We start from the raw sequence: 219,341 nt of genomic DNA on the forward strand, positions 1-219,341 counted from the left end.
CGCTCGACCGGATTCGCGTCGCGCGAGCGTTCACGGCTCACCAGCACTACCGACTCGTCCGACGACTCCGCGAGCAGGTCGGCGAGGAGACGACGTTGCTCGTCTGTCCGGAACTCGACCGGTTCTACCGGGAGGCCGAAACGTACGCCGACGAGGGCGAGGACCTCCTGCTCAGAACGCTGGCGACGATTGCCGGAATAGCCGACCGCCACGACGTTCCCGTCCTCGTGACGCGAGCGACGGCGGACTCGTTCTCGAACCCTATCGAAGCGGCCGCCGAGGAGACGATTCGGTGCGAGCGGACGAAATTCGGGCCGCGGTTCGTCGGCGCGGAGTTCGAGACGCTGGTCTACCCGATGGAAGGCGGCACGGTCCAGACGACGCTGGCGTTCTGGAAGCGCGTGCTGAAAGCGCGCGCAACGGCCTCCGACGCCGTGGCTACCCCGACACCGGAGGTGACCGTCGATGGGGCGTACTAACCCGACCTTCCGGGACGTGCTCCGGTCGCTCCGCGATAGCTGGGAGGACTATCGGCGGGCGCTTCGACGACCCGACCAGGACCGGTTCGACCGACTGTTCGAGGACGCCCGCCAGTACGCCGACGCGGGCGGCTACCTCAACCACCAGAACCCGATGGTCGTGGTGCTGTTCTCCATCAGCCTCGCCCAGCAGAAGCGAATCGAGGACCTCGAAGCCGAACTCGAAGGCGAACGGTCCGACGCGCCGGTCGACGAGACGAGCGAGGACCCCTCGTAGGACGGATGCCGTACAAAATCGACTTCTTCGACGACGAGGTCGTCGAGTGGTCGCTCACCGACGACGGAGCAGACGCCGAGCAGGTGCTGGACTACACGCCGACGTTCTACGTCGGCCGTGGAGAGGGCGACCGCGATTCGCTCGCGGACGCCCGGGACGCCCTGAAGCGGTTCCCGACCGTGGCCCGGACGGCGTTTGAGGAGTGGCGGCCGGGATTCCGCCACGATGCAGAGTCCGTCCTTCGCGTGGACGTGACGAGCGTCGAGGAGGTCTCCCGGATGGCGCGCTGGATTCGCGAGTGGGGCGAGCCCGGCGAGTACCGGTGTTTCAACGTCGACTTCTCGCGGGAGTTCCGGTACTGTCTGGAGAACGGACTCGACCCGACGCCGTCGCGCGACCTCCGGACGCTTTCCATCGAGGGGCGAGCCAGCGAGTTCACCGCGGCGGAACTCCCCGCGCTGACGGTCGGCGGCGGGCCCGTCGCCCGGTCGCCGGTGGCCGCGCTCCCGGAACTGGAACGGCGCATCGACCGCGCCGACCCCGACGTGCTGGTCGTCGACTCGGCGAAGATACTGGCGGGCCTCCACGAGGTGGCCGAGGGTCTCGGATACGACCTCCAGTTGGGTCGGCAGCCGGGATTCCAGAAGCTGGCCGGTCGGTCCACCTACACCAGCTACGGACGCGTCGGCCACTCGCCCGCGCGATACAACGTCCCCGGACGGGCGATAATCGACCGCTCGAACACGTTCCTCTACGCGAAGTCGAACCTCGCGGGCTGTCTGTCCCTCGTGGGTCGGTCGTGGAAGCCGATTCAGGAACTCGGGTGGGCGTCCATCGGCAACGTCCTGACCGCGATTCAGATCCGAGAGGCGCTCGACCGGAACGTCCTCGTCCCGTGGAAGGCGTGGCGGCCCGAGCTGTTCAAGTCTATGGGCCAACTCCACGAGGCCGACCGCGGTGGGTTCACCTTCTCGCCCGACGTCGGCCTGCACGAGGGCGTCCACGAACTCGACTTCTCGTCGCTGTATCCCAACATCATCTGCACGCGGAACGTGAGCCCCGAGACGATTCGGTGTGCGTGCCACTCCGAGCGGGACGACGTGCCGGGAATCGGGTACAGCATCTGCGACGACCCCGGATACCTGCCGGACGTCTTGGCACCGCTCATCGACGACCGCGACGAGACCAAGGGCGAGCTACGGGTGACCGACGACGAGGAGCGACGCCGAGAGCTGGAGGGGCGCTCGGACGCCATCAAGTGGATTCTGGTGTCGTGTTTCGGCTATCAGGGATTCTCGAACGCGAAGTTCGGGCGCATCGAGTGCCACGAGGCCATCAACGCGTTCGCCCGCGAGATTCTCCTCGACGCGAAGGAAGCGCTGGAGGCGGGCGGATGGCGCATCGTCCACGGCATCGTCGATAGCGTCTGGGTGACCGCGCGGGAGAACGACGACCAGCGGCCGCTCGACGAACTCGCAAGCGAAATCTCCGAGGACGTGGGCATTCGCCTGGAGTACGAGGCCGCGTACGACTGGGTCGCGTTCGTTCCCCTGCGCGATAGCGAGGCGGGAGCGCTCACCAAGTACTTCGGCGCGCTCTCGGGAGGCGGTGACGACCGGCAGTTCAAGTATCGGGGTATCGAGTGTCGCCAGCGGAGCACGCCGCCGTTCGTCGCGGACGTACAGGAGGACCTCGTGGCGGTCCTCGACGAGACGCGCTCGCCGGAGGCGGTCACAGACCGCCTCCGGCGAGCGCTCGGGGCGTTACGGGAGGGCCGCGTCGACCCGGGCGAACTGGTCGTCGAGCAACGCACCTCGAAACGAGCCGACGAGTACGCCCGTGCGACGCGGACGGTCGCCGCGCTCGAACGCGCGACCGGCGACGGGCGGGACGTTCGGCCCGGGCAGGGGGTCGAGTACGTCGTGGTCGACGACTCGAAGCGGTCGCGCGAGCGAGTCCAGTTGGCCGACGAGGCGGAGACGTACGACGCGGAGTTCTACGTCGGGGAGGTGCTTCGTGCGGCCGAGAGCGTCCTGTCGCCGTTGGGGTGGCGGCGTGAGTACATCGAGGCGTGTCTCGCGGAACGGACGGACGCGAGTCTCGGTTCGTACGGGTAGGGAGATATTTAGTCGTTGAGAGATACGAGGCGAGTACGAGCACCATGGCCGTCTTGGACGACCTCTCCGGGTTCGAATTCGAGGACCTGATGGAGGACGCGTTCCGGAACCTCGGCTACGAGAACGTTCGCCAAGCCGAGAAAACGGCCGACGAGGCTCTCGTCGAAAAGTACGTCGGAGACGCCGACGTGATTTTCCATCAGGCCGCGCAGGCGGGTGTTCGGACGAGCGTCGAACAGCCCCAGAAGGTCAGCGATATCAACATCAGCGGGACGCTCAACGTGCTGGAGGCCGCTCGCGATTTGGAGACGAGCGGGTGGCCGTCGCGACCTCCTCGTCGGTGTACGGCACGCCCGAGTACCTCCCCTACGACGAAGAGTATCCGACGATGCCCATGAGCCCGTACGGTGCGTCGGATCTGGCCGAGGAGACCCGAGACCCGCTCGCGCCGGACCTGCAGTACGCCGAGCGCCGCAACGCCGACGCAGAATACACGCATGTGGACATCTCGAAGGCGAACGAGCTAATTTGGTACGGGCCGACGACGATTCAGGACGGAGTCGAGAAGCTCACAGAGTGGTATCGGAAGAATCCTGGCTGATACGAATCGCTGGTTCAGCAGTTGTAGACTGCAAATACTGACATCGACGGTTCACTTCACAGCTTTTAAGCGAACTCCCCGAGCGAAGTAGTCTGATGGTCTCCGGCCACCGCTATCGTGTTATGAGTGTCGCGGGTACCGTTGCCGTCGCGATACTCGGTGTTATCGTTGGGAATACTCAGTTCGTCCAATCGGTAGTGACCTCTGTTGCACCGGTGGTTCGACGGCTTTCACCAGTCGTATTAGAGGGCGATGACCTGGTAATCGCTCTTGCGACGACAGTGCTCGTGGCGACAGCGAGCTTTATCCCGTTGTTCAAGCCTCGCCCGCGACGTTTTCTGGACACGGTTCTCTTGGTCCAGAAGCGCGTGCTGCTTACGGGATTCGCACTCGCCGCGATAGGCTATTTCAACTACACCTACCGGCTACCGCGCGCCACGCTGGGGGTCGCCATCGCGACGATGCTGGTCGTCCTTCCGGCGTGGTTCGTCGCGATTCGTCGCCAGCCCTCCGGTAGCGAACGAGCCGTCATCGTGGGCGACGATATCGAGGAGATTCTGGAGGTGCGCGAGGGCATCGACGTACCGGTCGTCGGCTACGTCGCCCCACCGAGCCCGTATCAGGTGAGTGGGGAGTCCGAGAACGAAGCCGTTGCGGTCGCCGATGGCGGAAGCGAATCCTTGAACGGGCTAGAGCGACTCGGCGGACTCTCGCGACTCAACGAGGTGTTGATAGAGTACGACGTCGATACGGCAGTTCTAGCCTTCGATCAGGCGGACCGGGCGGAGTTCTTCGGTACTCTCCATACCTGTCATGAACAGGGCGTCAAGACGATGGTGCACGGTAAGCACTCCGATACCGTGTTAACTCCGGCCGATGCGAAGAGTTCTATCGTCGAAATCGACCTCGAACCCTGGGACTGGCAGGACCGAATGCTGAAGCGGCTATTCGATGTGGCATTCGCCGGGACAGCGTTGCTCGTTCTTTCCCCGGTCGTCTTCCTCATCGCACTTGCCATCAAGGTCGAGGGGAACGGTCCCGTGTTCTTCACTCAGGAACGAACATATAGGTTTGGGGACACTTTCAGGATATACAAGTTCCGGACGCTCAAACCCGAACCCGAGGGGCAAGTGAGCCTAGATATCGAACGCGACCGAAAGACGCCGCTCGGTGAGTTCCTCCGGAAGACTCATCTGGACGAGATTCCGCAACTCTGGTCTATTCTCAACGGAGACATGAGTGTCGTCGGCCCTCGACCTGCAATCACGGAACTCGAACCGGAGTACGTCTCAGAGGTGGACATCTGGCGACAACGATGGTTCGTCAAGCCCGGACTGACTGGACTCGCACAGGTCAACGACGCGACCGGCAAGGAACCGGACCGGAAGATAAAGTACGACGTCGAGTACATCCGAAAGCAGTCGCTCCGATTCGACTTGAAAATCGTACTCCGACAATTTTGGCAGGTATTCGAAGACGTGGTCTCGTTCAAATCGGGTTGAGGCGAGGAATAGTGTTCTCGGTCGCCTTACTGGTCGAGTTTCGAACTAACGTGTCCGGTTCGATACGATGTTCTGGACCCGTCTGTCTCGGCTGTTTCGTCACCAAGCGTGACGATTTCTGTACTCCCCTCCGTAGAGACCGCGTCGCGAGTATCGAAGAGGAGCGATGCGCGCTCGGTAATCTCGTGTAGGTCGAAGTCGCGATGGTCGACGAGTAGCACGACGAGGTCCGCCTCCTCCAGCGGGACATCCGCCGTCGACTCGGCAACCGCCAGATCACCGTCGACCTCGTTCACATACGGGTCGACAGCGATGACGTCTCCCATGTCGTCGAGTCGCTTCGAGATCTCGAGCGCTGGCGAACGGCGAGTATCTCCGACGTCGGATTTGTACGCGAGGCCGAGCGTCACGATGGAGGCCCGTCCGGGTTCGATTCCCCGCGTATCGAGGATTCGTTCGATGCGGTTGACGACCACCGAGGGCATCCACTCGTTGATCCGCTGGGCCTCGTCGACCAGCGAGAGCTCGGTCCCGAGCTCGGACGCTCGCCAGGTGAGGAACTGCGGGTCGATGGGGATGCAGTGGCCGCCGACGCCGGGCCCGGGGTAGAACGCCTGGAAGCCGAACGGCTTGGTCGAGGCGGCCGCTATCGCGTCCCAGACGTCCGCGTCGAACTGCTCGGCGAACGCGGTGAGCTCGTTCACGAGCGCGATGTTCACCATCCGGTAGGTGTTCTCCAGCGTCTTCGCCAACTCGGCGGTCGTCGTGGCGTCGACGGGATAGGTCTCGGCCACGAACGACTCGAACATCGTGCAGGCGGCCGAGCGAGCGATCTCGTCGTCCGCGCCGACGATGAGCGGAATCTCCTCGATGGGGTAGTCGCCGCCGGGGTTCAGCCGCTCGGGGACCATCGCCACGCGTGTCCGGTCGGGGTCGAGTCGTTCGTGGAGGAGCGGGGCGACCTCCTCGTTCGTCGCTCCGGGATAAACGGTGCTACTGACGACGACGAGCGTTTCCCTGTCGCCCGCCTGCTCGGCGATGGTCCGGGTCGCCGACCGAATCGCCCCCATCTCGGGTTCGCCGTTCGAAACGCCAGTCGGTACCGCGATAACGTACGCGTCGCAGTCTGCGACGACCGACGGGTCGTCGTCGGGCGTGAACCCCGATTCGAGGGCCTCCGCGAGTCGCTCGTCGGTCACGTCGTCGACGTAGCTCTCGGCGTTCCGGAGCGAGGCCACGCGGTCGGCGTCGATGTCGAAGCCCGCGACGTCGTAGCCCGCGCCCGTGAATTTCAGGCTCAGGGGGAGGCCGACGTAGCCGAGTCCGATGACGCCGACTCGCGCCTCCCGCTCTTCGAGTCGAGTCAGGAGGTCCGTCATCGGGCGGCGACCTCCTCGGCCGTTCGCTCGTCGATTACGTCCGTCAGGATGCGTTCGAGGTCCGCCTCCGGAGCCCAGCCGATGGTCTCGCGGAGCTTGGTCACGTCGGGTTCCCGCTCGTCCGGCTCCTCGAAGCCCTCGCCGTAGGCCTCCTCGAAGGGAATGTGCGTGATTTTAGAGTCGGAGCCAGTGAGTTCGATGACTCGCTCCGCGAGGTCGTTGATCGAGGTCGGGTCGGGCGCACCGATGTTGAAGACCTCGCCGTGAGCCTCTTCGGTGGCGAGGAGCTCGTGCGTGATTTCGACCGCGTCGGCGACGTGGGTGAAGCTTCGGGTCTGGGTGCCGTCGCCGTAGACCGTGAGGTCCTCGCCCGCGAGCGCCTGCTCGACGAACGTCGGGATTACCATGCCGTACTGGCCGGTCTGGCGCGGGCCGACGATGTTGAAGTACCGTCCCACGACGACCGGGAGGTCGTGTTCGTCGTGGTACGCGAGCGCGAGGAATTCGTCTACGGCTTTCGCCGTCGCGTAGCCCCAGCGAGGCGTCGTCGTTGGGCCGTATACTGCGTTATCGCGCTCGCTGAAGGGGACGTCCTCGGACTTGCCGTAGACCTCCGAGGAGGAGGCGAGGAAGACGGGGGTTCCGTCCTCGGCGGCGGCTTCGAGGACGTTCTCTGTTCCCCGGAGGTTGGTTTCGAGGGAGGTAAGGGGGTTTTCGACGATGTGTTTCACGCCGACTGCAGCTGCTAGGTGATAGACGGCATCGGCGTCGGTGACGGCGTTCGCGACGGTTTCGGTGTCGCGGACATCGGCACGGAGAACTTCGACGCGAGTGTCGTCTCGCAGATGTTCGATGTTCGATTCTGTTCCCGTAGAAAAAATATCGAGCAAGACAATTTCTTCGGCAGTTTCCGCAAGTAGCTGGTCGGCGAGGTGAGACCCGATAAACCCGCCTCCGCCAGTGATCAGGTGTGTCATTGTTCGCTCCCAATCACTTGCCCCATATAATTATAGCGAACATTGGCGACGTAGTTGAGAGAAGGCAAAACTCATTATGCCCACTTAGACACTACTTTCTATGGCGGATTCCGAAGATGGCGCTTCGTTGTTGGTCGTTACGCAGTACTTCCCGCCGGAGACGGGGGCTCCCGCATCTCGGTTCGACGAACTCACGAAGCGGTGGTCCGAGTCGGGTAACGACGTTACGGTTCTCACGTCGGCCCCCGACTATCCGGAAGGTGAACTCTACGACGGGTACCAGAACGAGTGGCTCCATCGTGAACGGAGAGATGGTGTTGACGTCGTAATGACTAAGACGTTCCCTGCGTCGAACGTCGGGTTCTTTCGACGTGCGCTCAAGTTCATGTGGTTTATGATTATCTCGGTCCTCGTTGGAGTTCGGCTCGAGAAACCGGACGTGGTCGTTGCAACGTCCCCGCAACCGCTCGTTGGCGTTTCGGGATGGTTAGTTGCCCGGGTGAGACGCGCCAAGTTCGTCTTCGAGGTCAGAGATCTCTGGCCGGAGTCGATCTCCGCAGCAGGTGACGTGGACAACAGATTACTATATGCATCGCTCGAAGCGATATCGTCGTTCCTGTACCGACATGCAGATCGAGTCGTCGTCGTGTCACAAGAGTTCGAGAGATCGATAGTAGCGGCTGGAGCATCTTCGGAAGATATCCTCTACCATCCAAATGGCGTGGACGTGTCGTTCTTCGAAGACGCCAGCGAACCTGAATTTGCTAATCGGTCGCTCTCCGACTACTTCGTCGTATCGTACATCGGGACAATCGGGCGAGCGCACGGATTATCCGTCGTTCTGGATTCGGCGGCGGAACTACCATCCGAGTCGAAGTACGATGATGTTCTCTTTCTGTTCGTCGGATTCGGTGCACAAGCCGAGACACTACAGAGACGAGCCTCCGAACAGGGGCTCGACAACGTCGTCTTTGCTGGCAGAAGGCCGAAGGAAGAAGTTCCCGAATTCCTGTCTGTTTCGGACGTCTCTCTGGTGCATCTCAAGGATCGCGACCTGTTTAGGACGGTTATCCCTTCGAAGATGTTCGAGTCGATGGCTGCGGGCGTGCCGATAGTCCTTGGCGTGAAGGGTGAGGCGAAGCGTATCCTTACCGAGGCAAACGCAGGTGTGACGATGGAACCGGAAGATCCACAGGACTTGACCTCTGCAGTACGGCATCTTTACGACGAGAGTGGGCGCCGGACTGAGTTTGGTTCGAATGGAGCCGACTTCGTCCGAGAGAACTTCGATTGGGACGCCATCGCTACGGAGTACGAACAGGACCTGTTAGTGCTCGCATCTTCTCGTACCGAGGCGTCAGAGCCGAATGTCGGGGAGCCAAATAACACCGCTTAAGTAGTCGTAGTGGCCACCGGGTGCGTAGTAGCAATGGATGACAGCCAACCCGAAGTTACATTCGTTCTAGGCACCCGTCCGGAGATCATCAAGCTCAGCCCGCTTATCCGCGAATGTGAGCGTCGAAACCTTTCATTTAGTATTATCCATACTGGACAGCACTATTCCGACTCGCTTGACGAAGTCTTCTTCAGCCGTCTCGATCTCCCAGACCCGGACCACAATCTCCAGGTTGGGTCCAAGTCACAGGGTCAACAGACGGGTGAGATGATAATCGGAATCGAGCGGATTCTGACGGAGGAACGGCCCGACGTCGTACTGGTTCAGGGGGACACGAACTCGGTGTTAGCAGGGGGAATCGCCACCAGTAAACTGGATATCGCACTCGGCCATGTCGAGGCCGGGCTACGGAGTTTCGACAGGCAGATGCCCGAAGAGATAAACCGGGTCGTCACCGACCACGTCGCGGACTACCTGTTCGCTCCGACGGAAAATTCTCGGGAATACCTTCAGACGGAGAACGTCCCGAATAACCAGATATACGTCACGGGAAACACGATTGTCGATGCGGTTGCGGAACATACGGAACTTGCTGACGAGAAGAGTACGGTGCTTTCAGATTTGGAACTGACCGCTGGTGAGTTCGTTCTCCTGACCGCCCATCGCGCCGAGAACGTTGATGATGAAGCGCGGTTCGCCGATCTTCTGGAAGGTGTCACACGGTTCGCCAAGCAACACAATCTGCCTGTCGTGTATCCGATTCATCCGAGGGCGGAAAATCGACTCGAAGCGTTCGGATTAAGTGTCCCCAACTGGATTCGGTGCGTCGAACCCCAAGGCTTCCTCGATTTCCTAAAACTGGAACAGTCGGCCAGGTTGATACTCACTGACTCGGGGGGCGTTCAGGAGGAAGCCTGTATTCTCGGAACGCCGTGTGTAACCCTCCGGGAAAATACCGAGCGCCCAGAGACGATCGATGTCGAGGCGAACCGACTTGCGGGAACCGATCCGGACAGTATCGTATCTCACGCCTCAGCGATGTACAGACGGAACGATATCTGGAAGAACCCCTTCGGTGACGGAGACGCCGCCGTGCAGATATTAGAGACGCTAGATTCGGAACTCGACCTAGAGACACCACGGGAGGTCAATCAGCTGTGACGGTCTGCGTCCACGGACTCGGATACATCGGTCTCCCGACCGCCGCGGTGTTGGCCAACGCCGGGGAGAGGGTTTTGGGATACGACGCGTCGCAATCGGTTCGAGAGTCGCTCAAGAACGGGACGGTACACGTAGACGAGCCGGGACTGACGGGACTCGTCAAGCGTGAAGTCGAAACGGGGAACCTCGAGGTTGTCACAGAGCCCGAATCTGCGGATGTACACGTCGTCTGCGTGCCGACACCGTTCGACGAGGACCGCAAGGAACCCGACCTCAGTTACGTCGAGCAATGCGGCGAGACCATCGCAGAGATTCTTCGGCCCGGCGACACTGTCGTCCTCGAATCGACTGTTCCGCCCGGAACGACGACCGACGTATTTCGACCGCTCCTCGAATCTTCGGGCCTCGTCGCAGGCGAGGACTTCGGGCTCGCTCACTGCCCGGAGACAGTGCTTCCCGGGAACATACTCACCGAACTGAAACGGAACGACCGGGTAATCGGTGGCGTCGATGCGGCATCGTGTGACGTTGCGATTGCATTGTACGAAACGTTCGTCGATGGTGATTTGCGGACGACCGACGCTACGACCGCGGAGTTCGTGAAGTTGATCCAGAATACCTTCCGTGACACGAACATTGCATTTGCAAACGAGGTAGCGAAGATAGCCGCCGAACACGGGATCGACTCCCGTACCGCCATCGAACTCGCAAACGAACATCCCCGCGTCGGCATTCTCAACCCCGGTCCGGGCGTTGGCGGGCATTGTCTCCCGGTCGACCCGTGGTTCTTAGTGCAATCTTCAACCACGTCGGAACTTATCGAGACGGCTCGACAGGTGAACCATTCGATGATCGACTACGTCATCGACGAACTCGATCAGCGTGTCGATGGACTCGCTGGACGGCAAATCGCCGTTCTCGGTGTCGCCTACAAGGGTGATGTGGACGATGCCCGTCGGAGTCCGGGACTCGATCTCAGTCAAAAGCTACAACAACGAACCGACGGCAGAATCGACGTTCGTCTCCATGACCCACACGTCGTCGATCAGGTTCTCGACCTACAACCGCTCGAACGGGCGCTCGACGGTGCGGATGCAACCGTTATCGTGACCGACCACAGCGACTTCGCGGAACTACGCCCGACGGAGGTCGCCGAGCAGATGGCGGGGACCCTCGTGTTCGATACGAGAGCTATGCTCGACGCCCCGAAGTGGGAGTCAGCTGGGCTCGAAATAGTTCGGATTTGAATATGAAACGAAACGTCGTCTACATTACGGTTGATTCGATCCGGGCCGACCACGTCGGGTACGTGGGATACGACGAACCGACGACGCCGAACATCGACGAGTTGGCTGCAGAAGGAACGACGTACTCACGGACCATCGCCAACGGAATCCCAACATATTATTCGTTCAAATCGTTACTCGGTGGCGTCCACTCGTTGAGTCACAGTCGGGACATCGGACTGCCACAAGACGCGACCTCCATAGCGGAGGTGTTCGAACGAGCAGGATATGAGACCGCTGGGTTCAACGCTGGAAATCCGTGGTTGACGCGGAACTACGGATACCATCGGGGATTCGATACGTTTCGGGACTTCATGACCGATGACGTGGACGAACCCGGAGTGAGCGGAGAGACGTTCGAGCAGTTGAAACAGTATTGCAAAAAAGCGGTCGACGGGAGCGATTGGCTGACCGATAAGCTCGGGTTCGCAGGACGGCTCTTCTGTGCCATCAACGGCCACATCCCCCTCGAAACGGCCGAGACGGTTACGGAGCACGCGACAGACTGGCTTGCTCGGGACGACATCGAGCAACCATTTTTCCTCTGGATACACTACATGGACCCTCACTACCCGTGGGTACCGCCGTCCGAGTATCTGACACCATTCGGTGACGATGACATCTCCACCTACGATATCGGACGGCTTTGGCATCTCGTTGCACACCTCCACGAGAACGACCCGACGGATGTCTCTGAGCGGAATGTCGAGAAAATACGGACCCTATACGACGCGGAGATCCGTCGGACGGATGCGGCTATCGGCCGAGTCGTGGACGAACTGAAGCGACAGGGTGTGTACGACGAGACGGTCATTAGCGTCGCCGGGGACCACGGCACCGAGCTGTACGACCACGGCAAGTTCAGTCACGGTCCGCGAACGTTGTTCGACGAAATTGTCAACGTCCCGTTGGTTCTCAAGGGACCGGGGATTCCGTCGGACGAACACGAGAGGGCCCAACTCGTCGACGTACCGCCTACGCTTGCGAGCAAGGCTGGTCTGTCTCAGGGGCTCATTGCGGAGTTCGAGGGGGACGACCTCTTCGACCGACGCCCCGACGGCGTGACGACGGAGGTGGTGTACGATTACGACCCCGCCTTGGGAAAGAACCGAGACAACGACCTCCTGCAGGCCCGAACGTGTTGGCCCTGGAAACTCGTCAGAAACCTCGAAACAGGCGAAACTCGACTCTATCACCTCGAATCGGACCCCGGCGAGTACGAGGACGTGAGTGAAGACCACCCCGAAACGGTACAAGAACTGGGCAACGAACTCGACGAGTTCCGGCGTAGGGTGGTGCGGCGGAACGAAACGCTGGCCGAAAAGCGGTGGGTCAGAGAGCGACTCGCGACATTGCGGGACGAGGGCGTGGTGTGAGATGACGGGTACCGGACGACCCCGAGAGTTAGTTTTCAAGACGGCGATCAACAAGCGCCCAGTACAGTTGGCGGGGATAATCGAGCGAAAGTTGCGGAATGCGATACTCCCGCAGTTACCGTTCGACTTCGACGCCCGATATGAACAGCGGATACCTGGAACGATACGGCCGACTCCAGACCCGATTCGGGCGAATATCATCACTCTCCACGATGCGCTATCGAACGACGAGCGACGGGAGTACGGACGAAAAGCGGCGGCTTTCGCAGACGGAGACGTCACGTTCCTCAATCGAACGCTGTCGTTCGACGGTCCCAGCGACATCAGCACCGGCGACAATCGGGTAGAGTCGCTTCCGCGGTTGTGGAAGCTGAAACTCGACGCCTTCGAACCGGCGTCGTGGGCCATCTTAGGTTCTCACGATTCCGATGTAACCGAGGAGGTCGGCGATGTCGTCGAAGCTTGGACGGACTCGTGGCTGGCGAGTAATCGAATCGGGAACAGGGAGGGCTATCTTCGCCGCGCGTGGACGCCATACGCAGTGTCGCTCCGAATTATGAACTGGTGTCGGTACTGTGCGTGGCGCGGGCCGCAGGCTGTAGACGAGTCTCTCCTTCGAGCCGTGTACAAGAACGCACTGTTCCTCTCGAATCACGTCGAGTGGGACGTAGACGGCAACCATCTCGTCGAGAACGGGGCCGCACTAGTCATGGCGGGTATTTTCTTCGAGGAGCACGACCAGAACTGGATCGAAGCGGGACTGGAGGTGTTAGAGAGCGTCGCCAGAACACAGTTCTGCGAGGATGGCTGTCACTTCGAGCGAAGCCCGATGTATCATATACTAGTACTGACGCGTCTCCTGACAGTCCTCGACCTGCTGTCTGAAACTTCGCGGGCTTGGCCAGCGAAGCTCGAAGCGACTGCCAGCGTAGCGACCGGATTCCTCTCGGCGATTCGACCACCAGACGGCAGGATACCTCTACTCAACGATTCGGTGTTCGGCGAAGCGTTCGAACTGGACTCCTGTCTCCGATACGCTGACGAGGTCGGGGTGTCTAGTGAGGAGTCTCAGTCGACGCTCAACGGGTCCGGATACTGTTGGCTCGGGGAGGGTGGGGATCGACTCCTGTTCGACTGCGGCGCGTCCGGTCCGTCCCACCTCCTCGCACACGCGCACAACGACGCCCTCTCTGTCTTGGCGTGGGTGGACGGCGACCGGGTTCTGACGGACACTGGATGCTTCGACTACAAACCGGGGAGACGCAGGACAGCGGCCCGAAGCGTCGAAGGACACAACACGGTCCAAGTCGGCGAGAAGGAACCTGCGGACATCGGTCATCGGTTTCTGATGAGCCACCGAGTCGAACCCGAAGCCACGCATGTCGACGGAGACATAGAGGTCGTCGAAGGTCACTACCAAGCCGAAAGTGGGTACTGTCACCGCCGGCGGGTGTATTACGATGACGACTGGTGGCTTGTCGAAGACGAGGTCACGGATACGGACGACCCGATAGTAAGCCGACTCCACGTCCATCCAGCCGTCGAATCGACCGGGACGACCCCTATCGAGTTGTCAAGAGACGGCGTCTCGAGGGGTCAAATCTGGCCCCTCGACGTAGAAGAAATCGACCAGACGACGAGCGAGTACTATCCGCGGTTTGGGGTCGCCGAGACGCGATCCGTGATCGAGTTCACCACTTTCGACGGCGTCTCTCGCTACTTGTTCAGTTCGACACGACGTTCGGAGGTGGAGGTCGAAGCTAACGCCGACGGGACGGGGACGATAGCAATCGACGGCGTAAAGTACGAACTTCCGAGAAAGGAGTCGATATGAACGTACCACCGCTTTTCACCGAAACGATACGGGACATCCGCGGAATCGAGACGACACCGAGAGCCGATAGCGAACACCTCCAGTCGGCAATCCAGTGGCTGTACCGGACGCAGGACGTGACCGACTGCGCTGGCTCGGCTGCGGGATACAATCTGGTTCTCGGTTGGTCCGGTCCCTACCCCGAGACGTCTGGGTACATCGTTCCGACCCTCTACGATTACGCGGAGGCAACGGGGGCGACGGAGGCGCGCGAGCGGGCGCGTCGGATGGCGTCGTGGCTCGTCACGTTACAACTCGATTCAGGCGGGTTTCCTGCTGGCGTCGATCCCGGTCCAGATCCGGAGCCGAGCGTCTTCAACACCGGTCAGATACTTCTCGGACTCGTCCGTGCGTACCGTGAAACAGGCGATGAAACGTACCGTGAGGCGGCACGTCGGGCAAGTGAATGGCTCGTCAGCGTTCAGCACGAGGACGGATACTGGGACCGGTTCGATTACCGCGACGAGATACACGTCTACTGTTCCCGGGTGGCGTGGTCACTACTAGAAGTCTACGAGATAACGGGCGTTTCGGAGTTCCGTGACGCCGCAGTCAACCACCTCTCCTGGGTTGTGAGTCAGCAACGGTCGAATGGTTGGTTCGAGTATTGCGGATTCAGTCCTGGTGAGACGCCCTTCCTCCATACTATTGCGTACACTATCCGAGGACTGTTGGAAGGCGGTGCGCTCCTCGACGATGGAACGTTCATCGATGCCGCTCGGACCGCCGCCGAAAAGCTCCGAACGATTCAGCGACAGCGTGGTCCGCTGACGGGGGCGTACGATTCCAACTGGTCAGGGGCGTCGTATTACTGTCTCACGGGGAACGCTCAGATGTCGGTCGTGTGGTTCCGGTTATCGAACCTCTGTGGAGACGAAGCGTACGGCGACGCCGCCACCGAGGCTCTCCGATTTCTGAAGGCGAAACAACGGTTGACCGGACCAGAGCAAGTACGGGGGGCTATACGGGGATCGCATCCGGTCTGGGGGCCGTACATGCGCCTTCGTTATCCGAACTGGGCTACGAAGTTCTTCGCCGATGCCGTGTTGGCGCAAACCCAAAAGTAAATTCACCCGTGAGAAGAATCTTCGTTCGAGATGGCAGTTGAGGGACCACAAATTGAACTTCCGCAGGAGTTACACGAACAGTGTGCCGCGCATATCAAGGGCACGGAGTTCGAAAGTGTCGACGAGTATGTGGCGTTCGTGTTAGAAGCACTCTTTGAACAGGACAGTGATAACGGAACTGTGGAACGACATACCACTGACGAAGCAACGAAGAAACGTCTAGAGTCGCTCGGATATATCTAATACTGATGACGGGAAAGACAATCCAATTTTATGCACAAGTCGGGGACGAATCCCTTCTCGAACAGACTTCATATTATAAATTCGACATTGAAGTCCTGAGAGAGATAGCCGACGAACACGACTGTGAGCTACGAATTGGAACGTCTCCGAAAGATCTTCTCTCTAGTGCAGATTTATACTTCGCGTGGTGGGGGACCACTGGCATCACTCCAGTCATCCGGTCGAAACTTGCACAGTCACCCAGTATCGTCGTCGCGGGAGGATCTGAAGTCGTCAGTTCCCTCCCCGAAGACCTCCCGATTATGTATTCTTCGAAGCCACTCTGGCAGAAACTTGTTATCCGAACGTGTGTCAACGCGGCGAGCGTTACGATCACACCGTCTCAACACATGGCCGAGGAGGCCAGATCTCTCGGCGTGAATGATCCCAAAGTCGTCCCTAACTGCATCGATACCTCCGTTTACACCCCGAAAGAACCCGACCCGGCGTATCTCCCGTACGAGCCTGACGAATACTATCTCACGATAGCCAAGTACGCGCCGAGTAGCCTCAGTCGAAAAGAGCTGTTTACGCTCCTCGATGGACTCAAACAGGTGGACACGGATTTACCGCTCGTCTTTGCAGGCGGATTAGTTTCGGAGGAAGTCTATGACCGAGTCACCGGGTACGCCGAGCAAATCGGTGTTTCCGACCGAGTTACCTTCCTGACCGATATTTCCAAGCGACAGAAAATCGAGTTGTTACGTGGTGCTCGCCTCTACCTCCAACCCACACTCCACGAAGCATTCGGCGTGGCGCTCACCGAGGCGATGGCGTGTGAGACGCCGGTGGTGAGTACGCGACGAGGTGCCGTTCCAGAAGTTGTCGACGACACCGGCTACTTTGCGGCGGTCGGCGACTCGACAGACCTCGCCTCAACCATCGGGACCGCTTCGGTTGACCCCGAGCGAACCGAGAAGGCAGTTGCTGCTCGCGAACGTGTCGTCGAGAAATTCTCACTTTCCGTACGAAAGGAAGAACTCTCGAAACTCGTCACGACATACCTGTGAAACATACTATTAAAAATATGGTGTAATTTAATTTTGCCATTGAGGCCAAGGGTTCCATGTCTCGTTTGTAAGCGGTACTCTAGCCGTTCAAGAATTTAAATTCAATATATTAGTATCGGAACTAATTATGGGGGCTAAAAATACAGCTAGAAAGTATAGTGAGGGATAGCATAAACGGCAACAGTAATTCTCAGATTGACCAGAATCAGAATGTAACCGTCTGGTCGGATGAATCCAGTACCAGCCGCTTTATTACGCCATGGGCAGATAGATTCAAATCTACCTCTTTGGTTCATCTGAAAATGCTTGATAGACTGTGGCGTTCTTTATAAGGTTGCGCGTTATCGAGTTTTCCCATCCTCGTTTCAACCTGCTAATCGCCTCAATAATATTATAATTAATAGTGACTAGGGAACGCCACATTCCCGACTTCGTTACTGTGGCACGTAACCGTGGACTTTGGAAAGTATGATCAATTAGGGCAACGATTTGAGATGTCTTTGTGGCTGCACTAATTTGGAGGATGCTATGACAAAATAATGATGAATTAAATTTCGGTTGGGATGTTACCCGTCGGAAGTCCAACGTTGTAAGCACGATAACACCGCCTATGAGGGAAAACCGGAAAAAGTGCTTCGTAAAGAGTGCGATAAAGTCCTGCTCCATTACGAAAAAGAACGATGGAAACATGATGCCGACAAATGTTGCGTACCCAGCGTGATTTTGGGTTTCAACGAGATAGCTGTTAAGCATTCGCCAGATAATGCCGACTAGGACCATTCCGAGTGCGACACCCGCGAGATTGGCGCTCCAGTAGAGCTGTCCGGGTAGGGTAGGGGGGACGGCTTCCGCTGCCGCGTATTCCCCCGGCGGGATAATCAACTCGGTGTAGAGACGACCCATACTTGTCTGGGGTTTCTCTGGCCACAGAAGTCGCGGGACCATCGTCTGAGGAATGAGGAAGAAGTCCGTGCCATAGTAATGCGGAACTTGATCAGGGACGCGGTGAACCAAATACGAAAGAGTATTCGATCCAATAAGACGATGGCCAAGCGCCTTCACTAAACTCAGGGACTGAAACTTTGCGGCAACAGCAGACAGAGAAAGCGCGCCTTCATGCCGGTAGACAGTGACGAATGGGAACATCAATACCATTATAATGAGAGTACTTATCCCAGCTGTAGCATACCGAACAGACTGCTTGTAAGATCGGTCCGATAGGAGGTAAACGGTCATAACCATGCCTAGAAGTAAAAATGGAACTGCACGCCGTCGGCCAGTTAGTAACTGGAACCCCAGCTCGGGAAGCAAAACGAGTGCGGTAGCGAAATAGAACCGCCAGTCGCGACCTCGAACCGCAACCGTGAGAAGCATAAATACTGCGAGGGATGATAGTTCGCCAATTATTTTCAAGTAGGTTGTGCCAGGAACACCGAGGAAGCGTTCAGTCGCAGGGGTGGCCAGCCACCCAAGGATGCCGCCAGATGCGAGATACATAATAGTAATGCGGGCAGTCCAGCCGACAGTAAGACAACCTGCGATAATCCACGGGAGACGGCTGTGACGCCAATCTGGTGCAAGGTCAGGGAGACGATTTGCAGTTCTATACCCAATAGGGAGGCTATAGCCGAACCAAAAACAGACAAACCCAATGGTAGCGACGGAGAGGCCCGCACTGAGGGCTCCGACTATCGCGTCGTCGGGGAGAATGTTGATCGGGGGTCCACCGAACTGGAGGACATATAGCGTCCCGAGGACCATGTGGGCGAAGTAAAATGCGGTGAACCAGAGCCCGAGTTCGGCGACGTTGAACGATCCAGTCCGGAGCCGCAAAACGAGCGGCAGGACCGATAGGGAGGTGAGCAGACCGAGGTTGAGCGCAACAAAGTACGGGCTTGTGAACGGGATACCGAACGCGAAGAGTACAAGCGCTGTAAGTTCGCCAATCAGAATGACACCGAGGAGGAGTACGCGGTAGTAGCGGTTGCGTTCTCCCTCAACGTCTCGTAGCGAAGGCGAGATTGAGAACGTTACCATTGTGGAGGCGTTTACCGAGGGAATTGATAAACCTTTACTAAGTCATTTCCATGTCGTTGGGTACCCAACGTTGGCAGTGCATCCAATAAATAGCCACCCTCTTCGACGACTCTTGTAGGCCGTTGAGGTCCGGCAAATCTATTCTATCGAGTCAAAGAGGATATTGTCACCCTCGTCGAAGCCGAGAAGCCAGACGATGGCAAAGAAAACGAGTAGAGAAAGCCCACCGATAGCGAAAACGCGAACGACACCCGGGACGGGTAATTGTCTTCCGAACCACATCACTAACGTCGCACAGCCGACTGCGAAGAACTCGCGGAGATATTTTAGAGAGTACGGCTGGATTCCGAGCAGGTACCAAACTTCCAGAAGCCGAAGCGTATTCACTAAAGCCAGAGATATTGCAGTGGCGATGGCGGCACCGAGAAGTCCGAGGTGCTGAATAAGCACAAAATTGAGCGCGACATTCAATACGGCAACGATGGACGTGTTGACCGCTTCTAACCGTTCGTAATCCGACATTATGAGGAAGTATCCGCTGACACCGGTACTTGCCGTAATCATCTGTCCCGCCCCCAGAACGACGAGCGCTACCTCCGTTTCTCTGGTCACCGTTCCGAACAGATTGAGAACCTCCTCTGAAAAGAGACAGAGAAACAAGAATCCGAGAACAGTTAAGACTGTTACCCACTTCGTCAGTGACGTGTATAGACGAGCGAGTTGTGTCTGTCTATCATTGTGAGTGAAGTCTGAGACCACCGACGGAAGGATCGTGTTTGCGGATTTTAGTACGAGGGTCAACAGGACTGACGTTTGATAGACGGCCTGATACCAGCCTGTTTCTGTCGCCGAAGTGAGAATACCAAGAAAGAAAATATCCGTCCACGATACCAGATATTGCATCGTAGCTGAAAGTAATAGCGGGAGCGAAAACACCAGCAGTTCCTGTGTATTCCACGATACGCTGTTCTGTATCGTGAAGACTTCCTCGACGTGAAGGAAGTAGATGACGAGAGCGATTCCCAAAAATAGAGAGATTAGATATCCAGCGATTACGTACTGAAGACTATCGAGCACGTATGCTCCACCACCAACTAGAAGTATTGCAAATCCAGATTGGCCGAAGTCCCTCGCGTAGACCGCGTATTTCGTCTCTTTGAGTCCCCGAGTTACGGCCAGACCGACCATCAGCGTTGCGAATAGTGGTATCCCGAGATAGAATAATTCCACCTGCGACCGCATCGTCACGTCGACGACCGCGAAGATGATGCCCTGACCAAAGTAGAAGACCAGAGCTAGGATGGTTCCGACCAGAAGGGGTATCCCGAGACAGAGGACTGCTGTTCCGGTAACCTTTGCGTCGTCCCCATTCGAACGATATATCGGGACGAACTTTTGTGCACCACCCTCTAATCCGAAGCGGGCGAGGACACTCCCGGCTTTCATTACGACGAGTCCGAACGCAAAGATCCCCAGAGCATCGGTACCGAGTCCACGTGCGATAACGACATTGAGGGCGTATCGGAGACCTTTCCCAATTAGCGCCCCCAAAAACGCTATAGAGACCAGCTTCGTAATACTACGGCCCATCGATGCATTCCACGGGATAGCACAGAAAGTGGCCTCATAACTCTACCTAATTAGTCGTGGTCCCCTAAATGGGTGACTCAGAGATTCAATCGCTATTACTTTGTTCTGACGGTGGCGCATCTTTGATGTTACCTCCCCAGTTTTTGTTCGGTTCTGGGCCAAGTTCCAGTTCGATTTCCCCACCAGCAGCAAGTTCCTCATGAGGGAACCACGGTCCATCTAACACCTCTCCATTTAGGCTAGCGGACTGGATGTACTGGTTGGCTGGCTCGTTATCGGTGGTCCGGATTGTGAAAGTGTCACCGCTGTAGTAATCGTCGTCAAGACGAATTGTAACTTCATCGAATATACACGAAGTGAGATCATAAATCGGGTTTGATGCTGCCCCACCGCGAACCGAGAAGAGTCCAAGGGCCATGAGCACCCCCAGCGCCCCGATCTGTCCTTGGTCCTCATCGCCGTGGTAGCCAGCGTACGGCGAGACGTTCCCGTAGGCTTCCTCTTTGACTTGCCGAACCCATCTTTGAGTTTTCCACGGTTGACCGATATAATTGAACAAGTGAGCCATGTGCAACCCCGGCTGGTTCCCGAAGTCGATGGGGTGACTCGCACGTTCTTTATTCTCTGGAACGAAATCGTATTCTTTCCCTTCTCGGAATGCCTTATCGAGCCGTTCGGCGTACTTTTCGGGACTGCCGAAAAGTTCGGCTAATCCAGCGACGTCATGCGGTACGAAGTTGGTATAGATAGCAGAGTTCGCTTCGGTGAAATCCTCTGTCTTATTTCCCTCGCCGAAAGGATGGAACGGTGTGAGCCACGACCCGTCTTTGTTTCTTGGACGCATGTACTTCCAATCGTCGTCCCAGAGATGCCGGTAGTTCTGGGCCCGTTCACGGAACTGTGTTGCGTCCTCCCGATGATCAAGCGAATCCGCGAGTTCGGCTAGACACCAATCTTGGTAGGCGTACTCCAGAGTCATCGATGCACCTTCTCGATGGTGGCCTCCAGCCTCGATGTCAGCCGGAACGTAACCCTGGTCTATGTAGTATTCCATTCCCCCACCGCGTGCGTCGTCAGTGTGTTCGTAGCCCGCATGATCGCGGATTCCACCCGGAAACGCATTCTTCCGCAACCCTTCGTAGGCCGCCTCGATGTCGAAATCACGGATACCCTTGTGCCACGCCGCGGCGATGAACGGTACTGCCTGATCGCCAATCATGACGTACGTGTAATTACCCCCCGAAGGACCACGTGGTAGGAGCCCTCCGTCTTTGTACATACGGACCATCGAATTGCAGAAGCTCGACATTACCCGCGGATACGCAATCGACCAGAGAATATTGAGATTCCATTGGCTCCCCCACCAAGCATCGTGTTGATGATGAGGATAGCGAGGTCGACCTTCGCTGTCGAGTTCTACTCTGCGAACCGTCCTCTGACTACCGGTAAAATCACTGTACCGACCGTCGATATCGCTAACGATACGTCGCCCCTGTAGAGCGTGCCAAAGGTCTGTATAGAACTTCGTCTTCTGTTTGTCTGACCCACCTGATACTTCAACACGTCCAAGCCATTGGTTCCACTCTGCGACGGCGTCCGCCTGAATCTCGTCGAAGCCCGAATTGGAGAATTCGCCCTCTAAATTGCGTCGCGCTCCCTCGACGCTCGTATAAGAAATCCCGACCTTTACTATGATTGAATCACCCTCCGACGTGTCGTATCGAACAGCGGCACCGGCGTCACTACCGGCTATCGAGTCGAAGTCCCCATCAAGTTGCTTCCCATCTTTCCATCCCTCAAAATCATTGAACGGTTCACTGAATTGGGCGACAAAGAATACGGGCGTCTCCTTCGGTCGCCGGAGTGTGCTATCGAGTAGCGAGTATCCCGCGATTTCTCTGTCGTTGACGCGCTGAACCTCGGTATAAGATACGTCGCTTTGACCGATGTCAGCACCGGTGTCGAAGAGGACTCGACTTTCGTCGTCTTCAGGGAACGTATAGCGGTGGACGCCAACTCGGGTCGTAGATGTGAGCTCGGCTGTCACATCGTACGCTTCAAGCTCAACTCGGTGATATCCTGGCTTGACGACCTCGTCGTCGTGATTAAAACGCGACTCGTAGGAGTCCATCCCTTGGTGACCCTTGAACTCACCAGTCGTCGGCATGACTGGGATACCGGCCAGTTGCCACGCGTGAACGTGACTAAAACATCGCACGTATTCACGGTCGTAGACGTAGCCAGCGTCCCATGTTCCGTCGGTGACTGTGTCGGGACTGAGGTTTACTAATCCGAACGGTCGACACGCTGAAGAAAAGTAAAACCATCGCGTGTCGGACGTATCGATTCGTTGCTCAACCCATTCGGCTGGTTTCTTCCCATCTATATTTGGTTGGTGGGTGTTGTCATCGGGGGCAAGTTCCGATCGATTTGGGAGGTTATCGTAATCAATCTCTTCCTCGTCAGTTTTGGAGCCGCTACAGCCAGCTAACCCAGCGATGACACTCGTCCCTAATCCTAGTACTGCACGGCGGGTCAAATTTGTCTGCGGAATACAGGATTGGCGGTTCGTCATAGGGGTCCGTGCTGTTTGTATATATAAACCGTTGTCGTATCGAAACACAACAGTTTAGCGCCCAGGCCGAAAACAAGTCGAAACACGAAGACGGAGCCATGAATCTATGAATATCATCGACGACAAGGGCCGACTCTTTGGCACGATTAACATCATCGATGCGCTCGTTGTCCTACTCGTCTTCGCGGTCGTCGCTGGCGGGACGGCGTTCGTCCTTGGAACTGATGACCAGTCAACGAGTACCGACCAACAGACTACGACCGTTACCCCCGACACGAGTACCGACCAACAGACTACGACCGTTACCCTCGACATAACCCACGTCCAACCCTACGTCGCAGACGCCATCCCTGAGGGCCGAATCAGCTCCGACGACGTAGCCATCGTGGAGAACAAGTCGGTTCGACCGGCGGAAGTAATCGTCGAGGATCAGGACGGCCAACTCCACGAGCAGACCCATCCGCGAAAGAAGACCGTCACCCTCGAACTCACACTTAACACGACAGAAACCGACGACGAACTCCTGTTCCGCGACGAGCCGCTTGAGGTCGGCCGCGAGCTGACCCTCGACCTCGGCCGCGTCACCGTCGACGGAACCGTCACGGAATTCCCGAACGAGGGCTGACGAGATCCGGTTTCGACCCTCTCCGAGGGATCGACCGAGTTCGAGCCGTCTCGATCTGGACGTGAGGTAGGGTTCGCCCTGCTGTTGAACGAATTCGACGGTAGAATCGGCTCCGCTGAACATGTCGGTGATGGCCGATGAGTCGAGAAACGTTATTGCTAGAGACTCTTTCGGGAGCGTTCCATGGCCTCGCGTGTCCGATAGGCGTCGTCGGCCTATGGGCCGATATCGATGAAATCCGCTGCGTAGCCCAGTCGGCTCAGGGATTCGTCCCACGTTTCGTCGTTCCGCTTCAATCAGAAGCGCCTGTCTGCTTACCCCTCGGGAACCAGCACCGACAACACCGCCGTAACCGCTCCCACACCCGCCAACAAGAAGAACGCCTCGTCGAAGTACCCCATATCGGCCAGCGCCCCCATCACGGTCGGACTCCCCGCACCCACCAGCATGTAGCCGGTCCGCAACGCCCCCAGACCGGTCCCCTGCACGTCATCGGGAAACGCGTCGGTCAGATACGTCAGCGTGATGGTGCCGTACCCCAGCAGACTGCTCGCGAGCGCGGTCACCGCGATAATCCCGACCAGCCCGTCGACCAGCGGGAGCGCGACCAGCGACGCCGTCAACGCCACCAGCACGACCGGAAGAACCCGACGGAGCCCGCGGGCGTCGTAGGCCGACCCCGCGAGGGGCTTGACCAGAATACCCAGCGCGAAGAAGCCTCCGAACAGCACGGTCGAAGTCGTCGGAGCCAGCTCCTTGACCTCGACGAGGTAGGTCGGGTAAAAGCCCGTGAACGCCTGCCAGACGCAGTAGCTCAGCGTCTGGATGGCGACCACGAGCGCGACCGGGCGACGCCACAGCGCGCCGCCGATTCGGCGTATCGTGTCGAACGCACCCCGGGAGTTCGCCCCGTCGCCCGTCGCGTCGGCCTCCGGTCGGGAATCGCTCGCATCGCTCGGCACCACGACGTGGATGCCGACCGCCGCGACCACGAGTAACGGAATCGCGAGTCCGAACCCGAGTTGCCACGCGAGCGCGACCGCGAGCGCCCCCGCAAGCGGGGGCAGGAGACTATTCCCTAAATCCCCCGCGGCCATCGTCAGCCCGATGGCGGTCCCGCCGCGCTCGGGGTACGTCGTCGTCAGAATCGTGAACCGGGCGACGCCGTACAGTGCGGTCGCGAACCCGAACAGCAGGGTCGCGCCGAACAGCACCGCCACCGAGTCGGCGACCACGACGAACGCCAGCGCGAGCGCCGAGACCACCGTACTCGCGACCAGCGTCCGCCCGCCCCCCAACCAGTCGTCGAGTATCCCGCCGGGAAGCTGGCCCAGCGCGTAGGCCACCCACAGTGCGGTGATGAGCAGGCCCGCGGTCGTCAGGTCGAGGGTGTAGGCCTCGCGCAACTGGGGCAGGACGGCGGGGTATATCATCCGGACGCCCAGCGAGAGGAACCACCCGCCCGCGACCGCGGCGAGGACCGGACCGCGGCCACCGCTCCAGAGTTCCCGGCCTAGGCGACGAAGGCTCCCGAGTCGGTCGGCGACACCAATCGGCATGCTCGTGACTGCTCCCGTACCACGCTCTGGCTCTCCGCACGCTAAAACCCCGTCTTCGAGGCAAGGGGAACGGACTTCCTTAGCTACTCGGGGTGATTTATTATCTCCGTTTGCGTAAGGCCCAGTCTGATAATCTTCCGCTTGTGGCTTCCGTCGACTCCGACGACGGTCAAGAACTACTGGCAAAGCCCCTGAGTTGTCCAGCAGGATTCACTACTGAACGAAGTGACAAGCTTCGCCACACCGAGCAGAAATAATTCAGTTCACGATAGATAGATATCCGATAGGGTCCAACGATTAGGAGACAGGAGGATGGTGATGGATTTGACTGACGTTCCCGACGATGTTCGGAATCCAGACGAGGAACCGCCGGATTTCACCGAGTGGGACGCACCCGAGAAGGTCCTGAAAGGCGGTCCAACGCGAGAACGACTACTCGGTGTCGTCTTACAACTCCGTACCCCAACCAAAGTCGCTGAAATCGCGGACAGAGCAGACTGCGATACCGAGACCGCGCGCGACTACCTTGAATGGTTCACCTCGATGGGGATGACGCGCGAGATTCCGGGGCGGCCGGTGAGATACGAGCGAAACGAGTCGTATCTGCGGTGGCGCAGAATCGAACAGATTCGAGAACAGTACTCTGAGAGTGACATCGTCGAGGAACTCAAACAAACGATGGAGCAGCTCGAAGAGTACCGGGCGCGATTCGACGCTGACAGTCCGGATGACGTGTCGCTCGTGGACGAGACTGGCGAGTCAGCGGTCGAAGAGGTGTGGGAGGCGGTGAACGAGTGGAAGACGCTTGAGCGACGGGCAGAGCTGTTAGATACGGCGCGGCAGAACGGTCATCCGTCGAGCGGCGGTTCCAGGGTCGATGCCTGACGACCGGCCGAGTGACGACGAGGACGTCGCGGAGAATGTCGGTGGCATCGACACCGAGATTCTCGAACAGATCGGACAACATCTCGAACGAAGCCAGCGGTTCTCGGAGGTCGTGTTCCAGCCGGACTACGCGCCGAGTTCCGTCGTGGCAGAATACGACACGGATACTTTCCGGCGGCCATCCACCGGGCGTATCTGTAGATTCGATGGTACGAAACGGACGATTTCAGCGTCCACTACTCCGAGCAGTACAGCGATGGAGGCCAGTAGGAGTGTCGGTGGGGCCGCCATCCGAACAGCCACAACACGCGCTCTCATTTTCACCCGCCACCAAATGCAACGACACCCGGCGACGATGCGCAGTACGCCAGCGACTGGCGAGACGTCCTTTCGAGCGTGCTTGAGGACTTAGACGACCGAATCGAAGCGTTCTGGGAGTGAACTCGAAAGTCGTCTTATCCTCTCTTGGGTTCAGAACAGCTACGCAGTTAGCGAATCCGTGATTCGACGCCTGTGACGGTGGATGCACTTCAGGACGGACTCGAAGAGCGATACGCTCCCAAAGAACGAACTACGAGTCCGCGGGCCGCGGCGCGTTCTCGTACTTGACCATCTTCTCGGGCTTGTCGGAGATCGTCTTGTAGATTCGCTGAAGCGTCTCTTCGGCCGCGAGGAGGTTGTGTTCGTCGAGGAACTCGCGTCCTTCGTCGGTGAGGCCGTAGAACTTCCAGGGGTAGCCTTGGCGGCGCTCGTCGTCGTCGAGCGCGACCTCCTCGACGATTCCGGCGTCGATCAGCTTCTGGACGTGCTTGTAGACGGTGGCGTCGCTGACGCTCGGATTGAGTTCCTCGAGTTCGTACATCGAGGGGAGTTGGTCGGGGTGCTGGAGGATATTGTTGACGAGCGCGAACCGCGTCTCCTGCGTGACGAAGTGGAGCAGTTCGCGGGTTTCGCTTCCGCCAGTGGTCCCGAGGTCAGTGCTCATACGACCCAGTAGGAGACGCGGCGACAAGTAGTTTACCCTTGAGTAAACTACCCCGCGGTAAACAAGGGCACTAATCACTGAGCGGGTCACCCAAAAACGATATTCCCGTTGCGTGGGACACCTCCCTCATGCCCGACGACGCGCCGCCGGTCCCGCACGAACTTCTCACGAGCGCCAGGGAGGAACTCGACGACGAGGAGATATCGCTGGCCGACAACGAGGAGATACTGCACGCGCTGAGCGAACTAACCCCCGTCTACGAGAACGAGCGGTCGTACTTCGTGCTCGGCAACTACGACCGAGAACCGATTCGCCGATTGAATCTCGTCGTCGATAGACTGAACCGACGGACGGACGCCTACGCCTTCCGCATGGTCGACGTCCGCGGCGAGTGGGACAACAGCATCCAGAAGTTCTGCCTCATCGCGGATATCGTCACGTACCTCGTCGGCGTCGCTGAGAAGGAACCGAGCGACTTCCTAGTCGAGCAGGGACTCCTCGTCGGTACGACCGAGTACTTCTCGAAGAGCCACGTCCTCAAGCGAGAGTACGAGGACGAGGAACACCCGTTCGGGTGGATGCAGGACGGCGTCTTCGAACTGTTCGACCGCGAGGGCCAACTGTACCGGTGGCGAACCGAACCAGACCTCGTCGAGGCGACCGACGAACTGCCGTGAACTCGATTCGGAGCAGGAAACTCAGTCCTACTCCACCGTCACGCTCTTCGCGAGATTCCGCGGCTTGTCGATGCTCCGACCCAACTCCGCCGCGACGTAGTAGGCGACCAACTGCAACTGGACGTTCGCCAGCACCGGCGCGACCCGCGGGTGGGTCTCGGGAATCGAGAGCACTTCATCGGCGTAGCGCTCGACCTCCGACGCGCCGTCGGTCACCGCGACCACCGGCGCGTCCCTCGCTTCGACCTCCTTGACGTTGCCCACGGTCTTGGTCGCCTCCTCGCCGTCGCCCGTCACGACCGCGAAGACGGGCGTCCGGTCGGTCACGAGCGCGAGCGGGCCGTGTTTCAGCTCCCCGGCGGGAAAGCCCTCGGCGTGCCGGTAGGTGATCTCCTTCATCTTGAGCGCGCCCTCCAGCGCCACCGGGTGGTGGTAGCCCCGGCCGATGAAGAAGTAGCCGTCGCTGTCGACGAACCGGTCGGCGACCTCCTCGGCGCGCGAGGAGTCGAGTATCTCCTGGACTTGCCCGGGCAGGTCACGGAGCGCCTCGACGACCTCGCGGGCGTCGCCGCGCTCGGCCAGCGACGCCGACAGCAGATTGGCCGCGACCACCTGCGAGGAGAACGTCTTGGTCGCCGCGACCCCGATCTCCGGCCCGGCGCGGATGAACAGCGTCCGGTCGCACTCCCGGGCCGCGGTCGAGCCGACGACGTTGGTCAGCGCCAGCGTCTCGACGCCCCGGCCCTTGGCCCGCCGGAGCGCCGCCAGGGTGTCTGCGGTCTCGCCGCTCTGGGTGATTCCGACCACCAGCGTTCCGTCCGAGATCGGCGGCGGCGAGGTGGCGTACTCGCTCGCGAGGAACGCCTGGGCCCGGACGCCCGCCGCTCGCAACGTCTGTGCGCCGTAGAGCGCGGCGTGATAGCTGGTCCCGCAGGCGACGAACTGGACCGCGTCGGCCTCCAGCCCCTCCAAGGCCTCGACGTTCACGGTTCCGGTCAGCTCGTCCACCCGCCCGCGCAGGCACTTCCGGAGCGCCCGGGGCTGCTCGTGGATCTCCTTGAGCATGTAGTGGTCGTAGCCGCTCTTTGCGGTCTCCTCGGCGTCCCACTCGACCCGCGAGACCGACTTGTCGAGTCGCGCGCCCGACGCGTCGGTCACGCTCCAGGTCCCCGACTCCAGTCGCGCGAACTCGCCGTCTTCGAGGTACACCACGCGGTCGGTGTACTCCAGGAACGCGGGCACGTCGCTCGCCAGATACGCGGCGTCGTCGCCGACGCCGAGGACCAGCGGCGACCCCGACCGAGTCGCCAGCAACGCCTCGGACCCGGCGAACACCGCGGCGAGCGCGTAACTGCCCTCCAGCCTCGCGACCGCCGACCGGAACGCCTCCTCGGGGCTCGCACCGCCCGCGAGCGCGTCCTCGATCAGGTGCGGAACGACCTCGGTGTCGGTGTCGCTGTCGAACTCGTGGCCCGCCTCCCGTAGCTTCGCTTTGAGTTCGTCGTAGTTCTCGATGATGCCGTTGTGGACGACCGCCACGTCGCCCGAACAGTCGGTGTGGGGGTGGGCGTTAGCGTCGCTGGGCGGTCCGTGGGTCGACCAGCGGGTGTGGCCGATACCGACCGGCCCGCCGAGTCCGGGGTCGACCGCGCGCTGGAGCATCTCGATCTCGCCCTCGCGCTTGCACACGTCGAGGTCGCCGTTCGCGAGCGCCACGCCCGCCGAATCGTAGCCGCGGTACTCCAGTCCTTCCAGTCCCGCGAGCAGCACGTCGAGGGTCCGGTCGGCCCGCCCGGCGTGACCGATGATTCCGCACATGTCAGCGCAACACCTCGGCGCGTTCCTTGACGTTTTCGGAGACGGTCACGCCCGTGTGGAGATGCGCGCGCGGGGCGACGAGCGTCCCCGGCGCGAAGCTCACGTCGCCGTCGGCGCGTACGCGGTCGGCCACCAGCGCGCCGAGCTGCTGGTCCTCGAACACGACGTCCTCGACGCGCACGTCGCCCGGCCCGCCGGGGACCGTGGTGTTCGCGCCCAGCGCGACCCCCTGTCCGGTGACGCAGTCGATGAGGGTCGAGTTCGGGCCGACCCTGGCGTCGGTGTCGAGGACCGACCGCTCGACCACTGCGTTCGCGCCGACCGTGGCGTTGCGGCCCAGCGCGGTGAACGGGCCGACCACGGCCCCGGGCCGGACCTCCGAGTCGGGGCCGACCACGACCGGCCCCTGAAGGGTGGCGTCGTCGTGGACGGTCGCCGAGTCGGCGACCCACACCGCGTCGTCGCGCTCGGGTTCGGTGACCCGTCCCTGAAGTAGCAACTCTCGGGACACGTCCAGCAGGTCCCACGGGTAGGTCGCGTCGACCCACAGCCCCTCGGTGGTGACGCCCCGGACCGTGGTCTCGTCGGCCGAGGGGTCGTCGGCCGACGACCCCTCGGCCGACGATTCGTCTCCGGATGCCTCCTCCTCGTCGGCCTCCCGCTGGATGAGTCGGACGAGGGTGTCGGTCAGCGCGAGTTCGCCCTGGACGCGCGGGGTCTCCTCGACCGCGTCGAAGATGGAGCCGTCGAAGGCGTAGACGCCAGCGTTGAGCAGGCGGTAGTCGTCGGTCTCGGGCTTCTCGACCAGTTCGACCACGCGGTCGCCCTCGGTCACGACCGCGCCGTAGTGGGAGACGTCGGCCTGCTCGGTCACCGCGAGCATCGCGCTCGCGCCGTCGCCCTCGAAGGCGTCGAGCACGTCCTCGACCATCCGGCGTTCGATGACTTGGTCGCCGTTGACCACGAGGAAGCCGTCCTCCCCGGCGACGCCCTCGCGGGCCGCCAGCAGGGCGTGACCGCTCCCGAGTTGCTTCTCCTGGACGACGTAGTTGATGGGGACGTTCCGATACGTCGGCCCGAAGTGGTCCTGCACCCGGTCGCGCTTGTAGCCGACGACGACGTGGAGGCGCTCGATTCCCGCGCCGATGAGCGCGTCGAAGACGTGTTCGAGGATGGGCCGGTCGGCGGCCGGGAGCATCGGTTTCGGGCGATTGCGGGTCAGGGGACGGAGCCGAGTGCCCTCGCCCGCGGCCAGCACGACGGCGGCGCGAACTGTCATGGTTCGGTCATCGGTCAGAACCGGTATCAACCTTCGGCTTTTTTACGGGATCGTCGTCGATTCGACCCCGGCGAGCGCGCCGACCGTCGGCGCGCTCGCCGAGGTCGCGACCTCCGCGCCCACGTCGTTGCCGTCGCCGTCGGTCAGGGACGAGACCGCTCCGACGCCGCCTGCTACTCGGACCCGCGGCGATACCGCGTCGCGAGCCAGACGGCCGCGGCGAACGCCGCGGCCGCGACGGCGGGGTCGGGCTGGGTGCTCAGGTACAGCCCCGGCGTCGGCGGGTGGTACTGCGAGACCGGCCAGCCAATCGCGTACGAGCGCCCCGACGGCTTCAGGAGCAGGCCGTCGGCCAGCAGATGGGAGACCGCGCCGACGCTCAACAGCGCCGCCACGCGGCCCCGCTCGGCCCGGGCGACGACCGTCGCTCCGAGCGCTATCGCGACGAACACGCCGCCCGCGGTGTGGAGCGCGAACCAGTCGAACGGGACGCCGAGCGCCGCTTCGACGGCGGTGCTGGGAACGAGTAGCTCGGCCTTCGAGAGGTCGGGGACGAACGCGCCCGCCATGACGACCGTGACGTACGCGGGCGACAGCCACGCGTAGCGCCACGAGAGGAGCAGACCGAGCGCGTACGCGAAGAGTGCGTGAGCGAGCAGGTCAGGCATCCTCGTCCTCCCGCCCGGCGAGAGTCCGGAGTCGTCCGAACCCGGGGGCGTCGCGCTCCCCGCCCCGGGGTTCGAGCGCCCACCCTTCGGCGTCGAACCGCCACTGGCGTGCGAGCCGCGCGAGCACCCAGAGCCCGGCGAGCAGCGACGCCGACAGCGCGTACCGCGTCCCGCCCGACCCGACCGTGAAGGCGTTTTCGGCCCGAACCGTCCGGCCCGGTTCGACGACGCCGAAGACCCACAGCGTCTCGCCCTCCCGGACAGGCGTCGAGAGGTCGGTGACGGTCAGCTGGCGGGAGTCGCCCGCGCCAGTGACGACCACGGTGACCGGGTCGGTGTCGACGACCTGCCCGGTCAGGGTCGCGCGGTCGCCGACGTACGCGTCGTACTGTCCGAGGAGGTCCTCCTGGTCCGGGTGGGCCCCGAGTTCGGGCGCGGGAGCCAGCGCCCCGTACCAGACGCAGAGTCCGAACAGGAGCGACAGGAGGGCGAACACCGCGGCGACTCGGCTTCGAGGGGTGGTGAGCATGCGTCGAACGGCGAGACGGCGCGGGTCGGCCGTCGGTACCGACGAGGACGCGAACGAGGATAAAAGGTAGCGTCCCCCACCGGCCTCGCGTCGGCCGCTGGGGTACGGTCCGAACCGTCCTACGCCGTCGTCTCGACGGGGCTCTCGGCGGTCTCCGCGCGCGCCGCCGCCTCGTCGAGCCACGCCTCGGCGTCGAGGGCGGCCATGCTCCCGGTGCCAGCGGCGGTGACCGCCTGCTGGTAGCGCGAGTCCATCACGTCGCCAGCGGCGAAGACGCCCTCGACCGACGTCTCGGTCGTCTGGCGGCCGTCGTCGTCGGTGCGGGGCAGGACGTATCCCGACTCGTCGAGTTCGACGGAGGTTTCGCGCAGGAAGCCGGTGTTCGGCGCGTGGCCGATGCCGTAGAAGACGCCCTGCACGTCGACTTCCTCGACCTCGACCTCGGCGTCACCGTCGGACAGCTTCTCCTTCGGTAGCCCGTCGGGGTGGCTGACCAGCGTGGCCCCGGTGAGCCCCTCCTCGGGGGAGCCATCGAGCGCCAGCAGTTCGGTGTTCCACCGGAACGCGATGTCCTCGTGCTCGCGGGCGCGTCGGGCCATGATTTCGGAGGCGCGCAGCTCGTCGCGGCGGTGGACGACGGTCACCGACTCGGCGAACTTCGCGAGGAAGAGCGCCTCTTCCATCGCGCTGTCGCCGCCGCCGATTACCAGCACGTCGTCGCCGCGGTGGAACGCGCCGTCGCAGGTCGCGCAGGTCGAGAGGCCGTAGCCCATGAGCTCGTCCTCGCCCTCGGCACCGACCCACCGGGCGCTCGCGCCGGTCGCGACGACGAGCGCCCGGGTCAGGACCGACTCGCCGTTCGACAGCGAGAGCTCGAAGGGCCGGTCGTCGAGGGCGGCGTCCTCGATGGTCGCGCGCTCGAACGCCGCGCCGAATCGCTCTGCCTGCTCGCGGCCGCGCTGGACGAGTTCCATCCCGCCGACGCCCTCGGGGAATCCGAGGTAGTTCTCGACGTCGGTGGTGAGGGTGAGCTGGCCGCCGGGCTCGTCGCCCTCCAGCACCAGCGGGTCGAGGTCGGCCCGGGCGGCGTACACCGCCGCCGAGAGCCCGGCCACGCCCGACCCGGCGATCACGAGGTCGCGGGTCTCCCGGGTCATCTACTCGGCGTACTCCCCGATGAGGGACGCGAGCTGTTCTTTCGGCCGGACGCCGACGACCCGCTCGACGGCCTCGCCGTCGGCGAACAGGAGCAGCGTCGGGACGCCCTGAACGCCGTACGCGCCAGCGAGCTTCTGGTTCGCGTCGACGTCGACCTTCGCGACGGTCGCGTCGGTCTCGGCCGCGAGCGAGTCGACGACGGGCGCGAGCATCTGGCAGGGGCCACACCAGTCGGCGTAGAAGTCCACGAGCACGACCGCCTCGTCGCCGACGAGCTCGTCGAACTCCTCTCGACCCTGTACCTGAACGGGTTCGTCTGCGGTTTCGTTCGTTTCCGGAGTAGCTTCGTTCGTCATCACTCCCACCTACGGACCGAGGGATGTTAAGGGTTTTGTGTATATCGCACAATATAGTTGCGGGCCGAACTGGACATCGCTCTCGTCAACGTCGGAGATGTCGGCCGACATTCGACTCCGGCATCTGTTTCTGTTGCCGAGGGGCGTCCGGCGTCTCATCTCGGTCGGCTATGCCGCCATCGATGTTGTGCAAATCTAGCAATACCGATGGTCCGGGTCGGACCGCCTCCGGCCCGTGGGCCCGCCGGACGCGGGCGGCCTCACACCACCAACAGACCGCCGCCGAGCATCGCGAGCGCGCCGAGGCCGACGCAGACGCCCCAGAACGGGACGCGCTCGACGACTCGCATCAGCGCGTCGATGGTGAGGTAGCCGACGACCGCCGCGCTCGCGAGCGCGAGCGCGGCGGCGTCGAGTCCGACCTCGGGCACGCCCCCGTCGGCGACCGACAGCACGCCCGCGCCGAGCGCGGCCGGAATCGACAGCAGGAACGAGAGCCGGAACGACGAGGGGCCGTCGTGACCCCGGAAGAGCAGGGCCGAGGCCGTCGTTCCCGACCGCGAGACCCCCGGCAGGATGGCCAGCCCCTGCAGGGAGCCGACCAGCAGGGCGTCGAGGAGGTCGGGGTCCTCGCGGCCGCCGAACTCGAAATTGTCGGCGACCCGCAGCAGGACGCCCGTCCCGACGAGCAGGAGGCCCACGAGCGCGACGAACGCGCCCCCGGTGAGCGCCGAGACCGCGGCTTCGAGCGTGGCGTAGGCCGTGAGGCCGACCACGCCCGAGGCGAGCGTGGCGACCCCGAGGAACGAGAGGGTCGCGCGCTCGCCCTCGGACGAGAACGCGTCGCGCGGCCGCCACTCGGGGAGCGCTCCCAGCACCTCGCGGAGTTCGGCCCGGTAGTACGCCGCCGCCGAGACCGCGGTCCCGGCGTGGAGGAACAGCGAGAACCCGACCGCGGCCTCGGGCGTCGACCCCAGCGCGGTCAGGAAGACGGTGATGTTGCCCTCGCTGGAGATTGGCAACCACTCGAAGACGCCCTGAAGGACGCCAGCGACGAGCGCGACGAGCGCCGACCTGTCCATGGTCGAGGGGCGACGTGCCGGGGCCAAAGGTGGTTCGGTTCGGCGTGGGGTCGGCGGGGGGTCGAGAGGGGGACGAGCGCGAGCGCGGGCGAAACGCTGTGAGAGCGTTACACATTTATCCCCGGTGTGGGTGTATTCCCGTAGTCAACATGGCGGAGACGGAGACGGAGACCGAGACCGAGACGGCGGCGGAGACGACCACGGCGGTCCGGTCCGTGCTGGCGGCGTTCGTCCGCGACCTCCACGGACGACTCGACGACCAGCAGGGCGGGTCGGGAGCCCACGAACTGGAGGTGGTGCTGTCGGACGACACCTACTCGCTCGAAAGCGTCGAGCTCGGGGCCAAGCCCGAGACCTACACCGAGGACCACCTCATCCGCCCGTTGCTCGAAGCGGTGGGGCTGGCCTCCGAGCGCCAGCCCTACGGCGAGCGCGGCGGGACGGTCGTCTGGCCCGACTTCGAGGTGACGAACGTCGAGACGACGGTCATCGGCGAGAGCAAGCCGCTGAACGGGGTGGGCGAGGCGGTCGAGGAGATTCAGGACTACCTCGACCGCAAGTCCATCGGCGCGGAGTACGGCATCGCGACCGACGGCATCGAGTGGCACCTCCGGAAGATAGAACTGGGCGGGGACTTCACCGAGTACCCCGACATCGAGCACCTGAACCTCCGGGCGACCCTGCTGGCGGTCGCCCGCGAGGAGGGGCTCATCGAGCAGTCGGACCTCGACGCCGACCCCGAGGAGACGATTCGGTCGTTCGTCTCGGTGTTCGAGCGCGATTCGTTCGCGGAGTTGCTGTCGAAGACCGCGCCGCGGGAGATTCGCGACCGGCGCAAGCGCGACGTCGAGACGTTCTACGAGCTGTACATCGAACTGCTGTTCGGAGAGAGCGACGAACACGACTACGAGACGTGCCTGATGGACGACATCCGGTTCGTCGGCGACCGCGAGCCGAGCGAGCGCGACAAGCGCCTCTTTGCCATCACGCTGATGAACCGCCTGCTGTTCGTGAAGTTCCTCGAAACGCGAGGGGTGCTGTCGGAGGGGTTCCTGCGCGAGCGCGTCGAGTACTACGAGCGCCACGGCGAGGGGCTGGCGGGCAACCTCTACGAGACCCAGATTCGGCCGCTGTTCTCGGACCTGCTGAACACGCCGGAGGGTGCGCGTGAGCCGAAGCACCGCAATCCCGACAGCTGGTTCGCCGACGTGCCGTACCTCAACGGCGGGCTGTTCCGGGCGAACGTGGCCGACGAGTCGCGCTACCGGGTCATCGACCGCATCCTGCCCGACGTGATTCGGGACCTCATCGAGGGGAGCAAGCTGGAGCTCGACGGGCGGGGGTTCGACCCCGCGCTACTGGGCAGCGTGTTCGAGAAGACCATCAACCACATCGAGCAGGAGCGCACCCAGAAGGACATCGGGGCCTACTACACGCCCAACGACGTGACCGAAATCGTGACCGAGCAGTCGGTCGACCCCAAGATTCGGGACGCGATAGTCGAGACGTTCGCCGAGGGGGTCGCAGGCGATGGGGTGGACGGAGAGGGCGATGGCAGCGCCGAGGACGCCCGGGCGTACATGGAACAGCTGGACCTCTCGGAACTCCTCCGGAAGATAGAGGACGGCGACGAGGCGGTGCTGTCGCCGGGCGAGGACCAGACCCGCATCGACTTCGGCGACGAGGAGATTCTGTCGGCGGTCAAGGACACCCTCCGGCAGCTGAAGGTGCTGGACCCCGCGTGCGGGTCGGGTCACTTCCTGACGACCGCGATGGACGAGATTCACCGCGCGCAGGTGTCGGTGTTGCGCGGGCTGGCCGACGGCGAGGACCCCGACCCCGAGACGCGGTTCGCCGAGAAGAAGGCGCTGGCGCTCGACGCCATCTACGGCGTGGACGTGGACCGAATCGCCTCGGAGATCGCGAAGCTGCGGGTGTGGCTCAAGATCGTCGAGGGCAACGGCTGGGAGCCGGAGTTCGGCAAGCTCCCGAACATCGACGTGAACATCACCCACGGGAACTCGCTGGTGGGGCTCCCGCTCGCGGGGTCGTTCGACGACGCCGACGTGTGGGACAACGACATCGGCGAAATCGAGCAGAAGCGCATCGAGTACAAGCGCGACGACGAGGGCGACCCCCGCGAGATAGAGCGATTCCTCGACGAGGAGATACGGCCCGCGCTCGACCGGACGTACCTCGACCTGTTCTCGAAGCCGGTCGAGACCGAAATCGAGAGCGTCGAGGCCTTCGACGCGGTGGTCGAGTCCATCGAGGCCGACACCCTCTATCCCACCGTCTCGATGGTCCGGGCGAAGCGCGAGGACGGAGACGCCTTCGACGACGAGGAGACCGAGCGACTGGAGGAGATGGGCTTTTCGGTGTACACGAAGAGCGCCACGCGCGACGTGGCCGAGTGGGAGCGCACCCTCAAGACCAAGCAGAACGGCAGGGGCGGGTACGACAAGGACCTGCTGGTCGGAACGCTCCGGGGACTGCTGGAAGACGGCTACGTCTTCTCGGAGGTCCAGCGCCAGCCCACCCGGTACGACCTCGACCGGATTCAGGGCAAGCCGTTCCACTGGCTCGCGGAGTTCCCCGAGGTCGCCGAGGAACGCGGCAACACCCACTCGATCAACTTCGATATCGTGCTGGGGAATCCGCCGTACGGGGATTTGTTGTCGGACGAGGAGAAGATGTTCGTCTCGACGTACGAGACGAGCGGGATTCGGGATATCTCGGCGAACTTCGTGGAACGACAGTTGCAGTTGCTTGAGGAAGGTGGATACTTCGGGAACGTGACGACGCTGAGACTGGTGTATCAGAGTACACTCTCGGAGTTACACGATTTGATTCAAACACAATTAGAGACCACTAAAATCGCCTGCTTCGCAAAACGACCAAGCCACATCTTCGACAATGCTCAAGTTCGAGTCGCAACAATAGTCGGCAAAAAGGCCCAGAATGATGGAGGAATTAAGACAAGCGGATTCATTAGATTTGATAGTGAAGACCGAGGTAAGAAAATCTCGGACATCTCTTACGGAAGTGTTGACGGACTAATTTTGGGGGATAAAATAGGGATTAGTGATGAAAAGTATGCTATTCTACCGAAAGTCGGTGGTAGCACTCCTAGAGGAATCCTTGAAAAGCTAAAGTCCCATTCAGACACGGTGTTCCGGGATGTTCAGTCACGGAAGGAGAAAACAGACTATGAAGTCTGGCGAATGAGGCATCCTGACAACTGGATAAATCCCATGCTCTCCGAGATGTACGACGCTCAGGACCTTGAGCCGATGTACTTTGAGAACACACTGAAACGTGATAGTGCCTTCTTAATCATGAGTTCATCCCTCTTTTACTTCTACTGGATGGTCTACGGTAATCAGCGTGATTTGAATTGGGGGCAGGTAGAAGCATTCCCCTATCCCGACGAGGAAGAATTGGAAGCAAACGCTGATGAAATCCAGAGCCTCGCAGAAGAACTCTGGAATGGAATGGTCGAAGAATTCACCACCGAACCCACGCCGCACTACGAAAGCATGAGCCGACTGAAGCCTCTCATCAATTCGGCAGATGAACTCTTTGGTCCGATGTATGGACTAGATAGTGGGGAAATCGAGTTCCTGAAGAATTATCACGGAGAGTACGGTCGCTCCGGCCCCGAAAACCACCAATTAGACGAACTTGAAGCCGACGACTGAGCGCCCGACCGACTGTTCCACGGAAACGCCCGCCCGACCAATCCTCGGGGTGGGACTGAAAGGGGCCGCCCGCTCGCGGGCCGAAGGCCCGTGGTCGTCTCAGCGACCCCTATCTCGGCCGGGCGGTGCGGAGAGGCCGAGATATGTCGCTGAGCGACCGCGAGCGGGCGGGGGCTTTCGAAGACGTATTCTTCGATAGCAACTGAGAACTCTGATTCGACCAGCGAGAAGCTAGCTACTCCCGGTACCTAGGAGAACCGCACAGCACCGCGACCGCAAGCCTCGGGCCTCCCCAACCGCCTGCGGTCCTCGGTCGCTCTGCTCCCTGCGGTCCTCAGCCCTCGCGCGCCTTGGCGCGACCTCAAACAGCAAGGTCGCGCCAGCGCGCGCCGAGGTGGATAGTCAATCGAGTGCGGTAGGAGGGTTCGATCAGGCAGTGTCCGAGGGGTCGTCGGGTTCCAATTCGTCGGCGTCGAGTTCTTCGTCCAGATACTCTCGGCCGAGGTCGCTCAGTCGGTAGTACCCGCCCTCTTCCTTTTCGAGTAGTCCGTATTCGGCCAACTCCAGACAGCGCTGGCCCGCGTAATTTCGGTGGATGTCGATGTTGCGTGCGATAACTGCGGGAGGGACTTCGCCAGCGTCACGAGTGTACTCCAAGATAGCATCGTCGGCCGGTTTCATCCACTCGGCACGCTGGCGCATGGCCGGAAGGGAGAGAAAGAGCAGGATAACGTCTCCGGTGCAACACAGTATTGAGACGAACGACTCTGGAAATCCTTGCGTTTGGTAAGATTAAAGTTGGCGCGAAAACCACTCTGATTCACGGAAGCCTCACCCATGGACCCGGGTCCGACGACGAGAGCCGGTCGGTACCGAGGACGCGGGCCGGGGTGCTTCCGGCAGACGAGAGCACACCCATGACAGGTACCGACCGGACCGATTGGGAACGAATCGCCCGCCAGACGCTGTGGCAGTCGCTGGTTCGCCTCGGCGAGGACGCCAGCAGGACCACCGAGGAGGTCGCCGACGCGCTCTACTGGGGTAACGACCTCGACCCCGAGCAGGTCGAGCGCATGCGACGGGCCGCCTTCGACCTCCGGTACGTCACCGAGGAGTACCTCGCGCGCCTCTGTGCGGGGACCGACCCGTGGGACGACGCCGACGACGCGCGGACTCCCTCGTGGCACCCCACCGAGGGGCCGATGCCGGACGACTCCGAGGGCCCGGACGACTCCGAGGGCCCGGACGACTCCGAGGACTCGGACGACTCCGAGGACTCGGACGACCCCGAGGACTCGGACGACCCCGAGGACTCGGACACGAACTGACCTCCCGAACGAATCGCGGGGTGACCCGCATTTCCGACGTTTCGACACGCATCGATGACATCGCTATCGGACGATATCGAGGTGTACGAGCTGTACAGCCGCGGTGAGATGGACGAGGAGACGGCGCGCGCCCTCCTCGGCGAGAAAATCGACAGGGTGGCGGAGGAACGGGACGCCTTCGAAGCGGCCGCAGACCGCGATACGTCGCGGTTCCTGTCCGAATAGCGACCGAGGCCCTACACCTCGTTCGGCCCGCCCTCGCTCTGGACCTGCCACCCGCCGCGAATCCCGCAGGCCTCTCGGACCTCGAACTCGACCGCCGTCTCCGGCCCGAGCGTCTCCCCGCCCTCGATTCGCTCGACCCGGAGGGGCACGTCGAGGGTGCTCCCACAGCATCCCACGCCGACGAACTCCTCCCAGACGTCGCCCTGCCGGACCCGGTCGGTCTTGGTCTTGCGGAGGAAGGCTTTGAACGGCGACCCCTCGACTTGGAACCGGCCCCAGTCGCTGAGGTCCTCGGGGTAGGAGATCACGACGCGGTCGGCGGGCGCGAGGTCGTCGGTCCCGGTCTGCGCCTCGGTCTCGGTCTCGGTTTCAGTCGTCATACTCGGAGGTAGGGGCGCGAGGAGGTTAGGTGTTGTCGCGTGGCCGGTCCGGCGGTCGTCGCGGGGCTGGTCCGGCGGTCGTCGCGTGGCCGGTCCGACCGTCGTCGCGGGGGCGTTCGACGGACTTCCTTTCCGACTGCGCGAAAACGGATAAGAACACTTATCCACGGCCGACCCACATTCCTCACCCATATGGTAGCCTTCGAAGTGCCGGAGGTGGATTATACCAAGTACACCAACCGGCAGTTGGCGGCGGTGCCGTTGGCGGTCCTCGCCCTCGCGCTGCTGATACTCGCCGGGTGGTACGTCACCACCGGCGCGCCGGTAGCGCTCGGAACCGAGTTCACGGGTGGGACCGAACTCAGGGTCCAGACCGCCACGCCGTCCGACGAGCTCTCCGACCAGTTCGACGCCGAGGTCGTGTCGATCAGCCCGGTCCAGACGGCCGACGACACCTACATCGTGACGTTCGGCCCCGACGCCGAGAACGTCGGCGACCAGGCGCGAAACAACCTCCAGCCAGTCGAGGGCCAGTCCGAAGACGACATGGTGAAGTCGGTGCAGGGCACCTCAGCGAGCTTCGGGCAGAACACCCAGCGGCTCGCGCTCTACGGACTGGGCGTCGCGTTTGCCGGGATGAGCGTGCTGGTCTTCCTGATGTTCCGGACGTTCGTCCCCTCCATCGCGGTCGTCATCTCGGCGTTCAGCGACATCGTCATCCCGCTGGCGCTGATGAACGTCCTCGGCATCGACCTCTCGCTGGGGACGGTCGCGGCGCTGTTGATGCTCATCGGTTACTCGGTCGACTCCGACATCCTGCTGAACAACCACATCCTGCGGCGGTCGGGTGACTTCTACGAGTCGACCTACCGCGCGATGCAGACCGGTGTGACCATGACCGTCACGTCGCTGTCGGCGATGGCCGTGATGGCGCTCGTCGCGTACGTCTTCGGCATCGACCTGCTGGCGTCCATCGGTATCGTACTCGTCATGGGGCTCGCGGCCGACCTGATGAACACGTACATGCTCAACCTCAGCCTGCTTCGCTGGTACAAGTACGAGGGGGTGGCCCAATGAGTATCCGCGACAACTGGCGGGTCCTCCTGCTGGTGGTCTTCCTCGTCGCGAGCACCTTCGCGATATTCGCCCCCGGCGTCGGGGGCGGCGGCGAGGGTGGCGGAGCCGACTCGTTCGTCGCCGAGAACGACGGCCCGACCAACCTCCAGTACGGCCTCGAACTCTCGGGCGGGACCCGGATTCGCGCGCCCGTCGACGGACAGACCGCCTACGAGGTCGAGGTCTCCGAGGGCGAACGACCCGGCGAGGTCGAGCAACGTGTCGCGGGCAACGTCTCGGGCGCCGACGCCGCCGACGTGACCGCGCGCCTCTCGCCCAACGGGACCACCGTCGAGCTCACCGTCGGCAACGTCAGCCAAGAGGAGTTCGGCTCCGGTCTCGAAGCCGCGGGCTACGAGTACGACCGCATCGAGGACGGCGTCACCGACGAGACCCGCGAGACCATCGTGCGCATCCTCCGGGACAAGATTTCGCAGGCCGGACTCTCCGGCGGGCAGGTCCAGGAGGTGACCACCGCAGACGGGAACAACTTCGTGGTCATCGAGATGCCCAACGCCAACCAGACCGAGGTCGAGAGCCTCGTCACCGAGCGCGGGCAGGTCGAGGTCGTCGCGGTCTTCCCCGAGGAGGACAACGGCTCGGAGTACAGCAGAGACCCGGTCCTCCAGCAGGGCGACTTCAACAGCATCGGGCAGGCGACCGACAGCCCCGAGCAGGGCCCGCACGTCCCGCTGGTGCTGAACGACGAGTCGGCCGACAACTTCTCGTCGGCGATGCGCGAGCACGGCTTCACCCGCGAGGGCGTCCAGAGCTGTCGGTACGAGAACGAGTCCACCGAGGACCCCGGCTACTGCCTGTACACCGTGGTCGACGGCGAGACCGTCTACGCGGCCGGGATGGGCGCGGACCTCGCGCGGTCGTTCGAGAACGGCGACTTCGAACAGCAACCCAGCTTCATCATGCAGACCGAGAACATGTCCGAGGCCCGCGAACTCCAGATTCACCTGAACGCGGGGTCGCTCCCGGCGTCGCTGAACATGGACGACGGGACCTCCTACTTCCTCGCGCCCAGCCTCGCCGAGGAGTTCAAGCTCTACTCGCTCATCACCGGCATCATCGCGGCGCTCGCGGTCACCGTCGCGGTGTTCCTCCGGTACGGTGACCCCAAGGTCGCCGCGCCGATGCTGGTGACGGCGCTGTCGGAGGTCGTCATCCTCCTCGGGTTCGCGGCCGCGATCCAGTTGCCGCTGGACCTCAGCCACATCGCGGGATTCATCGCGGTCATCGGGACCGGGGTCGACGACCTCGTCATCATCGCCGACGAGGTGATGGCCGAGGGCGAGGTCCACTCCTCGCGCGTCTTCCGGAGCCGGTTCCGGAAGGCGTTCTGGGTCATCGGCGCGGCCGCGGCGACCACCATCATCGCGATGAGCCCGCTCGCGGTCCTCTCGCTCGGCGACCTCCAGGGCTTCGCCATCGTCACCATCCTCGGCGTGCTGGTCGGCGTGCTGGTGACGCGTCCGGCGTACGGTGACATCCTGCGCGCCCTGCTGACCAGCAAGTAGGTCGCCATCGAAATCTCTCACGTCTGGAGTCTCCCGGAAACTCTCACGTCTGCAGTCTCGCCATCGAAACCTCCCTCCTCCCCTCTCCGCTGGGCCGGGCGGCGGCCCGCGGTCACCGCGGGCCGCCGCCCGGGTTCCACCTTGACACCGCGGCCACGTTCTCATCTCGGGTACCGACGACCAATCTATTTAAGCGGGGCTACGATGTCTCGACCATGAGCGCGGATTCGAGGAGACATCTCATCTGCAGATCGGACCACCTCCCGTCGATACTCTCCGCAATCGGGGTGCTGTTCCTGGCCAGCGCCCTCGGCGAGTGGTTGCTGTTCAACGGGACGGGAGAGTTCGACTCCGTCGACTTCTTCGCCAGTACCTCGGTCTCGGCGTTTCTCACCGCCGCCATCGTCTACGGCGGTTTTCGGCTGGGGCGAAGCGACATCTCGAACGAACGGTACCCCCGCATCGTCGGGTGGATTGCGGGGTGTTCGTCGGCCTTCCTCGCGGTCAATCTCCCCATCATGCTCGCGTGGATTCCGGCCACCGTCCCGGCCCAGCTCTGGTGGGCGCGATTCGTCGTGAGCGTCGGTCTCGTCGGCGGCCTCTTCATCGGGAGCATCGAGGCGCGGGCCATCGAGCGCGAGCGAGTCGCCGAGCGCGCCGCGGTCCGGGCCGAGGAGGCCGAGACTCACCACCGGCACCTCGATTACCTCAACAGCCTCCTGCGCCACGAGGTGTTGAACACCGCCAACGTCATCACCGGCTACGCGTCGCTGCTCCTCGAAAACGACGAGGTCGCGGCCGAGGCCCGCGACCGCGTCGAGACCATCCACAGGCGAGGAGAGGACATGACGAGCGTCATCCGGGACGTGCGAGTGCTGCTCACGACGACCAGCGGGACCGCCGCGCTGGAGCCCACGGACCTCTCCTCGGTCCTCGAAGCCGAACTCGACGACCTCCGTCGGACGGCCGACGCCGTCGAAATCGAGGCGTCGATACCCGACGGCGTGGTCGTGGTGGCCGACGACCTCCTCGCCCGAGCGTTCTCGAACCTCCTCACGAACGCGGTCGAACACCACGACGGGGGCGTCCCGCGAGTGACCGTGACGGTCGAGGAGTCGGCCGAGACGGCAACGGTGTACGTCGCCGACGACGGACCCGGGATTCCTCCCGGCGAGCGGGCGACACTGTTCGAACGCAGCGACAACACCGGCGGTTCCCACGGCCTCGGCCTCTACCTCGTGCGGACGCTGGTCGAGCGCTACGGCGGCACGGTCGAACTGGTCGAGACCGGCGACGACGGCACCGAGTTCGCCCTCACGTTGCCGAAGGCGACCCGAACCACGGACGACCGCCCCCGACGGGTAGGAGCGCAAACACTTTAGGCGGGAGCGAGAGAACGGAGTGACATGTCGACAGACCCCTCCGACGAGCGCGTCGAGCGCATCGTCCGGCGCGCGGTGCGCAAGGAACTCGAACTCCTCGGCGAGCGGCTGTTCTGGACGTTCGTCTCGGCACTCGGGCTGTTCTGGGGCCTCTTGCTCGTCGCGTCGGGAGCCAACTCCCCGGGCGACCTGTCGCTCGGGTTCGCCGTCTTCGGCGCGGCGCTGGCGCTCGCGGCGGTCCGAACCCTCCTGCTGACGTGGGAGCTTCCGCCGTACCGCTCGGCCCCGGACGAATAACCCCGACCGGACGCCCGAGCGCGCTCAGAAGTCCCCGAGTCCCGACTGTTCGGCCGCCGCCAGCACGTCGTCGCAGGTCGACCAGCTCCGGCGCGCGCAGTCGGGGAGCCGACCGTGTTCGGCCACGAACGCCGCCAGAAACTCGCGGGTGGTCGGGTCGCTCGGGTAGCCCGACCCCAGTTCGGCGAACGCCTCGCCGTACTCCTCGGCGTACGCCTCCGCGAGGTCGGCGACGTGGGCGTCCCTCGCGACCTTCGCCACGATGCTGGCGGCGCTCACGACCGCGTGGCTCTCGTCGGCCCCGTGCTCGGCGGTCAAGTCGACCGCCGCCGGAACCCGGTCTTCGACCCGGCGGGCGAACCGGCGTTCGCTGGTGTCGCCCGCGTCGGCGATTCCCGCCGCGTCGTCGTCGGCGACCGCCGCGACCGCCTCGGCGTGGGCCTCGACGGTCAGCGTGTTCATGTCGGTCTCGCCGTCGATGCGCGCGACCGGCACCTCGGCGAGTCCGACCGCGACGCGGTCGGACTCGCGCAGCCTCGCCGCGATCTCCTCGCGGCGCGCGGGCGCGACGTTCTTCGAGTCGTCCACGTCGGCGGGCAGGACCGCGGGGTCCTCGACCGCGACCGCGGCCGCGAACATCGACCCCAGCACCGGCCCCTTGCCCGCCTCGTCCACTCCGAACACGGGCCGACCGACGCACGCGGGGTAGTTGTAGCTTGCTGACCGCGATTTCGTCCCGGTTGGGACCCGCGATTTCGTCCCGGGCCAGCGCGGGCGCGCTGGCCCGGGACGAAGTTGTGAGAGGTGCGAAGTCGCGAGAACCGCGAAGTCGCGAAATCGCGAGAACCGCGAAACCGCGGGACTGCGGGCCGTCCCTGACGGGTCGGCCCGAAGTCCTATCCGCGCCAACGCGGTAGTCCCGGGCGATGGACTTCACACCGAACGCCGACGACCGACTCGTCTCGCTTCAGGTCGAACGAATCGACGAACTGCTCGGCGACACCGACTTCCCGACCACCACCGACGAGGTGGTCGCGGAGTTCGGCGACGTGGTCGTCGAGTACGCGGGCGGGGGCAGCGAGTCGCTCGAAGGCATCCTCCGGACCGCGGGCGACGAGGAGTACGCCACGACCGACGACCTCCAGCTCGCGGTCCTCAACGGCGTCGACCGCGACGCGGTCGGGAGACCCCACTACAGCGACCGCGACCCGCCGGTCTCGGGCGTCGACCGCGGGCCGGACCAGTCGTTCTGAGCACGCTCTCGGCGGCCGCGAATCGCCTCACTCGTCGTCCCACGGGTCGGTCCGCTCGCGCTCGTGGAACTCTCCGCTGGGCGACCATAGCACGTAGTAGCCCGAGACGGCGGTCATCGCGAGGTAGAAGGCTGCGACGGCGGCGACGACCGCTTCCCCCGGTATCCCCGGCATCGCGGCGGTGGTCCGCCACGACTGTCCCGATTCGAACGCGGTGATGCGGACCACCCACGCCGCGAGCAGGACGAGGAGTAAGGGGTAGTAGACGCGGCTGAGTCGGCGCGCGAACGCCCGGAACAGCGACACCTTCACCGCGGGATTCCGGAGGTCGTCGCCGATGCGCTCGCGCCACTCGCGGTGGGGGAGTTCCTCGTCGGGGTCGAGCAGCTGGGCGAACAGGTCGCGTTCGAGCAGGCGGACCCGCTCGCGCCACACGTCGTAGGCCCGGTAGCGGCGGGTCTCGACGAGCAGGAACATCGAGAGCGTCGCCATCCCGATGACGATGAGGTAGTGAGGGTTGTCGCGACTGGAGAACGCCCACGTCAGGATGGCGGCCATGATGGTGACCGCCCAGTAGGTCGTCCGGTCGAGGCGGCTGCGCCACGAGGTCACGCGGTCCATCTGGCCCCGGTAGAGGTGGCCCAACAGGCCCACCATCTCCGACGGGTCGGTCGCCAGCTCCTCGCCGACGTCTCCGCGCGCCTCGCCGTCTTCGTCCGCCGAGCCGGGTCCGTCGGTCTCGTCGGCCGGACCGCTCGCATCCCCCATGCGCACGGAGACGGCGTTCGCCGACCTACGGTTTACGGCGGGTCGGAATCAGGCGACCTCTTTCAGGTACTCGGGGTCGTCGAACTCCTCGTCCTCGCCCTCGACCGCGAGCACGTCGAGCGCGGTGACGACCGCGTCGACGCCCAGCAGGCCCGCGAGGCTCGGGGTCGTCCGGCCCTCGTCGCCCGAGACGAGCTCCTTGACGTAGAGGCCGCCCTCGCCGTGGACCTCGAGTTCGCCGCGGCGGGGGTCGTGGAGTTCGCCCGAGACGGCGTAGGCCTCCCGCGTCCGGGTCAGACTCGCCCGGCGGTGGTCGACGCGCTGGGGGGTGTCCTGTTCGATGGTCGCGCCGTCGAGTTCCCCGACCGCGGCCTGCAGTTCCTCGTCGGTCACGTCGGCCCCGAACTCCACGTCCATCCGGTAGGTCTTGCTCGCGTCGAGTTCCTTCACGCGCTCGACCATCTCGTGGCTCGCGGGCGCGAGGTCGGTCACCTCGACCGCCCCGTCGGCGAACTCGTTTATCTCGGCTTCGAGCGCGTCGATGTCCACGCTCCGAACCCGGGGTTGCTTGACCTCGATGACGAACGGCCTGCCGGTCCCGACCATCAGCGCGTCCACGTCCTCGCGGCCCGCGCCGTGGAACAGCGCCTCCTCGCCGTCCATCGCGTCGAGGACGGGCGGGGTGGTCAGCTCCTCGACGCTCTCGTCGTAGAGGTAGCCCGACCCGCCGCAGTGCTCGCAGTCCTCCTCTCCCCCGCCTTCGGCGAGCTGTTTGCCCGACCCGCCACACTCCCGGCAGGGCCACTCGGTCTGGGGGATGTCGCGTTCGAGCTTCCGATACCGGCCGTAGACGAACGCGGAGTTCACCTGGACCTCGACCGCGTGGGCCGAGAGGTCGGCGCGCTCTGGGTCGACGTTCAGCAGGGCCAGCACGTCGGGGCGCTCGAAGTCGACCTCCGTGCCGGTGAGCTGGCCCACCCGCTTGCCGACCTCGCGGTTGAACTCCGACTTGAACAGCTCGCCAGCGTCCTCGGGGAGGTCGGCCGACTCCCGGAGCAGTTTCTCGTTCTCCTCGACCAGCGGCGGGACCCGGGTCCCGACCTGATAGGTGTCGAACTCCCAGCCCTCCAGCGCCTCGGCGACCGTCTCGGCCCACTCGTCGAACCGCTGGCTCTCGCCCTCGCAGACCCAGCACTCGGCCGTCTCGTCCTCGTAGGGGTCGTCGTCGGCCAGCGCGACCGCGATGCGAAGCGAGCGGCCGCGCTCGTCGTTCGTGAGTCCGAAGCTGCGGTCGGCGAAGCACCGACCCAGACAGGCGTCGCACACCGGGCCGTTCTCGATGACCCGGCGAGCGTCGGCGAGGATGGTCATGTCCGACCCGTGGGGTTCGGGCGGTAAACGGGTTTCTCATTCGTTCGCGCGGTCGGTCGGCGCACGCCGTCACAGGTCCCGGAGGTCGGCTTCGAGGTGGTCGTCGCCGACCCACGTCACGTCCTCTCGGGCGACCAGTTCTGCGAACTCCCACGGGTTCATCCCGGCGATTTCGGCGGCTTTCGAGAAAGAGGCTTCACCCTCGCCGAGTTCCGCGAGCGCCCGCGATTCGCGGTCCATGTTCCCGTCGACGAACCCTCGACCCATGGACCTTTCGGCGGTCCCGCAGGATTTTGTGGTAGTCTCTCGTCTGTGCGCCCATGCCCCATCGCGCCAACTACGCGCTGGTCAACGTGAGTTGCCACCTCGGGCCGACCGACGACGCCATCGAGGTGCCGTGGGCCGAGTACGTCGGCGACGCCACGCCCGAATTCGAGTTCGAGGTGCCGACCGACGACGCGACCGACGCCTATCTCGGCCTCCAGGCGTTCCGGGTCGGGACGTTCGACCACGAACTCCGGATCAACGGCGAGTCGCTCGGCGGGTTCGACGTGCCCCCCGCCGACGGCTGGCAGTACTGGGAGGACGCCGTCACCGAGGTGGAGTTGCGCGAGGGAACCAACACCCTGCAGGTGGTCCGGGACGAGTCCGTCGACGACAGCTTCGCGGTCAACAACGTCACGGTCCACTGGCGCGAGCCGGTCGAATAGCTGTCGAGACGCGGGATGACCAAGCGCGACCGGAAGTCGCGACCGCTCAGAAGTGCTGAATCTGCTTCGAGACGTAGTCCGCCCAGTTGAGGTGGAACTCCAACAGCCACGTTTCGTCGAGTGTCCGGTCGCCCGACTCGGCCCGCTCGGTCGACCACCGTATCTCGCCGTCTGCGACCCAGACGTGCAGGGACTCCCCGCTGGTGAGGTCCGTATCGAGCGCGTCTCTGTACCACTGCTCCTCGGCCGAACCGGGAGCCCTGTCGAGGATGATCTCTGCCCCTGCCGGAACGGCTTGCCCGCCCTCGTGTGCGAGCGTCAGCGACCGCTCGTCGTCGGCGAGTGTGCCCCGTATGGTCGGCGCGCGGTCCCGGGCGGTCTCGGCCCAGTTGGGTTCGGTGACCGTCGTCTCGCCGATATCGGTGACGGCCAGTTCGCTCTCCAGCAGTCGGTCCTCGCCGTCGCTGGTCGCGTCGAACGCACCCTCGAACGACCGGACGATGCCGTCGGACGTGGCGACGAGCGTGGCCGAGATATCCCCGAGTCGGTAGTCTCCGAAGCCGGTGGGGCCACTGAGCGCGTCCTCGTCGGCGACGCTGTTCGACGTGAGCTCGAACTGCTCGCCGTCGTCCTCCTCGACCGGCGGTCCGAACGAGCCAGCGCGGATGAACGCTTCGAGTTCGAGGGCGAACGTCGCCGGTTCGGGCTCGATGTCGTATGGGACCCCCTCCGGGCGGATGTCGATGTAACCGTACCAGACGTCCCCCTCTTGGGTCTGGCGCCACCAGCCGTCGTTGCCGTCGTAGTAGAACTCTATCGGTCGACTCTCGTCCCAGCCGGGATTCTTCGTTATCGTCGCTCGCTCGTCGTCCATCACGACGGTCGTCTCTTCGGCGTCTTCGCGAGAACTGTCCTGAAACTCGAAGTCGAGTGTGTACGTCCGTTCGGACAGCCGACTCGCGTGCGTCTCAGCGAGCGTCGTCGAGACGCCGTCTTCGCCGACTCCGAGCGGATAGTTGGTTCCTCCGGCCTGCCCGTCACTCGACGCCCCGTCTTCGTCTGGGTCGCTCTCCTCGTCCGGGTCGCTCTCCTCGTCCGGGTCGGCTCCGTCCCCCGACTCGCTTTCGCCGATGAATCTGAGACAGCCGCTCGTCAGCAAAGCACCTCCCGCGCCCAGTAGCGTCCGTCGGTGCATGTTTCGCATATTTTCTCCTTCGTTTATAAATTTATACAGATACGTACGGATTGCGGTATTTCAGGTTCGCTCACGTCTCACTCGCGAGTCCGACGCCGAACCACCGCCGTTCCCCGGCAGATTTTTGCTGGGGCCCTCACAATCCACGGACATGGTAACGGTCCGGGCCCCCGCGACGAGCGCGAACCTCGGGAGCGGCTTCGACGTGTTCGGCGTCGCGCTCGCCCGCCCGGCCGACGTGGTTCGGGTCGAGCGCGCAGACGAGACGAGCATCGACGTGACCGGCGCGGGCGCGGAGTTCATCCCGACCGACCCGGCCGAGAACACCGCGGGCGTGGTCGCCCGCGAACTCGACGCCCCGGCGCGAATCCAGATCGACAAGGGCGTCCGCCCCTCCTCGGGGATGGGGTCGTCGGCCGCGAGTGCCGCGGCCGCCGCGGTCGCGCTAAACGAACTCTACGACCGCGGGCTCACCCGAGAGGAACTGGTCCGGGTCGCCGCGCACGGCGAGGCCGCGGTCTCGGGCGAGGCCCACGCCGACAACGTCGCGCCAGCCATCCTCGGGGGGTTCACGATAGTCACCGACGACGACGTGACGCGGATGGACGCCGACCTCGACGTGGTGGCCTGCCTGCCCGAGACCGTGGTCTCGACCCGCGAGGCCCGGGGTGTCCTCCCCGAGGAGGTCGGGATGGACGAGATGGTCGAGACGGTGGGCAACGCCGCGACGCTGGTCGCGGGGATGTGCAGGGACGACCCCGAACTGGTGGGCAGGGGGATGGGAGACCCGGTGGTGACGCCCGCCCGCGCCGCCCTCATCGACGGCTACGACGCGGTCGAGTCGGCCGCCCGCGACGCGGGCGCGACCGGCGTCACGGTGTCTGGCGCGGGACCGACCGTGCTGGCGGTGTGTCGGTCCGGGACGCGCCAGCGCGTGGCTGGCGCGATGGTCGAGGCGTTCGGTGAGGAGGGGGTCGACGCCCGGGCGTATCAGACCGAGGTCGGGACGGGTGCGGAATTCTGTCGGTGACGTTCAACTGCTTTCTTCGTCGGCTTCGTCCTCGTCTAGCGCTAACTGCGTCTCGATGTCTGGACGGTCTCGTTTCCCATCGTCCGTAGTATCGTCTTCGTCACTCATCGCTCCCGTCTTCGTCGCTGAAGTCGCCCTTGAAGACCATCTGTGACTCGATATCGGGGCGTTCGCGGTCTTCTTCGGATGATCCGCTCATGAGTGTGTGTTAGGTTGCGGGCCTCAAGTATCTTCGCCATCACTTAGCAAATCAGAAATCTGATTCTTCCAGTTTAGAAACCAGGTCTCGAACCGTCTTGGTGGGTCAGTTAGCTTCCACCACCGACGCGTCGTTCCGTAAAGCCCGCTCACTTTCCCGAAAAGTAAGAAGAACCCAATTATAACCAGATTACTATACGGGTGGAGAGTTATGGAATTGTGGATATCTACGATTCCGAGCGTTAGGTAGAAAATCGAACCTACGGCGACTAACAAGGTCAGTGTGAACAGGAGGGCATTCGACGCATTCTTTTCGAAGTTGTACCGTATCATCCGACCGTATTCGAGTGCGATCTCCTCCTCGATTAAATCGTAATCGTACTTCTGATTCAGGATGCTGTCCTCTATCGCCTCTTTTGCGATCCCGATTCTCTCGGAAGTAGACGTATATGTCACGGATGAAAGGATTATGGACGTGAATAGCAATACTCCTCCCGTCGTCGTGTACGGCGTGATGAGAACGTCGAGAGAGACATCTTCGGCGCTTACGGCTATCGAGAGGCCGGTAACGAGGATACTTGCGACCACGAGATTGATTCGGAATATCTGAATCGCCTTCTCGTCGATATCTGAGAGCGTAGCCGTCTGCTCGTCGATGGTCTGTCTCGCTTCTTCACGGGCTAGTCGGGCGCGTGCAATCCTCTCTTCGTATTCGTCATCCGGAATATCAACCATTCGTCTTCACGGGAATATTGACTATAGATGGTTTATATAATTACATGAATGCGATAGCGAACGACCGCCCGCCTCAGCAACCGCGCCACGACTCTCCCGGTGGGTCGAGGCGGTGTCTCCGGACCCGAGTCGGCTCTCGGGACGGCCGATGAGGGACTCGAGTCCCCCGTCGAATGCGGTGACGTGGGAAGATGTTCGGGGGAAGGCGCTTTGGCAGGTAGTTGCTCTGGTCGATTGTGAGCGTCCGGGCCGCCGCTACTCGATACTCGCTACTCGCTGGCGGCGACTCGCCGCCGCGCTTCCGACGGCGGCCGACTCGGACGCCTTCCAGTACACGACCATGACATCGACAATCGACCCGGAGACACGACTCGGACGGCTCGTCAGGGAGAACCCCGAATTCGCGCCGGTGTTCGAATCGCTCGGCATCGACTACTGCTGTGGCGGGGACGTCGCGCTCGAACGGGCCTGCGAGGAGAGCGACCTCCAACTCGAATCCGTGCTCGAACGCTTGGAGGACGCCCGCTCGGCCGACCCGGCCGAGACGACCCCCGAATCGCTCTCGGCGCTCGTCGACGACGTGGTCGAGACCCATCACGACTACCTCCGGGACGAACTCCCGTCGCTCGAACGCGTCGTGCGGAAGGTCGCGCGGGTCCACGGCGACGGCCACCCGGAGCTCCGGGAGATCGAATCGGAGTTCCTCGACCTCCGGGAGGAGGTCACCCACCACATCGCCGACGAGGAGGAGAACGTCTTCCCCGAGCTGGTGGCCCTCGACGGGGCGGAGTCGCTCGCGCCCGACGACGAAGAGCGGATTCGGGAGGCCGTCGACCACCTCGAATCGGAACACGACGCCGCGGCGTCCGGACTCGAACGCATCTGGGCGCTGAGCGACGACTACGCGGTCCCGGACGACGCCTGCACGAGCTACCGGAACATGCTCGACCGACTGCAGATGCTCGAAGAGGACATGCACCTGCACGTTCACAAGGAGAACAACGTGCTGTTCCCAGAGGCCGAGGAACTGCTCGCCGCCGAGTAGCGTCTCGGGGGCTCGGACTCAGTTCCCGCGACCCTGAAGCTTCTCCTCGTCGGGCAGGTCGGCGTTGGCCTCGCCCTTCATGCCCGAGCCGATGTCCTTGCTGATGGCGGCGAGTCGGTCGGGGTCGTCCCAGTTGTTCGTCGCCTCGACGATGGCGTCGGCCATCGCCTCGGGGTCCTCCGCGCCGAAGATGCCCGACCCGACGAAGATGCCGTCACAGCCGTGGTGCATCATGAGCGCGGCGTCGGCGGGGGTGGCGATGCCGCCCGCCGCGAAGTTGACGACCGGGAGCCGACCCGCCTCGGCGGTCTCGTGGACGAGGTGGGCGGGGGCCTCGATGTCGCGGGCGTAGGCCTCGCGCTCCTCGTGGGTCATCCCTTCCAGCTTGCGAATCTCGCCCTTGATGGTGCGCTGGTGGTGGACCGCCTGATTCACGTCGCCGGTGCCCGCCTCGCCCTTGGTGCGGATCATCGCCGCGCCCTCCTCGATTCGGCGGAGGGCCTCGCCGAGGTTCCGCGCGCCGCAGACGAACGGCGCGGTGAACTCGCGCTTGTCGATGTGGTACTTGTCGTCGGCGGGCGTGAGGACCTCGGACTCGTCTATCATGTCGACGCCGACGGATTCGAGGATTTGGGCCTCCGTGGTGTGGCCGATGCGGGACTTGCCCATCACCGGGATGGAGACCTCCTCGATTATCTCCTCGACGTCGGCGGGGTCGGCCATCCGGGCGACCCCGCCGCGCTTGCGGATGTCGGCCGGGACGGCTTCGAGCGCCATCACCGCGACCGCGCCCGCGTCCTCCGCGATGCGGGCCTGCTCGGGGTTCACCACGTCCATGATGACCCCGCCCTTCTGCATCCGGGCGAACCCGCGCTTGACGAGTTCGCTACCGCGCTTGAGTTCCTCGATGTCTGTCGGTTCGGCCATGTCAGACGATTTCGAGGCGAACGGTTAATGCGTACCGATTGCCCACGAGATTGCCGAGGTCGCGTGATTGGGTCGCTTCGGGTTCGAGGACGACTGATTCGGGTTCGAGGATGACTGATTCGGGTTCGAGGATGACTGATTCGGGTCCAGTGTCGGTAGCTACCGGGACTACTGGTTCGTCGGCCGTGTCGCTAGCTACTGGCGTCACCTATGAGAAAGAAGCCCTCACTCGGCGAGCGCGCCGCAACGCGGCGCGCTGTCCTCGTTCGCCCTTCATCCGCCGAGGCATCCCCGTTCCTCCCCGCAGGCGGCGCACTCGTGCGCCGCCTGCGCGTCCCGTGGTCCGGTTGGCCTGCGAAACGCCGTTCCCGTCCGGGCCTCCGCGGTCAGGATGCACTCGCGCGCCTCCGAGAGGCGCGCGAGTGGGGAGGGACGGGGGCGCGGTGCGGTTGGGGTGCGGTCGCGGTGCGGTTGGGGTGCTGTGCGGTGCGGTCCTCACAGGTGTCGGGAGTAGCTAGCGTCTCGGCGGACTCGTCCCCGCTGACACCGAATCCTCGGACCTCCCGCGTTCCGACCCAGAACGACCCGTCGCTCGGGTTCGATTCAGACCGCCAAAGCTTTGCGCCGGACGTGCGAGCGACCCCGTATGGCGCTTCCCGAACGCTGGGACCTCCCCGGACGCGGGGACCTCCCCGACCCGGAGGACCTCCCGCGGTACGTCGCACCCCTCCCGCGGTGGCTGGAGGACTTCGGTCTGCGGTACGCGTGGGCCATCGTCGCGATAAACCTCCTCGGCACCGCGTTCGGCTTCTACTACTACCTCCCGCAGTTCGAGTTCGAACCGGTCGTGATGTGGCCGTTCGTCCCCGACAGCCCGGTCGCCACGCTGTTCATCGCGGCGAGCCTCGCGTGCTGGAAGCTCGGCCGCCAGCGGGCGTGGCTCGACGCCCTCGCCTTCTTCGGGTGCATCAAGCTCGGCCTCTGGACGCCGTACGTCCTGCTCGCGTTCGGGTCCGACTTCTCGTATCTCCACTGGGCGATGTACAACTTCCTGTTCTGGAGCCACCTCGGGATGGTCGCCGAGGCGTTCGTCATCCACCGCTACTCGGACTTCCCGGTCCGGGCGGTCGCGGTCGCGGTGGGCTGGTACGGCCTCAACGACCTCGTGGACTACTTCGTCCCGGTCGTGGGCGACCCCCACCACACCACGATTCCCGCGGAGTGGACCGCGGCGGGCTACGACCACGCGCTCGGGGCCCACGACGTGGCGGCGGCCGGGGCGGTCGTGCTCACCCTCGCGGCGACGTTCCTCGCGCTCTCGACCCGGGTGAAGAAGCTGGAAGCGAAGGGCGGCGAGACGTAACGAGAACGACCGAAGCCGACCCGCCGCTCCGGAATCGTTTTGTGGCGCGCGTGACACCCGAAACCCGATGCCGTCCGACACGTCCTCGCCCATCTCGCTCTCCCGGCGCGAACTCCTCGCCGCTACCGCGACCGCGAGCGCGGTCGCGGCGGCCGGATGCGCCGGTACCGAATCGGTCCCCGACGACCAGCGCTGGTCCCAGTTCGGTTTCGACACCGCAAACACCGCCCACAATCCCGACGCCGAGGGACCCGCCGAGGAGCCGACCGTCGCGTGGGTCCGCGTCGGCGGTAGCTACTACCGCAACTCGACCCAGCCGCTGGTCGGCGACGCGGTGTACGCCAACGCGTGGCACGACGGCGTGTTCGCGCTCGACCCCGCGGACGGGTCGGTCCGGTGGCACGACGGGGACGCCGACAACACGCAACTCACCCCCGCGCTCGCCGAGGGAACGCTCGCGTTCCCGACGCGGGACGGCTTCCGGGGCGTCGCGGCCGACGGCGGCCTGCGCGCGTTCGGCCGGGCGGTCGGCTACGGCCGCTGGCGGACCGACCTCGACTACCCCCAGTCCCCGCCCTCGGTCGCCGACGGCCTGCTCGTCGCCGGAATCGGTGCGAACCACTCGGCCGACGGCGGCCGCGTGGCGGCCGTCGACGCGGCCGACGGCACCGTCCGGTGGGAGTTTCCGGTCGAGACGAGCGTCTGGGGCGCGCCCGCGGTCGCCGACGGCGTGGTCTACGCCGCGGCGCGCGACGACGACCAGCGGGACGCCGAGACGCAGGGGACGGTCCACGCCATCGACCTCGCGGACGGAACCGAGGTCTGGTCGCGGCCGCTCGGCGAGTCGCCCCGGTTCAACCCCGTGGGCGCGCCGGTCGTCGGCGACGGCCTCGTCTACGTGCCGACCGGGACCGGCCCGCTGGTCGCGCTCGGCGCCGAGTCGGGCGAGGAGGTCTGGCGGGCCGACCCGCCCGAGGGCGTGCAGGCCTCGCCCGCGCTCGCGGGCGGGGTGCTCTACGCTGGCTGTCTCGACGGCACCCTCCGCGCGCTCGACGCCGCGACGGGCGAGGTCGAGTGGACCGGGGAGGCACAGACGTACTACGGCGGGCCGACGGTCGGCGAGCGCGGCGTCTACGCGGTCGGGAGCGGGGGCGAGGTCGTCTCGTGGACCCGCGACGGCCGCGAGCGCTGGCGGGTCGCCATCGACCCGCCCGTGTCCGGCTCGCCGGTTCCCGCCGAGGGGCGGCTGTTCGTCGGGACCGGCGACGGCCTGCTGTACGCGCTGGAGTGAGGTCTCGGGTCGCGGGGCTTCACCTCAGTTCGATGGTAAACCTTGATACAGTTGGGAGTTTATGTCCGGACGAATGACCGCCGGAGACAGAGTCGCCGATTTCGTGGTGTCCCACAGTCGGCTCGTAATCGTGATACTACTGCTGGTGACCGCGGGCGTCGCTGCGGGCGTCGACCCCTCGCCCGACTCGCGGTCCATCGGCGACGTACAGGCCGACTCGCCCGAACAGCGCGCGCTCGACGACATCGAGGCGAACTTCTCGACCGACGACCGGACCGTCGCACAGGTCGTGGTCCGAGGCGACGACGTACTGACCCGCGAGTCGATGGTCGAAACGTTGCGCCTCCAGCGGACCCTCCGCGACGACGAGGAGATCGGACCGACGCTGGCCGACGACCGCCCGACGGTGGGGCTCGCGAACCTCGTGGCGACCGCCGCGATTCACGCTGGGGGCGGCGAGTCGGCGACGGGGACGCCGTCGCTCGACGACCAGATTTCCCGGCTCGAATCGATGGACGACGACGAGTTCGACCGCGTTCTCTCGGCGGTGCTGGACCCAGAGAGCGAGTCGGTCCCGGCCGACCCCTACCGGTTCCTCCCCAGCGACTACGAACCCGGCACGACCGACGCGGAGGCCCGGACGCTGTTCGTCTTCCAGACGACCGACGAGGGCGGGACCGGCGACGAGGGCGCGACAGGCGACGAGGACGCGACGGACGACGATTCGACGGGAGTCACGACCGACGAGGCCTTCGACGCGCAGGTCGCCATCGCCGACATCGTCGACGAGCGCTTCGGCGACTCGGCGTTCGTCTTCGGGGCGGGCATCGTCGAGTCCGAGTCCGGTAACGCGCTCGTCGACAGCTTCGTCGTCCTGCTACCGCTGGCGTTCCTGCTCGTGCTGGTGGTGCTCGCGGTCGCCTACCGGGACGTCCTCGACGTGGCGCTGGGGCTGGTCGGCGTCGGCCTCGTCCTCGCGTGGCTCGGCGGCGTCATGGGGTGGCTCGGGATTCCGAGCAGTCAGCTACTCATCGCCGTCCCGTTCCTGCTCATCGGCCTGTCCATCGACTACGCGCTCCATGTCGTGATGCGCTACCGGGAGGCCGGGCGCGAGGCCCCCGAGGCCGACCCCGCGGCCGCGATGCGGGCGGGTCTCGCGGGCGTGCTGGTCGCGCTCGCGGCCGCGACCCTCTCGACCGGCATCGGGTTCCTCTCGAACCTCGTGAGTTCGATCCCCGCGATTCGGGACTTCGCGTTGCTGTCGGCCGCGGGCATCTTCGCCACCTTCGTCGTGTTCGGCCTGCTCGTCCCTGCGCTCAAGGTCGAACTCGACGGGTGGCTCGCCGACCGCGGCCGCGACCGCCGCAAGACCGCGTTCGGCGTCGAGGCGGGCGTCGCCAACCGCGTCCTCTCGGTCGGGGGCGAGGCCGCCCTCCGCGTCCCGGTGGCGGTCGTCGCGCTCGCGCTGGTCGTCTCAGCGGCTGGCGGGGTCGCGGCAACCGACATCGACACCGAGTTCAACGAGCAGGACTTCCTGCCGCTCGACGCGCCCGAGTGGGCCAAGTCGCTCCCCGGGCCGCTCGCGCCCGGCGACTACGACATCCGGGAGAACGCCGAGTTCGTCGGCGACTCGTTCGCGCGGCCCGGCGGCGGGGGCCAGACCGAGGTGCTGGTCGAGGGCAACGTGACCGACCCCGAGACGCTCGACCGAATCGTCGAGGGCCAGCGCGTCGCGTCCGACCGCGCGGCGTTCGTCGCGCGGTCGGACGGCACCGCGACCGTCGAGTCGCCCGCGACCGTGCTCCGGTCGGTCGCCGACCGCGACGAGGACCTCGCCCGCCGAATCGACGCGAGCGACACCGACGGCGACGGTCTCCCCGACGAGAACCTCACCGCGGTCTACGACGCGCTGTTCGACGCCGCGCCCGAGGAGGCCGCGACCGTGCTCCACCGGACCGACGACGGCCGGTACGTCGCGGCGCGACTGTCGCTGTCGGTCCGCGGGAGCGCCTCCGCGCAGGACGCCGCCGCCGACACCCGGGCGGTCGCCGAGGCGGTGGCCGACGCGCCCCGTGCGTCGGCCATCGCCACCGGCGGGCAGGTGGTCACCGCGGTCGCCCAAGACGGCCTGCTGGAGACGCTCGTCGAGGCGCTGGCTGTCACGCTGGTCGCGATTCTGGGCCTGTTGGCCGCGCTGTACTGGCGACGCTACCGCGCTCCCGCGCTCGGGGTCGTCACGCTCGTGCCGGTCGTCTGCGCGCTGGCGTGGCTCCTCGGGACGATGTGGGTGCTCGACATCCCGTTCAACACCGAGACCGCGGTCATCACCAGCCTCGCCATCGGTCTGGGCGTCGACTACAGCATCCACTTCAGCGAGCGGTTCGTCGAGGAGCGCCGGGGTTCCGACTCGACCGCCGAGACGCTCCGGACGACCATCACCGGCACCGGCGGCGCGCTGCTCGGGAGCGCGACGACCACGGCGGCCGGGTTCGGCGTCCTCGGGTTCGCGCTCACGCCGCCCATCCGGCGCTTCGGCATCGTCACCGGCCTCAGCATCGTGTTCGCCTTCGTGGCCTGCATGACGGTCCTGCCGTCACTGCTGGTGCTGTGGGACCGGTACGTGGCGTAGGCGTCGGTCGTCTCGGTCTCCCCGAAGCGGTCGCGTGAAGGAGAGACTCTACTCAGACGAGGGACTATTTCAAGTAGGATGCGATATATGTCGAGCGTATGTCTTCAAGTCGTCCTATGAACGAGTCAGTGCCTTCCGAACAAGAACTAATGAGGCAGAAGGGTATCAGAGAAGGTGGTTGGTTTTCAAAAGGGAGACTCTCAAGCGAGTATCTTACTGAACTTACTGAGAACTTTTCTTTCGATGGAGTCTCTCTCTGCTTGGTCGGAATCGTATTTGTAACCGGAATCAGTCTAATTTTCGGTAGCTTAGCATCGCTCCTGTCTATTGGCCTCCAAGGAGCACTCGTAATTACAATTACTTTACTAACCTCGGTGTTTACACTCCTTTCTGTACGAGAAAGTAAACGAGATAGAGAGGCAAGCGTCGAACCGACTTTGTTTGTGGGCAAACGGGGGGAGAAGTACGGACTACTGAATCTCGGGAGCGGTCCCGCTCACGAACTTTCGGTGGCGATTGCTTACAACTCTCGTAAAGATTGGAAAGAACTAGAATCAAAAAGAGGCAGTATTTTGCGCGTCGATGATTTCCTATCGCTCGAAACGGAGGAACGCCCAGAATACGTTCACATGGAATATCGTAGCAACGTCGGATACAAAGAGTACAACGTCACCAGAGAGGTCCTCCCGGACGAAGACTAATTCTCCCCGTCCCCGTGCGCGCGAACCCACAGCTCCCCGATGCGCGACAGCCGCGTCCGATACGACTTCCCGCGTTCCTCCTGCTCGATGTACCCTTTCCCGCCCGGCCCGAGCCGGTCGACGTTGTAGATGACCTTCGACCGGAAGCTGTCGGTGTACTCCTCGCCGAGCTCGCGCGCCAGCGCCTCTGCGAGCTCCGAAACCGACGCGAACTCGCCGTCCTCACCGAGCTTGAACAGGATGAGCTCCTCGAAGGGCTTGACGTTCGAGAAGGAGGCGACCGGGAGTTCCACGATGTGGCCGTCGCCGACCTCCTTCGCGCCGATGGTGGTCCCGCGCTCGTCGAACTCCGCGAGGAGGTCGCGGGCCGATTCGAGTCGCGCGACGATGCGCTCGTCGGCGCCCGGGTCGGCGGCCCGTTCCTCGTCGTCGCCCGCCCGGAGGTCTTCGAGCAGGTCGACCTGCCTGCGGAGTTCCTCGGCGAGTTCGGTTTCGAGGTACTTCTCGGGCGCGGTGTAGTAGGTGTGGATGCGGTCGCGCTCGCCCTCGCGCTCGACCATCACCGAGTGGGCCGCGGTCGCGAACGCGAAGCTCACGGTCCGGGGCATCGCGGAGATGTTGACCCACACCTCGCGGTCGGCGTCGAGTTCGGCGTTGATGAGGTCGAACGCCTGCTCGAAGGCGGTGTCGTAGTCGTAGACGTCCTCGACCACGACGCGCTCGGTGGTCGCGCCCAGCAGGTTCCGGAAGTCCTGTTCGAGCTTCTCCGAGAGGTTCTGGGAATACTCGACGTTGGCCTCGCTCCCGACCGCTCCTTCGAGGAGGATGACGCGGTCCACGTCCAGCTGGTCGCGGACGAGCGGGGCGATGAGCCGGTCGTAGTCGAATCCGACCGGGACGACGTGGGTTTGCATACGTGGTAGTTAGGCGGGGACGTTATGAATCCCGTTGAGTCCCGTATCGTCCGGCGGTGGCGGTACCCTCTCTCGCCCTCGAACACCGTCTTACTCGGACCCCGACACTTTTAAGCGTGTAGTCGATGCATTCCAACGTGATGCCAGGGGAGAACGACACCAAGTCGCCCGACGACCTCGCGGATGCTACCGGTGCCGATTCGGCCGTCGTTTCGAAGGAGTACGAGGCCGCAGCGGAACTCGCAGGGCTCCGTGACGATTCCGAGGAATAGGATATTCGATGTCGAACCGAGGCGCGAATAACACGATTGAGCAACTCTTGGGAACTCGAACGGGCGGTCCACGAAGCGCCGTTTCTCAGGACGTCATCAATCGCGTTCGAGTCTCGGCGAATATCGTTCGGCAGAACTTCGACGAGTTGGAGGACTTCGTGGATGGACGGTTAGATAACGACGCTCTATTCATCGTGTACACGCCGAACGGTGGCGAAGCGGCGTCGTATCTCTACAAGCACATCCATAACTATCTCTCGTCGCTGTACTCGTTCAACGAGCAGATTCGAGAACGAGTCAACGACCTCGCACCCGAGAATTCGATTACCAAGCAGGATATCATCTCAGGGCAGTCGTTCTATTCCGAACGGTTGGCGTTCCTTCGGGGGCTTCGACACGACGTTCAACACGGGGAGTACAACAGCCTAAAACTGGACTGCCGTCACACAGCAGGCAATTTCCGAATATACTGCGTCGAGTTCAACGAACAGGCGTTCAGTAGCGGAGCAGTACGGCACCCGCCCGATTATCTTCGACATACGAACCAACGGGACCGCAGATATCCGCTTCCGTACATCGCCGAATTCCATAAGCAGTACTTCAACGGTTTCGTCGACGATTCGGTCGATTGGCTGACCGGGAATCCATAGAAGGCGTCTTCTCCGTTAAACTCATCTAGTCCGCCCGTAGCCCCTCGTACACCGCGGGCTCCTCGTCGGCCGCTGGCGTCGTGACCGCCGAGACGGAGAGCGTGAGGACGAGCCCGAGGAGCATGCCGACGACCGAGGCGCTCCAGCCCCAGTAGGTGTCGGGGACAGCAATCTGAATCACGTAGCTCTCGGTCAGGAGCGGCACCCAGTCGAGCAGGTCCACCCTGACGGTCGGGACGAACACGCTCGCGAGGTAGAACGCCTGACTCCCGCCGAGGCCCGCGAACATCCCCGCGCGGGTCGTCCCGCGCCAGTAGAGGGCGACGATGACGGGCAGGGCGAGCTGGGCGAATCCGCCGAACGCGGTGTCGCCGATCTCGATGAGCGTCCCGGGCTGGAACAGGCTGGCGACGAACGCGAGGGTGGCGAACACGGCGACCCCGACCCGAGCGAGTACGTCCTCTCGTCGGTCGCTCGCGTCGGGGTCGACGAACGGCCGGTAGAGGTCGCGGGTGAAGTACGACGACCCCGACAGCAGCATCGAGTCCGAGGAACTCATCATCGCCGCGAGCGCCCCGGCGACCACCAGCGCCGCGAACCACCCTGGCGTGTACTCGTTGAGCAACACCGGGAGGACGTTGCCGCCCTCCGGAACCGACACGCCGAGTCCCTGCGCCCACGCCCCGAGCATGAACGCCGGGACGAACAGGAGCACGACCAGAATGGGCCACAGCGCGAACGTGCGCTTGAGCACCGTCTTCGAGCGCGCGACGAAGAAGCGCTGATTGACCTGCGGGAACATCGCCACCCCGAACGCGATTGAGACGGCGGTCGAGAGCATGTACTCGGGGGTGTAGAGGCCGCCGCCGAGCGCGAGGAACTCGGGGTTCGTCTCGGCCAGCGTCCCGGTGGCCTCGCCCGCGCCCCCGACCGCGGCGAGCACCCACGCGACCGCGCCCCAGACCATCACGAGCATGAACGCCCCCTGCAACGTGTCGGTCCACGCGATACCGCGCATCCCCGCGAGGACGACGTAGGCTATCATGAACACCGTCACGAGGCCCGCGCCGCCCCAGTAGGGTATCGCGCCGTTCGTGAGCGCTTCGAGCGCGGTCCCGGCTCCGACCTGTTGCAGCATCACGTAGGGGAACAGCCAGAACAGGCTGATTCCCGCGACCAGTCCGCGGAGCGTCTGGGACCCGAACCGGTCGCCGAGCATCTCGCCGAGCGTGACGTAGCCGTACGTGCGCCCGACCAGCCACTGCTTGTAGCCGACGACGTACCACAGGACCGCAAAGAGGATGCCGTCCATCAGCCCCATCACCAGAATCCACTCGGGGCCCGCGGAGTAGGCGAGGTTCGGCCCGCCGAAGAAGGTGAACGCCGACAGCAGGGTGGCGAACGTCGTAAAGAGCAGGACGACCGTCCCGAGCGTCCGGTCGGCCAGATAGTAGTCCTCGGCGGTCCGGTCGGTGAGTCGGAACGCGACCAGACCGATAGCGAGCGCCAGCACGAGGTAGCCGCCCACGATGGCCGACTGGATGGCGAGGTCGCTCATCGCGGCGCACCTCCCTCCGACTCGATGCCGAGTCCCCACGCCCGGCGAGCGAAGAGCGCGAACACGCCCGCGGCGACGACCATCCAGCCGACGTGCCACCAGAGCCACGCCGGGAGTCCGGCGACCACGGTCGCGTCGCGCCACATGAACCACGGTATCGCGAGCGCGACGACGACCGCGAAGGCGAGCGCCCAGCCGAGCGATTCGAGCTTGGATACCATGTCAACCGGTTATTATCACACGGTGATAAGTATTGCTAAAGTCCACCAACGGAGTGCTTTGAAGGAGAATTTTATTCAAAGTCGCGCGGCGAGGGCGGCTCGAACGCCGAGAGACGTCGCTTCGTTCGACCTCACTCCGTTCGCTCGAACACGGGCGTCCCCGGATTCCCGGCGTCCTCGTATCCCCGCCGCCGGAGCGCGAACACTATCTCGCTCAGCGCGCACTTGCCCGACAGGATTGGGTCGCCGTGGTCGGTGTACGCGGCGGTCGCCTCGTTCAGGTCGTCCAGCGCGAACGAGTCGCCCAGTTCCGCGAGCGCCTGCCCGACGATTCGGTCGTTGTCGTCGACCGCGGGGTCGTCGGCCTCGACTTTCGCCTCGACGCGCCGGGCCATGTCGTCGTACGTGCGCCGACCCGAGCGCTCGGGGTCCCGTATCTCCTTGGCGTGTTCGAGCATCCGCCGACTCTCCGCGACCGCCTCGTCCCAGTGTTCGACCGCCCAGACCGCCAGTTCCGGGAGTTCGTCGAGGTCGCCCGCGAGCCGGTACTCGCGGGGGATGGCGTCGTAAATCCACGGCCGGTCGCGGGCGACGAGCACCTGCCCGCTCGCGGCCTGCTCGAACCACGTCCGGGCCAGCGTCTCGTACTCGCTCGCCGAGACGCAGAGGTCGCCCTTCCGGAGCGCGGCCTCGAACTCCTCGCGGGAGGCCTTCGAGTGGGCCTCTATCCACTCGGTCTCGGCGTACTCGTCGGGAATCTTGCTCATGCTCGTCATCACGGTCCGGATTCCGAACTTCTCGTGGAGGAGTCGCGCGATTCCCATCACCGTCCCGACCTGCTTTTTGTCCCAGACCGAGCCAGCGACGTGGAGCCACTCGGGTTCGTCGGCGTAGGTCTCCTCGAACTGCGAGAAGTCGATGGGACTGCCCGTCTGGACCGCGGCGTCGAGCGCCCACTCGACGACCGACTCGTCCATGAACTCCGCGCCGTACTCGGCCATCCCCTCCACGTCCACGGCGGCCTTGAACCACATCCCGTCGGCGAGGACCGCGTCAGTGATCTCGGTCTCGCGCTGGAACGCGTTTCGCCACCCGGTCTCGGCGTACTTGAACGGCAGCTGAAGGTCGTGGACGTTGACCACCACGTCGAACGGTTCGGGATGCTCGGTCCGGTGGCCGTCGAGCGAGAGCAGCCACTTGTAGAGGTCGGCGCGCCCCCGCCGGAGCTGGTCGACCACCACGTCGACGTACCCCAGTCGGTCGTAGATGGCCTCCCGGAGCGCCCGCAACTGCGTCTCGCTGTACCCAGACTCGGTGAACGCGCCCTGATGGTCCGACCCGTGCATGAACGGTTCGGCCGTTATCAGGGTCACCCGCTCGCGGTCGGCGTGGACGTACTCGGGGTCGTAGTTCGCCACCTCGGGCGGCGACAACAGCCAGTAGACGTGGAGGTCGGGGTCGATGTCGAGCCACTCGCCGACCCACACCACCGCGTCGTTGAGGGTGCCGTTCGCGGTCGCGTCGCCGGGCCGGTAGAGTTCCGGAACGATGAGCACGCGCATGGGTCCACCCCGATGGCCTCGAAGACGGGAGACTGACCCTTGAATCTGTCCGGCGACCGTGGTGGCGTTCGGTCGTCGCCTCGGTTGCCCCGGTCGCGCGAACCGTCCCCCGCCGTTCCGTGGTCGGTCCTCCCTCAACCGCCCCCCGCGGCTCGGCGGTCGGTCCTCCCTCGTTCGAGCGCTGACCGCGCCGACGCGTCGGCGCGGTCAGCGCGACCCGCAACAACCGATTTAGGCGCGCTCGGCGTACCGCGGGTATGCGCCCCGCAATTCAGCTCTACACGCTCCGCGCGCTCGACGAGCCCCTGCCCGACCTGCTGGCCCGGGTCGGCGACACCGCGTTCGAGGGGGTCGAGTTCGCCGGACTCGGCGACTCGACCCCCGAGGCGGTTCGGGACGCGCTCGACGACGCGGGCCTCGACGCGGCCGCCGCCCACGTCGGCATCGATGCCCTCGACGCCGACCTCGACGCCGCGGTCGAGACCTACAGAACGCTCGACTGCGACCGAATCGTGGTCCCGTGGCTCGACGAGTCGCACTTCACGAGTCGCGAGAGCGTCGCTGGGGTCGCGCGCAGGCTCGCGGAGCTCGACGCCCGCCTCGGCGACCGGGGGGTCTCGCTCGCGTACCACAACCACGACCACGAGTTCGTCGAGGTTGGAGCGACCACCGGGTTCGACATCCTCGTCGAGGAGACCGACCTCGACTTCGAACTCGACGCGGGGTGGGCGACGGCGGCGGGCCGCGACCCGATAGACCTGCTCTCGGACCTGCGCGGGCGCGTCCCGCTGGTCCATCTCAAGGACGTGTCGGGCGAAACCCCGGTCGAACTCGGCGACGGCGACCTCGACGCCGGGGGTTGCGTCCGGGCCGCCCGCGAGGCAGACGCCGAGTGGGTGGTGTACGAACACGACGACCCCGAGGACCCCGAGGCGTCGCTCGCACGCGGTGCGGAGACGCTGGCCGAGTTGCTCGGGTGAGTCACTCCCGGCGATACAACTCACGAGCACGGCAGGCGACCGCCCAGTCGCCCGGACTGGGGAGGGCGCAGGCGGTCAGCGCGACGAGCGCGACCGTCCCCGCGCGGTCGCCGGTCGCGAGGGGGTCGGGGAGGACGCCCGCGAGGACGAGCGCCAGCGGGAGGGCGAGCGCGAGCGGCGCGAGCGCGGCCCCGCGGACGACCCAGACGGGCGCGCTCGACGGCACTCGCTCGACCTCGACGCTGACGAGGCCGCCGGTGACGGCGTGCCCGAGCGTGCCGGACGCGGTCGGCCCGGCGTCGTCGCTCGGGAGGACGGTGACGGTGTAGGTCGCGTCGACGAGCGACAGCGGGACGACGTGGAGGAGTTCGTGGACGAAGACGCCCACAGCGAGGGTAACGAGCAGGACGACGCCGAGGACGAGCAGGTGGAGGGGGTCGAGCATCGGGTCGAGCGGCGCTGCTCAGTCGGGGGACTCAACTGTTGCGGAATCCGGCTGGCAGGTCGCGTTCGACCCTGCGGTCTTCGTCGCCTCCGTGGTCACTGTGCGCTCTGCGGTTGCGGTGGCCTCCGTGGTCACTGTGCGCTCCGCGGTTGCGGTGGCCTCCGTGGCGCGCTCGGGATGGCCGACGGCGATTCGGCGTCGAGGGGTTCGGACGCGTCCGAACCCCTCGACGCCACCCCGGATGCGGAACCGAAGCGACGGACCACCGACGGCCGAATCGAACCTCAATCTGCCTAGGGATAGTAATCAATCACGACATAGAACGAGTAATCAAATACGACACAGGTGTGGCACCGATAAGTTTATCAATACTCCCTTACGGTTGATATACTGTAGCACGGCAAGGGTGAGCACATGTCATATAGATACGCAGTTGACGACGGATTCGAGGTCGAGACGCAATCGACGGACGGCCGGAGTTCGACTCGGCCCGGGGTCGAACCGCACGCGGTAACGGGGGGTCACGATGGCCGCTGAGACGTTCGGTCTGATCTCGCTGGTGCCGCCGTTGCTGGCCATCGTTCTCGCGATAGTAACCCGGAAGCCGATACTCTCGCTGTTCCTCGGCATCTGGTCGGGAGCCGTGATATTCACCGGCGGGCACGGCTTCGTCCAGACCCTCGAATGGGTCGCCGGGTCCATCGGCGACGAGAGCCTGTTCAACCCGAAGATCATGATGATCGTGCTGTTCCTCGGGGCCGGGGTCGCGCTCATCTGGCGGCTCGGCGGCGCGGCCGCCATCGCCAACGCCGCGACCTCGCGGTTGGACACCCAGCGCAAGGTCGGGCTGGGAACGTGGATATTCGGCATGCTGTGGTTCTTCGGCGACTACTCCAACACCGCCATCGTCGGGACCACGATGCGCGAGATCGCCGACGAGATGCGCATCTCCCGCGAGAAGCTGTCGTACATCATCGACTCGACCGCCGCGCCGGTCGCGACGTTCGGGATTTCGAGCTGGGTGGTCTACCAGCTCAGCATGATACGCGAGGGGTACGACGCCGCCGGAATCGAAGCCGGTGCCGACGCCCCCGCCGCGTTCGCGCTCTTCTTACAGAGCGTGCCGTTCAACATGTACTGCATCTTCGCGGTGGTGATGGTCGGCATCATCGTCATCACCCAGCGCGACTTCGGCGAGATGCTCGACGCCGAACACCGCTCGTGGAAGGAGGGCAAGGTCCTCCGGGACAACGCGGTGCCGATGCAGAGCGCCGAGGACAGCCTCGGCGAGATGCTGACCGACTCGCCCCAGCTCCGGTACTTCCTCGTGCCCGTGGGGTCGCTCATCGTCGTCGTGTTCAGCGGCGCTATCTACACCGGCCTTCAGGGTGCGGAGTCCGGCGCGTCGGTGCTCGACATCGTGGGCGGGGCCGACTTCGTCAGCGCGCTCCTCTGGGGCACGTTCACGATGGTCTCGGTCGGAATCATCATGGGCGTCGTCGGCGGGCTGGCCGACCTCGACGAGGCGATGGAGACGGTCATCGACGGCTTCAGCATGATGCTGACCGCCCTCTCCATCCTCGTGATGGCGTGGACCATCGGGACGGTCACCACCGAACTCGGGACCGGCGTCTACGTCACGAACGTCGCAGAGCAGTTCGTGACCCCGATGCTCCTGCCCATCGTCGTCCTGCTGGCGTCGGCGCTCATCGCGTTCTCGACCGGCACCTCGTGGGGCACGATGGCAATCGTCACGCCCATCGCGGTCCCGCTGGCGTGGAGCGTCGGCAGCGGGACGCCCGAACTCCTGCCCGCCGCAATCGGGACGGTGTTCAGCGGAGCCATCTTCGGCGACCACTGCTCGCCCATCTCCGACACCACCATCCTGTCCTCGACGTTCACGGGCGCAGACCACATCGACCACGTCAGGACCCAGATGTACTACGCGGTGACGGTCCTCAGCGTCGCCATGGTGATGCTGTTGGTCTGGGGCGCGACCAACGTCACGCCGCTGGTCCTGCTTCCGGTCGGCGTCGGCCTGCTCTACGGCCTCGTCTACGCGCTCTCGGAGTGGGACGCCAACCGCAAGGGCGTGGTTCCGCAGGCCGGACGCGCACCGCAAGAAGTGTCGGCGTCGGACGACTGAGTAGTCGCGCGACCCACCGATTCGCCGAGCTTTTTTCGAATCCGTCGAAGTCCCCTGTGGTCTTGCGAGCGACGACAGGTATTTCAGTCGGGGCGTGCGATTTTAACCCATCCATGGCCGCGTTCACGCACATGGACACATCATCATCCAGCCCCTCACAGGGGCAGTTCATCACTCATGGACGATACAGCCAAATACGTCATTCACGCCGACATCACCGCCGACGGGGTGGTAGAGCGGAGTGACGTCGTCGGGGCGGTCTTCGGACAGACCGAGGGCCTGCTCGGCGACGACCTCGACCTCCGCGACCTCCAGCAGTCGTCGAAACTCGGCCGCATCGACGTGGACGTAGACAGCCAGAACGGCCAGTCGTTCGGCACCATCACCATCGCGTCCAGCCTCGACAAGGTCGAGACCTCCATCCTCGCCGCGGCGCTCGAAACCATCAGTCGCGTCGGTCCGTGTCGCGCCAGCGTCTCCACCGCGGGCATCGAGGACGTGCGGGCCGCCAAGCGCCGGACGGTGGTCGAGCGCGCGAAGGAACTCCTCTCCGAATCGTTCGACGAGGACGTGATGACCTCCCGCGAAATCTTAGAGGAGGTCCGCCAGAGCGTCCGCGTCGAGGACATCGCCGACTACGAGGGCCTGCCCGCGGGACCCCGGGTCGAAGACAGCGACGCCATCGTCGTGGTCGAGGGCCGGGCCGACGTGCTCAATCTCCTGCGCTACGGCGTCAAGAACGCGGTCGCGGTCGAGGGGACCAACGTCCCCGACGCGGTCGCAGACCTCACGCAGGGCCGGACCGTCACCGCGTTCCTCGATGGCGACCGGGGCGGCGACCTCATCCGGAAGGAACTCGCGCAGGTCGGGGACATCGACTACGTGGCGGTCGCGCCCGGCGGCAAGTCGGTCGAGGACCTCGCGCGCCACGAGGTCATGTCGGCGCTCCGGAGCAAGCGCCCGTTCGACGAGGCCGAGTCCGAGGTCGGCGGGGAGTCCGAGGCCGACGACCCCGAACCGCAGGACGAGGGCACGGAGGTCGTGGACGCCGACGCCGCGAGCGCCGGGGCCGACGGCGGGACCGACGCGACCGGGAACACCGCCGCGACCGACGGTAGCGCCCGCCCCGCGCCCGAGACCGACTCCGGCGTCGGCCCGGACGCGTCCGGGCCGACGCCCGACCCCGAGACCGAGTCGCCAAGCGTCGAGTCGACCGCGGAGTCGGCGAGCGCCGACTCCGCGGTCGGACCGACCGACGAGACCGGCGAACCGACCGCCGACGACCCGGACGCGGCGGCCGAGTCGGCCGCCGCGTCCGAACCCGCGACCCTCCGGGGACACGTCGAGGGCGTCGTCGACGCCGAGACGGGGGCCGCGCGCCTGCTCGACGAATCGTTCGCGACGCTCGCGGAAGTGGCCGCCGAGGACGCCTTCGACGCCGTCAAGGAGGCCGACGAGGTCCCCTACGCGGTGGTCCTCGACGGGACGCTCGAACAGCGCGTGCTGGACGTGGCGGCCCAGCGCGGGGTCGGGCAGGTCGTCGCGGCCGACCTCGGCGAGTTCGTCAAACAGCCCGCCGACGTGCGGATTCGGACCGCCGACCAGTTCTAGAGGCGGCGGTTCTTCTCTAAAAACCATCCTCCTCAAACACCACCAATCTAATCATGAAAAACACTATCACATATTATATGATAGGGCTACCCAAATGGATGAAAGACCGGTTTCGGAATTCATAGAGGAAACGCCAGGAATTGAGATTCACCAAGAGATAGAATCTCTCAAGATTTCACTAGAGATTCAGAAGGGGAATTTTGAAGAACTACAGTCTAAACATCAGGAATTCAGAAATTTCGATGCGAACGACTGGGGGAAAACTAATCAAGCAGAACTAATAAAACAGGAATATTTCCGCCCTTTCCATAATTATGTGGCGAGTATATATACGGTGATTAAACACAGCCAACGTATTGTAGATAATTTTGGAGGAGACGACTTGTATTCAGAATATACGAATGAAATAGTGGAGATGGAATTAGATGAGTTAGGTGAATTCCTCCGTCAACTCCGCCATTATACACAGAAGCGTAAGGTTCCTCCTGTCGAAACTGAAACTACGGTTTCAGAAACAGGACTGGAGTTCCGGTTGTACATCTCAAAAGAGCAAATGTTAGACTGGGATGAATGGAACAGTGACGCAAAATCCTACTTAGAAAGTATACCTTCTAGGATACTACTTTTAGATGTTATTGAGGAATATCAAAATAGGAGTGAAGAGTTTTATGATTGGTTTTTCAGGTATATTCGGTTCTATTTCAAAGATGAATTGGAAGAGACACTAGAAAGAATATTTTTTGTTGAAACTATGAAATCGAGCATGCCTGAACCTAAAATTGAGAAGCAGAGAGAACCATTTCTCCATGGTTATAGAGAAAAAGAAGTGATGCAGATGCCCGCGATTCCAATGGAATACATGCATCCATACGATCCAGAAAATATATTGAATGGATTATGAACCCTCTTCTGTTTCTCGACCCAGCACGATTCCCGCGCTCCCGTCGGCGTAGAACCCCTCCTCGCGGTCGACCTCCTCGAATCCCAGCGACTCGTAGAGCCGTCTCGCGGCGTCGTTCTCGGGGTGGACCGCGAGCCGGACCCGGGAACACCCCGATTCGCGCAGGCGGTCGAAGGCGGCCCCGAGGAGCCGCCGCGCCCGGCCCTCGCGCCTGCACTCGGGCGCGACCACCAGCTCGGCGACGTAGCCCGCTTCGCCGTCGTGAAACGCCACGAGGTAGCCGACCGGGTCGTCGCCGTCGGTGGTCACGAGCACGAGCGGCGGGCCCTCGATAGCGTAGTCGAGCAGGGGAGGATTCGGCTCGCGGAGGTGGGACTGGAGGTCGCGCAGTCGGTCGCGGTCGTCGGGGCGGGCGTCTCGAATCACGGCAGGACGACCACCGCGAGGCCAGCGCCGACGAGCGCGCCGGTCAGGGTGGCGAGGAAGTTGACGGCCTGATTGCCCAGCCGGTCGCCTTCGAGGGTCGCGCCGAGCAGGCTGTCCATCGTCATCCCGCCAGCGCCCGCGAGGACGATGACGACCGCGCCGAGGGTCCCGACCTCCTCGAACAGGACGACCGCGATTGCCGCGACGACCGTTGCGCCCGCGATTCCGGCGAGCTCGCCCTGCCACGTCACCGCGCCGTCGGTGCCGGGTTCGACGCGTTCGAGCGTGGTGATGAGCCGCGGCTGGTCGAACACGCCGCCGATTTCCGAGGAGAGGGTGTCGCTCATCGCGGTCGCCATGCTCCCCGCGAACGCGAACAGGAAGAGGCTGCCTTCGACCGGGAGCCTGCCGCGGGCGGCGTACGCGAGGACCGCGACCAGCGCGACCGCGGCGTTCCCGAGGACGTTGCCGGTCCCGCGCGCGCCCTCGTTGTCCTCGGCGACGCCCCGGGCCTTCTTCTGCTCGTAGCGGAACTTGGTCGAGAGGCTCCCGATGCCGAAGAACGCGATGAGGACCGCGAACCACGCGTAGCCCCCGAGGACGATGGTGAGCATCGCGAGCAGCGCGCCGGTCAGCATGCCCGGAATCGAAGCGGTGTCGAGCGCCCACGAGATGTAGCCAAAGAGCGCGGTCACCGCGATGGCGACCGCGATGGTCTCGACGGTCACCGACACGGCGAGGTCGGCGAACAGCCACAGCAGGAACGCGACCGACAGCATCACCAGCGGGTCGTCGCGGGCGAACAGCACCGACCGGAGGAGTCCGGCGACGAGCGCGCCGCTGGCCGCGAGGAACACGATTTCGGGGAGGCCGACGCCCGCGGCGTACCCCTCGATTTCGAGCGCGAGGACCTGCCCCCCGACCGCCGCCAGCAGGGCCCCGGCGACGAACGCGCCGGTCCGGGCGATGGGCGAGGCGTCGAACCGCCACGACGCCTGCTGGGCGAGGTTGCCGTAGCCGACCACGAGGACGCTGGCGACGAACACCCTGGTCGGCAGGCCGAGCGTCGTCGAGAGCAGGGCGACCCCGGCCGCCGCGAAGGCGAATCCGGCTAGCCCGTGGAGCCGACCCGCCTGTCGGTCCGACGGCCGGGCGAACAGCTCGAAGGCCGGGCCGTCGGTGACCGACAGCGCCGCCACGGCGACCGCCCCGAACGCGACGGCGGTCGCCCAGCCGAACGTGGGGGCCGCCAGCGCCAGCGTCGAGACCGCGGCGTAGGCCGCCGCGCGCCGAACTCTCGTGGTCACGTTATCGTCCGTTTCCCCCGATGGCTATTTAATCCTCCCGAAGCCGCGAGACGCGGCGGCGTGCGGCCGTCTGACGGGTGTCGGACGGCACAGCGTCGTTCACGGTCGTTTTCGATTCGCGGTCGCTCCCGACGCTTCGACCGCACTTGCGAACCCCGTCTGTTCTGCTCGGCGCGCGCTGGCGCGGTCTCGCGGTTTGAGGCCGCGCCATCGTTCGCGCGAGGGATGAGTATCGCAGGCGACGAACGAAGTGAGTCGCCGAGAAACGCAGTCGGTTGGGGAGGTTCGTGGCTTGCGGCCGCGGTGCTGTGCGGTCTTCTAGGTACCGGGAGTAGCTAGCTTCTCGCTGGTCGAACAGTTGCGCTCACCGCCGACGAGACCCGCATCCACTTCACCGCCGACGAGACCCGCATCTACTCCCGAGTGTCGCGGTCCGTGACGTTTAGGGCGGTCGCCCCCGAACCCCCTCCAGTGGGACTGTACGACCGCTATCTCGCCGCCCGCCTGCGCCGCCACGACGCCGACTCGCCCGGGCACGTCGCCGTGGTCATCACCGAGCGCGACCTGCTCGAACAGGGCGCGTACCGCACGCTGGAGGACTTCTTCGAGTGGGCCTTCGAGTACGCCGCCGAGCGCGTGACGGTGTACGTCAGCGTGCTCGACCCGGGCGCGGTGCCGACGCTGGAGCGCGAACTCGAACGCGTCAGTGCCCCCCGCGACCTCGCGGTCCGCGGCCCGGAGGACACCCAGCGCGCCGACGCGCCCATCCAGCTCTCCATCGGCCTCGGCGGCAAACACGAGTTCGCCGGGGCGGTCCGGAAGATAGCCGGGGACGTCGAGTCTGGCGACCTCTCGCCCGACGAGGTGGGCGAATCGGAGGTCGAGGAACACCTCGTGTTCCCCGAGAACCCCGATTTGGTCATCAAGACCGGCGCGGAGCGCCTCTCCGATTTCATGATCTGGCAGTCGGTCTACTCGGAGCTGTACTTCACCGACGTGAACTGGCGGGACTTCCGGAAACGGGACTACCTGCGGGCGTTGCTGGACTACAAGAACCGACAGCGGCGGTTCGGGCGGTAGGCCGACGGTCTCCCGGTCACTCGGCCGTCTCCTCGGCCTCTAGCTCCTCGACGCTGGTCCCCTCTGGCAGTTTGTCCCGGAACTTCTCGATGACCCCCCGGGCCTCGTCGAGTTCGACGCCGCCGACCGCCTTCACCAGCGCCAGCGCGCGCTCGACCTTGGTGCGCCGCCACGACTCCTCGCGGGACTCGTAGGTCCGAACCGCCCGCAGGAAGTCGACCTTCGAGAACTCCGGCCAGTAGGGGGTACAGAAGAACACCGCGGCCTCGTTGCCGTTGGCGTGCCACGGCAGGAAGTTCGAGGTCCGCTCGTCGCCGCCGGTCCGGATGATGAGGTCGACGTCGCGCAGGGAGTCGTCGTAGAGCCGCCGCTCGATTTCGGCCACGTCGATCTCTTCGGCGGCGAGGTCGCCCGATTCGACGTCGCGGGCAACGTCGCGGGCCGCGCTCAGGAGTTCGTTGCGCCCGCCGTAGGCGAGCGCGACGTTCAGCGTGAACTCCTCGTAGTCGGCAGTCCGGCGCTCGGCGTAGGCGACCGCCTCCCGGACCCGGTCGGGTAGCATCCCTTCGTCGCCGATGACCCGGATGCGGACCTCCCCGTCGTGGACCCGGTCGTCGTCGCCGAACTCGTAGAGCTTCTCCTCCAGCAGGTCGAACAGCGCCTCGCGCTCGTGGTCCGGACGGTCGAAGTTCTCGGTCGAGAACGCGTACAGCGTCAGCTCCTCGACGCCCATGTCCTTGCACCAGTCGAGCACGCGCTCGGTCGTCTGCGCGCCCGCGCGGTGGCCGTCGGGCGCGTCGGCTCCCTGCCGGTCGGCGTACCGGCGGTTGCCGTCTTGGATGACCGCGACGTGCGTCGGTGCGCCGGATATCTCCCGTCGGAGGAGGCGCTCGTAGGCGGCGTGGAACCGCCGCCGTACCCACGATGACATCGGTTGGTCGGACAGAGAGCGCCGAGGGGCATCAGCGTTATGACTGTCGAGCCGTCGGCTGTGGTAGTCGGTCCCATTACAGCTTCACCTAGGTCCATACCTTTTTAAGCATGGAGCGACTCTGGACGAGTGCAATGGCGAAAGGTACGGTTGATTTCTTCAACGACACTGGCGGTTACGGTTTCATCGACACCGAGGACGCGGACGAGGACGTTTTCTTCCACATGGAAGACGTCGGCGGCCCCGACCTCGAAGAGGGGCAGGAAGTCGAGTTCGACATCGAGCAGGCCGACAAGGGCCCGCGCGCGAAGAACCTGACGCGCCTCTGAACGGTATCGTACGTAAGTGAAACGAGTTTTTCTTAGAGCCGATAGACCAGCCGTGGCTCTCGCGGAATCGCAGGGCGTTTAACCGCCCGACCGAATTGCTCGAACATGGGAGACCCACTCGACGAGGACCTGTATCGCCGGACGAAGCAGTTGCTCGAACCCGGCGACATCGAACTCAACGGAGCCATCGTCCACACCGACTTCGGGAGCGACGAGGACATCGAGATGCACCAGACGACCGTCGACGTGGGAGAGATAATCGCCGAACGCGCGGGTCATGACCCCAGAGACACGTTCGTCTACTCGGGCACCGACGACACCGACTTCGCCTCGAACCAGCACCAGGGGCTGACGCTGGACGACGAGGAGTTCGTCTGGGAGTGCCAACAGCTCCTGCGCGAGGGGACCTTCGACGTGGTCTTCTACTACGAGGCCAGCGCCGACCACGGGGGCATCCTCGACGACGTTCGCGAACTGGGCTTCGAGGTGACCGGCGTCGAGGGGTCGTGACGGGACGAGACGTCGTGACGGAACGAAACGTCGTGACGCGACCGGAGGCCGTGGGGTCACGGCGGGTCGGGACGCCGTCGGGAGTCGCGACGGCGTCGCGACTCCCGACGCGTCGGCGAGAGGCGGTCGAACTGTCTCGTTTGGAAGGCTTTACGTACTATCCATCCATACTCCGGACCAAGAACCGCGGACTCCGTCCGCAGGGTGAACCATGACGTTCGGAACAACTGGCACGCGTTCGGGGAGGCGATGGCCGTGACGGCAGGCACGGGCGTCGTATCGGGAGTCCGGGTCAGCCACGACCGCGCGAGCCTCGACGACGTCGAAGCCGCCTGCCATCCCGACACCGGGGCGGTCGTCGAGCGACTGCTCGCGGTGCCGGGCGTCGGCGAGGCGTTCGCGCTCCAGACCTGCAACCGGTTCGAGGCGTACGTCGTCACCGACGAACCCACGACCGGGCGGGCGGTCCTCGCCGACTTCGCGCCCGACGCGGCGGGCCACGTCACCGTCGAGATGGGCCACGAGGAGAGCCTGCGCCACCTGATGCGGGTCGCGGCTGGCCTCGAATCGCTCGTGCTCGGGGAGGACCAGATCATCGGGCAGGTCCGGGACGCCTACGAGACCGCCCGCGAATGCGGGGCCATCGGCCCGATGCTGGAGGACGCGGTGACCAAGGCCATCCACGTCGGCAAGCGCGCCCGGACCGAGACCGCCATCAACGAGGGCGCTGTGTCGGTCGGGAGCGCCGCGGTCGAACTCCTCGCCCAGCACTGCGATCTGGCCGACGCCACCGCGCTCGTCGTCGGCGCGGGCGAGATGGGGTCGCTGGCGGCACACGCGCTGGCCGACGCCGAGGTCGAGACGCTGTACGTCGCCAACCGCTCGCCCGCGAACGCCGCGGAACTCGCGAACGAGGTCGACCACGACGACGCACGCGCGGTCTCGCTCGACGGACTCGCCTCGGCGCTCGACGCCGCCGACGCCGTCGTGAGCGCGACCGGGAGCGAGGACCACGTACTCGACGCCAGCCGCCTCGCCGACCGCGGCGACACGCTGGTCGTCGACATCGCCCAACCGCGGGACGTCTCGCCCGCCGCCGACGCGCTCGATGGCGTCACGGTCCACGACATGTCGGCGCTCGAATCGGTCACCGGCGAGACCGAGCGTCGCAGGCGCGAGGCCGCCGAGTCGGTCGAGGCGATGATCGACCGCGAGTTCGAGCGCCTGCTGGAGGGCTACAAGCGAAAGCGCGCCGACGAGGTCATCGCCACGATGTACGAGAGCGCCGAACGCATCAAGGCCCGAGAGGTCTCGGAGGCGCTCACAAAGCTCGACGCCCACGGCGACTTCACCGACGACCAGCGCGAGGTCGTCGAGTCGATGGCCGACGCGCTGGTGTCCCAACTGCTCGCGCCGCCGACCAAGAGCCTCCGGGACGCCGCCGCCGAGGACGACTGGACGACCATCAACACCGCGCTCCAGTTGTTCGACCCCGAGTTCGGGGACGGCGAGGGGCCGTCGGAGGCCACCGTCAGGGGTGACGAGATACCCGACGCGGTACTCGAAGAGCTGTCCGGTTCGGCCCCGGTCGCCGCGGACGACGACGACTGATCGGTCACTCGTTCATCTCGGCAGGCGGGCGAACAGGTTTATTTCCGCAGGATAGAGCCAACGCTCACGAGAACTCCGAGTAGAGTAATCAATGACGCAAGGAGGGCAAATCCGGCGAGGAGGCTGATCAGCCCGAATGGATTAACGACGTTTGCAAGCAAATCGAGGACGGCCCATCCGACAGCGAGTGCGACGAACCCTCCCACGAGCTTTATGAGGTTGTCGATGGCTTGCCGTTTGGTCGTTTGTTCGGTCATCATCGGTATCGATCTGCGCCTCCTCTCGTATTCGGTACTGGACTTTGGTGCGCCATCGTCATAATTGTTGGTAACTAGCTATCGTCGGTCGTTTCCCCAGAATCGTCTGCGGCCGGTTCCTCCGCCGCTTCCGGTTTCGTTTCGCCTTCGGATTCACAATTGCTCGGTTCTGGTTCCGAACCCTCTCGGTCGGAATCGGACCTTGTCGGTTCTCCCTCCGAACCGGTCTCCTCGCTGTCGGTCGGCTCGGTTTCGAACTGCTCTCCTTCGGAACCGTCAGTCATCTCACCGACCATCGATAACGCCACGAATCCTATCATGGTAAGCGTAAACAGAACGAGTACCAGTGATAGCTTCAGGATTGCCGCCGTATCCGACGTGATTCCGCCAATAACGGCGAACAATCCGGCGAAAACGAGGGCGAGAACGCCCAGTAGGAGGAAGTCGCTCACGCGGTCGTCCACACTCGACTGTTCGTCGGTCGTGAACCGTATCAGGCCCGTGAAGAGCGGAAGCAGGATTCCTATCGCTTGGATGAGTCGGAGCGTGTGCTCGGGATTAGGGTCGAGGGCAGTCGAGGTGGCATTTTCCCACTTACTCCCCGACCACGAACCGAGGTTCTCAATTACTCCCGCGTTCCCCACCCCGATGCGGGAGTTCGGCGGAACGAGGCCGACCGCATTTAGAACGACACCGAGACAGATACCAACCCCGACCAGACTTCCGGCTACGGCTACATCTCTCCAACTATACTGCCGAACGCGACGGTCCTTCAACGAGGTCAGCCAATCTCTCACCAATATAACTATTTGTGACTAAATAACCTATAAAAATAAGCGTTTCTATATCTCGTGGCCCTGCCACCGAACTTTATGTCTCAGCACGACGAACCCCCACCTATGGCAGACCTACTCTCCGACGACGAGGTCAGCGAGCGACTCCCCGACGGCTGGGACCGCGAGGGCGAGGAGATCGTCAGGACGTTCGAGTTCGACGACTACCTCGAAGGCGTCGCGTTCGCCTCGGAGGTCGCCGAAATCTCCGAAGAGGAGTTCCACCACCCCGAGATTCGCATCGGCTACGAGGAGGTCGAGGTCCGGTTCACGAGCCACGAGGCGGGCGGCATCACCGACGACGACATCCACATGGCCGAACTGACCAACGACGTCAGATGACGGCGATGGACGAGGGCCGGTAATGGCGATGGACGAGGGCCGATGACGGATTCGAACGAGACCCGACCACGGCGATAGACGACAGCCGATAATGGACGCCCGCTACGTGTTCGCGGTCCGATTCCGGCTCGACCCCGACGCCCGCGGCGTCGGGGTCGAGCCAGACGAGTTCGAGACGCGTCTCACTCGGGAGGCCGACCCGCCGGGCGAGGAGGGGTGGCTGTTCTTCCGGGACAACCTCTGGCGCGGCGAGGTGAACGACGCCGACCACTTCCGGCGGCTCACCGAGGAGGCGCTGGGCGTGACGGTGGTGTCGGTCGAGTACCGCGCGTTCGAGACCGACGAGGCGTATCTGGAGGCGCTGAAAGACGAGATTCGCGACGACCTCGGGACGTTCAACGCGACCAGCGTCTCGGAAGTCATCACCAAGTACCTCGGGAGTTCGGTCGAGGTCGGTCCATAGCAAACGGAAGAAATATTTATGCTTCCGGAGGCCCTAGAGGTGTGTCCCCATGGTCGCCCGCGAGTACGATTACTGGTTGCTCGACCTCGACGGCACGCTCATCGACGTGGACTGGTCGTATCCGCGGTCGGTGTTCGACCGGGTCGGCACCCGCCTCGGCCGGGAGTTCACCGACCGCGAGGCAGAGATCATCTGGCACGGTCTCGGCGGGGGGCGCGACGCCCAGTTGCGCGAGTGGGGTATCGACCCCGGGGACTTCTGGCCCGTCTTCCACGAGATAGAGGACCCCCAGCGCCGGGCCGAGGAGACGTTCCTCTACGAGGACGCCGAGTTCGTGGCCGACCTCGACTGCCCGGTCGGTCTCGTGACCCACTGCCAGCCGTTCCTCACGAACCCGGTCCTCGACCACCTCGACATCCGCGACTGGTTCGACACCATCGTGTGTTGCAACGAGGACCTCGGGTGGAAGCCCGACCCCGCGCCGGTCGAGCACGCGCTGACCGACCTCGGAGCGGGCGCAATCGGCCACGAGGGGGTGTTCGCGGGCGACGGCGCGAGCGACGTGGGCGCGGCGTGGAACGCGGGCCTCGACGCGGTCCACGTCGAGCGCCACGGCCACGCCCACCGCCAGCAGTGCGTGCTCGGCGACTACCGGGTGAACAGCTTCGACGAACTGCTGGCGACTCCCGACGCCGACTGACCTCAGAGCGGTCGCGGGTCGACGGGCGTCCCCTCGACGACCCGTTCGACCAGTTCGTTCCACGCCTCGCGGTCGGCCCGGAGGTCCTCGACCGGGATGCCCCGGTTATCGGTCTTGAGGCGCGGGCCGATGTCGAACCCGCCGCCGGGGTGGTACAGCCGGTCCCCGCGCTCGAAGAAGTCGGTGAAGTCACGCTTTTCGGCGTAGCCGACGACCGACACCGAGATGGGGAGGTGGCGCTCGCACCACTCCGCGACCGCGCGCTCGAACTCGGGGTCGTCGTCGGGGTAGGTCCCGGCGTCGGCCCACGGTTCGAGGCCGACCCGGTCGGGCAGGTCGAGCTTGCAGAGGACGAACGGGTCGGCGTCGCCGTGGTCGCGCCAGATGCTCGCGCGGACCGCCAGCCACAGATTTCTGGGTTTGGTCTTCTTCACGTCGAACCCGACGCCCGGCGGGTACTCCCCGTCGGGACCGATTCCGCCGAGGTCGGCGTCGTCGGTCTCCTCGATGTCGCCGTACACGTCCCAGTCGACGGTCGACTCCACGCCGAACTCCTCGTCGAGCAGTCGCTGAAACGCGACCTCCCCGAGTTTGCCCTCGATTCGGTCGGCGACGAACTTCGTCATCGTCCGCTCGTTGTCGCCGCTACCGACGCCCGCGCCCCAGTCCTTGGTGGGCGACGACTGGTCGTACCACAGCGCCATCCCGTGGCGTAGCGCCCGCCGGAAGGGCGTCTCCCCGAGTTCGTAGGTGAAGTCCATACGCGTCGTTGCGCGGAGTGAATTAAAAACGTTCGCCTACGGTGAAAATCCGGGACGGGACGTGAACCGGCCGACATCCGACAGCACGGATTCGAGCGCTCGCACGCCCTCCTTGTCGGTCCGGTCGGGGTTCGCCAGCACCCGGACCGTCTCGACGCCGACGGGCACGAAGCCCAGACCCAGCTTCTCGGCGGTCGCGCGCAGGCCGAGTCCGGCGTCGGCCTGCCCGCCAGCGACCTTCCGCGCGGGGCTCTCGTGGGCCTTCGCCGAGAGTTCGAAGCCGTCGATGGCCTCGACGAGGTCGCGACGCGAGACGCCTCTGTCGTCGGCGAGGTCGGCGAGAGCGTTCCCGAGGTTCGTCCGGAGGCCCGAGTCGGTCCCGCGGTTGACGAACCGTAGGTCGCGGTCGACGAGGTCGGCGAGGCCCTCGACTTCCTCGGGGTTCCCGCTCGCGACGACCAGCCCCCACTCGCGCTCGTAGGAGCCGAGTTCCTCGGCGGAGAGCGACCCGCGAGCGGGTCGCTCTCCGCCGTCCGCGGTCGTCACCGCGAAGTCGGCCACGCCGTCGCGGAGCCGACGCAGGCCCTGCCGGGACCCGACCGCGAGGTAGCGCGGCCGGTCGAGTTCGTCGAGCAGGCGCGCCAGCACGGGGTCGTCCTCGCCGACGCCCAGCACCGAGGGCGGGCGCACGTCGGGCGAGAACAGTTCGACCGCGACCGCCTCGCCCTCCGCGACGTAGGCGGTGTCGGGAGCCACCTCGGCCACGCCGTCGGCCTCGACGAGGCTGGTGGTCGCGCCGCTCCCCTTGTCGACGGCGTAGGCGAGGAGGTCTCCCTCGCCGTCCTCGACCAGTCCCACGGGCATCAGCCGCATCCGACCCTCGTCGAAGCGCTCCTCGGCGGCCATCCGGGCCTCGACGGTCGCGGTCGCTGGTTCGGGGAGTCCGGCGGCGTCTCGGATCGCGGGCGCGACGAACGTCCGGAAGATGGTCAGCGCCGAGACGGGGTAGCCCGGCAGGCCGACGTAGGCGGAGTTATCGAGCCGCCCCACCAGCATCGGCTTGCCGGGCTTGACCGCGACGCCGTGGAGCAGGAGTTCCCCGCGCTCCTCGACGACCCGGTAAATCACGTCCACCGCGCTCGCGCTGGTCGAACCGGACGAGAGCACGAGGTCGCACTCGTCGGCGGCCTCTCTGAGAACGCGCTCCATCTCGTCGTAGTCGTCGCCCGCGTGGGGGTAGAGCCGGGGGTCGCCGCCCGCCTCCTCGACCGCGGTCGCGACGGTGTAGCTGTTGACGTCGTATATCTGGCCCGCGGCGCTGTTCAGTCGCTCGCCGGGCCGGACCAGCTCGTCGCCGGTCGAGACGATGCCGACCGTCGGCTTCCCGACGACCGGCACCGACTCGACGCCGAGCGCCGACAGCAGGCCGACCTCGCGGGGCGTGAGTCGGGTCCCGGGGCCGAGCGCGCGCTCCCCGGCGGCCACGTCCGCGCCCGCGAGCATTACGTGGTCGCCCGGCGCAACCGCGGTTCGGACCAGCACGTCGTCGCCGTCCTCTTCCGTTCGCTCGACCATCACCACGGCGTCGCCGCCGGGCGGCATCACCGCGCCGGTCGAGATTTCGACCGCTTCGCCCTCGCCGACCTCCACGTCGGGCTCCTCGCCCGCGTGGACCGCTCCGGCGAGCGAGAGCCTCGCGGGGTCGGCCTCGTCGGCCCCGAAGGTGTCCCGGGCCCGGACCGCGTAGCCGTCCATGCTCGCGCGGTCGAACCCCGGCACGTCGAGGTCGGCGTCGATCCGCTCGGCGAGGATTCGGCCCCGGGCGTCCCGAAGGGGGACCTCCTCGGGGTCGGGCGCGAGGTCGAGGCTGGCGATGGCGTCGCGGGCGTCTTCGGGCGGTGCGAGGTCTCGGAACTCCTTTCTGTCGGTCATCGGGTATCAGCTCCTGATTGGAAAATCGGTGTCCTTGTTGGTGTTCGACGCTCTCTGCAAACGGTAGACGACACGGCGGTTACGGCTTCGAAAGCCCCCGGGCGCTCGCGGTCGTTGCGCGGCATCTCTGCGCCTCTCAGCAACGCCCGGCGCAGAGAGGGGCCGCGCAAGCGACCACGGCCTTCGGCCGCGAGCGCCCGGCCCCTTTCAGTCCCGCCCGACAGTCTGCTCCACCGGCACGAAACCGTGGCCGGTGACGCTCTCCGCGGAGTATCGTGCCGGTCGGTCAGCCGCCCCTTGGCGGACTGAAAGGGCGAGCGCGCTCGACCGGCCCCCGGCGAAGTAAGCACCGCGGAAGCCCGGAACGGCGCGAAGCGCCGCACGCCCGGAACGCGGCGCGCAACGAGTCGCGGGCCGTCGAGCGTTCGAGGGCTTTCTGGGCGGTCGTCACTCCCGATACTGCGGCGCTCGCTCCAACCAAGCGTTCGTTCCGTCACGCCGACCACTCCCAGTCCTGCACGGAGACCGTCTCGCCCTCGGGGATCCCCTCGCGACCCTCCGGAACAGCGACCCAGCCGTCGGCCAGCGCGACGCTCGACAGCACGCCCGACCCGCTGGCTCTGGTGGGAGTCGCAATCCGCTCGCCGTCGTCCTCCTCGACTTTCACCCGAGCGAAGGTCCTGATTCCCGGTTCGCTCCGTATCTTTCGGTCGAGTCGCGCCTCGGTGGTCGGAAAGTCGTCGTCGGGAAGCCCGCAGACCGCCTTCAGCGCGGGCCGGAGGAACTGGACCGCGTTGACGATGCAGGCGACGGGATAGCCCGGGAGCATGACGACCGGGGTGTCCTCGACCAGCCCGACCGCCACCGGGTGGCCGGGCTTCAGCGCGACCCCGTGGAACAGGATTTCCCCGAGGTCGGCGACCACCTCGGGGAGCAGGTCGCGCTCGCCGACTGACGACCCGCCCGTGGTCACGACCACGTCCTTCGAGAGGTCGCGCTCTATCGCTTCGCGCAGCGCGTCCGAGTCGTCGGTCACCACCTCGCGGTAGGCGGCCTCGCCGCCCCACCGCTCGACGAGCCGCGAGACGGTCAGGCCGTTGGTCTCGATGACCTCGCCCGGAGCGGGGTCGGCCTGCACCAGCTCCTCGCCGGTCGGAATCACCCCGACCGCGGGGCGCTCGAAGACCTCGACCGTCTCGATTCCCACCGACTTGAGCAGGCCGAGGTCCGAGGGGCGGAGTCGGTGGCCGGGGGCGTAGAGCTGCTGGCCCTCGGCCACGTCCTCGCCGACGGGCGCGACGTTCTCGCCCTCGGCGACGGCGTCGAAGACCTCGACTTCGCGCCCGAAGGTGTCGGTCTGCTCTATCATCACCACCGCGTCCGCGCCCGCGGGGAGTTCGCTCCCGGTATGCACTCGGGCCGCGGCGTTCGGACCCATATCGTCGGCCTCGCGGAGGAGTTCGGGCGAGCGGTCGCTCGCGCCGAAGGTGTCCTCGGCGCGGACCGCGTAGCCGTCCATCGCGGCGCGGGGGTAGTGAGGGACGTTGCGCGCGGCGACGACCTCCTGGGCGAGCGCCCGGCCGTCGGCGTCCCCGAGGCCGACCGTCTCGGTGCGGTCGTGTGGGTCGACGGCGTCGAGGAGGCGCTCGCGAGCGTCGGCGAGTCGCGTCTTGTCCTTGAAGCCCGAGCGCTTGCGCTCCGGCGATTCGTCGCTCATGGGTGGAAATCCGCGGTCCCGGGCCAAAAACGTGTGGGAACAGGGCCCACGGAGGTACCCAACCCTTTTTCGCCCCGGCGTCCCAACACGGAGGTATGTCAGCGTTGCGCGAGGCCATGCGCGAATTGCCCGACGCGGTGTTCGCCGACCTGCTTGAGAGCGACGACGCCTACCTGCTGGTCGTCGACCTGCCGGGGGCGAACGAGGCGACGGTCGACGTGGGCATCGAGGACGGGCGACTCCAGATAGAGGCCCGGCGGGAGAAGGACGTTCCGATGGAGTTCTCGTACCTCCGGGAGGAGCGGTCGCTGTTCCTCGACGCCGACCTACCCCTGCCGCCCGACGCGACCGGCGCGGGCGCGGAGGCCACCATCGACCGGGGAGTGCTCGAACTGCGCCTCCCCAAGCGCGACGCCGCGCCCGAACGCGACATCCCCATCACAGGTCGCTGACGGCGGGGTGGTGACACTGGTCAACCTCCGCGCCTACCGGCGGTTCTTCGTGGTCGCGTACCACTTCCTGCCGCTCCTGCTGAGCTACGCCCGCGACCGCCGCCGGTTCCTGCTGGTCGGGCGTCCTCGCCGGGTCGACAGCCAGACCCGCGTCGAGCGCGCGAACACCCTGCTGGAGTCGCTCCTGACGCTCGGCCCGACGTTCATCAAACTCGGCCAGCTCCTGTCGACTCGCCCCGACGTCCTGCCCCCCGAGTACGTGGACGTATTGGCCCAGTTGCAGGACGAGGTGCCGCCCGCGCCGTGGGACGAGGCCCGGGAGGTCCTCGAAGCCGAACTCGGGCCCGTGGACGAGCGGTTCGACGACTTCGACACCGACGCCATCAGCGGCGCGAGCCTCGGGCAGGTGTACACCGCGAAGGTCGACGACCGGGAGGTCGCGGTGAAGGTCAGGCGACCCAACATCGAGGAACTGGTCGCGGCCGACCTCCGGGTCATCCGGTGGTCGTTGCCCGTCCTGCTCTACTTCATCGGCGAGGCCCGAGCCTTCTCGCTCGAAAATCTCGCCGACGAGTTCGCCCGCACCATCCGCCAGGAGATGGACTACTCCCGGGAGGCCGAGATGCTCGAAGAGATACGGGGCAACTTCGAGGGCGACGACAGCGTCGCGATTCCGGCGGTCCTCGAATCGCACTCCGGACCGCGGGTGCTGACCATGGAGTACATCCGCGGGACCAAGATAAACGACGTCGAGACGCTCGACGAGATGGGGGTCGACCGCCACGAGCTCGCGGTGACCCTCCAGGAGGCGTACCTCCAGATGTTGCTGGAGGACGGCGTGTTCCACGCCGACCCCCACCCCGGGAATCTGGCGGTCCAGCCCGACGGCACCGTGGTCTTCTACGACTTCGGCATGTCGGGGCGGGTCGACGAGTTCGTCCAGAACAAGATCGTCGACTTCTACATCGCGGTCGCCAACCGCGACATCGACGGCATCCTCGACGCGCTCGTCGAGATGGGGACCCTGAGCCCGGAGGCCGACCGCGCGACGATGGGGAAGGTGATGGAACTCGCCATCGAGGACGCCCGCGGCGAGGACATCGAGACCTACCGGGTCCAGCAGATAATCGAGCAGGTCGAGGACACCATCTACGAGTTCCCCCTCCGTCTGCCCTCGAACCTCGCGCTCGTGCTCCGAGTCGCCACGGTCGTCGAGGGGGTCTGCGTGACGCTGGACCCCGACTTCGACTTCATCTCGGTGGCGACCGACTACCTCACCGAGCAGGGCTACCGCGAGGAGTCCATCCGGCAGTTCGCCGAGGAGGCGGGCGACCAGCTCCGGTCGTCGGTCCAGTCGTCGGTCAGACTCGCGCCGAAGGTCGAGGACGCCCTCGACCGCATCGACCGCGACGACTTCTACGTCAGGGCCGACGTCGAGGACGGCAACGACGTGTTCGACCTGCTCGCCAAGCGACTGGTCTACGGCATGATGCTGGCGTCGGGCGCGTTCTCGACCGCGTTCCTCTACGCGACCGCGGAGGTGCAGGCGGCGGCGGTCGCCGCCGCCTTCTCGACGGGAGTCGCACTCGCGCTCTACCGGACGTTCCGCAAGCGCCGGGGCACGCGAGTCACCCCGCAGTTCACCCGCCACGAGATGCGCCAGCGACGCGGCGGGGAGTGAGGTCGGTTTTAGGACAACCAAAATAATTTCCCATTAGGCGAAATTCTTTTTACGGGCGGGTGAGTCGTTTCGACCATGGGACTGGTGGAGAACCTCGTACTCGTGTTCGTCGCAGGGCTGATAACCGCGCTCGCCACCGGTCTCGGCGCGATTCCGTTCTTCGTGGTCGATGACTTCAGCGACCGGTGGAACGTCGCGCTGTGGGGCGTCGCCTCCGGAATCATGGTGTCGGCGTCGCTGTTCGGACTGGTGAACGAGGGGCTGGCGTACACCGAGGGACTGCCGACCCTGATGGTCGCCGGACTCCTCGCGGGCGTCGTCCTCGTGGAGGTCTCCGACCGGGCGCTCGACGCCGTCGACCTGAGTGACGGCGACGGTTCGGGGGACCACGACGACCACGGCCACGACGACGATGACCACGACGACCACGGTCACGACGACGACCACGGCCACAGCCACGCGATGGAGGCCGAGGCCTTCGCCGAGGGCGACCTCAAGAAGCTCGTGCTCATCCTCGGCATCCTGACGGTCCACAGTTTCCCGGAGGGCGTCGCGGTCGGCGTCTCGTTCGCGGAGCTCGGGCTGGAGGGCGGCCTCCAGATTCTGGGCTTCTCGGTCCCGCTGCTCGCGGTGTTCATGACCGTCGCCATCTCCATCCACAACGTCCCGGAGGGGACCGCCATCGCCATCCCGATGCGAGCGATGGGGCTGTCGCGCTGGCGGATGGTCGGCGCGGCGGTGTTCTCCTCGCTCCCCCAGCCAATCGGCGCGGTCATCGCCTTCGCGTTCGTCCGGTGGGCCCGCGAGTTCCTGCCCTTCGGCTTCGGGTTCGCGGCCGGAGCGATGGTCTACCTCGTCCTCACCGAGTTCATCCCCGAGGCGCTGGAGACCGGCGCGGACCTGCCGGGCGAGGGTCGGCGCGAGCTCCTCGCGGGGCTGGCGGCGGGCGTGGTGGCGATGGTGCCGCTGATGTACGTGTAGAATCGTCCAAACTTCTTTGTAGAACACGTACATACACGTACACAGGTATGGGGACCAAGACCATCTCGTTGGCCGACGACGCCTACGACCGACTCAAAGCGGAAAAGCGAGAGGGAGAGAGCTTCAGCGATGTTGTTCGCCGACTCACCGAGGGCGTCGAGTTGGGTGAGTACTACGGCGTTCTGAGTGACGAGACCACCGCGGAACTCGAAGCCGCCATCGATGACCGCCGAGCCGAGCGAAACGCGCGCCGACGCGCGCGCATCGACCGCCTCACCGACGAACTGGAATGATTCTGGACACGACCTTCCTCGTCGACGTGCTGAACAGCGAGGACGACGTCGCGGAACTCGTTGCCGACCTCGACGCCTCGGGTACCTCAATGGTCGCCGCGACAACCGTCATGGAACTCTGGGAGGGAATCCACCGCGCCGACGCGATGGAACGCGAGCGCGAGGCCGTCGAGGAACTGCTCGAAGGGCTTCGGGAAGTGCCGTTCGACCGTGACTGTGCGATGAAGGCGGGCGAGGTACATGCCGACCTTCTGTCCGACGGACGGCGAATCGATGTAGAGGACGTGATGATCGGAGCGACTGCGCTCGTCCACGACGTCCCGGTCGCCACTCGAAACGTCTCGCACTTCGAACGAATAGGCGACCTCGAAGTCGTGTCCTACTAGCTTCTCTCTGCCCTGCCCCGGCATTGTTCAGATTAGCTGATTCCATGCGAAGGCGAAGGTTTGCAACCAATTTTCGGCGGAGCGGTGGGTCGCGTGGCGGAAATGATTGGCGAACTGTTTGGTTCGGCGTTTTAATTCTTTGAAAACACGTTCGACGCTGTTCCGATTTCCGTGGCGAACATACTGAAATCGGAGGTTTTTCTCGAAGAGTGCGGCCTGTAACCACGGTGCGCCATCGACGAGAAACACCGCGTCACCGACGCAGTGTTTCTCTTGCAATTCGGTGAGAAACTGCTTCGTCACAACGATAGTTCGTGTCGGATAGAGCTTGGCGTGGAGGAATTCGTTAGTTTCGGGATCGACTGCGGCGTACAGCCAGTAGCGTTGATCGTTGAGTTGAATCACCGTTTCATCGACCGCAACGTGATTCGGATTTTTGCCGTCAGTCGGCTGTAGATCGGCTTTCTGTACCCAATTGTGGATAGTGGAGCGACACCGTTCGACACCGAACTTCTCTAAGACAGAAACAGTATCCGAGAGTGATAATCCTGCCGCATGTAGGTGGATACTGAGCTTCATCAGCGGCTCCGGTGTCGCTTCTCGCTCCACAAAATCTAACTCGATGCAGTCGCTACATTCGTTGAGGCGGCTGAATTCTGGCATAGACCACTACGAATTCGACCGCCTCATCCTTCAACGCTTATCTGAACAGTGCCCCCTGCCCCTTTCCGTAGCTTTACCGCCTTCCCCGTGCATCAATCCTCCATGGACATCGCCGAATTCGGACTCGAACGCTGGTTCGCGAAGTACGAACACGAGGCCGACATCATGCTCGCCGAGAGCGGCATCCGGAGCCTCGACGCGAGCCGGTTCGACCTCGACCCCGGGAAGCTCGGGTACGTCATCCCGACCAATGGCGACCCCGAGTTCCGGGCCGAGGTCGGCGAGCGCTACGGTCGGTCGGCCGACGAGGTCCTGTTCACCTGCGGGACTCAGGAGGCCAACTTCCTCGCGTTCGCCTCGCTGATGGACGACGACGGCCACGCGATTGTTGTTACCCCAACGTACCAGGCGCTCCACGCCGTTCCGGAGTCGTTCGGCGAGGTGACCCGCGTGTCGCTCGAACCGCCGTCGTGGGAACTCGACGTGGACGCGGTCGCCGACGCGGTTCGGCCCGAGACCGACGTGATCGTCCTCAACAACCCCAACAACCCGACCGGCCGCTACCACCCTCGGGAGAAGGTCGAGGCCCTCTACGACCTCGCGGAGGACGCCGACGCCCACCTGCTCTGTGACGAGGTGTACCGCCTGCTCGACGACGACCCGATTCCCCCGGCGGCGTCGCTGGGCGAGCGCGCGGTCAGCACGACCAGCCTCACGAAGGCCTACGGCCTCGCTGGCCTCCGATTCGGGTGGCTCGTGGGGTCCGAGGATGTCGTCGAGGAGGCGTGGAACTGGAAGGACTACACCACCATCTCGCCCGGCATCGTGGGCCAGCACGTCGCCAAGCAGGCGCTCGGCGACCAGGAGGACGAGATTCTTTCGGAGAACCGCGACCTCGCGAAACGCCACCGCGACCGGGTCCGGGCGTTCGTCGACGACCACGACCTCTCGTGGTACGACCCCGTGGGCGTCAACGGCTTCGTCTCGGTTCCCGACGGCTTCGACGGGAGCAGGGAGTTCTGCCGGACGGTCGTCGAGGAGGAGAGCGTCGTGCTCGCGCCCGGCGACCTGTTCGGGTACGACGACTACTTCCGCATCGGGTTCGGCCTCCCGACCGACGAACTGGAGGAGGGACTGGCCCGGGTGTCGGCCTGCATCGAGCGCCGGAGATAGCTCCCGGGAGGAGTCGCCGGGACCCGGGGTCGACCCGACTCGGGTCGACCCCGGGTCCCGACAGCCTCGGTTCTCCCCGTCACAGAAACGGCACCAAAAACGGCGGTAAAACTTCTAACTGTCTCTGGGGCGCTCGTGAAACGTCGGGTCGCTGGCGTGAAACCGGCGTCGGACTCGATAGGTCGGTGAAACGACGCGAATTTCCCATAGCTCTCTGCCCCTTATATGCTCCCGGGGGTCCTACGGTGGAGTAACGAGGACCCCCATCATGTCGAACGCTCCCCCCACCCTCCGAACCGACGTCGCCGAACTGCCGACCGACGGCTCGACCGAGACCCCAACCCATCTCACCCGACTGGCCGAGACCGCGACCCGGTCGCTGACCGCCTCGGTGCGAGGGCTCGGCTTCTGGGCCGCCGTCTCGTTGCCAGCGGTCTACCTCCCCCTGCTGTTCGCGGGGCTCCCGGGCGTCGAGTGGTCGGCGTTCTCCGCCCTGCTCGTCGCCCACGCCGTCGCGCTGGTGGTCGGCAACGACTACGGTGACGCCTGAACCGCTCTCGTCGGTCCATACCACCTCGGAGCGTTTCCAAACCGTTTATACCCCCGCGAACGCTATCCGGCGGTATGGCAAGAGAGCAGAAGGAAGTGCGAGACCTCCAGGAAGGCAACTACGTGATGATCGACGACGCGGCCTGCGAGATCAACTCCTACAGCACCGCCAAGCCCGGCAAACACGGTAGCGCGAAGGCCCGCATCGAGGCCAAGGGCGTCTTCGACGGCAAGAAGCGCAGTCTCTCCCAGCCCGTCGACGCCAAGATCTGGGTCCCCATCATCAACCGCAAGCAGGGTCAGGTCGTCTCCGTCGAGAGCGACGAGATCGCGCAGGTGATGGACCTCGAGACCTACGAGACCATCACGGTCAAGACCCCCGAGGACATCGACCTCTCGCCCGACGACGAGATCGAGTACCTCGAGATGGACGAACAGCGGAAGATCCTCGGATAGATGTTCCCCGGCGCGTCGGCCGACCGCGACACCGCCGAGTACGTGGTCGTCGGCGCGCCCCTCGACGTTTCGACCACGTTCCAGCCCGGTGCGCGGTTCGGTCCCGAACGGGTCCGGCGGTTCGCCCGGACCTTCGACGACTACGACGCCCGAACCGGCCACCACTTCTCTGAACTCGCGGTCCACGACCACGGCGACGTGCGCGCGTGGGACGACGCCGCCGAATACCTGGAGTACCTCGAAGGCGTCGCGACCGACGCGGTGTGGGACGACGCCGTTCCCCTTCTGCTCGGGGGCGAACACACCGTAACGCTGGCGGGGGTCCGGGCGGTCGACCCCGACGTCTTCGTCTGTCTCGACGCCCACCTCGACCTCCGCGAGGAGTACGACGGCAATCCGCTGAGCCACGCCACCGTGACCCGCCACGCGCTCGACGTGGCCGACGAGGCCGTGATTCTGGGCGCACGAACCGGGAGCGAGGCCGAGTACGAGCGCGCGAGCGAGGCCGACGTGACCGTGGTCCCGCCCGAGGAGGTCGGGAACTGGGACCCCGACTTCGACGCCGAGACGAGCGTCTACCTCAGCGTGGATATCGACGCCGCCGACCCGGGGTTCGCGCCCGGGACCGGGACGATGGAACCGTTCGGACTGACCCCGCGCGAGATGCGCGACGCGGTCCGGGCGGTCGCGCCCCGCGCCGACGGCTTCGACGTCGTCGAGGTCAACGACCGCGACGACGGTCAGGCGGCGACGCTCGCCGGAAAGCTCTGTCGGGAGTTCGTGTTCTCGCACGCCGACGCGACGGGGTCTACTTCCTAGCCGTCGCCCTCGGAACACGCCACGTCGGCCCCACAGCACGACGAGCGGTAGTCCCCGGGATTGCGCACGAGCTTGCACTCCCGATACCTGCGGCCCAGCACGGTCCCGCACTCGGCGCACGTCAGGACGTACTTCGGGTCGGCGAACGGGCGACACCGGACCGACGCCCCCACCCGCTCGGCGCGCTCCTCGAACCGGGAGCCGTGGTCGGTCGTGCCGAACCGCTGGAACTGCTCGACGTGAACCAGTTCGTGGCGGAGCGTCGCGGTCCACTCCGCGCGGTCGAACGCCTCGTAGGCGTCCCACGTCAGCGAGACGGTACACCGCCGGACCGCGGGGTCGCCGAGTCGCTCGACGACTGCGGTCCAGTCGATGGACTGGCCGACCTCGGCGTCGGGAATCCGCCTGCGCTTGACCGCGGCCGACCGGCGCTTCGCCCGGGTCGAGACCTCCCAGTCGACCAGCGAGAAGTCCACGTCGAGGTCGTGCTCGCGGGCGGCCTCCCGGCAGTACGCGCGGGAGGCGAGGACGAGTTCGTCGTGTGTGTCGGCGTGTGAGAGGGCGCGTTCGGTGGGGCTCGGGGGGGATTCCGGTTCGATTCGCTTCGACTCGGACACGGGGGTTCTCGGTCGGTTCGACTCACTCCTGCCTTATCAGGTTTCGTGACTGGGCCGTTTTTCGTCTTTGAAACTATCTGTCTGCCTGCTGTGAACTGCGAACACTAGAATCGTGAATATCGGGTAGAAAGCCCCGGCGCGCTCGCGGTCGCTGGCGCGACATCTCCGGGCCTCTCGGCACCGCCCGGCCCGGAGAGGGGTCGCGCAGGCGACCACGCAAGCGCGAGCGCGCCGCCCCTTTCAGTCCCACCCCGTGGCTTGCGTCACCGGCCGATTTCTGGCGGCTGTCCCGCTAAGCGACGCTGTCCGACAGCTCCCGGCTCGACACGTTATTGGATTCGCTCGCGCGCGGCCGCGACCACCAGCGGCAGGGTGATGGTCGCGTCGGCGTAGACGCTGGCGTTCCGGGCGGCCTTCTCCAGCTTGCCCCACGAGCGCGCCTCGTCGAGGGTCGCGCCCGAGAGGCCGCCGGTCTGGGGCGGGTCCATCGTGAGCTGGACCGCGTAGTCGTAGGCCTCGGGCGCGACGAGCATCGTCTGGAGGACGTAGTTCTTCGGGACGCCCCCGCCGACCACCATCGCGCCCGACTTCTCGGCGTGGAAGGCGCGGTCGGTGATGTCGGTCATGTCGGCCAGCGCGTCGAGCGAGAACTCCGAGGTCTGGGAGTACATCCACGCCTGCAGGCCCAGCACCGAGTCCTGAATCGCCGGGCAGTAGATGGGCACGTCGTTCTCGTATGCCGCCGCCGCGACGCCCGCGCCCTCCTCGATGCCCTCGCGGTCGTTGACCTCGCTGTTGGCGCGACCGAGTTCCTCGGTGAACCGCTGGATGCTGACCGTCCCCTCCGACTCGACCGCTGGGAACACCTCCGACCGGAGGTGGTCCTCGAACAGCGCGAAGTGTTCCTGCGGGAGGTAGACGTTGTAGATGCGGTCGACGCCCTCGTCGCGCAACTGCTCGTCGTGTTCGCGCTCGGTCTTGCCCTCGGCGTGGACCAAGCCGTGTTCACGCGAGTCGCGCGAGTGTGAGCAGGAAGGGCTCGCCCTTCCGTGATGGTGCTTGCCGCCGATGGCCTCGATGGCGTCGTGAGTGAGGTTCGCGCCGGTCGTCACCAGCACGTCGATGTGGCCGTCCCGAATCAGGTCGGCGACGAGTCGGCGCATCCCGGTCGGCACCATCGCGCCCGCGAGTCCGAAGAAGTTGGTCACGTCCTCGCGCCCGAGCATCTCGGCGTAGATGTCGACCGCCTCGTGGAGGTCGGCCGCCCCGATGCCCGCCGCCCCGTACTCGGAGACGAGGTCGCCGACGGTCATGCCCGCCCGCGCCTCGGCGTGAGCGATGGGGTCGTGGTGGAACTCCTCGCGGTGTGGGTCGTGAGCGTCGTCTGACTCGTGGTCGTCGGTCATGTAGGGTGCTGGTCGGTCCAGACGCTTGAACGGCGCGATTACGGATTCCCGGGAGGAGAGGACCGACAGTTGTCAGCGCGTCAGTCGGCCGCAGGCGCGCGCTCGTCGCTCGCGCCTGCGGGGTCGGCCAGTGCCGCCCCGGTCCGGAGTTGGTCGAGCGCGTCGGCCCCGTTGACGGCCATGAAGACGAACCCGACCTTACTGATGAGGTCGAGGTAGGTGACGACCATCACCTCGGTTCCCGTCTGCAGCAGGCCGACCCCGAGCGGGCCGAGAATCCAGACCACGGGGTAGATGGTCCAGAGGACGACCGTCAGGTTCCGTAGCTTCTGGAACACCGCGCTCACGCGGTCGCCGTGGAGATTCGCCTGCCGAGGCAGCACGGTCAACAGCAGATACAGCAGGCCGACGTATGCCACGCAGCCGACCAGATACGCGACGTAGCTGTAGGGCTCGGCGAGCAGGCCCGCGACGACGCCCGCCCCGATGACCAGCACGTCGACGCCGACCAGCGCGGCGTACACCTTCCGTTCGGGGCGACAGAGCATCCCCAGATACAGCACCAGCAACGGCGTCGTCACCATCCAGTCGAGATACCGCGGCAGGAACAGCGAGCCGTCGCCGACGGTCACTTTCCCGAGGTCGAACGCCATCGCGAGGTACGCCACCGCGGCGAATCCGGTTACCGCCGCCAGCACCGCGTAGTGGCGCGAGTACCGGGGCTCCGTGAGGAGTCGCCACAGCGGGTAGGCGGTTCCGACCGCCATCCCGAGCGTCCCGAGCCAGAACCAGACCGGGATGAGGTCCATCATCGGTCGCTCACCTCCGCGCTCTCGAAGTCGGTGTCGTCCAACGGCCCGGCCCCGCGAGTCACGCGGAAGTCATCGAGCAGGCGCGACAGTTCGGCCGCGCGCTCCGCGAGATCGTCGGCGTCGTCCCGGACCTCCGTCAGCGTCTCGGTCTGGGCGTCGGCCGCCTCCGAGACCGACTCGGCCTGACTCGTCGTCTCCTCGCTGATGGATGCGACGTCGTCGACCATCTGGACGACCGCGGTCGAGGACTCGGCCTGGTCCTCGGTCGCTTCCTGTATCTCTTGGATTCGGGCGTCGGTCTCCTCGACGTACGCCGCGATCTCCTCCAGCGCATCGATTGCGCCCTCGACCGTCTCGACTCCGGCGCTGATGCGGTCGCTGGTCTCGGACATGCCCTCGACGGACTGGCCGGTCTTCTCCTGGACGGCCTCGATGCGCCCCTCGATTTCGGCCGCCGACTCCTTGGTCTCCTCCGCGAGGTTCTTCACCTCGTCGGCGACGACGGCGAAGCCGTCGCCCTCGGCGTCGGTACGGGCGGCCTCGATGGAGGCGTTGAGCGCGAGCATGTTCGTCTGCTCGGCGATCTCGGTGATGACCTCGACGATGTCGCCGATGGCCTCCATCTCGTCGTCGAGTTCCTCGATTTCGGCGGCGGTCCGCTCGGTCGCGGCCTCGACCGCGTCCATCTCCGAGAGGGCCTCCTCGGCGGCGTCCTTACCGAGTTCGCCCGCGGCCGCCGCCTGCTGGGAGGTCGCGGCCACGTCGTCGACGGTGGCGGCGACCTCTTCGGCGCTGGCCGAGAGGGTGTTCATCTCGCTGGCGACCTCGCCGAGTTGGTCGGTCTGGCGGCCCGCGCCCTCCGAGATTTCGCCCATCGAATCGCTGACCTCCTCGCCGGTCGCCATCACCTGTTCTGCGCTCTCCTCGACGTCCACGACGGCGTTCGAGACGTGGGAGGCGAACCGCTTGACGTTCGCCACCGTGCGCTCGATGTCGTCGAGCATGTCGTTGAGCGACTCGCCGATGGCGACCATCGCCTCGCTGCGGCTCTCGGGGTCGACCCGGACGCCGAGGTCGCCGTCGGCCGCGGCGTTCATCACCTCCTCGTAGTGGTTCGCCTTCGTTTCGAGGTGGACCGAGAGCTCCTCGGCGACTTCCCGGCGGTCCTCGGCGGCTTCCCGGGCGGCTTCGGCCTCGGCTTTGGCCTCCTCGGCCGACTCGCGGGCCCGCTCGGCTTCGGCGATCTGGTCGCGGAGGGAGTCGCGCATCCGGGCGAACGAGTCGTACAGCGACCCGAACTCGTCGGTCCGCGCGGTATCGAGTTCGACTCCGAGGTCGCCGCCCGCCATCTCGTCGGCCTTCTCCGAGAGCTGGCGAAGCGAGATGACCGTGTTGCTCCCGATGGTCACGCCGACCAGCGCGAGGCTTACCACGGCCAGCAGGATGATGCCGAGGATGTTCGAGGTCACCGCCGCCCCCAGCGCGTAGGCCTCGTCTGCGGGGGCGCGGACGACGACGACCCAGTCGGTCGACTCCATCGGCGCGAATGCCATCAACGTCCCGTCGTTCATCTCCATGAAGCCGGCTTCACCCGCGATACCTCGCTCTACCGCGGGACTGTCGCTCCCGCCCTCGTGGCTGGTCAGGAGCTTCTCGTCGTCCGGGTGCGCGAGAAATCTCCCCTCCGAGTCGAGGACCACCGTGTGTCCGCCGCTTTCACCCTCGGTGAGCGAGTCGGTGTACTCCTCGATGTTCACCATGTAGATAACCCGCTCGTCCGGCCGGTCGGGGATCGGCGCGATGACCGCGACGACCGGGAAGTCGGCGACCGGAACCTCGAACGGGTCGGAGACGTGAACGTCGTTCCGTCCGTCGAACGTCGGCGGGTCGGTCGCGAACGGCGCGCCCTGCTCGTCGGGTTCGACGCCGACCATCTCGTCACTCGAACTCGTCACGATCTCCTTCGTGTCGGCGTCGTAGTAGTGGACAGCCACGACGCCGTCAGGGACGTTCTCGCCTTCGACCAATTCCCGGAGGTGCGACCGAATACGCTCGGTGTCACCGCTCTGGAAGACCGGATGGTTTGCACTACGTTTCGTCTGGGTCTGCACGCTCGACAGCCACGTATCGATGCTCTCGGCTCGGGACTCCGAGAGCGTCGTGAGTTCCTCCTCCACGTCGGCCTCCAGCTGGTCGGCCGTCTGAGCCTGCACGAGCGCCCCCACTGCGACGATCAGCGCGACGACCGAGATCAGCGCGAGCGCCAACTTGAGCGCGTAGCTCTGCCGGATTCGTTTCACAAAGTCCCATCTGTGTACCATCTAGTGCTCTCTCCTACGGATATGTACTTAGACACGATAAGTTTTGGTCGCCGTATCAACGCTGATAATCTGACCTCATCGCTCGTCGGGTCGAGTCGCGCAGAATCGGTGGTGCCAACTACCGCATGGGCCCGCGTGGCGGCGGTCGGACGCCAGCGGCGGTTCAATTAGCCGCAACCGCGAGGCTCGGCTGTCGGGGCCGGTTGGCCGCGGCCCGTGTCCGTCGAGAACCGTCGCGTGACCGATGGCTTCGGCAACCGCGTGGGTTGTTGAAACCCGCCGGACACGTCATTCAAGTTGAACGGAGGGGTTTTAATAGTACCTATTCCTGCGAGCGAAAACGCGATACTCCCGGGGGGTCGCGCGGAGCGAACTGGCGTTCGCTCCGCGCGACTCGCGTCACCCGCGCTCGGGGCGGAATCGCACCCGATGCAGGGCGTCGCCGTCGCAGGCCGGGGCCGCCCCGCCGCACCGCTCGACCCCCGCGAAACGGTAGGTCCCCGGTCGGATGGCCCCGGTCCGGTCGTCGGTCGGGGTCACCCAGACGGTCGGGTCGGTACCGTGGAGGTCGACGTAGATGTCCTCGCGCCCGCCCGAGCAGTCGGGCGCGAGCCCGGTCGCCCGGATGACCTCGCAGTCGCCGTCGCAGCGCGGTTCGACGGTGAACGTCTCGCCTTCGGTCGGGTCCGACCCGCAGACGAACCCCTCGAACTCCTCGCTCTGGGTCTCGCTGGTGCGAGCGCTCGCGCTCGCACCAGCGAGACCGATTCCGGCCAGTCCCGTGGCTCCCCTGAGGACGCTCCGCCGCGAAACTCGCGCGTCGTCTTCGTTGCCCACCATCCGGCCGAACCACGGGACGGTCGTTCTTAGTTCTTGTTTGCGGGAGGCGATAGGTCCGAAGCGAGTCGATGGCCTCGGAGCCACCACCCGCTCGGACCGCCGGTCGCTCGCGGCCGAGGGCCGCGAGCGACCGGCGGAAACCGGGGGTCGGCGGTCACGCGACCGGACTCACAGCCCGGTGGGCGCGTCGATGAACGTCGTCTCCAGTCCCCACTCGTCGGCGAGCGCCTGCAACGATTGCACGCCGAAGGTCTCGGTCGCGTAGTGGCCCGCGAGGAACACCGTGAGCCCCTCCTCGCGAGCGACGTGGTAGGCCTTCCCCTTTCCCTCCCCGGTTATCAGGGCGTCGACGCCCGTCTCGGCCGCCTCGTCGAGCCAGTCGACGCCGCTGCCGGTGACGACCGCCACGTCCTCGATCTCCTCGGGGCCGAAGTCGAGGACCCGGACGCCCTGCCCGAAGTGGTCGAGTTCGGATTCGAGGGTCGCGCGCAGGCGGTCGGTCGCGACGGGGTCGGGCGCGCGGCCGCGCTGGCCGACGTGTTCCGGGCCCAACTCGGCGAACGGTTCGCGGTCCTCCAGCCCCAGCAGGTCGGCGATTCCCGCCGCGTTCCCGAGTTCGGGGTGGGCGTCGAGCGGGAGGTGGGAGACGTACAGCGCCACGTCGTTCTCGACGAGGGGCGCGATGCGGCCGTACTCCCGGCCGGTGACGCGCTCGATGCCGCCCCACGAGACGCCGTGGTGGACCACCAGCACGTCGGCGTCGCGGTCGGCCGCGACTTCGGCGGTCTGCTCGGCGGCGTCGACCGCGAACGCCGCGGTCTCGACCTCGCTGTGGTCGGGACCGACCTGCAGGCCGTTCGCGCTGGCGTCCACGTCGGCGAAGTCGCTCGTCCGGAGTCTGTCGTCGTACCGCGCGGTGAGTTCGGCGAGGTCCATGTCCCGGCGTTGGTCGGGCGGTGGCTTGTATCTGTATCTCTCGGTCGGGTGCGCGCGGCCGCGCGCACCCGACCGAGCGCGCCGGGTCGGCCGACGCGTTCGGGGCCAGTCGACGCGTTCGAGCCAGCCGACGCGTCCGGGGCCAGCCGACGCGCCGGTCAGTACTCCGCCCGAATCCGTCGCCAGTCGAGACGCAGGTAGTGGTACAGCGTTCCCGTCAGTCCCGACCGCGCGATTCGGCGCGCGGAGGTCTCGACGAGCGCCTCGGGATGGTAGCCCGTCGGCTCCTCGCGGGCGAGTCGCCGACTGAACGCGGTGTCCTCGTTGGGCACGTCCGGGAACCCGCCGACCCGGAAGTAGGCGTCCCGGGCCACGACGCAGTTGAACCCCGGCAGGACGGGGCGGGCGAGTCGCGGGAAGACGTGGTTGATGGTGGCCTCCATCACCCTCGCCCGCGCGGGACCCCGCATGCGACACCGCGAGGATGCCGCCGCGAGCCCCTCCGAGCGCGCGAAGTCGAGCATCGAGTCGAGGTAGTCGGGCCGGACCGCGGTGTCGGCGTCCACGAACGCCAGCCACTCCCCGCGGGAGCGCTCGGCCCCGCGGTGGCGCGCGTCGCCGATGCCGGTTCCGGACTGTTCGACGACCGCGGCGTCGTACTGCCGTGCGACCTCGGCGGTCGCGTCGTCGCTGTCGCCGTCCACGACGAGGAGTTCGTACGGGCGGTCGCTCCGCTGGGCGCGGATGCTGTCGAGCGTCTCGGGCAGGTAGGCGGCTTCGTCCCTCGCGGGAACGACGAAGCTCGCGACTGGACGGGTCATCGGTCGGGGGTGATGGTCGACCGCGACGGTTCGACCGCGAGGAGTAAGGGTCTTTCCGCCCGAGCGAGTAGGTCGAGGTGGCCGATGACGAGGCGCGTGCTCCGAACTGGTCTCGGCAGCCAGTCGTGACGAGCCCTATGAGTGCCGAGGCCGGAAATCCGACCGCGGATTTCCGAACGCAAGCGTTGCCGACCCTATTCCGAACGCAAGCGTCGCCGACTCAGAACACCGCGAAGAGACCACCGAAGAACCCGACCGTGACGACGAGCCGACCCAGACTCCCGAGGAACGTCGCCACGGCGAACCGCGTGTAGTTCTTCTCCAGCACGGCGAACGCGTAGATCGAGATGGTGTCGGGGAAGAACGGGACCGACAGCGCGATGGCGAGGCCGCCGTAGCCGTACTGCTGGGCGAGCTGGACCGAGCGGGCCTCCGACCACTCCAGCACGTTCCACCGGGACCGGCGCAACCACCGGGTCACTGGCCCGGAGTGCTTGACCTCCTGACCGATGTGGAACGCGAACAGGCTTCCGACGGCCTTTCCGACCGCGCTGACGAGCATGATGGCCCCGAGGTTCCCCCATTGGGGCAGGCCCAAATCGACCGGCGCGACCAGCACGACCTCGCTGGGTCCGGGGAGCACGAACGCGATGAGAAACGAGTACACGAAGATGACGCCCATGCCGGGCCAGCCGGTCGCCGAGGCGACGATTCGCTCGACGAAGTCGCCACCGGAGACCACGAGCGGTTCGACGGCCAGCGACGCGAACTGTGCTATCGGAATCGAGTGTACTTCGGGAATCATGTGTCCCTCCAGCGTCTCGTCGGAATCGGGCGTACTCCCCCGGTCATGTGTGCCCCCACGTCCATCGTGCGTCGAGGACGTACCTGTAGATTCCGCTGATGACGATTGCGACCGCGTTGGCGAGCAGGTACGGGACGTGTCGCCACTCCACGAGCACGAACAGCACCCCGAGCTGTATCGGAATCGCGGTGCCGCGGACCACGTTCGTCTTGAGCAGTCCGGCCAGATACTCGAGCCCGCCGGTCCGGCGGGACTCGCGGAAGGTCCAGGCGTTGTTCAGGACGTACGACAGCACGATGGTTATCTCGATGGCGAAGAACGCGCCGACGAGGTAGTTCAGACCCGCCACGTCGACGAACAGCCACAGCAGGACCATCTGGACCCCCGCCGTGAAGATTCCGACGGTGACGAACCGCCGGAGTTGCGTGGCGATCGGCCCGTCGACGAGGTTCCGGAGGAATGCTCGGACCATCTATCGGTAACCGAGGGCTTCCAGGCGAGCTTCGAGCCCGGCGTCGATGTCGTCGTCGTCCGTCGCACTCTCCGTCCGGTCGCGCAACGCGGCGGCGTGGCCCTCGGCGAGCCGACCGAAGCGCTCGATTACGCGCCGTTGCTCGGCGGTCGGGTCGGTCGAGAGGTCCTCCTGCTGGTCCGGGTCGGAGGGCCGGTAGTACAGCTCCGTCGAGCCCTCGTCGACGTTCTCGATGTAGGTCCAGTCCCGGTCGCGGACGCTCACCAGCAGGTCGCCGTCCGAGAGCGACCGGGGGATGGGCTGGGCGGTCACCTCCTCGCCGCGGACGGCCACCGAGACCACCGGTTCGTCGACCGGCGGTTCGTCGCCGAGGACGCTCGGCACGAGCGTCTCGCCCCGCCAGTCCGGCGCGGGGTCGACGTCCAGCAGGTCGGTCACCGTCGGCGGAATCGCGTCCAGCCCCACCTGCCGTTCGACCCGGCCGCCCGAGTCTCCGGGGACGTCGACGACCAGCGGGACCCGGATCAGCTCGTCGTACAGCTTCGGGTAGTGGGCGAGGTGGCCGTGTTCCTGGAACTCCTCGCCGTGGTCGCCCGCGAGGACGACGGCGGTCTCGTCGGCGACGCCGTTGGCCGACAGTGTGTCTAGGAGCCGACCGATGCTCGCGTCGACCTGCCGGACCGCCGCCTGATAGAGCGTCCGGAGGTCGGCGAGCGTCCGCTCGCCGACCTCCAGCCCCAGTCCGGTCCGGGTGTGTGCGTGGAGCATCCGGTGGGTCCCGAGCAGGTTCGAGGACACCTCCCGGATGTAGCGAGGCGCGGGGACGTACGGCGTGTGGGTGTCCATGTAGTGGACCCACAGGAAGAACGGCGAGTCCCGGTCCTCGATGAACGACCTCGCGGCGTGCTCGACGTCGAACATCCTGGAGGTGTCGAGAAACGGCCGGTCGTCGGTGTTCCCGCGGAGCTTCGAGCCGAGGCGTCGAATCGGAGCGGTCGCCAGTTGTATCCACGCCTCGACGGTGGGATGGGTCGCGAGATAGCGACTGTAGATGCTCGACCCGACGCTGGCGACGAACGGCTCGAACTCGTCGAACCCGTCGTCGTACCCCCAGTGGGAGGTGAGAAAGCCGTTCGCGGCGTTGAATCCGCCGGTCGAGACGCCGGTCTCCGACAGCGCCGTCGGGAGCGTCGTCGACTCGTCGACGCCGATTCGCCCCGTATCCGCGAACACGGGGCGCGAGGCGAGGATCGACGGGAACGAGAACGGCGTCCAGTTGCCGGTCGCGAACGCGTGGTCGAACACGGTACCGCGGTCGGCGAGGGAGTCAATCACCGGCGTGTGGCGCTCGGGCGCGTACGGACCGATTGCGTCGGCCCGGAGCGAATCGACCGTGATGAGGACGACGTTCGAGGTGTCGGTGGTGTCCATGCGAGTCGGTAGTGCCTCCGTTCTCCTCGGCTCGCCTCCGGCCTCCCCGCAGTGGGTCGGGCCCTCGGCCGGTCTCCGGGGGGAGCGGTTCCGAGGGGCTCTCGATTGGTCCGGTTCAGCCGAGAGAGCGCCGCAATATTAACTGAGCGGTTAGTTACCTACTTCATCGTTTCGATTTCTTGGAGGGTCGGGCGTCCGTCGTGACGTTTCGAGTCGAGGGCCGGTCTGAAGTGTCGGTCAGCGCGGTCCCATCCCTCCGCTCTCGGGTGAGACGACGCCAACGCCGAGAGCCCCGTCAGAATCGGGCTGGCGGCCCGAAGCGTCGTCGAGCGCGCACGCGTCGATTCGAAGTTCGTCGATCGACGAAAACCGAGCGCGAAAAACTATGAGTTATCCGTCCGGGGTCCAGTAGTCGAAACGTACGACACCTTCCAAAACATGTCCGGAAAGTACGACCTCGTCATCGTCGGCGGCGGAATCAGCGGCGCATCGCTCCTGTACACCACCGCGAAGTTCTCCGACATCGACTCCATCGCGCTGGTCGAGAAGGAGCCGGAGATCGCGGCGATAAACACCGACCACACGAACAACTCCCAGACGCTCCACTTCGGAGACATCGAGACCAACTACACGCTCGAAAAGGCCGAGGAGGTAAAGGAGGGCGCGGAGCTCCTCGCGGGGTATCTGGAGAACCACGACCCCGACCGGGAGATGCACGACCGGCGGAGCAAGATGGTCCTCGGCGTCGGCGACGAGGAGGTGGAAAAGCTCGAACGCCGCTACGAGGACGAGGGGTTCGGCGACCTCTTCCCGAAGCTGCGGGCCATCGGGCGCGAGGAGATCGCCGAGTACGAACCGAAGGTCGTGGAGGGCCGCGACCCGTCCACGGAGATGCTCGCGCTCCAGACGCCCGACGGCTACGTCGTCGACTACGGCCAGACCGCGAAGTCGATGGTCGAGCGCGCCGACGAGGAGGACCACGTCGACGTGTTCACCGGCACCGAAGTCCGGGACATCACGCCCACGCTCGACGGCTACACCATCGAGACGACGGAGGGTCGGTTCGACTGCGACGCGACCGTGGTCGCCGCGGGTTCCCACAGCCTCCAGATGGCCAAGGAACTCGGCTACGGGCAGGACAAGGTCCTGCTCCCGGTCGCCGGGAGCTTCTTCCTCGCCGAGGACTTCCTCAACGGGAAGGTCTACACCCTCCAGATGAAGAAACTGCCCTTCGCAGCGGTCCACGGCGACGCCGACGTTCACGACCCCTCCATCACGCGGTTCGGGCCGACCGCGAAGCTCGTGCCCGCGCTCGAACGCGGCCGCATCTCGACCGTCCGGGACTTCCTCGACGTGTTCGGGCTGAACGCCGCGGCGTTCCTGAGCTACGCCAACATCCTCGCCGACCGCATCCTCCTGCCGTACGTGCTCCGGAACCTCGTCTACGACCTGCCCAACGTCGGGCCCAAGCAGTTCCTCCCGCACGTCCAGAAGGTCGTCCCGACCGCGACCCTCGACGACATCGAGCGCGCAAAGGGCTACGGCGGGGTCCGGCCCCAGATCGTCGACACGAGCGCGAAGTCCCTCGACATGGGCGAGGCCAAGATCGTCGGCGACGACATCATCTTCAACATCACGCCGTCGCCGGGCGCGTCGACCTGCCTCAAGAACGCGATGCGAGACGCCGAGAAGGTCGTCGAGTTCCTCGACGGCGACTACGAGTTCGACGAGGCCGCTTTCCGCGCCGAGACCATCGACAACTTCCCGCACGAAGAGGACGAAGAAGAGGGAGAGTCGACCCCGCCCCAGCCCGCGCAGTAGTCGCGCTCGGACCGAGAACGAACCGCTTTTCCTCCGTTTGCCCCAACGGACGCCATGGAGCGACTCCACGACTCGTTACACGAGGCCCCGATAATCGACAAGGACGGCTACCAGTACCTCGTCCACCCCATCAGCAACGGCGTGCCGATGCTCGAACCCGAACTCCTCCGGGAGGTCGTGGTCGAGATCATCCGCGCGGCCGACCTCGACGTCGACAAGATCGTCGCGCCCGAGGCGATGGGCATCCACATCGCCACCGCGCTCTCGCTCCAGACCGACGTTCCGCTCGTGGTCATCCGCAAGCGCGAGTACGGACTGGAGGGCGAGGTCGCGCTCCACCAGACCACCGGCTACTCCGAATCCGAGATGTACATCAACGACATCGAGGAGGGCGACCGCGTGCTCATCGTCGACGACCTGCTCAGCACGGGCGGGACGCTCGCGGCCATCACGGGCGCGCTCGACGACATCGGTGCCGAAATCGCCGACATCGTGGTCGTCATCCGGAAGGTCGGTGGGTCGGCGCTCGACGACACGGAGTACGAGGCGACGAGTCTGGTGGACGTCTCGGTCGAGGACTTCGAAGTCACGATTCACTAGGTCGTCCGTCGGTCGTTTCGGTCTGTTTTTCGAGAACTGCTGGAGAGAGGGCCGAGAATATCTCCTCGAAAGCCCCGGCCCGCTCGCGGTCGCTCCGACGGATATTCTCGCGCTTTCCGCGCCGTCGGACCGCAGGTCCGACGGGCCTTCGCTCGCTCCGCTCGCGAAGACACCGCCCGCGCGAGAATAGGGCCGCCGGAGACGACTGAAGTGAACGCGAGCGCGCCGCCCCTTTCATTCCCGCCCGGTGGTCTGTGTCACCGGCCGTTTCCGTGATTCGTGTCACCGAGCTACGCGTTCACTCCGGCCATTTCGGCACACGAATATGCATATTTCATACCGATAAAGGTCAAATATGGGCTCGAACGCGAAACTATTATCTGCCGGGGGTCTCTCGGTGGGTCGTATAGAATGACGACCGACACGGACGGGGAGATAGACCTCGAGTACGAACTCGACGACCGGCCGCCGTGGCCCAAGTCGCTCCTGCTGGGGCTCCAGCACGTCGCGGTCATGATAGTCCCGGCGACCGCGGTGGCGTACATCGTCGCGGGCGACGTGGGTCTGGGCGCGGCCGACACCGCCTACATCGTCCAGATGGTCCTGCTGTTCTCCGGGCTGGCGACCGTGGTACAGGCCTACGCCGTCGGCCCGGTCGGGGCGAAGCTCCCCATCGTGATGGGAACGAGCTTCACCTTCGTGGGGGCCGCGTCGTCCATCGGCATGAGTCACGGCTTGGGAGCCGTCTTCGGCGCGATACTCGTCACCGGCTTCGCGGTCGAGGGACTCATCGGCTGGCAGTTCAAGCGCATCAAGCCGTTCTTCCCGCCGCTGGTCACCGGACTGGTCGTCATCATCATCGGCCTCTACCTCGTGCCGGTCGCGATGGACTACTCGGCTGGCGGGGTCGGCGCGAGCGACTACGGCGCGGCCCACAACGTCGGGCTCGCCGCGCTCGTGCTGTTCGTCGCTGTCGCGCTCAACCTCTTCACCGGCGGGGTCGCCCGGCTCCTCAGCACGCTCGTCGGCCTCGCGGTCGGCTACGTCGTCGCGCTCCCGCTGGGTCTCGTCGACTTCTCGGCGGTCGGGCAGGCGGCGTGGGTCGCGTTCCCGACGCCCGGCGGGTTCGGCTTCGAGTTCCGGCCCGTCGCCATCGTCACCTTCGCGTTCCTCTTTCTGGTCTCGGCGATGGAGACCGTCGGCGACATGTCGGGCATCACCGCCGCCGAGGGCCGCAACCCCGACGCCGAGGAGCTCCGGGGCGGGCTGTTCACCGACGGCCTCCTCAGCTCGCTCGGCGCGGCGTTCGCGGCGTTCCCGGTCACGTCGTTCTCCCAGAACGCGGGCATCGTCAACTTCACGGGCGTGATGAGCCGCCACGTCGTCGGCGTCGCCGGGGCCATCCTCGCGGTGCTGGGCCTCAGCCCGAAGGTCGGCGCGGCGGTCGCCACCATCCCGAGCGCCGTCTTCGGCGGCGCGGTCCTGCTGATGGCCGGGATGGTCGCCGCCAGCGGCGCGCGCCTCGTGTTCCTCCACGTCGACCTCGACCGCCGGAACATGGTCATCCTCGCGACCTCCCTCGGCCTCGGCCTCGGGGTCGCCACCCGCCCGGACGCCATCGGCGGACTCCCCTCGGCCGCCGAGACCTTCTTCGGCCAGCCGGTCGTCGTGACGGCGCTCACCGCGCTCGTCCTCAACACGTTCACGCCCGGCGACCAGAGCCCGCTGTTCGACGCGCCGCCGGGCGAGGCGGCAGACGACTCGCAGGGCGCGCCAGCCCCGACCGACGACTGACCGGGGCTCGGCCCTCCCTCGCTTCCTGCGTTAGCGCCGGAGCGTGACGTTCGTGCTCCCGCACTCGGGGCAACTGGTCATCCGTCCCAGCGACGGCGATTCGACGAACTCCCAGTCGTCGCCGCCCGTCGCGGCCTCGTACCCGCAACTCACGCAGTGGGATTGTGGCTGGCGCGATGGCTCGTGAGACATGTGCGAACGTACAGCAAGGAACGGGAAAGGTGTTGTTGCGACGCGGGTCGGCGGCCGCGGCGCGGCCGCCGACCGCTCGCGATTCGCGTTTTCGACCGCCACCGATTTTCCGACCCGCGGTCGGTTCCGAACCCCGCCCGTTCGCCCGAAAGCCATGAGCGTCCGGAGACCAAACCTCCGACGATGGCACGGGGGGTTCGCTCGGCCGGGTTCGTCGCCTACTACCGTCGGTACACCAAGACGTGGGTCCACGCGCTCGCGACCGCGATGCTCACCATCTTCGGCATCCTCACCTTCGTCCACCCGGGGTTCGCCGCGGTCGCGGTCGCGTCCTACGTCCTCCCGCCGGTCCTGCTCTACGCCGCCGGGCGCGACCCGACTCCGGCAGGAGTCGGGTCGCGCGGGACGGCGACCGACGAACCGGGAATCGGCGACTCCGACCCCGACCCCGGAGCGACTACCGACCCCGAACCGGGCCGCGACGGCGAGGGCGACTCCGCCGACCGCGGGGACCGACCCGCCCGGTGGACCGCGGTCGAGACCCCGACCGACGCCGACCTCTTCGACGCGGTCCTCGCCGACGACCGCGCCTTCGCGGTGGGCGACGACGGCGTCGTCCTCACGGCCTCCGGCGAGGGCTGGCGCGTCGTCCTCGAAGACGGGCCGGGCGCGAACGAGGAGGCGCTCTGGGGCGCTGACGCCACCGACGACGGCCGGGCGGTCTGGGCCGCGGGCGACGGCGGCGCGCTCGCCCGCCTCGACGCCGAGACCGGCCGCCACGTCGACCACTCCGCGCCGCGCGGCATCACCGACAACTGGACCGACGTGGCGGTCGGCGGGGAGGGCGGCGACGAGGCCGTCCTGCTCGCCAACGGTTCGGGCGAGGTCCTCCGGGGTCGCTACCGCGAGGGCGAAGTCGCGTGGGACGCCCCGACGAAGCCCGGAAGCGGGTCGAGCATCGCCGCAGTCGCGCTCGAAGGCGGGGCGGGATTCGTCTGCGACACCAACGACGACGTGTTCGAGACGACCGACGGCGGCGAGAGCTTCCGCCGAATCGGCATCGACGACGTGGACGGCACCCTGACCGACCTCGCGGTGACCGACTCGGGCGACCCGGCCGCGAGCGGGGACGACGGCGTCGTCTATCGGTCGGACGCGGGCAACTGGACGCCGGTCCGGGTCGACGACGACGCGATTCTGGCGCTGGCCTTCCGGGACGGACGGGGGGTCGCGTGCGGCGACGAGGGAGTCGTCTACGAGTCGGCGGGCGGGGCCACCGACTGGGAACGAATCGCGACGCCCGCGACCGGAACCCTGCGGGGAATCGCAATCGGCGCGCAACGGGCGGTCGCGGTGGGCGACGACGGCCTCGCGGTCGAGCGCGGGTAGCGATTCCGGTCCCGGTTCGACGACGCCCCGCCGAGCTATCCGGCAGCAGAGTTTTCAGCCCGCGGCCGTTCTTGGAGGGCATGCCGGTCACTCCGAACGTGCTGGAGCGGTTCGTCCTCTTTCGACTCAACAGGGGACCAGCCCCCATGCTCGACCTGTTCGGCGCGGGGAGTTTCGAGGCGGTCGCAATCGCGCTCGACGTGGGGCTGTTCGATGCGCTCGCCGAGCGAGCGCGCTTCGGCCGAACTCGCCGAGCGACTCGACGCCGACCCGACCGGTCTCGACGCGGGCGGCGGCCACGGTCCACTCCTACGAGGAGGTCGCCGAGTGGCTCGGCGCTGCGAGCTTCGAGGACGTGAGCCGGACCCCGATTCGGCGGGCCGGACCCGGCAACACCCTCGTCGAGGCGACCAAGGCGGCGCACGCGAGGTGAGTCGGGCTACGCCTCGTCGCCGTGTTCGCGCTCGCTTCCGTCGGCCTGGCGGAGGACTGGAGCGCCACAGGCGACAGCGGAATCGACGAGGTGGACCCGACGGTCGCGGCGGTCGCGGACGTGTTCGGTGAGCCGGTCGTGACCGACAACGTCGGCGACTTCGAGGCGCTCGGTGTCGATATCGAGGGCTACTAATACGTCTGGTAGTGGGCCGACCCCACCGCCACCCGGACCAGCACGTTCTCGGGGTACTCCTCTGCCGGAGCGCCGTACTTGGGGTTGATGCGCGCGGCGGCCTCCCGCCGGGCCTCCTCGTCCTCGACCACGGTCGCGGTGCCCCGCAGGCTCACCATCCACTCGGCGCGCCCGCGGTCGTCCTTCTGGACCGACACCGCGACCCGGGGGTTCTCCCGGACGTTCGCCAGCTTCCGGCCGGTCGTGAGCACCTCCAGCACGCCGTCGTGGTAGTGGTACCACACCGGCGCGACGTGCGGGCGGCCCTCGGCGCACGTCGCGAAGTGGGCCATGAGGGGTTCGCTCGTGAGCAGTTCCTCGGCCTCGGTCGGAACCGGGTTCGCCATGGCGGACGGACGGCCGACCGGGCCAAAACGGTTTCCGCCGGGTCAGGCCACCAGCCAGACCGACGGCGCGACGACGCGGAGTCTCCGAGGACCACCGCGACGATGAAGTCTCTGGTGGTCATCCCGCCGACGAACTCGCCGACTCGCACCCGGAGTGTAGATGACGTCGGCGACCGCGCCGCGCCTCAGCGCGGCGCGGTCGTCCGAAGACCGAGCTACCGGTCCTCGACGCGGTCGTTCGCGGTCCCGACGAGGGGTACGCCGTCGGCGGCCCGCCCGGCAAGACGCATCTTCGCGCCGCGCTCGGTCATGCCGGTCTCGGTCGCGGGGAACCACGCACGGAGACCGTCGCTGCGGGCCTCGGTCCGGACCGGCGTCGCGCCGCCGCCCATCGCTACCGCGGCGGGCGACCCGAGGCGCAGGGACGCGCCCGCGCTCGGGCCGAAGCCATCGGCGCGAACGTCGACCGGAAGGAGAACGTCGCCATCTCGTCGCTCGAACTCGTGGAGTTCGAGCGCGACCTCGCGGTAGACGGTCACCGACCGCCGGACCGAGTCGACGCCCTCCTCGCCGGTGACGGTCAGCGTCACCTCCTTCCTGCCGCCGGAGTCGTAGGTGTGAGCGACCCGCTCGCCCTCGGCGGTGTCACCGTCGCCGAGCGACCACTCACAGCGGCGGCCCGACTCGCGAGACGGTGCCGCCGCGACGAAGGAGACGGCGTCACCGGCCACCGGGACGGACGGCGCGTACTCGAATCCCACGACGGGCGACTCGATTCCGTCGGCCGACGGCGGGCCGGTCTCGCGGCGTTCGTGTGTCGTTCGTATCGCTGTCGTTCGGCCAGCGCGTCCCTCGGAGTGTTCGGCCATAGGATTCCAATGAAATGCCAGTAAAATAAAACAATCGGTCCCGTTACAGAACGGTCCTCTCTCGCCCTACTCGTCGTCGAAGTCGAGCGCGGCCGAGTTGATGCAGTAGCGCTTGCCGGTCGGCTGCGGGCCGTCGTCGAAGACGTGGCCGAGGTGACCGCCGCAGTTCGCGCAGACGACTTCGGTCCGGACCATGCCGTGACTCCGGTCCTCCAGGGTCTCGATGCGGTCGTCGTCGGTGTCGTAGAAGCTCGGCCACCCGCACCCGGCGTCGAACTTGGTGTCCGAGTCGAACAGCTCCGCGCCGCATCCCGCACAGACGTAGGTGCCGTCGTCGGTGCGGTCGACGTGCTCGCCCGAGAACGGGCGCTCGGTTCCCCGCTCGCGGAGGACGCGGTACTCCTCGTCGGAGAGTCGCTCGCGCCACTCGGTCTCGGTTTCTGGGAGGTCGTCGGCCTCGCCGGTCTCCTGGCTCATGGGAGTGACTTGGGGCGCGGGGCGGTTAGGGCTTGCGCGAGAGCGGGCGACCGCGCGGTCGCCCGCTCTCGCAGTCACTCGGCCCGCCGTCCCGTCACCTCGTCCATCTCCAGTTCGTACACGACTGCCTCCATCTCGTCTATCTCCTCGCCGAAGACACGGATGTCGGGGAAGCGCTCGTCGACCCGCGTCTCGTCGAACCCCTCGCGCTCGCGTAGCGGCCCTCGGACTATCACGCTCCACGAGGGCGTTTCGGCGTCGTAGAGGACGAACGTCGCCGTCCCGGTCGTTTCGAGGTGCTCGATCTTCGCGCTCTCGTCGCGCGAATCGAGTCGGACGAGCAGCGACTCGCCGTCGTAGTCGTACGCGACCGGAACCGCGTAGGCGTCCCCTGCGTCGGCGAGCGCGAGGACGCCGACTCGCCGCGTGCGGAGCAGTTCGTTCAGTTCCCCTTCGCCCATCCCGAACGTGTTGACGTATTCGACGTGCTTCACGGTTGGTCCCCCGACCGAAGGACGACCCCGACCGACATAACCGCTCACCCCAGCGTGACGTCCAGATACAGCATCACCGCCACGCCGAGCATCGTCCCCATCGTCGCGATGCGCTCGTGGCCGCGGGCGTGGGTCTCGGGCACGATCTCGTCGCTGATGACGAACAGCATCCCGCCCGCGGCGAACCCCATCGCGTAGGGGAGCAGGGGCGCGGCGACCCCGACCGCCACCGCGCCGAACACCGCCACCGGGATCTCGACGAGTCCGGCCCGGACGCCCGCGAGGGTGGCGTAGAACAGCGACCCGAACCCGGCGTTGACCGCGGCGACCGACACCGCCAGCCCCTCGGGTACGTTCTGGATACCGATTGCGAGCATGAGCGACAGGGCGTTGCCGAGGTTCTCCCCGGAGCCGAACGCGACCCCGACTGCGAGCCCCTCGGGCACGTTGTGGAGCGTGATGGCGACGATGAACAGCAGGACCGAGGCGGTCCGGGCGTCGTCGGGGTCGACGCGCTCGCGGCCGGTCGCGGCGTCCTCCTCGATGCGGGCGTCGCCGTCGGCCCGCGCGGCGTTCCGGCCGGTGATGACGACGTGGACGTGGGGCACCCACTGGTCGGCCCGGTCGAGGACGACGACGCCGAGCCCGAACCCCGCGAGGACCGGCCAGATGCCGCCCGCCTCGATGCCGGGGAGGATGAGGCTGGTGAAGCTCGCCGACAGCATGATTCCGGCGGCGAACCCGAGCGCGGCGTCGAGCGACTTCTCGGAGGGGTTCGGCCAGACGAGGACCAGCATCGCGCCGAGCGTGTTCATCGCCGCGATGACGATGCCGCCCGCGAGCCCCTGCATCACGGGGTCGGTCCCGACCAGTTCGACGAACAGCCGCGTCACCATCCGCTGGTCGCCCTCCCGTCGACGGCGCTGGCGCGAGGCCCCGTCACGGTCGGTTCGTCGGCCGACCGGGACAAAAAGCCTCGGCCCGCTCTCGACCGGTCGGCCGGGGAATTGAAACCCTCACGACGCGAACGACGTGGCATGCGGGTGTGTGACATCTGCGAGGCGCGCAAGTCCGAGGGCACCCGACTGGTCGCGCGCACTTGCCGGGACGTGTGGGTGTGTCATGGGTGCATGATGCGCGCGGTCACGACCAAGGCCGACGAGCTCACGTACCGCGAGTGGTGAGTCGAGCGCTCGCGGTGGCACCGCCCATCATATATTTTGACATTCACCCGATTCCGGGGAATCTAACTAGGTTTATAATGTAGGTCTGAGTACCCTCCATCGGGTCATGAGTCAACAGTCGAACAATTTGGCCGGGGAACAGCCCGCGAACGCCCTGCCGAGGGAGGACCATGGCTCGCGCGCTCGCTCGCTCGACGCGATTTTCGAGCTGCTGGTGACCGAGCGCCGCCGGAACGCGCTGTACGTGCTGTATCGGTCGCCCGGGCCCCTGTCGGTCTCGGCGCTCGCCGAGGAGGTCGCCGCGCTCGAAGGGGCCGACCCCGAGCGCGTCGCCACCGCCCTCCACCACGTCCACCTGCCGAAGCTCGCCGACGCCGGGGTCGTCGAGTACGACGGCGACGCGGTACGGCTCGACGACCTCTCCGAGCGGTTCCGTCGCTACCTCGCCACCGCCGCCGAGGACGAGCAGCGACGACTCCGCGCGACCGGAGAGAGCGCGACCCTCTCGGAGTTCTAGTCGCGGTCCTCCCTTCTCACGCACCGCCGTTCGCGAACAGCATCGTCCCGAGGTACGCCGCGCTCGCGGTCGCGAACACGCCGAGCGCGAACAGCAGGGCGTTGGCCACGCGGTTGTCGGCCCGGCACACCGACAGCGTGTACCGCCGCCCCGACACCGGCCACAGCAGGGCCACGCCCATCGGGGTCAGCACGTCGGCCGCGAGATGCGAGAGGACCGCCAGCGCCGCGATTCCCGCGGCGAACGCCCGGATTTCGACGGGACCGACCGGCCGGACGCCGTGGCCGGTCGCGGTCGCGGCGGCCCACGCCGCGACCGCGACCAGCGCGACGAAGGGGAGGGTGTGGGTCGGTCCCCGGTGGGGGACGAACGGGAGCCGGGTATCGAGGTCGGGGAGCATCGACAGCCAGAGCGCGAGTGCGCCGCCAGCGAGCGCGGCAGTCGTCTGGCCGGTCGCGAGGAGCCACCCCCCGACCGGCGCGTACAGCGCGAGCGAGACACCGTAGTGGCCGGGTCGGAACATACCCTCCCGAAGCCACTCGATGCAGAAACCGGTTTGGGTCCGGAGCGCCACAGGTCGAGTATGGACGACTATACCGCGGTCGTGACCGGCGCGAGTCGGGGCATCGGCGAGGCGGTCGCCCGGCGGTTCGCCGCCGAGGGAGCGCGCGTCGTCGCCTGCGCGCGAGACACCGACGCCCTCGACGAGGCCGTCGCGAGCATCGACGGCGAGGTCGAGGCCGTCCGCGCCGACGTGCGCGACGAGTTCGACGTGGAGCGACTGATGGAGACGGCGGCCCGCGCGAGCGCGGGCGGCCTCGACGCGGTGGTCGCCTGCGCGGGCGTCTACCACGGCGACCCTGGGGAGACCCCCCTCCCCGGAGAGGCCTACTCGGCGTTCGACGACACCCTCCGGACCAACGTCCGGGGAGTGTTCGCGACGGTTCGGGAGGCCCTGCCCCACCTCGCCGACGACGCCCGGGTGCTGGTCCCCTCCGGCGGCGTGGCCCGCGAGGCCACGTCGGGCTACGGCTCCTACGCCGTCTCGAAGGCGGCGGCCGAGGCGGTGGTCCGGGGGTTCGCCGTCGACCTCGACCTGACGGTCGGCGTCGTCGACCCCGGAGTGGTCGCGACCGACCTGACCGGCGGGCGGGGCCGCGACCCCGCGGACGCCGCCGACCTGTGCTACTGGGCCGCGACCGACGCGCCCGCCGAGGCCCTCGACGGCGAGGTCGTCGGACTGGGTGACTACCGGAGCGCGACGGCCTGAGACCGACTCCCTCGGTCCCTCGACAAGAGTGGGCTCGCGGCGTTCGTGGCTCGTCTCGTCGCGGTCGGGCGTCGTGGCTCGTCTCGTCGCGGTCGGGCGTCGTGGCTCGTCTCGCTCGGCGGGGAATCCGCGACCGACGGGCTTATTAACCGTTCGTTCTCGATTAATAAGCATGCGACTCTCCCGACTCGGGCTTCTGGGTCTCCTCTCGCTGGCCGTCCTCACGCCCATCGCGTTGCGGGCGGGCACGACGAAGGTCGTCCTCATCGCGTGGGTGGCGTTCGCCGCGATGGCGGGCGCGGCCCTCCTCGGCGGTCGGACCGGCGCGTCGACCGACGCCGGGCGACTCGTCTGGGGATACGGCCTCGCGAGCGGCGCGATGATCACGAGCGCGGCGGTGTTCATCGTGCCCGACGCCATCGCTCACCACCCGAAGTACGGCGGGTTCGGCATCGCGTTCGGCGTGCTGGCGGGGTTCGGTGCGCACACCCTCGGCCACCGCGCGATGCACGCAGACCTCCCGTTCGACCACACCGCGGTCGAGCTCACCGCCCACTCGCTGTCGGCGGGAGCCATCATCGGCCTCGTCTACGGCAACATGCCCGACCTCGGTCTCCTGCTCGGTCTGGCCATCGTCTCCCACAAGGGCCCGGCGGGCTACGCGGCGGCCGACCGCCTCCGGCGGTCGGGCAAGCCGGTCTCGGTCATCCTGCTGCCCGCGGCGGGCGTGGGTCTGACCGCGATTCCCGCCGCACTCCTCGAACTCCCGTCCAGCGACCCGGTCAACGGCCTCGTGTTCGGGTTCGCGGCCGGGGTCTTCCTCCACGTCGCCATGGACTTCCTGCCGCGCTGCGAACTCGGCGGCGAGGTGTACGAGGTCGCGCAGGTGACCGACGACGCCCACTCACTGCTCGACCGCCTCCGGACGCAGGCGGTGGTGAGCACGGGACTGGGCGGTGCGGTCGTCTTCGCGGCGTGGTTCGTGTTGCAGGGCGGCGCGTAGCCCGGCGGTTCGGAAGCCGGGTTCGCCGCTGTTTTCGCGACCCTCCGCCAACCGCGAGTTCCGCGACCCTCCGCCGACCGCGAGTTTCGCGACCCTCCGCCAACCGCGAGTTCCGCGACCCTCCGCCGACCGCGAGTTTCGCGACCCTCCGCCAACTGCGGGACGCGCCGCGTTCGCGCTCGCACTGCGAGCGCGAACGCACGCGGGGAGGCACGGGGGCGCGGTGCGGTGCGGAGCGGTCGCGGTGCGGTGCGGAGCGGTCGCGGTGGCGGTTTCTCACAGGTACCGGGAGTAGCTAGCGTCTCCGAGCCGTCGGTAGCGCCCTGAGCCGTCGGTAGCGCCCTGAGCCGTCGGTAGCGCCCTGAGCCGCCGATAGTGTTTCTGAGCCGCCGATAGCGTCTTCGAGCCGTCGGTGTCCGTCCCTCGACCCGACGAACGAACCGCGTTTCTCGGTGAACGAACTACAAATCGGCCGAACCGCGGAACCGAACCACCCCCGAACACGACGAATCGCGAACACGACGGACCCCGAAATCCCCCCGAATCCCCGGTCACTCGGTCCGTACATGTCGTTACCGCCACACCGACCTTTAAGCCCTCCTGCCGCAACGCTTCACCCATGAGAGTCGCCGTACTCGCTCACGAGATGTTCCCCGACCGCGCGAAGACCGCGGTCGGCCTGTTGCGCTACTCCGACTACGAGGTCGAGGCCGTGCTGGACCGCGAGAACGCCGGGACGCAGGTCTCGGACTTCATCGCCGACGTACAGGACGCGCCCATCGTCGCGGGGATGGACGACGCCCCCGAGGTCGACGCCCTCATCATCGGCATCGCGCCCATCGGCGGCGGCTTCGACGAGTCGTGGCGGCCCGACGTGCGGACCGCGCTCGAACGCGGTTGCGACCTCGTCTCGGGGCTCCACTACTTCCTCGAAGACGACGAGGAGTTCGCCGACCTCGCGGCCGAGAACGACGCCGACATCTGGGACGTGCGCAGGCCCCACGACGACCTCACGGTCGCACAGGGCGTCGCCGACGAGGTGGACGCCGAGGTCGTGCTCACGGTCGGCACCGACTGCTCGGTCGGCAAGATGACCGCGACGTGCGAACTCCTCGAAGCCGCCGAAGACCGGGGCGTCGACGCCGGGTTCGTCCCGACCGGCCAGACCGGCATCATGATCGAGGGGTGGGGCAACCCCATCGACCGCGTGGTCAGCGACTTCACCGCGGGAGCCGTCGAGGAGATGATCGTCGAGAAGGGCGACGACCACGACTACCTGTTCGTGGAGGGTCAGGGCAGCATCGTCCACCCGGCCTACTCGGCGGTCACCTGCGGCATCCTCCACGGCGCGATGGCCGACAAACTGGTGCTGTGTCACGCCGCCGGTCGGGAGGCCATCCACGGCTACGAGGACACCGCCATCCCGCCGATTTCGACGTACGTCGACCTCTACGAGGACCTCGCTCGGCCGGTCCACGAGACCGAGGTCGTCGCGGGGGCGCTGAACACGCGGGCCGTCGACGACGACGCGGCGGCCCGCGACGCGGTCGAGGAGTTCGGCGGCCAGCTGGGCGGTCCCGCGACCGACCCGGTACGTTTCGACGCCGACGAGGTACTGGAGGCGATCCTGTGAGCCTCGGCGCCGAGTTCGAGCGGGTGTCGCTCCCGCTCGAAGACGCCTTCACCATCTCGCGGGCCACCCAAGAGGTCGCCGAGAACGTCGTCGTCCGGGTCTCGGACGACGAGGGGAACGTCGGCGTCGGCGGGGCCGCACCCTCCGCCCACTACGGCGAGACCGCCGACACCGTCGAGGCGGTCCTGCCCGACCTCCTCGACGCCGTCGAGGAGGTCGGCGACCCCCACCAGTTAGAGCGAATCGAGCGCCGGATGCGCGAGACCGTCGAGCGCAACGCCGCCGCCCGGTGTGCGGTCAGCATCGCGCTCCACGACTTGGTCTGCAAGCGCCTCGACGTTCCCCTCTACCGCTACTGGGGCCTCGACCCCACCGAGTCGGTCGAGACCTCCTACACCGTCGGCATCGACACCACCGAGACGATGCGCGAGAAGACAGAGCGCGCGGTCGAGGCCGGATACTCGACGCTGAAGGTCAAGGTCGGAACCGACCGCGACGAGGAGATAATCCGGACCGTCCGAGACGCCGCGCCCGACGCGACGATTCGCGTCGACGCGAATCAGGCGTGGACGCCCCGCGAGGCGGTCCGGAAGATAGCGGTGCTGGACGACTACGACATCGAGTTCGTCGAACAGCCGATTCCGGCCGAGGACCCTGAAGGACTCAAATTCGTCCGCGACCGGTCGGCCCTGCCCATCGCGGCCGACGAATCGTGTATCACCCTCGACGACATTCCCCGAATCGCCGACCGGGCCGACATCGCGAATCTGAAGCTGATGAAGTGCGGCGGCCTCCGGGAGGCGACCCGGATGGTCCACGCCGCCCGCGCCCACGGGCTGGAGGTCATGCTCGGTTGCATGATCGAGTCGAACGCCTCCATCGCGGCGGCGGCCCACCTCGCGCCACTGCTCGACTACGCCGACCTCGACGGCTCCTTACTGCTCGCGGAGGACCCCTACGCGGGCGTCCCGATGCCGAACGGGGAAATCGACCTCGCGTCGGTGGACCGGCCCGGTACCGGTGTGCGGGAGGAGTGAGGGCCGTCGGGCGGCCGACGGTCACACCTCCGAGTGTCGCCCCTCGGAGTTCTCCGTCTCGTCGGCGACAGCAGCGTCCTCTACCGGCACTTCGCGGGGCTCGTCTCGCCGAATGGGGACGGTGATTTCGAGTTCGTCGAACCGGACGACCGGACGCTTTGACCGACCCGATTCGACCAACTCCACGACTCCGAGAGCCTCTAACTCCCGCAGATTCCGATGCACCTCCTTGTGGTCGCGTCCGACGATTTCCTCGACCTGTCGCATGCTCTCGGGGTCCCGATTGGCGATGGCTCGAAGCAACTCCAGATTCGTCTCGCTCACGAGTCGAGCGAGGTCGGCTTCGTCCTCGAAGTTGAGGACGTGGCGCTCGTCGAGGTCCTCGCCGCGCTCGGCCGCCCGGACTCGCTCGCGGGCCTCCCGGTGGAGTTCGTCGGCGTCACCGACGCGAACCGAGAGCGTTCTGGTCGGCCCGTCCTCGGTGTCCGGGTCCGGGTCTGGGTCGGGGTCGCTGGGGTGCTGTTCGTCACGGGCGGCGTTCGGGTCGGTATCTGGACACATGGGTTATCGAACCTCCGAATCGCGGGTGGCAGGCCGGGTGTTACGGTAGTTCGTCACTTCTCGCTGAAACCGGGCGAGTAGGTCGAACATCCCGGGAAACTCGATTTCTTCGATTCCGTCGGCCGTGTGGCGCTCGCGGCCTTTCGTCGGCTCGTGAGCGTTGTCGAAGCGGACTATCAGGTCGCCTCCGAGAGACCCGAAGTGGAGCGAGTAGTCCCACCCGCTCGGATACTTCGGGTCGTCCGTCTTCCGGACGGTGACCGCTTCGACGAGGTCTCCGGGGTAGTAGTTCGTGTACTCTTCGACTTCCGTGTAGCCTGCCATCCGCACGAATTGGTTCCGTTCCCGTTCAAATAAGTTTGGTGGGTATAAACCCACCATGGACCGACCGACCACCAATAGAACGTCCGAGTCAGTCGTCGGCGGCCGCGACGACCCCGGATTCGGTACCGGCCCGCTTCTCGGTGATGCCCCACCCGGTTAGCCCCATCGCAAACAGGACGGCGGGCGAGAGGAACGCGAAGAAGTAGTAGGGCGCGTACTCCAGCGTCGCGACGCCGAACACGCCGGACATGTACACCGCTCCGGCGTGCCACGGGATGAGCGCGCCGGTCGGGGTGCCAGCGGCCTCGACCGCCCGCGAGAGGTTCTCGCTGTCGAGTCCGTACTCGTCGTAGAGGTTCCGAAGCGACATCCCCGGAACCACGATGGACATGTACTGCTGGGCCGACAGCGCGTTGACGGCGAACGCGCCCACGCCGGTGCTGACGACGAGCCCCGACCGGCTCCGGATGCCGCTGGCGAGGTGGTGGGCCAGCACCGCGAGGATGCCCGTGCCTTCGAGCAGGCCGCCCAGTGCCAGCGCCGCGACCACGACCGCGATGGTCCACGCCGACCCTTCGAGGCCGCCCGCGGCCAGCAGGTCGTTGACCAGTCCCATTCCCGTCTCGGGTTGGGTGCCGCTCAGGAAGACCTCCCAACCGGCGACGAACGACCGGCCCTGCAGGAGGACGGTCGTGAACACGCCAGCGAACACCCCCGCGACCAGCGACGGGAGCGCCGGATAGCCGTACAGCGCGAGGCCGAAGGTCGCGACCAGCGGCAGGAAGACGAGCACCGAGAGGTCGTAGGTCCCCGCGAGCGCCGACTGTATCTCGCCGACCTGTCCGGCGGGAATCGCGCCCCCGGCCCGGAGGCCGAGCGCGGCGTAGAGCGCCAGCGAGACGCCGAGCGCGAGCAGGGTGCCCCACCGCATCGCCCGGATGTGGTCGTAGAGGTCGGTGTTGGTGACCGCGGCCGCGAGGTTGGTGGTGTCCGACAGCGGCGACTGCTTGTCACCGGCGTACGCGCCCGACAGGATGGCCCCGGCGGTCATCGGTTCGGGGATGCCGAGTCCCGACCCGATGCCGACGAACGCCACGCCGAGCGTCCCGGCGGTGGTCCACGACGACCCGATGGAGAAGGCGACGGCGGCCGCGAGCGCGGCCGTCACGGGCAGGAACACCTCGGGCGTGAGCACCGACAGGCCGTAGTACATCAGCCCCGGAATCGTCCCGGCGCTGACCCACGTCGCGATGAGCGCGTAGATGGTGAACAGGATGAGAAGCGCCTGCAAGCCCATCAGCAGGCCCTTGGCGAGCCCGTCGTAGACGTCGTCCCACGACAGCCCCATCCAGTACTTCGCGACCAGTCCGGTCAGCACGATACTCCAGAGGAGCGGGGCGTGGGGCGCGAGCTTGAGGTACCCCGACCCGATTCCCAGGAAGACGACGACGCCGAGCACGGGCACGAGCGCCTGCGCGAGCGACGGTCGTCGCTCCGGTGAGAGCTCCTCGTACGTCTGCGGTTCGAAGTTCAGCGAAGGCATTCGCCCCGAGGTAATGCACACGAGTATTAAAATTCGCTGTTCTTATTCGCATAAGGAATATTGAACGTGACTCCTGTTACTGTGGAACACGCCAGCATCGACCACCCGATTCCGGAACTATCGACTCGCGAACCCCGGGCGCTCGCCGACCCGCTTCGGGAGGTAGCGGGGCGGGTTCGGCAGGTCGCCCACGTCTTCGAGGACCGCCTCGCGAAGTTGCTCGACCGTGAGTTCGCGCTCGGCGTTCTCGCCCCGGACGGAGACCGCGAGCGCGGTCTCCTCGCCGTCCTCCGCCCCGCCGCGCTCGACCTCGCGGTCGCCGACGACCGCGTAGTAGGGGACCCGGTCGGTCTCGGCGCTCGCGAGTCGCTCGCCGACCGTCCGGTCGCGGTCGTCAACGTCGACCCGGATTCGGGCCGCTTCGAGGCCCTCGGCGAGGGCGTCGCAGTACGCGGCGTGACGCCCGTCGACCGGGACGAACCGGACCTGCGTCGGCGCGAGCCACGTCGGCAGGCGCGACGGAGCCGATTGCCCCGCCGCGGGCGCGCCGGTCGCGACCAGCGCGTCGACCGCGCGCTCGTTCACCGGCGAACCGCGGACGACGGCCGACGGCGTTCCCTCGCCGCCGGTCCGGTCGTCGGGTTCCGCCGCGGCGGTCCGGTCGTCGAGTTCCACCTTCGCGGTCCCGACCGGTCGCCCGCCCGCGTCGAGGGCGGCGAACTCGACCGCGACCGACGGCCGCCCCGGGCGCTCGGGACGGAGTTCGAGCAGGGCGGGCGCGCCGAGGTCCTCGACCAGCGACGCGACCCACGATGTCTCGGCGTCGTGGAACTCCAGGGTCGCTCGGACCACGGGGAGCCGTTCGAGACCGAGGTCCTCGCCCGCCCGCACGGCGAGTCGAGCCTGCGCGCGGAACTCCTCGCGAGCTTCGTCGGCGTCGCGGGTCGCGGCGCGTATCGTCCCGAACCCCCCAGCGGCGTCCGTCTCGTACAGTCGCACCCGACCCCCGCGCTCGCGGGCGTCGGCGACGCCCGCGAGCGCGAGACCGTCGTTCCCGAACGGGTCGGCGTCGCCCGGCGTCTCGACCGGCGTCGCACCGTACTCGACCGCGAGGTCACGGGCGTACGCCGCGAGCGCGTCCCGAACCAGCGTCTCGCGGGGGGACCTCCGGGACGCCTCGGTCGCGCTCGGCGCGTCGTCCTCCGTCTCGGTTCTCTGCTCGGTCCTCTGTGCGGTTCTCTGCTCGGTCCTCTGTGCGGTTCTCTGCTCGGCTCCCATCTCGGCCTCGACGAGCGCGCGCACCTCGTCGCTCACGCGGTCGTCGTCGGCCGCTCCGGGGAGGTCGCCGACCTCGCCGCCGGGAAAGACCAGTCGCCACTCGCTCGGGTCGCGCTCGGCGGGGCGCTCGGCCGTGACGCGCCGGGAGAACGCCGAGAACGGGTGGCCCTTGTCTCGCACTTCGAACGCCGTGTGCCAGCCGACGGGCGCGCGCAGGACCTCGTACTCGCCGTCCAGCGCGGCGGCGAGGTCCCGGAGGGCTGTCGCCGCGGTCTCGGAGTCGGCGGGGTCGTCGCTCAGATGGGCGGAGGGATAGAGGACCACCTCCCGGGCGTTGAGTCGGTCGGTCGCGTCCCGGACCGCCTCGGCGGCGTTCGCGACGACCGCACCGAGGTCGGCGCGGTCCTCGCCCTCGACGGTGACGAACGCGACCACGCAGTCCTCCGTCCGGCCCTCCGCGGGGGCGTCCTCGGTCTCGGCGAGTTCCTCGTCGGCCGCCGTGGTCGCCTCGAACGCCAAGTAATCGGCGTGGACGAACACCAGTCTCATGCCCGGAACGACCCGCTCGGAGGTGAAAAGGATGCCGAGGTTTCGAGAGGGAAGTTCGGAGGTGTACGTAGCTGAGTACCCGAACCACGTCGGGCGGGACTGAAAGGGGCCGGGGGCTTTCTGGCGGTTCACGGTGACGAAGACAGCACTGCTGAAAACGAAGACACTCCTGATTCAAGGCATGTACCGGACGCTCACGACGCCGTCCTCCGCCCGGACCTCCACCCGGGAGACGCCGAGGCGGGCCGCCCGCGAGAGGGTCCCCTCGTCGTCGAGCACGTCGGCGACCGCGTCCTCGGTGTCCCCGGGCGGCACCGTGAGGACGTGGATTTCGCCGGTCCCGGCGCGCTCGGTCCGGGCGACCTCGCCGACCGGTCGGTCGGCGGCCATCTCCCGCTCCTGCTGGGTGGGCGGTTCCTCGCTGCGCTCGGTCGTGAGTTCGCGTCGCTCCTCGACCTCGACCACCGACCACGTTACGTTCATCGGCGGGTCGGGCGCGACGGTCGCCTCGACCGCGTCGTGCTCCTCGACGCCGGGGTTCGACGAGAGGGTGTGGACCTGCCCGTGTCGCACGTCCTTCAGGACCGCGGAGTCCTCGTCGGCGTGGGTGACGAGGAACGTGCTCGTCTTCTCGGCTTCGTCGGTCATGGGCGGAGGTAGGGAATCGCGGCTTTTCCCGGTTGCGCTTGGAGGTGATGGAGCTGTGACTTCAGTCGTTGGAGAAGGAACTGCGCAGTGTCAGAAAGCCCCCGCCCGGTCGCTACGAGAGGGTGCAGATGCGAGTGTGAACGCCCAGAAAGCCCCCGCCCGCTCGCTACGAGAGAGTGCAGATGCGAGTGTGAACGCCCAGAAAGCCCCCGCCCGGTCGCGGGCCGAAGGCCCGCGACCGGGCGGCCCCTTTCAGTCCCACCCCACGGTGGTCTGTCGGGGAGTGCCGTCACGCCCGGAAAACCCACCTACGGCGCGAACCGGTGGACGGCCCACATCGCCGCGGCCGCCAGCAGGGGCGGCGCGACCGCGTAGGTCGCCGGGAGCGCGTAGAGGAACTCCACGACCGGCGCGAGTGCGGCGGGCGGCGCGTCGCGGGCGTCCGGCGGCGCGGAGATTACCAGCGAGAGGTACAGCGACCCGACGAACAGGTAGCCCGTCGAGGCGAGCAGGAAGTCGGTCCGGGCGCTCGCCTCGCCCCGGCGGTGGCGGCGCGCGGCCGAGAGCACGGGCGCGACCAGTCCGACGACCAGCAGGGCGGCCCCGACCAGCAGGAACGCCCGCGAGAAGGTCGCGAACTCCGACCCGCCCAGCGTGTTGAACACCCAGACCGGGAGCGCGAGCAGGAGGAAGACGACCAGCAGGGCTCCGACGAGGCCGCTGACCACGACGTACGACCGCAGGAGCCGCGAGTCGCTCTCGGCGAACGCTCGTCGGAACGACCCCGCGAGGACGCTCCGGGAGCCGTCGGTGTCGCTCGTCGCGGTGCTCATCGGTCGAGGGTTGGACCGGGCCGGTGATAAGGCGTGCGACTTCCCGGAGCGCGGACCGAGCGCCTCGGACCGCGAGAGACAAGGGTTTAGTCGCCCGACCTCGCGAATCGAGACATGCGAGTAGACATCGGCAACGCGCTCTCGGAAGTCGCCGACCCCGGCATCTCCCGCGGGGACCTCGACGACCTCGACGACCGAGTCGCCGACGCCCACGAGCGCATCGAGCGGGGACGCGCCGACGACGAGCACGGCTACGCCGCGCTGGACCTCCCCGAGACCGCCGACCCCGACGCCATCCGGTCGGCGGTCGAACCCTTCGCCGACGCCGAGGCGGTCCTGACCGTCGGCATCGGCGGGTCGGCGCTCGGCGCGGCCACCGTCGCGAACGCCCTGCCCGCCGAGACTTCTGCCTACTTCCTCGACAACGTCGACCCCGAACACGTCGCCCGACTGCTCGACTCCCTCCCGCTGGAATCGACCGCGGTCAACGTGGTCTCGCGGTCGGGCACCACCGCCGAGACGCTGGCGAACTTCCTCGCGGTCCGGGAGGCGATGGCCGACGCCGGGGTCGACTGGACCGACCGAACCTTCGTCACCACGGGCGAGGAGGGCAACCTCCGGCGGCTCGCCGAGAAGCACGACCTGCCCGCGCTCGACGTGCCCGCTGGCGTGCCGGGGCGGTTCTCGGCGCTCTCGACCGTCGGGCTGGCGTGCGCCGCGATTCAGGGACGCGACCTCGACGCCATCCTCCGGGGCGCGAGCGACGAGGCCGACCGCCTCGCTGGCTCGCTCTACGAGTCGCCCGCCTACGCCTACGGCGCGGTCAGCTACGCCCTCGAAGAGCGCGGAGCGACCGTGAACGCGATGATGCCCTACGCCGAGTCGCTGGAGACGTTCGCGGAGTGGTTCGCCCAGCTGTGGGCCGAGAGCCTCGGCAAGGACGGCCGCGGCCAGACCCCCGCCCGCGCGCTCGGGGCGACCGACCAGCACTCCCAGCTCCAGCTCTATCGGGCCGGGCCCCGCGACAAGCTGGTGACCCTCCTCCGACCCGAGTCGCGGGCCGACCGCGCGATTCCGGAGACCGACCTCGACGGGCTCGCGTATCTGGGCGGCTCCTCGCTGGGCGACCTGCTCGACGCTGAGTTCGAGGCCACCGAGGCCAGCCTCGCGGCGGCCGGACGACCCAACGTCCGGGTCGAGATCGACCGCGTCGACGAGCGGAGCCTCGGCGAACTCCTCTACGGCATGGAGGCCGCCTGCGTCCTGTACGGCGAACTCGCGGAAATCGAGACGTTCACCCAGCCCGCGGTCGAGTGGGGAAAGCGGGCGGCTCGCGGCCTTCTGGGCGGGGGGGACTTCGAGGAGGCCGACGCCGTGGCCGAGAAGACCGAACTGACCGTCGAGTGAATCCTCGACGGGCGCAAACACAGGGACTTTAGCCCGTGCGCCCCTTCGTCGGGACATGGAAGACCGTTCGCTCGCGACCGCCGGGGTCGTGCTCGCTGGTATCGCGTTCGCCGCGGCCGCACTCCCGTGGGAAGCCACGGGCGTCGGCCCGGTCGAGAACGTCGCTCTCGGGGTCCTCGGTGCGGCCGCGTTCGGTGCGTTCTCACTGCGCCGACACGGACTGCTCGCTCGCGCGCCCGGCGCGCTGGCGGCGGGCGCGGCGAGCCTCGCGGTCGTCGGCTACATCGGCCTCTCGGCGGTCGGCGTCCTCCCGGGGCCGCGGTCGCCGTTGGCCGCGACGCTGGCGTTCGTCGGCGGCTTCGGCGGCGTCATCGCGGCGTACGGCGACGGGAGGGGCCTCCCGGACCGCGCCGGGGAGATGGCCCGGGCGTTCGGTCGGAGCCTCGCCATCGGGTTCGCCGGGCTGTTCGCCATCGCGGTCTGGTCGAACGTCGCGGTCGTGGCGGTCGCACCGTTCGTCTCCGGCGAGATCACCCAGCTCCACACGCTCGCCATCGGCGCGGTCGCGCTCGGTCTCGGCACCGGCACGGTCGCGCTGGTGTACTTCCGGCTGACCGACACCGACCTCTCGTACCTCGACTTCCGGCTCCCGACGCTCCGGGACTGGGGATACGTCGCGGTCGGGGTCGTCGCACTGTTCGGCCTCCAGTTGGTGCTCGGACTCCTGTTCCAGCAGCTGGGGGTCGACACGGCGAGCCACAGCATCGAGCAGGCCGCCCGCGGGGGCGACCCCACCATCCTGCTGTGGCTCATCCCCGTGTCGTGGCTGATAATCGGGCCGGGCGAGGAACTGCTCTACCGTAACATCATCCAGAAGTCGCTGTACGACCACTTCTCGGAGCGGGGCGCGGTCGTCGTCGCCAGCGTCGTGTTCGCGCTCGTCCACATCCCGGCGTACTACACCCCCGACCTCGCGGCGATGGCGGTGACGCTCGTCGTCATCCTCGGCCTGTCGCTGATACTCGGCGCGACCTACCTCAAGACCGACAACGTCACCGTCCCGGCCATCGTTCACGGCACCTTCGACGCGATAATCTTCGGCGCGCTGTACGTCCAGATCACCGGCGGCGTCCCCGGGGCGTAGCCGGGCCCCGGCGGGGCGCGTCCCCCGGGCGTCTCGGTCGCGTCGGCCGGGCGTCCCGGTCGCGTCCACCGGGCGTCTCGGTCGCGTCCACCGTACGTCCCGGTCGCGTCCGCCGGGCGTCCGTCCCGCGTCTGCTTTTCGTCTGACGAAACTTTAATAACCGCGACCACATCCGGAAAAAGCGATGGAGCGTCGCTACTCGGTCACCTGCGACCGTGACCTCGCCAAGCGAATCGACGCGCTGGCTCACGACTACGACCTGACGACTCAGGAAGTGCTCCAGCAACTCATCGTGCTCGGGCTCGAAGAAATCGACGACGAGTGAGTCCGAGTCGCCGACTCGGACTCACTCGTCGTCGGTCGGGAATCCGTGATGTCGACCGGGAATCCCCGTCGTCGGTCAGGGGTTCGAGGGGTTCTTGCGCGAGAGTTCGCTGCCGCAGATGGGACACCGGTCTTTGTTCTCGTCGAACTCGCGGCCACAGCCCTGACACTGGAACAGCCAGTCGCGCTGCTCGGAGATGCCCTCCTTGGCGATGACCTCGACGGTCACGTCCATGTGTTCGGCGACGTTCTGCATGGCGTAGTCGTCGGTGACGAGCGTGGCGTCGAGTTCGAAGGCGGCGGCCACGAGTCGAACGTCGGTGATCGAGAGCGTCTCGAAGTCGCCGGTCTCCTTCGCAGCGCGGCGGACCCGCTCGACCGCGCCGTCCTGCGGGATGTGGATGTGCATCCCCGAGCCCTCCATCGCGTCGTAGCGATAGGCGCTCTCGTCTTCGAGTTCCTCGCGGACCATCGGGATGGTCGCGGTGTCCTCGTCGGTGTGGTACTCGTCGATGAAGGCGGAGGCGTCAAGAACGTACATTTACCCTAGAAGAGACGTTTAGCGTTGGACGACGATGTAGTCTTTTACCGCCTGCACTCGCGTGACCGGCACCTGGAATCGGCCCTGCTCGTCGGAGCCGAACGCCACCGACCCGGGGTCGAGCTGCTCGTCGGGTTCGACGAGCAGGTCGGCGAGTTCGCCGGTCTTCAGGTCCATCGTGATGTTGTACAGCATCCCGAGTTCGGTTCCGTCGGACCCCATGACGGCCTTCCCCGAGAGGTTTTCGGCGAGGATTTCGGACATACGCGGGCTTACTAAGTGCATCTACATAAAGTGTTTGGGGAAGCGGTCCCGGCGACGGGGACGTTCCAGACGCGGGGTGAGCGTCGGGACGACGCGAGGGACCGTGCGGTCGCTCGGACCGCGCGCGTGGCGATGGAGTTAAATGCCGCGCGCAGTACCTCTACAGTAAGAAACCTTTTCCCCCGGGTGGTAGCCTTATGTCTGACACAGATGCGCGCGAGAACGCGCAAGGACTCCGAACGCCTATCGTCGCGGTACTGGGCCACGTCGACCACGGCAAGACCAGTTTGCTCGACAAGATTCGCGGCTCGACCGTCATCGAGGGCGAGGCGGGCGCGATTACCCAGCACATCGGCGCGACCGCCATCCCGCTGGACGTGGTCTCGAAGGTCGCGGGTCGGCTCGTCGACCCCGAGGACTTCGACCTGCCCGGCCTGCTGTTCATCGACACGCCGGGCCACCACTCCTTTACGACCCTGCGGTCGCGCGGCGGCGCGCTGGCCGACATCGCCATCCTCGTGGTCGACGTCAACGACGGCTTCCAGCCCCAGACGCTCGAAGCCATCAACATCCTCAAGCAGTCCCAGACGCCGTTCGTGGTCGCCGCGAACAAGATAGACACCGTCCCGGGGTGGAACCCCAACGAGGACGCGCCGGTCCAGCAGACCAAGGAGGCCCAGAGCGACCGCGTGCAGGCCGACCTCGACGAGGCGCTCTACGAGATAATCGGCGAACTCAGCGACGAGGGCTTCTCGGCCGACATGTACTGGCGCGTCCAGGACTTCCGCGGGAACATCGGCGTCGTGCCGGTCAGCGCCGAGACCGGCGAGGGCGTCCCGGACCTCCTCACCGTGCTGATGGGACTCGCCCAGCGCTACCTCAAGGAGGACATGGCCATCGACGTGACGGGTCCCGGCGCGGGCACCGTCCTCGAAGTCAAAGAGGAGAAGGGCTTCGGGACCACCCTCGACGTGGTGCTGTACGACGGCACGGTCCGGGAGGACGAGACCATCGTGGTCGGCGGCAAGAACGAACCCATCGTGACCGACGTGCGCGCCCTGCTCAAGCCCCGACCGCTCGCGGAGATTCGGACCGAGGACCGCTTCGAGAACGTCGAGGAAATATCGGCCGCCGCCGGGGTCAAGATCGCCGCGCCCGGCCTCGACGACGCGATGGCGGGCGCGCCGGTCCGGGTGGTCCGGGACCGCGACATCGAGGAGGTCATCGAGGAGGTCGAGGCCGAACTCTCCGAAATCGAGGTCCCGACCCAGGAGCAGGGCGTGGTCGTGAAGGCCGACACCCTCGGGAGTCTGGAGGCCATCGCGAACGCGCTCGGAGAGGCAGAAATCCCCATCATGCGTGCGGAGGTCGGTGACGTGGCACCGCGGGACGTGAGCGTCGCCTCCACCGCCGAGGAGGGCAAGCACAAGACCATCCTCGCGTTCAACGTGGACGTGCTGGCCGACGCCGAGCGCGAGGTCGAGGACTCGGACGTGAAGCTGTTCGAGAGCGACGTCATCTATCGGCTCATCGAGGAGTACGAGGAGTACGTCGAGGAACTCGAACGCGCCCAGCAGGAGACGGTGCTGGAGAACATCACCCGGCCCGCGCGGTTCAACATCCTGCCCGACCACACCTTCCGGCAGAACGACCCCGCGGTCGTCGGCGTCGAAATCCTCTCGGGCACCATCCGGAAGAACAGCCACGTCGTGAAGTTCGAGGGCAACAAGCCCACCCGCGTCGGCGAACTCAAAGGGATACAGGACCAAGGCGAGGACGTAGACGAGGCCCGCAGCGGCGACCGGGTCAGCGTCGCCATCGACGGCCCGACGGTCGGCAGACAGATCGAGGAGGGCGACGAGCTCTGGATAGAGATTCCCGAGAAGCACGCCAAGATACTGGAGCAGGAGCTCGCCGACGACATCCCGGGCGACGAACTCGAATCGCTCCAGATGTACCTCGACAAACAGCGCAAGCGCGACCCCTTCTGGGGCAAGTAGGACCGCCGGACCCGGTATCTTCTTGGGGACCCGGCGTCGAACGGGGGTATGGTCTCCCGCCAGAACAAGGTCGTGGTCGGGTTCGCGCTCGCCGCGCTCGCGCTGAGCCTCGGCGGGTCCGCGTTCACGGACCTCTCTTCGGAGGCCCTGCTGGGGATTCTCCTGCTCGGTGGCGTCGTCGCGCCCGTCATCGTGAACGACCTGCTCGACGACAGGGACGCCACGCGAGACGAGTGACGTACGGCGAGCGACGACATCCCGTCTGCCGGAGCGACGACCGGAGGCAGTCCGAACGCCCGACCGCCTCCGAATCGGCTACCACTCACCAATAATTTTTAGTCGGAATCGAACAAAGGGTGCTACTGGAGGGTGATTTCATGATGGGTCGCGTTCGACCACGCAGTGGTATCGCCGTCTTCGCTGGCGTATCGTACTACGACCTCGTCCTGCTCCTCGTGCCGCTTCCGCTGGTACTCGGTCTGCTGGCGGACAGATTCCTCGCCGTCTCGCGGATGGGACTCGTCGCGGGCGCACTGCTGTCTGCGCTCGTCGTGGCCCACGTCCTGTTCCGGCGGCCGCCGACCCGGGGCGGTCGGAACGGTCCGGACGGCCCGCGCGGCCCGGCGAACGGACCCTCGGCGTGAGCTATCGAGCGGTCGGGGTGATGTCGTCGCCCATCGCCTGCTTGACCTGCAGGGCGGCGCTCGCGGCGAGACCCCGGGCGACCTCGCTCTCCTCGTGGGAGACGAGGTCGTCGCCGTCGAAGTCGTCGATGTCGGGTTGGAACCCGGCGCTGACCGGGTGGCCGACCGGCGGTTGGACCGCGACCTGCGCCCGGGGGCCGTCGGAGTCGTCGGCGACCTGCGAGCCGACGACGTACTCGTCCGGGAGGAAGTCGCGGGTCCGCGCCGCGATGGCCGCCACGCTGTCGCGCAACGACTCCTTCTGCTCGGGGGAGAGTTCGGGGACGTCGGCGTTCGCGCGGTGGCCCGCTTCGGTCACGCCGGGGGTACCCGCGTAGGGGGTGTTGCCGTTCATCTGACGCCCATGGTTTCGGGCCCGAGGTTATAAAACCTCTCGCCTCCGGAAACCCTCAGAGGGTCGTGCGTAACTTTTCTCGGCACGTCTTCGACGGTCTGGCGTCTCGGGAGTCCAGAACACGCGTCGATGACGGCATGGCGGAGAAGAATTACGCACGACCCTATCAGCAGATGGGTTCGCTCTCGCCGTAGACCGCCAGCACGACCGCCGTGGCGTAGGTCCCGGGCTCGGCCTCGGCGGTCGCGGTCTCGATTCGCTCGTCGGTGAACGTCCACTCGCGGAGGTCTCGGCCCGCTTCGAGTCCGGCCGCGACGCGCGCTCGCACGTCGTCGGGGTCGGACTCGTCCGCGGCCTCGTAGAACAGGCCCGGTCCCGGTCCGGTGGTCCACCCGAGTCCCGCGGTGACGCTCCCGGGCCCGGCCGTGGTCGCGCGCGCCTCGACGACCGTGAGACGCTCGCCTGCGGGACCGAGGTCGGGCGCGGTCCCGACCGCCTCGACCGCGGCGTCGGCGGGGACGACCGACGAGACGGCCACGAGGTTGTAGTTGTGGACGTTCGCCTCCGCGAGGGCGGCGTCGTACGAGGACATCTCCGTGGGGCCGGTGGCGGTCCCCCACACGACCCGGATGCTGCTCATGTCCGATGGGAGTGGGCGAGTCGGGTAAGGGGTTGCGATTTCGCGATTCCGAGCGGGTGGATTCGTCTCGCGGAGACGAATCCACCCGCGTCCAGATGAATCCACTCGCGTCCGAGAAATCGCGCGAATCCACTCGCGTCCAAAAAATCGCGCGACGGCCGCCTCCGGGTCTCGGTCGTCGGCCGTCGCTCTCGGTGCTACTCGTGGGGTTCGTCGGCCTCTACCTGTAGCCTGAACGGCGGGTCCCCCGCGACGGTCCCCACCGCGAACGCCGAGTAGGTCGTCGCGGGCGCGACCGCGATGTCCTCGAAGACCGCCACGCGGTCGCCGCTCTCGGACACCCGGACTTCGAGGTCGTAGCTCCCCGGCTGCACCGACACGTAGTCGGTGGCCTCACCGAACTCGACGCCCTCGAACAGGACCGGACCGTCACAGACGGCCACGTCGACCGCTGGCGCGTCGGGTGCGAAGTGAACCGCCCGGACCCGCGAGACGTTGTCCTCCAAGACCGCGGCCTCTATCTGGTCGAGCGTGCCGATAGCGGCGACGGTGTAGAACCTCGCCGCGCTGACGGCGGCGCTCGCTTCGAGGACCGCCGCGCCTCGGCCCTCGCCCGCGGGTGCCACCGCGAACGTGTACTCGCCGGGGTCGAGTTCGAGATAGCCGCTGACCGTGCCGAACTCGACGCCCTCCAGAACCGCCTTGTCGTTCACGAACACGTCCACCGCCGGTGCGTCGGGTGACGCGTGGGCGACACGAACGTAGGCGTGTTGGTCGTCTGCCACCACCGAGCCGGTGGCGCTCCCCCCGACGAGTGCCGCGGAACCGGCGATGCCGAGTGCTTTCAGTACTGTTCGACGGGATTGGTCTCCTCTCATGTTCCCCCCGACTATCACTTCGGAGAGGAGTAAGGTAACCTCGGTGCCTAACTAGCTAGTGTCGGAGTCTCTGCCCGGCCACGCTGGCGTCTGGGACCATCGACGCCCACCCTCTCGAACATCAACGCCTATTTCCTCGCGCTCGCGAAGGGACCATCAAGGGATGACCATCCGATTCGTGACGAGCAACGACGGGAAGGTCCGCGAGGCCCGCGAGTACCTCGCCGAGGACGTCGAGCAGATAAACTACGACTACACCGAGATACAGAGCGACGACCTCGCGGAGATCGCGCTCGCTGGCGCGGCGGAGGCCTTCGAGGAGACCGGCGGCGACGACCCCGTCATCGTCGACGATTCGGGGCTGTTCGTGGACTCGCTCGGGGGCTTTCCCGGTCCCTACTCCTCGTACGTCGAGGACACCGTGGGCGTCGAACGCGTCTGGAACGTGGTAGAGAACGAGGAGAACCGCCGGGCGCGGTTCCGGTGCGTCGTCGCCTACTACGACGGCGAGACCGCAGAGACGTTCGACGGCGCGGTGCCGGGCCGCATCGTCGCGCCCCGGGGAGAGGGCGGGTTCGGCTACGACCCCATCTTCGAACACGAGGGCGAGACGCTGGCCGAGATGTCCACCGAGCGCAAGAACGCCATCTCCCACCGCGGGCGGGCGCTGGCGAAGTTCGCCGACTGGCTGGCCCAGCGGGACTGACCCGGCCCGCGGAAGTTCAAAACCTCTTTTATACACCCGCCCGGAGTTGGAGTATGTTGATAACCGTCTCCGGACCGCCGGGTAGCGGCAAGAGCACGACCGCCTCCGAACTGGCGGAGACGCTGGGTCTCGAACACATCAGCGGCGGCGACATCTTCCGCGAGCTGGCCGACGAGCGGGGCTACTCCGCGCTGGAGTTCAACAAGCTCGCCGAGGAGAACGACCAGATAGACCGCGACCTCGACCGCAGACTCCGCGACATCGCCGCCGAGCGCGACGATGTGGTGCTCGAATCCCGGCTCGCGGGGTGGCTCGCGGGCGACCACGCCGACTTCCGGGTGTGGCTCGACGCCCCCCTCGACGTGCGGGCCGAGCGGATCGCCGACCGCGAGGACAAGTCGGCCGAGGACGCCCGCGAGGAGACGGCGGCACGGCAGGGGAGCGAGGCCGACCGATACGCGGAGTACTACGGCATCGACGTGACCGACCTCACCATCTACGACCTCTCGGTCAACACCGCGCGGTGGGACGCAGACGCGGTGCTCGACATGCTCGTGACCGCGGTCGAGGTCTACGACCCCGACCGCGACGAGGGCAAGTATCCGGTCGAGGCCGACTACGACTTCTGACATGCTTCGGGCACCCCCCGAGGAGCGGTCGCCCGCCGAACTCCTCGAATTCGGCGTCGTGAACCTCGACAAACCGCCCGGTCCCTCGGCTCATCAGGTCGCCGGGTGGGTGCGAGACGCCGCCGAGGTCGAGCAGGCCGCCCACGCCGGAACCCTCGACCCGAAGGTCACGGGGTGTCTGCCCGTCCTCACCGGGGCCGCGACCCGGCTCTCGCAGGTGTTCCTAGAGGGAGCCAAGGAGTACGTCGCGGTGCTGGAACTCCACGACGACCCGCCCGCCGACCTCGACGCCATCGCCGCGGAGTTCGAAGGGCCGCTCTACCAGAAGCCCCCGCGAAAGAGCGCGGTGGCCCGACGGTTGCGGGTCCGAGAGATACACGACCTCGACGTGCTGGAGGTCCAAGACCGGCAGGCGCTCCTCCGAATCCGGTGCGAGAGCGGCACCTACATCCGGAAGCTCTGTCACGACCTCGGCCTCGCGCTCGGGACGGGCGCGCACATGGGCGACCTCCGCCGGACCGCGACCGACCCCTTCGAGGACTCGACGCTGGTGACGATGGAGGACCTCACCGACGCGCTGGCGCGGTGGCGCGAGGACGGCGAGGACGACCGGCTCCGCGAGGTCGTCGCCCCCGCCGAGCGCGCGCTGACCCACCTGCCGGAGGTCACCGTCGCCCCGAGCGCGGCCGAGCAGGTCGCGCAGGGCGCGCAGGTGTACGCGCCGGGCGTCATCGAGGCCGACGACGCCGGGGAGGGCCAACTGGTCGCGTGCTTCACGCCCGACGGGTCGGCGGTGTGTCTCGGGCGGATGGCCGGGGACCCCGACGCCGAGGAGGGCGTCGTGGTGGAGTTAGAACGGGTGTTGGTGTGAAACGTCGGAATCGGCACACATACAGGATTCGAGTCGACAGCGGAAACTGTGATAGATAACCTGGAACCCGAACTCTCAGATGCGGTACAGTGGTACTGGGAAACTCGGTCGGGACAAGGCAAAAACCAACGCGAATCCGAAAACAGTACCCGAGGGCGTCGAGCCGAGGTTCTCGGCGGGACCCAGATGGACGGCTTCGCCGGACTTGTCGAGGACTTGTTGGTCGACGCTGGAGTACCACGCGAGTCCGTAAAGCACGATTACTACGGGACGCTCCCGGGCTACTATCGACACGAGAAAGAGTGGGATACGGCCGTCGTTCACGACGACGAACTCCTCGCCGTCGTCGAATACAAGTCTCAAGCCAGTAGCTTCGGAAACAATCTGAACAACCGAGCCGAGGAAGCAATCGGGAACAACACCGACCTGTTACAGGCGTACGAAGACGGCGTGTTCGAACCGAGTCCTGCACCTTGGATCGGATATCTCATGCTCATGGCCGACAACGAGAAGTCACGGAACGTTCCGACCCTTCGAGAGCCAAACTTCCCCGTCGACGATGCGTTTCAGAATGCGACGTACGTCGACCGGATGGAACTGCTCTGTCTACGAATGGTACGTCAACGTCTCGTGAACAGCGCGGCGTTCGTCCTCAGCGACGAGGAACGCGGGATGGAGGGTGAGTACTGGCAGCCGAACGAAGAACTGGAGTTCCGGAGGTTCGCACGGTCGCTTACATCGTACGTCCGTGGGCACATCGAACTGTAGGGAGCGGGACACACGCCCACTGGCAATACGCAATTTAAAGTATTCGAGGGCGATACTCAGGGCTGTGAAAGGACACGTCCCGACTCCGGCCGATCTCGCCGAGAAGATGGTCCGTCGGCTGTTCCGCGATGGCCCACCGGAGTCCGGCGATACGATACTGTATCCGGGTTGTGGGACCGGGCCGTTCCCGGCGGCGGTCGAGCGAATCTGTGACGCGAACGGGTGGGCGTACCCGGACGGACTGGGGGTCGAAACGAATCCGGAACATCTCGTAGATGCCCGCGACCGGGGACTGACCCACGTCGAGTTTCGGAAGCGAGACTTCTTGGCCGACGATATGCTCGACGTGGAGGAATTCGATTACATCGTCGGGAACCCTCCGTACGTTCCAATCGAGGGTCTCAGCGAGGAGGAGAAACGGCGATACAAGGCGAGGTTCAGTACTGCTGTCGAGCGATTCGACCTCTATCTCCTATTTTTCGAACGGGCGTTGGAACTGCTTGCCCCGGGCGGAATCCTGTCGTTCGTCACACCCGAGAAATTCGAATACGTGCAGACTGCCGGACCGTTGAGGCGGTTACTGACCCAGAACGGCGTACACGTCGAGGAGATAGAACACATCGCCGAGGACGCGTTTACCGGACTGGTCACCTTTCCCTGCATCACGACCGTTCGGAACGACGACCGTCGCACAGAAACGGACGTCGTCCTTCGAGACGGGTCGGTTCACAGTACGACGTTACCGACGAACGGGGACAGTTGGGCCCCGAGTATACGCAACGCGGATTTCGGCGACATGGAAACCGGAGCGACGCTGGACGACGCGAGCGTCCGAATCTCGCCGGGGATAGCGACAGGTGCGGATTCGGTGTTCGTGATGAAGCGGGAGGCTGTCCCGGACGGACTCGACTCGAGGTGGGTTCGCAGGACGGTTTCGGGGCGGCAGTTGCGCGAGAACGACGGTCCGTACACCGACACAGTGTTCGTCTGTCCGTATCGCGACGACGGGTCGCTCCCCGACGAAGACGAACTCGGCACGTTCGGAGATTGGGCCGAGAACCATCGCGACCGATTGGAGGACCGGTCGTGCGTAGAGAACGGAAAGCGATGGTACGCGTGGCACGAGCGGCCACCGATGCAGGACATTCTACAACCGAAAATCGTGTTCAAAGACATCGCGAAAGAACCCGCGTTCTGGCCGGAAACCCACGGTGACGTGGTACCGAAACACTCGGTGTACTATCTGGTGCCGAACGACGGCGTTCCGCTCGAGGAACTCCTGGAGTATCTCAACAGTCCGAAGGCGCAAATGTGGATGAAAGCCAACTGTCAGAAGGCGGCGAACGGTTTCTACAGACTTCAGAGCCGTGTCCTCCGGGATTTGCCCGTTCCCAAGAAGTGGGCCGAAACGTATCAGGCGACGCTTTGAAACACGGAACGACGAACGCCACTTCGCCGCCAAACCCAGCTTTTTCACCCCGCCACGACACCCCCAACTATGCAACTCGGAACCGCCGACTCCGAACCCGGCGAACTCGCGACCGGGTGGCTCGACGTGACCGACCTCCCCACCGGCACCCCAGAGCGCCTCCCCGTGATAATCGCGGAGGGCGAGGACGAGGGCCCGACGCTCTGGATAACCGCCGCCATCCACGGCAACGAGGTCACCGGCCTCGCGGTCGCGCAGGACGTGATGACCGACGACCTCGCTGCGGAGATTCGGGGGACGGTCGTCTGCGTCCCCACTCTCAATCCCGCGGGCCTGCGGCGCAACGCCCGGACCTCCTACTACGACGACGAGGACCCGAACCGCTACTTCCCCGACGCCGACGCCGAGAGTTCGCGGCCGCCGAGCGTCCAGCAGCTCATCGACGAGCGCGTCTACGAGGCGTTCGCCGATTCGGCCGACGCGCTCGTGGACCTCCACACCGCCCACGTCGGGTCGATGCCGTTCCTGATTCGGGACCGGGTCCTCTACGGCAAAAATCGGACCGAAGCCGAGGCCCGCGACCTCGCCGAGGACCTCGAATCGCTCGTCGAGGCGTTCGGGATGCCCGTGGTCAACGAGTACGCCGCCGAGGAGTACACCGAGCAGAACCTCCAGCGCTCGACCGCGGGCGCGGCGCTCAACGACGCCGGAATCCCCGCGTTCACCGCGGAACTCGGCGGCCACGAGGTCGTCGACGAGGCGGTCCGCGAGGACGCCGTCGTCGGCGTCCGGAACGTCATGCGCGAACTCGGTGTCCTGCCGGGCGACCCCGACCCGGACGCGGTCGGTCCCGACGCGCCGGTCGACTTTCCGGTCAAGCGCGCGGTCCACCCCCACACCGAGACGCCGGGAATCGCCCGCCACCGCGTGGACGCGGGCGACGTGGTCGAGGAGGGCGACCCAGTCGCCGACATCGTCACGCCCCACGGCGACGTGAAAGCGACCGTCGAGTCCGACCACGACGGCTACGTCCTCGGGCGGAGCCACGGCGTCGCCGCCTACGAGAACGACGCGCTGGCGAGCATGGCGGTCGCCGACGACGGCGACCTCGTCGTCCCGCGGAATCCGCCCGACGACGACGAGTGAAACGAAGCGCTTAACACGGGGACGGCCCTTCTTCAGATTGCACGCCGAAACGTGCCACCACGGGACCGTAGGGTAGCGGTATCCTCTGCCGATGGGGTCGGTAGGACCTGAGTTCGAATCTCGGCGGTCCCATACCAAGTTCTTCGACCACAGCGACCGATAGCCGAGCGCGCTCCTCTCGCCCCTTCGCTCGACCGACCTCCCGAGGTCGGCCGACCGCTGTCGTCCCGCCGGATGGACGGCGCGCCCGAAACGACTACTCCAGCGTCGCGTCGAGCGTTATCTCCGGCCCGGCGAGCGCCTTCGACACGGGGCAGTTCTCCTTGGCGCGCTGGGCGAGGTCGTCGAACTCGCCCCGTTCGATGTCGGGTATCTCGGCCGCCAGCGTCAGGTCGATTCGCGAAATCTCGAACCCGCCGCCGTCGGCGCGGTCGAGGTGGACGTCGGCCTCGGTGTGGAGTCGCTCTGGCTCGTAGCCCTCGTCTTCGAGGAAGGCCGCGAGTTGCATCGAGAAACACCCCGAGTGGGCCGCGCCGATGAGTTCCTCGGGGTTGGTCCCGGGTTCGTCCTCGAAGCGGGTCGGGAACCGGAAGGTCCCCTCGACCTGCCCGCTCTCGGTCTCGAAGTCGCCGCGTCCCTCTTTTCCGTCCTGCCATGTGGTCTCGGCCTGTCTCGTGGGCATGTCGTCACGGGGTACGACGTCCGGCCGTATGGAACTACTGGCGGCCCGCTCAGCCCACCAGCGAGATGAGGACGAACAGCGTTCCGATGGACGCCAGCGTCGTGGCGAAGACGTTGAGCGACGCGAACTCGGCGTCGCCGCCGAGTTCGCTCGCGAAGACGAACGTCGAGACCGCGGTCGGGGTGCCGAGCATGACGACGCTCGCGGTGAACGTGGCGGTATCGACCCCGAGGACCGAGAAGACCGCCCACGCCAGCGCGGGCATCGCGCCGATCTTGAGCGCCACGACCGACCCGGTCGCGCCGAGGTCGACCCCGGGGAGGTCGATTCGGAGTGACGCGCCGACGCAGACCAGCGCGAGGGGGAGCGCGAGCGACCCCACCGCGTCGAGGCCGGTGGCGACTGGAGCAGGGACCGCGAGCCCGGCCGACCCGACGAGGAGGCCAGCGACCAGCGTCGCCAGCACGGGGTTTCGCGCGAGTCCGGCCAGTTCGCGGCCGAGCGAGGCGTCGGCACCGTTGACGGTCGAGAGGACGACGACCGTCAGGGGCACCTGAGCCAGCGAGAGCACGCCCAGTATGACGCTCGCGACCGCGGTCACCTCGGCGTCGAACGTCGCGGCCACGAGCGGCAGGCCGAGGTACCCGAGGTTCGAGTGATACGACTGGACGACCGCGACGCTCCGGCGGGGTCGCGACGACCGGTTCCGGTGGATGGCCCACGCGAGTCCCGCGGTCGCGGTCAGAACCACGAGGAGGCCCGCGAGCAGCGTCGGCGTGAGGAGGTCGGCGACCGACCGGTCGTACGTCGAGACGAAGATGAGCGCCGGGAGCGCGACGTAGTAGGCGAGGGCGTTGAGTCGCTCGGTCCGGCGCTCGTCGAGCGCGCCGGTCGCCCGCAGGCCGGTCCCCGCCAGCAGTATCGCGAGCAGTGCGAGCAGTCGACCGAGGACCTCCATACCGCTCCCCAATCGAGTCGGGACCTTTTAGCGTTCGGATGCGGCAACGCGGGTCGGTCGGCGCGGGTCGGTGACCGCGGGCCGGTGACCGCGAACCCGCCGTGCGGGTGGTCGTCCGTCACGACGGACGACCACCCGCGGAGATATATTCAATATCATATAATATTTAAGTGATTATGATTGTGATATCGATACAATGGGCCCGAACGGTTCGACATCCGACGACGACCGCGCTACCGGACGAGACGAGTCCCTTCACGGGAACCTCTACGACGACCTCCCGTTCGACGAACTCGAGCAGTCGGGGACCTTCACCCCGGAGGCCGCAAAGCGGTTCTTCCCCGTCCACGAGGAGGACCCCATCGACACGATGGACAGTCCCGTGGTCATCGAATGTGCATATCCCGGGTGGCAACCCGGCGGCGACCACTACCCGGCGGTCCCCGATACGAGAGGAGAGCAGATACAGGAGCTCGTCGACAGCGTCGAGGCCGGAGCGGCCGCGGTCCACGTCCACCCGCGCGACGAGAACCGCCGCCCGCAGTGGAACGACAACGACCTGCTGGTCGACGTTCTCGACCCGGTGTTCGAGGAGTGTGGCGACGTGGTCACGCTGAGTCAGGGGTGGTCGGTCGGCCCCCACGCCGACTACGTGTCGGGGGTCGCCGACCTGCTCGAACGCGGCGACGGCAACAAGTACTGTCAGGGCGGGGTCGTCCTCCCCATCGGGCTGTTCGGCGCGGGGACCTACCACTCGCCGTCGAGCGTCAAAGAAGCGGTCCGCTACTACGAGGACAACGGCGTGAAACCCATCTTCCAGCTCTACGACACCCACGTCGTACGCGACGTCAAGCGCCACCTCATCGACGAGAACGAGGCGGTCTGGGACCCCTTCGTGCTGTGCATCCGCGCTGGCTCGCACCACTCGATGACCACCACCAACGACCCGTGGTCGTACTTCAAGGTCATCTCGCAACTCTACGACGTGCGCCAGACCGTCGAGAACAGCATCGTCGGACTCTACCCCGGCGGGCGCAACTGGCTCCCGATGCTCGCGGTCGGGCTCCTCGCGGGCGCGAACGTCGTCCGCGTCGGCATCGAGGACGCCTACTGGCGGTATCCCCACGGGGACGAACTCATCGAGAAGAACTCCGAAGTGGTCGAACTCACCGTCGAACTCGCGGAGATGCTCGGTCGCGAGGTCATCACCGACCCCGAGCGCGCCCGCGAGTTCCTCGGGATGGAGTACACCTCACCGCGGTAGCCGCTCGTGGCGAGACGCCACCCCGACGCTCACCACGAAATCTGGAAGGTGGTGACCTCGCCGTCGCTGGTCTGTTCGACGCGAACGAACGCGCCGTCATCGCTGAACTTCTCGGCGGTGGCCTTGAGCAGTCCCTCGTCGAGCGCCGAGGGGTAGGGGTTCTTCGACTCCATCACGCCGCCGGTGTCGCCGGTCTTCTCGAAGTCGTAGTAGCCGATATCGTCGCCGCGGTGGGTGGCGTTGTACTGCTCGTCGAGCGCGTCCATCGCCTCCTTGACGGTGTCGACCGTCGGCGGCCAGTCGACGAGGTCGGGAATCTCCGACCCGATCTTGGTCACGGTCTTCGGTCCGATGGTGTCGGCGAGCTCCTCGAAGGCGTCGATGTAGGCCTGCCAGGGGTACCACTCGTCCTCCTGCGGTTCGGGGAGGCCGTGGCTGTCGAGGACATCGAGCGCCCGTTGCTTGTACGCGCTGGAGAACTGACCGACGCCTTCGACGACCGACCGGACGGTCTGCCCGCTTACTTCCGCATCGTCGTTGACTACCTTGTGTTGTGGCATATAATCCGATACCTGTTTAGTTTACTTAACATTGTTGTTATGTTTTTATCAAATATGATAATCGGCGGCGGATTCAACGCGCCGACTCGGGACGGAGATCGACGGGGAGACGCTCCGAAACGCGCCTGAACCCGGCGAACCGCTCGCCCGCGCGCTCGCCACAGCTTTATTACTTCTCGTAGTCACTGGAATATCCATGGAGGAGTCGGATCGATACACGATAGACGACGTGGCGTTCATCGGTCGAACGGTCCGGGAGTACGAGCGGATGTTCGACCTCGACCTCGGCGAGTGGACCGGGAAGTCGGTGCTCGACTGCCCCGGCGGGGCCTGCGCGTTCGTTCCCGTGGCGAACGGCCGCGGTATCGACGCAGTCGGTGCCGACGTGCTCTACGACACCCCGCCGGAGCGCCTCCGCGAGAAGTGCGAGGCCGACGTCGACGCCGCCATCGCGGGGTTCGACGGCGTCGAGGACCAGTTCGTCTGGTCGTTCTACGACGACGTCGCCGACGTACGCGACCACTGGACCGCGGCCTACCGGACCTTCGTCCCCGACTACGCGGAGTGGTTCGACTCCGACCGCTACGTCCACGCCGAACTCCCCGACCTGCCGTTCGCCGACGACTCGTTCTCGCTGGTGCTCTCGGCTCACCTCATGTTCCTGTACAGCGACGACCTGAGCCACGAGTTCCACGCCGAGTCACTGCGCGAACTCGCCCGCGTCGCCGACGAGGAAGTTCGCATCTATCCCCTCGCCCGGTTCGACGGGCAGGAGTACCCCCGACTCGACGAACTCCGAGAGATGCTGGCCGACGAGGGGTACGCGACCGAGCGCCGGTCGGTCTCCTTCGAGTTCCAGCGGGGGGCCGACGAGATGCTCCGAATCGAGGTCTGATCACCGGGTTGAGGTCAGTCGCCACCGTCGCCGCCCCGCTACTCGCGCTTGACCCCGGGATTCGTCACCGCGCCCTCGGCGGCCGACCCGAACGTCGCGCCGTACTTCGCCAGCACGCCGTTCTCGTAGGCCGGTTCCGGCGTCTCGCGGGCGTCGAGGCGCGACTCGATCTCGTCGTCTGCGAGGTCGACCGCGAGGGTGCGGTCGGGGATGTCGACGACGATGTGGTCGCCGTCCTCGACCGCGCCGATGGGGCCGCCGACGAACGACTCGGGCGCGACGTGACCGATCATCGGCCCGCGGGTCGCCCCGGAGAACCGGCCGTCGGTCAGCAGGGCGACGTCGTCCTCGTGGCCCGCCCCGACGACCGCGGCGGTGACCCCGAGCATCTCGCGCATTCCCGGACCGCCCGCTGGCCCCTCGTTGCGGATGACGACGACGTCGCCCGACTCGATGTGGCCCTCTTGGACGTACTTCATCGCGTCCTCCTCGGACTCGAACACGCGGGCCGGACCCTCGTGGTGGAAGTCGTCCTCGCCGGTGACTTTCAGGACCGCGCCGTCGGGCGCGAGGTTGCCGGTGAGTATCTTGATGGCTCCCTCCTCGTGGAAGGGGTCGTCCACCGGGCGGACGAACTCGGCGTCGATGTCGCCGTCGTCCGGCAGGTCCAGTTGTTCCAGTTCCTCCGAAATCGTCCGGCCCGTGACGGTCGCGGCGTCGCCGTCGAACAGCCCCGCCTCGACGAGCCGACGGACGACGACCGGGACGCCGCCCTGCTCGTAGAGGTCGTACATCGTCTTCTGGCCGCCCGGCTGGAGGTTGGCTATCTTGGGCGTCCGGCGCGAGATTGCGTCGAACTCCTCGATGTCGAGGTCGATTCCGGCCTCCGCGGCCAGCGCGAGCAGGTGGAGGACGCCGTTGGTCGACCCGCCGATGGCGACCTGGAGCGCGATGGCGTTCTCGAACGACCGCTTTTCGAGGAGGTCCGAGGGTCTGCGGTCGGCCTCGATGCACTCGACCGCGAGTTCGCCCGCGCGCTCGGCGACCTCGTAGCGCTCTTCGAACTCGGCGGGCGCGCCCGCGCTCCCGAGTGGCGCGAGCCCGAGCGCCTCGGAGATGGAGGCCATCGTATTCGCGGTGAACATCCCGCCACACGAGCCCGCGCCCGGGCAGGCGTGGCGTTCGAGGCCGTCGAGTTCGTCCTCGGTCATGTCGCCCTCCGCGACCGCGCCGACGCCCTCGAAGACGTTCTGGACGGTGACCTCCCGACCGTCGTGTTCGCCGGGCATGATGGACCCGCCGTAGAGGAAGACCGAGGGCAGGTCGGTCCGGATGGCGGCCATCATCATCCCCGGGAGGTTCTTGTCACAGCCAGCGACCGTCACGAGACCGTCGAGTCGCTCGCCGAACGCCACCAGCTCCACCGAGTCGGCGATGACCTCTCGCGATATCAGGGAGGCCCGCATCCCCTCGGTCCCCATCGAGATGGCGTCGGAGATGGTGATGGTGCCGAACTCGATTGGCATGCCCGCCGCGTCGTCGACGCCCTCGTAGGCCGCGGCCGCCACGTCGTCGAGGTGGACGTTGCACGGCGTCACGTCGGCCGCGGGGTTGGCCACGCCCACCATCGGCGAGGAGAGGTCCTCGTCGTCGTAGCCCATGGCGCGGAACATCGCTCGATGCGGGGCGCGTTCGACCCCCTCCGTGACTTCGCTACTCCGCAGTCCCTCGGATTTCTCGGTCATACGCGGGGGTAGCCCCGGAGCGGCTTAAGTCACCCTGCTCGGGCAGACGTTGCTGTCGGATGCGAACGCGTTCGGGAGGCTCACTCGACGGGTTCGAGGACGACCGACTCGGCCTCGTAGTCCTCGACGAACGCGCCCTCGCCGCCGACCACGTACCGGCTCGCACCGGTCTCGACCACCAGCGCGGCCTCGACGGGGAAGGAGTTGTTCGCGGGCTCGACCAGCCCCTGTCGGACCGCGACGACCCGCCCCGTTATCTCCTCGGCGTCGTCGGCGTCGTCGACCGGCCGTCCCCGGACGGTGGCGGCGAGGTCGCCCCCCGACCGGAGCCGCAACGTCGCCTGGAGGACGGCCTGCCGGAAATCGGTGTACGTCGCCGGGAGGTCGCGGGGGTCGGCCACGTATGCCTCCTCGGCCATCGGCCAGTAGTTGCCGAAAAAGGAGCCGACGAGCACCGGCGCGAGCTGGCGCTGGGTGAACGCGATGGCGCGCTCGCCGCTGTTCGAGCGCGCGATCATCCCGGGCGGCGCGACGAGGCTGTGGGTCCGGTCGACCGTGACCATCGTCGGCATCGGCTCCTCCCACACCCGGGCCACGGTGGCGAGTCCGTCGAGGTCGAGGTCGTCGTCGGGGCCGACCTCGGTCACGACGAGCAACACCAGCACCCCGCGGTCGACCGCGCTCCGGAGTTCGTCGGCGACCTCCGGGAGGTGGTCGTAGGGGACCGACACCGCCACCTCCTCGGCGGCGTCGGCGACCAGCGCGGTGACGCGCTTGAGCACGGTCACCCGGGACTTGATGACCTCGAACTGGTCGGACTCGGGAACGTCCCGTGAGTAGCGGGCTTCGAGCGCGGGCCCCATCTGGTCGACGTTCTGGGAGAGCCTGTCGACGACCTCCGCGGGCGGCACCGCCCGGATGGTCGTGGGCACCGAGTAGTCGTTGACCGAGACGAACCCCCGCTCTTCGAGGTCCTCGCTGACGCTGTAGACGTACCGTTTCGAGACGCCAGCGTCGTCGGCGACGACGCTGGCCTTCGCTTCGCCGTGGTCGAGGATGGTCAGGTAGGTGTCTATCTCCTTCTCCGAGAGGCCGAACTCCCGGAGCAGGCGCGTGAGCGTCGGGTCGTCCATCGTTCCTACGTCCACGGTGACACTACTTAAGGCCCGCGTACGAGCGGTGTCCGGGGCCGACCGCTCGGCCGACCTGCACGCGAGTCAGGGCCCGCTCTCGACGACCTGCACGCGAGTCAGACCCTGCTCTCGACGACCACCACGTCCGAGACCGCGAGTCGGTCGCCGTCGGCGACCGACTCGCCGGTCAGGAGGTCGGTGGCCTCGACGGGTTCGCCGACCGCGACCTCCCGGGGCTCCTCGCCGAAGTTGAGGGCGACCACCAGCCGCGAATCGCCGTCGTCGCGGGCGTACGCGACGGTCCGGTCGTCGCCCTCGAAATCGACGCGCTCGACCGCGCCGGTCCGGAGGACGGCGCGGTCGCCCCGGAGTTCCGAGAGGCGGCGGTGCAGCGCGGTCAGGTCGTCGTCGCCGTCGTGCCACTTCATCTCGCCGCGTTGCTCGGTGACCCCGCGCTCCTGTCCGTAGTATATCATCGGCGCGCCCGGCAGGGTGAACGTCGCGCCCGCGGCCGCCCGGAGCGGGGCCGTCCCGCACTCCTCGACGTAGCGGGTCTCGTCGTGGTTCTCGACGTACCGCAGCAGCAGCGACGAGTCGGGGAACCCCTCGCGGTGGTTGGCGTCGAGCGCGTCGAACAACGACTCGGCCGGGGCCTCGCCCGCGCCGATGTCGCGGAGCGCGCCGTACAGCGCGGTGTCGTAGTGGGCGTCGAACTCGTTCTCGTGGAACTGGGGGTCCCGCGGGATGGTCTCGTCGAGCAGGAGGAACTCGGAGTCGGCGGCCTTCACTCGCTCGCGGACCTCCTTCCAGAAGCCGTGGGGGACCCCCCACGCCACGTCGGCCCGGAAGCCGTCGACGAGGGGTGCCCACTCGTCGACCACGTCTAGCATCCACGACCGGACCGCGGGCGAGTCGTAATCGACGTTCGGGATGCGGGTCCAGTTGAAGTAGTAGCCCGGCCTGCCGGGTCCGGCCCAGTCGAGGTCGTCCACGTCGACCGCGTCGCGGTCGGTCAGCGCCGGGTCGTCGGGCACCCGCTCGTAGTGGTCTGCGTACGCGGGCACGCCCGCCGAGTGCATCTGGAACGCGGGGTGGTCCCGTGAGGTGTGGTTTATCACGAGGTCGAAGACCACCCGGATGCCCGCCTCGTGGAGGCGCTCGACCAGCGACTCGAACTCCGCGCGGGTGCCGAGGTCGTCGGCGGTGTCGAAGTAGTCGGTGACGTGGTAGCCGTGGTCGGTGGGGCTGGCGACCACCGGGGTGAGCCACAGGCAGTCGACGTCGAGCGATTCGAGGTACGGGACCCGCCGCGCGAGCTCCTCGAAGGTGGTGTCGACCGTCTCGCCCGCGAACCGCCTGACGAATATCTGGTAGACGGTTGCGTGGCGCGCCCACTCGGGCGGGTCGTTGGGCCGGGAAATCGCGACCGCGGCGTCGCCGACGCCGCGGTCGCCGTCGCCCCCGCGCTCGACGACGAGGGTGTCGCCGACGCCGCGGTCGCCGTCGCCCCCGCGCTCGACGACGAGGGTGTCGGCGACGCCGTGGCGCTCGGCGACCGGAACCGCGTGGATTCGGGCGCTGTCGGGCAGGTCGGCGACCGGGACCCGAAGCTCCGGGCCCTCGACGGTCACCGCCGACTCGGCGAGGTCGTCGCGGTCGTCGAGGTGGAACTCCACGTCGGGGTCGACCCCGTCGGGGGCGGCCTCGGCGTGGGCGCTCGCGACCAGCGTCCCGTCCTCGACGCGGCCGTCGAGGTGAACGCGGGGGCGACCGGGACCCGGGACGGTCACGTCGACGGTGTGGGACCGCTCGAAGTCGTCGTCTGCGACGCAGATGCCCTCGTGGTCGCCCGGCGGGAGGGGGACCTCGGCGACGTAGGCGTCGCCCTCGCGGGTCATCCGCTCGCGACCGAGGGTGTACTCGTTGAACGGGCCGACCAGCGAGACCACGTCGGGGTCGTCGTCCCCCGGGAGGTCGGCGACCGGGACCGAGAACCGCGCGTCCTCGCGCGGGTCGGGGAACGCCCGGACGGTCTGGGCGTGGGTCCCGTCCGGCGCGTCGAGTTCGAGGCGGTAGCGGCCGGGCGCGTCGGGTTCGAGGTGAACGACCGCGCCCCCGCCGACCGCAACGTCGCTTTCGTCGGGGCGTTCGACGAGTCGCCACGAGAAGTCGGCGTCGGGGTCCGGGTCGCGCGGCGCGAGCGAGACCGACTCGCCGACGTGGGCGAACCGAGGTGGGCCGGGTTCGTGCATACCCTCACGGGGCGGGCCGACCCACTTCACTGTTGCGCTATTTCTGAATCTATGAACGACAATTACACCAAAGGTTATTAATCGGCTCGTTGCATGCGTTCGCCCAATGCAACTCCGCGACGCTCTCGACGACTTCAAGCGTCACGAGGGCCACGACACTCGCTTCCCGGGCGAGCGCCGCACGACCGACGGACTGTTCTCGGGGGTCCCCGACGCGTCGAGCGGGCGGCTCGTCCACGTCGGCCCCGACGGCGCGCCCCGGGACTTCGGCTACCCCCTGACCGGACGCAACGGCCTCGACGCCGCCCGACTGGGCGTCCGGCGCGACGGCGACGTGACGTGGTTCGACGACTGCGAGACGACCCAGCGCTACCGCGGGGACACCGCGCTCGTGGTCTCCGAGCACCGACTCCCGGGCGGTGGGACGGTCACCCAGCGGGACTGCACCCTCGGGAACGGCCACGTCACGCGGGTCGAGTGTTCGGAGGGCGAGGCGACCGAACTGGTCGCCTACCTCAGCTTCGCGCCCGAGGGCCGGGACACCGGCGTCGCACAGCTCCACCACGACGACGCGGTCGAGGTCTATCACGACGCCGAGCGCGACTACGTCGCCAGCGCGACCGGGTTCGACCTCGTCCGCGGCTGTCTCCCGGCCGACTTCGCGGAACTGCTCGATTCGACCCCGGTCGAGCGGCCCCGGACCGGCGACGGGGGCCGCCGCGAGGAGTCCAGCCTCAGCGGCGACCTCTACTGCGAACTCCCTCTCGACGGCGGCTCCAGCGCGCTCGCGACCCTGGTGGCCGACGCCAGCGAGACCGACCGCGAGGCCGCGCTCGCCCGACTCGCGGAGCTCGCCGACCGGGGGCTTCCCCGGCGCGCTCTCGGCGGCGGCCGCCGAGAGCGCGCCGTCGGTGCCCGACGACGCCCCCGAGGCCGACGCGGTCGCCGCCGACCTGCGCGCGCTCGGCCTGCTGTCGGCCCCCACGGGCCTGCGCATCGCGGGCCCCGACTTCGACCCCTACTACGTCCACTCGGGCGGGTACGGCTACACCTGGTTCCGCGACGACGCCGAGATATCGCGGTTCCTCCTCCGGGCCGACCGACGCCTCGACCTCGGGCTGTCGGGGTGGCACGAGCGAAGCGCCCGCAACTACTGTGAGACCCAGCTCGACGACGGGACGTGGCCCCACCGGGTCTGGCCGCACAACCGACGGCTGGCTCCCGGCTGGGCCAACAGCCACCTCGCGGTCGGCGACGACCGCGAGTACGGCGACTACCAGGCCGACCAGACCGCGAGCGTCGTCGCGTACCTCGCCGACGCGCTCGCCGACCTCGACGGCGACCTCGCCGACCGGACCGAGGCGACACTCCGCGCGGGACTCGACGGCCTCGACCGGACGCTCGCCGACGACGGCCTGCCGGTCGCCTGTCAGAACGCGTGGGAGGACGCCGTCGGCCGGTTCTCTCATACCGCGGCGACGTTCCTCGAAGCCTACGCGACCGCGGCAGGGGCCGACGCCGAGTTCGCCGGACGCGCCCGCGACCGCGCCGACCGGGTGTACGCGGCGCTCGACGACCTCTGGCTGCCCGAGCGCGGAGTCTACGGCTACCGGCTCGCCTCCGAGGCGGCGGTCGTCGAGACCGAACTCGGCGGCGGGTCCCTCGGACTCGACCCGGGGGAGTCCCTCGAACTCGCCCCGGGCGACCTCGACCCGCGGTGTGACTCTGGGGCGCTCGCGCTCGCGAGCGCCCACCTCGCGTACGACCGCGTCGCCGGGGTCGACGACGAGCGCCTCGACCGACTGGTCTCGCACGTCCGGACGGTCGTCGACGAACTCCACCGCGACCCCGATGCGAGCGCGGTCCGGGGGCTGGTCCGGTACGAGGGCGACGACTGGCGGACCCGCTCGCAGGACCACGAGAAGATATGGACCGTCTCGACCGCGTGGGGCGCGTTCGCGGCCGCGAACCTCGCGCAGCTACTGGCCGACCGCGGCGACGACCGGGCCGGGGAGCTCGCGGCGACCGCCCGCGACCTCCTTGGGCTGGTCCTCCCCGAGGGACCGCTGTGTCCGGGCGGGGAGTCGCTTCCCGAGCAGGTGTTCGACGACGGGACGCCCGACAGCGCCACGCCGCTGGGGTGGCCCCACGCGCTCCGGACGACCACGGTGGCGCTGCTGGACGAGGGAGACCTGCTGGCAGAAGACCGGCGGGCGGTCGCCGAGGACTGACCGCGTGGCAGAGAACTGACCGCGTGGCAGAGAACCGACCGCGTGGCAGAGAACCGGTGTCGGCGTCGCGCGGCCGACCGGTAGGTCGGCCGCGCGACGCCGTGGGTGGGGCCGACCGCGCTACGCCGTGGGTGGGGTCGACATTTCGGCGTCGTGCAACAGCGATTCGCCGCCGTCGGCGTCGAAGAGGTGGAGGTCCGACTGGGCGAACGTCACCTCGACGACCTCGCCGTACTCGGGTTCGACCCTGGAGCCGACGCGCGCGATGAAGTCGGGGCCCAGATCGAGGTGGAGGTAGTTGTCCGAGCCGACGGGCTCGACCACCTCGACGGTGGTCTCGACCGCGTTCTCGCCGCGCTCGGCCATCTCTACGTCCTCGGGACGGACGCCCAGCCGCACGCTCGTTCGACCCGCGACCGCGTTGCGGAGGCGCTCGTCGGTGAGGTCGTAGGCGAACCCGCGGTCGTCGACGAGCCGGGTCGCGCCCCCCGAGTCCTCGACGTCGAGGTCGAGGAAGTTCATGCTCGGTGACCCGATGAATCCGCCCACGAACTCGTTGACGGGGTCGGTGTACACCTCGGTCGGGACCCCGGCCTGCTGGAGTTCGCCGCCGTCGAGGATGACGATGCGGTCGCCCATCGTCATCGCCTCCTCCTGGTCGTGGGTGACGTAGATGGAGGTGGTTCCAAGCTCGTTCTGGAGGCGCTGTATCTCGGTCCGCATCGTGGTCCGGAGCTTGGCGTCGAGGTTCGAGAGGGGTTCGTCGAACAGGAACACGTCGGGTTCGCGGACGATGGCCCGGCCCAGCGCGACGCGCTGTTTCTGACCGCCCGAGAGCTCGCCCGGCTTGTCGTCGAGCAGTTCCTCGATGTCCATCATCTCGGCGGTCTCGTACACCTTGTCCTCGCGCTCGTCCTTCGAGAGGTCGGTGCTCATCCGGAGGCCGAACGCCATGTTCTGGTAGACGGTCTTGTGGGGGTACAGCGCGTAGTTCTGGAACACCATCGCCACGTCGCGCTTGCGCGCGTGAACGTCGGTCACGTCCTCGCCGTCGATGGAGACGTTGCCGGACGTGGGCCGTTCGAGCCCCGCGATCATCCGCAGCGTCGTCGACTTCCCACAGCCCGACGGACCGACGACGGTGACGAACTCGCCGTCCTCGACTTCGAGCGAGAGGTCGTCGACCGCGACTATCTGCCCGTTGTCGTACCGTTTTTCCAGATTATCGAGCGTGACAGTTCCCATTGTCTGGATGGGTGGGAACGACGCGGTATAGTTCTTGCCCTCTTTTCTAAATATGTGAGGTACGATTTCGTCGTGACTTCACCGATACTGTCGGGAGCGACGACGCCCGGACCGAATAAATATTTTATATATGGGAACGAAACAATTGTTCTGTTCGTGCCTCGCGTCGCTTACAGCCCTGTGAAGATATCAGATGAACATTGGTGACACACCCGAAGATTTAATATGTGAACTACTTATTCATCGCATATTCATCCATGACTATGGACCGACGGACGATCCTCAAGAACCTCGGCGTCGCGGGCGCGGTCGGCGCGCTCGCCGGATGTGCTAGCGTGCAGGAAGACAACAGTTCCGATTCGTCTGGCGACGACACCACCGACGGCTCGGACGGCTCGGACTCCTCGGACGAGTCCGAGGAGTCCGACCCGTCGGGCACCGGGACGGTGTGGTACTCGCTCTCGGAGGCCGAGAAGGAACGGCGCGAATCGACGATAGAGGAGTTCGTGGAGGAGACCGGCTACGACGTGAACAACTCCGACATCTCCGACATGCAGAAGAAGACCACGAGCGCCATCCCGGCGGGCGAGGGCCCCCACACGTTCGAGTGGGCCCACGACTGGGTCGGCGACTACACCCAGCGGGAGTTCGTCGTCGACCAGAGCGACCAAGTCGAGGTCGACCTCGACCAGTTCACCGAGGCGGCGGCCGACGCCGTCCAGTTCGACGGGAAGCTGGTGGGCCTTCCCCACGACTCCGAGACGGTCGCGCTCGTCTACAACACCGACATCGTCGACGAGGCCCCCGAGACGGTCTCGGACATGGTCTCGGTGATGGAAGAGCACCACGACCCCGACAACGACCAGTACGGGCTGGGCTACCCGTTCAACGACCCGTACTTCCTGAGCCCGTGGCTTCAGGCGTTCGACGGCTACCTCTTCGACGTGGAGGCCGACGACCAGCTCGGGGTCGCCAAGGAGGAGACCATCCGGGGCGCGGAGTTCGCCGTCGAGAACTTCGCTCCGTACATGCCCAACGACCCGAAGTACGAACCCCAGGCGTCGGCGTTCGCCGAGGGCAACGCCGCGTTCGCCATCAACGGGCCGTGGTACCTCTCGACCCTCAACGACAACGACATCAACTACGAGGTCGCGAAGCTCCCGACGCCCGAGGGCGGCGACCCCACCCCCTACACCGGCATCACGATGTGGTACTTCGCGACCGGGATGGAAGACGGCGGCGACGACGCGCAAGCCGCCCGCGAGTTCATCGAGTGGTACGTCACCAACGAGGACCTCATGTTGCAGAACGCCGAGGACCAGGGCGCGATTCCGGTCCTCACCGAACTCGTCGAGGGCGACGACCTCCCCGATTCGGTCCAGGGCTTCTCTGCCGCGGTCCAGCAGGGCGTCCCGATGCCCAGCGACCCCAAGATGAACGAGGTGTGGGACCCCGTCAAGAACGCGCTCACCAAGCTGTTCAACGGCGACGCCGAACCCGAACCCGCGATGAATCAGGCCGCCGAAGAGATCCGTAGCAACTGGGACTAGGCCATGAGCACGGTTTCACGCGTCGCCCGCCGGGTAGAGGAGATTCCGTTCCTCGAACGACGAGACGTCTCTCTGCTGTTCGTCCTGCCGGGACTGTTCGTGTTCTCGACGTTCATGCTGTTCCCGGTGCTGTACCTCATCGGCATCTCGTTCACGAACGCCGAGCCCGCGAACCTGTTCGCGGGCGAGAGCGCGCTCGCGGTGCTGACGTTTGGCGAGGCCGAGTTCATCGGCTTGGAGAACTACCTCGACGTCTTCTTCGGCGGGACCTTCACGCTGGTCCTGTTCGGTGAACGACTCGCCACGCTCCCCATCAACACCCAGTTCTGGAACTCGTTCGGAATTACGTGGCTGTTCGTGGCGACGAGCGTCACGCTCAAGCTCGCGCTGAGCATCGGCATCGCGCTCGTCGTCACCGGCGACCGCGTCCGGGGCAAGCGGTTCATGCGCTCGCTCATCATCCTCCCGATGGGACTGCCCGCCATCTTCACCATCACGGTGTGGCGCGGCATCTTCAGCTCCGCGGAGTTCGGCCTCGCCAACCAGGTGCTGAGTTCGCTCGGGATGGACACCGTCTCGTGGCTGAGCGAGCGCTGGATGGCGTTCCTCGCGTACAACGTCACCGAGGCGTGGCTCGCGTACCCGTTCATGGTCATCATCACGGTCAGCGCGCTCCAGGACGTTCCCGACGAACTCCACGAGGCCGCGATGGTCGACGGCGCGAACTACGTCTCGCGGTTCCTCCACGTCACGCTCCCCTCGATAAAGCGACCGGTGCTGTTCGCCGCCATCCTGACCGCAGCGGCGTCGTTCCAGCAGTTCCTCATCCCCTACGTGTTCAACGAGGGCGGCCCCGCCCGCCAGAACGAACTCGTGGTCGTCTACGGTTACCGCGAGGCGTTCTCGTTCGCCGAGTACGGGCAGGGGGCGGCCATCTCCATCGTCGCGGTCGTGTTCATCGGCACGTTCATGTGGCTCAACGTCAAGCGCGGAAAGCTCGCAGACGGGGTGAACGACTGATGAGCCTGCTCGCAGGCATCCTCCGGAAGATGAAGGAGGACGCCCGGACCGTCGCGACGACGCCGGTCGAGACCGCCCGCGACGTTCGGTACACCGTCGAGGGGGTCAGGCGCGGCGAGATTCCCCCGTCCAGACCGCTCAAGAGCGTCGGCGCGACGCTCGGCGCGCTCGTCTTGGTCGCGAGCCTGATGTTCCCCATCTACTGGATTCTGATGGCCGCGCTGTCGGGGTCGGGCGGTTCGATCTACTCGTCGGGCGACCTCACGCTGGTGCCGGAGGACCCGACGCTCCAGCCGTTCCTCTGGGTCGTCGGCGACCTCATCGTCCCGTCGTACACCGTCAACCTCGGGATTCCGCTGACCGACCTCGTGGTCGCGTTCAACACGCCCGAGGTCGGTCTGCTCGACGTGTCCGACCACGGCGTCGATAACCCCTCGGACTTCAAGCACTTCCTCTGGAACAGCCTCACCGTCTCGATTCCGACGGTCATCATCGCGATGTGCCTCATCGTCCCGGCGTCGTACGCGCTGTCGCGCCGGGAGTTCATCTTCCGGCGGAAGATACTGTTCACCTACATCCTGCTGACTCAGGTCGGCGGCGGCCTCGGTATCGCGTTGCTCATCGGACTCTACGCGGTGTACGTTCAGGTGGGGCTCAACGACAGCAAACTCGCGCTCGCGGTGTACTACGCCGCGACCGCGGTCCCGTTCAATACGTGGCTGTTGAAGACCTACATGGACGGCATCCCGGTCTCCTACGAGGAGGCCGCGGTGGTCGACGGCGCGCCGCCGTGGCGGGTCGTCACCGAGGTCATCGTCCCGCTGTCGGCGGCGGGACTCGCGACCGTGTTCATCTTCACGTTCCTGACCGGGTGGACCGAGTTCGTGGTCGCCCAGACGTTGCTGTCGACCGAGAACTACACGCTCCCGGTGGGCCTGTTCTCGCTCATCAGCGAGTACTCCATCCCGTGGGCGCGGTTCTCGGCGTTCGCGCTGACGTTCGCGACTCCCATCATGCTCGTCTACCTGTTCGCCCAGCGGTACATCGAGGGCGGCCTGTCGTTCGCGGGCATGGAGGGGTGACCGCACCATCGACCGACCCCTCTCGGGAGAACATCATTTCCGTGCGGCCGTCGAAGCGAGCGTATGGACCGGCCGGTCGCGGTCGCACACTACCCCGAGGGAGCGGGTCACGCCACCCGGATGCTCGCCGTCGCGCAGGCGCTCGAAGACGCGGGCGCGACCGTCGCCCTCGCGGGCGGCGGTCCCGGAACTCGGTTCGTCGAGCGCAACGGCTACGAGGTGTTCCGGGCCGCGCCGGTCGATTACATCGGCGACTACCAGCGGGGCTCGGTCGGCCGCGTCCTGACCCGGAGCCTCCCCAACAGCGGCAAGCGCGTGTTCGACCTCGCGCGGTGGCTCCGGCGGGAGGACCCCGCGGCGCTGGTCACCGACGACATGTTCGCCGCGATGGCGGCCTCGCTGACCGGGACGCCGTTCCACGTCGTCACGCACAACGCCGCCTCGTACTACGACGCCGCGGTCGAGCAGGCGTTCACTTGGTTGGTCAACCGCTACCAGCTCGCCGCCGCGGAGTCGTTCCTCTTCCCGTCGGTCTGGCCGCCCGACAGGGGCGACCCGCCGGGAGTCACCCGCGTGCCGCCCATCGCGCTCGACTGCGACGACGCTCCGCCGCCCGACGACGTGGGCGTGCTGGTGGTGCCGAGCGTCTACTCGACGAACTTCGACGCGCTCGCCCGGACGCTGCGGTCCGAGGGCCACCGTGTGACCCTCGTCGGCGACTCCGACTGGACGGCGGTTCCCGCGCTCCTGCCCTGGGTCCGGGCCGCCGACGCGGTGGTCTGCTCGGGCTACTCGACCGTCATGGAGGCCGCGGTGGCTGGCACGCCCTGCGTGGTCTACCCCTTCACCGACGAGCAACACGGCGTCACTCGCGTGCTCGAACGCCGCGGAGTCCGGGGCTTTCAGGTCGAACACTCCATCGCGCACGTCGCCCGGGCGGTCGGCCACCCGCCGCGGTCGCCCAGCCACGAGAACGGGGTCGAGCGCGTCGCCGACCGCGTGCTCGCCGAGCCGACCTGACCAGTTTTTGCCACTGTCGGAACCGAAAACCCCGTTCCGTCCGAACGACCGCGCATGGTCCGGGTGTCGGTCGGCGGTCGCCTCCACTTCGGCTTCCAGAACCTCTCGCTCGCCCACGAGCGCCTCTACGGGTCGGTCGGCGTAGCGCTCGACGAGCCGCGGGTGGTCGTGTCGGCCGACCCCGCCGAGGGGGTCGGCTGCGACCACGCGACCGCGCGCGAGCACGCCGCGCGCGCGGTCGACCTCCTAGACGTTCCCGGCGCGTCGGTGACGGTCGAGCAGACCCTCCCGCGACACGTCGGCCTCGGGAGCGGCACCCAGCTGGCGCTCGCGGTGCTCGTCGCGGTCGCGGCGGCCCACGACCGCGAGCCGCGGGTCAGCGAGCGCGCGCCGAAACTGGGTCGGGGCGGCCGGAGCGGCGTCGGCGTCGCGGCCTTCGAGCGCGGCGGGTTCGTGCTCGACGCCGGACACCCCACCGAGCGGTTCACCGCCGACCGACCGCCCCGGGGCGAGTGGACGGTCCCGGCGGTCGCGGCCCGCCACGACGTGCCCGACGACTGGCGGTTCGTCCTCGCGCTCCCCGACGCCGAACCCGGCCGGAACGGCGACGACGAGGACGCGAGCATGCGGTCGGTCGTCGAGCGCGCCGACCCCGCCATCGCCGACGAGATAGCCGGACTCGTGGCCCGTCGGGTCCTGCCCGCGGTGGCCGACGGCGACTCGGAGGCGTTCGGCGCGGCGGTCGCGGCGGTCGGCCGACTCAACGGCGCGTGGTACGCAGACGAGCAGGGCGGGGTGTACCGGCCGCCGGTCGGCGACGTGGTCGCACAGCTACGCGAGTCGGCCGCGATTGCGGGTGCCGGGCAGTCGTCGTGGGGGCCCGCGGTCTACGGCGTGACGACCGCGAGTCGGGTCGACGACGCCCGAGCGGCCGCGCGCGATGCGCTGGCCGAGGCCGGAGTCGGCGGCGACGTGCTGGTAGCCGAGGCCCGGAATCGGGGCGCGCGAATCGAGCGGTGAGCGCGGCGGTGGCTCGGCGGTCGCGACTGACCTGAAAGAGAATCGAGCCGAGAAAGAGCGACCGCGCTACTCGTGGACCTCGACCGACTCCAGCACCACGTCGTCGGCGGGCTTGTCGTTGCGGCCGGTCGGGACCGAGCCGATCTCCTCGACCACGTCCATGCCGTCGACGACCTCGCCGAAGACGGCGTGCTTGTCGTCGAGGTGGGGCTGGGCGTCGAGCGTGATGAAGAACTGCGAGCCGTTGGTGTTCGGGCCGCTGTTCGCCATCGAGAGCTTGCCCGGCCCGTCGTGGCGGAGCTCGGGGTGGAACTCGTCGTCGAACTGGTAGCCCGGGCCGCCCCGGCCGGTGCCGGTCGGGTCGCCGCCCTGAATCATGAAGTCCTCGATGACGCGGTGGAAGAGGACGCCGTCGTACAGCGCGTCGCCCCGTATCTCGCCGGTCTCGGGGTCCTTCCACGTCGTCGTCTCGGGCGCTGGCTCGTCGTTCGCGGCGGGGTCGTGTTCCGCGAGGTTGACGAAGTTCTCGACGGTCTTCGGGGCGCGCTCGTCGAACAGTCGCACCTCGATGTCGCCGTGATTCGTGTGCAGGGTCGCGGTCAGGTCGTCTGCCATGGTTGCGGGAAGGGCCGCGAGGTAGAAAACCCTGCCGAAGACCACACATTCAATTGCCGCGACGGAGACGAGAGGGTATGGAACACGTTACCGAGCGCATCACGCTCGCGCGCCTCCCGTCGGGCGTCGAGATAGCGACCACGGTCCACACCTACGACGGAACCGAGGACGGCCCGACGGTCTACGTCCAAGCGGCTCAGCACGGCCGCGAGGTCAACGGCACCGAGACCCTCCGGCGGGTCCACGACCGCCTGCTCGATTCGGACCTCTCGGGACGAATCGTCGCGGTGCCGGTCGCCGACCCGCTGACGTTCGACCGGGTCTCGTACACCACGCCCGAACAGCTCGACAGCGTGAACCCCAACATGAACCGCGTCTGGCCGGGCGACCCCGAGGGGACGCTCCACGAGCGCATGGCCGCCCGGCTGTGGGAGTACGCGCGCGAGGCCGACGCCATCGTCGACCTTCACACCGGGAGCCCCGACATGCTGACCCATGTGGTGTTCATGGAGGGCCACGAGGGCTCGCGCAACCTCGCCGAGGCGTTCGGTAGCGACCTCCTGCTCTCCGAAGAGGCGGGCGACGACGCCGACGACGAGTGGGCGGCCCGCGACTTCGGCGGCAAGCTCCGGGTCGCCGCCAACGAGGAGGCCATTCCGACCATCACGCCCGAACTGGCCCACAGCAAGCAGATCGTCGAGGACGCGGTCGAGACGGGCGTCGTCGGGACGCTCAACGTCTTCCGACACCTCGGACTGCTCGACGAGTCGGTCGAAGCGAACGGCGACCCGACGCTCGCGCGCAACCACCTCGGCCGGGTCACCGCCGACGACTCGGGGCTGTTCCGGGCCGACCCCGACCACGCGGTCGGCGACGAGGTCGAGGCGGGCGAGTACCTCGGGACGCTGTACGACGCGACCACCTTCGAACCGCTCCAGGAGGCCCGCGCCGACAGGGACGGCATCCTCTACTCGCTCGCCCAGGAGGCGACGGTCACCGCGGGCGACACCCTGCTGAACGTCGCGTGGCGACGCGAGTGAGCCGACTGCCACGTCACGATACGAACGCGGTCGTCGGCCGGGACGGCCGACGACCGCGAGGACCGCGAGTGCGACTCCGACTACCGCGAGGACCGCGAGTGCGACTCCGACTACCGCGAGGACCGCGAGTGCGACTCCGACTACCGCGACCACAGCGACCGCAACTGCGACTCCGACTACCGCGACTCCGATAACCGAGACCGCGACCGCAAGGACCGCGACTACGACTCCGATAACCGAGACCGCGACCACAGCGACCGCAACTGCGACTCCGACTACCGCGACTCCGATAACCGAGACCGCGACCGCAAGGACCGCAACTGCGACTCCGAGGACCGCGAGGACCGCGACCACGACGACCGCGAGGACCGCGACAACCGAGACCGCGAGGACCGCGACTACGACTCCGATAACCGAGACCGCGACCACAGCGACCGCAACTGCGACTCCGACTACCGCGACTCCGATTACCGAGACCGCAAGGACCGCGACTACGACTCCGATAACCGAGACCGCGACCACAGCGACCGCAACTGCGACTCCGACTACCGCGACTCCGATAACCGAGACCGCGACAACCGAGACCGCGACCGAACCGCGACTACGACTCCGAGTACCGAGACCGCGACCGCATCAAGACTTATTCGCGTCGGTTCACTAACTCGGGTATGAGTAACCGGGCGGGAGGCTCCGAGTCGGCGTTCTGGGGGGACGCCGACGAATCAGAGGCTCTCCAGCGCTATCGGACCCTCGTGAACGCCATCGACGACGGAATCTACCAGCTCGACCGCGACGGACACTTCGTCGCGGTCAACGAGGTCATCGTCGAGACGACGGGCTACACCCGCGAGGAGCTACTCGGCGAACACGTCGCCATCCTTCTAGACGCCGAGGACGTTTCGGCCATCGAGCGCGAGATTCAGCGGCGGCTCGCGGGCTCGGGCGACGAAGCCGAGACGCTCGAACTCGATATCCGGACCGCCGACGGCGACCGGATTCCCTGCGAGCTCCGACTCAACCTCCTCGTGGAGGACGGCGCGTTTCGCGGGACCATCGGCGTGGTTCGGGACGTCTCCGAGCGCAAGCGAGCCGAGCGGACGCTCACCGAACACGAACGCCGGATCGAACTCGAAAGCGACCTGACCGACCGGCTCCTCAAGACCAGCCCCGTCGGTATCGTGGTCCTCGACGGCGACGGAGCGGTCGAGGAGCTAAACGAACGCGCGCGGGAGATACTCGACGTTGCGGAGTCCGAACGCGGGACCTACTCGCCCAGCGACAGGCCCGTCTACGACGAAGGCGGCCGACCGATTCCGGCAGACGAACATCCGTTCGCACGCGCACTGGAGACGGGAGAGCCGGTGTACGACCGGGTCCTGCAGGTCGAGCGGCCGGACGGCGAGCGCCGCTGGCTGTCGGTCAACGCCGAACCGATACCGAACGACGAGGGAGAAATCGAGCACGTCGTCACGACCGGTGAGGACATCACCGACATCAAGCAGCGCGAGCGCGAACTCGAAGCCGAACTGGGCGAGATATTCGGTCGAGTCACCGACGCGTTCTACGCGCTCGACGACGAGTGGCGGATCACCTACGCCAACGAGCGCGCCGAGGACCTGATCGACTACCGCGAGGAGGGACTGGTCGGTCAGGACTTCTGGGAGGTGTTCGAGTGGGCGGCCGACTCGACGCTCGGCGAGGAGTACCGGACCGCGATGGAGACTCAGGAACCGACCTCGTTCGAGTTCTACTACCCCGAACCGCTCGAATCGTGGTACGAGGTCCACGCCTACCCCTCCGAGACCGGACTGTCGGTGTACTTCCGGGACGTGACCGAGCGCAAGCGCCGCGAGCGCGAACTCGAGGAGTCAGAGCGCCGCTACCGGGCGCTGGTCGAGAACTTCCCGAACGGCGCGGTCGCGCTCGTCGACCGGGGACTCCGCTATCGGACCGTCGGCGGCGACCCCATCGTCGACGACGCCGCGGTCGAAGACCTCGAGGGACGACTGGTCGGTGACGCGCTCCCGCGGGAACTGGCCGACGAATTGGTCCCGCGATACGAGGCCGCCCTCGGCGGCGAACTCGGCGCGTTCGAGACCGAATTAGACGGTCGCATCTACCAGATACGCATCGTTCCGGTCCGGGACGACGACGGCGAGGTGTTCGCCGCGCTCGGGATGTCCCAGGACGTCACCGAGCGCACCGAGCGCGAACGGGAACTCGAGGAGTATCGGTCGCGGTACCAGACGCTCATCGAGAACTTCCCGAACGGCGCGGTGGCGCTGGTCAACCGCGACCTCCGGTACGAGACCTTCGGGGGCACGCCCGAGGGGAGCGCCGACGTGACGAGAGGGGAACTCGAAGGGGCCGCCCTCCGCGACGCGCTCCCGAGCGACCTCGCCGACGTGGTCGTCCCACGGTACGAGGCCGCCCTGAACGGCGAGACCGCCGAGGTCGAGACCACGCTCGGGGGCGAAGTCTACCAGTTCCACTTCGTCCCGGTCCGGGACGACGACGGCGAGGTGTTCGCCGCGCTCGGAATGTCCCAGAACGTCACCGAGCAACGCGAGCGCGAGCGGTACCTCCGGGACGCCAAGGCGCAACTGGAGGCCGCGACCGAGGCGGGCGCGGTCGGGACGTGGGAGTGGCACATCCCCGAAGACGAGTTCGTCACGGGCGCTTCGTTCGCCCGGACGTTCGGAGTCGACCCCGAGGCGGCCCGCGAGGGCGTCTCTATCGACCGGATAGTCTCCGCCATCCACGAGGACGACCGCGAGCGGATCGAGCGTCGAATCGAGGCGGTGATGGACGAATGCGGGGAGTACGAGGAGGAGTACCGGGTCTGGAACGCCGAGGGCGAACTTCGGTGGGTCGTGGCCCGCGGTCACGTCGAGTGCGACGAGGAGGGCGACCCGGTCACGTTCCCCGGTGCGCTCACCGACATCACGGAGCGAAAGCGCGCCGAGCAGGCGCTGCACGAGAGCGAGAAGCAACTCCGGACGCTCCTTCGGCTACTCCCCGTCGGGGTCATCGTCGCCGAGGACGGCGGGCGACTGGTCCAGAAGAACGACGCCGCCGAGGAGATATGGAGCGGGTTCGCCGAGGCCGACGCCGTGGCCGACTACGAGCGGTATCGGGGGTGGTGGCCCGAGTCCGGCGAGCAGGTCGCCCCCGAGGAGTGGCCGCTCGCCCGGGCGCTCCGGGGCGAGGAGATAACCGACTCTGAGGTCATCGAGATAGAGGGGTTCGACGGCGAGCACCGGACAGTGTTGTTCCACGCCATGCCGATTCGGAACGCGAGCGGCGACGTGACCCGGGCGGTCGTCACGATGATCGACGTCACCGAGCGCGAGGAGCGCCAGCAACGGTTGCAGGAGCAGAACGAGCGACTCGAATCGTTCGCGAGCATGCTCGCCCACGAACTCCGGAATCCCGTCACCATCGGGCAGATATACAGCCAACAGCTCCCCGACGAGGCCGACTCGGAGGCGGTCGGCTACGTGGCCGAGGCGTTCGACCGCATCGAGGACATGATAGACATCATGCTGATGATGACGCGGGGTCAGGAGGCGGTCGACGGGAGTTGCCCGGTGTCGCTGGCCGACGCCGCGGAAGACGCGTGGGACGAGATGGACCAGACGGGGCGGCTCCGGGTCGAAGCCACCGACCGGGTTCGGGGCGACGAGACGTACCTCCGGCACCTGTTTCGGAACCTGTTCGAGAACGCGGTCCAGCATGGCGGGACCGACGTGACCGTCGAGGTCGGCCGACTGCGCGACGGCTTCTACGTCGCCGACGACGGTTGCGGTATCCCGCCCGAGAAACGCGATGCGGTCTTCGAAGCGGGGTTCACGACCGCGAAGGACGCGGGCGGAACCGGACTGGGGCTAGCGTTCGTCGGCGAACTGGCCGAGGTGTACGAGTGGCGGTGTTCGGTGACCGAGAGCGCCGACGGCGGCGCGCGCTTCGAGTTCCGGGACGTCGAGTTCGTCTCGGACGAGTAAGGTCACTCGAAGCGCCGGACGGTCTCGGCGACCACGCCGACCCCGATGTCGAGCGAGTCCTCGTCGATGTCGAAGTACGCGGTGTGGTGGCCCGCGGGGTTGCTCGCGCCGACGCCGAGGTAGGTCGCCTTCCCGCCCTCTTCTTGGACGCGACGCACGAGATAGGAGGCGTCCTCGCTCCCGCCGAACTCCTTGCGCTCGCGTACCTCCTCGACGCCCGCGACGTTGCGGGCCGCCTCGGCCACCGCATCGACCACCTCGTCGTCGGCCTCGAACGTCGTGGTCTTGCCGTAGAGGCTGGTCGAGAGGTCAACGTCGTGCATCTCGGCGGCCGCTTTCAGGACGCGCTCGGCGCGTTCGAGCATGTACTCGTTGAGGTCGGCGGTCCGGCCCCGGACCTCCACGCGCATCTCGGCGCGCTCGGCGATGACGTTCTGGGCGTTCGGCGAGTGGACCGTCCCGACGTTGATGCGGGTCGCGCCGTCCTCGTGGCGCGGGATGGCGTAGAGGTTCTGGATTGCGGTCGCGGCCGCCTGGAGGGCGTTTCGGCCCTCGTTGGGTCGACCGCCAGCGTGGGCGGGGACGCCTTCGAAGGTCACGTCGAGTTTGGCGTTCGCCAGCGGGCGCTCGTAGCTCGCGACCACGGTGCCCGTTTCGAGCCCGAGACCGAGGTGGAGCGCGAGCAGGTAGTCCACGTCGGCGAGGTGGTCGGTCTCGCTCATCGGCTTGCCGCCCCGGCCGCCCTCCTCGGCGGGCTGGAAGAACAGCTTGAGGGTGCCGTCGAAGCCGCCGTTCTCGTCGAACTCGCGGGCGATGCCCACGCCGATGGCGGTGTGGCCGTCGTGGGCGCAGGCGTGCATCTCGTCGGGGTGGGTGCTGGCGAACCCCTCGCGGGCGGGCCGGTGGTCGTCGTCGGTCGCCTCCGCGCGCTCCAGCGCGTCCATGTCGATGCGCACCCCGACCGTGGGACCCGACTGGTCGCCGAACGCTCGTTCGGCGACCAGTCCGGTAATCCCGCCCATCCGGTCGAGGTACTCCCCGGGCGCGCCCTCCTCGCGGGCGCGTTCCATCGCGGCCTCGATCTCGTCGTCGCCGGGGAGCCGAGCCGGGAGTCGGCGACGAGCGCGTCGGGCCCGAGGTGAACGTCGAACCCGCGGTCGTCGAGCTCCTCGGCGACGAGCGCGGTCGTCCGGAACTCCTTCCACCCGGCCTCCGGCCGCGCGTGGAGGTCCCGGCGGAGCTCTGTCAGCGTCTGCTCGCGTGTCTGGGCCATGGGAGTGGTAGACACGGGTATCGGACAAAGCGATAGCGGTGGCGGCAAGCGACGGTAGCGCAGACGGGGACGAACGCGAAAACGGCGACGAAACGTCGGTCGGGAAGCGGTCTAACTGCGCGCCGTGGTGTACAGCAACGGCGCGACGACGAGCAACGCGATGCCGAGGAACTTGTAGTGAATCGGTGCCAGGCTGATGGGCGTCAGGAGGAATATCAGCCCGAACGTGATGGCGTTCAGCGACAGCACCTTCCGGGACCCCAGCGGAATCGCCCCCAGTACCGAGAGGACGAACACCAACAGGAGCGCCTGCCCGACGTTGTACTGGGTCAGGAAGTCGTCGATCAGCGGCATCGGTACGAACTCGATCATCGTTGTTCGAAACTCGACCCGAAATACCCTTTAAAGTTCCGCTATACCGCGGTCACTCGGTCGTCCCGCGGAAGTCGAGGGGTCGGATCCAGATGTACCAGATTGCGACCATCGCGGTGAGGTAGCCGGTGAACCAGACCACCGAGCCCAGCGCCTCGTAGCCCGCCGCACTCAGCGCGTAGTGGGTGAGTCCCGGAACGAGGACGGCGACAGCGAGCGCCGCTCCGAACCGGACCTTCTCCGACCGGCCCATCACCGACCACCCCGGCATCGCTCGGTCATGTCCGACGGTTCGGACTCTACGAACGTGAACGCCTCGGTTCGCGTCGAAGGCGGTCTTCCCGGCGGGACTCGACCTGACAGTATGATTATATAATTGGTGACTATCTCGGATTTTACCATATATAGTCTATATATTAACTATACTAAGATATGGAACGATTTATGTGTCGAGACTTCCGGCGTTGAACCATGCGACGACGCACCTTCCTGACGGCGCTCGCGACGGCGGCGGGCAGTTCGGCCGCCGGGATCCGACTCACGGGTCGCACGGAGGCATCGTCCGGCGAGATATCCGAACTCGCGTTCTACTCCACGTCGAGTCTGGTGAACGCGAACTACGGTCCGCTCACCGACGAGTACTACGTCCCGGTCTGGGCCGAGGACACCGCCGCGAACTCCGACGAGGACGGCAACGACGACGCCTACCTCTACGCCGACGACGAGTCGATTCCGCTGGTCGCGGTCGACTGGAACGTGGTCGGGTTCGGGTCGATGCTGGTCAACGACGGCGACGCCAGCTGGCAGTACGGCAACGAGGAGTTCGTCCTCAACGTCTGGGACGACGCCCTCGGCGGGTCCGGAACCGTGCTGTGGGACGAGGGCCACGGCCAGTACTACGACCTCGCGTCGTTCTCGGAGTTCGAGTCCTACGCCGAGGACAACGGCTACACCGTCGAATCGACCAGCTCGCTCGCGTCGGACCTCGCCGACGCCGACGCCGCGGTCGTCACCTCGCCGAGCGAGGCGTTCACCTCCGAGGAACTCGGCGCGCTCGGCGACTTCGTCGACGAGGGCGGGTGGCTGTTCCTCCACGACCAGTCGGACTACGGCGACTACGACGAGACCGCGAACTTGAACGACATCCCGGGCTACCTCGACCTCGCGTTCCGGTTCAACGACGACCAGGTCGCCGACGAGTACCGGAACGCCAGCGGCGCTTACGAGCCGGTCACCGACGTGTTCGACGACGACTTCGACTACTTCGGCGACCGCGAGGGGCTCGGGCTCGACCCCGAGGAGACCTACGCCGTCACGGTCGAGGATGTCATCGACGGCGACACCGTGAAGGTCACCTTCGACGACGGGACGACCGAGAACATCCGCATCCTCGGCACCGACACGCCCGAAACGTCCTCGAACAGCCAGTACGAGCGCCCCCAGGAGTGGGAGGGCATCTCCGACGAGGAGTACCTGCAGGCCCGGGCCGACGAGGCGACCCAGTTCGGCAAGGACGAACTCGACGTGGGCTCGACGGTCGATCTGGTGTTCGACGACAACGAACCGGTCCGGGACGTCTACGACCGGATTCTGGGCTACCTCTACTACGACGCGACCGGCGACGGCAGCCGGGACGCCAACTACAACTACCGGCTGGTCGAGGAGGGCCACGCCCGCGTGTACGACTCGTCGTTCGCGAAGCACGCCGAGTTCATCGACGCCGAGCGCGCCGCGAGGGCCGACGGAGTTCAGGTGTGGGAGGAGAGCGACCCCGACGGCTCACCGGAGATACGCGACAACCCCGTCGACGACCTGTTCTTCCCCCAGACCGCCAGCGTCCGCACGTCGACCGGCGGCATCGACGACTCGCGGGTGCCCGTCTACGCGGAGTCGTCGGCGACCCAGGAGCTCGACGGCGGCCACGACTACGGCGACGGCGAGCTACCGCTGGTCGGGGTCGACGAGGACGCTAACGTCGCGGTCGTCGGTGCGCCCCTCGTCGACGAGAGCTACGAGGAGGCCGAGGGCTACGACACCGACACCTCCTCGTACGGGAACTACCCCTTCTTCACGAACCTCGTCGACTACCTCTCGGAGGTCGAGGGCGACGTGCTCGTCGACGGCGGCCACGGTCAGTTCGGCGCGGACTACGGCGTGGCGGCCGAGGACGCCGCCTACTACATGCGCTACCTCGAAGGCCAGGACATCGGGCTGGAGGGCATCAACGAACTGACCGCCGACCGACTGAGCCGGGGGCGCGCGCTCGTCGTCACCACGCCGCCGGAGTCGTTCACCGCGAGCGAAGTCGACGCCGTCCAGTCGTTCGTCGACGACGGCGGCGCGGTCGTGCTGGTGGGAAGCGGCGCGACCCCGCCGGAGGCCCGCGAGAACGCCAACGACCTGGCGGCCGAACTCGGCACCGACCTCCGGGTCAACGCCGACCGGGTCGTCGACGACTCCAACAGCGTCGGCACCAGCGCCGACGTGCCCGAGACGACCGCCTTCGACGACTCGTTCCCGCTGTTCGACGCCTACACGCCGGGGACCGCCAACGACTACGACGTGTCCATCACCGACATCCAGGAGGACGGCGAGGACAGCCTCGACGAGTACGTCGACATCCGGAACGACGGCGACGCCGACCTCGAGATGACCGGCTGGACGCTCGAAGACGAGGCCGACTACACCTACGAGTTCCCCGACGGCTTCACCCTCGGCGCGGGCGAGACCGTCCGCGTCCACACCGGTGACGGCGAGGACACCGACACCGACCTCTACTGGGGAATGGGCATCCCGGTCTGGAACAACGACGGCGACACCGCCTATCTGTACGACGACGCGGGCAACCTCGCCGACGAACTGACCTACCCCACGGAATCCGACGCGTGCGGCGACGTCGTCTGCGTGAGCGAGGTCAGCCCTGAGGGCGACACCTTGAACGAGGAGTGGGTCGAGTTCGAGAACGGGAGTTCGAGCGACCAGGAGATGACCGGCTGGACCGTCGAGGACGAGGCCGACTACACCTACGAGTTCCCCGACGGCTTCACGCTCGACGCGGGCGCGACCGTCCGACTCCACACCGGAAGCGGCACCGATTCGGACACCGACCTCTACTGGGGGTCGGGCAACTACGTCTGGAACGACGGCGGCGACACCGTCTTCGTCTACGACGACTCGGGGTCGCTCCACGTCGAGCGCAGTTACTGAACACGGCGGCGACGCTCTCAGCCTCTTTTTTCGGGACGATTCGGTACGGAGACGGCGAGACGCCCCAGTGAGCAGACGGCGACACGACCTCGACGGAAGAGCGAGGCGGGGACCAGCGGTGGAGTGAGGCAGGGACGAACAGGAGAGCGACGGCCGACGGCCCGAGAGTGGTGGACGGATTCGGTCGCGGAGCGACCGAATCCGGTAGCTGACAGGCTGACAGGCTGACAGACGACCCGAGCGGTCGACTGGCGACATTTGGCGGTCGTCTGACCGGCGTGTGGCGTGCGACGCGAGCGTGTCAGCCGACGAGTCCCTCGCTGGAGCGCTGGCTGACGGTCCCCGTCGGATGGTGTTTCGAGGCGACGGCGGGACGGGTGGGGTCGGACGCCACGTATCGAGCGTTTCCCTCCGAGAGCAAAAAGCTCGCTAATTGTTCGATATAGGTCTCAATAGTCCGGGTGACGCGGAGCGAATCGCGGCCCCTCGAACGGGCGACTCGCTCCGACGGTGGGTTTTTGACGACCGCACTCGACCGTCGAGACGTGAGCGCCATCACCTTCTTCGCCACGACCGACCTCGGCCGAATCGTCGATTTCTACGTCGAGACGGTCGGTGCCGACGTGTGGCTCGAACAGCCCGACTGCACGATTCTGAAGTACGACAACCAACTGCTGGGGTTCTGCGAGCGCGACGAGGCCGACACCGAGGGCATCCTCACGTTCGTCTACGCCGACCGGGACGGAGTGGACGAGATGTACGAGCGACTGGCCGACAGCGCCCGCGAGCGACCCCACGACAACGACACCTACGACATCTACCAGTTCTTCGCCGAGGACCCCGACGGTCGCGCGGTGGAGTTCCAGACGTTCCTGCATCCGACCGACCCGGTGTGACGTTCCTGCATCCGACCGACCCGGTGTGACGTTCCGCCGTCCGACCGACCCGGTCGGTCCCGACCGGGTCGGTCGTCGGACGGACCTGTCGGTCGGGTCACTCGACCACAAAGTACTTGCCCCACACACGTAACTCCGCGAACATGAACCGCGAGACGATGCTGGCACTCGGTATCGCTGTCGTCGTCGCGGTATCGCTGGTCTCGGTCGCTGCGGTCCCCGACGCGTTCGCAGACCCGGACTCCGACCCGGTCCGGCCCGGCCACGTCTCCATCGAGGAGGTGTCCATCGCGCCGGGCGCGGTGTCGGGCGGTACCGCGAACCTGACGGTGGACTCGCGGCTCGGCCACCGTGGCGGCACCACCGAGAACGTGTCGGTCCTCGTGCGGGCGGTCGGCCTCGAATCCGGACTCGAAGAGACCGCGGTCCGGGCGGAGGTCGGCGAGATATCCGGCGACCGCGAGGTGTCGGTCGTCCGGAACCTCTCGGTCGAGCGCGCGGGCGGCTACCGCATCGAGACGGTCGTCTATCGCGACGACGAGCGGATTGCCGATGGGAGCAAGGAGGTCCGAGGCGTCGGCACGCTCGTCCCCGAGTACGCCCGGACGAGCGTCGACTTCCACTGGCGGGCCGACGACGACCTCCCGGCCGTCGAGTACACCGTCGCCGACGCCGGGGACAACCGGACCGCGCTGAACGTCTCGACCTACCTCACCAACGAGGGCGACGACCCCTCCGAGGAACTCCGGGTCGTGCTGACCGCCCGGCAGGCCGACTCGAACATCGTCGCCGACCGCGCGACGGTGCCGGTCGGCACCATCGAACCGGGCCGGACCGCGACCCCGAACGCCGAACTCGCGGTGCCCGACGGCTACAACTACTACCTCGACGCCGTGCTGTGGAAGGACGGCGTGGTCGTCGGCACCGCCCGGAGCGTCGCCAACCTCGACCCGACCGAGACCATCGAGGCCGACGAGACGGTCCGCGAGGTCGGTATCGAGGTCGGCGACTTCGAGGACGACGACGCAGGCGCGGCGGGCGCGGCGCGGGAGACCGAAGAGCCTGCCGCCGACGCCGGAGAGGGCGGTACGCCCGGCTTCACGGCCGCCGGAGCGCTCACCGCGCTCGTCGCCGCGCTACTGCTCGCACGGAGGCAATCATGACCGAGACCGGAGACACGACCCCCGACGCGTCCGAGGAACCGACCGCTTCGAGCGATTCGAGCGTTTCGAGTGGCCCGACCGGCGTGACCACCGACGACTTCGAACTCCGCGAGACCCTCTACAAGGTGGCGCTCGGGCTGTTCGGCCTGCTCGCGGTGGTCGCCGTCGTCCAGCTGTACGCCAGCGTGGGCGCGACGATAAACACGTTCATCGACCACGAGTACCGCCCGCTGTTCCGGGCGGCGTTCAATCTGGTCGTGCTGTTGACGGCCGGAATCGGTATCTCGTGGTGCGTCCGGGAGTTGAGCGGGGAGTAAGGGCGGGAGTCGGCACGGCAACACGCACCGCTGGAGAACGTCGAAGCCGAAAGTTAGGTGGCTGGGGAGTTGCGGACGCAGATTCCGAACGGCCAACGACCGTTCGATTTTGGGATGGGCCAACGCGGATTTGAACCGCGAACCTCCCGGTTATCAGCCGAGCGCTCAACCTGATTGAGCTATTGGCCCAGATGAGCGCATTCGGTGATTGCGCGGTCGGATGTTTAAGCGTTTCCTTTCGACCCGGGGACGTGACGCCCTCGCGTGGTTCTGCCCTCTCGTCGGCCACAGCGCAGGTCGTCGGTCGCGTCCGAGGCGACTACTCCTCCTCGTCGTCCTCGAACTCGATGTCGTAGGCGTCGTCGTCCACCCGGTACGTGTCGTCGGGCGCGGACTCGCTCGCGCCCGCGCCGCCGGTCCCGGGGCCGCCCGAGCCGTCAGCACCGCCCGTGCCACCAGAATCGCCCGGGCCGCCGAAACCGCCGAAGCCGCCTAGACCACCGGAACCGCCCGCGCCAGCGCCGTCGGGGCCGGGGCCGCCCGTGCCGCCGCCGCCGTCGTCGGCGTTCGGGAACCCGAAGGTGTAGACGTTGCCGGTGGCGAACCCGCCGGTCTGCTTCTCGACGTAGGGGGTGACGACCCAGCGCTGGACCGCCTCGCGGACCACGATCCGCGAGGGCGAGAACGCCAGCAGGAAGCCAACCGCGTCGGTCACCAGCCCCGGGGTCAACAGGAACGCGCCCGCCGCGATGAGGAGCGCGCCGTCGGTGAGTTCGTCGGTGGGCACCCGTCCCTCGGCGACCGTACGCTGGAGCTTCCGGACGGTGTGGCGGCCCTCCGCCCGGACCAGCAGGGTCCCGACGAGCGCGGTCAGCACCACGAGCGCGACCGTCAGGACCGGGCCGAGTTGCGTCGCCACATAGACGAGGAACAGCGCGTCGAGGAGCGGGATGAGGAGCAGTCCCAGCAGGATGCGTTTCAGCATTTACCTGCTCCGGGCTAGTCGTTCGCGCGGTAAAACCCTTTAGGTGCGGAGAGGTGTCGTGAGAGACACTTGATCGTTCTTTTCGAATCGGGGCTGAGGAAGATTCGAGGCGATGAAGTCTTCGAAAGCCCCTGCCCGCTCGCCACTGGAGGACAAACCGCGTCCTCCAAGCCTTCGGCGTCGCCGAAGACACCGGCAGAGCTTCGCTCTGCCGAGCCCTCGTTCGCGCCGTCGGACCTGCAGTCCGACGAGCCCCCACTCGCTTCGCTCGCGGGGACTTCGCTCACGAGGAGGCCGCTCGCCGACATATCCTCCGCTCACTTCGTTCGCTCCGGATAGGGGGTCGCCGAGACGACCAAGACGGACGCGAGCGGGCGGCCCCTTTCAGTCCACCCAAACAGTGGTTCGCGCCGCCGAGCGTGACATAACGTGGATATCTCCGGCCACGCGCGACGCGCGGGTCGGGCGAGTAACAAGGCATTTGCCGACCCGCACCGAACCGAAGCGCATGATAGGTGTCGTCGGCGGGGGAATCGCGGGTCTGGCAACCGCGTACCGCCTTCAGCAACACGGCCGCGACGTGCAGGTGTTCGAAGCCAGCGATCAGGTCGGCGGGCTGGCCGCGGTGTACGAGACCGCGGGCGACCCCGTCGAGAAGTTCTACCACCACCTCTCGGCCTCGGAGGAGACCATCATCGACCTCGTCGAGGAACTGGGACTGGGCGACGACCTGGTGTGGCCCATCGGGAAGAACGCCTACTACATGGAGGGCACCGTCTACCCCCTCGACAAACCCTGGGAGATAGCCGCCTACCCGTACATGAGCACCTACGACAAGTTCCGGCTCGCGATGCTCACGCAGGAGATAGACGTGCGCGGCGGGATTCCGACGTTCGACACCTACGAGAATCTGGAGGACTTCGAGGACGTGCCCATCAAGGAGTTCCTGCTCGACCACACCACCCGCGGCGTCTACGAGAACTTCTTCGAACCCCTGCTCGACGCCAAGTTCGGCGACCGGAAGGAGGACGTGAGCGCGGCGTGGTTGCTGGGCCGCATCAAGTTTCGGGGCGAGCGCGACCTCCTCCGGGGCGAACCGCTGGGTTACCTCGAAGGCGGGTTCGGCCGACTCCTCGACGCGCTCGTGGCCGAGGTCGGCGAGGAGAACATCACCACGAACGCCCGGGTCGCCGACCTCGCCGTCGGCGACGGCGAGGTCGGCGAGATGACGGTCGAGGTGGGAGAGTCCTCGGCAGTCGAAGGGGCAAAAGCAGAGGCCGACGGTGGGGTCACGACCGAGACCCACGAGGTCGACGACGTGGTGGTCGCGGCGATGCCCAACGTCCTCGAAGCGCTCACCGGCTACGAGTGCGACATCGACTTCCAGGGCGCGGTCTGCGCGCTGGTGACGATGGACGAGGCGCTGACCGACACCTACTGGCTCAACGTCGGCCACGACGCGCCCTTCGGCGCGCTCATCGAGCACACCAACTACGTCCCGCCGGAGAACTACGGCGGCGACCACCTGCTGTACATCGCCAGCTACATTCAGGACTACGAGGAGGACCTCTGGCAGATGGACGAAGACGAGGTCCGGGACCTCTGGCTCGGCCACGTCGAGGAGATGTTCCCCGACTGGGACCGCTCGCACGTCGAGGAGTTCCGCCTCGCGAAGAACCCCCGCGCCGCGCCCATCTACGAGCGCGGGTACCTCGACACGGTGATTCCGTACGACCTCGGCGAGGACATCGCGGACGGAATCTACTACGCCGGGATGGCGAGTCGGGCGCAGTACCCCGAGCGAAGTCTAAATGGCGGCATCGTCGCGGGGTTCGAGTGCGCCGACAGGATTGCGGGGCGGAAGGAAGTCGTGAGTCCGGAGTAGTCCCCGCGTTCGCTCACGGCAGTTCGTAGAGGTCCTCGCGCTTACGTTCGAACTCGGCGACCGTACCGCGAGAGACTTCCCGGTAGTCGGTCGCCCGCATGAACTCGGTGAGAGTCCCCGTGAGGTCCGCCACCGCCGTCAGGAACTCCGTCGTCTCGACGACGTACTGATGGTCTCCGATGGGGTCTCCGAGGCCGTCTTCCATGTCGATGTAGATTCGGTCGTTCGCCAGCGCCAACTCCCAGTCGATGTACGCACAGCCACGGATTCCGCAGGCACAGCAGAAGTAATAGCCGTCGTCGTGAGCCGTCTCGAAGAGCGACTCGATTCCCTCGTGGAACGCCGTCACCGTGTCGCTCAGGTCGAACCGCGACGGAAGCTTGTTCTTGTGGGTCAGTTCCTCGCCATTCAAATGGACGTGAATCGTCGCGAGGACGTACTCGTCGAACAGCCGTTGGTACTCGGGTCGCTCGGGTTTCGAGAGGCCGCACGCCTCGAACTCCAGCTCCCGAATCTCGGTTCGACCTCCACCGTCGTCGTCGCTCATCGGTGACGGACGTGGTTCCGGGTCGAACAAATAGCTTGGGAGGTCGTTACGCCTCTGCGTCCTCGTCCACGCCGGGCGCTCGGCTCACGTCCACCTCGTCGGGTTCCTCCCACCCACCGACGCGAACCTCGCCGTCCGGCCCCTCGACGTACACGTCGTCGGCGAACCCGCCCTCGGCGTAGGGGTGTTCGGGCTCTTCGAGTTTCTCGGGCGTCGAGGGCGCGTCCGGAATCCCGGCGGCGGGCGCGAACTCCCCGAGCGGGTCGTCGATGGAGATGCCGTGGCGCTCGAAGAAGGTCTCGTAGCGGTCGTAGTGGTCGCCGAGTTCGTCGACCGGGAACTCCATCATCTCGGTCCAGCCGTGGTTGTAGAAGTCGAAGTTGGCCTGGACGTGGGTTATCTCGCGGGCCTCGGCCTCGGGCGCGCCCTCCTGCAGCGCGGTCAGGTAGGTGTCCATCGTGGCGTCGAAGAAGGCGTCGAGACGCTCGCGGCGCTCCTCGCGGCGGGCTTCGTCGGCCTTTTTCAGGAAGATGTCGGTGTGCATCGAGACGAGCTTGTCCTTCACGATGTCCGAGACCACGGGCAGTTCCAGCGCCTTCCGGGACGCGAAGTGGCGGGCGTTCTGGCGAATCTTCATGGCCGGACGTTGGGGCGCGAGTCCTAAAAGGTCGTCTGTTGGGCAACCCCTCGCACGATTCGCAGATAGCAACCCACTTTAACCCCGATACTGAAGATTCGGCTATGAGCGAGTCGTACGTGATAATCGGTGACGGTATCGCGGGGAGCTCCGCAGCGGAGACCCTCCGCGAGCAAGCCCCGGATGCCGACATAACGGTCATCACCGACGAAGGTGAGGCCCTGTACAACCGAATCCTCATCAAGGAATTCGCCAAGGGCAAACTCCCCGAAGCGCCAATCTCCATCCACGAGCCCGAGTGGTACGACGAGCGGGACATCGACCTCGAACTCAACACGTTCGTCACGTCGGTCGACACCGACGCCCACGAGGTCCACACCCACGACAGCGGGACCTACGAGTACGACAAACTCCTCGTGGCGACGGGCGGCACGCCGACCAGCCTGTCGAGTTTCGGCATCGAGAACGCCGACGCCGACGGCGTCCACCACTTCTGGACGTTCCAGGACGCCCGGAAGATACAGGAGAACGCGAGCGAGGCCGACACCGGCGCCGTCGTGGGCGCGGGCCTGCTCGGCATCGACCTCGCGGCGGTCTGTGCCGCCCAGGAGGTCGACGCCCACTACATCATGCGGGGCAACCGCTGGTGGCGCTACGGCCTGAGCCTCGACGGCGCGGAGATCATCCACGACGCGCTCGAAGAGAAGGGCGTCGAGTGCGTCTTCGAGAGCGGGGTCGAGCGGTTCGAGACCGACGACGAGGGTCGCGTGGTCTCGACCGTCGACGCCAACGGCGAGGAGTTCGACAGCGACTTCGTCGGCGTCGCCATCGGCCTAGACTTCAACACCGAGTACCTCCAGGGGACGGGCATCGAGGAGGACAGCGGCATCGTGGTCGACCAGTACATGCAGACGAGCGTCGAGGACGTCTACGCGGCGGGCGACATCACGCGCTACTACGACGTCATCCTCGACGAGTACGCCCAGAACGGCTCGTGGGGCTCGGCGAAGGAGCAGGGCCAGATCGCCGCGAAGAACATGGTCGCCGACGGCGAGGAGGCGGAGTTCCGCTGGGTGTCGTCGTACTCCATCACCCACTTCGACTTCCCGTTCCTCAGCTTCGGCTTCCCGACGCTGGGCGACGACGAGTGCGAGCGCAAGTACAGCGACACCGAGTGGCGGCGGCTCGCGTTCAAGGACGGCAAGCTCGTCGGCGGCGTCCTCATCGGCGACATCGCCCCGCAGGGCAAGTACAAGGACCTCATCCGCCGCGAGGTCGAGGTCGCCGACCAGAAAGAGGTCCTGCTGGAGAAGGACTTCGACCCCGAGGAACTGGCGATTCCGCCCGAGCAGTAGGGAATCGCGCGACCACGAACTCTCGATTTTCTCGGCGACGAGGACCGTTCGGGTCACCGAGCGCGTCGGTCTCGGAATCCGCGGCTCACCAGCCCTGCACGCCAGCCTCGAAGACGAACACGACCGCCTGCCCGGTCGCCAAGAGGCTCGCGTACGCGAGCGCCGGGACGAGCAAGCTGTCGGTTCGGTCGTACGCGTAGGCCGCGAGTCCGAGGACGGCGACCTGCGTGGTCACGAACAGGCCGCCAGCGACCGACTCGACCGCGGCGACCCCCGAGAGGGCGGCGACCCCGAACAGGACGAGCGCGGGCAGGTACGACAGAGCGCGTAGCCACCGCCGACCGACGCGGTCGGCGGCGAACAGTGCGACGCCGATGGTGGCGACGAACAGCACCGCGCCCCCGAGCCGCCCCCGCTCGGGGAACGGCGAGAGGCCGCCGCGAGCGCTCAGTAGCAGGAAGCTCGCCACGGCCGTCGTCGCGACGACCGCGATATCGCCGTCGGTGACCCTCCCGAGACTTCCCTGAACGACGACCTGACAGGTCAGCAGGTAGCTCGGGACGCCGACGAACAGTCCGAGTCCGGTGACAACGAGGAACGGTTCGAGGGGAACGTCGGCCGCGACAGCGGTCATCGTCAGCGACCCGTACGGGACGCCGGTGAGCGCGCCGACGAACTTGGTGAGGCCGACGAGGACCGCGGGGAGCGCAATCGCGACCCCGACGAGCGGCAGGTCGTCGGCCGACGGCAACGCCACGCCGACCTCGATGTCGCGGAGCGTCACGTACGCCCCGGCGAACAGGAAACTCCCGGCGAGTAGCAGGCTTCCGCCGAGGAGACCCTCGACCGGAAGACCACCGGGGAGCGACAGGGCGTCGACGGCCGACGACGCGACCGTCGACGCGGTGTGATGCCAGAGAGCGAATCCGCCCACCGCGCAGACGGCGAACGCGAGTTCGGTCGCAATCGGGTGGTTTTCCCGGCCGAGCGTGGGGCGGGAGGCTCGATTCGACATGGTTCCGCTTTCAGACGCGATGACATTAATGTTTTGACGTTTGTGGCGCGGTTCGCGTCGTGTTTCGCCCGTCCCGTACGCGGGCGGGGGGACTCGGCGACACCTGCTTGAACCCAACGTTGTTGTGGCTGGAAGCGGTACGTGACGGTCCATGCCCCAGCTCGAAATCGACCTGTCGGACGACATGGACATGCAGATAGACCAGCTGGTCTCCCAGGAGGAGTTCGTCGACCGGCAGGAGGCCCTCGAAGAGATGCTCTCGCTCGGCATCAAGGAGTACCAGACTACCATGGGAACCGAGACCCGCGACGAGATGGAGTTCGCCGACGAGATGATGGAGACCACGGAGCGCTCGCTGGGCGAAGACGACGACGGCTACCGGTTCTGAGCCGACCGCTACCGGATTCGCGTTCCGTTTCTGAATTCTGGTCGTTGATTCCGGATGGGGGAAGGTTTAAGATACTCCAAGACATTTGCTATCATGTAACACGATGTCATCGAACACGACTATGGGAACCGACGGGGACGCCCGCACCCTGCGCGTCCACCCGACGACCGCCGCGCCGCCCGGCACTCCCGTGCGGCACTTCGACGAACTACCGGAGCGCGCACAGCAGTTGCTCGCCGAACGACCCGACCGAGGGACCGTCGCGGTCTCGCCCGAACTCGCCGCGACGTTCGCCAACGAGCCCGTAGTCGTGTTCTCGGAGTACCTCCGGGTCGAACGCGCGTAGTCGGGCCGTACTCGCCGAGGGCGGGACCGAAGGCGTTTTGCCCGCCACGCGCGGAGGGGGAGATATGAACGGAAGCGGCGAGATGACCCTCGCCTTCGAACTCTCGGCGCTCGAAGAACTGGCCAGCCCGGGCACGGTGTTCGAGGACGCCCGCCGGTGGAGCGAGTACGTCGGCGTCGTCTCCGACAAGCCCACCTACGTGGTGACCAACTTCACCCGCAAGAACCGCATCCGCCAGGACTTCTTCTCCGGCCCGAAGGGGAAGGGCGAGAGCCTCGAAAGCGTGCGCGAACAGTTCGACACCGACCGCCACGTCTTCGTCGGCACGACCGACGACGACCGCGACCTCGCCGACGAACACGAGTGGGAGTACCTCGACGTGGCGGAGGCCGCCGAGGCCGCCGAGTGGCGACTGGCCGAGGAGGTCGAGACCCCCGCGACCGAGGAGGACGAGGACCAGCGCGACGACTGGCCCTGACGGTCAGTAGGTCGCGACTTCGACGCCAGCGATTCGCTCGAAATCGGAGACGTTCCGCGTCAGTACCGGTTCGTCCACGATAGCCGCGGTCGCCCCGATGATAACGTCCCCGTCACCGAGGGCTTCGCCGTCGTTTTCGAGTTCGCCCGAGATACGTCCTGCCTTCTGCATTACCGCCGAGTCTGCTGGCTGAACGGGCTTGGTCGTGAGTACCTCCTCGACGGTTTCCCGTTCCTCGTCCGGTTGCTTGGATCGTGCGACGCCGTAGTAGAGTTCGAACAGCGTCATCGCCGAGAGGCACTGTCGAACCGGATTCTCCTCCAGTTCGTCGGCTCTGGCGACCGCATTCTCGTCTCCGCGCATCAGGTCGGTGAGGAAGGACGTGTCGAGCAACACGCTACGTCTCCTGAAGCCGGTCGGCGACGGCTTCTAACTGCTCTCGCCGCCGTTCTCGGCGCTCTTCGATGGCGTCTTCGAGCGCGTCGGCCTCCTCCTCGGAGAGGACGCCCGCGAGCTCCGACAGCGACCGCTCTCCGGCGAGACGGAGGACGACCTCCGAGAGCGTCTCGCCCTCGCGCCTCCGAACCTCCAGCCGCTCGTACGCTTCGTCCGAGAGGCGGATGCTCTTAGACACGCCCGTCCCTTCGCGTAGCGACGATTTCAGTTTTCCCGTTTCATCACGTCCCGTGTTGGTCCCGGCTTCGTATTTGAACCCTCGAACCTCGCCATCCCGACGGCGTAGTCGCGGCCTTTAAACGCCCGAAAGCCCAATCGATTCGCATGGCAGAACCGCGCGTTCCGGGCGGCCGCGGGGCCGAGATCGAGCTCCCCTGCGGCGAGTCGGTCCACGTCCACGACCTCGACATGGGCATGCGCGAGTACGACTGCGCGTGCGGGGACTCCCACGCGGTCGTCACCGACGTCCATCCGCCCTCTCGATTCTTCCCCGAGTTCCTGGTCGCCATCCTGCGCGAGACCATCGACACCGACGACGACCTGGGCGAGTTCGGCACGCCCCACGTCATGGGCATCGTGCTGGAGGAGTTCCCGACCGAGGTCGTCAGCGAGAACGTCGAGGACGACCAGGACGTGGGGTACGCGCTGGTGTGGGTGACCGACTTCGACTCGCGTCGGCTCCACGAGGTCGTGGTCGAACTCGTGGTCGAGCTCATGGAGCACGCGGTCAGCCACGCCGAGGACGACGACGCGATGGCCCGATTCGAGGAGGACATGCTGGACTTCGACGTGTCGGCGTTCGTCGAGCAGTACCGCCGGGAGCGCGACTTCACCGGGCCGCACGACACCCCCGCCTGAGCCGCGGCGACTCGCCCCGGCGGCGGGGCGAGTCGTCAGACGCTCGGCTGACTGAAAACTAAGTGTGAATCCGCCCGAATATCCGGTATGGTCCGTCGAGCGAGGAAGTACGAGCGGATTCGCACCGTCCTCGCCGAGGCCGACCCCGACGAACCCCTGACGGCGCGCGAGATACTCCAGTTGCTCGACGCCTCGGACGAGCAGTTCGACAGCGCCCACCAGATCGCGACCGTCCTCGGCCGACGCGCGCGCGACGGCGACGTGACCGTCATCCGGTCGTCGCCGTACCGGTACCGGCTCGAAAACTGATTCGGCGCTGACTCCTACTCCGGGTCGGGTTCGTAGTCGTCGCCGACGCACAGTTCCAGCGCCTTCGGCCGCGTCCGAATCGCCAGCGAGCGGTACTCGCCGATCTCGCCGTCGAAGCTGAACCCGACCGGCTCGTCGCGCCGGACGGTCACGTCGAGTTCCGACGCGAGCAGGCGGGTGACGCTCTCGGTGTCCTCGCCGAACAGACGCTGGACAGCCGCCTCCTCCAAGAGATTTCTCGGGGGCGTCCGCTCGACGATGGTCACGTCGAGTAGCCCGTCCTCGACGTCGGCCTGCGAGCGCCCTTCCGCGGGGAACCGCCGGGCGTTGCCGACGAGGACCATGACCGCCTCGCCGTCCCACGTTTCTTCGCCCTCCGGGCCGGTCGCCTCGACCGCGAGCGGGAGAGCGTCGAAGTCGGCGACGGTTCGGAGACCGCTGACGACGTAGGCCAGCACGCCGAGTCGGTCTTTCATCTCGGAGCTGGTCGAGGCGCTGGCGTCGGCGGTCACCCCCGCGAGACAGGAGTTGAGGAACAGGCGGTCGTCGGCGGTCGCAACGTCGATGCGGCGTCGCTCGCCGCGCTCGGCGACCTCGAAGGCGTGGCGCACGTCCTCGACGCCGACGTTCTGCGCGAAGTTGTTGCCGGTGCCCGCCGGGACCACGCCGACGGTCGTCTCGTCGAGCGCGTCCGCCGAGTCGAGCCCCCGGACCACCTCGTTGACGGTGCCGTCGCCGCCCGCGGCCGCCACGAGGTCGGCCCCGGCGAGCCCCGCGATGCGGCCGAACGCGACGGTCTCGCCGTCGGCCTGGGTCTCCAGCACGGTGTAATCGTACTCGTCGGCGAGTCCGCGGACCCGGTCGCGGTGGTCACCGTTGCCGCTCGTGGGATTCAACACCAGAACGCGGTCGAGCGCGGCGTCGGTCGCGTCGGCCGCGGCGCTCGTCTCCGTCTGCGCCCCATCCCCGGACATACGACCTAACAGGGGGCAGAAAGCCAAAGGTCTACCGGCGCGTCACGTCTCCCGTGTTCACCGTCGACCTGCACGCGCACACCCGGTTTTTCCACGGCCACGAGCGACTCGCGCAGCACTACGACCCGCTCGGCGTCCGCTTACTCGCCGGAGCGGCCCGGATGCGGGGACTGGACGGGGTCGCGCTCACGAACCACGATTACTACCGCGAGTTCGACCTCGGCGCGCCGAGCGCGCCGAGGCCGAACCCGAGAGGCGGGCAGAGGCCGACCCCCGCGTCTGGCGGGGGTCGCTACGCCGCCACGATTCCCGGCATCGAGGTGACGACCACCCACGGCCACGTCCTCGTGGTCGGGCCCGACCCCCCGCGCCGGACCGGACCCGGCGAACTCACGCCCGAGGAGACGGTCGAACTCGCCCACGACCGGGGGTGTGCCGCAATCGTCGCCCACCCGTACCGCAACAGCACGGTCCGGAACGTCGAGGCCGAGTTCGACGCCATCGAGGTCAACGGCAAGCACCCCCGGACCGAGGAGTGGGTCGCGCGACTCGCCGCGAACCACGACCTGCCGCTGGTCGGCGGTAGCGACGCCCACTACCCCGTGGAGGTCGGTCGGGCCTACACCCGGGTCGACGCCGACGAACTCACGCCCGAGGCGGTGGTCGAGGCCATCCGGGACGGCCGGGTCGAACCCCGGGTGCACCGGGGCGCGCTCAATCGGACGGTCAGGTGGTTCTACCGCGAGATTCACGAGGGGAAGGGGTACCTGCAGGAACCGGAGTGGCTGGAGTCGCCGGGGCTCGGAGAGCCGCCGAAGTAGCGCCGTTCTGCCCGTCCACCGTGGCCGATGACCTTCGGGTCGGCGTGGCCGCTCCGTACGGACGCCGTTCAGGTCCTCAGAGCTTCTCGGCGGCGCGCGCCTGCTCGGAGCGACGCCGTGCCTGGTCGAGTCGGCGGTCGGTCGCCCGTGACAGTCCGTCCGGGAGGTCCCCCTCGGCCTCGGCCAATCGCTCGGCGACGCCTTCGAGTCGGGTTTCGACCGCGCCGAGCGCCTCGTCAGCGCGTCCTCGGTCGTCGGACTCGGCGCGCTCGGCGGCCCGCCGTGCGGCGTCCGAAACGGCGGCCAGCGCCCGTTCGAGCCCGCGAACGGCGTTCTCGGAACCGCCGCCCTGCTGGCCGTTCCCGTCGTCGTCATCGTCGTCGGGCGCCGCCGCGGCGACCTCGCTCCGCGTCTCCTCGGCGATGTCGGCGAGGAACGTCGCCAGAGAGGACTTGCCCGTCCGCGGCTCGTCGATGCGAACCGCCGACTCATCGGCGGGATTGACACGGAACGCGCCCACTTCGTCGTCGGTGTCTCGGACCTCGGTCGTGTACGCGCCGCCGCGGTGGACGTAGACGGCGTCGGGGCCCGACAACGGTGCGTCGTACAGCCGCCCCGCGAAATCGTCCTCGACGGCGAGGTCGCTGAGGTCGCGGTCGGTTTCGCGCGGGTCGACCTCGAGCCTCGTCGCGTTCTCGCGGGCGACGAGCGGTATCTCGCCGTCGACGCCAGCCACGGTCGGGGCGTCGTCCGTCCCGACGGAGACGGCCTCGCTGTGCGGGGCGACGCCAGCGCCGTTGACCGTCAGGCGGTGGTCGCCCTCCGGAACGTCGTCGACGACCGCGACGCCGCCGAACGTCGGGACCGATTCCGGTTCGCTCTCCAGCATCGCGACCGCCTCGACCGACGACTGTTCGGTCGTCAGCCCCTCGTCCTCGGGGGCCTCGTCGGCGGTGACCGCTTCGGTGACCGTCGCGAACACGCGGTTTATCGGAGCGGCCTCACCAACCGCGTCGTAGCGGTCGGCCAGCGCCTCGCGGTGGTTCGGGTCGGAGATGTCGGCGGCGGGGTCGTCGTAGCGCGGTTGGTCCCACGGCGCACCCGTCGTCGTGATGTGGCCCGCCATGGCGTCCTCGGCGAAGTCGGGTACCGAGAACTCGAAGCTGAGTTGGGGACCCGTGAAGTCCTCGATGTGTTCGAGTTCGCTCGCGGGGACGAGCTCGTACTCCACGTCGGCCTCCGCTTCGCCCCGCCGGGCGTGCTGGAAGACCAGCCCGGTCTCGCGTTCCGGCAGGTCGGTCGGCGGCGAGGTGAGCGCGTCGAACGACCGGACGGTCAGGTCGCCGTCGATGAGGTCCGACCGCTCGACCGACGGGAGCCGCTCGTGGTCGTACAGCGGCGCGCCGTCGAGCTCCGGGACGACGAAGGGCAGTCGCGACCCCTCGTCCCGGGGGAGGCCGTACGCGATGGGAATCTCCGCGAGGTCCTCGACGCCGTCGATGGCACTGTTGGTGATGTCGGGCAGCACGTCGTCCAACTGCAGTCGCTGGAACGCGTCCCGTTCGTCGTTGAGCGACAGCGCGCTCGAATGGGAGCCGAGTTCCGAGAGGATTCGCGGAACCATCTCCGGGTCCGGGTCGAGGAACTCGTTGTTCGGCACCTTCCGGGAGTGCGAGCTGGCGACGTAGAGTTGGGGCTCGCCCGCCGCGGTGGTGCCGGACCCCGTCGAATCGCGCTCCTCGATATCGACGAACACATGAAGCACCTCCCAGTCGTGCCAGTGGAAGTTCGTCGTGAACTGGTCGAACGCGGAGTAGTACCAGTACTGGACGACGGCCAACGACGAGTCCTCGTATCGGACCCCGCGATAGAACACCGTCGGGTCCGGCGGCGTCTCCGCGTCGCCGTAGCGTTCCGTGTAGCCGTCGAGCGCGTCGAACCCGTCGACGACGGTCTCGCCGCCCGCGTCGGTCTCGTAGGGACGCGGGTCGGTCGGGAACCACCGTTCTTCCTCGTCGAAGTACAGCGTCGGAGCGAACGCCACGGCCAGGTCGCGAACCGTCTCGTCATCGAGTTCCGTGGTCGGTTCGTCCTCGTCGGCCTGGAAGAGCGAACAGCCCGCCAGCGACGCGGCTCCGCCACCGGCCAGCGCGCCGAGGACCGTCCGGCGGTTCACCGCCGGACGGTCGTCACCCGGCACGAGACCACCGACCGTCGGCCGGTCCGTCGAGCGGGGCCGTCTTCCGTTGGTCCGGTGACCGACCCGGTGCCGTCGCGAGACCCTGCTCCGAGTTCATACCCACGGCTGTCACCGACGGAAGATAGGTCTTTTGGAGCGTGAAAGCGGCGGATGTGCGTTCCGTGGCGCGCGACCGGGTCACCCCAGCTTCTCGTCCAGAATCAACCTCGTCTTCGTGTTCACGACTTCCTCTAGTTCTCGGGCGCGCGTGATGAGTTCGTTGACGCTCTGGGTGTCGGCGGCGTCGACCACGAGCACGATGTCCTCCTCGCCCGATACCTGCCAGACGAAGTCCACTTGTCCCCAGTCGGCGACCTTCTCGCCGAGGTCGGAGGTGTTCACGTCCACCGCCACGTCGAGTTCGATCATCGCCTTCACGTTGCCGGTCCGGGTCGAGACGGTGAACCGCTCGATGACCCCCTCGTCGGTCATGCGCTCGACGCGGTTGCGCACCGTCCCCTCGGAGGTCGAGACCTCCTCGGCGATCTCGGTGTAGGGCTTTCGGGCGTCTCGTCGCAAAATGGTCAGTATCTGGCGGTCGAGTTCGTCCATCGAGATGCGTGAGTAGATGGGGGGACCACTTGATGATTACGAAATTCGTAATCTCGCTACGAAAGCAAGGTTTATCACCCGTGGTTTCGTATGAATCTCGTAATGTCGGACGCATACGTCGCGCTGGAGGGTGGCAGCGTCGTGGAGGCGCGCTGTCGCGCTCCGGGCACGTCCCGCGGGGAACTGGTATTCACGACGGCCTACACCGGATACGAGGAGAGCCTGACCGACCCCTCCTACGAGGAGCAGATTCTCACGTTCTCGTACCCGCTCATCGGGAACTACGGCGTCCGAGAGGAGCGATTCGAGAGCGACCGCGTCCACCCCCGCGCCGTCGTCGCGCGCGAACTCACCGACGACGTGGCCGAGTGGCTCGAATCCGAGGGTGTCCCGGCGGTCGACCGTCTCGACACCCGCGACCTCGTGGGCCAGATTCGGGACGGCGGCGCGATGAAGTGCGGTATCGCGGCCGGACCCGACGCCACCCCCGAGGACGCGACGGCCGCGCTCGCCGACTGTCCGGGCATGAGCGACCACGAGGACATCGGCGCGCAGGTCAGCGTCGCGCGCACGAAGACCTACTCGGGCGACGGGACGACCGACACCGAGGTCGCCCTGCTCGACTGCGGCGCGAAGGGAAGCATCGTCGACTCCCTGCTCGAACGCGGTGCGACCGTCCACGTCCTCCCCTACGATACCCCGCCCGGGGAAGTCGCCGACCTCGACCCCGACGTGCTGTTCGTCTCGAACGGGCCGGGCGACCCCGCGAACTTCGAATCGGCGCGGGCGCTGGTCGACGAGTTCGTCGGCGAGGTCCCGCTCGCGGGCATCTGTCTGGGCCAGCAGGTCATCGCCCGCGCGCTCGGCGGGTCGACCGAGAAGATGGACTTCGGCCACCGCGGCGTCAATCAGCCTGTCCGGGACCTCCGGACTGACAGGGTCGTGATGACCACCCAGAACCACGGCTACACGGTCGCCGACCCCGGCGACCTCGACGTGACGCAGGTCAACGTCAACGACGACACCCCCGAGGGGCTCGAAAGCGACGACCTCCAGGTGCTGACCCGCCAGTACCACCCCGAGGCGAACCCCGGCCCGAACGACACGCTGGGCTTCTTCGACGACGTGCTGGCGATGGCGGGCGAGGAGCGTCGAACGCCCGTCGCCGCCGACTGACCGAGTATAATCGCATCCCCGTCGTTCTCTCCTCGTCCCCGCTGAACGAGTAAAGATATTTCTCTCTCCTTGGGAAAGAATTTTAAATACATCCCACATACAAAATATATGGAGAAATCAAGGCGAAACTTTGTCAAGCTGGCGGGCGGAGCAATCGGCTCGGCCGCCGTACTCGGCAGTGCATCGACCGCGAGCGCACAGGAGAGCGTCGCCGACGTGTACCGGTCGGCCGACCCGAGCAACTATACCGACGCCAACCGCACGTCCTCGGACGTGCGCTGGATCGTCATCCACACCATCGAAGGCTCGTACGAGGACGGCTACACATGGTTCGAGAACCCCGACGCCAACGTGAGTTCCCACTTCGTCATCGGTAACGAGCCCGGCCAGATCATGCAGATGGTCGACATCGAGGACATCGCGTGGACCAACGGCGGCGACGGCTCGTACAACGACACCGGCGTCAACTTCGAACTCGAAGGCTACGCCAACTCCACCGACTTCAACGACAACATCTACGAGCAGACCGCCGAGGCGGTCGCACACATCTGCGAGAAGTACGGCGTACCCAAGCGCCACCCGACGTTCGACCTCGCGCCCTGCGACCCCTACGACGGGGAGGGCGGCGTCATCGGCCACAACCAGATTCCGAACGCCGACTGCACGGGCGTCACCGACGGGAAGGTCGACCCCGGCGACACGTTCGACTGGAACTACCTCATGGACCTCGTCGACGGCGAGGTCGACGACGGCGACGGCGGCGACGACGGAGACGACGGCGGGAACGGGGGCACCGCTGGCTGGCCCACCTACTCGTCCGGCGACGAGAACCGCGACGTGTACACCGTCCAGTACCTCCTCGAAGCCAACGGCTATCCGATGGAGTACCACGACGGCATCTACGGCAACGAGGTCGAGACCACCGTCGAGAGCTTCCAGTCCGACACCGGCCTCACCGTCGACGGCGTGGTCGGCCCGAACACATGGGACGAACTCGTCGTCACCGCGAGCGACGGCGACGAGAATCAGGCCGTGCGCGCGGCCCAGGACAACCTCCGGTACAAGCACGGGTACGACATCGCGGTCGACGGCGGCTTCGGTCCCGGGACCGAAGACGCCGTCGAGTCGTTCCAGAGCGCGAGCGGAATCCTCGTCGACGGCATCGTCGGCCCGCAGACGTGGGAGTACCTCGTGGGGTGAGGGTCACACGCGGGGGCTCGTAGTTCGTCCCTCGTCGGCTATCGGGCCAAGAGCCAGTGGACGACTACTCCGAAGGACCTCGCTTCGAGAACGACCCTCGACGAGAGCCCCTCGCGGGGACCGTCTCGCGGTCGGGACGGTACCCGACGCTCACATTCCGCCGCCGTCGTAATCGTCGTACTGGACCGTAATCTCGTGGGACAGCGTCTCGAACATGCTGCCGTTGGCCCCGTCGATGCGGTCGGCGTCGAGGAACCCTTCCACGGTGAACTCGCCGTTGGCGTCCTCGTCCATGTGGACCGGGAGCGAATTGTAGTGAGCGACGCCGACGGCGTAGGTGTCGGTCGGATACTGCCATGTGTAGTTTTCGCCCTCCGGCGCTTCGTCGGTGCCGAGCAGTAGCGAGGCGACGCCGAGCGCGAGACTCGCGACGCTCACGTACGGTCCCGCCGCGGCCAGCACCGGCATGCTCGACTTCGAGAGGATGTACCCCGTGAGTCCCGCCAGCGTCGAAACCGAGTCGGCGTCGCCAGCCTCCTCTTTGGCCTCCTCGTCGACCTTCGAAACGTCGTCGAGTTCGCTTTCGGTGAGGTCGTAGTCGGGGTCGTCGAGCACTTCGCTCTCGGTCTTCGGTCGTCCGGCGTGGACCACGTCGGTGTCGATACGGTCGATGCCCGACGTCGAGCCGTTGTCCCCGCTCTTGACGTTGAAACCGAACTGATAGAGCGCGGGCTTGTGTTCCCCGATCTCGGTCTCGCGGTAGGTGGCGACGCTGACCGTCGTGATGTCGAAGTAGCGGTAGTGAACGCCGCTCTCGGTGTCCGACCCCACGTACTCGGCCGCGACGTGCTGGGAGAGGTCCATCATATCGCCCCCGATTCGCTCTACGTTCTCCGAATCGTGGCCGTACCACCGGTCACCGACAATCGTGTACGAATCGGCGCTTGCACCGCCGGTCGCGAGATATCCGCCGAGTCCGAGCGCACCCATCGTTCGAATCGCGTCGCGTCTGGTCGCAGTTGGCTTTTTTACCATACCACTCACCCGTATGAATAGCACACGGATAGTATTTTCTCAAGTACGAATTAGTAATAGATAATATATTTTGCCCTATTAGTATCTCGGCGGCGAGCGTCGCGACCGCCGTCGTAGCGTCGGTTCGGGGTTCCCACGGCCGAACCGACTGCGAGCAGAAACTACTTACCACGCCCGCGCCCGCCTAGGGCCGAATGCTGGACGAGTTGCTCGGGCGCGCCGAACTCAAAGAGCGCATCGACGAACTCGAAGAGGAGAAGCGCCACCTCGAACGCCGCGCCGAGGCCGAGGAGGAACGGCGCGCTGAGGCCGCGACCGCCCGCCAGGAGGCCGAAGAGCGCGTCAATCGGCTGGAAGACCGCATCGCCGAACTGGAGGACCGGGTCGAGCGCCAGCAGGACGAGGACGCCGACCTCGACTTCCGGGGGGTCGAGACCGTCCGGGGCGACCGCCTCGCGGCCGTCCTCGACCGACTCGGCTCCGTGGAGACCGAACCCGAGGCCGCGCTGACCGCGATGGTCGGCGCTGAGCAACGCGGCCTGCCCGATGCGGTCGAGACCGCCTTCGGCGACCACGCCGCGCTGGTCGAGCGCGCCCGACCCTGTCTGGCGGTGACCGACGACGAGGGCCTTGTGAGCGTCGCGCTCGCGCCCCCGGTCGCGCCCGACCCGTTCGTCGAGTGGGGGGCGGGCTTCCGACTCGACCGCGAGTGGTTCCTGCCGACGGGCGAGTTCGCGCTGGCGCTCGTCCGGTCGGACCTGTTCGCGCTCGGCACCTACGAGGGCCGCGAGCGCCTCGATTTCGAGGGGTTCGAGAGCGACGTGAAGGGCGACCACTCGAAGGGCGGGTTCTCGCAGGGCCGGTTCGAGCGCCGCCGGGACGCCCAGATAGACGAGCACGTCGAGAAGTGCGAGGACGCGCTCGCGGCGGTGGACGCCGACCGCGTGTTCGTCGTGGGCGAGCGGACCTTGTTGGGCGAGTTCGACGAGCGGGCGACCGCGACCGCGGCGGTCGACGCGACGGGGAAGCCCGAGGAGGCACTCGGCGACGCGTTCCGGGAGTTCTGGACCACGCGGCTGTATCGGATTTGAGCGGGCTTTCGAGTTCGCTTCGGTATCGGGCCGAGAGATGACCCGACCGAGAGCAATCGGCGTGTGAGCGAGATGACCCGACCGAGAGCAGTCGGCGTGTGAGAAGTCGAGCGAAGCTAGCTACTGCCGTCACCTGTGAGGACCGCACCGCGACAGCACAGCACAGCACCGCACCGCGCCCCGTGCCTCCCCGCGTGCGTCTGCGCTCGCACTGCGAGCGCAGACGCGGCGCATCCCGTGGTTGGTCCAGATTCGGAAAATTGCGGTCGGTGAAAGATGCACGAAACGGGACTGAAGGTCGACCGAGCGCGGAATCACGACGGCCCGATGGAGAGCGGTTCGGCCTCCTCCCACCGGGGCGCGAACTCCTCGCGCACGTCGGCGGCGAACTCGGGGTCCTTGAGGTCGATCATGGCGAACGGTTCGCCGGGGTTCAGGGGGTTGGCGACCTCGATGCAGACCTCGGCGCTGTCGATGAGGTTGAAGGTGCCCCGGAGGCCGTCGGTGGTCCGGACCGCGAAGTCGGGGTGGTCGGCGAACGTCTCGGCGTAGCGCTCGCCCACGCTCGGCGGGAGGGTCTCGACGAGCGTCGGGGTCATCAGCATCGACACCTCGACCCCGCGGTCGAGCGCCGCCTCCAGGTGTTCGGCCACGAGGTCGCCGACCCGCCCGAGGTCGAACTGGGCCGACGACCGCCCGGCGACCAGCACGATTCGCTGGTCGGCCGCGTCGAGGCGCTCGACGAGCAGGTCGATGGTCTCCTCGGCCCCGACCGCCGCGGTCCAGAACTGCTCTTCGACCGGCCCGGCCGACTCCAGTTCGTCGGTGAGGTCGTCGACGATGCCCTCGTACTGGTCGGCCTGCTCCTCCAGCTCGGCGAGCTTGTCCTCCAGCAGCCGGTCGAGCGCGGTCTCGGGCTCGACCGCGACGTACTTCTTGGGGCGGCTCGCGCTCTGGGAACGCACCAGACTGTGGGTCTCCAGGCTCGATAGCACGTCGTAGATGCGACCCATCGGGACGTCACTCGCGCGTGACAACTCCTTCGCGGTTGTCGGCCCGGCGTCCAACAGCGCCCGATACGCCCGGGCCTCGTACTCGGACAGACCGAGGTCACGTAGACTCGCCATGTGCGGGGAATGACCCCCGCGACACATAAACTCTCGGACGGTTTGTCAGTCTCTATTGGTGTTTGCAAGGGGGTTTCGAACGCCCCGAACGGAAGCGGTCGAGCGAAGCTAGCTACCGTCGGTCCCGGTGAGGACCGCACAGCACCCCACCGCGACCGCACCGCGCCCCCGTGGCTCCCCGCGTCTCGCCGAACGAAGTGAGGTGTGGTTCGTGGGAACGAAGCTCCCACGGCGTGCGTCTGCGCTCGTAGTGCGAGCGCAGACGCGGAATCCCGGGTAGTGGGAACTCGATTACGCCGGGTCGAACGCCGAGTCGGCCACGCGCTCGCTCAGTTCCTCGGGCGTCCTCGCGGGTGCCGAGCGCTCGCCCTCGATCACGACGTAGGCCGCGCCCTCCTCGTGCTCGTCGCCCGCGACCTCGGGGACGACGACCTTCTCGTGGTCGGCGACCCGCAACGCGGCGCGGTGGAGGTCCGACCCCGCGTCGTCGGCGACCTCGATGAGGAGGGGGTCCCGACAGAGCCGCGCCGCGGCGGTCGCGTACCCGGCGACCTGCACGCCGAAGCGGTCGGCGGCGTCGGCGAACGCCGCGACCGCGCCCTCGGCCGCGTCGCGATAGCGGTCCTCGCCGGTCAGGAGCGCGAGGTCGGCGAGCGCGCTCGCCATCTCGGCGTTGTCGTCGAGCGCCCGCAGGGGACGGTCGAGCAGGCCCGGTCCCGAACGGGGGCCGTCCACGAACGCGCCGTCGGGCGACTCGTCCTCGCGGAGTTCGTCGAGCGCGAAGTCGGCCACCGCGCGCGCGGCGTCGAGGTACTCCTCGTCGCCCAGCACCTGCCGGGCGGTCGTCAGCGCCGAGAGGACGAGGGCCTGGTCGGCCAACAGGCCCGACTCGCTCGTCTCTCCGTCGGCGGGTCGGAAGTGCGTGACCTCGCCGTCGTCCACGAGTTCGTCGAGGACGTGGTCGAGCGCGCGCTCGGCGTAGGTCCGCGCGCGCTCGTCGTCGGTGTAGGCGTGGAGCGTCAGGAGCGCGTCGACGGCCATCGCGTTCGAGTCGGCGAAGACGGTGTCGTCGACCGCAGGCGGGTCGGCCGACTCGCGGTCGCTCGGGTCGAGGGCGTAGTAGCCCGGGCTTCCGGACTCGGCCCCGGTCGGGGCCGAGTCCGAGTCGGGGTCCGGGTCGTCACCGGGGGCCTGACTCCCGGCGAAGGCCTCTCCGGTCCACAGCGTCGTCGTGAGGTACTCGACCGTCCGGTCGGCCGGGTCGCGGTACTCCTCCTCGCCGGTGTAGAGGTACGCCTCGGCGAACGCCCGGACCAGCGCGGCGTTGGTCGACAGCAGTTTCTCGTGGTGGACCTCGCTCCAGTCGCGCCCCTCGGCGAACCGGAAGAAGCCGCCGTCGTAGTCGTCGAGCAGGTGCTCGCGTATCGCGGTCAGGGTCGCCAGCGCCTGCTCGCGCTCGCGCTTGAGCGCGAACTCCACGGTGCGGGGCAGGGGGAACTTCTCGCTGTCGCCCCACCCGCCGAACTGGGAATCGAACTTCTCGCCGAGCTGGCCCGCCACGAGGCGCTCGATCTCCGGGGTTAGCTCGCCCGCTGGCGGGTCCTCCCGGAGGCTCCGGGGGACCCGGGCGGCGTCCCGACCCTTGTGGGCCCAGAGGTCCCGGACGCGCTGGACCACCTGTCGCATCCCGTCGACGCCGAGGTAGGTCGCGCCGGTCAGGGTCTCGCCCTCGGGCGTGAGGAACACGTTCGAGGGGAATCCGCCGACGTTGTACCGCTCGCGGACCCGGGGCTGGCGGTCGATGTCGACCCGGACGGGCACGAACGAGTCGTTGACGTTGGCCGCCACCATCGGGTTGCTGTAGGCTTCGCGGTCCATCTCGTGACACCACGAGCACCACGTCGCCGACAGCGAGAGCAGTATCGGCGTGTCGGTCTCTCGGGCCTCCTCGAAGGCCTCCTCGCCCCACTCGCGCCACTCGACCTTGGTCCGCTCGGCGCTCTCGTTCATGCGTCGGGGTTGGGAGCGGGCCGGGATGGGTCTTGCTATGTGGGGCTCGTCGGTCTCGGAGGGTGAGGGCACGAGCGGCGTCGAAGAGCGACGCAAACGGCGTCGGAAGGCAAGAGAGCAGGAGGACCGTGACGGACTCGGGGCCGCCCGGTGGGCGGCCCCGAGCCCGTTTTCCGGCGGTCGGCGCGAGACAGACGCGTCGGTCTCGCGCGAGACCGTCGAGGCGGTCGCGCCGGTCCTCCTCGCGAACGCGACCGCGGGTCGCCCTCCGCCCCACGGCATCATCGGGCGACTCTCGGCAGTCACCTGATGGAATCGCGCGACGTTTCCGAACGGCCGCCGGGAGAATCTCGACTGGACGTTCGTACTCCCGGTACTTAATCGTAGTGCTGTCTCTGGCAGCGACCGCCGGTTTCTCCTCCGAACGAAACGTATTTGATGACGACTTCTGTACACCTACGTAGAGCCGCGTCGGCGCTTCAGTTTCTCTGCGCGCCGACGCGAGGTACGTTCGGTCGGCCGTCCCCGAGAGACCGCGTCTTCGCATCGTCCGACGCTCGACCGCCCGACGAGAGGGACCAGACATGAGCCACGAAACGACCGGAGCGGAGGGCAGTTCCGTCGCGGGCCAGCGACCCGCAGAGCCGCCCGAACTCCCCGAGCTACCCGCGCTCCGCGCGGGCAGGACGTTGCTGGTCGCCGAGTCGGGCGACCTCGAACGCTACAACCTCGACCTGCGAGTCGCCGCGGCACGGAGCGACCCCGAAGAGAGCGCGGTGTTCGTGACGACCGAGACGGGAGCCGAGCGGATGGTCGACCGGTATCGGTCGGTCACCGGCGACGACTCCCCGGAGACCGTCGGGGTCGTCGACGCGGTCTCGACCGACCAGAGCGTCCCGGCGACGTACCGCGAGACCCCCACCGTCTACGTGCCCGCGCCCCACGAACTCGCTCGGCTCTCGCTGGCGCTGAGTGACCTGACGCCCCCGTACGCCCACGAAGTGCGACGCAAGCACCTGGTGTTCCAGTCGCTGACGCCGCTGTTCGACGCGCTCGACGGGGCGACCGTGGCCCGGTTCGTCCGGGAGACGGTGGGCGAGTCGCCGGAGATCGACGGCTTCGCCATCTTCCGGGTCGACTTCACCGCCCACGACGAGGCCACGATGGAACGGCTGCGCGACCTCGCGGATATGCTGCTCTGGGTCGAGGAGACCCCTGACGGCGAACTCGACTACGAGTTCGAGCGCCCGCGGTCGGCGACCCGGTGAGTGTGGCCCGACCACCTTGCGTGCGACCCGACCACCTCGGAGCCCCCGAGTCAGGTCACCGGGGTCCCCGAGCGAGACGCTTACAACCCCGCGGTCCGAAATCCGACCGTGAGAGGGACGCGAACCGAGAGGGAGACGTGGCTCCTGTTCGGACTGGCGGCGGTGCTGGCGGGCATCGCCACGCTGGAGTTCGTCCTCGGGTTCGTCTACAGTCCCGCGCTGTTCGCCATCGCGCTCCCGTTCGCCGCGGCCGCGTACCTGGTCTGGTACCACGCCAGCGGCCGCCTCGAAGACCGCGTCCAGCAGGGCCGGGCCGGGAGCTATCGCCGCGCCGACGCCGAGACCGGCGGGTTCGGTGCGGGACCGCGCGACTCGTTCTCGGGTCGCCGGGGCGGGTTCGGAGCGCGTGACGCCCGGGGCCGGACCGACGCCCGCGGCGCGAGCGCCGGGCGCGGAGCGCGCGCCCGGCCGGGGGCCGACGACCGACCGACGCCCGCGCAGGCCTACCGCACCCTCGGACTCGACCCCGGTGCCGACGCCGACGCGGTCCGGACGGCCTACCGAGAACGCGTGAAGGCGGTCCACCCCGACCGGGAGGGCGGCGACGAGGAGGAGTTCAAGCGCGTGAATGAGGCCTACGAGCGCCTCCAGGAGCGGGCGTGAGCCGAGTCGGTCCCGATGAGTCTGGATTGAATCAGCCCCTGTGGGCGCGACCGCGGTCGCGCCCACAGGGGGGATGTTTTTTATATCGGGACTGAGGATATGAACGCGAACGGCGTCCCCGCGGTGACAATCCATGTTGCAGGCAATGGACCACTCGGAGTTCGGGAAGTTCGTGGCGGCCCTCTGGAAGCGGCAGGGCTGGCAGACGCGGGTCAAGCGCGACGACGGACGGACGTTCGTCGCGGTCCAGCGGCCCGAGACCGGCGAGGAGGGCCTACTGTGGGCGATTCCCGCCTCCGAGGGCGAGGTCGGTGGCAAGCAGGTCCAGCAGTTCGTCAAACTCTGCCAGCAGTACGACGTCGAGGAGTCGGCCATCGTCTCGGCGGGGACGACGAGCGACCACGCCGAGAAGGTCGCGGCAGGAACCGGCGTGGAACTGCTCGACGGCGATGGCGTCGAGGCGTTCCTGAAGCAGCGGGGGCTGACCGACCTCCCCGCCGAGTTCGGCGGGGCGAGCGGGGCCGAGGGGACGGACGCGAGCGGCGAGTCCGACGACTCGTCGGACTCGCCGCTGGACCGACTCGAACCGGTCGCCCAGCGGGTCGGCGCGCTCGCCGGGAGCGTCGGGTCGAAGGGAGTCGCGGTCGCGGTCGTGGTGGTGGTCGCGCTGGTGGCGGTCGGGTTCCTCGGCGGGCCGTCGATACCCTTCCTCGGCGGGGGCGGCGACGACATCACTGCGGAGTCGGCCTCGCCCGGCGACGCCAACGCCAGCCTCTCGGTCGCGTGGAACGCCGAGGTGACTGACAGCATCGACCCGAACGAGTCCGACGACGTGGCGTATCCCGCGCCCGAGGGTCAGGAGTTCGTGGTGGTCCAGATGAACATCCTGAACACCGGTAACGATTCGGTGCCGCTGAGTCGGGGAGCCTTCCAGCTACGGGCGAACGGCACGACCTCCCGGAGCGAGTCGTTCGCCGACCACGAGGGATTCGTCGACTTGCCGCTGAGCGCGGGTGGGAACCGGACCGCCTGGACCGCGTTCGCGGTGCCCGAGGGGTCGACCGGGACGCTGGTCTACGACCAGAACGCGACCGACGCGACCGTCGCGGTCGAGTTCGAGCGCGACACCGCCATCTCGACGAACGTGACCGCTCGGTGACGTTTCCGTGGGCCGGTTTCACACGATTCCGGGCAAGGCTTTTGCCGCGTCCGCCCTAATCGCGCGGTATGTGCCCTAACCGGGCCACGTTGCAACGCGCTCTCGACCGCGGAGAGCGAGAGGGCGGCAACGTCGAGTTCAAAGAACGACTCACGAAGGACCTCCACCTCGCGGAGGGCCGCATGGAGAGTCTGGCCGCACAGCTCAGACACCGGGTGCTGTCGGGCGACGGCGAAGCGACCTACGTGGTCGGCGTCACCGACGACGGCGGCATCGCGGGAATCAGCCACGACGCCTTCTCCGAATCGATGGACGTGCTGAGCCTGCTCGCCGAGGAGGCGGGCGCGCACATCGAGGGCGTACAGACGTGGGGCATCGCCGACGACGGAAGCGTCTCGACCGACGGCGACGCCGACGGCCTCGTCGGCGTGGCGACGATTCGAGAGGGCGCGATGCTCGACACCGACAGCGAACACATCGTGGTCGGGACCGCGGGCCACGTCGACCACGGCAAGTCGACGCTGGTCGGGTCGCTGGTCACGGGACAGGCCGACGACGGCGAGGGCGGGACGCGGGGGTATCTGGACGTTCAACCCCACGAGGTCGAGCGCGGCCTCTCGGCCGACCTCTCGTACGGCGTCTACGGCTTCGACGGCGAGGGGCCGGTCCGAATGGACAACCCTCACCGCAAGTCCGACCGCGCTCGCGTGGTCGAGGAGTCCGACCGCCTCGTCTCGTTCGTCGACACCGTGGGCCACGAGCCGTGGCTCCGGACCACCATCCGGGGACTGGTCGGCCAGAAGCTCGACTACGGCCTGCTGACCGTGGCGGCCGACGACGGCCCGACCAAGACCACCCGCGAGCACCTCGGGGTCCTGCTCGCGACCGAACTGCCGACGATGGTCGCAATCACCAAGGCCGACGCGGTGACCGACGAGCGACTCGTCGAGGTCGAGCGCGAGGTCGAGCGCCTGCTCCGGGACGCTGGCAAGACCCCCCTGCGAATCGAGCGCCACGGCACCGACGCCGCCGTCGAGGAGATCGACGAGACCGTCGTGCCCGTCCTCACGACCAGCGCGGTCACGATGGAGGGGCTCGACACGCTGGACGAACTGTTCGAGCGCCTCCCCAAGACCACCGCCGACTCGGGGGAGTTCCGGATGTACATCGACCGCACCTACTCGGTGACGGGCGTCGGGGCGGTCGCGTCGGGCACCATCATGTCCGGGCGGGTCGAGGCGGGCGACGAACTCCTCGTCGGCCCGATGGCCGACGGCGCGTTCCGCGAGGTCGAAGTGCGGTCCATCGAGATGCACTACCACCGGGTCGACGAGGCCAAGGCGGGCCGCATCGTCGGCATCGCGCTGAAGGGGGTCCGCGAGGAGGACATCGAGCGAGGGATGGTCCTCCTGCCAGCCGATACCGACCCCGAACCCGTCCGGGAGTTCGAGGCCGAGGTCGTGGTGCTGAACCACCCGACCAACATCGGCGACGGCTACGAGCCCGTGGTCCACCTCGAAACCGTGAGCGAGGCGGCGTCGTTCCACCCCGAGGGCGGCCAGCTCCTGCCCGGCGACTCGGGCACCGCGACGGTCCGGTTCAAGTTCCGGCCGTACCTCGTCGAGGAGGGCCAGCGGTTCGTGTTCCGCGAGGGACAGAGCAAGGGCGTCGGCACCGTGACCGACGTGAACCCGTAAGGTCGCGCGACCGCTTCGGTCGCGCGACCCTACTCCTCGCGCGACGGGGCCGGGACCCCTCCCGGACGCGTGAGTTTTTGTACCCCGGTCGAGGAGTGACCCCATGAACCGAACCCGCGTCGTCGAACTCGCCACCGGCGTCCTCGTCGCCGTCCTGTTCACCCTGAGTCTGGCGGGCACGTACGTCGCGGTTCAGGAGGGGACCGGCGTCGTCTCCGCGCTGTTGGGCGTCTACCTGACCGGCATGCTGGTCGCGGCGGTCGCGCTGGACGCGATGCGGGCCCGGTGGTGGCGAATCGCGTTCTTCGCTGGCGTGGCGGTGTGGGGAGGTTACGAGTACGCGACAACCGGGGGCGCGTTCGCGGCGGTGCTGGCGGCGATGGGTCTGGTGATGGTCGCGGCGAGTCTGTGGGGCGAGGGGTAGGGACTCACCACGTCGCGTCTCGCAACGCCGACAGCGACCCGAACGCGTAGTGAGGTTCGGGGTCCGGCTTGACCCCCTCGTCGGCGGGCACCCACGCCGACCGCAGGCCCGCGGCGTGGGCACCCGCCACGTCCGACGACAGCGAGTTCCCGACGTGGACCGCCCGGTCGGGCGACGAATTCAGTTCCGACAGCGCCGCCTCGAAGGGCTCGGGGTCGGGCTTGGAAGCGGTGTCGTGGCCCGCGAACACCACCGCCTCGAAGGCGTCGGCGAGTCCGGCGGCCTCCAGTTTGGTGGTCTGCATCCCCGGCGGGCCGTTGGTCACGACCCCGAGCGCGCACTCGTCGGCGAGCGCGTCGAGGGCCTCGCGCGCGCCGGGGAGGGGCCGGACCCGCGACTGGTCGCGCGCGTCGGCGAAGGCGTCGGCGACCGCCCGGCCCAGTTCGGGGTCGCGGCCGCGGTCGGCGGCGAGTTCGGCGAAGCAGTTGGCCCGGCCCTCCGCGATGGAGACGCCGGGACCGAGGTGGTCGTCGAACCGCTCGAAGTACGCCTCGACCTCGAAGAGGGGCTCGACTCCGGCGCGCTCGAAGGCGATTTCGAGGACCTCGCCGGGGGTGCGCTCGTACTCCACGAGCGTCCCGTCGAGGTCGAAGAGGACTGTGTCGATGGGTCCGGGTTCGTTTCTGTCCGGGTCGGCGTTCGAAGCCATGTCGTTCGTGCCGGGGGTTGGTGGTGTCTCGTGATAAAGGTCGTCTCTCGGGCGAGAGACACCGAAACTGAGGGCCGGAGAAGGCTCGAAATGGTGGACCGAGTCCGAGACGCTAGCTACTCCCGGTACCGATGAGGCCGCACCGCGACCGCACCGCACAGCACCGCGACCGCACCGCAACCGCGCCCCGTGCCTCCCCGCGTGCGGTCGCGCCTTCGCCGAAGGCGCGACCGCGGCGCATCCCGTGGTCGGTGGCAATTCGCGAAACCGAGACGCTCGGACAGGCGCGCTACGCCGCCCGATAGCCGTCTTCCGTCTTCTCGGCAAGTCCCAACAGCGTTGCCCAGTCGAGCAGGTATTCGACGCGCTCGCGCCAGATGGTCTCCCAGGAGTTGGGGTTCTTGTGGTGTTCCCACGTCGGCACCTCGTCGCGGAACGCCCCGAACGCCTCGTCGACCGATACCGGGCCGTCGCTCTCGTCCAGAATTTCGAGGAGCGCGGGCACCCCGAAGACCCCTTCGCGGAATCGCTCGCGGAGGGACGCCGGTTCGGGGTCGGCGCGAACGCGGGCGAACCCCGAGTCGGTCTCCTCGGCGAGGCCGAGCGCCCGGAGGAAGGTGAGCCACGTCCGGGCCTCGTCCCTGCTCGTGAGGTCGGTCCGGTCGAGCATCCGGGCACAGCAGTCGTCCTCGCTACCCGGAACGAGCGGGACCGCCTTCTGGGCGGTCGCCACGAAGTCGAGCGACTCGGGGGGTTCGGGGACGAGCTTGAACCGCATCGCTATAGCCCGAAGCTCTCGGCCAGCAGGTCCTCGTCTCGCGCGCCGACGACGTGCGTGTCGCCGCCGATCACGTTGATCGTCACCTGCGCGGGCGCGAACACGCTCTCGTCTACCTCGTAGAAGTCCCAGTCGACCGACTCGAAGATGTCGGCGAAGCGGGTGCCGTACTCGTCGTTGGCGGTCGAGACGACCTCGTCGAAGCGGTCGAACTCCTCGCGGACCGTGAGGTGGACCCGGCCGCCGTAGGCCAGCGCGTCGTTGGTCCGGGCGATGGCGGTCTCCTCGTCGCCCGCGACGGGCGCGACCGGCGCGGACCCCGAGACGCTCACCACGTCGAGGGGGTCGTAGCCGAGCTCCGAGAGCCGGAAGACCGCCATCTCGGCGGCCCGGGCGGCGACGCTGACGCTCCCCGCGAGGCTCGCGGTGGGCGCGGTCGGGAGGAAGACGCTCGACGGTTCGACGCCGGTCAGGTCGGCGACGTGGTCGGCGACCGACTCGGTGGGGTAGTCGTCGCTCTCGACCGCGAGTACCGCGAAGTCGAACTCGTCGCGGTAGCCCACGCGGGCGAACTCGTCCTCCTCGGCCACGAGCGCGCGGGCGGGACCGCTACCCAGCCCCTCGAAATCGTCGGTGCCGACCTCCCAGCCCGCCTTCTGCGAGCAGAGCAGGGCCAGCGCGGGGTGGTCGGTCGAGAGTTCGACCGAGGGCACTGGCGCGCCAGCGACCTCGTCCATCCGGCTCTGGACCGTGGCGAGTCCCGCGGTCTGGAGTTCCGCCAGCAGGAGTCCGGCTTCCATGCCCCCGTCGAACTCGTGGCCGAAGTCCAGCACGGTCGCGCCGTTGTCGAGTTCGACCGCGCCGATGTCGAGTTCCTCGGCGAAGTCGAGCGCCTCGTCGGCGAGTTCGAGTGCGTTGCGGTTCAGGCTGTCCATGCGGGTGGGTTGGGCGTCACCCGGTAAACAGTTTATCAGTCCCGGTCGCGCTTCGCCTCCCGGCCTAACTCCCGCTCGACGCTCTCGACTTTCTCTCGCGCGCGTTGCTCGCGCGTGCGCTTGTCGTCTATCTTGAGGAACGTGCTGACGCGGTCGCCGTCGACGGCCTCGTGGGCGGCGTGGGCGGCCGCGAACAGTTCGTCGGCCGAGTCGGCCTCGATGGTCGTCCCCATCGGCGTGGTCTCGTAGGAGACGTCGAAGTCGTCGAGGGCGGCGACCGCCTTCGCGACCTCGCTCGCCATGCTGTCCTCGGTCACGGGTGCGACGCTCAGGAACGCGATGACCGTCATGGTCGAGTCGACGACGCCGACCACCTTTGGCGTACCTGTTCTACGTCACGACCGGTTCCAGCCACCTTAGACGAACTTCCCGAGGAGCGAGTCCTCGTCGACCAGTTCGTCGGTCGTCCGCGCGATCTCGCGTATCTGGTCGGTCTGCTCCTGGCTCGCTTTCGCGGCCACGTCGAGTTCGTCTGCCATCCGGTTCAGGTCGGCGACGAGCTCGTCGGCCAGCGTGGCGATCTCCTCTGCGGAGGCCGCCTGGTCGTCGGTCGCGTCCGAGACCTCCCGAATGCCCTGTGCGGTCTCCCGGACCGCCTCGACGATGTTTTCGAGGGTATCCATCGTGACCTCGACGGCTTGCTCGCCTTGGTCGATCCGCGAGGTCGTCTCTTCGAGGCTCTCGACCGTCTCGACCGTCTCCCGTTGAATCTTCTCGATCATCGACTCGATCTCTCCGGCGTAGTTCTGGGACTCCTCGGCCAGGCGCTTGACCTCCTCGGCGACGACCGCGAACCCGTCGCCAGCCTCTCCGGCGCGGGCCGCCTCTATCGAGGCGTTGAGTGCGAGCATGTGCGTCTGGTCGGCGATGGCGTCGATCATCTCGGCGATGCCGTCGATCTCCTCGACGCGCTCTTGGAGCTGGTCGACCTCCTCCGTGGCCTCCTTCGAAGACGCCTTGACCGTCGCCATCACCTCTCGTGCTTCGTGTGCGGCGTCTTGGCCCTCTTCGGCGAGTGACTCCGCTCGCCCACTTCGAGTCGCTACCTCGTTCGCGGTGGTCGCGACCTCCTCGACGCTGGCGCTCAACGACGAGACCTCCTCGGCGGCGTCGGTGACGCTGTCGGTCTGTTGCTCGACCGTCTCGGTCACCCGCTGGGTACTCTCGGCGACGCTGTCGGCCGACGCGGCGAGTTCCTCGACTGGGTCCTGGAGCCGGTTCTCCAGGTCGCCTAGGAGCTGTTCGAACTCGTCTCCGATCTCTGTGATCTCGGGTGCGAACTCGATAGCGCCGACGAGTTCGCCGTCCGGTCCGTGCAGGGGGACCCCGATATCGTGAGTGTGCCAAAGAGTACCATCCGGTTTCTCGCCCGTCCGGCCCGAGTCGACGACCGGTTCGTCCTTTCGGACCGCGGGTGCCGCCACCAACTCCTCGCCATCGTCGACACTGGCGAAGACCTCCGCGTCGGTGCCAATCGCCTCGTCTGCCGGTAGGCCAGTCAACTCGGCAGTGCTCTCGTTCCAGTGGGTGATCACCTCGTCGGCGTCGACTGCCAGTACCGGTTCCGGGGTGTTCTCGACGATGCTTTCGAACAGTGATCGCCAGTAGTCTCGCTCGGCTCGGAGGCGTTCGAGTTCGTCGTCGGCATCCGTTTGTGGGGACAGCGTCGTAGCCATGTGTGTCGAGATATTCTCACTTTACTGGAATATTACTTAATTAATTCTATTATAGACGGACTGTGATTTTCGGTGGGTTCGACGCGGCGTCCCTACTGCCGAGCCGTCCCGGACTCCCCGAGAGCGTGGGACAGTCCGGAACGCTCACCCGTTCAGGACGCCGTACAACTCGCCCATCTTGACGTGTTCGTACGTCGGACGACCGCCTTCACCACCGGTCGGTGACTGCTCGGGTGCTTCGATCTCGAATCCGGCTTCCTCTTCGAAGAGCATCACGAAGTCGGAGCCACCGAACAGGAAGTTCCCGAGCAGGTCGCCCTTCTCGAAGGTGTGGCCGACCTGAACGTTGTCCTCGAACTCGACCGACGACACCTGGGCCATTCCCATGGGGACGAGTCCGACCACGCCGAACTCGCCGGTGTCGACGATCACGTAGCCCCGCGTCTGCGTGAATTGCCAGCCGGTCGAGTCGTTGGGGTCGTAGCGCTTCTCGTCGTCGTTCCAAGCGACTTCGAGTGCGACGTTCTCCTCAATCTGGTCCTTCTCGACGACCTTCCCGCCGATAGGGAAGTGATACCGGTGGTAGTCGTTCACGTTGAGGAACGTGTGCGTGAACGTCCCGCCAGCGAAGGCGTCTGCGTACCCGCTGTCCGACCCGAGCAGGTCCTCGACGCTGTAGTGGGTCTTGTTCTTGACCCGGACCCCGCCGTCCGTTCTCCCACTACCGCCGCTCCCTTCGACGGCGATCCTCGACCGGTCGTCGATGTGCCACACGCCCTGCGGGACCGAGTCCGCGGGCGAACAGACGACCGAATCGCCCGACTCTATCGGCCTGACCGCAGGCGTCCGGAGGTAGCGGGCGAAAAAGTCGTTGAACGTGTTCCAGTTCGAGGCGTGTTCGTACCAGCCCTCTTGGAGACCGAACCGCTCGTCGGCGTAGAACTCCCGGTATGTCTTGCGGTTCCACGACTTCTCGGTGTCGAGGAACTGGCCCCAGGCGTCCGCGAAGTCCCGCATCCAGTCGGCGAACGGCCCGTAGTACTGGAGCGTGTTCTTGTAGAGCCCACGGCCCTTGAGCGCGGGAAGTTCCTGATCGACGAGGAAGTAGAAGTAACAGATGCTCTGGAGGATTTCGTCGCGCACGAGGTCGCGGGGATTCTCCAACACGTCTCGTGGGATCAACTGAGACATTCGGTCGACGAACCGGAAGTAATCGGTCAGGTCGTCTACCGGGTTCGTCGACTGATCCGGGTTCTGCTTGTTCGCCTTCTGAATCGACTGCTCCAGCAGGTCGCGTAGCTCCGGGTCGGCCTCGGTCAACGCGATGAGCTTTCTCGTCACGTCGTTGTACTCGCCGGTCCAGCGGTCGGGGTGTGAGATGGCTGGTGCGTCCATTGCACCTCACTAAACCAATCATATTACCTTATATATTTCTACGGTAAAATTTTATACCTGAACAGCTGATATCCGGGTCCGTCCGGAGACTGCGACTGCCCACTGCCGTGGGAGGCGGTGTAGACGCGGTCGGGGCCGGGGGGCATCGGCGCTATCGTCCGGCCAGTGACCAGATGGGTCCGGGTTCGGTCCTTCTGTGCTCGCACACAGCACGGCAGGACGTGACCGAGCCGCATCGTTCCAGTCGGAACGAGGCGATACGTTCCGTCTACTCGGTGTCCACTGCTCGATGTGCTCGGGTGTGGGCTTCACGTCCTCGACCCCCTTTCATCGAACTTTTTACTATGTTTCTTCGCGTGCCCGAGCGCGCGAATCAGAAATAATAGTAAACCTCAGCAAAGTATCATAACAGTAAACCTCAGCAAAGTAGTAGGAAATCCCAGCGAAGGACGTTCGCGCTGACGCGGTGGCGAGCGACTTCCAAGTCGCTCGCCAGCTTGCGACGGTGAGAGGTGCGCCGGTTAGGTTTTGAACCGGAGCCAGACGTTCTTGCTCACCTCGCTCCGCTCGGTTCCGCGAGCGTGCGACTGGCAGGGTTCAAATCACCAGCAACGGAATTCACCGGAAGCAAGCGTTCACGGTGCGGTGAAACGCACCGCTCGGCGTTTTGCGTCCAAGAGAAGTGCGCCGGCTGGGATTTGAACCCAGGTTGCGACCATGGCAAGGTCACGTGATACCACTACACTACCGGCGCGTTGCGATTGCATTTCAGGATAATGCCCGGCCACTAAATAAGGCTTCCGAATCGGAGTGAAATCGAGGGACGGTGGCACGGTTCAAGCGCCGATTTCGCCCGGAAGATACTTTGTGACGCCCTCTCACCCGGCGACGAGAAGCGGCACCCTTTTACCGTCCAAGCAGGTACGATTCGCTACAGTCTAGTGACGGGCCGCCGAAGCGTATCGGTATGACCGTCAGCGTACTCGTGCCGTCGTCCCTCGTCCGGGAAGCCGAGGACAAACGCGAGGCAACTCGCAAGCTCGGCTACGTCGCCCGCGCGGCGACCGTGTTCCGGACCGACCGCCTCGTGGTCTTTCCCGACCCCGAGGGGGAAGCAAAGTGGGGCGGCGGGTTCGTAAGCACCGTGCTGGAATACGCCGCGACGCCGCCCTACCTCCGAAAGGAGGTATTCGGCAAGCGGGACGAACTGGAGTACGCGGGCGTCCTGCCGCCGCTCCGCGGCCCGTCGCTGACCGGCTCCGAATCCGAGGGTTCGGGGTCGTTAAGACAGGGAATCGTGACCGAGGTCGGACCTGAAGGGCGCGTTCGGGTCAATTGCGGACTGCAACACCCGATCTCGCTCGTCGTGCCGCCGAAAATGGCGGTCGACGAGGGAGAGCGCGTTACCGTCAGGATCTCTTCGCGAAGTCCGGTCCGTGCGAAGCTCGTGGACGAGCCCCTTCCGGGGTTCGAAGTGACGCGCACGGACCTCCCGGCGGCCCTCGACCGCGACGACGCGGGCGTCCGAATCGCGACGTCCCGCCACGGGGTCGAGCTGACGACCGGGCGGCTGACCGAACTGGTCGGCCGCACGGCCGAAGACGGCATGACCGTCGCCTTCGGCTCGCCCGGTCGGGGCCTGCCGGACATCCTCGACCTCTCGCCCGCGTCGGTCGGCCACGCGTGGCCGACCGACGCGGTGGGAGGCGAGGCGGACGCGGAGTCCAACGTCGAATCCGGCGCACCCGGCCGGTTCGACCTCTGGGTCAACGCGATTCCGAATCAAGGCAGCGACGTCGTGCGAACCGAAGAAGCGATGTTCGCCGCGCTCGCCTGCCTGAACCTCAAAGAGAAGTGATACGATGCCAGAAACAAGCAGACCACGAAAAGGTTCGCTAGGGTTCGGCCCCCGCAAGCGCGCGACCAGCGAGGTCCCGCGCTTCAACTCGTGGCCCGACGGAGACGGCAGTCCGGCGCTCCAGGGCTTCGCGGGTTACAAGGCGGGCATGACCCACGTGGTGATGGTCAACGACGAGTCCGACTCCCCCCGCGAAGGGATGGAGGAGACCGTTCCCGTCACCATCGTGGAGACGCCGCCGATGCGGGCGGTCGCTCTGCGGGCCTACGAAGACACGCCGTACGGCAAGAAGCCGCTGACGGAAGTGTGGGGCGAGGAGTTCCACGACGAGCTGAGTCGAACGCTCGACGTGCCCGAGAACCACGACGCCGACGCCGCCGAGGAGGAACTGCGCGACGCCGTCGAGAGCGGCGACGTCGCCGACCTCCGCGTCGTCACCCACACGGTCCCGAGCGATATCGCCAGCGTCCCCAAGAAGAAGCCCGACGTGATGGAGACTCGCGTGGGCGGGGGCGCGCTCGACGAGCGCGTCGAGTTCGCACTGGACCTGCTCGCCGACGGCGGGGAACACGCCATGAACGACGTGTTCCGCGCGGGCGAGTACACCGACGTGAGCGGCGTGACCAAGGGCAAGGGGACGCAGGGTCCCGTCAAGCGCTGGGGCGTCCAGAAGCGCAAGGGCAAGCACGCCCGGCAGGGATGGCGACGCCGGATCGGCAACCTCGGTCCGTGGAACCCCTCCCGCGTGCGCTCGACGGTCCCCCAGCAGGGCCAGACCGGCTACCACCAGCGCACCGAACTCAACAAGCGCCTCATCGACATCGGTGAGGGCGACGACGTGAACGTCGACGGCGGCTTCGTCAACTACGGCGAGGTCGACGGCTCGTACGCGCTGGTCAAGGGGTCGCTCCCCGGCCCGGACAAGCGCCTCCTGCGCTTCCGTCCGGCCGTCCGACCGAACGACCAACCGCGCCTCGACCCCGAGGTGCGGTACGTGAGCACCGAATCTAACCAGGGATAACTCATGCAGGCAACTATCCGAAACCTCGACGGCGAGGAAGACGGCAGCGTGGACCTGCCGGACGTGTTCGAGACGACCGTCCGGCCGGACCTCATCAAGCGGGCCGTGCTCGCCGCGCAGGCAAACCGCAAGCAGGACTACGGCGCCGACGACTACGCCGGGATGCGGACCTCGGCGGAGTCGCCCGGTAGCGGTCGCGGCATGGCCCACGTCCCCCGGACGAACGGTCAGGGCGCGCGCGTGCCCCAGACCGTCGGGGGCCGCCGGGCCCACCCGCCGAAAGAAGAGAAGGACCGCTCGCTCGACATCAACACGAAGGAGCGCAAGAAGGCCGTCCGTAGCGCCGTCGCGGCGACCGCGGACGCCGACCTCGTGGCCGAGCGCGGCCACCGCTTCGACGAGGACCTCGACCTGCCGCTCGTGGTGAGCGACGAGTTCGAGGACCTCGTGAAGACCAAGGAGGTCGTCTCCTTCCTCGAATCGGTCGGCGCAGACGCCGACATCGAGCGCGCCGAGGAGAACAAGACGATCCGGGCCGGTCAGGGGACCACCCGCGGTCGCAAGTACAAGACGCCCAAGTCGGTCCTCTTCGTGACGAGCGAGGAACCGTCGAAGGCCGCCCGCAACCTCGCGGGCGCAGACGTGGCGACCGCCGGGGAAGTCAACGCCGAGGACCTCGCGCCCGGCGCGCACCCCGGCCGACTCACCGTCTGGACCGAGAGCGCACTCGCGGAGGTGGCCGACCGATGAGCGGAGTCATCGAGTACCTGTGGGTCACCGAGAAGGCGATGAACGAGATGGACTTCAAGAACAAGCTCCAGTTCATCGTCGACATCGACGCCGACAAGCCCGAGATTCGCGACGAGGTCGAGACCCAGTACGAGGTCACGGTCGAGAAGATCAACACGCAGGTCACCATGAACGGCGACAAGAAGGCCACGGTGACCCTCTCGGAGGACGACGACGCCCAGGAAGTCGCCTCCAGAATCGGGGTGTTCTGACACATGGGACGACGAATCCAAGGACAGCGACGCGGTCGGGGCGGACCGACGTTCCGCGCCCCGTCGCACCGATACAAGGCGGATCTCACGCACAAGAAACCCGAGGAGACCGACGTGGTCGCCGGGACGGTCGTGGACATCGAACACGACCCCGCCCGGAGCGCGCCGGTCGCCGCCGTCGAGTTCGACGACGGCGACCAGCGGCTCATCCTCGTGCCCGAGGGCGTCGGCGTCGGCGAGCAGTTGCAGGTCGGCGTCAGCGCCGAGATCAAGGAGGGCAACACCCTGCCGCTCGGCGAGATTCCGGAAGGAGTTCCGGTGTGCAACGTCGAGCGCCAGCCCGGCGACGGCGGCAAGTTCGCACGGGCCTCCGGCGTGAGCGCGAACCTCATCACCCACGACCGCGACGCCGCGGTCGTCGAACTCCCGAGCGGCGAGGTCAAGCGCCTCTCGCCCGACTGCCGAGCCACCATCGGCGTGGTCGCCGGTGGCGGCCGGACCGAGAAGCCGATGGTCAAGGCCGGGAACAAGTACCACAAGATGAAGGCGCGCGGCACCAAGTGGCCGAACGTGCGCGGCGTCGCGATGAACGCCGTCGACCACCCGTTCGGCGGCGGTGGCCGCCAGCACCCCGGTCGTCCGAAGTCCGTCTCGCGGGACGCCCCGCCGGGACGGAAGGTCGGGGACATCTCGTCCCGGCGCACGGGACGGGGAGGTAACTGAACATGAGCGAAGGCGAGTACCGAACCGGCCGCGAAGGTGAGTTCACCTACCGCGGTCACACGCTCGACGAGTTGCAGGACATGAGCGTCGACGAAGTCGCGGAACTGCTTCCCGCACGCCAGCGGCGAACCATCGAGCGGGGACTGTCGACCCAGCAGGAGAAACTGCTGGAGGACGCCCGTGAAGCCACCGAGGAGGGATCTGCCAACGACCCCATCCGGACCCACCTGCGCAACATGCCGGTGCTACCGGAGTTCGTCGGCAAGACGTTCGAGGTGTACACGGGCCAGAGCTTCGAGCGCGTGCACGTCGAGCCCGAGATGCTCGGCCACTACCTCGGCGAGTTCCAGCTGACCCGAACGTCGGTCGAACACGGACAGGCCGGTATCGGCGCGACCCGCTCCTCGAAGTTCGTGCCACTCAAGTAAACCATGGGAATCAGCTACAGCGTCGAGGCCGACCCGGACACCACCGCCAAGGGGATGCTCCGGGAGCGGCACATGAGCCACAAGCACAGCAAAGCCATCGCCCGCGAGATCAAGGGCATGACCGCCGAGGACGCCCAGGCGTACCTCCAGCAGGTCATCGACGGCGAGCGGTCAGTCCCGTTCAAGTCCCACAACAGCGGCGTGGGCCACCGTAGCGACATCGAGGGCTGGGACGCCGGTCGCTACCCCGAGAAGGCCAGTCAGGCGTTCCTCGACCTCATCGAGAACGTGGTCAACAACGCCGACGAGCAGGGATTCGACGGCGAGGAGATGGAGATCATGCACGTCGCCGCCCACAAGGTCGGCGAGGTGCAGGGTCGCAAGCCCCGCGCGATGGGACGCGCGACCGCCTGGAACACGATGGAGGTCGACGTCGAACTCATCCTGGAGGAGGTCGAAGACTAATGGCAGACGAACACCAGTTCATCGAAGACGGGATGCAACGGTCCCAGATCGACGAGTTCTTCGCCGACGAACTCGGTCGCGCGGGCTACGGCGGCATGGACGTCGCCAAGACCCCGATGGGCACCCAGATCGTGCTCAAGGCCGAGAAGCCCGGCATGGTCATCGGCAAGGGCGGCAAGAACATCCGGAAGATCACGACCCAGCTCGAAGAGCGCTTCGACCTCGAAGACCCCCAGATCGACGTTCAGGAGGTCGACGAACCGGACCTCAACGCCCGCATCGTCGCCGACCGACTCGCGAACGCTCTGGAGCGCGGGTGGTACTTCCGGAAGGCCGGACACACCACCATCGACCGCATCATGGACGCGGGCGCGCTCGGCGCGGAGATCGTCCTCTCGGGGAAGGTCACCGGCGCGCGCTCGCGCGTCGAGAAGTTCAACCGCGGCTACATCAAGCACAACGGCGAACCCGCCGAGGACATCGTCGACCACGGTCAGGGCGTCGCGGTGATGAAGCTCGGCACCATCGGCGTGGACGTGAAGATCATCCCGCCGGGAGCCGACCTGCCCGACGACTTCGAGATCGACGAGGGCGCGAACCCCGAGGAAGTCGTCCCGGACGCGGTCGAGGCGAACGAGTCGGTCGAGCAGCTCCTCGAAGAGCCGACCGACGAGGAACTCGACGAGCTCCGCGAGGACGAGGCCGACGAGACCGAGGACGACGCCGAACCCGGCGAGGAAGCCGTCGACGAGGAGGTCGTCGAGGAAGTTCTCGAAGAGGAAGTCGAGTCCGAGGAGTCCGAAGACGAAGCCGAATCCGAAGAGACCGACGAATCGGTCGAGGAGGAGCTCGACGAGCTCGAAGAGGAAGTCGAACAGGAAGCCGAGGAGCTCATGGACGAGATGGACGACGAGGAGGGTGACGAATAATGGCCATCCTGCACGTCGAAGAGATTCGTGACATGACCCCCGCCGAGCGCGAGGCCGAGCTCGACGAGCTCGAAACCGAACTACTCAACGCGAAGGCCGTGAAGGCCGCGGGTGGCGCTCCCGAGGACCCCGGGCGGTTCAAGGAGCTTCGCCGGACCATCGCGCGCATCAAGACGGTGAAGCGCGAGGAAGGCGACGTAGACGACGAATAATCATGCCACTCACACCCGAGACGCTGACGCGACACGAACTCAACGGACTCGCAGTCCGCGTCGTGGACGCGGCGAACCCCGACCTCGTCGGAATCGAGGGCCGGGTCGTCGCCGAGACGCAGGGGACGCTGAGCGTCGCGTCGGCCGACCGGGTGCGACAGGTGCAAAAGCAGGGCTCGACGTTTGAGTTCGCGCTCACAGATGAAGCCGCCGTCCTCCGCGAGGAGGCGGGGACCGCGTCCGAACGGGCGTCGGAAACTGCCGGAGTCCGCTCCGGTCAGTCTGGCGCGTCCGGCGAGCGACGCTCGCCGGACTCCGGGGAGTACCCCCGGGACTGCGAGGGCGTGGCCTACGTTACGGTGGATGGAGCGCGGCTGCTCTCACGACCCGAACTGCGCACCGAGAAGGCAGGTGAATCCAGATGGCAACAGGACTGAACGTATCAGAACCGGAGGGGACCTGCTCCGACGATAACTGTCCGTTCCACGGAACGCTCTCCGTGCGAGGACAGACCATCGAAGGACAGGTAGCCTCCACAGACATGGAAAAGACCGTGATCGTCGAACGCGAGTACGACGTTCCGGTGCCGAAGTACGACCGGTACATGAAGCGCCGATCGCGGATTCCGGCCCACGCGCCGGAGTGCATCGACCTCGAGGTCGGTGACACGGTCAAGATAGCAGAGACACGACCGCTCTCGAAGACGAAGAGCCACGTCGTCGTCGAGCAGTTCGAGACGACGCAGGACTTCGGAGTGGACGAGACACCGAACGCCGAACCCGACGAATCGGAGACGGTGAGCGACATCGGAGGTGACGACTGATGGAAGCGCTCAAGGCCGACGTGACCCAGGGCCTCGAAAAGGGCTCGCTGCTGACGTGCGCCGACAACACCGGCGCGCGTGAGATCAAGGTCATCAGCGTGTCGGGCTACTCGGGCACCAAGAGCCGACACCCGAAGGCGGGTATCGGCGACAAGGTGACCGTCTCGGTCACCAAGGGGACGCCCGAGATGCGCCGACAGGTGCTGGAGGCGGTCATCGTCCGCCAGCGCAAGCCCATCCGTCGTCCCGACGGCACGCGCGTCAAGTTCGAGGACAACGCGGCCGTCATCATCGACGACGTCGAGGAGCCGCGCGGGACCGAGATCAAGGGTCCCATCGCGCGAGAAGTCGCCGAGCGGTTCGGAAGCATCGCGAGCACGGCTACGATGATAGTATGACTCGACAACCACGCAAACAGCGAAACAAGACCGAGAACGCCTCGCTCCACGAGCGTCACGCCCAGGTCACGGCCACGCTGTCCGACGACCTCCGCGAGGAGTTCGACGCCCGGAGCGTCCGGGTCAACGTCGGCGACACGGTCGAAGTGATGCGCGGGGACTTCGCCGGAACGGAAGGCGAGGTCATCGACGTGGACCTTCGCGACGCGGTCGTTCGCGTCGAGGACGTGACGGTCGAGAAGGCCGACGGCGAGGAGGTCCCGCGACCGCTCGACGCGAGCAACCTTCGCGTGACCGACCTCGACCTAGAGGACGACCGGCGCGAGGCGCGCCTACGAGGTGACGAAGAATGAGCAACCACCAGAAACGACTCTCCGTACCGAAATCCTGGCCGGTCGAGCGAAAGACCGACACCTTCACCGTGAAGGCCCAAGGGCCCCACGGCGAGGACGGCGTTCCGCTGCTCATCGTGCTGCGGGACGTGCTGGGCTACGTCGGCTCGAAGAAGGAAGCGCGGTACGCGCTCGAACACGGTAGCGTGCTGGTCAACGGCGACGAGGGCGTCTCCGAGGACCGACCCATCGGGATGTTCGACATCCTGGCGTTCACCGAGCGCGAGGAGTACTACCGCGTGTTCCCCGACGAGGGCGGTCGGCTCGCGCTGACGCCCATCGACGCAGACGCCGCCGACAGCAAGCTCGCGAAGATCGAGGACAAGACGCTGGTCTCGGGCGGCCGGACTCAGCTCAACCTCCACGACGGCAAGAACCTGCTCGTCGAGGACCCGAGCGAGTACGCCGCTGGCGACTCCATCGTCGTCAGCAACGACGACGACGAGATCGTCGCCCACTTCCCCTACGAGGAGGGGAGCCTCGTGACCGCAGTTCGCGGGTCGCACGCGGGCGACATCGGCGAGATCGACGAGATTCAGGTCACGCCCGGAAGCGGTTCGAACAACGTCATCGTCGAGGGCGACGACGACACCTTCGAGACGGTCGAGGAGTACGTCGTGGTCATCGACGAGAACTTCACTGGCGACGGAGGTGACGGCGAATGAGCGAAGCCGAAGCCGACTTCCACGAGATGCGCGAGCCGACCATCGAGAAGGTCGTCGTCCACATGGGCGTGGGCGAGGGCGGCCGCGAGCTCGCCGACGCCGAGGAGATCATCGAGGACGTGACCGGACAGCAGAGCGTCCGGACGCTGGCGAAGGCGACCAAGCCCGAGTTCGGCATCCGTCAGGGCGACCCCATCGGCGCGAAGGTGACCCTTCGCGACGACGACGCCGAGGAGTTCCTCGCGAAGGCCCTGCCGCTGAGCGACGTCTCGGCCACCCAGTTCGACGACACCGGGAACTTCAGCTTCGGCGTCGAGGAACACACCGAGTTCCCGAGCCAGGAGTACGACCCGAACGTCGGCATCTACGGTCTCGACGTGACGGTCAACCTCGTGCGCCCCGGCTACCGGGTCAGCAAGCGAGACAAGGTGACCCGCTCGATTCCGTCGGGCCACCGGCTGAACGCCGAGGACGCCATCGCGTACCTCGAAGCCAACTTCGACGTGGAGGTAGACGAATGAGCGAAAGCGAAACCGAATCCGACGCGACGGGAGAACACGCGGCCAAGCGCACCGGCCAGATCGAGGAGTGCCAGCGATGCGGCCGAAAGCAGGGGCTCGTCGGCAAGTACGACATCTACCTGTGTCGCCAGTGCTTCCGCGAGATCGCCCGGAGCATGGGATTCAAGAAGTACCGATAATCATGGCAGGAAACGATCCGCTGTCCAACGCGCTCTCGGGCGTCGACAACGCCGAGAGCGTCGGGCATCTGGACCACACGGTACAGCCCGCCTCGAACGAGATCGGCAGCGTACTCGAGGTCTTCTACGACCGCGGGTACATCGACGGCTTCGAGTTCGTCGACGACGGCAAAGCCGGTCGATTCGAGGTCGAACTGAAAGGCGCGATAAACGAGTGCGGTGCGGTCAAGCCCCGGTACTCGACCGGAGCAGACGAGTTCGAGAAGTGGGAGAAGCGGTTCCTCCCCGCCCGCGATTACGGGGCGCTCGTCGTCACGACCAGCCGCGGCGTCATGAGCCACTACGAGGCCCGCGAACGCGGCGTCGGTGGCCAGATAATCGCGTACGTGTACTAACAATGCCACGAGTAGAACTGGAGATTCCGGACGAGGTAAGCGCCGAGAAGGACCACCTCGAACTCACCGTCGAGGGGTCGAACGGCAGCGTCACGCGACGCCTCTGGTACCCCGACGTGTCCGTCGAAGTCGACGGCGAAACGGTGGTCATCGAGAGCGACGAAGACGACGCGAAGACGACCGCGACCATCGGCACGTTCGAGAGCCATGTGCGAAACATGTTCCACGGCGTGACCGAGGGCTGGGAGTACACCATGGAGGTGTTCTACTCCCACTTCCCGATGCAGGTCCGCAGTGAGGGCGACGAGGTCGTCATCGAGAACTTCCTCGGGGAGAAGGCCCCGCGGCGGACGCCCATCCACGGCGACACGCAGGTCGAGGTCGACGACGAGACCCTGCGCCTGCACGGGCCCAGCATTGAGGACGTCGGCCAGACGGCCGCCGACATCGAGCAGCTGACCCGCGTGCAGGGCAAGGACACCCGCGTGTTCCAGGACGGCGTCTACATCACCGAGAAACCGCAGACTGGAGGTGTCTAACGAATGGCAGACGAACCCCAAGAGCTGGAAGACATCAGCGGCGTCGGCCCGAGCAAGGCCGACTCGCTCGAAGAGGCGGGCTTCGACTCCGTCGAGGACGTCAAGGCCGCCAGTCAGGACGAGCTCGCCGAGGTCGAAGGCATCGGGAACGCGCTCGCGGCCCGCATCAAGGCCGACGTGGGCGGTCTCGAAGTCGAAGAAGAGACCGAGGCCGAGATCGAAGACGACGAAGAGCCCGAGGAGGCCGAGGAGGCCGACAAGGAGGTCGAGACCGAGCTTCGACCCCGCGGGCTGGTCGAGAAGACCCCCGACCTCACCGACCGCGAGGAGGAACTGCTGACCCAGCGCAAGCGCGTCGGGAAACCGCAGTTCAACCGACAGGACTACCACAAGAAGAAGCGCACGCCCACTTCGTGGCGACGCCCCCGCGGCCAGCTCTCCAAGCAGCGCCGCGGCGTCAAGGGCAAGGGCCCGAAGGTCGAGGCGGGCTACCGCACGCCGAAGGCGGTGCGCGGCAAGCACCCCAGCGGCTTCGAAGAGGTGCGGGTCCACAACGTCGACGACCTCGACGGCGTCGACGGCGACCGCGAGGCGGTCCGAATCGCCTCGAAGGTCGGCGCTCGCAAGCGCGAGCGCATCGAGGAACAGGCCGAAGAGCGGGACATCCGCGTCCTGAACCCGACCTACGTCGAAGTGGAGGTCGAAGAATGACAGACCTGAGCGCACAGAAGCGACTCGCCGCCGACGTGCTCGACGTCGGCGAGAGCCGCGTCTGGTTCGACCCGGACGCCCAGGGTGCCATCGTGGAGGCGATCACCCGCGAGGACATCCGCGAACTCGTCGAGGACGGCACGATTCAGGCGAAAGACAAGAAGGGCAACTCTCGCGGCCGCGCCCGAGAGCGCGACGCCAAGCGCGCCTACGGCCATCAGACCGGCCCCGGCAACCGCAAGGGCAAGTCGGGCGGCCGCCAGAGCGAGAAGGAACAGTGGCAGCAAACGATCCGAGCACAGCGCCGGAAGCTCAAGGAACTCCGCGCCGAGGGTGAGATCACCCAGTCGCAGTACCGCGACCTCTATGACAAGGCAAAAGGCGGGGAGTTCCGTAGCGTCCGGTACCTGCTCAACTACATAGAGAACAACTACTAACCATGGCAAGTGGACCACGATACACGGTGCCGATGCGCCGTCGCCGCGAGGTCCGGACCGACTACCATCAGAGGTTGCGCCTGCTGAAATCGGGCAAGCCCCGGCTGGTGGCTCGCAAGAGCAACCGGCACGTCAGGGCGCAGCTGGTCACGATGGGTCCCGACGGCGACGAAACCGTCGTGAGCGCCTTCTCGGGCGACCTCGAGGAGTACGGCTGGGAGGCCCCGACGGGGAACCTCCCGAGCGCGTACCTCACGGGGTACCTGCTCGGCAAGCGCGCGCTCGACGAGGGGTACGACGAGGCCGTCCTCGACATCGGCCTCAACACCGCGACCCCGGGCGGCAAGGTGTTCGCAGTACAGGAAGGAGCTATCGACGCTGGCCTCGACGTCCCCCACAACGACAGCGTGCTGGCCGACTGGTCGCGTACTCGCGGCGAGCACATCGCCGAGTACGCCGAACAGCGCGACGAGCCGCTGTACAGCGGGGACTTCGACGCCACCGAACTACCCGAGCACTTCGACGACGTGCTCGCAGAACTACAGGAGGACTAACACATGTGTGCTAACCACGACGGCTGGGAACCCCAGACCCGACTCGGCCGCAAGGTCGCCGAGGGCGACATCGACACGATGGAGGACGCCCTCAACTCCGGCCTCCCGCTGAAGGAGCCCGAGCTCGTCGACCAGCTCCTGCCGGGGCTCGAAGACGAGGTGCTGGACATCAATATGGTCCAGCGGATGACCGACTCCGGTCGCCGCGTGAAGTTCCGCTGTGTCGTCGCCATCGGCAACCGCGACGGCTACGTGGGCTACGCCGAGGGCCGCGACGACCAGGTCGGCGGCGCGATTCAGAAGGCCATCGAGATCGCCAAGCTGAACCTCATCCGAGTCAACCGCGGCGCGGGGTCCTGGGAGGACCGTAGCGAACGACCGCACTCGCTGGCCCGCCAGACGACCGGCAAGGCTGGCAGCGTCGAGGTCGAACTGATTCCGGCCCCGACCGGGCTGGGACTCGCGGCGACCGACACCGTCCGCAAGATCCTCGAACTGGGCGGGGTCGAGAACGCCTGGACCAAGAGCCACGGCAACACCCGCACCACGCTCAACCTCGCGAAGGCGACCTACAACGCCCTAGAGAACGCCGCCGAGTCGCGCGGCCCGCGCGGGCAGGTCGACTACGAAGAGGAGGTGGCCGACTGATGCAGGCGGTCGTCCAGATCCGCGGCGAGGTCGACATGAGCGGCAAGACCAAAGACACCCTGAAGATGCTCAACATCCACCGGGTGAACCACTGCGCGCTGGTGCCCGAGACCGAGGCCTACCGCGGGATGATCACGAAGGTCAACGACTACACCGCGTACGGCGAACCCAGCCAGGACGTGCTGGAGACGGTCCTGCGCAAGCGCGCGGAACCCGCCGAGGGCTCGGCCGACGTCGACGACGAGTGGGTCGCCGACAACACCGACTACGACGATGTCGCCGACCTCGCGTCGGCGTTGCTCGACGAGGAGACGACCCTGCGCGAGCAGGGGCTGGCACCGGTCCTTCGCCTCCACCCGCCGCGGGGCGGCCACGACGGCCTCAAGCACCCCGTCGCGGAGGGTGGCGAACTCGGCAAACACGATACCGAGGAGATAGACTCGCTCCTCAAGGCGATGCGATAACAATGACGAGCAAGAAACGACGACAGCGCGGCTCTCGCACGCACGGCGGCGGCACGCACAAGAACCGGCGCGGTGCCGGTAACCGCGGCGGTCGCGGGCGCGCGGGTCGTGACAAACACGAGTTCCACAACTACGAACCGCTCGGTAAACACGGGTTCTCGCGCCCGGAGAAGGTCAAGGACACCGTCCTGACCGTCGACGTGCGAGAGCTCGACGAGGACGCGGCCGTGCTGGCCGCCGAGGGCGTCGCCGAGGAGACCGACTTCGGTTACCGGGTCGACGCCCGCGACGTGGTCGAGGACGGCTGGGACGCCGACGCCGTGAAGGTGCTGGGCAACGGGCAGGTCCGCAACCAGCTCGAAGTCACCGCCGACGCGTTCTCGGCGAGTGCGGTCGAACTCATCGAGGAGGAGGGCGGCGACGCCGTCCTCAGCGACCGCGCCGAGGAAGCCGACGACGAAGCTGGCGACGACGAGTAACGCCGAGTTCTGGCGTCCGTTTTTTCGCGGTCGTAGCCGACTCCCGAGCGGCGGCTCGGTCGGTCGAGCGCGGTCGAAGCCGCCACACGATTCGAGCCCGAAACTGCCACACGGTTCGGTGGTGTACTCGGTCCCACGCGTGGACCAAAGCGAAGCACATACAAGCCCCCATCTGATGTATTCTGGTACATGAGTTGGAAAGAGACGGCGGAACCAGTCCTCACGCGGATGCCCTCCGTGAGACGCCCGGAGGGCCACGTCCCCTTCAAGCGAAAGCTGGGGTGGACCGCGGGCGTGCTGGTTCTGTACTTCTTCCTCACGAACATCTTCCTGTACGGCGCCGACACCGGTGCCGACGCGTTCGGGCAGTTCCGCTCGATACTCGCGGGCGGGCAGGGTACAGTACTCCAGCTTGGTATCGGTCCGATAGTCACCGCGAGCATCGTCCTCCAGTTGCTCGGCGGTGCCGACCTCCTCGGACTCGACACCGACGACCCCCGCGACCAGGTGCTCTATCAGGGCCTCCAGAAGCTACTGGTGGTCGTGATGGTCTGTCTGACCGGCCTGCCGATGGTGTTCGCCGGGAGCTTCCTGCCCGCGAGCGAGTCGCTGGCCCGGACGTTCCCGGGCGGGGAGCTGGGGGTCAAGTGGCTCATCTTCGCCCAGATCTTCGTCGGCGGCATCCTCATCCTGTTCATGGACGAGATCGTGAGCAAGTGGGGCGTCGGCTCCGGTATCGGGCTGTTCATCATCGCGGGCGTGAGCCAGAAGCTCGTCGGCGGCCTGTTCGCTTGGAGCGGTCTCGGCGGCGAAACCGGGCTCCTCCCGACGTGGTTCGCCATCCTCACCGGGAGCGCCGAGAACATGCCCTCGCTACTGACTCCCCAGGGGGTCCAGTACCTCCTCATCGGTGAGGGCGACATCCTCGCCATCGTCACGACGGTGCTCATCTTCGCCATCGTCGTGTACGCCGAGAGCGTGCGGGTCGAGATACCGCTCAGCCACGCTAGGGTCAAGGGCGCGCGCGGTCGGTTCCCCGTCAAGCTCATCTACGCGAGCGTCCTGCCGATGATCCTCGTCCGGGCGCTCCAGGCCAACATCCAGTTCCTCGGCAACATCCTCAACAGCCAGCTCGGCAACGACATGCCTGCGTGGCTCGGCCAGTACTCCTCGCAGGGACAGGTCTCGGGCGGGCTGTTCTACTACTTCGCGCCGATTCAGACGCGCGAGCAGTGGATGTGGTGGCTCGGCGGGACCGGCAACGAGCCGTGGGAGATACTGCTCCGGGTCGGCATCGACCTGACGTTCATGGTCATCGGCGGCGCGATATTCGCCATCTTCTGGGTCGAGACCACCGACATGGGCCCGGAGGCGACCGCCAAGCAGATTCAGAACTCCGGGATGCAGATTCCGGGCTTCCGCCAGAACACGGGCGTCATCGAGAAGGTGATGGAACGCTACATCCCGCAAGTCACCGTCATCGGCGGCGCGCTCGTCGGCCTGCTGGCCGTGGCGGCGAACATGCTGGGCACCATCGGCGACGTCACCGGGACGGGCCTGCTCCTGACGGTCTCCATCACGTACAAGATCTACGAGGAGATCGCCGAGGAGCAGCTGATGGAGATGCACCCGATGATGCGCGAGATGTTCGGCGGGTAACCCGTCGCCACCAATTCTTTGCCTCTCCGAGTCCGGCACTGCACCGAACGTCCAGCCGCGGTGCTAGCGCTCGCGGGAGCGTCGACCGACTTCTCGGCCGAAATACCGAACCTCCGGGGCCGCGAACGTCTCCACCCACGACTCACGATGGCCCGGGAACTCACCCTCGAATCCGAGGAGTGGTACGTCCTCTGCAACTGGTTGCGCGAGCGCGAGAACCGCCTGATGTACGCCCTCCGGGACCGCTCGGCGGAGTGGGAGTTCGTCGGCGACCTGCGTCGCAGGATAGAGGACCGGCGGGGCGACGCGCCCGAGACCAGCGGCGCGGTCCGGACGGTGACCCTCTCGGACTCCGAGTTCGCGTACCTGTCGCGGTACCTCCGTCGGCGGTCGCTCGTCCTCCGGTTCAAGCCGTGGCGCGACCGCGAGCGAAGGGACGTGCGACGGTTGCGCAGGCAGATACGCTCGCGGGCCGAGTCCGGCGCGCCGACTTCGGCGGCCTGACCGCGTCGCGGGCCGCGACGCGGTCGGGCCGCCGAATCGCCGTCAGCGCCCGAGAGCGCCGAATCCCTGTCAAAGAAATTCGAAATGGTCGCGTGGACTTCCGACGTTTCGGCGCGGAAACCCCGAGTTTCCTGCGTGAATCCGAGTTGAATCGGGAGGAACGCCGCTGAATCTGGATTGAGGGGCGTGCGGGTTCAAGCCGTCCGAACGCGTGGGCTCACGACGGGGGAGAGAACCGTGACAGACACCAACCGAGAGACAGAAGTGACAGACACCGACCGAGACACAGAATCCGCTGGGCGACTCGCTCGCAGGACCGTACTCAAGGGAGCGGCCCTCGCGGGACTCGCCGGGAGCGCGGTGTCGGGTAGCGCGAGCGCGCAGTCCGGCGAGAACACGATAACCTTCGAGTCGGCGGGCGACGAGACGTTCCGCTACCGGTTCAGCGTGACCGGAGAGATAGAACGGATTCGCTCGGACGACGGCGACCGGTTCGTCGACGAGAAGACGGTCGAGGGCGCGGTTAGCCAGCAACGGCTGGACCGGTTCGGCTTCACCGGGGAGCTGCGGTCGCTCGAACTGTCGGGCCCCGGGAGAGTGTTCGTGAACGACGAACTCGTCCGCGACACGACCGACCCGCTCGCGAACCGGGTGGTCGTCGAATCGGCGGGGCCGACCGTGCGCTACCGGTTCCGGGTGACCGGCCGGGTCGAGAAGGACGAGTTCGCCGGGGACGACGACACGGTGGTCGACTCGAAGACGGTCGAGGGCGAGGTCGGCGGCGAGGGCGTCGACTCCTACCGGTATTCGGGGTCGATAGTCTTCGACACACCGATGGAACCGCTGACGGTGACGCTGGAGTTGAATCAGGGCGAGTGAACGGGTGAGACGGATGGAGTGAGTAGAGCGAGTGAGGAGGACGAGACGCCTCACAGGAATCGAACAACTCGGCACCAAGACATAACTCATCGGAGGTCGTCGTCGGACCATGGACCGCGAGAGACGGGCAGTGCTGAAGGCAACTGGCCTGCTTGGGGGAACGGCGCTGCTGGGGGGAGCCACGGGAGTCGTCGGCCCGACCGTTGCACAGGAGGTCGACACCGAACTGCCGCCGGGGGTCGTGCTGTTCGACCTCGACGGCGACGGCGAGTACGATGCGGAGGTCGAGGCCGCGCCCGAGTCGATGCGGGGCGGCGACCGGACCCGGCCGATCCACGTCACCTCTCGGGGGCGGGCGACCGTCGATTACGCGGCGTCGGTCGTCCGACCCGAGGGCGAGGTGTCGCTGGGCGACCTCGACCGATTGGCCTACGACCGCTACCGGGGGCCCGAGGACGGGTCGGGCGAGGGGGACGCCGCCGACGAGACCTTTCTGGTCGTGGAGAACGACGACGGCCGCCACGGGATGTACCTCACCGACGAGACCGACCCCGGGTCCGAGGAGTGGCAGACCAGCGACGTGCTCGCCCGCGTGAACGGCAACACCGGCGGGACGAGCGGCTGGTTCGAGTACACCGAAATCGAGGACGGGTACGAGGGTCAGACCTTCGACGACGCGGTCGCGCGGTTCGGGTCCGAGGCCCGACTCGTCCGGGTGGGCGTCGGCCACGGCAACGCGGTCACGCCGACGGTCCTCGACGCCTTCTTCGCAAACCTGGTCGTCGGCGGCCAGCGCTACGAGTTCCCGACGTCCGTGGCGAGACGGGCGTCGGGCGCGAACCCCGTCTGAGAATCGGTCGAGGCCCGCGGAGCCGAGCGATTCGGTCGGGTCTCGTCCGCGAAGGGAAATAGTCATACCACCGGACTTGCTATGGCCTGTAAATGACTAGGGAGGGTTCGGATGCGCGTCATCATCATCGGCGCAGGTGAGGTCGGGTCGTCCATCGCGGCGAGCCTCGCCGACAGCCACGAGGTCGTCGTCGTGGACATCGACGGCGAGCGGGTGGACTCGCTGACCTACGCGCTCGACGTCCTCGCGATTCAGGGCGACGGCACGTCGCTGTCGACGCTCCGGGAGGCGGGCGTCGACGAGGCCGACATGATAATCGCCAGCACGAACAACGACGAGACGAATCTGGTGGCGTGCGGTACCGCCAAGACGGTCGACGACCCGTTCACCATCGCGCGGGTCAAGGCCGTCGACTACCTCGAGACGTGGAAGGAGACCGAGCAGGCGTTCGGCGTCGACTTCATGGTGTGTACCAACCTGCTGACCGCCGAGGACATCGTCCGGGTCGTCGGCCTGCCCTCGGCCCGCGACGTCGACCCCTTCGCGGGCGGCGCGGTCCAGATGGCCGAGTTCGAGGTCAGCCCCGACAGCCCGGTCGTCGACCAGACGGTCCGGGAGGCCGACCGCTTCGACTCGCTGACGTTCGCGGCCATCATCAGGAACGGCGACGTCGAGATTCCGGGCGGGGACACCGTCATCCGGGCGGGCGACAAGGCGGTCGTCATCGGGAGCCCCGAGAGCGTTCAGGGGTTCGCAGCCGAGATCGCGCCGAGCGAGACCCCGAGCGGCAACGAGGACCTCGTGATCGTCGGCGGAAGCGAGATCGGCTACCACACCGCGCGACTGCTGG

At 66.7% G+C, this 219,341-nt stretch carries 229 protein-coding genes, 3 tRNA genes and 3 pseudogenes (2 of these 235 cut by a window edge); 138 read left to right on the forward strand and 97 right to left on the reverse strand.

From position 1 onward, the window contains the following. From NGM10_RS11680 to NGM10_RS11705, 6 genes are all read left to right on the forward strand, one after another. Positions 1–479, forward strand: partial view of a P-loop NTPase family protein gene (locus NGM10_RS11680; RefSeq protein WP_253478941.1) — the 3' portion only. The gene continues 223 nt to the left of window position 1, outside the view; 479 of the gene's 702 nt are visible here — the last part of the coding sequence; the start codon falls outside the window, past its left edge; the stop codon is at positions 477–479. After that, complete coding sequence (locus NGM10_RS11685; protein WP_253478943.1) at positions 466–756, forward strand: DUF8156 family protein; 291 nt, start codon at positions 466–468, stop codon at positions 754–756. Before NGM10_RS11680 ends, NGM10_RS11685 begins: the two co-directional genes overlap by 14 nt. A 5-nt stretch (positions 757–761) precedes the next feature. After that, positions 762–2,873 (forward strand): type B DNA-directed DNA polymerase, encoded by a 2,112-nt coding sequence (locus NGM10_RS11690; RefSeq protein ID WP_253478945.1) that lies wholly within the window; start codon positions 762–764, stop codon positions 2,871–2,873. Positions 2,874–2,917: 44 nt separating this feature from the next. Beyond that, the gene (locus NGM10_RS11695) at positions 2,918–3,271 is read left to right on the forward strand and encodes a GDP-mannose 4,6-dehydratase (RefSeq protein ID WP_253478947.1); all 354 of its coding nucleotides are present in this window, start codon (positions 2,918–2,920) and stop codon (positions 3,269–3,271) included. Then, a complete protein-coding gene (locus NGM10_RS11700; RefSeq protein WP_253478949.1) occupies positions 3,268–3,474 on the forward strand; it encodes a hypothetical protein in 207 nt (68 codons plus the stop codon). Before NGM10_RS11695 ends, NGM10_RS11700 begins: the two co-directional genes overlap by 4 nt. A 95-nt stretch (positions 3,475–3,569) precedes the next feature. Next, entirely contained in the window at positions 3,570–4,976 is a 1,407-nt protein-coding gene (locus NGM10_RS11705) for a sugar transferase (protein ID WP_253478951.1), read from the forward strand. A 26-nt stretch (positions 4,977–5,002) separates the two neighbouring features. On the opposite strand, the gene NGM10_RS11710 is transcribed toward NGM10_RS11705, so the two are convergent. Next, positions 5,003–6,355, reverse strand: coding sequence for a nucleotide sugar dehydrogenase (locus NGM10_RS11710; RefSeq protein WP_253478953.1), 1,353 nt, complete (start codon positions 6,353–6,355; stop codon positions 5,003–5,005). Beyond that, complete coding sequence (locus NGM10_RS11715) at positions 6,352–7,332, reverse strand: GDP-mannose 4,6-dehydratase (RefSeq protein WP_253478955.1); 981 nt, start codon at positions 7,330–7,332, stop codon at positions 6,352–6,354. Before NGM10_RS11715 ends, NGM10_RS11710 begins: the two co-directional genes overlap by 4 nt. Before the next feature lie 100 nt (positions 7,333–7,432). Between NGM10_RS11715 and NGM10_RS11720 the strand changes: the two genes are divergently transcribed. From NGM10_RS11720 to NGM10_RS11750, 7 genes are all read left to right on the forward strand, one after another. Beyond that, on the forward strand, positions 7,433–8,728 hold the full coding sequence (locus tag NGM10_RS11720; protein WP_253478956.1) for a glycosyltransferase family 4 protein: 1,296 nt from the start codon (positions 7,433–7,435) through the stop codon (positions 8,726–8,728). Between the two features lie 33 nt (positions 8,729–8,761). Continuing rightward, on the forward strand, positions 8,762–9,889 hold the full coding sequence (gene wecB / locus NGM10_RS11725) for a non-hydrolyzing UDP-N-acetylglucosamine 2-epimerase (protein ID WP_253478958.1): 1,128 nt from the start codon (positions 8,762–8,764) through the stop codon (positions 9,887–9,889). Continuing rightward, positions 9,886–11,136 carry a nucleotide sugar dehydrogenase gene (locus NGM10_RS11730; RefSeq protein ID WP_253478960.1) on the forward strand — a complete coding sequence of 417 codons (1,251 nt, stop codon included), beginning with the start codon at positions 9,886–9,888 and terminating at the stop codon, positions 11,134–11,136. The genes wecB and NGM10_RS11730 overlap by 4 nt, the downstream gene beginning before the upstream one ends. Before the next feature lie 2 nt (positions 11,137–11,138). Continuing rightward, a complete protein-coding gene (locus NGM10_RS11735) occupies positions 11,139–12,551 on the forward strand; it encodes a sulfatase family protein (protein ID WP_253478962.1) in 1,413 nt (470 codons plus the stop codon). A gap of 1 nt (position 12,552) precedes the next feature. Continuing rightward, positions 12,553–14,385, forward strand: coding sequence for an alginate lyase family protein (locus tag NGM10_RS11740; protein WP_253478964.1), 1,833 nt, complete (start codon positions 12,553–12,555; stop codon positions 14,383–14,385). Further along, a complete protein-coding gene (locus NGM10_RS11745; protein ID WP_253478966.1) occupies positions 14,382–15,491 on the forward strand; it encodes a prenyltransferase/squalene oxidase repeat-containing protein in 1,110 nt (369 codons plus the stop codon). Before NGM10_RS11740 ends, NGM10_RS11745 begins: the two co-directional genes overlap by 4 nt. Positions 15,492–15,739: 248 nt before the next feature. Next, a complete protein-coding gene (locus tag NGM10_RS11750; RefSeq protein ID WP_253478968.1) occupies positions 15,740–16,783 on the forward strand; it encodes a glycosyltransferase family 4 protein in 1,044 nt (347 codons plus the stop codon). A 279-nt stretch (positions 16,784–17,062) separates the two neighbouring features. Here NGM10_RS11750 and NGM10_RS11755 read toward each other — a convergent pair whose 3' ends face one another. From NGM10_RS11755 to NGM10_RS11765, 3 genes are all read right to left on the reverse strand, one after another. Beyond that, positions 17,063–18,820, reverse strand: coding sequence for a DUF8712 domain-containing protein (locus NGM10_RS11755; protein ID WP_253478971.1), 1,758 nt, complete (start codon positions 18,818–18,820; stop codon positions 17,063–17,065). A 138-nt stretch (positions 18,821–18,958) separates the two neighbouring features. Continuing rightward, positions 18,959–20,410 carry an oligosaccharide flippase family protein gene (locus NGM10_RS11760; RefSeq protein ID WP_253478973.1) on the reverse strand — a complete coding sequence of 484 codons (1,452 nt, stop codon included), beginning with the start codon at positions 20,408–20,410 and terminating at the stop codon, positions 18,959–18,961. 85 nt (positions 20,411–20,495) lie between these two features. Next, entirely contained in the window at positions 20,496–22,985 is a 2,490-nt protein-coding gene (locus NGM10_RS11765; protein ID WP_253478975.1) for a GH92 family glycosyl hydrolase, read from the reverse strand. Between the two features lie 106 nt (positions 22,986–23,091). On the opposite strand from NGM10_RS11765, the gene NGM10_RS11770 reads away from it, so the two are divergent. Further along, complete coding sequence (locus NGM10_RS11770) at positions 23,092–23,610, forward strand: DUF4330 domain-containing protein (RefSeq protein ID WP_253478977.1); 519 nt, start codon at positions 23,092–23,094, stop codon at positions 23,608–23,610. Positions 23,611–23,924: 314 nt separating this feature from the next. On the opposite strand, the gene NGM10_RS11775 is transcribed toward NGM10_RS11770, so the two are convergent. Next, positions 23,925–25,169 (reverse strand): MFS transporter, encoded by a 1,245-nt coding sequence (locus NGM10_RS11775; protein ID WP_253478979.1) that lies wholly within the window; start codon positions 25,167–25,169, stop codon positions 23,925–23,927. Positions 25,170–25,487: 318 nt separating this feature from the next. Between NGM10_RS11775 and NGM10_RS11780 the strand changes: the two genes are divergently transcribed. After that, positions 25,488–26,054, forward strand: a complete 567-nt coding sequence (locus tag NGM10_RS11780; RefSeq protein ID WP_253478982.1) for a DUF7342 family protein — start codon at positions 25,488–25,490, stop codon at positions 26,052–26,054. After that, positions 26,047–26,495, forward strand: a pseudogene (locus tag NGM10_RS18300) (toxin-antitoxin system TumE family protein). The gene NGM10_RS11780 and the pseudogene NGM10_RS18300 overlap by 8 nt, the downstream one beginning before the upstream one ends. Before the next feature lie 130 nt (positions 26,496–26,625). On the opposite strand, the gene NGM10_RS11785 reads toward NGM10_RS18300, so the two are convergent. Beyond that, positions 26,626–27,039, reverse strand: a complete 414-nt coding sequence (locus NGM10_RS11785; protein WP_253478984.1) for a MarR family transcriptional regulator — start codon at positions 27,037–27,039, stop codon at positions 26,626–26,628. A gap of 128 nt (positions 27,040–27,167) precedes the next feature. On the opposite strand from NGM10_RS11785, the gene NGM10_RS11790 reads away from it, so the two are divergent. Further along, a complete protein-coding gene (locus tag NGM10_RS11790) occupies positions 27,168–27,716 on the forward strand; it encodes a DUF8170 family protein (protein WP_253478986.1) in 549 nt (182 codons plus the stop codon). 27 nt (positions 27,717–27,743) lie between these two features. On the opposite strand, the gene glmS is transcribed toward NGM10_RS11790, so the two are convergent. From glmS to NGM10_RS11825, 7 genes are all read right to left on the reverse strand, one after another. Continuing rightward, positions 27,744–29,534, reverse strand: coding sequence for a glutamine--fructose-6-phosphate transaminase (isomerizing) (glmS, locus tag NGM10_RS11795; protein ID WP_253478989.1), 1,791 nt, complete (start codon positions 29,532–29,534; stop codon positions 27,744–27,746). Between the two features lies 1 nt (position 29,535). After that, positions 29,536–30,813 (reverse strand): sugar phosphate nucleotidyltransferase, encoded by a 1,278-nt coding sequence (locus NGM10_RS11800; RefSeq protein WP_253478991.1) that lies wholly within the window; start codon positions 30,811–30,813, stop codon positions 29,536–29,538. A gap of 173 nt (positions 30,814–30,986) precedes the next feature. Further along, positions 30,987–31,481, reverse strand: a complete 495-nt coding sequence (locus tag NGM10_RS11805) for a metal-dependent hydrolase (protein ID WP_253478994.1) — start codon at positions 31,479–31,481, stop codon at positions 30,987–30,989. After that, complete coding sequence (locus NGM10_RS11810) at positions 31,474–32,010, reverse strand: OB-like fold-containing membrane protein (protein ID WP_253478997.1); 537 nt, start codon at positions 32,008–32,010, stop codon at positions 31,474–31,476. The genes NGM10_RS11805 and NGM10_RS11810 overlap by 8 nt, the downstream gene beginning before the upstream one ends. A gap of 119 nt (positions 32,011–32,129) precedes the next feature. After that, positions 32,130–33,167 (reverse strand): NAD(P)/FAD-dependent oxidoreductase, encoded by a 1,038-nt coding sequence (locus NGM10_RS11815; RefSeq protein ID WP_253478999.1) that lies wholly within the window; start codon positions 33,165–33,167, stop codon positions 32,130–32,132. Further along, positions 33,168–33,524: a thioredoxin gene (gene trxA / locus NGM10_RS11820; protein ID WP_253479001.1), complete on the reverse strand. Its 357-nt coding sequence runs from the start codon at positions 33,522–33,524 to the stop codon at positions 33,168–33,170. Between the two features lie 260 nt (positions 33,525–33,784). Next, entirely contained in the window at positions 33,785–34,606 is an 822-nt protein-coding gene (locus NGM10_RS11825; RefSeq protein WP_253479003.1) for an undecaprenyl-diphosphate phosphatase, read from the reverse strand. 149 nt (positions 34,607–34,755) lie between these two features. Between NGM10_RS11825 and NGM10_RS11830 the strand changes: the two genes are divergently transcribed. After that, positions 34,756–38,307: an Eco57I restriction-modification methylase domain-containing protein gene (locus NGM10_RS11830; RefSeq protein WP_253479005.1), complete on the forward strand. Its 3,552-nt coding sequence runs from the start codon at positions 34,756–34,758 to the stop codon at positions 38,305–38,307. Between the two features lie 429 nt (positions 38,308–38,736). On the opposite strand, the gene NGM10_RS11835 is transcribed toward NGM10_RS11830, so the two are convergent. Then, the gene (locus NGM10_RS11835; RefSeq protein ID WP_253479007.1) at positions 38,737–39,009 is read right to left on the reverse strand and encodes a winged helix-turn-helix domain-containing protein; all 273 of its coding nucleotides are present in this window, start codon (positions 39,007–39,009) and stop codon (positions 38,737–38,739) included. A gap of 215 nt (positions 39,010–39,224) precedes the next feature. On the opposite strand from NGM10_RS11835, the gene NGM10_RS11840 reads away from it, so the two are divergent. Both NGM10_RS11840 and NGM10_RS11845 read left to right on the forward strand, forming a co-directional pair. Further along, positions 39,225–39,635 carry a hypothetical protein gene (locus NGM10_RS11840; protein ID WP_253479009.1) on the forward strand — a complete coding sequence of 137 codons (411 nt, stop codon included), beginning with the start codon at positions 39,225–39,227 and terminating at the stop codon, positions 39,633–39,635. Between the two features lie 54 nt (positions 39,636–39,689). Further along, entirely contained in the window at positions 39,690–39,860 is a 171-nt protein-coding gene (locus NGM10_RS11845; RefSeq protein WP_253479011.1) for a DUF8065 family protein, read from the forward strand. 11 nt (positions 39,861–39,871) lie between these two features. On the opposite strand, the gene NGM10_RS11850 is transcribed toward NGM10_RS11845, so the two are convergent. Further along, positions 39,872–40,240: a DUF7968 family protein gene (locus NGM10_RS11850; protein ID WP_253479013.1), complete on the reverse strand. Its 369-nt coding sequence runs from the start codon at positions 40,238–40,240 to the stop codon at positions 39,872–39,874. Positions 40,241–40,432: 192 nt separating this feature from the next. Here NGM10_RS11850 and secF point away from each other — a divergent pair, with 192 nt between their 5' ends. From secF to NGM10_RS11870, 4 genes are all read left to right on the forward strand, one after another. Continuing rightward, positions 40,433–41,317, forward strand: coding sequence for a protein translocase subunit SecF (gene secF, locus NGM10_RS11855; protein ID WP_253479015.1), 885 nt, complete (start codon positions 40,433–40,435; stop codon positions 41,315–41,317). Further along, a complete protein-coding gene (locus NGM10_RS11860) occupies positions 41,314–42,882 on the forward strand; it encodes a preprotein translocase subunit SecD (protein WP_253479017.1) in 1,569 nt (522 codons plus the stop codon). Before secF ends, NGM10_RS11860 begins: the two co-directional genes overlap by 4 nt. 215 nt (positions 42,883–43,097) lie before the next feature. Beyond that, complete coding sequence (locus tag NGM10_RS11865; RefSeq protein WP_253479019.1) at positions 43,098–44,264, forward strand: sensor histidine kinase; 1,167 nt, start codon at positions 43,098–43,100, stop codon at positions 44,262–44,264. A 24-nt stretch (positions 44,265–44,288) separates the two neighbouring features. Then, positions 44,289–44,561: a hypothetical protein gene (locus NGM10_RS11870; protein ID WP_253479021.1), complete on the forward strand. Its 273-nt coding sequence runs from the start codon at positions 44,289–44,291 to the stop codon at positions 44,559–44,561. A 24-nt stretch (positions 44,562–44,585) separates the two neighbouring features. Here the strand turns inward: NGM10_RS11870 and rnhB are convergent, their stop codons facing one another. Continuing rightward, positions 44,586–45,245: a ribonuclease HII gene (rnhB, locus tag NGM10_RS11875; protein ID WP_256504251.1), complete on the reverse strand. Its 660-nt coding sequence runs from the start codon at positions 45,243–45,245 to the stop codon at positions 44,586–44,588. 242 nt (positions 45,246–45,487) lie between these two features. Here rnhB and NGM10_RS11880 point away from each other — a divergent pair, with 242 nt between their 5' ends. Then, complete coding sequence (locus NGM10_RS11880; RefSeq protein ID WP_253479023.1) at positions 45,488–45,814, forward strand: DUF5789 family protein; 327 nt, start codon at positions 45,488–45,490, stop codon at positions 45,812–45,814. A 27-nt stretch (positions 45,815–45,841) separates the two neighbouring features. On the opposite strand, the gene NGM10_RS11885 is transcribed toward NGM10_RS11880, so the two are convergent. From NGM10_RS11885 to NGM10_RS11895, 3 genes are all read right to left on the reverse strand, one after another. After that, a complete protein-coding gene (locus tag NGM10_RS11885; protein WP_253479025.1) occupies positions 45,842–46,582 on the reverse strand; it encodes a DUF2270 domain-containing protein in 741 nt (246 codons plus the stop codon). A 48-nt stretch (positions 46,583–46,630) separates the two neighbouring features. Next, positions 46,631–47,953 (reverse strand): tRNA pseudouridine(54/55) synthase Pus10, encoded by a 1,323-nt coding sequence (locus NGM10_RS11890; protein WP_253479027.1) that lies wholly within the window; start codon positions 47,951–47,953, stop codon positions 46,631–46,633. A gap of 69 nt (positions 47,954–48,022) precedes the next feature. Continuing rightward, positions 48,023–48,193 (reverse strand): UPF0175 family protein, encoded by a 171-nt coding sequence (locus tag NGM10_RS11895; protein WP_253479029.1) that lies wholly within the window; start codon positions 48,191–48,193, stop codon positions 48,023–48,025. A gap of 80 nt (positions 48,194–48,273) precedes the next feature. Here NGM10_RS11895 and NGM10_RS11900 point away from each other — a divergent pair, with 80 nt between their 5' ends. Next, positions 48,274–48,663, forward strand: coding sequence for a DUF7383 domain-containing protein (locus NGM10_RS11900; RefSeq protein WP_253479031.1), 390 nt, complete (start codon positions 48,274–48,276; stop codon positions 48,661–48,663). Between the two features lie 46 nt (positions 48,664–48,709). Here the strand turns inward: NGM10_RS11900 and NGM10_RS11905 are convergent, their stop codons facing one another. Then, the gene (locus NGM10_RS11905) at positions 48,710–49,858 is read right to left on the reverse strand and encodes a DUF7537 family lipoprotein (protein ID WP_253479033.1); all 1,149 of its coding nucleotides are present in this window, start codon (positions 49,856–49,858) and stop codon (positions 48,710–48,712) included. Positions 49,859–50,009: 151 nt separating this feature from the next. On the opposite strand from NGM10_RS11905, the gene NGM10_RS11910 reads away from it, so the two are divergent. Further along, positions 50,010–50,888: a homoserine kinase gene (locus NGM10_RS11910; protein WP_253479035.1), complete on the forward strand. Its 879-nt coding sequence runs from the start codon at positions 50,010–50,012 to the stop codon at positions 50,886–50,888. 222 nt (positions 50,889–51,110) lie between these two features. On the opposite strand, the gene NGM10_RS11915 is transcribed toward NGM10_RS11910, so the two are convergent. Continuing rightward, positions 51,111–51,821, reverse strand: a complete 711-nt coding sequence (locus NGM10_RS11915; RefSeq protein WP_253479037.1) for a hypothetical protein — start codon at positions 51,819–51,821, stop codon at positions 51,111–51,113. 340 nt (positions 51,822–52,161) lie between these two features. Between NGM10_RS11915 and ric the strand changes: the two genes are divergently transcribed. Continuing rightward, positions 52,162–52,866 carry an iron-sulfur cluster repair di-iron protein gene (gene ric / locus NGM10_RS11920; protein WP_253479039.1) on the forward strand — a complete coding sequence of 235 codons (705 nt, stop codon included), beginning with the start codon at positions 52,162–52,164 and terminating at the stop codon, positions 52,864–52,866. Between the two features lie 18 nt (positions 52,867–52,884). Here the strand turns inward: ric and pdxS are convergent, their stop codons facing one another. Together pdxS and NGM10_RS11930 are read right to left on the reverse strand one after the other, a co-directional pair. Then, entirely contained in the window at positions 52,885–53,793 is a 909-nt protein-coding gene (gene pdxS, locus NGM10_RS11925; RefSeq protein ID WP_253479042.1) for a pyridoxal 5'-phosphate synthase lyase subunit PdxS, read from the reverse strand. A gap of 1 nt (position 53,794) precedes the next feature. Continuing rightward, positions 53,795–54,001 (reverse strand): hypothetical protein, encoded by a 207-nt coding sequence (locus tag NGM10_RS11930; RefSeq protein WP_253479044.1) that lies wholly within the window; start codon positions 53,999–54,001, stop codon positions 53,795–53,797. 438 nt (positions 54,002–54,439) lie between these two features. Between NGM10_RS11930 and NGM10_RS11935 the strand changes: the two genes are divergently transcribed. The 4 genes from NGM10_RS11935 to NGM10_RS11950 all read left to right on the forward strand — a co-directional run bounded on the left by NGM10_RS11935 (position 54,440) and on the right by NGM10_RS11950 (position 59,777). Continuing rightward, positions 54,440–55,156, forward strand: a complete 717-nt coding sequence (locus NGM10_RS11935) for a DUF1405 domain-containing protein (protein ID WP_253479046.1) — start codon at positions 54,440–54,442, stop codon at positions 55,154–55,156. Between the two features lie 67 nt (positions 55,157–55,223). Further along, the gene (locus NGM10_RS11940) at positions 55,224–56,447 is read left to right on the forward strand and encodes an outer membrane protein assembly factor BamB family protein (RefSeq protein ID WP_253479048.1); all 1,224 of its coding nucleotides are present in this window, start codon (positions 55,224–55,226) and stop codon (positions 56,445–56,447) included. A 73-nt stretch (positions 56,448–56,520) separates the two neighbouring features. Then, positions 56,521–59,076, forward strand: coding sequence for an efflux RND transporter permease subunit (locus tag NGM10_RS11945; protein WP_253479050.1), 2,556 nt, complete (start codon positions 56,521–56,523; stop codon positions 59,074–59,076). 116 nt (positions 59,077–59,192) lie between these two features. Then, the gene (locus NGM10_RS11950; protein WP_253479052.1) at positions 59,193–59,777 is read left to right on the forward strand and encodes a hypothetical protein; all 585 of its coding nucleotides are present in this window, start codon (positions 59,193–59,195) and stop codon (positions 59,775–59,777) included. On the opposite strand, the gene NGM10_RS11955 is transcribed toward NGM10_RS11950, so the two are convergent. Beyond that, on the reverse strand, positions 59,774–60,691 hold the full coding sequence (locus NGM10_RS11955) for an HFX_2341 family transcriptional regulator (protein ID WP_253479054.1): 918 nt from the start codon (positions 60,689–60,691) through the stop codon (positions 59,774–59,776). The genes NGM10_RS11950 and NGM10_RS11955 overlap by 4 nt on opposite strands. A gap of 140 nt (positions 60,692–60,831) precedes the next feature. On the opposite strand from NGM10_RS11955, the gene NGM10_RS18205 reads away from it, so the two are divergent. Together NGM10_RS18205 and NGM10_RS11960 are read left to right on the forward strand one after the other, a co-directional pair. Next, on the forward strand, positions 60,832–60,963 hold the full coding sequence (locus NGM10_RS18205) for a hypothetical protein (protein WP_256504255.1): 132 nt from the start codon (positions 60,832–60,834) through the stop codon (positions 60,961–60,963). Positions 60,964–60,971: 8 nt separating this feature from the next. Beyond that, positions 60,972–61,613 (forward strand): hypothetical protein, encoded by a 642-nt coding sequence (locus NGM10_RS11960; protein WP_253479056.1) that lies wholly within the window; start codon positions 60,972–60,974, stop codon positions 61,611–61,613. Positions 61,614–61,638: 25 nt separating this feature from the next. Here the strand turns inward: NGM10_RS11960 and NGM10_RS11965 are convergent, their stop codons facing one another. The 3 genes from NGM10_RS11965 to NGM10_RS11975 all read right to left on the reverse strand — a co-directional run bounded on the left by NGM10_RS11965 (position 61,639) and on the right by NGM10_RS11975 (position 64,954). Beyond that, on the reverse strand, positions 61,639–63,171 hold the full coding sequence (locus tag NGM10_RS11965; protein ID WP_253479058.1) for a sodium:solute symporter family protein: 1,533 nt from the start codon (positions 63,169–63,171) through the stop codon (positions 61,639–61,641). Beyond that, positions 63,168–63,392 carry a DUF3311 domain-containing protein gene (locus tag NGM10_RS11970; RefSeq protein WP_253479060.1) on the reverse strand — a complete coding sequence of 75 codons (225 nt, stop codon included), beginning with the start codon at positions 63,390–63,392 and terminating at the stop codon, positions 63,168–63,170. The genes NGM10_RS11965 and NGM10_RS11970 overlap by 4 nt, the downstream gene beginning before the upstream one ends. Positions 63,393–63,523: 131 nt before the next feature. Next, the gene (locus tag NGM10_RS11975) at positions 63,524–64,954 is read right to left on the reverse strand and encodes a glycosyltransferase (protein ID WP_253479062.1); all 1,431 of its coding nucleotides are present in this window, start codon (positions 64,952–64,954) and stop codon (positions 63,524–63,526) included. A 257-nt stretch (positions 64,955–65,211) separates the two neighbouring features. On the opposite strand from NGM10_RS11975, the gene NGM10_RS11980 reads away from it, so the two are divergent. Beyond that, positions 65,212–65,934 carry a sugar phosphate isomerase/epimerase family protein gene (locus NGM10_RS11980; RefSeq protein WP_253479064.1) on the forward strand — a complete coding sequence of 241 codons (723 nt, stop codon included), beginning with the start codon at positions 65,212–65,214 and terminating at the stop codon, positions 65,932–65,934. 1 nt (position 65,935) lies between these two features. Here NGM10_RS11980 and NGM10_RS11985 read toward each other — a convergent pair whose 3' ends face one another. Then, entirely contained in the window at positions 65,936–66,379 is a 444-nt protein-coding gene (locus NGM10_RS11985; RefSeq protein ID WP_253479066.1) for a hypothetical protein, read from the reverse strand. A gap of 526 nt (positions 66,380–66,905) precedes the next feature. On the opposite strand from NGM10_RS11985, the gene NGM10_RS11990 reads away from it, so the two are divergent. The 3 genes from NGM10_RS11990 to NGM10_RS12000 all read left to right on the forward strand — a co-directional run bounded on the left by NGM10_RS11990 (position 66,906) and on the right by NGM10_RS12000 (position 71,037). After that, entirely contained in the window at positions 66,906–68,525 is a 1,620-nt protein-coding gene (locus NGM10_RS11990) for a Na+/H+ antiporter NhaC family protein (RefSeq protein WP_253479068.1), read from the forward strand. A 177-nt stretch (positions 68,526–68,702) separates the two neighbouring features. Continuing rightward, positions 68,703–70,136, forward strand: coding sequence for a DNA primase DnaG (gene dnaG, locus NGM10_RS11995; protein WP_253479070.1), 1,434 nt, complete (start codon positions 68,703–68,705; stop codon positions 70,134–70,136). Between the two features lie 94 nt (positions 70,137–70,230). Then, positions 70,231–71,037, forward strand: coding sequence for a hypothetical protein (locus tag NGM10_RS12000; RefSeq protein ID WP_253479072.1), 807 nt, complete (start codon positions 70,231–70,233; stop codon positions 71,035–71,037). Here NGM10_RS12000 and NGM10_RS12005 read toward each other — a convergent pair. Further along, positions 71,032–71,463, reverse strand: coding sequence for a GNAT family N-acetyltransferase (locus NGM10_RS12005; protein WP_253479074.1), 432 nt, complete (start codon positions 71,461–71,463; stop codon positions 71,032–71,034). The genes NGM10_RS12000 and NGM10_RS12005 overlap by 6 nt on opposite strands. After that, the gene (locus tag NGM10_RS12010; protein WP_253479076.1) at positions 71,460–72,770 is read right to left on the reverse strand and encodes a DUF92 domain-containing protein; all 1,311 of its coding nucleotides are present in this window, start codon (positions 72,768–72,770) and stop codon (positions 71,460–71,462) included. The genes NGM10_RS12005 and NGM10_RS12010 overlap by 4 nt, the downstream gene beginning before the upstream one ends. Positions 72,771–73,241: 471 nt before the next feature. On the opposite strand from NGM10_RS12010, the gene NGM10_RS12015 reads away from it, so the two are divergent. Then, on the forward strand, positions 73,242–73,850 hold the full coding sequence (locus NGM10_RS12015; protein WP_253479078.1) for an undecaprenyl diphosphate synthase family protein: 609 nt from the start codon (positions 73,242–73,244) through the stop codon (positions 73,848–73,850). Positions 73,851–73,866: 16 nt separating this feature from the next. On the opposite strand, the gene uppS is transcribed toward NGM10_RS12015, so the two are convergent. Next, the gene (gene uppS, locus NGM10_RS12020; protein WP_253479080.1) at positions 73,867–74,781 is read right to left on the reverse strand and encodes a polyprenyl diphosphate synthase; all 915 of its coding nucleotides are present in this window, start codon (positions 74,779–74,781) and stop codon (positions 73,867–73,869) included. A 134-nt stretch (positions 74,782–74,915) separates the two neighbouring features. Here uppS and NGM10_RS12025 point away from each other — a divergent pair, with 134 nt between their 5' ends. The 3 genes from NGM10_RS12025 (at position 74,916) to hemA (ending at position 77,231) form a co-directional block, all read left to right on the forward strand. Further along, positions 74,916–75,110: a cold-shock protein gene (locus tag NGM10_RS12025; RefSeq protein WP_132059634.1), complete on the forward strand. Its 195-nt coding sequence runs from the start codon at positions 74,916–74,918 to the stop codon at positions 75,108–75,110. Positions 75,111–75,215: 105 nt separating this feature from the next. Beyond that, positions 75,216–75,620, forward strand: coding sequence for a DUF5778 family protein (locus tag NGM10_RS12030; RefSeq protein WP_253479082.1), 405 nt, complete (start codon positions 75,216–75,218; stop codon positions 75,618–75,620). A gap of 255 nt (positions 75,621–75,875) precedes the next feature. After that, positions 75,876–77,231 carry a glutamyl-tRNA reductase gene (gene hemA, locus NGM10_RS12035; protein ID WP_253483838.1) on the forward strand — a complete coding sequence of 452 codons (1,356 nt, stop codon included), beginning with the start codon at positions 75,876–75,878 and terminating at the stop codon, positions 77,229–77,231. 38 nt (positions 77,232–77,269) lie between these two features. On the opposite strand, the gene NGM10_RS12040 is transcribed toward hemA, so the two are convergent. Both NGM10_RS12040 and NGM10_RS12045 read right to left on the reverse strand, forming a co-directional pair. Then, positions 77,270–77,491 carry a hypothetical protein gene (locus NGM10_RS12040; RefSeq protein WP_253479084.1) on the reverse strand — a complete coding sequence of 74 codons (222 nt, stop codon included), beginning with the start codon at positions 77,489–77,491 and terminating at the stop codon, positions 77,270–77,272. A 71-nt stretch (positions 77,492–77,562) separates the two neighbouring features. Then, the gene (locus tag NGM10_RS12045; RefSeq protein ID WP_253479086.1) at positions 77,563–78,264 is read right to left on the reverse strand and encodes a hypothetical protein; all 702 of its coding nucleotides are present in this window, start codon (positions 78,262–78,264) and stop codon (positions 77,563–77,565) included. A gap of 123 nt (positions 78,265–78,387) precedes the next feature. Here NGM10_RS12045 and NGM10_RS12050 point away from each other — a divergent pair, with 123 nt between their 5' ends. The 3 genes from NGM10_RS12050 to NGM10_RS12060 all read left to right on the forward strand — a co-directional run bounded on the left by NGM10_RS12050 (position 78,388) and on the right by NGM10_RS12060 (position 79,826). Further along, positions 78,388–78,663 (forward strand): 4a-hydroxytetrahydrobiopterin dehydratase, encoded by a 276-nt coding sequence (locus NGM10_RS12050; protein ID WP_253479088.1) that lies wholly within the window; start codon positions 78,388–78,390, stop codon positions 78,661–78,663. Positions 78,664–78,754: 91 nt separating this feature from the next. Then, on the forward strand, positions 78,755–79,126 hold the full coding sequence (lwrS, locus tag NGM10_RS12055) for an LWR-salt protein (protein WP_253479090.1): 372 nt from the start codon (positions 78,755–78,757) through the stop codon (positions 79,124–79,126). A gap of 49 nt (positions 79,127–79,175) precedes the next feature. Next, a complete protein-coding gene (locus tag NGM10_RS12060; protein WP_253479092.1) occupies positions 79,176–79,826 on the forward strand; it encodes an HAD family hydrolase in 651 nt (216 codons plus the stop codon). Between the two features lie 2 nt (positions 79,827–79,828). Here the strand turns inward: NGM10_RS12060 and NGM10_RS12065 are convergent, their stop codons facing one another. The 3 genes from NGM10_RS12065 to NGM10_RS12075 all read right to left on the reverse strand — a co-directional run bounded on the left by NGM10_RS12065 (position 79,829) and on the right by NGM10_RS12075 (position 84,236). Then, positions 79,829–80,587 (reverse strand): hypothetical protein, encoded by a 759-nt coding sequence (locus NGM10_RS12065; RefSeq protein ID WP_253479094.1) that lies wholly within the window; start codon positions 80,585–80,587, stop codon positions 79,829–79,831. A 36-nt stretch (positions 80,588–80,623) separates the two neighbouring features. Beyond that, positions 80,624–82,519, reverse strand: coding sequence for a molybdopterin biosynthesis protein (locus NGM10_RS12070; RefSeq protein WP_253479096.1), 1,896 nt, complete (start codon positions 82,517–82,519; stop codon positions 80,624–80,626). Between the two features lie 493 nt (positions 82,520–83,012). Next, positions 83,013–84,236, reverse strand: coding sequence for a molybdopterin molybdotransferase MoeA (locus NGM10_RS12075; RefSeq protein ID WP_253479098.1), 1,224 nt, complete (start codon positions 84,234–84,236; stop codon positions 83,013–83,015). Between the two features lie 95 nt (positions 84,237–84,331). On the opposite strand from NGM10_RS12075, the gene NGM10_RS12080 reads away from it, so the two are divergent. The 5 genes from NGM10_RS12080 (at position 84,332) to NGM10_RS12100 (ending at position 88,029) form a co-directional block, all read left to right on the forward strand. Further along, positions 84,332–84,688: an Hsp20/alpha crystallin family protein gene (locus tag NGM10_RS12080; RefSeq protein WP_253479100.1), complete on the forward strand. Its 357-nt coding sequence runs from the start codon at positions 84,332–84,334 to the stop codon at positions 84,686–84,688. A gap of 16 nt (positions 84,689–84,704) precedes the next feature. Then, positions 84,705–86,369 carry an ABC1 kinase family protein gene (locus NGM10_RS12085; RefSeq protein ID WP_253483841.1) on the forward strand — a complete coding sequence of 555 codons (1,665 nt, stop codon included), beginning with the start codon at positions 84,705–84,707 and terminating at the stop codon, positions 86,367–86,369. Positions 86,370–86,444: 75 nt separating this feature from the next. Next, positions 86,445–87,350, forward strand: coding sequence for a ZIP family metal transporter (locus NGM10_RS12090; RefSeq protein WP_253479102.1), 906 nt, complete (start codon positions 86,445–86,447; stop codon positions 87,348–87,350). A gap of 47 nt (positions 87,351–87,397) precedes the next feature. Further along, positions 87,398–87,643 (forward strand): antitoxin VapB family protein, encoded by a 246-nt coding sequence (locus NGM10_RS12095; RefSeq protein ID WP_253479104.1) that lies wholly within the window; start codon positions 87,398–87,400, stop codon positions 87,641–87,643. Beyond that, the gene (locus tag NGM10_RS12100; protein WP_253479106.1) at positions 87,640–88,029 is read left to right on the forward strand and encodes a PIN domain-containing protein; all 390 of its coding nucleotides are present in this window, start codon (positions 87,640–87,642) and stop codon (positions 88,027–88,029) included. The genes NGM10_RS12095 and NGM10_RS12100 overlap by 4 nt, the downstream gene beginning before the upstream one ends. 27 nt (positions 88,030–88,056) lie before the next feature. Here NGM10_RS12100 and NGM10_RS12105 read toward each other — a convergent pair whose 3' ends face one another. Beyond that, positions 88,057–88,692, reverse strand: a complete 636-nt coding sequence (locus tag NGM10_RS12105) for an IS6 family transposase (protein ID WP_253479108.1) — start codon at positions 88,690–88,692, stop codon at positions 88,057–88,059. A gap of 102 nt (positions 88,693–88,794) precedes the next feature. Between NGM10_RS12105 and NGM10_RS12110 the strand changes: the two genes are divergently transcribed. From NGM10_RS12110 to speB, 4 genes are all read left to right on the forward strand, one after another. Continuing rightward, positions 88,795–89,865 (forward strand): aminotransferase class I/II-fold pyridoxal phosphate-dependent enzyme, encoded by a 1,071-nt coding sequence (locus NGM10_RS12110; protein WP_253479110.1) that lies wholly within the window; start codon positions 88,795–88,797, stop codon positions 89,863–89,865. A gap of 268 nt (positions 89,866–90,133) precedes the next feature. Beyond that, positions 90,134–90,415 (forward strand): DUF8028 family protein, encoded by a 282-nt coding sequence (locus tag NGM10_RS12115; RefSeq protein WP_253479112.1) that lies wholly within the window; start codon positions 90,134–90,136, stop codon positions 90,413–90,415. A gap of 74 nt (positions 90,416–90,489) precedes the next feature. Next, positions 90,490–90,870, forward strand: coding sequence for a translation initiation factor IF-5A (locus NGM10_RS12120; RefSeq protein WP_253479114.1), 381 nt, complete (start codon positions 90,490–90,492; stop codon positions 90,868–90,870). Beyond that, entirely contained in the window at positions 90,871–91,689 is an 819-nt protein-coding gene (gene speB / locus NGM10_RS12125) for an agmatinase (RefSeq protein WP_253479116.1), read from the forward strand. Here speB and NGM10_RS12130 read toward each other — a convergent pair. The 10 genes from NGM10_RS12130 to NGM10_RS12175 all read right to left on the reverse strand — a co-directional run bounded on the left by NGM10_RS12130 (position 91,686) and on the right by NGM10_RS12175 (position 102,150). After that, positions 91,686–92,288: a SprT-like domain-containing protein gene (locus NGM10_RS12130; RefSeq protein ID WP_368408670.1), complete on the reverse strand. Its 603-nt coding sequence runs from the start codon at positions 92,286–92,288 to the stop codon at positions 91,686–91,688. The genes speB and NGM10_RS12130 overlap by 4 nt on opposite strands. Before the next feature lie 347 nt (positions 92,289–92,635). After that, entirely contained in the window at positions 92,636–93,712 is a 1,077-nt protein-coding gene (locus tag NGM10_RS12135) for a deoxyhypusine synthase (protein WP_253479121.1), read from the reverse strand. Between the two features lie 80 nt (positions 93,713–93,792). Further along, positions 93,793–94,524: a bacteriorhodopsin gene (locus NGM10_RS12140; protein WP_253479123.1), complete on the reverse strand. Its 732-nt coding sequence runs from the start codon at positions 94,522–94,524 to the stop codon at positions 93,793–93,795. After that, on the reverse strand, positions 94,521–96,845 hold the full coding sequence (locus tag NGM10_RS12145) for a methyl-accepting chemotaxis protein (RefSeq protein ID WP_253479125.1): 2,325 nt from the start codon (positions 96,843–96,845) through the stop codon (positions 94,521–94,523). Before NGM10_RS12145 ends, NGM10_RS12140 begins: the two co-directional genes overlap by 4 nt. 399 nt (positions 96,846–97,244) lie before the next feature. After that, on the reverse strand, positions 97,245–97,685 hold the full coding sequence (locus NGM10_RS12150; protein WP_253479127.1) for a hypothetical protein: 441 nt from the start codon (positions 97,683–97,685) through the stop codon (positions 97,245–97,247). Positions 97,686–97,853: 168 nt separating this feature from the next. Then, the gene (locus NGM10_RS12155) at positions 97,854–98,621 is read right to left on the reverse strand and encodes a Nif3-like dinuclear metal center hexameric protein (protein WP_253479129.1); all 768 of its coding nucleotides are present in this window, start codon (positions 98,619–98,621) and stop codon (positions 97,854–97,856) included. Between the two features lie 158 nt (positions 98,622–98,779). After that, a complete protein-coding gene (locus NGM10_RS12160) occupies positions 98,780–99,442 on the reverse strand; it encodes a glycosyltransferase family 2 protein (RefSeq protein WP_253479131.1) in 663 nt (220 codons plus the stop codon). Positions 99,443–99,662: 220 nt separating this feature from the next. Continuing rightward, positions 99,663–100,247, reverse strand: coding sequence for a YqaA family protein (locus NGM10_RS12165; RefSeq protein WP_253479133.1), 585 nt, complete (start codon positions 100,245–100,247; stop codon positions 99,663–99,665). 43 nt (positions 100,248–100,290) lie between these two features. Next, positions 100,291–100,719 carry a GtrA family protein gene (locus tag NGM10_RS12170; RefSeq protein ID WP_253479135.1) on the reverse strand — a complete coding sequence of 143 codons (429 nt, stop codon included), beginning with the start codon at positions 100,717–100,719 and terminating at the stop codon, positions 100,291–100,293. Then, on the reverse strand, positions 100,720–102,150 hold the full coding sequence (locus NGM10_RS12175; RefSeq protein ID WP_253479137.1) for a sulfatase: 1,431 nt from the start codon (positions 102,148–102,150) through the stop codon (positions 100,720–100,722). 438 nt (positions 102,151–102,588) lie between these two features. Between NGM10_RS12175 and NGM10_RS12180 the strand changes: the two genes are divergently transcribed. The 3 genes from NGM10_RS12180 to NGM10_RS12190 all read left to right on the forward strand — a co-directional run bounded on the left by NGM10_RS12180 (position 102,589) and on the right by NGM10_RS12190 (position 106,365). After that, positions 102,589–103,971, forward strand: a complete 1,383-nt coding sequence (locus NGM10_RS12180; protein ID WP_253479139.1) for an FAD-dependent oxidoreductase — start codon at positions 102,589–102,591, stop codon at positions 103,969–103,971. Between the two features lie 54 nt (positions 103,972–104,025). Beyond that, positions 104,026–104,571, forward strand: a complete 546-nt coding sequence (gene hpt, locus NGM10_RS12185; protein ID WP_253479141.1) for a hypoxanthine/guanine phosphoribosyltransferase — start codon at positions 104,026–104,028, stop codon at positions 104,569–104,571. 411 nt (positions 104,572–104,982) lie between these two features. Further along, entirely contained in the window at positions 104,983–106,365 is a 1,383-nt protein-coding gene (locus NGM10_RS12190; RefSeq protein ID WP_253479143.1) for a uracil-xanthine permease family protein, read from the forward strand. Positions 106,366–106,395: 30 nt separating this feature from the next. Here NGM10_RS12190 and NGM10_RS12195 read toward each other — a convergent pair whose 3' ends face one another. Continuing rightward, entirely contained in the window at positions 106,396–106,557 is a 162-nt protein-coding gene (locus tag NGM10_RS12195; RefSeq protein WP_253479145.1) for a hypothetical protein, read from the reverse strand. Positions 106,558–106,740: 183 nt separating this feature from the next. Here NGM10_RS12195 and NGM10_RS12200 point away from each other — a divergent pair, with 183 nt between their 5' ends. Together NGM10_RS12200 and NGM10_RS12205 are read left to right on the forward strand one after the other, a co-directional pair. Further along, positions 106,741–107,946: a sialidase family protein gene (locus tag NGM10_RS12200; RefSeq protein ID WP_253479147.1), complete on the forward strand. Its 1,206-nt coding sequence runs from the start codon at positions 106,741–106,743 to the stop codon at positions 107,944–107,946. Between the two features lie 454 nt (positions 107,947–108,400). Next, positions 108,401–108,574, forward strand: coding sequence for a PIN domain-containing protein (locus NGM10_RS12205; protein ID WP_253479149.1), 174 nt, complete (start codon positions 108,401–108,403; stop codon positions 108,572–108,574). Here the strand turns inward: NGM10_RS12205 and NGM10_RS12210 are convergent. From NGM10_RS12210 to NGM10_RS12230, 5 genes are all read right to left on the reverse strand, one after another. Further along, positions 108,571–108,960 carry a pyridoxamine 5'-phosphate oxidase family protein gene (locus NGM10_RS12210; RefSeq protein ID WP_253479151.1) on the reverse strand — a complete coding sequence of 130 codons (390 nt, stop codon included), beginning with the start codon at positions 108,958–108,960 and terminating at the stop codon, positions 108,571–108,573. The genes NGM10_RS12205 and NGM10_RS12210 overlap by 4 nt on opposite strands. 215 nt (positions 108,961–109,175) lie before the next feature. Next, positions 109,176–109,829 carry a PKD domain-containing protein gene (locus tag NGM10_RS12215; RefSeq protein ID WP_253479153.1) on the reverse strand — a complete coding sequence of 218 codons (654 nt, stop codon included), beginning with the start codon at positions 109,827–109,829 and terminating at the stop codon, positions 109,176–109,178. Positions 109,830–109,895: 66 nt separating this feature from the next. Continuing rightward, complete coding sequence (gene msrB, locus NGM10_RS12220) at positions 109,896–110,306, reverse strand: peptide-methionine (R)-S-oxide reductase MsrB (RefSeq protein ID WP_253479155.1); 411 nt, start codon at positions 110,304–110,306, stop codon at positions 109,896–109,898. A gap of 74 nt (positions 110,307–110,380) precedes the next feature. After that, on the reverse strand, positions 110,381–110,800 hold the full coding sequence (locus tag NGM10_RS12225) for a pyridoxamine 5'-phosphate oxidase family protein (protein ID WP_253479158.1): 420 nt from the start codon (positions 110,798–110,800) through the stop codon (positions 110,381–110,383). Between the two features lie 44 nt (positions 110,801–110,844). After that, on the reverse strand, positions 110,845–111,696 hold the full coding sequence (locus NGM10_RS12230; protein ID WP_253479160.1) for a ZIP family metal transporter: 852 nt from the start codon (positions 111,694–111,696) through the stop codon (positions 110,845–110,847). A gap of 141 nt (positions 111,697–111,837) precedes the next feature. Here NGM10_RS12230 and NGM10_RS12235 point away from each other — a divergent pair, with 141 nt between their 5' ends. Then, positions 111,838–111,984 carry a hypothetical protein gene (locus NGM10_RS12235; protein ID WP_253479162.1) on the forward strand — a complete coding sequence of 49 codons (147 nt, stop codon included), beginning with the start codon at positions 111,838–111,840 and terminating at the stop codon, positions 111,982–111,984. Between the two features lie 106 nt (positions 111,985–112,090). Further along, the gene (locus NGM10_RS12240) at positions 112,091–112,501 is read left to right on the forward strand and encodes a DUF7344 domain-containing protein (RefSeq protein WP_253479164.1); all 411 of its coding nucleotides are present in this window, start codon (positions 112,091–112,093) and stop codon (positions 112,499–112,501) included. Between the two features lie 16 nt (positions 112,502–112,517). Here the strand turns inward: NGM10_RS12240 and NGM10_RS12245 are convergent, their stop codons facing one another. Further along, positions 112,518–113,024 (reverse strand): metal-dependent hydrolase, encoded by a 507-nt coding sequence (locus NGM10_RS12245; protein WP_253479166.1) that lies wholly within the window; start codon positions 113,022–113,024, stop codon positions 112,518–112,520. Positions 113,025–113,084: 60 nt separating this feature from the next. Between NGM10_RS12245 and NGM10_RS12250 the strand changes: the two genes are divergently transcribed. The 4 genes from NGM10_RS12250 (at position 113,085) to NGM10_RS12265 (ending at position 117,444) form a co-directional block, all read left to right on the forward strand. After that, positions 113,085–113,771 carry an SDR family oxidoreductase gene (locus tag NGM10_RS12250; protein ID WP_253479168.1) on the forward strand — a complete coding sequence of 229 codons (687 nt, stop codon included), beginning with the start codon at positions 113,085–113,087 and terminating at the stop codon, positions 113,769–113,771. Between the two features lie 172 nt (positions 113,772–113,943). Then, positions 113,944–114,774, forward strand: coding sequence for a ZIP family metal transporter (locus NGM10_RS12255; protein ID WP_253479170.1), 831 nt, complete (start codon positions 113,944–113,946; stop codon positions 114,772–114,774). A 619-nt stretch (positions 114,775–115,393) separates the two neighbouring features. After that, a complete protein-coding gene (locus NGM10_RS12260; RefSeq protein WP_253479172.1) occupies positions 115,394–116,407 on the forward strand; it encodes an N-acetyltransferase DgcN family protein in 1,014 nt (337 codons plus the stop codon). Next, complete coding sequence (locus tag NGM10_RS12265; RefSeq protein ID WP_253479174.1) at positions 116,404–117,444, forward strand: dipeptide epimerase; 1,041 nt, start codon at positions 116,404–116,406, stop codon at positions 117,442–117,444. The genes NGM10_RS12260 and NGM10_RS12265 overlap by 4 nt, the downstream gene beginning before the upstream one ends. Before the next feature lie 21 nt (positions 117,445–117,465). Here NGM10_RS12265 and NGM10_RS12270 read toward each other — a convergent pair whose 3' ends face one another. The 6 genes from NGM10_RS12270 to NGM10_RS12295 all read right to left on the reverse strand — a co-directional run bounded on the left by NGM10_RS12270 (position 117,466) and on the right by NGM10_RS12295 (position 123,180). After that, positions 117,466–118,005, reverse strand: a complete 540-nt coding sequence (locus tag NGM10_RS12270; RefSeq protein ID WP_253479176.1) for an HVO_A0114 family putative DNA-binding protein — start codon at positions 118,003–118,005, stop codon at positions 117,466–117,468. Positions 118,006–118,008: 3 nt separating this feature from the next. Next, entirely contained in the window at positions 118,009–118,329 is a 321-nt protein-coding gene (locus NGM10_RS12275) for a toxin-antitoxin system TumE family protein (protein ID WP_253479179.1), read from the reverse strand. An 88-nt stretch (positions 118,330–118,417) separates the two neighbouring features. Continuing rightward, positions 118,418–119,872 carry an arginine/ornithine antiporter ArcD gene (arcD, locus tag NGM10_RS12280; protein ID WP_253479181.1) on the reverse strand — a complete coding sequence of 485 codons (1,455 nt, stop codon included), beginning with the start codon at positions 119,870–119,872 and terminating at the stop codon, positions 118,418–118,420. 117 nt (positions 119,873–119,989) lie between these two features. Then, the gene (locus NGM10_RS12285; RefSeq protein ID WP_253479183.1) at positions 119,990–121,699 is read right to left on the reverse strand and encodes a threonyl-tRNA synthetase editing domain-containing protein; all 1,710 of its coding nucleotides are present in this window, start codon (positions 121,697–121,699) and stop codon (positions 119,990–119,992) included. A 174-nt stretch (positions 121,700–121,873) separates the two neighbouring features. Then, positions 121,874–122,347, reverse strand: coding sequence for a DUF5812 family protein (locus tag NGM10_RS12290; protein ID WP_253479185.1), 474 nt, complete (start codon positions 122,345–122,347; stop codon positions 121,874–121,876). A gap of 308 nt (positions 122,348–122,655) precedes the next feature. Further along, positions 122,656–123,180, reverse strand: coding sequence for a DUF8056 family protein (locus NGM10_RS12295; protein WP_253479187.1), 525 nt, complete (start codon positions 123,178–123,180; stop codon positions 122,656–122,658). A 114-nt stretch (positions 123,181–123,294) separates the two neighbouring features. On the opposite strand from NGM10_RS12295, the gene NGM10_RS12300 reads away from it, so the two are divergent. From NGM10_RS12300 to NGM10_RS12310, 3 genes are all read left to right on the forward strand, one after another. Continuing rightward, positions 123,295–124,587 (forward strand): phosphoglucose isomerase-related protein, encoded by a 1,293-nt coding sequence (locus tag NGM10_RS12300; protein ID WP_253479189.1) that lies wholly within the window; start codon positions 123,295–123,297, stop codon positions 124,585–124,587. A gap of 55 nt (positions 124,588–124,642) precedes the next feature. Next, complete coding sequence (locus NGM10_RS12305) at positions 124,643–125,731, forward strand: CPBP family intramembrane glutamic endopeptidase (protein ID WP_253479191.1); 1,089 nt, start codon at positions 124,643–124,645, stop codon at positions 125,729–125,731. A gap of 184 nt (positions 125,732–125,915) precedes the next feature. Beyond that, positions 125,916–126,056 carry a CopG family transcriptional regulator gene (locus tag NGM10_RS12310; protein ID WP_253479193.1) on the forward strand — a complete coding sequence of 47 codons (141 nt, stop codon included), beginning with the start codon at positions 125,916–125,918 and terminating at the stop codon, positions 126,054–126,056. Positions 126,057–126,131: 75 nt separating this feature from the next. Here NGM10_RS12310 and NGM10_RS12315 read toward each other — a convergent pair whose 3' ends face one another. Together NGM10_RS12315 and NGM10_RS12320 are read right to left on the reverse strand one after the other, a co-directional pair. Beyond that, on the reverse strand, positions 126,132–126,596 hold the full coding sequence (locus NGM10_RS12315) for an NOB1 family endonuclease (protein WP_253479195.1): 465 nt from the start codon (positions 126,594–126,596) through the stop codon (positions 126,132–126,134). Positions 126,597–126,614: 18 nt separating this feature from the next. Continuing rightward, positions 126,615–126,860: a PRC-barrel domain-containing protein gene (locus tag NGM10_RS12320; protein ID WP_253479197.1), complete on the reverse strand. Its 246-nt coding sequence runs from the start codon at positions 126,858–126,860 to the stop codon at positions 126,615–126,617. 197 nt (positions 126,861–127,057) lie between these two features. Here NGM10_RS12320 and infB point away from each other — a divergent pair, with 197 nt between their 5' ends. The 3 genes from infB to NGM10_RS12335 all read left to right on the forward strand — a co-directional run bounded on the left by infB (position 127,058) and on the right by NGM10_RS12335 (position 129,504). Beyond that, on the forward strand, positions 127,058–128,860 hold the full coding sequence (infB, locus tag NGM10_RS12325; RefSeq protein ID WP_253479198.1) for a translation initiation factor IF-2: 1,803 nt from the start codon (positions 127,058–127,060) through the stop codon (positions 128,858–128,860). A 48-nt stretch (positions 128,861–128,908) separates the two neighbouring features. Then, positions 128,909–129,097, forward strand: a complete 189-nt coding sequence (locus NGM10_RS12330; RefSeq protein WP_253479200.1) for a DUF7987 family protein — start codon at positions 128,909–128,911, stop codon at positions 129,095–129,097. A 140-nt stretch (positions 129,098–129,237) separates the two neighbouring features. Next, the gene (locus tag NGM10_RS12335; RefSeq protein ID WP_253479202.1) at positions 129,238–129,504 is read left to right on the forward strand and encodes a DUF8015 family protein; all 267 of its coding nucleotides are present in this window, start codon (positions 129,238–129,240) and stop codon (positions 129,502–129,504) included. A 1-nt stretch (position 129,505) separates the two neighbouring features. Here the strand turns inward: NGM10_RS12335 and NGM10_RS12340 are convergent, their stop codons facing one another. The 3 genes from NGM10_RS12340 to NGM10_RS12350 form a co-directional block, all read right to left on the reverse strand. Continuing rightward, positions 129,506–129,898: a DUF5811 family protein gene (locus NGM10_RS12340; protein WP_253479204.1), complete on the reverse strand. Its 393-nt coding sequence runs from the start codon at positions 129,896–129,898 to the stop codon at positions 129,506–129,508. Positions 129,899–130,064: 166 nt separating this feature from the next. After that, positions 130,065–130,538, reverse strand: coding sequence for a pyruvoyl-dependent arginine decarboxylase (locus tag NGM10_RS12345; protein ID WP_253479206.1), 474 nt, complete (start codon positions 130,536–130,538; stop codon positions 130,065–130,067). 197 nt (positions 130,539–130,735) lie between these two features. Continuing rightward, positions 130,736–131,323: a DUF4397 domain-containing protein gene (locus tag NGM10_RS12350; protein ID WP_253479208.1), complete on the reverse strand. Its 588-nt coding sequence runs from the start codon at positions 131,321–131,323 to the stop codon at positions 130,736–130,738. A gap of 256 nt (positions 131,324–131,579) precedes the next feature. Between NGM10_RS12350 and NGM10_RS12355 the strand changes: the two genes are divergently transcribed. The 7 genes from NGM10_RS12355 (at position 131,580) to NGM10_RS12385 (ending at position 137,097) form a co-directional block, all read left to right on the forward strand. Further along, positions 131,580–132,122: an XTP/dITP diphosphatase gene (locus tag NGM10_RS12355; protein WP_253479210.1), complete on the forward strand. Its 543-nt coding sequence runs from the start codon at positions 131,580–131,582 to the stop codon at positions 132,120–132,122. Positions 132,123–132,175: 53 nt separating this feature from the next. Continuing rightward, a complete protein-coding gene (gene cmk / locus NGM10_RS12360; RefSeq protein WP_253479212.1) occupies positions 132,176–132,751 on the forward strand; it encodes a (d)CMP kinase in 576 nt (191 codons plus the stop codon). Between the two features lies 1 nt (position 132,752). After that, positions 132,753–133,622, forward strand: a complete 870-nt coding sequence (locus NGM10_RS12365) for an RNA-guided pseudouridylation complex pseudouridine synthase subunit Cbf5 (protein WP_253479214.1) — start codon at positions 132,753–132,755, stop codon at positions 133,620–133,622. A gap of 48 nt (positions 133,623–133,670) precedes the next feature. Beyond that, the gene (locus NGM10_RS12370) at positions 133,671–134,390 is read left to right on the forward strand and encodes a PaeR7I family type II restriction endonuclease (protein ID WP_253479216.1); all 720 of its coding nucleotides are present in this window, start codon (positions 133,671–133,673) and stop codon (positions 134,388–134,390) included. 64 nt (positions 134,391–134,454) lie between these two features. Further along, positions 134,455–135,819, forward strand: a complete 1,365-nt coding sequence (locus NGM10_RS12375) for an Eco57I restriction-modification methylase domain-containing protein (protein WP_253479218.1) — start codon at positions 134,455–134,457, stop codon at positions 135,817–135,819. Between the two features lie 69 nt (positions 135,820–135,888). Continuing rightward, positions 135,889–136,965: a succinylglutamate desuccinylase/aspartoacylase family protein gene (locus NGM10_RS12380; protein WP_253479220.1), complete on the forward strand. Its 1,077-nt coding sequence runs from the start codon at positions 135,889–135,891 to the stop codon at positions 136,963–136,965. 61 nt (positions 136,966–137,026) lie between these two features. After that, positions 137,027–137,097: transfer RNA gene (locus NGM10_RS12385), tRNA-Pro, on the forward strand. A gap of 124 nt (positions 137,098–137,221) precedes the next feature. Here the strand turns inward: NGM10_RS12385 and NGM10_RS12390 are convergent. Next, positions 137,222–137,647, reverse strand: a complete 426-nt coding sequence (locus tag NGM10_RS12390) for an OsmC family protein (protein WP_253479222.1) — start codon at positions 137,645–137,647, stop codon at positions 137,222–137,224. A gap of 49 nt (positions 137,648–137,696) precedes the next feature. After that, positions 137,697–138,605: an AEC family transporter gene (locus tag NGM10_RS12395; protein ID WP_253479224.1), complete on the reverse strand. Its 909-nt coding sequence runs from the start codon at positions 138,603–138,605 to the stop codon at positions 137,697–137,699. A gap of 196 nt (positions 138,606–138,801) precedes the next feature. Here NGM10_RS12395 and NGM10_RS12400 point away from each other — a divergent pair, with 196 nt between their 5' ends. Beyond that, positions 138,802–139,869 (forward strand): beta-keto acid cleavage family enzyme, encoded by a 1,068-nt coding sequence (locus NGM10_RS12400; RefSeq protein WP_253479226.1) that lies wholly within the window; start codon positions 138,802–138,804, stop codon positions 139,867–139,869. A 29-nt stretch (positions 139,870–139,898) separates the two neighbouring features. On the opposite strand, the gene NGM10_RS12405 is transcribed toward NGM10_RS12400, so the two are convergent. Next, a complete protein-coding gene (locus NGM10_RS12405; RefSeq protein WP_253479228.1) occupies positions 139,899–140,429 on the reverse strand; it encodes a hypothetical protein in 531 nt (176 codons plus the stop codon). A gap of 196 nt (positions 140,430–140,625) precedes the next feature. On the opposite strand from NGM10_RS12405, the gene NGM10_RS12410 reads away from it, so the two are divergent. Then, positions 140,626–141,324: a class I SAM-dependent methyltransferase gene (locus NGM10_RS12410; protein WP_253479230.1), complete on the forward strand. Its 699-nt coding sequence runs from the start codon at positions 140,626–140,628 to the stop codon at positions 141,322–141,324. Between the two features lie 38 nt (positions 141,325–141,362). Here NGM10_RS12410 and ilvD read toward each other — a convergent pair whose 3' ends face one another. The 3 genes from ilvD to NGM10_RS12425 form a co-directional block, all read right to left on the reverse strand. Then, positions 141,363–143,069, reverse strand: coding sequence for a dihydroxy-acid dehydratase (gene ilvD / locus NGM10_RS12415; RefSeq protein WP_253479232.1), 1,707 nt, complete (start codon positions 143,067–143,069; stop codon positions 141,363–141,365). Between the two features lie 80 nt (positions 143,070–143,149). Continuing rightward, positions 143,150–144,202, reverse strand: a complete 1,053-nt coding sequence (locus NGM10_RS12420; protein WP_253479234.1) for a TrmB family transcriptional regulator — start codon at positions 144,200–144,202, stop codon at positions 143,150–143,152. 116 nt (positions 144,203–144,318) lie between these two features. Next, positions 144,319–146,454: an alpha-amylase family glycosyl hydrolase gene (locus tag NGM10_RS12425; RefSeq protein ID WP_253479236.1), complete on the reverse strand. Its 2,136-nt coding sequence runs from the start codon at positions 146,452–146,454 to the stop codon at positions 144,319–144,321. A gap of 106 nt (positions 146,455–146,560) precedes the next feature. On the opposite strand from NGM10_RS12425, the pseudogene NGM10_RS18305 reads away from it, so the two are divergent. Next, positions 146,561–148,685, forward strand: a pseudogene (locus NGM10_RS18305) (DUF7997 domain-containing protein). A gap of 120 nt (positions 148,686–148,805) precedes the next feature. Here NGM10_RS18305 and NGM10_RS12435 read toward each other — a convergent pair. Then, positions 148,806–149,930 carry an ABC transporter ATP-binding protein gene (locus tag NGM10_RS12435; RefSeq protein WP_253479240.1) on the reverse strand — a complete coding sequence of 375 codons (1,125 nt, stop codon included), beginning with the start codon at positions 149,928–149,930 and terminating at the stop codon, positions 148,806–148,808. Positions 149,931–150,187: 257 nt separating this feature from the next. Between NGM10_RS12435 and NGM10_RS12440 the strand changes: the two genes are divergently transcribed. From NGM10_RS12440 to NGM10_RS12460, 5 genes are all read left to right on the forward strand, one after another. Then, positions 150,188–151,480, forward strand: a complete 1,293-nt coding sequence (locus NGM10_RS12440; RefSeq protein ID WP_253479242.1) for a substrate-binding domain-containing protein — start codon at positions 150,188–150,190, stop codon at positions 151,478–151,480. Positions 151,481–151,483: 3 nt separating this feature from the next. After that, a complete protein-coding gene (locus tag NGM10_RS12445) occupies positions 151,484–152,500 on the forward strand; it encodes a carbohydrate ABC transporter permease (protein ID WP_253479244.1) in 1,017 nt (338 codons plus the stop codon). Continuing rightward, a complete protein-coding gene (locus NGM10_RS12450) occupies positions 152,500–153,582 on the forward strand; it encodes a sugar ABC transporter permease (RefSeq protein ID WP_253479246.1) in 1,083 nt (360 codons plus the stop codon). Before NGM10_RS12445 ends, NGM10_RS12450 begins: the two co-directional genes overlap by 1 nt. Positions 153,583–153,645: 63 nt before the next feature. Beyond that, the gene (locus tag NGM10_RS12455; RefSeq protein ID WP_253479248.1) at positions 153,646–154,602 is read left to right on the forward strand and encodes a glycosyltransferase; all 957 of its coding nucleotides are present in this window, start codon (positions 153,646–153,648) and stop codon (positions 154,600–154,602) included. Positions 154,603–154,656: 54 nt separating this feature from the next. After that, positions 154,657–155,622, forward strand: a complete 966-nt coding sequence (locus tag NGM10_RS12460) for a beta-ribofuranosylaminobenzene 5'-phosphate synthase family protein (protein WP_253479250.1) — start codon at positions 154,657–154,659, stop codon at positions 155,620–155,622. Positions 155,623–155,688: 66 nt separating this feature from the next. Here NGM10_RS12460 and NGM10_RS12465 read toward each other — a convergent pair whose 3' ends face one another. Beyond that, complete coding sequence (locus NGM10_RS12465) at positions 155,689–156,237, reverse strand: peptidylprolyl isomerase (protein WP_253479252.1); 549 nt, start codon at positions 156,235–156,237, stop codon at positions 155,689–155,691. A 77-nt stretch (positions 156,238–156,314) separates the two neighbouring features. On the opposite strand from NGM10_RS12465, the gene NGM10_RS12470 reads away from it, so the two are divergent. Next, positions 156,315–157,277: a succinylglutamate desuccinylase/aspartoacylase family protein gene (locus tag NGM10_RS12470; RefSeq protein ID WP_253479254.1), complete on the forward strand. Its 963-nt coding sequence runs from the start codon at positions 156,315–156,317 to the stop codon at positions 157,275–157,277. A gap of 668 nt (positions 157,278–157,945) precedes the next feature. Beyond that, positions 157,946–161,281: a PAS domain S-box protein gene (locus tag NGM10_RS12475; protein WP_253479256.1), complete on the forward strand. Its 3,336-nt coding sequence runs from the start codon at positions 157,946–157,948 to the stop codon at positions 161,279–161,281. 2 nt (positions 161,282–161,283) lie between these two features. Here NGM10_RS12475 and NGM10_RS12480 read toward each other — a convergent pair. The 3 genes and pseudogenes from NGM10_RS12480 to NGM10_RS12490 form a co-directional block, all read right to left on the reverse strand. Continuing rightward, positions 161,284–162,554 (reverse strand): annotated as a pseudogene (locus NGM10_RS12480) (amidohydrolase). Between the two features lie 111 nt (positions 162,555–162,665). Further along, positions 162,666–162,926 (reverse strand): DUF8006 family protein, encoded by a 261-nt coding sequence (locus NGM10_RS12485; RefSeq protein WP_253479258.1) that lies wholly within the window; start codon positions 162,924–162,926, stop codon positions 162,666–162,668. 52 nt (positions 162,927–162,978) lie between these two features. Beyond that, positions 162,979–163,197, reverse strand: coding sequence for a DUF7996 family protein (locus tag NGM10_RS12490; protein ID WP_253479260.1), 219 nt, complete (start codon positions 163,195–163,197; stop codon positions 162,979–162,981). A 200-nt stretch (positions 163,198–163,397) separates the two neighbouring features. Between NGM10_RS12490 and NGM10_RS12495 the strand changes: the two genes are divergently transcribed. The 4 genes from NGM10_RS12495 (at position 163,398) to NGM10_RS12510 (ending at position 168,509) form a co-directional block, all read left to right on the forward strand. Then, positions 163,398–166,133 (forward strand): lamin tail domain-containing protein, encoded by a 2,736-nt coding sequence (locus NGM10_RS12495; RefSeq protein ID WP_253479262.1) that lies wholly within the window; start codon positions 163,398–163,400, stop codon positions 166,131–166,133. 545 nt (positions 166,134–166,678) lie between these two features. Beyond that, positions 166,679–167,029 (forward strand): VOC family protein, encoded by a 351-nt coding sequence (locus NGM10_RS12500; protein WP_253479264.1) that lies wholly within the window; start codon positions 166,679–166,681, stop codon positions 167,027–167,029. 143 nt (positions 167,030–167,172) lie between these two features. After that, on the forward strand, positions 167,173–168,192 hold the full coding sequence (locus NGM10_RS12505; RefSeq protein ID WP_253479266.1) for a DUF7490 domain-containing protein: 1,020 nt from the start codon (positions 167,173–167,175) through the stop codon (positions 168,190–168,192). Further along, positions 168,189–168,509, forward strand: a complete 321-nt coding sequence (locus tag NGM10_RS12510; protein WP_253479268.1) for a DUF8060 family membrane protein — start codon at positions 168,189–168,191, stop codon at positions 168,507–168,509. Before NGM10_RS12505 ends, NGM10_RS12510 begins: the two co-directional genes overlap by 4 nt. 115 nt (positions 168,510–168,624) lie before the next feature. Here NGM10_RS12510 and NGM10_RS12515 read toward each other — a convergent pair. Continuing rightward, positions 168,625–168,698: transfer RNA gene (locus tag NGM10_RS12515), tRNA-Ile, on the reverse strand. A 130-nt stretch (positions 168,699–168,828) separates the two neighbouring features. Further along, positions 168,829–169,494, reverse strand: coding sequence for an FxsA family protein (locus NGM10_RS12520; protein ID WP_253479269.1), 666 nt, complete (start codon positions 169,492–169,494; stop codon positions 168,829–168,831). A 508-nt stretch (positions 169,495–170,002) separates the two neighbouring features. Here NGM10_RS12520 and NGM10_RS12525 point away from each other — a divergent pair. Next, complete coding sequence (locus NGM10_RS12525) at positions 170,003–171,379, forward strand: NAD(P)/FAD-dependent oxidoreductase (RefSeq protein WP_253479271.1); 1,377 nt, start codon at positions 170,003–170,005, stop codon at positions 171,377–171,379. Between the two features lie 13 nt (positions 171,380–171,392). Here NGM10_RS12525 and NGM10_RS12530 read toward each other — a convergent pair whose 3' ends face one another. Next, positions 171,393–171,926: a hypothetical protein gene (locus tag NGM10_RS12530; protein WP_253479273.1), complete on the reverse strand. Its 534-nt coding sequence runs from the start codon at positions 171,924–171,926 to the stop codon at positions 171,393–171,395. Positions 171,927–171,972: 46 nt separating this feature from the next. Further along, positions 171,973–172,563: a DUF6149 family protein gene (locus NGM10_RS12535; protein WP_253479275.1), complete on the reverse strand. Its 591-nt coding sequence runs from the start codon at positions 172,561–172,563 to the stop codon at positions 171,973–171,975. Between the two features lie 104 nt (positions 172,564–172,667). Here NGM10_RS12535 and NGM10_RS12540 point away from each other — a divergent pair, with 104 nt between their 5' ends. Next, positions 172,668–173,918, forward strand: coding sequence for an NAD(P)/FAD-dependent oxidoreductase (locus NGM10_RS12540; RefSeq protein ID WP_253479277.1), 1,251 nt, complete (start codon positions 172,668–172,670; stop codon positions 173,916–173,918). An 85-nt stretch (positions 173,919–174,003) separates the two neighbouring features. Here the strand turns inward: NGM10_RS12540 and NGM10_RS12545 are convergent, their stop codons facing one another. After that, a complete protein-coding gene (locus NGM10_RS12545) occupies positions 174,004–174,933 on the reverse strand; it encodes a hypothetical protein (RefSeq protein WP_253479279.1) in 930 nt (309 codons plus the stop codon). Between the two features lie 151 nt (positions 174,934–175,084). On the opposite strand from NGM10_RS12545, the gene NGM10_RS12550 reads away from it, so the two are divergent. From NGM10_RS12550 to NGM10_RS12560, 3 genes are all read left to right on the forward strand, one after another. Beyond that, positions 175,085–175,321: a DUF7120 family protein gene (locus tag NGM10_RS12550; RefSeq protein WP_253479281.1), complete on the forward strand. Its 237-nt coding sequence runs from the start codon at positions 175,085–175,087 to the stop codon at positions 175,319–175,321. A gap of 121 nt (positions 175,322–175,442) precedes the next feature. Continuing rightward, the gene (locus NGM10_RS12555; protein ID WP_253479283.1) at positions 175,443–175,667 is read left to right on the forward strand and encodes a DUF7979 domain-containing protein; all 225 of its coding nucleotides are present in this window, start codon (positions 175,443–175,445) and stop codon (positions 175,665–175,667) included. Between the two features lie 64 nt (positions 175,668–175,731). Continuing rightward, entirely contained in the window at positions 175,732–176,145 is a 414-nt protein-coding gene (locus NGM10_RS12560; RefSeq protein ID WP_253479285.1) for a DUF7124 domain-containing protein, read from the forward strand. Between the two features lie 3 nt (positions 176,146–176,148). Here the strand turns inward: NGM10_RS12560 and NGM10_RS12565 are convergent, their stop codons facing one another. Then, the gene (locus tag NGM10_RS12565; protein WP_253479287.1) at positions 176,149–176,541 is read right to left on the reverse strand and encodes a type II toxin-antitoxin system VapC family toxin; all 393 of its coding nucleotides are present in this window, start codon (positions 176,539–176,541) and stop codon (positions 176,149–176,151) included. Position 176,542: 1 nt separating this feature from the next. Beyond that, entirely contained in the window at positions 176,543–176,779 is a 237-nt protein-coding gene (locus NGM10_RS12570; RefSeq protein ID WP_253479289.1) for an antitoxin VapB family protein, read from the reverse strand. A gap of 146 nt (positions 176,780–176,925) precedes the next feature. On the opposite strand from NGM10_RS12570, the gene NGM10_RS12575 reads away from it, so the two are divergent. Then, positions 176,926–177,459, forward strand: coding sequence for a DUF5815 family protein (locus NGM10_RS12575; RefSeq protein WP_253479291.1), 534 nt, complete (start codon positions 176,926–176,928; stop codon positions 177,457–177,459). Between the two features lie 87 nt (positions 177,460–177,546). Beyond that, positions 177,547–177,768, forward strand: coding sequence for a hypothetical protein (locus NGM10_RS12580; RefSeq protein WP_253479293.1), 222 nt, complete (start codon positions 177,547–177,549; stop codon positions 177,766–177,768). 14 nt (positions 177,769–177,782) lie between these two features. Here the strand turns inward: NGM10_RS12580 and NGM10_RS12585 are convergent, their stop codons facing one another. Then, on the reverse strand, positions 177,783–178,742 hold the full coding sequence (locus NGM10_RS12585; protein WP_253479294.1) for a diacylglycerol/lipid kinase family protein: 960 nt from the start codon (positions 178,740–178,742) through the stop codon (positions 177,783–177,785). A 53-nt stretch (positions 178,743–178,795) separates the two neighbouring features. Between NGM10_RS12585 and NGM10_RS12590 the strand changes: the two genes are divergently transcribed. Then, positions 178,796–179,563, forward strand: a complete 768-nt coding sequence (locus NGM10_RS12590; protein WP_253479296.1) for a CehA/McbA family metallohydrolase — start codon at positions 178,796–178,798, stop codon at positions 179,561–179,563. A gap of 76 nt (positions 179,564–179,639) precedes the next feature. On the opposite strand, the gene NGM10_RS12595 is transcribed toward NGM10_RS12590, so the two are convergent. Beyond that, the gene (locus NGM10_RS12595; RefSeq protein WP_253479298.1) at positions 179,640–181,763 is read right to left on the reverse strand and encodes a hypothetical protein; all 2,124 of its coding nucleotides are present in this window, start codon (positions 181,761–181,763) and stop codon (positions 179,640–179,642) included. 177 nt (positions 181,764–181,940) lie between these two features. Further along, on the reverse strand, positions 181,941–182,354 hold the full coding sequence (locus NGM10_RS12600) for an Lrp/AsnC family transcriptional regulator (protein ID WP_253479300.1): 414 nt from the start codon (positions 182,352–182,354) through the stop codon (positions 181,941–181,943). A 102-nt stretch (positions 182,355–182,456) separates the two neighbouring features. Here NGM10_RS12600 and carA point away from each other — a divergent pair, with 102 nt between their 5' ends. Next, complete coding sequence (carA, locus tag NGM10_RS12605) at positions 182,457–183,530, forward strand: glutamine-hydrolyzing carbamoyl-phosphate synthase small subunit (protein WP_253479302.1); 1,074 nt, start codon at positions 182,457–182,459, stop codon at positions 183,528–183,530. Between the two features lie 108 nt (positions 183,531–183,638). After that, positions 183,639–184,730, forward strand: coding sequence for a peptidoglycan recognition protein family protein (locus NGM10_RS12610; protein ID WP_253479304.1), 1,092 nt, complete (start codon positions 183,639–183,641; stop codon positions 184,728–184,730). A 150-nt stretch (positions 184,731–184,880) separates the two neighbouring features. On the opposite strand, the gene NGM10_RS12615 is transcribed toward NGM10_RS12610, so the two are convergent. Then, positions 184,881–185,765, reverse strand: a complete 885-nt coding sequence (locus NGM10_RS12615; RefSeq protein ID WP_253479306.1) for a hypothetical protein — start codon at positions 185,763–185,765, stop codon at positions 184,881–184,883. 194 nt (positions 185,766–185,959) lie between these two features. Here NGM10_RS12615 and NGM10_RS12620 point away from each other — a divergent pair, with 194 nt between their 5' ends. Next, on the forward strand, positions 185,960–186,856 hold the full coding sequence (locus NGM10_RS12620; protein ID WP_253479308.1) for a Vms1/Ankzf1 family peptidyl-tRNA hydrolase: 897 nt from the start codon (positions 185,960–185,962) through the stop codon (positions 186,854–186,856). 314 nt (positions 186,857–187,170) lie between these two features. Here NGM10_RS12620 and NGM10_RS12625 read toward each other — a convergent pair whose 3' ends face one another. Next, positions 187,171–187,983, reverse strand: a complete 813-nt coding sequence (locus tag NGM10_RS12625) for a TrmB family transcriptional regulator (RefSeq protein WP_253479310.1) — start codon at positions 187,981–187,983, stop codon at positions 187,171–187,173. Positions 187,984–188,274: 291 nt separating this feature from the next. Then, positions 188,275–189,993 (reverse strand): DUF255 domain-containing protein, encoded by a 1,719-nt coding sequence (locus NGM10_RS12630; protein WP_253479312.1) that lies wholly within the window; start codon positions 189,991–189,993, stop codon positions 188,275–188,277. 37 nt (positions 189,994–190,030) lie between these two features. Between NGM10_RS12630 and NGM10_RS12635 the strand changes: the two genes are divergently transcribed. The 6 genes from NGM10_RS12635 (at position 190,031) to NGM10_RS12660 (ending at position 195,204) form a co-directional block, all read left to right on the forward strand. Beyond that, positions 190,031–190,303, forward strand: a complete 273-nt coding sequence (locus tag NGM10_RS12635; protein WP_253479314.1) for a hypothetical protein — start codon at positions 190,031–190,033, stop codon at positions 190,301–190,303. Between the two features lie 274 nt (positions 190,304–190,577). Continuing rightward, entirely contained in the window at positions 190,578–191,261 is a 684-nt protein-coding gene (locus tag NGM10_RS12640; protein ID WP_253479316.1) for a DUF7504 family protein, read from the forward strand. 108 nt (positions 191,262–191,369) lie between these two features. Then, on the forward strand, positions 191,370–191,924 hold the full coding sequence (locus NGM10_RS12645; RefSeq protein WP_253479318.1) for a J domain-containing protein: 555 nt from the start codon (positions 191,370–191,372) through the stop codon (positions 191,922–191,924). 133 nt (positions 191,925–192,057) lie between these two features. Next, the gene (locus tag NGM10_RS12650; protein WP_253479320.1) at positions 192,058–193,083 is read left to right on the forward strand and encodes a restriction endonuclease; all 1,026 of its coding nucleotides are present in this window, start codon (positions 192,058–192,060) and stop codon (positions 193,081–193,083) included. 68 nt (positions 193,084–193,151) lie between these two features. Next, entirely contained in the window at positions 193,152–194,780 is a 1,629-nt protein-coding gene (locus tag NGM10_RS12655; RefSeq protein ID WP_253479322.1) for a GTPBP1 family GTP-binding protein, read from the forward strand. Positions 194,781–194,883: 103 nt separating this feature from the next. Then, the gene (locus NGM10_RS12660; RefSeq protein ID WP_253479324.1) at positions 194,884–195,204 is read left to right on the forward strand and encodes a hypothetical protein; all 321 of its coding nucleotides are present in this window, start codon (positions 194,884–194,886) and stop codon (positions 195,202–195,204) included. Between the two features lie 4 nt (positions 195,205–195,208). Here NGM10_RS12660 and NGM10_RS12665 read toward each other — a convergent pair whose 3' ends face one another. The 7 genes from NGM10_RS12665 to NGM10_RS12695 form a co-directional block, all read right to left on the reverse strand. After that, complete coding sequence (locus tag NGM10_RS12665) at positions 195,209–195,913, reverse strand: HAD family hydrolase (RefSeq protein WP_253479326.1); 705 nt, start codon at positions 195,911–195,913, stop codon at positions 195,209–195,211. 289 nt (positions 195,914–196,202) lie between these two features. After that, positions 196,203–196,691 carry a double winged helix-containing putative transcriptional regulator gene (locus tag NGM10_RS12670; protein ID WP_253479328.1) on the reverse strand — a complete coding sequence of 163 codons (489 nt, stop codon included), beginning with the start codon at positions 196,689–196,691 and terminating at the stop codon, positions 196,203–196,205. Positions 196,692–196,693: 2 nt separating this feature from the next. Further along, entirely contained in the window at positions 196,694–197,626 is a 933-nt protein-coding gene (gene mch, locus NGM10_RS12675; RefSeq protein WP_253479330.1) for a methenyltetrahydromethanopterin cyclohydrolase, read from the reverse strand. Positions 197,627–197,661: 35 nt separating this feature from the next. After that, positions 197,662–197,976 (reverse strand): MTH1187 family thiamine-binding protein, encoded by a 315-nt coding sequence (locus NGM10_RS12680; protein WP_253479332.1) that lies wholly within the window; start codon positions 197,974–197,976, stop codon positions 197,662–197,664. 66 nt (positions 197,977–198,042) lie between these two features. Continuing rightward, the gene (locus NGM10_RS12685) at positions 198,043–199,362 is read right to left on the reverse strand and encodes a methyl-accepting chemotaxis protein (RefSeq protein ID WP_253479334.1); all 1,320 of its coding nucleotides are present in this window, start codon (positions 199,360–199,362) and stop codon (positions 198,043–198,045) included. A gap of 144 nt (positions 199,363–199,506) precedes the next feature. Continuing rightward, positions 199,507–200,757, reverse strand: coding sequence for a phosphatidylserine decarboxylase (locus NGM10_RS12690; RefSeq protein ID WP_253479336.1), 1,251 nt, complete (start codon positions 200,755–200,757; stop codon positions 199,507–199,509). Positions 200,758–201,440: 683 nt separating this feature from the next. Then, positions 201,441–201,511: transfer RNA gene (locus tag NGM10_RS12695), tRNA-Gly, on the reverse strand. A gap of 213 nt (positions 201,512–201,724) precedes the next feature. Here NGM10_RS12695 and NGM10_RS12700 point away from each other — a divergent pair. The 29 genes from NGM10_RS12700 to trkA all read left to right on the forward strand — a co-directional run. Further along, on the forward strand, positions 201,725–202,615 hold the full coding sequence (locus NGM10_RS12700; protein ID WP_253479338.1) for a putative RNA uridine N3 methyltransferase: 891 nt from the start codon (positions 201,725–201,727) through the stop codon (positions 202,613–202,615). A gap of 4 nt (positions 202,616–202,619) precedes the next feature. Next, complete coding sequence (locus NGM10_RS12705) at positions 202,620–203,636, forward strand: 50S ribosomal protein L3 (RefSeq protein ID WP_253479340.1); 1,017 nt, start codon at positions 202,620–202,622, stop codon at positions 203,634–203,636. A 3-nt stretch (positions 203,637–203,639) separates the two neighbouring features. After that, positions 203,640–204,386, forward strand: a complete 747-nt coding sequence (rpl4p, locus tag NGM10_RS12710) for a 50S ribosomal protein L4 (protein ID WP_253479342.1) — start codon at positions 203,640–203,642, stop codon at positions 204,384–204,386. Next, positions 204,383–204,637, forward strand: coding sequence for a 50S ribosomal protein L23 (locus tag NGM10_RS12715; RefSeq protein WP_253479344.1), 255 nt, complete (start codon positions 204,383–204,385; stop codon positions 204,635–204,637). The genes rpl4p and NGM10_RS12715 overlap by 4 nt, the downstream gene beginning before the upstream one ends. Before the next feature lie 3 nt (positions 204,638–204,640). Next, entirely contained in the window at positions 204,641–205,360 is a 720-nt protein-coding gene (locus NGM10_RS12720) for a 50S ribosomal protein L2 (RefSeq protein WP_253479346.1), read from the forward strand. Positions 205,361–205,362: 2 nt separating this feature from the next. Then, entirely contained in the window at positions 205,363–205,788 is a 426-nt protein-coding gene (locus NGM10_RS12725) for a 30S ribosomal protein S19 (RefSeq protein ID WP_253479348.1), read from the forward strand. Positions 205,789–205,791: 3 nt separating this feature from the next. Further along, positions 205,792–206,253, forward strand: coding sequence for a 50S ribosomal protein L22 (locus NGM10_RS12730; protein ID WP_253479350.1), 462 nt, complete (start codon positions 205,792–205,794; stop codon positions 206,251–206,253). Then, on the forward strand, positions 206,253–207,182 hold the full coding sequence (locus tag NGM10_RS12735; RefSeq protein ID WP_253479352.1) for a 30S ribosomal protein S3: 930 nt from the start codon (positions 206,253–206,255) through the stop codon (positions 207,180–207,182). Before NGM10_RS12730 ends, NGM10_RS12735 begins: the two co-directional genes overlap by 1 nt. Then, complete coding sequence (rpmC, locus tag NGM10_RS12740; RefSeq protein WP_253479354.1) at positions 207,182–207,394, forward strand: 50S ribosomal protein L29; 213 nt, start codon at positions 207,182–207,184, stop codon at positions 207,392–207,394. The genes NGM10_RS12735 and rpmC overlap by 1 nt, the downstream gene beginning before the upstream one ends. Positions 207,395–207,396: 2 nt before the next feature. Beyond that, positions 207,397–207,831 (forward strand): ribonuclease P protein component 1, encoded by a 435-nt coding sequence (locus NGM10_RS12745; protein WP_253479356.1) that lies wholly within the window; start codon positions 207,397–207,399, stop codon positions 207,829–207,831. Then, the gene (locus tag NGM10_RS12750) at positions 207,816–208,217 is read left to right on the forward strand and encodes a 30S ribosomal protein S17 (RefSeq protein ID WP_253479358.1); all 402 of its coding nucleotides are present in this window, start codon (positions 207,816–207,818) and stop codon (positions 208,215–208,217) included. The genes NGM10_RS12745 and NGM10_RS12750 overlap by 16 nt, the downstream gene beginning before the upstream one ends. Further along, positions 208,217–208,615: a 50S ribosomal protein L14 gene (locus tag NGM10_RS12755; protein WP_253479360.1), complete on the forward strand. Its 399-nt coding sequence runs from the start codon at positions 208,217–208,219 to the stop codon at positions 208,613–208,615. Before NGM10_RS12750 ends, NGM10_RS12755 begins: the two co-directional genes overlap by 1 nt. Next, the gene (rplX, locus tag NGM10_RS12760) at positions 208,612–208,968 is read left to right on the forward strand and encodes a 50S ribosomal protein L24 (protein ID WP_253479362.1); all 357 of its coding nucleotides are present in this window, start codon (positions 208,612–208,614) and stop codon (positions 208,966–208,968) included. Before NGM10_RS12755 ends, rplX begins: the two co-directional genes overlap by 4 nt. Next, positions 208,965–209,672: a 30S ribosomal protein S4e gene (locus NGM10_RS12765; protein ID WP_253479364.1), complete on the forward strand. Its 708-nt coding sequence runs from the start codon at positions 208,965–208,967 to the stop codon at positions 209,670–209,672. Before rplX ends, NGM10_RS12765 begins: the two co-directional genes overlap by 4 nt. Next, positions 209,669–210,193 carry a 50S ribosomal protein L5 gene (locus tag NGM10_RS12770; RefSeq protein WP_253479366.1) on the forward strand — a complete coding sequence of 175 codons (525 nt, stop codon included), beginning with the start codon at positions 209,669–209,671 and terminating at the stop codon, positions 210,191–210,193. Before NGM10_RS12765 ends, NGM10_RS12770 begins: the two co-directional genes overlap by 4 nt. Continuing rightward, the gene (locus NGM10_RS12775; RefSeq protein WP_253479368.1) at positions 210,190–210,372 is read left to right on the forward strand and encodes a 30S ribosomal protein S14; all 183 of its coding nucleotides are present in this window, start codon (positions 210,190–210,192) and stop codon (positions 210,370–210,372) included. Before NGM10_RS12770 ends, NGM10_RS12775 begins: the two co-directional genes overlap by 4 nt. Before the next feature lie 2 nt (positions 210,373–210,374). Then, entirely contained in the window at positions 210,375–210,767 is a 393-nt protein-coding gene (locus NGM10_RS12780) for a 30S ribosomal protein S8 (RefSeq protein ID WP_253479370.1), read from the forward strand. A gap of 2 nt (positions 210,768–210,769) precedes the next feature. Beyond that, a complete protein-coding gene (locus tag NGM10_RS12785; RefSeq protein WP_253479372.1) occupies positions 210,770–211,306 on the forward strand; it encodes a 50S ribosomal protein L6 in 537 nt (178 codons plus the stop codon). Positions 211,307–211,309: 3 nt separating this feature from the next. After that, positions 211,310–212,017 carry a 50S ribosomal protein L32e gene (locus NGM10_RS12790; RefSeq protein ID WP_253479374.1) on the forward strand — a complete coding sequence of 236 codons (708 nt, stop codon included), beginning with the start codon at positions 211,310–211,312 and terminating at the stop codon, positions 212,015–212,017. Beyond that, positions 212,014–212,454, forward strand: coding sequence for a 50S ribosomal protein L19e (locus tag NGM10_RS12795; RefSeq protein ID WP_253479376.1), 441 nt, complete (start codon positions 212,014–212,016; stop codon positions 212,452–212,454). Before NGM10_RS12790 ends, NGM10_RS12795 begins: the two co-directional genes overlap by 4 nt. A 2-nt stretch (positions 212,455–212,456) precedes the next feature. Continuing rightward, positions 212,457–213,008 carry a 50S ribosomal protein L18 gene (locus NGM10_RS12800; RefSeq protein ID WP_253479378.1) on the forward strand — a complete coding sequence of 184 codons (552 nt, stop codon included), beginning with the start codon at positions 212,457–212,459 and terminating at the stop codon, positions 213,006–213,008. 3 nt (positions 213,009–213,011) lie between these two features. Continuing rightward, positions 213,012–213,656, forward strand: a complete 645-nt coding sequence (locus NGM10_RS12805) for a 30S ribosomal protein S5 (RefSeq protein ID WP_253479379.1) — start codon at positions 213,012–213,014, stop codon at positions 213,654–213,656. Next, a complete protein-coding gene (rpmD, locus tag NGM10_RS12810; RefSeq protein ID WP_253479380.1) occupies positions 213,656–214,120 on the forward strand; it encodes a 50S ribosomal protein L30 in 465 nt (154 codons plus the stop codon). The genes NGM10_RS12805 and rpmD overlap by 1 nt, the downstream gene beginning before the upstream one ends. Before the next feature lie 2 nt (positions 214,121–214,122). Further along, positions 214,123–214,599 carry an uL15m family ribosomal protein gene (locus tag NGM10_RS12815; RefSeq protein ID WP_253479381.1) on the forward strand — a complete coding sequence of 159 codons (477 nt, stop codon included), beginning with the start codon at positions 214,123–214,125 and terminating at the stop codon, positions 214,597–214,599. A 189-nt stretch (positions 214,600–214,788) separates the two neighbouring features. Continuing rightward, positions 214,789–216,258, forward strand: coding sequence for a preprotein translocase subunit SecY (gene secY / locus NGM10_RS12820; RefSeq protein ID WP_253479382.1), 1,470 nt, complete (start codon positions 214,789–214,791; stop codon positions 216,256–216,258). Positions 216,259–216,405: 147 nt separating this feature from the next. Further along, positions 216,406–216,762, forward strand: a complete 357-nt coding sequence (locus NGM10_RS12825; RefSeq protein WP_253479384.1) for a hypothetical protein — start codon at positions 216,406–216,408, stop codon at positions 216,760–216,762. A 264-nt stretch (positions 216,763–217,026) separates the two neighbouring features. Continuing rightward, positions 217,027–217,641 carry a hypothetical protein gene (locus NGM10_RS12830; protein ID WP_253479386.1) on the forward strand — a complete coding sequence of 205 codons (615 nt, stop codon included), beginning with the start codon at positions 217,027–217,029 and terminating at the stop codon, positions 217,639–217,641. Between the two features lie 109 nt (positions 217,642–217,750). After that, positions 217,751–218,491 carry a hypothetical protein gene (locus NGM10_RS12835; protein ID WP_253479388.1) on the forward strand — a complete coding sequence of 247 codons (741 nt, stop codon included), beginning with the start codon at positions 217,751–217,753 and terminating at the stop codon, positions 218,489–218,491. Positions 218,492–218,602: 111 nt separating this feature from the next. Beyond that, positions 218,603–219,341, forward strand: the 5' portion of a protein-coding gene (trkA, locus tag NGM10_RS12840; protein WP_253479390.1) for a Trk system potassium transporter TrkA. It continues 599 nt past the right edge of the window; 739 of the gene's 1,338 nt are visible here — the first part of the coding sequence; its start codon is at positions 218,603–218,605; the stop codon falls past the right edge of the window.

Origin of the sequence: Halorussus salilacus (assembly GCF_024138125.1) — an archaeon.
Lineage (GTDB): Archaea > Halobacteriota > Halobacteria > Halobacteriales > Haladaptataceae > Halorussus > Halorussus salilacus.

Excerpts from the sequence above, each read along its gene's own strand:
- NGM10_RS11685 (WP_253478943.1), top strand. The coding sequence starts at position 466 with ATGGGGCGTACTAACCCGACCTTCCGGGACGTGCTCCGGTCGCTCCGC.
- NGM10_RS11690 (WP_253478945.1), top strand. The coding sequence starts at position 762 with ATGCCGTACAAAATCGACTTCTTCGACGACGAGGTCGTCGAGTGGTCG.
- NGM10_RS11695 (WP_253478947.1), top strand. The coding sequence starts at position 2,918 with ATGGCCGTCTTGGACGACCTCTCCGGGTTCGAATTCGAGGACCTGATG.
- NGM10_RS11700 (WP_253478949.1), top strand. The coding sequence starts at position 3,268 with ATGAGCCCGTACGGTGCGTCGGATCTGGCCGAGGAGACCCGAGACCCG.
- NGM10_RS11705 (WP_253478951.1), top strand. The coding sequence starts at position 3,570 with ATGGTCTCCGGCCACCGCTATCGTGTTATGAGTGTCGCGGGTACCGTT.
- NGM10_RS11710 (WP_253478953.1), bottom strand. The coding sequence starts at position 6,355 with ATGACGGACCTCCTGACTCGACTCGAAGAGCGGGAGGCGCGAGTCGGC.
- NGM10_RS11715 (WP_253478955.1), bottom strand. The coding sequence starts at position 7,332 with ATGACACACCTGATCACTGGCGGAGGCGGGTTTATCGGGTCTCACCTC.
- NGM10_RS11720 (WP_253478956.1), top strand. The coding sequence starts at position 7,433 with ATGGCGGATTCCGAAGATGGCGCTTCGTTGTTGGTCGTTACGCAGTAC.
- wecB (WP_253478958.1), top strand. The coding sequence starts at position 8,762 with ATGGATGACAGCCAACCCGAAGTTACATTCGTTCTAGGCACCCGTCCG.
- NGM10_RS11735 (WP_253478962.1), top strand. The coding sequence starts at position 11,139 with ATGAAACGAAACGTCGTCTACATTACGGTTGATTCGATCCGGGCCGAC.
- NGM10_RS11740 (WP_253478964.1), top strand. The coding sequence starts at position 12,553 with ATGACGGGTACCGGACGACCCCGAGAGTTAGTTTTCAAGACGGCGATC.
- NGM10_RS11745 (WP_253478966.1), top strand. The coding sequence starts at position 14,382 with ATGAACGTACCACCGCTTTTCACCGAAACGATACGGGACATCCGCGGA.
- NGM10_RS11750 (WP_253478968.1), top strand. The coding sequence starts at position 15,740 with ATGACGGGAAAGACAATCCAATTTTATGCACAAGTCGGGGACGAATCC.
- NGM10_RS11755 (WP_253478971.1), bottom strand. The coding sequence starts at position 18,820 with ATGGTAACGTTCTCAATCTCGCCTTCGCTACGAGACGTTGAGGGAGAA.
- NGM10_RS11760 (WP_253478973.1), bottom strand. The coding sequence starts at position 20,410 with ATGGGCCGTAGTATTACGAAGCTGGTCTCTATAGCGTTTTTGGGGGCG.
- NGM10_RS11765 (WP_253478975.1), bottom strand. The coding sequence starts at position 22,985 with ATGACGAACCGCCAATCCTGTATTCCGCAGACAAATTTGACCCGCCGT.
- NGM10_RS11770 (WP_253478977.1), top strand. The coding sequence starts at position 23,092 with ATGAATATCATCGACGACAAGGGCCGACTCTTTGGCACGATTAACATC.
- NGM10_RS11775 (WP_253478979.1), bottom strand. The coding sequence starts at position 25,169 with ATGCCGATTGGTGTCGCCGACCGACTCGGGAGCCTTCGTCGCCTAGGC.
- NGM10_RS11780 (WP_253478982.1), top strand. The coding sequence starts at position 25,488 with ATGGATTTGACTGACGTTCCCGACGATGTTCGGAATCCAGACGAGGAA.
- NGM10_RS11785 (WP_253478984.1), bottom strand. The coding sequence starts at position 27,039 with ATGAGCACTGACCTCGGGACCACTGGCGGAAGCGAAACCCGCGAACTG.
- NGM10_RS11790 (WP_253478986.1), top strand. The coding sequence starts at position 27,168 with ATGCCCGACGACGCGCCGCCGGTCCCGCACGAACTTCTCACGAGCGCC.
- glmS (WP_253478989.1), bottom strand. The coding sequence starts at position 29,534 with ATGTGCGGAATCATCGGTCACGCCGGGCGGGCCGACCGGACCCTCGAC.
- NGM10_RS11800 (WP_253478991.1), bottom strand. The coding sequence starts at position 30,813 with ATGACAGTTCGCGCCGCCGTCGTGCTGGCCGCGGGCGAGGGCACTCGG.
- NGM10_RS11805 (WP_253478994.1), bottom strand. The coding sequence starts at position 31,481 with ATGCCTGACCTGCTCGCTCACGCACTCTTCGCGTACGCGCTCGGTCTG.
- NGM10_RS11810 (WP_253478997.1), bottom strand. The coding sequence starts at position 32,010 with ATGCTCACCACCCCTCGAAGCCGAGTCGCCGCGGTGTTCGCCCTCCTG.
- NGM10_RS11815 (WP_253478999.1), bottom strand. The coding sequence starts at position 33,167 with ATGACCCGGGAGACCCGCGACCTCGTGATCGCCGGGTCGGGCGTGGCC.
- trxA (WP_253479001.1), bottom strand. The coding sequence starts at position 33,524 with ATGACGAACGAAGCTACTCCGGAAACGAACGAAACCGCAGACGAACCC.
- NGM10_RS11825 (WP_253479003.1), bottom strand. The coding sequence starts at position 34,606 with ATGGACAGGTCGGCGCTCGTCGCGCTCGTCGCTGGCGTCCTTCAGGGC.
- NGM10_RS11830 (WP_253479005.1), top strand. The coding sequence starts at position 34,756 with ATGGCGGAGACGGAGACGGAGACCGAGACCGAGACGGCGGCGGAGACG.
- NGM10_RS11835 (WP_253479007.1), bottom strand. The coding sequence starts at position 39,009 with ATGCGCCAGCGTGCCGAGTGGATGAAACCGGCCGACGATGCTATCTTG.
- NGM10_RS11840 (WP_253479009.1), top strand. The coding sequence starts at position 39,225 with ATGACAGGTACCGACCGGACCGATTGGGAACGAATCGCCCGCCAGACG.
- NGM10_RS11845 (WP_253479011.1), top strand. The coding sequence starts at position 39,690 with ATGACATCGCTATCGGACGATATCGAGGTGTACGAGCTGTACAGCCGC.
- NGM10_RS11850 (WP_253479013.1), bottom strand. The coding sequence starts at position 40,240 with ATGACGACTGAAACCGAGACCGAGACCGAGGCGCAGACCGGGACCGAC.
- secF (WP_253479015.1), top strand. The coding sequence starts at position 40,433 with ATGGTAGCCTTCGAAGTGCCGGAGGTGGATTATACCAAGTACACCAAC.
- NGM10_RS11860 (WP_253479017.1), top strand. The coding sequence starts at position 41,314 with ATGAGTATCCGCGACAACTGGCGGGTCCTCCTGCTGGTGGTCTTCCTC.
- NGM10_RS11865 (WP_253479019.1), top strand. The coding sequence starts at position 43,098 with ATGAGCGCGGATTCGAGGAGACATCTCATCTGCAGATCGGACCACCTC.
- NGM10_RS11870 (WP_253479021.1), top strand. The coding sequence starts at position 44,289 with ATGTCGACAGACCCCTCCGACGAGCGCGTCGAGCGCATCGTCCGGCGC.
- NGM10_RS11880 (WP_253479023.1), top strand. The coding sequence starts at position 45,488 with ATGGACTTCACACCGAACGCCGACGACCGACTCGTCTCGCTTCAGGTC.
- NGM10_RS11885 (WP_253479025.1), bottom strand. The coding sequence starts at position 46,582 with ATGGGGGATGCGAGCGGTCCGGCCGACGAGACCGACGGACCCGGCTCG.
- NGM10_RS11890 (WP_253479027.1), bottom strand. The coding sequence starts at position 47,953 with ATGACCATCCTCGCCGACGCTCGCCGGGTCATCGAGAACGGCCCGGTG.
- NGM10_RS11895 (WP_253479029.1), bottom strand. The coding sequence starts at position 48,193 with ATGGACCGCGAATCGCGGGCGCTCGCGGAACTCGGCGAGGGTGAAGCC.
- NGM10_RS11900 (WP_253479031.1), top strand. The coding sequence starts at position 48,274 with ATGCCCCATCGCGCCAACTACGCGCTGGTCAACGTGAGTTGCCACCTC.
- NGM10_RS11905 (WP_253479033.1), bottom strand. The coding sequence starts at position 49,858 with ATGCACCGACGGACGCTACTGGGCGCGGGAGGTGCTTTGCTGACGAGC.
- NGM10_RS11910 (WP_253479035.1), top strand. The coding sequence starts at position 50,010 with ATGGTAACGGTCCGGGCCCCCGCGACGAGCGCGAACCTCGGGAGCGGC.
- NGM10_RS11915 (WP_253479037.1), bottom strand. The coding sequence starts at position 51,821 with ATGGTTGATATTCCGGATGACGAATACGAAGAGAGGATTGCACGCGCC.
- ric (WP_253479039.1), top strand. The coding sequence starts at position 52,162 with ATGACATCGACAATCGACCCGGAGACACGACTCGGACGGCTCGTCAGG.
- pdxS (WP_253479042.1), bottom strand. The coding sequence starts at position 53,793 with ATGGCCGAACCGACAGACATCGAGGAACTCAAGCGCGGTAGCGAACTC.
- NGM10_RS11935 (WP_253479046.1), top strand. The coding sequence starts at position 54,440 with ATGGCGCTTCCCGAACGCTGGGACCTCCCCGGACGCGGGGACCTCCCC.
- NGM10_RS11940 (WP_253479048.1), top strand. The coding sequence starts at position 55,224 with ATGCCGTCCGACACGTCCTCGCCCATCTCGCTCTCCCGGCGCGAACTC.
- NGM10_RS11945 (WP_253479050.1), top strand. The coding sequence starts at position 56,521 with ATGACCGCCGGAGACAGAGTCGCCGATTTCGTGGTGTCCCACAGTCGG.
- NGM10_RS11950 (WP_253479052.1), top strand. The coding sequence starts at position 59,193 with ATGAACGAGTCAGTGCCTTCCGAACAAGAACTAATGAGGCAGAAGGGT.
- NGM10_RS11955 (WP_253479054.1), bottom strand. The coding sequence starts at position 60,691 with ATGCAAACCCACGTCGTCCCGGTCGGATTCGACTACGACCGGCTCATC.
- NGM10_RS18205 (WP_256504255.1), top strand. The coding sequence starts at position 60,832 with ATGCCAGGGGAGAACGACACCAAGTCGCCCGACGACCTCGCGGATGCT.
- NGM10_RS11960 (WP_253479056.1), top strand. The coding sequence starts at position 60,972 with ATGTCGAACCGAGGCGCGAATAACACGATTGAGCAACTCTTGGGAACT.
- NGM10_RS11965 (WP_253479058.1), bottom strand. The coding sequence starts at position 63,171 with ATGAGCGACCTCGCCATCCAGTCGGCCATCGTGGGCGGCTACCTCGTG.
- NGM10_RS11970 (WP_253479060.1), bottom strand. The coding sequence starts at position 63,392 with ATGGTATCCAAGCTCGAATCGCTCGGCTGGGCGCTCGCCTTCGCGGTC.
- NGM10_RS11975 (WP_253479062.1), bottom strand. The coding sequence starts at position 64,954 with ATGCGCGTGCTCATCGTTCCGGAACTCTACCGGCCCGGCGACGCGACC.
- NGM10_RS11980 (WP_253479064.1), top strand. The coding sequence starts at position 65,212 with ATGCGCCCCGCAATTCAGCTCTACACGCTCCGCGCGCTCGACGAGCCC.
- NGM10_RS11985 (WP_253479066.1), bottom strand. The coding sequence starts at position 66,379 with ATGCTCGACCCCCTCCACCTGCTCGTCCTCGGCGTCGTCCTGCTCGTT.
- NGM10_RS11990 (WP_253479068.1), top strand. The coding sequence starts at position 66,906 with ATGGCCGCTGAGACGTTCGGTCTGATCTCGCTGGTGCCGCCGTTGCTG.
- dnaG (WP_253479070.1), top strand. The coding sequence starts at position 68,703 with ATGGACGATACAGCCAAATACGTCATTCACGCCGACATCACCGCCGAC.
- NGM10_RS12000 (WP_253479072.1), top strand. The coding sequence starts at position 70,231 with ATGGATGAAAGACCGGTTTCGGAATTCATAGAGGAAACGCCAGGAATT.
- uppS (WP_253479080.1), bottom strand. The coding sequence starts at position 74,781 with ATGTCATCGTGGGTACGGCGGCGGTTCCACGCCGCCTACGAGCGCCTC.
- NGM10_RS12025 (WP_132059634.1), top strand. The coding sequence starts at position 74,916 with ATGGCGAAAGGTACGGTTGATTTCTTCAACGACACTGGCGGTTACGGT.
- NGM10_RS12030 (WP_253479082.1), top strand. The coding sequence starts at position 75,216 with ATGGGAGACCCACTCGACGAGGACCTGTATCGCCGGACGAAGCAGTTG.
- NGM10_RS12040 (WP_253479084.1), bottom strand. The coding sequence starts at position 77,491 with ATGATGACCGAACAAACGACCAAACGGCAAGCCATCGACAACCTCATA.
- NGM10_RS12050 (WP_253479088.1), top strand. The coding sequence starts at position 78,388 with ATGGCAGACCTACTCTCCGACGACGAGGTCAGCGAGCGACTCCCCGAC.
- lwrS (WP_253479090.1), top strand. The coding sequence starts at position 78,755 with ATGGACGCCCGCTACGTGTTCGCGGTCCGATTCCGGCTCGACCCCGAC.
- NGM10_RS12060 (WP_253479092.1), top strand. The coding sequence starts at position 79,176 with ATGGTCGCCCGCGAGTACGATTACTGGTTGCTCGACCTCGACGGCACG.
- NGM10_RS12065 (WP_253479094.1), bottom strand. The coding sequence starts at position 80,587 with ATGGACTTCACCTACGAACTCGGGGAGACGCCCTTCCGGCGGGCGCTA.
- NGM10_RS12070 (WP_253479096.1), bottom strand. The coding sequence starts at position 82,519 with ATGACCGACAGAAAGGAGTTCCGAGACCTCGCACCGCCCGAAGACGCC.
- NGM10_RS12075 (WP_253479098.1), bottom strand. The coding sequence starts at position 84,236 with ATGAGCGACGAATCGCCGGAGCGCAAGCGCTCGGGCTTCAAGGACAAG.
- NGM10_RS12080 (WP_253479100.1), top strand. The coding sequence starts at position 84,332 with ATGTCAGCGTTGCGCGAGGCCATGCGCGAATTGCCCGACGCGGTGTTC.
- NGM10_RS12090 (WP_253479102.1), top strand. The coding sequence starts at position 86,445 with ATGGGACTGGTGGAGAACCTCGTACTCGTGTTCGTCGCAGGGCTGATA.
- NGM10_RS12095 (WP_253479104.1), top strand. The coding sequence starts at position 87,398 with ATGGGGACCAAGACCATCTCGTTGGCCGACGACGCCTACGACCGACTC.
- NGM10_RS12100 (WP_253479106.1), top strand. The coding sequence starts at position 87,640 with ATGATTCTGGACACGACCTTCCTCGTCGACGTGCTGAACAGCGAGGAC.
- NGM10_RS12105 (WP_253479108.1), bottom strand. The coding sequence starts at position 88,692 with ATGCCAGAATTCAGCCGCCTCAACGAATGTAGCGACTGCATCGAGTTA.
- NGM10_RS12110 (WP_253479110.1), top strand. The coding sequence starts at position 88,795 with ATGGACATCGCCGAATTCGGACTCGAACGCTGGTTCGCGAAGTACGAA.
- NGM10_RS12115 (WP_253479112.1), top strand. The coding sequence starts at position 90,134 with ATGTCGAACGCTCCCCCCACCCTCCGAACCGACGTCGCCGAACTGCCG.
- NGM10_RS12120 (WP_253479114.1), top strand. The coding sequence starts at position 90,490 with ATGGCAAGAGAGCAGAAGGAAGTGCGAGACCTCCAGGAAGGCAACTAC.
- speB (WP_253479116.1), top strand. The coding sequence starts at position 90,871 with ATGTTCCCCGGCGCGTCGGCCGACCGCGACACCGCCGAGTACGTGGTC.
- NGM10_RS12135 (WP_253479121.1), bottom strand. The coding sequence starts at position 93,712 with ATGACCGACGACCACGAGTCAGACGACGCTCACGACCCACACCGCGAG.
- NGM10_RS12140 (WP_253479123.1), bottom strand. The coding sequence starts at position 94,524 with ATGATGGACCTCATCCCGGTCTGGTTCTGGCTCGGGACGCTCGGGATG.
- NGM10_RS12145 (WP_253479125.1), bottom strand. The coding sequence starts at position 96,845 with ATGGTACACAGATGGGACTTTGTGAAACGAATCCGGCAGAGCTACGCG.
- NGM10_RS12150 (WP_253479127.1), bottom strand. The coding sequence starts at position 97,685 with ATGGTGGGCAACGAAGACGACGCGCGAGTTTCGCGGCGGAGCGTCCTC.
- NGM10_RS12155 (WP_253479129.1), bottom strand. The coding sequence starts at position 98,621 with ATGGACCTCGCCGAACTCACCGCGCGGTACGACGACAGACTCCGGACG.
- NGM10_RS12160 (WP_253479131.1), bottom strand. The coding sequence starts at position 99,442 with ATGACCCGTCCAGTCGCGAGCTTCGTCGTTCCCGCGAGGGACGAAGCC.
- NGM10_RS12165 (WP_253479133.1), bottom strand. The coding sequence starts at position 100,247 with ATGATTCCCGAAGTACACTCGATTCCGATAGCACAGTTCGCGTCGCTG.
- NGM10_RS12170 (WP_253479135.1), bottom strand. The coding sequence starts at position 100,719 with ATGGTCCGAGCATTCCTCCGGAACCTCGTCGACGGGCCGATCGCCACG.
- NGM10_RS12175 (WP_253479137.1), bottom strand. The coding sequence starts at position 102,150 with ATGGACACCACCGACACCTCGAACGTCGTCCTCATCACGGTCGATTCG.
- NGM10_RS12180 (WP_253479139.1), top strand. The coding sequence starts at position 102,589 with ATGTCCGGAAAGTACGACCTCGTCATCGTCGGCGGCGGAATCAGCGGC.
- hpt (WP_253479141.1), top strand. The coding sequence starts at position 104,026 with ATGGAGCGACTCCACGACTCGTTACACGAGGCCCCGATAATCGACAAG.
- NGM10_RS12190 (WP_253479143.1), top strand. The coding sequence starts at position 104,983 with ATGACGACCGACACGGACGGGGAGATAGACCTCGAGTACGAACTCGAC.
- NGM10_RS12195 (WP_253479145.1), bottom strand. The coding sequence starts at position 106,557 with ATGTCTCACGAGCCATCGCGCCAGCCACAATCCCACTGCGTGAGTTGC.
- NGM10_RS12200 (WP_253479147.1), top strand. The coding sequence starts at position 106,741 with ATGGCACGGGGGGTTCGCTCGGCCGGGTTCGTCGCCTACTACCGTCGG.
- NGM10_RS12210 (WP_253479151.1), bottom strand. The coding sequence starts at position 108,960 with ATGGCGAACCCGGTTCCGACCGAGGCCGAGGAACTGCTCACGAGCGAA.
- NGM10_RS12215 (WP_253479153.1), bottom strand. The coding sequence starts at position 109,829 with ATGGCCGAACACTCCGAGGGACGCGCTGGCCGAACGACAGCGATACGA.
- msrB (WP_253479155.1), bottom strand. The coding sequence starts at position 110,306 with ATGAGCCAGGAGACCGGCGAGGCCGACGACCTCCCAGAAACCGAGACC.
- NGM10_RS12230 (WP_253479160.1), bottom strand. The coding sequence starts at position 111,696 with ATGGTGACGCGGCTGTTCGTCGAACTGGTCGGGACCGACCCCGTGATG.
- NGM10_RS12235 (WP_253479162.1), top strand. The coding sequence starts at position 111,838 with ATGCGGGTGTGTGACATCTGCGAGGCGCGCAAGTCCGAGGGCACCCGA.
- NGM10_RS12240 (WP_253479164.1), top strand. The coding sequence starts at position 112,091 with ATGAGTCAACAGTCGAACAATTTGGCCGGGGAACAGCCCGCGAACGCC.
- NGM10_RS12245 (WP_253479166.1), bottom strand. The coding sequence starts at position 113,024 with ATGTTCCGACCCGGCCACTACGGTGTCTCGCTCGCGCTGTACGCGCCG.
- NGM10_RS12250 (WP_253479168.1), top strand. The coding sequence starts at position 113,085 with ATGGACGACTATACCGCGGTCGTGACCGGCGCGAGTCGGGGCATCGGC.
- NGM10_RS12255 (WP_253479170.1), top strand. The coding sequence starts at position 113,944 with ATGCGACTCTCCCGACTCGGGCTTCTGGGTCTCCTCTCGCTGGCCGTC.
- NGM10_RS12260 (WP_253479172.1), top strand. The coding sequence starts at position 115,394 with ATGAGAGTCGCCGTACTCGCTCACGAGATGTTCCCCGACCGCGCGAAG.
- NGM10_RS12270 (WP_253479176.1), bottom strand. The coding sequence starts at position 118,005 with ATGTGTCCAGATACCGACCCGAACGCCGCCCGTGACGAACAGCACCCC.
- NGM10_RS12275 (WP_253479179.1), bottom strand. The coding sequence starts at position 118,329 with ATGGCAGGCTACACGGAAGTCGAAGAGTACACGAACTACTACCCCGGA.
- arcD (WP_253479181.1), bottom strand. The coding sequence starts at position 119,872 with ATGCCTTCGCTGAACTTCGAACCGCAGACGTACGAGGAGCTCTCACCG.
- NGM10_RS12285 (WP_253479183.1), bottom strand. The coding sequence starts at position 121,699 with ATGAGACTGGTGTTCGTCCACGCCGATTACTTGGCGTTCGAGGCGACC.
- NGM10_RS12290 (WP_253479185.1), bottom strand. The coding sequence starts at position 122,347 with ATGACCGACGAAGCCGAGAAGACGAGCACGTTCCTCGTCACCCACGCC.
- NGM10_RS12295 (WP_253479187.1), bottom strand. The coding sequence starts at position 123,180 with ATGAGCACCGCGACGAGCGACACCGACGGCTCCCGGAGCGTCCTCGCG.
- NGM10_RS12300 (WP_253479189.1), top strand. The coding sequence starts at position 123,295 with ATGCGAGTAGACATCGGCAACGCGCTCTCGGAAGTCGCCGACCCCGGC.
- NGM10_RS12305 (WP_253479191.1), top strand. The coding sequence starts at position 124,643 with ATGGAAGACCGTTCGCTCGCGACCGCCGGGGTCGTGCTCGCTGGTATC.
- NGM10_RS12310 (WP_253479193.1), top strand. The coding sequence starts at position 125,916 with ATGGAGCGTCGCTACTCGGTCACCTGCGACCGTGACCTCGCCAAGCGA.
- NGM10_RS12315 (WP_253479195.1), bottom strand. The coding sequence starts at position 126,596 with ATGTACGTTCTTGACGCCTCCGCCTTCATCGACGAGTACCACACCGAC.
- NGM10_RS12320 (WP_253479197.1), bottom strand. The coding sequence starts at position 126,860 with ATGTCCGAAATCCTCGCCGAAAACCTCTCGGGGAAGGCCGTCATGGGG.
- infB (WP_253479198.1), top strand. The coding sequence starts at position 127,058 with ATGTCTGACACAGATGCGCGCGAGAACGCGCAAGGACTCCGAACGCCT.
- NGM10_RS12330 (WP_253479200.1), top strand. The coding sequence starts at position 128,909 with ATGGTCTCCCGCCAGAACAAGGTCGTGGTCGGGTTCGCGCTCGCCGCG.
- NGM10_RS12335 (WP_253479202.1), top strand. The coding sequence starts at position 129,238 with ATGATGGGTCGCGTTCGACCACGCAGTGGTATCGCCGTCTTCGCTGGC.
- NGM10_RS12340 (WP_253479204.1), bottom strand. The coding sequence starts at position 129,898 with ATGAACGGCAACACCCCCTACGCGGGTACCCCCGGCGTGACCGAAGCG.
- NGM10_RS12345 (WP_253479206.1), bottom strand. The coding sequence starts at position 130,538 with ATGAGCAGCATCCGGGTCGTGTGGGGGACCGCCACCGGCCCCACGGAG.
- NGM10_RS12355 (WP_253479210.1), top strand. The coding sequence starts at position 131,580 with ATGACCATCCGATTCGTGACGAGCAACGACGGGAAGGTCCGCGAGGCC.
- cmk (WP_253479212.1), top strand. The coding sequence starts at position 132,176 with ATGTTGATAACCGTCTCCGGACCGCCGGGTAGCGGCAAGAGCACGACC.
- NGM10_RS12365 (WP_253479214.1), top strand. The coding sequence starts at position 132,753 with ATGCTTCGGGCACCCCCCGAGGAGCGGTCGCCCGCCGAACTCCTCGAA.
- NGM10_RS12380 (WP_253479220.1), top strand. The coding sequence starts at position 135,889 with ATGCAACTCGGAACCGCCGACTCCGAACCCGGCGAACTCGCGACCGGG.
- NGM10_RS12390 (WP_253479222.1), bottom strand. The coding sequence starts at position 137,647 with ATGCCCACGAGACAGGCCGAGACCACATGGCAGGACGGAAAAGAGGGA.
- NGM10_RS12395 (WP_253479224.1), bottom strand. The coding sequence starts at position 138,605 with ATGGAGGTCCTCGGTCGACTGCTCGCACTGCTCGCGATACTGCTGGCG.
- NGM10_RS12400 (WP_253479226.1), top strand. The coding sequence starts at position 138,802 with ATGGGCCCGAACGGTTCGACATCCGACGACGACCGCGCTACCGGACGA.
- NGM10_RS12405 (WP_253479228.1), bottom strand. The coding sequence starts at position 140,429 with ATGCCACAACACAAGGTAGTCAACGACGATGCGGAAGTAAGCGGGCAG.
- NGM10_RS12410 (WP_253479230.1), top strand. The coding sequence starts at position 140,626 with ATGGAGGAGTCGGATCGATACACGATAGACGACGTGGCGTTCATCGGT.
- ilvD (WP_253479232.1), bottom strand. The coding sequence starts at position 143,069 with ATGACCGAGAAATCCGAGGGACTGCGGAGTAGCGAAGTCACGGAGGGG.
- NGM10_RS12420 (WP_253479234.1), bottom strand. The coding sequence starts at position 144,202 with ATGGACGACCCGACGCTCACGCGCCTGCTCCGGGAGTTCGGCCTCTCG.
- NGM10_RS12425 (WP_253479236.1), bottom strand. The coding sequence starts at position 146,454 with ATGCACGAACCCGGCCCACCTCGGTTCGCCCACGTCGGCGAGTCGGTC.
- NGM10_RS12435 (WP_253479240.1), bottom strand. The coding sequence starts at position 149,930 with ATGGGAACTGTCACGCTCGATAATCTGGAAAAACGGTACGACAACGGG.
- NGM10_RS12440 (WP_253479242.1), top strand. The coding sequence starts at position 150,188 with ATGACTATGGACCGACGGACGATCCTCAAGAACCTCGGCGTCGCGGGC.
- NGM10_RS12445 (WP_253479244.1), top strand. The coding sequence starts at position 151,484 with ATGAGCACGGTTTCACGCGTCGCCCGCCGGGTAGAGGAGATTCCGTTC.
- NGM10_RS12450 (WP_253479246.1), top strand. The coding sequence starts at position 152,500 with ATGAGCCTGCTCGCAGGCATCCTCCGGAAGATGAAGGAGGACGCCCGG.
- NGM10_RS12455 (WP_253479248.1), top strand. The coding sequence starts at position 153,646 with ATGGACCGGCCGGTCGCGGTCGCACACTACCCCGAGGGAGCGGGTCAC.
- NGM10_RS12460 (WP_253479250.1), top strand. The coding sequence starts at position 154,657 with ATGGTCCGGGTGTCGGTCGGCGGTCGCCTCCACTTCGGCTTCCAGAAC.
- NGM10_RS12465 (WP_253479252.1), bottom strand. The coding sequence starts at position 156,237 with ATGGCAGACGACCTGACCGCGACCCTGCACACGAATCACGGCGACATC.
- NGM10_RS12470 (WP_253479254.1), top strand. The coding sequence starts at position 156,315 with ATGGAACACGTTACCGAGCGCATCACGCTCGCGCGCCTCCCGTCGGGC.
- NGM10_RS12475 (WP_253479256.1), top strand. The coding sequence starts at position 157,946 with ATGAGTAACCGGGCGGGAGGCTCCGAGTCGGCGTTCTGGGGGGACGCC.
- NGM10_RS12485 (WP_253479258.1), bottom strand. The coding sequence starts at position 162,926 with ATGATCGAGTTCGTACCGATGCCGCTGATCGACGACTTCCTGACCCAG.
- NGM10_RS12490 (WP_253479260.1), bottom strand. The coding sequence starts at position 163,197 with ATGCCGGGGTGGTCGGTGATGGGCCGGTCGGAGAAGGTCCGGTTCGGA.
- NGM10_RS12495 (WP_253479262.1), top strand. The coding sequence starts at position 163,398 with ATGCGACGACGCACCTTCCTGACGGCGCTCGCGACGGCGGCGGGCAGT.
- NGM10_RS12505 (WP_253479266.1), top strand. The coding sequence starts at position 167,173 with ATGAACCGCGAGACGATGCTGGCACTCGGTATCGCTGTCGTCGTCGCG.
- NGM10_RS12510 (WP_253479268.1), top strand. The coding sequence starts at position 168,189 with ATGACCGAGACCGGAGACACGACCCCCGACGCGTCCGAGGAACCGACC.
- NGM10_RS12520 (WP_253479269.1), bottom strand. The coding sequence starts at position 169,494 with ATGCTGAAACGCATCCTGCTGGGACTGCTCCTCATCCCGCTCCTCGAC.
- NGM10_RS12525 (WP_253479271.1), top strand. The coding sequence starts at position 170,003 with ATGATAGGTGTCGTCGGCGGGGGAATCGCGGGTCTGGCAACCGCGTAC.
- NGM10_RS12530 (WP_253479273.1), bottom strand. The coding sequence starts at position 171,926 with ATGAGCGACGACGACGGTGGAGGTCGAACCGAGATTCGGGAGCTGGAG.
- NGM10_RS12535 (WP_253479275.1), bottom strand. The coding sequence starts at position 172,563 with ATGAAGATTCGCCAGAACGCCCGCCACTTCGCGTCCCGGAAGGCGCTG.
- NGM10_RS12540 (WP_253479277.1), top strand. The coding sequence starts at position 172,668 with ATGAGCGAGTCGTACGTGATAATCGGTGACGGTATCGCGGGGAGCTCC.
- NGM10_RS12545 (WP_253479279.1), bottom strand. The coding sequence starts at position 174,933 with ATGTCGAATCGAGCCTCCCGCCCCACGCTCGGCCGGGAAAACCACCCG.
- NGM10_RS12550 (WP_253479281.1), top strand. The coding sequence starts at position 175,085 with ATGCCCCAGCTCGAAATCGACCTGTCGGACGACATGGACATGCAGATA.
- NGM10_RS12555 (WP_253479283.1), top strand. The coding sequence starts at position 175,443 with ATGGGAACCGACGGGGACGCCCGCACCCTGCGCGTCCACCCGACGACC.
- NGM10_RS12560 (WP_253479285.1), top strand. The coding sequence starts at position 175,732 with ATGAACGGAAGCGGCGAGATGACCCTCGCCTTCGAACTCTCGGCGCTC.
- NGM10_RS12575 (WP_253479291.1), top strand. The coding sequence starts at position 176,926 with ATGGCAGAACCGCGCGTTCCGGGCGGCCGCGGGGCCGAGATCGAGCTC.
- NGM10_RS12580 (WP_253479293.1), top strand. The coding sequence starts at position 177,547 with ATGGTCCGTCGAGCGAGGAAGTACGAGCGGATTCGCACCGTCCTCGCC.
- NGM10_RS12585 (WP_253479294.1), bottom strand. The coding sequence starts at position 178,742 with ATGTCCGGGGATGGGGCGCAGACGGAGACGAGCGCCGCGGCCGACGCG.
- NGM10_RS12600 (WP_253479300.1), bottom strand. The coding sequence starts at position 182,354 with ATGGACGAACTCGACCGCCAGATACTGACCATTTTGCGACGAGACGCC.
- carA (WP_253479302.1), top strand. The coding sequence starts at position 182,457 with ATGTCGGACGCATACGTCGCGCTGGAGGGTGGCAGCGTCGTGGAGGCG.
- NGM10_RS12610 (WP_253479304.1), top strand. The coding sequence starts at position 183,639 with ATGGAGAAATCAAGGCGAAACTTTGTCAAGCTGGCGGGCGGAGCAATC.
- NGM10_RS12615 (WP_253479306.1), bottom strand. The coding sequence starts at position 185,765 with ATGGTAAAAAAGCCAACTGCGACCAGACGCGACGCGATTCGAACGATG.
- NGM10_RS12620 (WP_253479308.1), top strand. The coding sequence starts at position 185,960 with ATGCTGGACGAGTTGCTCGGGCGCGCCGAACTCAAAGAGCGCATCGAC.
- NGM10_RS12625 (WP_253479310.1), bottom strand. The coding sequence starts at position 187,983 with ATGGCGAGTCTACGTGACCTCGGTCTGTCCGAGTACGAGGCCCGGGCG.
- NGM10_RS12630 (WP_253479312.1), bottom strand. The coding sequence starts at position 189,993 with ATGAACGAGAGCGCCGAGCGGACCAAGGTCGAGTGGCGCGAGTGGGGC.
- NGM10_RS12635 (WP_253479314.1), top strand. The coding sequence starts at position 190,031 with ATGTGGGGCTCGTCGGTCTCGGAGGGTGAGGGCACGAGCGGCGTCGAA.
- NGM10_RS12640 (WP_253479316.1), top strand. The coding sequence starts at position 190,578 with ATGAGCCACGAAACGACCGGAGCGGAGGGCAGTTCCGTCGCGGGCCAG.
- NGM10_RS12650 (WP_253479320.1), top strand. The coding sequence starts at position 192,058 with ATGTTGCAGGCAATGGACCACTCGGAGTTCGGGAAGTTCGTGGCGGCC.
- NGM10_RS12655 (WP_253479322.1), top strand. The coding sequence starts at position 193,152 with ATGTGCCCTAACCGGGCCACGTTGCAACGCGCTCTCGACCGCGGAGAG.
- NGM10_RS12660 (WP_253479324.1), top strand. The coding sequence starts at position 194,884 with ATGAACCGAACCCGCGTCGTCGAACTCGCCACCGGCGTCCTCGTCGCC.
- NGM10_RS12665 (WP_253479326.1), bottom strand. The coding sequence starts at position 195,913 with ATGGCTTCGAACGCCGACCCGGACAGAAACGAACCCGGACCCATCGAC.
- NGM10_RS12670 (WP_253479328.1), bottom strand. The coding sequence starts at position 196,691 with ATGCGGTTCAAGCTCGTCCCCGAACCCCCCGAGTCGCTCGACTTCGTG.
- mch (WP_253479330.1), bottom strand. The coding sequence starts at position 197,626 with ATGGACAGCCTGAACCGCAACGCACTCGAACTCGCCGACGAGGCGCTC.
- NGM10_RS12680 (WP_253479332.1), bottom strand. The coding sequence starts at position 197,976 with ATGACGGTCATCGCGTTCCTGAGCGTCGCACCCGTGACCGAGGACAGC.
- NGM10_RS12685 (WP_253479334.1), bottom strand. The coding sequence starts at position 199,362 with ATGGCTACGACGCTGTCCCCACAAACGGATGCCGACGACGAACTCGAA.
- NGM10_RS12690 (WP_253479336.1), bottom strand. The coding sequence starts at position 200,757 with ATGGACGCACCAGCCATCTCACACCCCGACCGCTGGACCGGCGAGTAC.
- NGM10_RS12700 (WP_253479338.1), top strand. The coding sequence starts at position 201,725 with ATGACCGTCAGCGTACTCGTGCCGTCGTCCCTCGTCCGGGAAGCCGAG.
- NGM10_RS12705 (WP_253479340.1), top strand. The coding sequence starts at position 202,620 with ATGCCAGAAACAAGCAGACCACGAAAAGGTTCGCTAGGGTTCGGCCCC.
- rpl4p (WP_253479342.1), top strand. The coding sequence starts at position 203,640 with ATGCAGGCAACTATCCGAAACCTCGACGGCGAGGAAGACGGCAGCGTG.
- NGM10_RS12715 (WP_253479344.1), top strand. The coding sequence starts at position 204,383 with ATGAGCGGAGTCATCGAGTACCTGTGGGTCACCGAGAAGGCGATGAAC.
- NGM10_RS12720 (WP_253479346.1), top strand. The coding sequence starts at position 204,641 with ATGGGACGACGAATCCAAGGACAGCGACGCGGTCGGGGCGGACCGACG.
- NGM10_RS12725 (WP_253479348.1), top strand. The coding sequence starts at position 205,363 with ATGAGCGAAGGCGAGTACCGAACCGGCCGCGAAGGTGAGTTCACCTAC.
- NGM10_RS12730 (WP_253479350.1), top strand. The coding sequence starts at position 205,792 with ATGGGAATCAGCTACAGCGTCGAGGCCGACCCGGACACCACCGCCAAG.
- NGM10_RS12735 (WP_253479352.1), top strand. The coding sequence starts at position 206,253 with ATGGCAGACGAACACCAGTTCATCGAAGACGGGATGCAACGGTCCCAG.
- rpmC (WP_253479354.1), top strand. The coding sequence starts at position 207,182 with ATGGCCATCCTGCACGTCGAAGAGATTCGTGACATGACCCCCGCCGAG.
- NGM10_RS12745 (WP_253479356.1), top strand. The coding sequence starts at position 207,397 with ATGCCACTCACACCCGAGACGCTGACGCGACACGAACTCAACGGACTC.
- NGM10_RS12750 (WP_253479358.1), top strand. The coding sequence starts at position 207,816 with ATGGCAACAGGACTGAACGTATCAGAACCGGAGGGGACCTGCTCCGAC.
- NGM10_RS12755 (WP_253479360.1), top strand. The coding sequence starts at position 208,217 with ATGGAAGCGCTCAAGGCCGACGTGACCCAGGGCCTCGAAAAGGGCTCG.
- rplX (WP_253479362.1), top strand. The coding sequence starts at position 208,612 with ATGACTCGACAACCACGCAAACAGCGAAACAAGACCGAGAACGCCTCG.
- NGM10_RS12765 (WP_253479364.1), top strand. The coding sequence starts at position 208,965 with ATGAGCAACCACCAGAAACGACTCTCCGTACCGAAATCCTGGCCGGTC.
- NGM10_RS12770 (WP_253479366.1), top strand. The coding sequence starts at position 209,669 with ATGAGCGAAGCCGAAGCCGACTTCCACGAGATGCGCGAGCCGACCATC.
- NGM10_RS12775 (WP_253479368.1), top strand. The coding sequence starts at position 210,190 with ATGAGCGAAAGCGAAACCGAATCCGACGCGACGGGAGAACACGCGGCC.
- NGM10_RS12780 (WP_253479370.1), top strand. The coding sequence starts at position 210,375 with ATGGCAGGAAACGATCCGCTGTCCAACGCGCTCTCGGGCGTCGACAAC.
- NGM10_RS12785 (WP_253479372.1), top strand. The coding sequence starts at position 210,770 with ATGCCACGAGTAGAACTGGAGATTCCGGACGAGGTAAGCGCCGAGAAG.
- NGM10_RS12790 (WP_253479374.1), top strand. The coding sequence starts at position 211,310 with ATGGCAGACGAACCCCAAGAGCTGGAAGACATCAGCGGCGTCGGCCCG.
- NGM10_RS12795 (WP_253479376.1), top strand. The coding sequence starts at position 212,014 with ATGACAGACCTGAGCGCACAGAAGCGACTCGCCGCCGACGTGCTCGAC.
- NGM10_RS12800 (WP_253479378.1), top strand. The coding sequence starts at position 212,457 with ATGGCAAGTGGACCACGATACACGGTGCCGATGCGCCGTCGCCGCGAG.
- NGM10_RS12805 (WP_253479379.1), top strand. The coding sequence starts at position 213,012 with ATGTGTGCTAACCACGACGGCTGGGAACCCCAGACCCGACTCGGCCGC.
- rpmD (WP_253479380.1), top strand. The coding sequence starts at position 213,656 with ATGCAGGCGGTCGTCCAGATCCGCGGCGAGGTCGACATGAGCGGCAAG.
- NGM10_RS12815 (WP_253479381.1), top strand. The coding sequence starts at position 214,123 with ATGACGAGCAAGAAACGACGACAGCGCGGCTCTCGCACGCACGGCGGC.
- secY (WP_253479382.1), top strand. The coding sequence starts at position 214,789 with ATGAGTTGGAAAGAGACGGCGGAACCAGTCCTCACGCGGATGCCCTCC.
- NGM10_RS12825 (WP_253479384.1), top strand. The coding sequence starts at position 216,406 with ATGGCCCGGGAACTCACCCTCGAATCCGAGGAGTGGTACGTCCTCTGC.
- NGM10_RS12835 (WP_253479388.1), top strand. The coding sequence starts at position 217,751 with ATGGACCGCGAGAGACGGGCAGTGCTGAAGGCAACTGGCCTGCTTGGG.